Consider the following 230686-nt stretch of genomic DNA (forward strand, 5'->3'; position numbering starts at 1 on the left):
GAATTATTTTGCTGAATCACCTTGACATTGCCTAACGCCAAATGTATTATTTCAATAACTTTCATTATCTTTTAATTATTTCAGGTGATTTATTAATTAAACATGTTGCGCAATTATCTGGTTAATAGGGGTTGAAAAGGGTGAAAGCAGTATAAATAAGAGGGGGATATACATTATATGAAAAAAGTTTTAGCTTTGCTTCTAGTAAGTGCCGTTATGCTGGGAGCATGCGGGAGTAATGCAAAAGGGTCTAGCTCTTCAAAGAAAAGTGACCTTGTATCAGAATATAGTTCTGTATATGTAACAGATCTTGAAACGCTAGATTACACATTCTCATCCCGTAAAACGAATAGTGACCACTATACTAACTTTGTGGAAGGTCTTTTGGAAAATGACCAATATGGGAACCTGAAAGGCGATATGGCTAAGTCATGGGAAGTTAGTGATGACGGGTTGACTTATACGTATCATCTTCGCAAAGGTGTTCCTTGGGTGGATAGTGAAGGAAATGAGTATGGGGCTGATGTGACAGCAAATGACTTTGTTACTGGGTTGAAACACGCGGTAGATGTACAATCAGAAACGTTATATATCGTGGCAGATAGTATCAAAGGCTTATCTGATTATATAGATGGTAAAACGAATGATTTTTCTACTGTTGGGGTAAAAGCAGTAGATGACTATACGTTGCAATACACATTGAATAAACCTGAACCATTCTGGAACTCCAAAACGACTTACGGTATCTTATATCCAATCAATGAAGAGTTCCTAAAATCAAAAGGGAAAGATTTCGGTAAACCAACACCAGACTCCATCCTTTATAATGGACCCTTCATCCTTGCAAACAATACAGCTAAATCAGTTATCGAATATACGAAGAATGAATCTTATTGGGATCCTAAAAATGTCCATTTAGACACAGTAAAATGGACCTACAATGATGGAAGTGATCCCGATGGGTTATTTAAATCTTACGAAAATGGAGAATTATCTCTTGCTCGTGTTTATCCAAATTCACCAGGATATAAAGACGTAACAAAAGCTTATCCAGATGGTGTGACTTGGTCTCAAACAGGTGGATCCACATACAATTTAACATTTAACTTTAACCGAGGTACATTTGATGCAACTTCAAAAACAACAGATAAAGAAAAAGAAGATACACAGAAAGCTATTTTAGACCGCAATTTCCGTTTAGCTATTCTATTCGGATTTGATAAGAAGAGCTATAACGCACAAAGTGTAGGAGAAGAAGGAGCCACTAAAGCATTACGTAATACACTTGTTCCTGCCGATTTTGTAGAAATTGGCGGAAAACCTTACGGTGATACAGTGGCAAGTAAATTAAAAGCACTGGATTCCGATGCTTTTGGCGATGTAAATTTATCTGATGGACAAGATGGGTATTATAACGCAGACAAAGCCAAAGAATATATGGAAAAAGCAAAAACAGAACTAGAAGCAAAAGGTGTGCAATTCCCTATTCATTTAGATATGCCAGTTGAGGAAACTTCTGAGATTAGTGTCAACATGGTCAAATCTTTGAAAAAATCAGTGGAAACTTCTTTAGGATCAGATAACGTAGTGGTTGATGTTCAACTATTGAATGAAGATAAATATTTAGCTGCTACTTATCAAGCGACGACCGGACAAGCTGGCGACTTTGACATTACAAATGCCTCTGGTTGGGGTCCAGACTACACTGATCCATCTTCTTACTTGAATATCTATGATTCACGCAAAGGGGATATGATCCATACACTTGGACTGGAAGCTTCTGCCGTAGTACAAGGAACGGATCCATCAACTGCTGCGAAAAAAGCAATGAACTTGTCTGAATACGACGCATTATTGGATAAAGCCGCTGCTATCACTGATGATTTAGATGCTCGTTACACTGCTTATGCAGATGCAGAAGCTTGGTTGTTAGATAATGCTTTGCAAGTACCAATTTATGCAGATGGTGGGACGCCGCGTGTCACAAATGTAGTACCATTTAGCGGACCATATGGTTGGGCAGGTATTGCTGCAAACAAATTGAAATATGTAGAAGTACAAAGCGATATCGTCACAACAGATCAATACGACAAAGCGAAGAAAGCTTGGGAAACGAAAAAAGAAGAAACTGCGAAAGAAGCAGAAACAACAAGTTCTAAGTAATTTAGCTGAATGAATAGTAAAAAAGGCTTTCAATTTCTATTGTAGCCTTTTTTACTTATATGATGAAAGAGAGGGAAAATTGTGAAAAGATACCTTTTATTTAGGGTCCTGCGCTCTATACTTAGTATTTTTCTTGTAACTACCTTAACCTATGCGGTGATCTATTCACTTGTTCCGAGAAAAACGATATTTCAAAATGATGTGAATTACGGAAAATTAAAGGCAAAACCAGATGAACTGGCAGATTATGAAAATACAGCCTTCAGCAAGATGGGTTATATCGAATACCACACGACGAAAGAACTGAAAAAAGAAGTAGGAAGCAGTTCATCAGAAAAAGCCTCTTCTGAGCAGTTAGAAGAAAAATACCAAGATTGGGCGAAGAAAAATGGTTGGACGCTCAAACAATTTCCAATCAGCAAAGAATATTATGCGACAAAAGATATTCCATTAGTAAAACGCGTAGTGAATTTCTATGCGAATATGATCCAAATCGATCACCCATGGAAAGTAAAAGATGCCAGCAATCCTAACTTAAAACATTCTCTGCGTATCGAAAACGATGAGTTGGTCGGTTGGGCACTTGTCGGTTCAGGAACACAATATAAATACCAAATCTATTTCAATGGACAATTTCCTTATATCCATCAAAATATCGTTCATTTGAATCTAGGCACTTCATATCCGACATTTGCCGGACAAGCGGTAACAAGCATCATCTCAGGAGGACAAGGGAAAACAGAAAGTACAGAGACAACATTTAATGATGATTTTACAGCACGCTCTTCTGCTAATATCTATCTCCGTCAATATCAGAAAACAAAAAACATCTCTTCACGAGACAAAAAATATTTTTCTGATAATTACGTCATCACAGACACGAATCACCAAGACCCATCGATGATCGGTACATCATTTCGTATGGGAGCTGTCGCTGTTATTATTGCTTATGCGATCGGTATACCTGCTGCGATGTTGATGGCTCGTTACAAAGGAAAGATACCAGATAAAGCAGGGATCGCTATCGTAACGGTGCTGATCTCCGTGCCAAGTCTAGCCTTTATCTATTTCTTCCGATTTATTGGAAGCAGCTGGTTTTCTTTGCCAGATTCCTTCCCAGCATTGGGCGCACAAGATATTCGCTCCTATATATTACCGACAGTGATTCTAGGACTATTGTCTGTTTCTGGAATCGTTATTTGGCTGAGACGTTACATGATCGACCAACAGTCTTCCGATTATGTTAAATTTGCGAAAGCAAAAGGTTTGAATGCGAAAGAAATTGCTAGAAAACACATTTTCAAAAATGCAGCTATCCCAATCGTCAATGGGATTCCAGGAAGTATCATCGGAGCGATTGCTGGGGCGACGATCACAGAAACAGTGTTTGCTGCACCAGGTATGGGGAAAATGCTCCCTGATGCGATCATTACCCATAACAATCCATTAGTTATCGCAATCGTTTTTGTCTTTACCACAGTATCCGTATTTTCAATCTTAGCCGGGGATATTGCGATGGCATTAGTCGATCCGCGAATCAAACTATCGTCAGGAGGAAAATAGCTTGGAAAATGTGAAAACAGAACAAATGAACGAATTCATTTTTGTAGAAACGAATTCGTTAGCTTCAGAAAAGATTGATACGCCGAAGTATTCGTATTGGCGTTCGGTCATGCGTAAATTCTTTTCAAACAAAGTTGCGATTTTTATGCTGATACTGATGCTGGCTGTCTTATTGATGAGCTTTATTCAGCCATTATTCAGCGGATACAAATTTATGGATGTAAAAGATATCAATGATTTTACGAAACGCTATAATCCACCAAGTGCAAAATTTTGGTTTGGTACGGATGCTAACGGCATGTCCTTATTCGATGCAGTTTGGGCAGGGGCAAAAACATCAATTTCCATCAGTGTCATTGCTACATTGATCACTACAGTTATTGGTGTAGTAGTAGGGGCGATTTGGGGAACATCGAAAGCAATTGACCGTTTCATGTTGGAAATTTACAACATCATCTCGAATGTGCCAACTTTACTGATCGTTATCGTTCTCTCGTATACATTTGGTTCCGGATTTTGGAATTTGATTTTTGCGATGTGTGTGACGAGCTGGCTGAGCGTAGCTTACTTTATTCGGGTACAAGTCATGATCATCCGCGACCGCGAGTATAATTTAGCCTCAAAAACACTAGGAACACCGACCTTGCGGATGATTTTTCGTAATATCCTACCTTATCTGATTTCTATCATCGTGACAGATGTATCTAGAGCGCTACCTTCGTTTATTTCATATGAAACCTTTCTTTCATTCTTAGGCGTTGGGTTAAGCAGTGATGTTCCTTCCCTCGGACGATTGATCGCAAAATATACGAATAACATGAGCAATTACCCTTATCTTTTCTGGATTCCTGTGACTGTACTGGCGTTAGTTTCTGTTTCTTTATACATCGTAGGACAAACTCTTGCAGATGCGGCAGATCCAAGAACACATATTTAGGAGGCAAACAATGGAGAAACAAACAATTTTATCAGTAGAAAACATCTCGGTCAGCTTCCATGTTCGTCACCGTGAATTAAAAGCGATCAGAAATGTCTCATTAGAGCTAAAAGAAAAAGAAACATTAGCCATCGTTGGTGAATCAGGATCAGGAAAATCAGTTCTGACAAAAACATTCACCGGGATGCTGGAACAAAACGGCAATATCACTTCAGGAACGATCCGCTATAAAGACAAGATATTAAGCGAATTGAAAAAGGATGAAGAATGGGAAGATATTCGGGGAAAAGAAATCGCGACGATCTTCCAAGATCCTATGACTTCACTGAATCCTATCAAAACAATTGGCTCACAAATCTCAGAAGTCATCATCAAACACCAGAAGAAATCAGCGAAAGAAGCGAAACGCTTAGCTGTCGAATTGATGGAAAAAACAGGAATCCCTAATGCGGCAAAAAGATATGATGAATATCCTTTCCAATACTCTGGTGGGATGAGACAACGGATCGTCATTGCTATTGCATTGGCTTGCCGACCTAAAATCTTGATTTGTGATGAACCGACAACCGCTTTGGATGTAACGATCCAAGCACAAATCTTGGAACTAATCAAAGAGCTTCAGGAAGAATATCAATTCACAACGATTTTTATCACCCATGATTTGGGCGTTGTCGCGGCTATAGCAGACAAAGTAGCTGTTATGTATGCTGGACAGATCATCGAAAGCGGAACAGTTGAAGAAATTTTTTATGATCCAAAACATCCCTATACATGGAGCTTGCTTTCTTCTTTACCACAATTAGCACAAAAAGGAGATGTGCTTTACTCTGTACCAGGAACACCACCTTCTTTATATAAAGATATCCAAGGAGATGCTTTTGCGCCTCGCAGCGCCTATGCGATGAAGGTCGATTTTACTAGTGAACCGCCTATGTTCCAAGTATCCGAAACCCATTTTGCGAAGACTTGGCTGCTGGATCCTCGTGCACCGAAAGTACTTAAACCAAAACAAATCGAAAATCTTCATGAAAAAATGATTGCTTTGGCTGCAGAATTGGATAGTGAAGAGCAAGACGGGGGGAAGCAAGTTGTCAGCTGATAAAAAAACTTTGTTAACTGTAAAAGATTTAGAAATCACTTTTGGAGAAGGAAAAAGCAAGTTCGTAGCTGTCCAAGACGCCAACTTTGATATTTATAAAGGAGAAACGTTCTCTCTCGTAGGAGAATCTGGTTCAGGCAAAACGACGATTGGCAGAGCAATCATTGGGTTAAATCCGACAAGCAAAGGGGATATTCTCTTTGAAGGGAAAAAGATCAATGGTCCCTTGTCGAAAAAAGAACAAGCAGAAAAAATCCGTAAGATCCAAATGATATTCCAAGACCCATCCGCATCGTTGAACGAACGGGCAACAGTAGAATATATTATCTCAGAAGGTCTCTATAATTTTAACCTGTTCCACTCGGAAGAAGAACGTTTGGAAAAGGTGGCAAAAATCATCAAAGAAGTCGGACTACTTCCAGAGCATATGTACCGCTATCCTCACGAATTTTCCGGCGGTCAAAGACAACGGATCGGGATCGCTCGTGCATTAGTGATGGAACCTGAATTAGTCGTAGCGGACGAACCAATCTCTGCTTTAGATGTTTCGATCCGTGCGCAAGTGTTGAACTTACTGAAAGATGCACAAAAAAAACGAGAAGTGACATATCTTTTTGTCGCTCATGATCTATCAGTCGTACGTTTTATTTCAGATAGGATCGCTGTGATCAGACAAGGACATATTTTAGAACTAGCTGAAACGGAAGAGTTATTCAACCATCCGCTTCATCCATATACAAAGGCATTGCTTTCAGCTGTGCCTATACCAGATCCTATTTTAGCAAGGAAAAGAAAATTACATGTGTATGATCCTAGCATACATGATTATACAAAAGACGGTCCGGTTTTCGAGGAAGTACGCCCCGGACATTTTGTATACGGGAATCAAAAGGAATTAGAAGCGTATCGAAAATTGTGAGATCTGCAGTTTGACTGGACACCGAAAGTCAGGTGATCAAACATGATAGTTAATCGATATTTTGGTAAAAGCAAGGGGAAGACAGAGAAGTCTTACCCCTTCTTAGTCCACAAAGGGGTGGATGAATTGGAGGATTGTTTATTTTGTAAAATAGTGAATGGAAGATTGCACCGAAGAAAAATAGTTGAGAGTGAAAATATTCTTGTATTTTTAGATAACGCAGGAGATGTCGATGGTCATATGATCGCTCTAGTCAAAAAACATCGGGTCAATTTAATTGATTGCGAGCAAGAACTATTTATTGAATTGATGAACGTCATTCGAGCGGTTTCTCTTCATTGCGTCGAAAATTGCGGTTTTGATGGCGTCAATTTGATCAAAGCAGAAGATGAGACAGTAGAAGAACATGTCTCTCACCTTCATTTCCATATTATTCCTAGAAAAAAACAAGATGGGGTGGATGCTTGGCCCTTATTTACCGGCGCGATGAATGATTTAGAGACTATGCACCAGCTTCTTGATATGAGACAAAGGACAGGAGAAAAATCCAGTGCATAAAAGAGAAGAATGTACGCTCTTAGATACGATTCATTCGGTTTTTAATAAAAAAAGATAAGGTAGCGAGTTGCTTAGAAAACTTGCTACCTTATCTTTTTTTGTTAATACGACTCGAATGTTCGTTCTTTGTTTTGACTTTTCCAAGCCTTTTTCTTCTTGATACTAATTTTATGAAAAATCAAGAAATAATTGTTATACTAGGTAATGCTGACAAACGGGATTGGTATTTCATTTTGATTCAGCTTCTTTTCAAATCACTAGGAAGGAGGGATAGATTGTTCAAGACTTATTTTCGTTTCAATAAAATACAAGATAATCCTTTTCGTATCATGAACCTGATGCTACTTATCTTTATCGTATTATGGTTAGGTTACATAAATCATGACTTTTTGATTTCAAGTTTTTCATCATTAGGGATCTTTACTTTTTTCTATTATCAAAACATACCGATGAAATCTTTGCTGAAACGTATGTTTTTGATCGGTTGTGGACTTTTGTTTGCTTTCGTTCTAGGGATTTTGTCAACTTATGTTTTATGGCTTGAACCATTTGCTGTAGCTTTGGTTGCTTTTTCCAGCAGATTCGTGTTGCGATTATTCCATATCTCTAAACCAGGTGGCTTGTTTTTTGCGATGCTTTCTGCCATGGGAACGAGTATGCAGCTGCCAATCGCTCAATTACCGATCGTCTCGCTTTATTTTTTTATGGGTGTCGTTTTTGCCCTGATTGCGGCAGTGATTACAAAATTACTGGATTCACGACCTGAGCAGACAATTGAAAAAGCGACTCTAAAAGAAAGGTTTCATGAAGAGCCTTTGGTGATCATTGATTCTGTTTTCTACAGTGCCGCCTTGTTTCTGTCCGTTTATGTCAGTCATGGCTTGAATCTGCATAATCCTTATTGGTTGACCTTGTCATGTGCATCGATTTTGCTGGCGGAAAATTTGGATGCGATGAAGCATCGACAAGTCCAATATCTGATTGGATCGATGGGTGGGTTATGTGTGTCAGCAGTCTTGTCATTTGTGCCGTTCACGCAACTGCAGACGATTTTTCTGATTACGTTTCTTTACGGAATCGCACAATTTCTAGTTGCTAGAAATTACGCAGTTGCTAATATTTTTCTTAATCCCATGGCGTTGATGCTATCTACACTTATTCGCGGGGCCTATCTGATGTCTTTGATCGAATATCGTTTTTTAGGAATCATCATAGGAAGTTTCATCGGTTTAGGTGTTGCGTGGGTAATGAATGTCGGGCTGCAACATTATTTAAATGTCGTTCGAAAGAAATTAGAATAGAAGGACAAATAGAAGTATATGTGCTAAAAAAGGTTGTGAAAAAGTCATTTTCACAACCTTTTTCTTAATACTCAAAACTGAGCGGCTTTTTCACAACCTCAATTAATCGAATGATACTTCAAAGCGGACAGAAGTAGGAAATTCCGCAATGATTTCGTTTAATATAGTTGGTTTCACGTTTTTTACCTCTTGTCTGTGTTTCCAAACTGGTCGCACTTTTTCTTCTGATGCAACGATTTTATGTCTATCCGAGTGAGCTACACGTTTCAAAAGATAAACGAAATTGATTTGCTGATAGGTTTTATCTGTGTTTTCTTCAATTGAAAAGGTACTTTCAATAAGGGCAAGCAAACGGACGATTTTTGTTTCATAACCAGTTTCCTCTAGCATCTCGCGAACAACGGCTTGTTGACTTGTCTCAAAACGTTTGACCGCTCCGCCAGGCAATACTTGGATGCCATGTTCATTGTTTTCCCTGCTCAAAAGAATAGCATCTGTTTCCTCATTCCATAAAATTCCAGATGCCCGTATATCAAATTGAAAATTCTCTTCTACCATACGCAAATCATTTGTTTCCATTCCAACGCCCACCAATCTTTTTCGCAAAAAAATTTTTATATTTATTTTATCATCAATTTTTGTTTATGTTGGCGGCTGGGCAAACTTTTTTGAGATAATCATCGCTTTACTTGAAAGTCGTACAGATATTCTTGCTTTCTCCATAGTGAAGGTTCTACACGTCGCTTTTCCGTAAGAGACAAGCTACTTAGGTCGAGTTCCCAGATGATTAGATTATTATTATGATCATGGGTAGCAATCGCTACGTGTTCATCATCAATCACGGAGACAATAAATACCCCACTAAGATCCATGTTTGTCGGGAGTTTTTTAGTAGTTTCTGCAGTCTCAAGATCAATAAAGTAGATCGTGCCGTTACTTGAAAAGTAAACAAGCTGATCTTTATAAATAAAACTTCCTTTTGAAAAACTGAATCCTATATCTTCCAGTATTATTTCTCGGTCTGTTTCTTTAAATGTATACGATGAATCTTTCAGCGAATAGCTAAATAATCCAGCTCGCCGATTATTAGCAAAATCAAAAGCCACTCCGTATAAGTGGTTTTCATGAACATTTAGCCGATAACCTATCAGATATTCACTCCCTTCTATATTGGGGAACGAACCAAGGTTCTCACTGATAAGCGTATCTTCAGAAAGATAGAGTCTATCAACAAATAATTTTCCTATTTCTTCGTCACGTAAAATATAGAGAGACTGCTCATCGTTTCCAGTCGAAAAAATATGCCCGTTGATAATCGTATAGTCATTATTAAAATAAAGATTGTTTTGATAAAGGATGTCATCGGTATCTGGATAGCCATGATTGAACAAAGTAACCAGCTTCCCGTCCAATATGACGCTGTCTATTCCTGTATGTTCTTTTGTTTGGCGCTTTTCCTTTTCGATTTTTCCTGAATGAGGTGTATAAACAAAGTCATGCGTTCGATCAGATAAAAAGACTTTTTGATCATGTTGTACGAAAGTGCCTAGTTCCAGTCCTTCTGTTTTTAAAATCACTTGATCCTTCTTTCCGATACCAACGAATCTGCCAGATGTTACAAACTTGTCCATTGTATTCGAAAAATAGAGATAATAATCATAATCACCTGAAAGATTTTTTCCTGAAGTAGAACATCCTGATAATAAAAGCAATCCAATAAAATAAAATAGATGTCTGATTTTCATTTCTACTCCTCGTTATCTAATTGTCTGATATGTTCTAGTCAAGTTCGAGTCTCGGATATCTAACGGATAGACACCAGTCCCTCCGTTTCTATCGATATCAATTCCTGCATTTAAGAGATAGGCGCTCCACACCAGTTTAGAACAATTTTTTGCACCAGTATGTGCTGTTTGTCGATTCGTAGCGAAATTATAAGAATAGCCATCAATACCTACTCTGGAATTTGCCCAATTAGCTGCCGCATTTCTTTTTGCTTGAGTAGTGGAAACAGATTGCATCACGGCATTTGGCTCTACATTTCTACCGACATAACTAATGTTTCTAACACCAGTTTCTGGAATAGATTCAACAATTCTGTTAAATGCATAATAAATACCTACATGACCATGTGGAATACCTAAAGTAGAAGAAGGAGTATAGAAAATATCGCCTTTATTAAGAGCAGTTCCTAGTTTCTTGTTTCCTGAACTTCCGCCGCGTAATTGCCGCATTTCTTTCTCTGTATCTTCGATAGCGCTTTCTAATTCCGATAGAGATATTTCAATAACTTCTTCTCTACTAATATTCATAGTTCTTGCAGTCTCATCAATACTAACTAATAATTCCGATTGTGATAATCCTGGTTGTAATTCAAGCAATCGATCAATTTTACTTATTTCAGTAGCTTGAACACCATTACTCATAAAAAACATTCCTAATATTATTCCACCTATTACCGATTTTTTCATTCTCTAACACTCCTTTTATTTTTTTATATTTCAACAATTACAGTGTATTCTAACTAGCAATCAAATGTAAGACACAAATCATTGCGCCATATATTCAATTCCTAAATTTTCCGTTATAGTTAATATGGGAGAGAATACTTAAATGAAAGGAGCGAGGGATGGAGATCCATCAGTGGTTGCGTGAGAAGAGAAGGGAAAAAGGGTATACTCAAAAATGGGTGTCACTTCAGTTACATATTACAAGACAAGGTTTGTCCAATTGGGAAAATGGCCGGTCATATCCAAGTTATGAGATGCTCTATAAATTGATTTGTTTGTATGGATGCTCAGCTAAAGAGATTTCAGAACTGTTTACAAGAGAAAGAGAAACAAAGAACTAGGGTACACCATTTCTTTTTTAAGATCCCAATCGTTATAGACTCTTTTCAATTACAAATGTTTCTAATATAGTTGATATTGAGGGAAATGGATGCGGTTTAACAACGAGGAGGATGCTTGGATGGTATTTGCTCGATGGCTGACAAAAAAAAGAAAAGACCGAAGTTATACACAAGATTTCGTTGCACGACAATTAGGTATCACAAGACAAACACTTTCCAAATGGGAAACAGGTCTATCGCGTCCCAGTTACGAGATGTTACAAAAAATTTTTCGTTTTTACGACTGTTCGCAAAAAGAAGTAGCTGAATTGTTTAAGACAATCGGAAACGGTAAGATGTGAATGTGGGAAGAATAATTGGTAGATCATATGTAATAATAAAACTTATTTCCGAAGTAGCACCTTTTGGAACACTATTCATTCGGAAAAAGTGATTGTGACACGACTTTTGCCATAGCCTCGTTTTAGCAGGTTGACTTTCTTTTTGACATTTGATACCATTCAAAATGCAAATCGTAATTATTTCGATTTGCATTCTTTAACATGACTACAATCAAAGAAGAAAGTGGGTCGTCTATATGGAAAAAACAGATATCTCAAGTGCGTATCGCCGTTTGAAAAGCCCAAATATCAAAACACGAAAACGTGCGTTGAAAATCATCAAAGATGTGAAACGAAATAGTGGAAAAAGGTAAGAAGAAGGAAACTTAATAAAAAAATGAGGTTGTGACAGAAGTGGTCAGCTTCAAGAAATAAGAAGGAATTGACGAAATTTACTTCTCACATTTTTGTGTAATTTCGGCTTATTTCCGAAGAAGCTACTTCTGGAACACCGGTTATTCGGAAAAAGGAACTGCGACACGATTTTTGTCACAGTTCTATTTTCAATTATTTTTGTTTATTCCCACTCAATAGCCTATTAGGAAGTAAGAAAATTCAACACTGATTTGTTGGGATTTTTAACGGTATAGCTAGCGTGATTAGATTTGAATTGAATTAAACTGTGACCAAAAGTGTGACCATAAACGTCTCATTTTTTGGATATATTATTCTATTCATGCGAATAACCTTGATTAAATGCGGGTGTTTATACTCCATTTTATTTTAGGTTGACACACTTGAGCTTTAAGAATATACTCTAAACGAATTGAATATTTCTTCGGGGCAGGGTGTAATTCCCGACCGACGGTGACGAGTTTACTCGAAGTCCGTGACCCACATTTTTGTGGTTGAGCCAGTGAAAATCTGGCACCGACAGTTAAAGTCTGGATGGGAGAAGAAAAGTTGACTGAAGGTCGGTTTTATTTATTAAAATCGATTTACCTTTAGGTTTGTTTAGTTATGCCCTGTGATTAAATTCGCAGGGCTTTTTTTGTTGAAAGGGGGAATTTATATGCACCAGTCTTTCATGCTAGCTGCGATTGCAGAAGCAAAAAAAGGAAAGGGAAATACCTTTACCAATCCATTAGTTGGAGCAGCAATTGTAAAAGAAGGAAAGCTAATCTCACTAGGTGCCCATTTACATTATGGCGAGTCCCACGCTGAAGTAAATGCTATTCAAAATTGTAGTTCCCCCGAAGAACTGTTTAATTCAACTTTATATGTTACTTTAGAACCTTGTAACCACCAAGGAAAACAGCCACCTTGTACGCAAGCCATTGTTCAGTCTGGTATCACAACAGTAGTCATAGGTCAGCTTGATCCGAATCCTTTAGTGGCAGGAAAAGGCAGAGAATTTCTACAAAAGCATGGAATCAAAGTAATTGTAGGTGTGGAAGAAGAGAAATGTAGAGCACTGAATCCTTTTTATAACCACTTTTTTGAAATGGATCGTCCCTATATCACACTAAAACAAGCCGTTACACTAGATGGGAAGATTTCTATAAAGAAAGGTTCTCGGCACTCAATAACAAGCCCAAGGGCAATTTCAAGAGTACGGAAAGAGCGAGGAGAATACCAAGGAATCGTGGTGGGGAGCGAAACTGTTCTAGTTGATAACCCTCATTTGTTGCCTGATGCTGAAAATATTTTCCCGCCAGTGCGCATCGTTTTGGATCGTAGAGGGCGGATTCTTAAAAGTCCTGAACTCAATCTTTTTCAAAAGACAACAAGTCCGGTTTGGATATTTACGGAAAATCATGAGCTAAAGGAAATATTCCCCCATGTAACAATTTTTTATACACCTAAGTTTTCTTTTGCCTTCTTTATTGAGACCATGAGAAAGAAAGGTGTTCAGTCGTTGTACGTAGAAGGAGGAGCGAAAATCCATGATGCTTTTTTAGCAGAAAGTCTCTGGGACGAAGTCATCAGTTATATTGCGCCCAAACTTTTTGGGGGAACAAGTCCGATGTCCTTTCATAGTGAACGTTTAGTCTCTAAAGACCAGCAATTAGAATTTTTGGAAGTTGAACAGCTTGGAGAAGACATTCGAGTGAGGGGGAAACGAAAGCAATGTTCACAGGATTAATCGCCGAACAAGGAATAGTCAAAGAAATTAGACGAAACCAGCAAATGATCCAACTCACTTTTCAGGCTTCCAACAGTATACTAAGTGATTACAACATTGGTGATAGTATGGCAGTCAATGGGGTATGTTTAACTGCTATTGAGGTTTCAAGTACATTTTTTAAAGCTGAAATAATGCCTGAAACTTTTAAACGGACCACTTTTTCCACCGTAAAAGTGGGCGATAGAGTCAATTTAGAACGAGCAGTTTTGATGATGCAACGTTTTGAAGGACATTTTGTTGCGGGACATATTGATACTGTTACAAGGTTGATTAAGAAAGTAGAGAATCAAAATGCATTAGTTTTGACGTTTGCTTATCCAACCAAATATGCAGGTGAAATCATTCCACAAGGATCAATTGCAATTAATGGAGTAAGTTTAACAGTGACGGAAACAACAACAGCAAGCTTTTCAGTTAGTCTGATTCCACATTCCAAATCCTTGACAAATCTGGGAAATTTAAGTGTAGGACATTTTGTGAATATAGAAACGGATATGGTTGGAAAATATGTAAAGGCACAGAGAAATAAATTTGAAATGTATAAGGAGAAGGACTTACTATGAGTAATATTACTGAAGCAATAAAGACCCTGAAAAAGGGTGGGCTAATCATTGTAGCTGATGATGAAGATAGAGAATCAGAAGGAGATCTGGTTGGTTTAGCCGAATATGTGACACCTGAGGCGGTCAATTTTATGACAAAGTTTGGTCGAGGATTAATTTGTGCGCCACTATCTAAGAGCATTGCGCAACGCTTATCTTTAGGAGAAATGACAGCTCATAATACGGATGCATTTGGTACAGCTTTTACGATTAGTGTGGATCATAAACATACGAAGACTGGTATTTCCGCATTTGATCGAGCAACTTCCATTCAAGCATTGGCTGATCCTCATTCGAAATCAAATGATTTTCTTAGACCAGGACATATTTTCCCTTTGATTAGTGTAGAGGGCGGAACGCTTGTACGTCGAGGACACACTGAAGCTGCGATTGATTTAGCGAAATTAGCTAATAGCGTAGAGGCTGCTTATATTTGCGAGATCCTAAAAGAGGATGGAACGATGGCAAGGATGAAAGACCTGACCCGTTTATCTGAAAAATGGCAGTTACCCTTAATTACTATTGATGAGTTGGTAAAATTTTTAGAAGAAAGTAGTCATATAACAGTAAACTTACCGACAGATTATGGTGATTTCAAATTGACGATTTATGAAGATGGAGAAAAGCGGGAGCATTTATTGTTAACAAAAGGAGATATTCAAAATAGTCAATCTCCTACATTAGTCCGAGTTCATTCAGAATGTTTAACCGGTGATGTCTTCGGGTCTCATCGTTGCGATTGTGGTGAACAGTTACATGAAGCGATGAGAATGATTGAGAAAGAGGGGACTGGGGCTATTCTTTATCTTCGTCAAGAAGGTCGTGGGATCGGATTGAGGAATAAGCTAAAAGCTTATCAATTACAAGAACAAGGACTTGATACTTATGAAGCAAATATTGAATTGGGGTTTGCTCCGGATGAACGAGATTATCACTTTGCAGCAGATATTTTAAAATCAATTGGTGCAACGTCCATTCGATTACTTACAAACAATCCCGATAAAGTAACAGAGCTACAACAGGATGGAATTACGATTGTCGATAGGGTACCCATTGAAACCGTTCCACAAAAGGAAAACCAAGCCTATTTAAAAACAAAAAGAGATAAGTTCCACCATTACTTATCAGTATAAAAATAAAGGAGCAAGAAAATGACAATTTATGAAGGAAATTATTCTCCAAGGGATCTTCGAATAGGAATTGTAGTCGCGCGATTTAATGAATTTATCAATCAAAAATTATTGCAAGGAGCATTGGATAATTTAAAAAGACACGGCGTTAAAGAAGAACAAATTGATATATATTGGGTACCAGGAGCTTTTGAAATTCCTTTTATTACCAAAAAACTCAGCAAAAAAGATAGTTATGATGGGTTGATTACGTTGGGAACAGTGATCAGAGGCGCAACTACTCATTATGAATTAGTTTCCAATGAGGTAGCAAAAGGAGTCGCACATATTAACCTAGAATCCGATATTCCCGTGATGTTCGGTGTATTAACCACAGAATCCATTGAGCAAGCAATTGAAAGAGCAGGGACGAAAGCAGGGAATAAAGGTAGTGAAGCTGCTCAAGGGTTAATTGAAATGATCTCTCTTTCACAACAAATTTGAAAATTCCTAATTTTTAGAGTATGACGAGTTTACTGCGAAAATATAAACCTTCAGTTTACTGAATACAACAAACGCAGTTATTAATATCAAAAGTGCCTGTCAAGGATTATCCTGACAGGTATTTTTGATAAGTAAAATGGTCACGTATGTAATTATAATTTCTGTAATATTTTGCCATCAAAAAGAAAAGTGAAAAAACAATGAAATTTAATACAAAAATTGATTTGTAAAATGATTTTCTTATGCGAATATACCTAGTGAATCTGGACTTTTTGTAAAAAAATTTTTATGAAATATATAAATAATACTTGTTTAGAGTTATTATAATTATATATTGTGAAACAAATTATTTATTAGGAGTAGTGCTTATGCTTAAAAGTTTTTTACAAAAAGTTACACATAAGACAGAAGAAATAAATTCAAAAGAAGTTTTATCTAAAAAGTATCGTGAAGTAAAAGGGTTATCTTTTGTACAAAGTGATGATGAAACCATAGTGATAGATTTTTTAAATAATATGGATAAAGAGTTTTCCGTAGGTAAAACTGGTTGGAGACAGCAGGGAGATTATTTTGAACAATTTTTAGCAGCTGTTTTTCGATTAGCTAATTATGAAGTCGAAGTAACAAAAAAAGAATATCAAAAAGATAGATATGTATATACAGGAGACAACAATATAGATTTAATTATAAAAAAAGATGATGAATGTATTGCAGTACAAGCAAAACATTACCGTTTAAATACTAAAGCCCCCAAAATTATTACAGTAGACTATATCAAACATTATTCTGGGATTTCAGATAAAGGTTGGACAAATAAACTATTTATCACTACTTCCCTATTTAATCCATATGTATACATGGAAATAGAAAAGAATGAAAAGGCACAAAATATTGAATGGTATGATAGATATGGATTGTTACAGCTATTGAATAACTTGATCCCAAAAACTATGGAAAAATATATTTTTTTAAAAAGTTTACCTGAAAAAGTTGTCAAATGTCCAAAATGTGAATCTGGCTTTATTGTAGATAAATGGAGTGAGAGCAACCATAGTTATTTTAGAGCTTGTACTATGTATCCTGAATGTAAGTATACAGAAAAGTCATTTAGTTAGTAAGGTATTAAAATAAGCATTATGTTGATAGAATATACTAAAAAATTCTTTGTTATTTCTGTATCTATAATTGTTTATTAAGCTTCGAGCATAATCGGGATGGCAATTTTTATTAAAAATTAAATACTCTGTTAATCGGTTGAATAAGGCTGATTTACTCATGAAAAAATATTTGCTACTTCTTCAAAAGAAGAGAATCGATAGAGCGCATATTTTAAAGCTGAGTCATTTGCCATTAAGATACTAGCTCCAACATTAGCGCGATATTCTTTAGGCAAGTCTTCTGATAAATAACCATTTTCTGAAATCATATCAGAAAATGTATGTCCTTCTCTCACATAAGGAATATCTTTATAAAGATGAACAATTTCATGCATTTCAGTGAAATTTCTTCTTTCACACATGTAAGAAACATATATGGGATTTTTCAGATGTCATTAGACCAAGCAGTGGTTTTGGGACTACTTGAAAAAATCCTGCAAAAGTTATTGGCAATGTGAAGAAAAAGAAAACTACAGTTGATTTTTGGACAAAAGAAGAATTTGAAAAAGTCATTTCAACTTTTTATATTGATGATTTGTACCAACATTGTGGTTTTATTTGTATTTGGTTACTGTTTATGACCGGTATGCGTTTGGGAGAAGCCACTGCATTAAGTTGGAAAGATATTGATTTTGAAAATAAAAACTTGCGTGTGAATAAACCACTCTATTATAAGAATGCCAAAACCTATGAGTTTGTAGAACCCAAAACAGCTTCTAGTATTCGTACAATCGAACAAGACGATGATACAATTACCTTTTTAAAAGATTGGAAGGAGCGTCAAGATTCAATAGGAGGCATGTCGTTTGTACTTTCTTATAATGGAATACCTACTCAGAAATATACAATCCGTCATATTATGAGAAGACATGCAACGATTGCTGGTGTTCATATAATCCGCATACATGGGTTAAGACATAGTCATGCTTCTTTGCTTATATCACAGCGAAAGGATGCACTTCGAATTAAGGAGAGACTAGGGCATGCTGATGTACAAACGACTTTAGGAACTTATGGTCATTTGTATCCCAATTCATTGAGAGAGATAGCGAATGATTTGACTGGATCTATCCAAATTAATTTTTCTAAAAGCAATCTGACACCTGAAACTAAGAATCAATTTACGACAGATAAAAAAAGGAACAACGAACACAAGTGTGACCAAAATGTGACCACACCAAAAGAAAACCGCTAGAAATCCTATAACATAGGCTTTCTAGCGTGTTGTTTCTTATTCCCATTCCACTGTTGCTGGTGGTTTAGAAGTGATGTCATACACGATGCGGTTGACATGGGCTACTTCGTTTACGATACGTACAGAGATTTTTTGCAAGACTTCCCATGGGATACGGGCAAAGTCAGCTGTCATTCCGTCGATTGAAGTCACCGCACGGATACCGACTGTGTAGTCGTAAGTACGTCCGTCCCCCATAACACCGACAGAGCGGATTCCTGGAAGAACAGTGAAATATTGCCAGATATCACGGTCAAGTCCAGCAGCTGCGATTTCTTCGCGCAAGATAGCATCAGATTCGCGTACGATTTCTAGCTTGTCTTCAGTGATTTCGCCAAGAACACGAATACCAAGACCAGGGCCAGGGAATGGCTGACGCCAAACGATTGAATCAGGCATGCCTAATTGAGTACCTAATTCACGGACTTCGTCTTTGAATAGTGTGTTTAATGGTTCGATCAATTCAAATTGCATATCTTCTGGCAGTCCACCTACATTATGGTGAGATTTGATCGTTTGTGCTGTTTCTGTACCAGATTCGATAACGTCAGTATACAACGTTCCTTGTGCTAAGAAAGAGACGCCTTCTTCACCAGCAAGTTTTGTTGCTTCGTCATCAAAAACATATACGAATTCATTCCCAATGATTTTACGTTTTTGTTCTGGGTCAGATACACCTTTCAACTTGTCTAAGAAGCGATCTCTTGCATCGACTTTGATGATGTTCAAGCCGAATTTTCCGCCTAGACTTTCCATTACTTGTTCCGCTTCGCCTTTGCGTAGCAGACCATGGTCAACGAAGATAGATGTCAATTGGTTACCAATCGCTTTTTGTAAAAGAACCCCAACGACACTAGAATCAACGCCGCCTGAGAGACCAAGCAAGACTTTTTTGTCACCAACTTGTTCACGGATTTTTTCTACTTGCATATCAATAAAGTTATCCATTGTCCAGTTACCTTCACAGTGGCAAACATCAAAGGCAAAGTGGCGCAACAATTCGATTCCGTATTCGGAATGACGTACTTCTGCATGGAATTGGATACCATAAAAATTACGTGTTGTGTCTTGGATAGAAGCAATCGGACAATCTTTGCTTGTTCCGACTGTTTCAAAGCCTTCAGGAACTTTAGTTACCAAGTCACCATGGCTCATCCATACTGTTTGTTGTTTTGGTGTTTCTTTAAACAAGACAGCTTGATCGCTTGTTACTTCTAACAAGGCTTTCCCATATTCGCGGTTTTTAGCAGGCTCTACGGAACCGCCAAGTTTGTATGTGATCAATTGCATACCATAGCAAATCCCTAATACAGGAATACCTAAATTGAAGATCTCAGGATCGATCCCAAATGCATTCTCATCATATACACTGTTTGGTCCGCCAGAAAGAATGATTCCCTTTGGATTCATCGCTTTTACTTCTTCTGCAGTAATGCGGTGGCTCAATAATTCGGAAAAGACTCCAAGATCACGAATACGTCTTGTGATCAATTGGTTATACTGACTACCGTAGTCTAATACGATAATCTTTTCAACGTTCGTCATATCGGCAACGTTTGTCAAATTTATTACCCCTATCCCTTTAAATTTTATCTCAAAATAGTCAAACTATTTTAAAATGCTAATATTTTCGCATGAAAATCGAATCGATAATATGATTTTCAGTTTTATGGAGAATTATATCGGCTCTTCCTCGTGTAGGCAAGATATATTCCTGTAAATTTTTCAAATTCACATTTTTCCATACATCTTTTGCCATTTTAAAGGCTTCTTCACGATCTCCGATAGCAAAACGATAATAATAATTCTCTGGATTTTGGAAAGCCGTATCCAGTAACGCGCCAAAACGATCCAAATACCATTTTTCGATCAGCACGGGATCGGCATCGACATAGACAGAAAAATCAAAAAAGTCGCTGACGTAGATTTGCTGATTCGCAGGTAATTGAAGCGTATTGATCCCCTCAACGATCAAGATATCAGGTTGCTGGATCAGCTCGTACTTATCTGGAATGATATCATATACATCATGTGAGTAAACAGGTACTTTTATCTCTTCCTGACCAGATTTTACACGATTCAAGAAGTCGATCAGCATCTCCATATCATAACTTTCAGGAAATCCTTTGCGATCCATGATTCCACGCTCTTTTAATATACGATTTGGATAAAGAAATCCATCAGTCGTGATCAGCTGAACATTTCTTCGTTTGAAGGTACGAGACAAAATCGTCTGCAGCAGTCTGGCTGTGGTACTTTTTCCAACGGCTACGCTTCCGGCAATCCCGATGATAAAAGGCGGTACTTCTACATATTTATGAAGAAATAAACCTTTACTCAAGAACAAAGATTCGAATTCTTTCATATATAGATATATCAGATGAGCAAGAGGTACGTAGATATCTCGAACATCCTGCATGGAAATGCGGTCATTCAAACTTTTGATATTATCTAGTTCATCTTGTGTCAAAGGTGCTTGCCCATTACGATAAAATTCTCGCCATTCTTCTCTTGCCACACGGTAGTAGTTCATTGGATCATTCATATTAGCCTCCTGCGTTCTCCCATCAATGGAACTATTTTAACACAAAATAAACACAAACCCCACCACTTAAGAGAGATTGCCAATCTTTTTGTACAATCTTTATAATAGAAAGAAAAGGAGTTTTATTCTTGACTTGCGTACGGATACATAAAAGGATAGACTGTTGACATGAAAGAAACGAGAAGGATGGAAGACATGACAAATCATTACTATTCTGAACGCCCAGATACGGCGCACGATTTTGAACAATGGGCTTTTAAGTTAAAAGGCAGAACCTTTCAATTTGTAACTGATTCTGGTGTATTTTCACGTGAAACAGTGGATTATGGTTCACGTGTCCTGATTGATGCTTTTGATTGGGAAGAGTTACCTGATGAAGGAAAGATCTTAGATGTGGGATGCGGGTATGGACCGATTGGGCTAGCTTTGGCATTTGCGACACAACGGTTTGTTGAAATGGTCGACATTAATGAGCGAGCAGTGAGTCTAGCGCAAGGAAACGCAAAGCGTAACCAAATCGAACAAGTGGACATCCATCAATCAAATATCTATGAAGTACTTCATGAAGAAACCTATGCAGCTATTGTCAGCAATCCGCCAATCCGTGCTGGAAAAAAAGTCGTACATGAAATCTTGACAGGCGCATATCCTCGGTTGAAGCAAGGCGGTACACTGACAATTGTGATCCAGAAGAAACAAGGAGCGCCGAGTGCGCAAAAGAAGATGGAAGAAACATTTGGCAATGCAGAAATCGTCACAAAAGATAAAGGATACTATATCATCAAAAGTGTGAAAGAATAACTAGCTGAAAAATAATAGAGCGACGAAAAAGTGGAACTGGGCGTGCATGTAAGGGTACGTATCAGTTCTTTTTTTGTTGAGAAGTTTTTAAAAACAAAGAACTATTTTTTTCTTCAAAAAGAAATAGTAGGAACAGAGTCGTTGTTTTTTACGATAAAATAAATAAGATACAGAACTTGTATAGAACGCTGCCAAGTTGGTAGATAAAGGAGATTTTTATCAAAAAACATACTTTCTTTTTTTCTCTATTCTTTTCTTGGGGGTTTTGGTACACTGATAGGGAATTTAGATAGAAGGGAGCCACTAGGGTGAAGCTGACCATCAGAGATATTGCAGAAATGGCAGGGGTATCAGTAACAACTGTCTCACAGATTTTGAATAACAAAGGAAGCCGATTTAGTGATAAGACAAGAAAAAAAGTGTTGTCGATCGTGAATGAACATCATTATAAACCCGATTATTTCGCTTCAAATGTGATCAATCGACATTCAAAGACCATCGGAATGATCGTCCCTGATGTCACTGATTTCTTCTTCTCCAAACTGATCGAAGGTGTAGAGAGCTATTTGAATCCTTTGGGCTATGTGATCATGTTATGCAATTCTCGTCATAGCCAAGAAAATGAGATCAAGTATTTACAAGAGCTTTCCCACCGCTCAGTGGATGGGATCTTGCTGGCAACACCAAATATTTTACCTGAGAAATACGCATTAGACAGCGGATTTTATCAAAAAATGCCGATTATTTTAATCGATCGCGGATTGAATCGTCGGGATAACGGACGGCTTATCGTAAAGGAATATGAGGGCGCCTATCAAGCCGTTTCACTATTTATTGAAAGCGGCCATACGAAGATCGGCATGCTGAAGGAAACCACTGGATACTATCAATTAGAAGAACGTTTCAACGGATATCGTCATGCGCTGAAAGATCATGGCCTGCCTTTTAATGGGAAATTTGTTGAACATGGAGAGTTGACTGTCCAAGGTGGCTATACTGCATCAAAAAAATTACTCAAACATAAAGATATCACGGCTATTTTTTGCGGGAATGATGCCATGGCGATCGGCTGCTATCAGGCGATAGATGAATTGGGCAAAAAAATCCCAGAAGATATCTCTGTCATAGGATTCGATGGATTAAAACTGTCAGAATACATGATTCCGCAATTGACGACAGTGCAGCAACCAAGTTTTGATATTGGATTTTATGCTGCGCGTTTCCTAATCGATACGATCGAATTTCCTCAAAGAAAAGTTCCGAACAAAGTGTTCGAAACAAAATTAATTATTCGTGAGAGCGTAAAAGTATTGACAAAGGGCTAACTCGGCGGTATATTGCTTATGTAAGCATTTACAAAGGCGAGTTAGTGCTTTTTTTATTTTTAGTAAACCAGTTTACTAAAGTGGTTTACCTTTCCTAAAAATAATGTATAATACCGAATGAAGACAAGGAGGATCAGGCAATGCGAATGGTGGATCTGATTGAAAAAAAGAGGGATGGAAACGAGCTGTCGAAAGAGGAAATCGAGTACATCGTCACGAACTATACGAATGGAAAGATTCCAGATTATCAAGTCAGTGCATTATTGATGGCAATTTTTTATCAAGACATGACAAATGAAGAAATCACGAACTTAACATTGGCGATTGCTAATTCTGGTGATGTCATCGATTTGAGTTCTCTTGAAGGAATAAAGGTAGATAAGCATTCGACAGGTGGCGTTGGTGACACGACCACATTGATTTTAGCCCCCCTAGTAGCTAGTGTCGGAGTGACAGTGGCTAAAATGTCTGGACGCGGTCTAGGTTACACAGGTGGCACATTAGATAAGCTAGAAGCAATTCCCGGATTTCAGATCGAGCTTTCGGATGAAGCATTCGTGCGCATTGTCAATGAAAGCAAAGTAGCAGTAATCGGTCAATCAGGAAACTTGGCACCGGCGGACAAAAAATTGTACGCTTTGCGTGACGTCACAGCGACCGTCGATTCTCTTCCGCTGATTGCCAGTTCGATCATGAGTAAAAAGATCGCGGCAGGAGCAGATGCAATCGTTTTGGATGTGACCACTGGAGACGGTGCTTTCATGAAGAATATCGAAGATGCAAGGCGTCTGGCAAAAACCATGACAAGCATTGGCAAACTAGCGAACCGAGAAACAGTGGCGGTAATCTCGGATATGTCAGAACCTCTTGGCGAAGCAATCGGAAATAGTCTAGAAGTTGTCGAGGCAATCGAAACATTACAAGGAAATGGTCCAGAAGATCTAGTAGAAATGTGCTACGCCTTAGGAAGCCAAATGGTTGTTCTTGCTGGCAAAGCTACGACAATCGATGAAGCAAGAACGTTGCTTCAAGAAGCTCTGGAATCAGGTAAAGCGTTAGCAAAATTCAAAGAAATGATCCAAAATCAAGGGGGAGACCCAACGATCGTGGAACAACCAGAACGAATTTTGACTGCACGTTACACAATGGAGCTTCCTGCTAAACAAAGCGGAGTCGTGTCAAAAATCGTGGCAAACGAATTAGGAATTGCTGCAATGATGCTAGGTGCTGGGCGTAAAACCAAAGAAGACGATATTGATTACGCCGTTGGATTGAAACTGCATAAAAAAATCGGGGACACTGTGACAAAGGGCGAGTCATTATTGACAATCTATAGTAATGATGAAGAAATCTCTTCGGTTGTTGAATTATTATATAAAAATATTGAAATTGGCGAGTCAGCAATGAAGCCAACATTGATTCATGACATTATCACAGAATAAAAGGAAAAAAGCGGATTTTACCGTTTGAAAGAAAAGGGGAAAAGAAATGGAACTAAACCGAATGATCGACCATACTATTTTGAAAGCAGACGCATCTAAAGAAGCTGTGATGCAAATTATCGAAGAAGCGAAAAAATATCATTTTTACTCTGTCTGCATCAATCCAGCATGGGTTGCGCTAGCAAAAGAACAATTACAAGGCGAACCAGTAGCCGTATGTACAGTGATCGGGTTTCCTTTAGGAGCAAACACATCCGAGACAAAAGCATTTGAAACGACAGATGCCATCAATAACGGTGCAGATGAAGTCGATATGGTCATCAATATCGGTGCGTTGAAATCAAAAGATGATCAAAAAGTTCAAAAAGATATCGAAGCAGTTGTTGAAGCAGCAAAAGATCGTGCACTTGTCAAAGTGATCATCGAAACATCTTTATTAGATAGAGAAGAAATCATCCGAGCATGCGAATTAGCAAAAGCTGCAGGCGCTGATTTTGTCAAAACATCAACTGGTTTCTCAACGGGTGGTGCAAAGGTAGAGGATGTCCGCTTGATGCGTGAAACGGTAGGACCAGAAATGGGCGTCAAAGCTTCTGGCGGTATCCATAACGAAGAAGAAGCAATGGCAATGATCGAAGCGGGTGCTACAAGAATCGGAACAAGCGCAGGAGTAGCAATCGTATCTGGTTCAACTGGCGAAGGCTATTAATTTTCAAAGGAGAAACTCATGGCAGAACTCAAACAAGAATGGATCAACACAGCTATTGAAGCGTTAGATAAAGCATACGTTCCTTATTCCCATTTTCCGGTAGGTGCTTGTCTCGTAACAGAATCAGGCAAGATTTATCAAGGTATCAACATCGAGAATGCATCATTTGGATTAACGAATTGTGCCGAGCGCACAGCTTTCTTCAAAGCCGTATCAGAAGGAGAAAGATCGTTTACCCATTTAGTCGTAGCAGGGCACACCCCTGATCCTATTTCTCCATGTGGTGCATGTCGGCAAGTAATGGCAGAGTTCTGCGCCCCTGATATGCCGGTTACGCTAGTGGGAGACAATGGTGTGACGAAGGCAACGACCGTTCGAGAACTACTGCCTTATGCATTTACTGAAAAAGATCTATAACTCATGTTCATTCAGTCAGCTGACTGTTGAAAAATAAAACAATTATTTTAGGAGGCTTTACAGAAATGAAAAAAGCAAAATTATTTGGTTTAGGTGCTGTCGCACTAGCAGCAGGGTTATTTTTAGGTGCATGCGGCAACAACGGCTCTACTGATTCATCCGGTGGCAAAAGCTCATCAGACACAACAACTGCAGCATTGATCACAGATACAGGTGGTGTAGACGACCGTTCATTCAACCAGTCAGCTTGGGAAGGATTACAAAAATGGGGGAAAGATCAAGGTCTTTCACGAGGCAATGATGGCTTCCAATACTTCCAATCTTCAAACGAATCAGATTATATCCCAAATATCGACCAAGCATTGAATGCTGGATTCAAAACGATTTTTGGTATTGGTTATAAACTAAAACCAGCGATCCAAGAACAAGCAACAAACAATACAGGTACGAACTTTGTTATCATCGATGATGTGATTGACGGATTAGATAACGTTGTATCTGCAACATTCAAAGACAACGAAGCTTCTTATCTTGCAGGGATTGCAGCAGCTTACACGACTGAAACAAACGTAGTCGGCTTTATCGGCGGCGTAAAAGGTGAAGTAATCGATCGTTTTGATGCTGGATTCAAAGCCGGTGTTGATGCAGGTGCGAAAGAACTAGGAAAAGAAATCAAAGTATTGAACCAATATGCTGGTGACTTCTCTGCTCCAGATAAAGGACGTTCAATTGCTCAAGGTATGTATGCACAAAATGCAGATATCATCTTCCATGCTTCAGGTGGTACAGGTAACGGTGTATTCCAAGAAGCAAAATCATTGAACGAATCAGGCGACAAAAAAGTTTGGGTTATCGGTGTTGACCGCGACCAATCAGACGAAGGCGAATACACATTGAACGGCGAAAAGAAAAACTTCACATTGACATCTACACTGAAAGCAGTTGGAACAGTAGTAGAAGATTTGGCACAAAAATCAGCTGACGGTAAATTCCCTGGTGGTGAACACACTGTTTATGGATTGAAAGAAGACGGTGTTGGTTTAACAGAAGGACAACTTTCTGATGAAGCGAAAAAAGCAGTGGATGAAGCAAAAGAAAAAATCATTTCAGGTGACGTAAAAGTTCCAGAAACTCCTGAAGAAAACTAAAACCATTTCTATAGCCTTGTTAGACACATGTTTGACAAGGCTATGGTTTGATTAGAACAAGAATTGTTCATTTATCCAAGCTGCCTTGAGACAGTTTGGATAAGGGAACAACTCCCTGAAGTAATGTTTGTTTCAAAAGAAGAACGCTCACTAAGCGTGAATCTTAGTCAATCGTTGCCCTAGATAGAAATCGTTAGGATGTGAAAAAAAGGTGGTTCAAGAAAATATTGTCATAGAAATGCAGAATATTACCAAAGAATTTGGAACATTCAAGGCAAATGACAACATCAATTTACAAGTAAAGGCAGGAGAGATTCATGCGTTGCTTGGAGAAAACGGTGCTGGCAAATCTACATTGATGAACGTGCTTTCCGGATTATTAGAGCCGACATCAGGGAAAATTTTGATGCGTGGGAAAGAAGTACAGATCACAAGCCCGACAAAAGCCAATCAATTAGGGATTGGGATGGTCCATCAGCACTTTATGCTTGTTGATGCCTTTACTGTAACAGAAAACATCGTGTTGGGAAGCGAACCTAGTCGTGCAGGGATGCTTGACCATAAAAAAGCGCGAAAAGAGATCCAAAAAGTTTCTGAACAATATGGATTATCAGTCAACCCGGATGCTTATGTTCGTGATATTTCAGTTGGGATGGAACAACGGGTAGAAATTTTAAAAACACTTTACCGAGGAGCAGATGTACTGATTTTTGATGAGCCGACAGCTGTATTGACCCCTCAGGAAATTGATGAATTAATCGTGATCATGAAGGAATTAGTCAAAGAAGGCAAGTCAATCATTTTGATTACGCATAAGTTAGATGAAATCAAAGCAGTAGCTGACCGTTGTACAGTTATCCGCCGTGGAAAAGGAATCGGTACAGTCAACGTTAAAGACGTTACCTCACAGCAATTAGCTGATATGATGGTCGGAAGAACGGTTTCATTCAAAACGATGAAAAAAGAAGCGAAGCCTCAAGAAGTCGTTTTGTCTATTGAAAATCTAGTGGTGAAAGAAAATCGTGGATTAGAAGCCGTGAAAAACCTGAACTTAGAGGTTCGTGCTGGCGAAGTACTTGGTATCGCCGGAATCGATGGAAACGGGCAGTCGGAGTTGATCCAAGCTTTGACTGGTTTGCGAAAGGCAGAAAGCGGACATATCAAGCTAAAAGGGGAAGACATCACCAATAAAAAACCTCGAAAGATCACTGAACATGGTGTAGGACATGTGCCAGAAGACCGTCATAAATACGGGTTGGTCCTAGATATGACATTGTCTGAAAACATTGCACTGCAAACGTATCATCAAAAACCTTACAGTAAAAACGGTATGCTGAATTATTCAGTGATAAATGAACATGCCAGAGAATTGATCGAAGAATATGATGTTCGAACAACGAATGAACTTGTTCCTGCAAAAGCTTTATCAGGCGGAAATCAGCAAAAAGCAATCATCGCTCGGGAAGTCGACCGAGATCCTGATCTGTTGATCGTTGCAAATCCAACTCGTGGGCTGGATGTAGGTGCAATCGAATTTATTCATAAACGTCTGATCGAACAAAGGGACAAATACAAAGCAGTGTTATTGATTAGTTTCGAACTAGAAGAAATTTTAAATGTTTCGGATCGTATTGCTGTTATCCATGAAGGAGAAATCGTCGGGATCGTTGATCCGAAAGAAACATCTGAAAATGAATTAGGTCTATTGATGGCGGGCTATACCTTAGAAGAAGCACGAAAAGAGTTAGAAAAGGGGGCTGGCGCACATGAATGATCGCAGCGAGAAATTCCGTAATTTATTAGTGCCTGTACTTTCAGTTGTTTTAGGATTGATCTTAGGCGCGATATTGATGGCTGCTTTCGGTTTTCAGCCCATCCAAGGTTATTCTTCTATGTTAGATGCAGCTCTTGGTTCGCAAAGAGGAATCGGTGAAACATTAAGGCAAGCAACGCCGTTGATTTTTACAGCATTAGGGTTTTCTGTAGCTAACTCAGCTGGGTTCTTCAATATCGGGCTTTCTGGACAAGCGCTTTGCGGATGGATCGTCAGTGTCTGGGTGGCACTTGCTTTTCCAGATCTTCCAAAAGTTGTTTTGCTTCCATTGTGCGTGATCTTAGGTGCCTTAGCAGGTGCGATGGCAGCGGCTGTTCCTGGGTTGCTACGAGCATTTTTTGGAACAAGTGAAGTGATCGTAACGATCATGATGAACTATATCTTATTATACGTAAGCACATTTGCTTTACATGAAGTGATGCCTGAAAGCTACCGATCAAGTTTGGACTCTTCCAATATGATCAGTCAAAATGCATCGTTGCGGTTACCTTGGTTAACACAAGCTTTTGGCGGCTCTCGCGTAAACTCAGGTTTGTTTTTAGCCATCATCGCGCTTATTTTCGTTTGGCTATTGATGAAGAAAACGACTTTAGGATTTGAGATCCGTTCCGTTGGTTTGAATCCTTTTGCTTCTGAGTATGCAGGGATGAGTAGTAAACGTACGATCGTTTTGTCGATGGTCATTTCTGGCGCTTTGGCAGGGCTTGGCGGTGTGGTTGAAGGATTAGGAACGTATCAAAACTTCTTCGTTCAAACGACCTCGCTATCTATTGGATTTGACGGAATGGCTGTCTCCTTACTTGGATCTGGATCAGCAATCGGTATTCTTTTATCAGCGATTTTGTTCAGTATTTTGAAGATCGGCGGACTTGGCATGCAGACAGGAGCTGGTGTTCCGTTTGAGATCGTCAATGTATCGATTGCTCTGATTATCTTCTTTGTTGGGATCAATTTCTTGATTCGTTTCGTCATGGCTAAGTTCTTCCAAGGAAAAAAACAAGAAGAAATCGTTGCGACAATCGAAGCGAAGCCAACGAATCAAAACCATGAAGGAGGCGAACTATAATGTCGACTATCGAATTAATTGCCTTGATTCTTACTTCAACACTGGTTTATTCAACACCGTTAATTCTAACATCACTAGGCGGAACGTTTTCTGAACGCAGCGGGATCGTAAACGTAGGGTTAGAGGGAATCATGGTAATGGGTGCTTTTAGTTCCATCGTTTTCAACTTGACGATGAGCCCCTCACTTGGTTCCATGACGCCATGGATCGCTATTTTAGTGGGTGGCGTCGTAGGTATCCTATTTTCTTTGATCCACGCAGTAGCAACAGTCAGCTTGCGTGCTGACCATATCATCAGCGGTACAGTGATCAATCTGATGGCACCAGCTTTAGGTGTTTTCTTGATCAAAGCATGGTATGGGAAAGGTCAAACAGATAACATCACGCAGAATCTGGGATATTTCTCTTTCCCAGGTTTGGCAGATATTCCGGTCATTGGACCAATTTTCTTCAAAAATACATTCTTGCCTGCTTATTGTGCAATTTTGATTGCTGTCATTGCTTGGGTGATCATCTTCAAGACGAAATTCGGCTTACGCCTCCGTTCAGTTGGTGAAAACCCTCAAGCTGCCGATACATTAGGTATCAATGTATATGCTATGCGTTATTCAGGCGTGCTGATTTCAGGCTTGTTAGGCGGTATGGGAGGTGCTGTTTTTGCTCAGTCGATTTCCGGTAACTTTTCAGCTGGGACGATCGTCGGACAAGGGTTCATTTCCATGGCTGCTATGATCTTTGGTAAATGGAATCCTTTAGGCGCAATGGGTGCCTCACTGTTCTTTGGTTTTGCACAAAGCTTGAGTATCATCGGTGCACAATTACCAGTTATTTCTTCGATTCCACCAGTATTGCTGCAAATTGCTCCATATTTGCTGACAATCATTGTGTTGGTTGTTTTCTTAGGGAAAGCTTCTGGACCAAAAGCAAACGGGAAGAACTATATCAAATCAAAATAATCTTTTAGCGAATAAAAAGGGTGGGTTACGGGAAGTGTTTTTCGTCTCGCCCTTTTTGTTTTAAAGGTAATAAAAATAAAAAGAAAGAAGGAATAATCATGTTTAAACGCGTACATCTGATCGTCATGGATTCAGTAGGAATTGGAGAAGCACCAGATGCCGAGAAGTTCGGTGACGTTGGTTCTGATACATTAGGACACATTGCAAAAGAAGCAGGATTGAACATTCCGCATTTAGAGCAGCTTGGTTTGGGAACGATTCGTCCTCTTGAAGGTGTGGAATCAGTGAAAGATCATCAAGGCTATGCGACGAAATTAGAAGAAGTTTCTGTAGGGAAAGATACGATGACAGGCCATTGGGAAATCATGGGATTGAATATCAAGACGCCGTTTCGTGTGTTTCCGAACGGATTCCCTGATGATCTGATCAAACAAATCGAAGAGTTTTCTGGCCGTAAAGTCGTATGCAACAAACCATATAGCGGAACGGCTGTGATTGACGATTACGGTGAACACCAAATGAAAACAGGTGATTTAATCGTATATACTTCTGCTGATCCTGTCCTTCAGATCGCGGCACATGAAGAAATCATTCCTTTAGAAGAACTATACCGGGTTTGCCAATTCGTTCGTGATATAACAAAAGATGACCCGTACATGATTGGTCGAATCATTGCACGTCCATATGTGGGAGAACCAGGAGACTTCACACGAACAAGCAATCGTCATGATTATGCGTTGGATCCATTCGGACACACCGTCCTCGATTCTTTGAAAGAAGCAGGAAAAGACGTGATTGCTGTAGGAAAGATCAACGATATTTTCAATGGACAAGGAATCACTGAATCTGTCCGCACGAAAAGTAATATGGATGGCGTCGACCAGTTGCTGAACGTTATGAAAAAAGAGTTTACAGGTATCAGCTTTACCAATTTAGTAGATTTTGATGCATTATACGGTCATCGCCGGGATGTAGTCGGTTATGCGCATGCGATTGAAGAATTTGACTTGCGGATCCCAGAACTGCTTGAAGCCATGGAAGAAGACGACTTGCTAATGATTACAGCCGATCACGGAAACGATCCGACATTTACTGGTACCGATCATACGCGAGAATATGTACCGTTATTGGTCTACAGTAAAAAAATGAAAGAACAAGGGGCGTTGCCTCAAGGGTATTATTCTGATATCTCCGCAACGATTGCTGAGAACTTTAGTGTTTCTTCGACTGAAAATGGCGAAAGCTTCTTAAAATTATTAAAATAATCTTTTTAAAATAGGAGAAAGCAAATGACCAAGTTAAGCGAGATGTTACAAGAAACGACCCAGTTTATCCTTGATAAAGGAGTAAAAGAAATTGATTTTGGTTTGATCCTAGGTTCAGGATTAGGTGAATTAGCAGATGAAATCGAAGATGCTGTAATGATTTCTTATGATGAGATCCCGTTCTTTCCTGTTTCGACAGTAGTTGGACATGCAGGACGGCTGGTTTACGGATCTCTAGCAGGCAAAAAAGTGTTAGCCATGCAAGGAAGATTCCACTACTATGAAGGTCATTCCATGCAAACAGTGACCTATCCAGTACGTGTGATGGCCGGACTAGGTGCCCATTCAGTCATTGTGACCAACGCATGTGGCGGTGTCAATGAATCCTTCGTACCAGGAGATTTGATGCTGATTACCGATCACATCAATTTTACTGGTGAAAATCCTTTGATCGGCCCGAATGAAGATGAAATGGGTCCTAGATTCCCAGATATGAGTCAAGCTTATACGCCTGACTATCAAGCAACAGCAAAAGCAGCTGCAGAAAAACTAGGTTTGGATCTTAAAGAAGGCGTATATATGGGCTATTCTGGCCCAACTTATGAAACGCCTGCTGAGATTCGGATGTCTCGGACAATAGGAGCCGATGCAGTAGGGATGTCGACTGTTCCAGAAGTCATCGTAGCAGCTCACAGCGGATTAAAAGTGTTAGGAATCTCTTGTATTACCAACTTAGCAGCAGGCATGCAGGCGAATCTGAGCCATGAAGAAGTTGTAGAAACAACTCAGAGAGTCAAACAATCTTTTAAAGCATTGGTTAAAGAAACATTGACATTATTGTAATAGGAGGAGCAACAAAATGAGTGTGCATATCGAAGCGAAAGAAGGCGAGATCGCCGATAAGATTTTACTTCCGGGAGACCCTTTACGAGCTAAATATATTGCGGAGACTTTTTTGGAAGAGCCAGTTTGCTACAATCAGGTCCGTGGTATGCTAGGCTTTACCGGCAAATATAAAGGCGAACGTATTTCTGTTCAAGGAACAGGGATGGGGATGCCATCAGCCACCATCTATGCCCATGAATTGATCCAGTCATATGGCATAAAGAAATTGATCCGAGTAGGTACATGCGGGGCATTGTCAAAAGATGTCCATGTTCGTGATTTGGTACTAGCGCAAGGCGCAGCAACCAGCTCTTCGATGATCGAAAAAAATTTCCAAGCCTTTCATTTTCCGCCAATCAGTGATTTCAATCTATTACTGAAAGCATATGAGATAGCTAAAGAAAAGGGCTATACGGTTCATGTAGGAAATGTCCTTTCGGAAGATTCTTTCTACAAAGATGATTTGACAGAGACATTCCAATTAGCTGAGCTTGGCGTATTAGGAGTGGAAATGGAAGCAGCGGCTCTTTATTACTTAGGCGCGAAATACCATGTGCAGACATTAAGTTTGATGACCGTTAGCGACCATTTGATTACTGGGGAAGAAACAACAGCTGCAGAACGTCAATCGACGTTCAATGAAATGATCGAAGTAGGATTGGAAACGGCGATTCAAGGGTAAAGTAATAGTTAAATAGCAAGAAAGTGTGACTGCCTAAACTTCTATTAATAGAAATTTGGCAGTCACATTTTTTTGCAGAAACTGTCTCACATAACCTGAAATCAATGACAACCGTTGCTTCAGTTACTTCGAGAGTCCTTCTAAAGTCAACCATTTGAATGTCTAAAATGTGAATCGACATTCCTTTTAAATTGCAGACGAATGGCACAATCTTAATCAAATAAAAAAGAACAGAAAGAAGCGAGTTACGCTCTTTCTGTTCCGAACTAGGCCACCAACAGGATGTGACAAATGAGTCATCTCCTGTTGGTAGCTTCGTCTAGATGAATACCTTAATCATTCAATTGCTCATGTGATGATGCTTGAAGAATGAAAAATTCAACTTAAATCAAGTCTGCATCAATAATAAGTGTTTCGAATAATACAGCGTGCTCAAGTGAGGTGCTTGATCCAGGACGTCCTGGTAGGCGATATACTTCTACTCGCTGTCCTGCTTTTCCAGGAAATATTTGACTTTGACGTATTTGAATATTACCATCAACTATTCTTGGAATGCCATAGAATGCTGTGCCGTCAAATGTTTCAAAATGATATTTTCCATCAATGTAAACGCCCCATCTTTCTTGACTGTAAAAACGTTCAGGTGTCAATGTTAAATAAGCAAATGCTCGAGAGCCTTCTCGCCCTACAGACAACATGTTTGTTTCTGTTACGCCTGTTTCCACTTGGATATTGTCATATTTCGCCCAACCATTCCATGTAGAAGCAAATCGTATAAGGTATGTATTTTCATCGTCTGGAGTCGTAAAAGTAAGTTTGCCACGTTCTCAGTTCTCATTATTATGTTCACTGCTCTCTAATACATCAAAACCGACATCATGATTCATGATCCCTAATTCAACACGTCCGGGTGCTGATTCGCTTGCTGCAACATCATAACTAAATGTATACGTGGTACTTGGTTTTAATGTCACGTATTGATGAACATTTTCACCATTTCTTGCTAAAGCAAAGTTATTTCCATTAACGGTTTGAAGTATGGGATTATTTGGCTCTTGGCCACTAGTGATCCAATGATCAAACCCGTCGTTAAAGTCACCATTATGGATATACAATTGTTGCTCAATGGCCTGTTTACTTGTACTAACGAAGTCAGTTGTTGATAGATTTGTTGCGAATGTCGAAACGGATCCTCCTAAACTTAAAAATACCATACCTGCTGCCATCACTGTTTTTAAATTACTTTTGATCATCTTGTCTCTCCTCACTCTATATTTTTATTTTTTGATTTTGTTTGTAAGATGCAGCCGTGTAGTCTGTCTGTATCTCACAAATTAATCATAACCGAGAAAATAGCGGTCGTGTAAACACTTTTTTCTATATAACATTCATCATTAGAAAAAAATGATAAAACAAATAGTTTTATGAGGTTGACTTTTATCTAAACTTCATTTATTAGCAACATAAGAAAAGATGGAGAGTTGTGGTGATAGCTCATACAAATGAAAACTTCCTCTTAGAAACAGGATAAAAGAATGAAATTTAAATAAGTTTCTACAAAAAATGTTCGCTCCACATCTGAATGATTGTCAGACATTCTTTTTTCTCTCAATGCTACGCCTTCTCTCTTCATTTTTTGTTTATTCAAACAGTACTTACTATTATAATCATATAGTTATTATGTAAATTGATGTCATTCGCATTAGATAGCCAAGACAACCGTCTTCCAATATCTAAAAAAACAGCCCCTTCATCTCTTACAATAATAGGAGGTGAGAGGGCTGTCTTATTTACAATAGAGTATCTATTATAGGTAGTATTTTTTAGCCACTGTTAAGTCATCATTTAATTCATAAACAAGTGGTTGACCTGTTGGGATTTCAAGATCCATGATGTCTTCGTCAGAGATACCTTCGATATGTTTAGCTAGAGCGCGTAATGAGTTACCGTGTGCAGCTACTAAAACAGTTTTGTTGTCTAGTAATGCTGGAGCAATTTCATCTTGCCAGAATGGCAAAGCACGTTCTAATGTCACTTTCAAGTTTTCGCCACCAGGAATATCGCGTTTGTCTAACATTGCGTAACGACGGTCGTTTGCTGCAGAACCTTCGTCAGTTTCTTCCATTAATGGAGGAAGAGTATCGTAAGAACGACGCCAGATGTGTACTTGTTCGTCGCCGTATTTTTCAGCTGTTTCTTTTTTGTTCAAACCTTGTAATTTACCATAGTGACGTTCGTTCAAGCGCCATGATTTGATTTGTGGTACCCAAAGTTGATCTGAATATTCTAAGATCAAGTTACATGTTTTGATTGCACGAGTTAAAACAGAAGTATAGGCAACATCAAATTCGATTCCAGCTTCTTTGATTTTGCGTCCGCCTTCTTTTGCTTCTTCGATTCCTTCTGGTGCTAGGTTTACATCAGCCCAACCAGTAAATTGGTTCAATGCATTCCATTCACTAAGACCGTGACGAGAAAAAACTAATTTTGGCATGTTTAGCTCTCCTTTAAGATAGGTTTATATTTCTGAAAATTTCAGTTCTGTTTTATTGTACAATTTTTTGGAAGAGATTTCCATCGAAAAATTGGATAAGATTCTATGAGAAAACGAGTAGAGAAGATAAAAAAACGAACAGCTGCGAAAGCACTGTTCGTTTTTAGGCATTAGATGCATAATTGCTCGATTTCTTTTTCAGGCAAATTGATATATTTATAACATGTTCCAACTGAAACACCGCATTTTGAAGAAATAAATTGGATTGTTTCTTTTTTTTCATAATAGAGACGTCGGATTTTTTTGATCGTTTTTGCATCGATTTTTGGTCTTCCGCCGATTTTTCCTTTTTTACGAGCTTCATCTAATCCAACTAATGTACGTTCTTTGATCAATGCGCACTCCATGTTTGCCAGGTTTTCCATCAATTGGAAATAGATTTTCCCCATTTCGCGCGTATCGATTCCTTCATCAATGCTAACCAAGTGCAGCCCGCGGTCTTTGAATAATTGCGTAAGTTCTGTTAATTGCCGTGTAGATTTGCCCAATCGATGAAGTTGGCAGACGACTAGTGCATCGCCTTGCTGCATGTCAGCAATCACTGACTCCAAATGAACAGCAGTAGCATCGTTTTGTTCCACTTCATATGTCTCATGGAAAATTTCTTGACAACCAAAGTCAGATAATTGTTCAACCTGAGTTGTTAAATCAACATCATTTATGGTTGTGCGTGCATAACCAATAATTTTCATGGTGATTCCTTTCTAGCAGTGATTTTCTAACTGGATATAACAGTAAAAATGTAGCATAAAGTACGTCAAAAAGATAGTTTTTTCGCAAATTTTCCGCTGTCTTTTTTTATTGGATGATCAAGCAATTTTTCTTTATTTATGGCGGATGGCATCAAGAATCTCAACACCTTTTTCTGAGCCAACAACAACTTTTGAAACCATATTTAGGAAAAGTCCATGTTCGACTACCCCAACAAGTTCATCTAAATAGGTAGCTAAGCTTTCTGGTTGTTCAATAACTTCTAGATGCAGATCAATGATATAATGACCACCATCTGTAGTTAGGACTTCGCCGTTTTCGTCTGTACGCAAAACAGGTTGGAATCCTTTTTCGTCAAAAATATGAAGTAGCTGTTGGGAGCCATAAGGGATGACTTCAACTGGGAGTGGGAACTTCCCAAGTTTATGGACTAATTTAGAAGAATCAACGATCCAAATCGTTTCTTTTGAGTACGTAGCGACTATTTTCTCGAAAAGCAAAGCAGCACCGCCGCCTTTTATCCCTTGAAAATCAGCACTGATTTCATCAGCACCATCTATCGTCAGATCGACTACTGGGACTTCATCGATACTCTTTAGCGGTATTCCTAATTTTTCCGCTTGTTCTTTTGTCGCATTTGAAGTAGTGACTCCTGTGATACGTAATCCTTCTTCACGCATACGGCGACCAATCTCTTCTACCATATAATAGGCGGTTGAACCGGTCCCGAGACCAACGATCATCCCGTCCTTTACGAATTTCGCGGCTTCAATGCCAGCTAATTGTTTTAAATTCATCTTTGCATCCACCTTTTTTTAGTTTGAGCTTCGTGCTTTCCTCACTATTTTAGCGTGATTTACGGCAAAAAGATACCATTCTTTTTTATTGCAATAAAGCTTTTTCAAAAAAAATTGCATCTCTTGTTGACATGTTTTTTCATTCGTGATATTCTAACAAAGGTGCTTTATCTACAGGTTTCTGTGAAGAAACGTGCTGACTGTTTATCAAAGCATATTTGATAAGGATGCAGACATTGCATTTATTTTTTATCGCAAAAAAAGAACCACCTGGATGTGTGGAACTAGACGCAAATCGTGGGAAGGAGGAAACAAGGAATGCCTACAATTAACCAATTAGTACGTAAACCTCGTAAATCAAAGGTGGAAAAATCTAATTCACCTGCTTTGAACAAAGGATATAACAGCTTTAAGAAAACTCAAACTAACGTAAACTCACCTCAAAAACGTGGGGTAGCAACTCGTGTGGGTACAATGACACCTAAAAAACCGAACTCAGCTTTACGTAAATATGCACGTGTTCGTTTGTCAAACTTAATTGAAGTTACTGCTTATATCCCAGGGATTGGTCATAACTTACAAGAACACAGTGTTGTATTATTACGCGGTGGTCGTGTAAAAGACTTACCAGGGGTACGTTACCATATCGTTCGCGGTGCTTTAGATACTGCTGGTGTTAACGACCGTAAACAAAGCCGTTCTAAATACGGAACTAAAAAACCTAAAGCTTAATTTTAATTATTAAACAAATGAAACTTGCTTCTATTATATAGAAGTAATTACTATGAACAATATTTCGGAAGGAGGAGTTACGGATGCCACGTAAAGGTCCTGTTGCAAAACGTGATGTTTTACCAGATCCTATTTATAACTCAAAATTAGTAACTCGCTTGATCAACCGTGTAATGGTTGACGGAAAACGCGGGATTGCAGCTAACATTATCTATAATGCCTTTGATTTGATCAAAGAATCTACAGGTAACGATCCATTAGAAGTGTTTGAACAAGCAATGAAAAACGTTCAACCTGTTCTTGAAGTTAAAGCACGTCGTGTTGGGGGTTCAAACTACCAAGTACCAGTTGAAGTTCGCCCTGAACGCCGCGTTACTCTAGGTCTTCGTTGGGTAGTAAACTACGCTCGCTTGCGCGGTGAACACACAATGGAAGAACGCTTAGCAAAAGAAATCATGGATGCTGCAAACAACACAGGTGCTTCTGTTAAAAAACGTGAAGACACTCATAAAATGGCTGATGCCAACCGTGCGTTTGCTCACTATCGCTGGTAAGATTCTCTCTGTTTGGTCGGCTTTTATAAGTCGACCTCAGATAGTGTCCTTATTTTTAGCAACTAGATAGTAAAGAGAGGAGAAACAAGGAGAATGACCAGAGAATTTTCTTTACAAAACACTCGTAATATCGGTATCATGGCCCACATCGATGCTGGTAAAACGACTGCTACTGAACGTATCTTGTACTATACTGGTAAAATCCATAAAATTGGTGAAACTCATGAAGGAGCTTCACAAATGGACTGGATGGAACAAGAACAAGAACGTGGTATTACGATCACTTCTGCTGCTACTACAGCACAATGGAAGGGTCATCGAATCAACATCATCGACACACCAGGACACGTAGACTTCACAGTTGAAGTTGAACGTTCATTGCGTGTACTTGATGGTGCTGTAACTGTTCTTGATGCACAATCAGGTGTTGAACCTCAAACTGAAACAGTTTGGCGTCAAGCAACAACTTACGGTGTACCTCGTATCGTATTTGCAAACAAAATGGACAAGATCGGTGCTGACTTCTTATATTCAGTATCAACTTTACATGACCGTTTGCAAGCAAACGCTCACCCAATCCAATTACCAATTGGTGCGGAAGACGACTTCACAGGAATTATCGACCTTGTAACAATGAAGGCTGAAATGTATACAAACGATCTTGGAACAGAGATCGAAGAAACAGAAATTCCTGAAGAATACCGCGAATTAGCTGAAGAATGGCGCGAAAAATTGGTTGAAGCTGTAGCTGAAACTGATGAAGAACTTACTTTGAAATACTTAGAAGGTGAAGAAATCACTGAAGCTGAGTTAAAAGAAGGTATCCGCCGCGCAACAGTTAACGTAGAATTCTACCCAGTACTATGTGGTTCAGCATTTAAGAACAAAGGGGTTCAATTACTATTGGACGCTGTTCTTGATTACTTGCCATCACCGTTAGATATCCCAGCTATCAAAGGGATTGACCCTAAAACTGATGAAGAAGTAGAACGTCCTGCAGACGACAGCGCTCCTTTCTCAGCTTTAGCATTTAAAGTTATGACTGACCCATTCGTAGGTCGTTTAACTTTCTTCCGTGTGTACTCTGGTGTTTTAAAATCAGGTTCATACGTACAAAACGCAACAAAAGGCAAACGCGAACGTGTTGGTCGTATCTTACAGATGCATGCCAACTCTCGTTCAGAAATCTCTGAAGTTTACGCTGGAGATATCGCTGCTGCTGTTGGTTTGAAAGACACAACTACTGGGGACACACTATGTGATGAAAAGAATCTAGTTATTCTTGAATCAATGGAATTCCCAGAACCAGTTATCCAAGTCGCTATTGAACCTAAATCAAAAGCTGACCAAGATAAAATGGGTGTGGCTTTACAAAAACTATCTGAAGAAGATCCTACTTTCCGTGCTGAAACAAACGTGGAAACAGGCGAAACAATCATCGCTGGTATGGGTGAACTTCACTTAGATATCATCGTTGACCGTATGCGTCGTGAATTCAAAGTTGAAGCTAACGTAGGTGCGCCTCAAGTATCTTACCGTGAAACTTTCCGTGCTGGCACTCAAGCCGAAGGTAAGTTTGTACGTCAGTCTGGTGGTAAAGGTCAATACGGTCACGTATGGATCGAATTTACACCAAACGAAGAAGGTGCTGGTTTCGAATTTGAAAATGCGATCGTCGGTGGGGTTGTTCCTCGTGAATACATTCCAGCTGTTGAAACTGGTTTGAAAGATGCTATGGAAAATGGTGTCTTAGCTGGCTATCCATTAGTAGATATCAAAGCTAAACTTTACGATGGTTCATACCATGATGTCGATTCAAATGAAACTGCCTTCCGTGTTGCTGCTTCTATGGCATTACGTGCAGCAGCTAAGAAAGCTAATCCAGTAATCCTTGAACCAATCATGGCTGTAGAAGTTGTTATCCCTGAAGATTACTTAGGTGATGTTATGGGCCACGTAACTGCTCGTCGTGGACGTGTTGAAGGTATGGAAGCTCGCGCTGGCGGCCAACAAGTTGTTCGTGCGATGGTTCCACTTGCTGAAATGTTTGGTTATGCTACAACTCTTCGTTCTGCTACTCAAGGTCGTGGTACATTTACAATGACATTTGACCACTACGAAGATGTACCAAAATCAGTACAAGAAGAAATCATTAAGAAAAACGGCGGAAAAGCTGAATAATTTCTTAAAACCGGATAGTCCTGCAAAGAGATTATCCAAAGAGACTATATTTTTAATATAGTTTCGTGTAAAATAATTATCGATGATATGGGCATGTGGTGTACCTTGTGTACATCATATACCTATCAGACAAATAAAAAATATATTGTATTTTTAGGAGGACATTTTAAAATGGCAAAAGAAAAATTTGACCGTTCTAAACCACACGTTAACATTGGTACTATCGGACACGTTGACCATGGTAAAACTACATTAACAGCTGCAATCACAACTGTACTATCTAAGAAAAACGGCGGCCAAGCTATGGCTTACGATCAAATCGATGGTGCTCCAGAAGAACGCGAACGCGGAATCACAATCTCAACAGCTCACGTTGAGTATGAAACAGATACACGCCACTACGCTCACGTTGACTGCCCAGGACACGCGGACTACGTTAAAAACATGATCACTGGTGCTGCTCAAATGGACGGAGCTATCTTGGTAGTTTCTGCTGCTGATGGCCCAATGCCTCAAACTCGTGAACACATCCTATTGTCTCGTCAAGTTGGTGTTCCTTACATCGTTGTATTCTTGAACAAAGTAGACATGGTTGATGACGAAGAATTACTAGAATTAGTTGAAATGGAAGTTCGTGACCTATTAACAGAATACGAATTCCCTGGTGACGATGTTCCTGTAGTTGCTGGATCAGCTTTGAAAGCTTTAGAAGGCGACGCTTCATACGAAGAAAAAATTCTTGAATTGATGGCTGCAGTTGACGAATACATCCCAACTCCAGAACGTGACAACGACAAACCATTCATGATGCCAGTTGAAGACGTGTTCTCAATCACTGGACGTGGTACTGTTGCTACAGGTCGTGTTGAACGTGGACAAGTTCGCGTTGGTGACGAAGTTGAAGTTGTTGGTATTGCTGAAGAAACTTCAAAAACAACAGTTACTGGTGTTGAAATGTTCCGTAAATTGTTAGACTACGCTGAAGCTGGAGACAACATTGGTGCTTTACTACGTGGTGTTGCACGTGAAGACATCCAACGTGGACAAGTTTTAGCTAAACCAGGTACAATCACACCTCATACAAAATTCTCTGCAGAAGTATATGTGTTGACAAAAGAAGAAGGTGGACGTCATACTCCATTCTTCACTAACTACCGTCCACAATTCTACTTCCGTACAACTGACGTAACAGGTGTTGTTGAATTACCAGAAGGAACTGAAATGGTTATGCCTGGCGACAACGTAACAATGGAAGTTGAATTAATCCACCCAATCGCTATCGAAAACGGTACTAAATTCTCAATCCGTGAAGGCGGACGTACAGTTGGTGCCGGTGTCGTTACAGAAATCAAAGCTTAATTGAATTAAGCAAAACTAAGCAACATTTATTCGGACGTAATCGCTCGGAATGAAGATCTCAGGATCTTTGTTCCGAGCTTTTTTATTTATTGCAGGATCAGGAAAGAAAAGACAGGGCATTATAATAGAAGGAACGCGAAATAAAAGAATCAGTGTTTTCTAAATGAAACTTTATGAAAACAAAATGTTTTTTACAAGAAAAAGCCTTGCGTTGTGAGTTTATATATATTATAATGACAAAGGTGCGTTTACTTTAGTGAATTGCACAGACGTAATCAGAATGATTTCGTCGGCTAAGAAACGAGAGGTTGCGACACGCCCGGACGCTTTGCCACGAACGAGCGTGACGGAAATTTTCGTGGAGCTATGTCTACTTTTCAAAATAGGCGAAGGAGGGAACAAGATGGCAAAACAAAAAATTCGTATCCGTTTAAAAGCGTATGAACACCGTATTTTAGATCAATCAGCGGATAAAATCGTGGAAACTGCAAAAAGAACTGGAGCTAGCGTGTCTGGTCCAATTCCATTACCAACTGAACGCAGTCTTTACACAATCATTCGTGCGACTCATAAATACAAAGATTCACGCGAACAATTCGAAATGCGTACACACAAACGTCTTATCGACATTGTGAACCCAACACCAAAAACTGTTGATGCTTTGATGAAGCTAGACTTACCATCTGGTGTAAACATCGAAATCAAATTATAAAACTAAAACAAAAATAATGGAGGTGTACTCATGACCAAAGGAATCTTAGGGAAAAAAGTGGGAATGACACAAATCTTCACTGAATCTGGTGAATTAATTCCAGTTACTGTTGTAGAAGCTACGCCAAACGTAGTACTACAAGTGAAAACAATGGAAACGGATGGCTACGAAGCTATTCAAGTTGGTTACCAAGATATGCGTGAAGTTTTATCAAACAAACCTGCGAAAGGTCATGTTGCAAAAGCAAACACGGCTCCTAAGCGCTTCATTCGTGAATTCAAAAATGTTGAGCTAGGAGAATATGAAGTAGGAAAAGAAATTACAGTAGATGTTTTCCAAGCAGGAGACATTATTGATGTAACAGGTACTACGAAAGGTAAAGGATTCCAAGGGGTTATCAAACGCCACGGACAAAGCCGCGGACCAATGGCTCACGGTTCTCGTTACCATCGTCGTCCTGGGTCAATGGGTCCAGTTGCACCTAACCGTGTATTCAAAAACAAACGTCTTGCTGGCCGTATGGGTGGCAACCGCGTAACTATCCAAAACTTGGAAGTTGTACGTGTAGATGCAGAAAGAAATGTTATCTTGATCAAAGGTAATGTTCCTGGAGCGAAAAAATCTTTAATCACTATCAAATCAGCTGTGAAAGCTAAATAATTGTAGGAAGAAAGGAGGAACTAAGGAATGCCGAATGTAGCATTATTCAAACAAGATGGAAGCCAAAACGGTGAAATCACACTTAACGAAGAAATCTTCGGAATTGAACCTAATGAAAGTGTTGTTTACGATGCAATCGTAATGCAACGTGCGTCATTAAGACAAGGAACACACGCGGTTAAAAACCGTAGCGCTGTTCGTGGCGGTGGACGTAAACCATGGCGTCAAAAAGGAACAGGTCGTGCACGTCAAGGATCTATCCGCTCACCACAATGGCGTGGAGGTGGCGTAGTCTTTGGACCAACACCACGTTCTTACAGCTACAAACTTCCTAAAAAAGTTCGTCGTTTAGCAATGAAATCTGTATTGTCAGAAAAAGTTGCTGAAAACAACTTGGTAGCAATCGAAGGCTTGAACTTCGACGCACCAAAAACAAAAGAATTCAAACAAGTTCTTGCTAACTTATCTATCGACTCTAAAGTATTGGTTGTTCTAGAAAAAGGTAACGACTTTGCTGCTTTATCAGCACGTAACTTACCAAACGTTTCTGTAGTAACTTCTGATAATGTGAGTGTGCTAGACGTTGTATCAAATACAAAAGTGTTAGCAACACAAACTGCTCTTACTCAAATTGAGGAGGTGCTTGCATAATGAACTTACTAGACGTAATCAAACGCCCAGTGATCACTGAAAAATCAATGCTTGCCATGGATGACAAGAAATACACTTTTGAAGTGGACACTCGCGCAAACAAAACTTTAGTAAAACAAGCGGTAGAAGCTGCTTTTGACGTTAAAGTCAAAAACGTGAACATCGTGAACGTACGTGCGAAATTCAAACGTATGGGCAAATATGCAGGATATACAAAAAAACGTCGCAAAGCGATCGTTACATTGACTGAAGATTCAAAAGAAATCCAATTATTCGAAGCTGCTGAATAAGCACTAATAGATAACTCATTAAATTAGGAGGGAAAAACGTGGCGATTAAAAAGTACAAACCTACCTCAAATGGTCGTCGTAACATGACAGGTTCTGATTTTGCTGAAATCACAACATCAACACCTGAAAAATCATTGTTACAACCATTGAAAAACCATGCTGGACGTAACAACAACGGCCGCATCACTGTACGTCATCAAGGTGGCGGACACAAACGCCAATATCGCGTGATCGACTTCAAACGTAACAAAGACAACGTTGTTGCAACTGTTCAAACGATCGAATATGATCCAAACCGTTCAGCTAACATCGCGTTAGTACACTATGAAGATGGAGTGAAAGCTTACATCTTAGCACCTAAAGGACTAGAAGTGGGTATGAAACTTGTTTCAGGTCCAGAAGCAGATATCAAAGTCGGAAATGCTCTTCCATTAGAAAACATTCCAGTTGGTACTGTTATCCACAACATTGAAATGAAACCTGGTAAAGGTGGACAATTGATCCGTTCTGCTGGTACAAGTGCTCAAGTACTTGGTAAAGAAGGCAAATACGTATTGATCCGCTTGAACTCTGGTGAAGTTCGTATGATCTTAGCTGCATGCCGCGCAACAATCGGTTCTGTAGGTAACGAACAACACGAATTAATCAATATCGGTAAAGCTGGACGCTCTCGTTGGATGCGTAAACGCCCAACTGTACGTGGTAGCGTAATGAACCCTAATGATCACCCACACGGTGGTGGTGAAGGTAAAGCTCCTATCGGACGTAAAGCACCAGTTTCTCCTTGGGGTCAACCAGCTCTTGGTTACAAAACTCGTAACAAAAAAGCTAAATCAGACAAACTTATTGTTCGTCGTCGCAAAAATAAATAATTACTTTGACCATGTGTCGCACATTTTGAGAGGAGGTTCACCATGGGTCGTAGTTTAAAGAAAGGACCTTTTGTCGATGAGCATTTAATGAAAAAAGTTGAAGCTCAAGCAGGGGTTGAAAAGAAAAAAGTTATCAAAACTTGGTCACGCCGTTCAACAGTTTTCCCAAGTTTTGTTGGATATACCATCGCAGTTTATGATGGACGTAAACATGTACCAGTTTACATCCAAGAAGACATGGTAGGACACAAATTAGGTGAATTTGCACCTACAAGAACTTATCGTGGACATGCTGCTGACGATAAGAAAACGAAACGCTAATTTGAGGGGAGGATAAATCCAAATGGCAGAACAAATCACATCAGCTAAAGCAACTGCAAAAACAGTTCGCACTTCACCTCGAAAAGCCCGTTTAGTAATTGACCTTATCAGAGGTAAAAGTGTCGCAGATGCAATTTCAATCTTGAAATTCACACCAAACAAATCTGCTGGAATCATTGAAAAAGTATTGATGTCAGCAGTTGCGAATGCAGAAAATAACTTTGACTTAGATGTTGAAAACTTGGTAGTAACCGAAGCTTTTGTTAACGAAGGACCTACAATGAAACGTTTCCGTCCTCGTGCAAAAGGATCAGCTTCTCCAATCAACAAACGTACAAGTCATATCACGGTAGTCGTATCAGAAAAATAAGGAGGGATAATCAGTGGGTCAAAAAGTACATCCAATTGGAATGCGTGTAGGCATCATCCGCGACTGGGATGCTAAATGGTATGCTGAAAAAGAGTATGCTGAGTTCTTACACGAAGATTTAAGAATCCGTAAATTTATTTCAACTAAACTTGCTGATGCTGCTGTATCAACAGTTGAAATCGAACGTGCAACAGGTCGCGTAAACATTTCAATTCACACAGCTAAACCAGGTATGGTTATTGGTAAAGGCGGTTCTGAAGTCGAAAGCCTAAGAAAAGAATTAAACAAATTAACTGGTAAAAGAATCCACATCAACATCGTGGAAATCAAAAAACCAGATCTAGATGCAAAATTAGTAGGTGAAGGAATCGCACGTCAATTAGAAAACCGTGTTGCTTTCCGTCGCGCTCAAAAACAAGCGATCCAACGCTCAATGCGTGCTGGCGCTCAAGGGATCAAAACTCAAGTATCTGGTCGTCTAAACGGAGCAGATATCGCTCGTTCAGAAGGATACTCAGAGGGAACTGTTCCTCTTCATACTTTACGTGCGGACATTGATTACGCATGGGAAGAAGCAGATACAACATACGGAAAACTAGGAGTTAAAGTGTGGATCTATCGTGGAGAAATTCTTCCAACTAAAAAAAACACTGAGAAAGGAGGGAAATAATCATGTTAGTACCTAAACGTGTAAAACACCGTCGTGAATTCCGCGGAAAAATGCGCGGGGAAGCTAAAGGCGGAAAAGAAGTAGCATTCGGTGAATACGGTTTGCAAGCTGTTGATTCACATTGGATCACAAACCGCCAAATCGAAGCTGCTCGTATCGCAATGACTCGTTACATGAAACGTGGTGGGAAAGTATGGATTAAAATTTTCCCTCACAAATCTTATACTGCCAAAGCAATTGGGGTACGTATGGGTTCTGGTAAAGGGGCACCTGAAGGATGGGTTGCACCAGTAAAACGTGGTAAAATCATGTTTGAAATCGCAGGCGTTCCTGAAGAAGTAGCTCGTGAAGCGTTACGTCTAGCTTCTCACAAATTACCAATGAAAACTAAGATCGTAAAACGTGAGGAAATGGGTGGTGAATCGAATGAAGGTTAAAGAAATCAGAGAATTAACCACTGCCGAAATGCTTGATCAAGAAAAACAATTAAAAGAAGAATTGTTTAATCTTAGATTCCAATTAGCAACAGGTCAATTAGAAAACACTGCACGTATTAAAGAAGTACGTAAATCGATTGCACGCATCAAAACTGTGTTGCGTGAACAAGCTAAGTAATTATGGAAGGAGGCCATTAAGCGTATGACTGAAGGAAGAAATCAACGCAAAGTTTATCAAGGTCGCGTGGTTTCAGACAAAATGGATAAAACAATTACCGTTGCTGTCGAAACAAAGAAAAACCACCCTATCTATGGCAAACGCATGAACTATTCTAAGAAATACAAAGTGCATGATGAAAACAACACAGCAAAAGTTGGCGACATCGTGAGAATTATGGAAACTCGTCCATTATCAGCTACAAAACGTTTCCGTTTGTTGGAAGTAGTCGAAGAAGCAGTTATTATCTAATAACACGAGATTTTCCTATATAGATTGAATGCAAAATCTGAAAGGAGGATACACAACGTGATCCAAGCAGAAAGTCGTTTAAAAGTCGCTGATAACTCAGGCGCACGTGAAATTTTGACGATCAAAGTCCTTGGTGGATCTGGTCGTAAAACTGCTAACATCGGTGATGTGATCGTTGCTACGGTTAAACAAGCAACGCCAGGTGGGGTTGTCAAAAAAGGTGACGTCGTTAAAGCCGTTATCGTTCGAACAAAATCAGGAGCTCGTCGTACAGACGGTTCATATATTAAATTTGATGAAAATGCTGCAGTGATTATTCGTGATGATAAAAGCCCTCGTGGAACACGTATCTTTGGGCCAGTTGCACGTGAACTACGTGAAAACAACTTCATGAAGATCGTTTCACTAGCACCAGAAGTTTTATAATCTTGAGACACTTATCAAAGGAGGTGCGAAACAGTTATGTTTGTTAAAAAAGGCGATAAAGTTAAAGTTATCACTGGAAAAGACAAAAACAAAGAAGGCGTTGTACTAGCAGCGTTCCCGAAAAAAGATAAAGTTATTGTCGAAGGTGTAAATGTCGTTAAAAAACACCAAAAACCTTCTCAAGCTGCTCCTCAAGGTGGAATTGTTGAGATGGAAGCGCCAATTCATGTTTCTAACGTGATGGTGGTTGACTCTACTGGTGTAGCTGGCCGAGTTGGCTACAAAGAAGTAGACGGCAAAAAAGTCCGTGTTTCTAAAAAAACCGGTGAAGTTTTAGATAAATAAAAGTTTAAGGAAGGAGGGTCTTACTGAATGAACCGCCTAAAAGAAAAATATCTTAAAGAAGTAACTCCATCATTGATGGAAAAATTTAACTATAGCTCTGTTATGCAAACACCTAAAGTTGAAAAAATCGTCATCAACATGGGTGTTGGTGATGCGGTATCAAACGCTAAAAACTTAGATAAAGCAGTTGAAGAATTAACTTTGATCACTGGTCAAAAACCAATGATTACAAAAGCTAAAAAATCAATCGCTGGATTCCGTTTACGTGAAGGAATGCCAATTGGTGCAAAAGTTACATTGCGCGGAGAAAGAATGTACGAATTCTTAGACAAATTGGTTTCAGTTTCACTACCACGTGTACGTGACTTCCATGGTGTAAGTAAAAAAGCCTTTGACGGTCGTGGAAACTATACTTTAGGTATTAAAGAACAATTGATCTTCCCAGAAGTAGATTATGATTTAGTAGATAAAGTACGTGGTATGGACATCGTTATTGTAACAACAGCAAACTCTGATGAAGAATCTCGTGAGTTGTTGACACAATTAGGCATGCCATTCCAAAAATAATTAAAGGAGGCGAACTACGTGGCTAAAAAATCAATGATTGCTAAAAACAAACGTCCTGCAAAATTTTCAACACAAGCTTATACTCGTTGCGAACGTTGCGGACGTCCACATTCAGTTTATCGTAAGTTCCATCTTTGCCGTATTTGCTTCCGCGAACTTGCCTATAAAGGTCAAATTCCCGGCGTGAAGAAAGCTAGCTGGTAAAAAGTAAATTCGCATAAGAAGGAGGTAAAAGATCAATGGTCATGACAGATCCAATTGCAGATTTTCTAACTCGTATCCGTAACGCAAACATGGTTAAACATGAGTCTTTAGAAGTACCTGCATCAAAAATTAAACGTGACATCGCTGAAATCTTGAAACGTGAAGGTTTCGTTCGTGATGTTGAATACATCGAAGATGACAAACAAGGCGTGATCCGTGTTTTCCTAAAATTTGGTAAAAACGGCGAACGTGTTATCACAAACTTAAAACGTATCTCTAAACCAGGTTTGCGTGCTTATGTCAAAGCTGACGAAGTACCAAAAGTATTGAACGGTTTAGGTATCGCAATCATTTCGACTTCTGAAGGTGTTGTCACTGATAAAGAAGCTCGTGAAAAAAATATCGGCGGCGAAGTTATCGCTTACGTATGGTAATCAAGTAGAATCTACAAGGAGGTGTCTTTAAGTGAGCCGTATCGGAAATAAAGTCGTTGTGATCCCTGAAGGAGTAACAGTTACTCAAGAAGGAAACAACGTTACAGTTAAAGGACCAAAAGGTGAATTGACTCGTACTTTCTCAGCAGATATCAAAATGAATATCGAAGGAAACGAAGTGACTTTCACTCGTCCAAACGACAGTAAAGAAATGAAAACAATTCATGGAACAACTCGTGCGAACTTCAACAACATGGTTGTAGGTGTCAGCGAAGGATTCCAAAAAGCGTTAGAACTAATCGGGGTTGGGTACCGTGCACAATTACAAGGATCAAAACTTGTATTGAACGTTGGTTACTCACATCCAGTAGAAATCACACCACCAGCTGGAGTAACTGTTGAAGTACCAGCTAACACACAAGTAATTGTTAAAGGTGCGAACAAAGAAGAAGTTGGCGAATTAGCTGCAAATATTCGCGGAACTCGTCCTCCAGAACCTTATAAAGGTAAAGGTATTCGTTATGTTGGCGAATATGTACGCCGTAAAGAAGGTAAAACTGGTAAATAATCGTTTAGAAAAATTGCATAGAAGCCAGCAGCAGGAAAAAGGTATTTGGCTGAAGTTTACCTTCAAAAAAATAAATTTCTACTTGTGCCGCAGCTTCTATTTTTCGAAACGTATTTACTGCTTGAAATAGTAGTACAATAAAATAAAGAGGTGACAATTGTGATTACAAAACCAGATAAGAACAAAACACGTCAAAAGAGACATCGTCGTGTACGTAACAATATCTCTGGTACTGCTGAGCGCCCACGCTTGAACGTTTTTCGTTCTAACAAAAACATCTACGCTCAAATTATTGATGACGTAGCGGGTGTAACGCTAGCAAGTGCCTCTACCTTGGATAAAGAAATCTCAGGTGGAACAAAAACAGAAGCAGCACAAGCTGTCGGTAAACTAGTTGCTGAACGTGCAGCTGAAAAAGGCATTAAAGTAGTAGTCTTTGACCGTGGTGGATACCTTTACCATGGCCGTGTGCAAGCTTTAGCTGAAGCAGCTCGCGAAAATGGACTAGAATTTTAGAAGAAGGAGGAATACCATTCATGGTTTATATCGATCCAAAACATTTGGAATTAGAAGACCGCGTTGTTGCAATTAACCGTGTAACAAAAGTTGTTAAAGGTGGACGTCGTCTACGTTTTGCTGCTTTAGTTGTTGTCGGTGACAAAAACGGACACGTAGGATTTGGTACAGGTAAAGCTCAAGAAGTTCCTGAAGCAATCCGTAAAGCAATTGAAGATGCGAAGAAAAACTTAGTTGAAGTACCTATGGTTGGTTCAACAATCCCACACGAAGTAATCGGTGCTTTTAGTGGTGGTAGAATCCTAATGAAACCTGCTGTAGAAGGTTCTGGGGTTGCTGCTGGCGGACCAGTTCGTGCCGTATTAGAATTAGCTGGGGTAGCAGATATCACTTCTAAATCTTTAGGCTCAAATACACCAATCAACGTTGTTCGCGCAACAGTTGAAGGTTTGAAACAATTGAAACGTGCAGAAGAAGTTGCAGAACTTCGCGGCAAATCAGTTGAAGAATTAATCGGATAAGGAGGACAACAATAATGGCTGAATTAAAAGTTACTTTAAAACGCAGTATTATCGGACGTCCTCAAAACCAACGCGATACAGTTAAAGCGTTAGGTCTTACAAAGATTAACAGTTCAGTGGTTAAGCCTTCTAATGAAGCAATTAAAGGCATGATCAATACTGTTTCTCACCTAGTGGACGTTGAAGAAGTTTAATTAAAAAAAATCAGAACTAGAACATTAAGGAGGTGCCAAACCTATGAAACTTCATGAATTAAAACCTGCTGAAGGTTCACGCCAAGTACGTAACCGTGTTGGTCGTGGTACTTCATCTGGTAACGGAAAAACTGCCGGACGCGGACAAAAAGGACAAAAAGCCCGTTCAGGCGGTGGTGTGCGTTTAGGATTTGAAGGGGGACAAACACCATTGTTCCGTCGTTTACCAAAACGAGGATTCACAAACGTGAACCGTAAAGACTATGCAGTCATCAATCTTGATGTATTGAACCGCTTTGAAGACGGAGCTGAAGTAACTCCTGTTGCTTTAGTTGAAGCTGGAATCGTGAAAAACGAAAAAGCTGGAATCAAAGTATTAGCTAACGGGGAACTAAACAAGAAATTAACTGTGAAAGCAGCAAAATTCTCTAAAGCAGCTCAAGAAGCAATTGAAGCGGCTGGTGGATCAATCGAGGTGATCTAATGTTTAGACTATTAAAAGATGCTTTTAAAGTAAAAGACATTAGATCGAAAATCCTATTTACTGTATTTGTGTTGTTTGTATTTCGCCTAGGTGCACATATCACTGTACCAGGCGTAAATGCTGCTTCATTGCAAAACCTTTCTTCTTTGCCATTTTTCAACATGTTGAACTTGGTAAGTGGTAGTGCGATGCAAAACTTCTCCATTTTCTCAATGGGGGTTTCACCATACATTACTGCTTCTATCGTCATTCAGCTTCTTCAAATGGACATCGTGCCTCGATTTGTTGAATGGTCGAAACAAGGGGAAGTGGGTCGTAAAAAATTGAATCAAGCCACTCGATATCTGACATTAGTATTGGCATTTATCCAATCTGTCGGTATCACTGCTGGATTCAACCAATACGCTCAATTAGGTTTCGTGAATAATCCTAACGTAGCAACTTACGTAACGATCGGTTTGATTCTAACAGCCGGTACGATGTTTGTTACTTGGCTAGGAGAACAGATCACAGAAAAAGGTATCGGAAATGGCGTATCAATGATCATTTTTGCAGGTATCATTTCTAGATTGCCTGAAAGTATCAGAGAAATTTATGAAGATTACTTTATAAATATCGATCCTTCAGACATATGGAAATCTGCTATTTTTGTGGCCATTTTATTAGTAGCGGTCTTATTGATCGTGACATTCGTAACATTTTTCCAACAAGCTGAACGCAAGATCCCGATCCAATATACGAAACGTGTCGCTGGCGCGCCTACAAGCAGCTATCTGCCGTTGAAAGTAAATGCAGCTGGAGTTATTCCAGTTATCTTTGCTAGTTCGTTTATTGCTACGCCAAATGCTGTTTTACAAGCATTGAGTGGTAGATTCGGTTCTGAAAACTGGTATAAAGTGATGATGGAGATCTTTAACTATAATACAGCACCTGGTGCTACGATTTATACGATTCTGATCGTTGCCTTCACTTTCTTCTACGCCTTTGTACAAGTAAACCCTGAGAAATTAGCGGAAAACTTGCAAAAGCAAGGAAGTTATATACCAAGCGTACGCCCTGGTAAGGGGACTGAAGAGTATGTCTCAAGATTACTGATGCGTTTAAGTACAGTTGGTGCAGTCTTCCTTGGTTTAGTGGCATTACTTCCAATCATTGCTCAAATGGTTTGGGATCTTCCACAATCAATCGGATTAGGCGGTACAAGCTTACTGATCGTTATCGGTGTAGCTTTAGAAACTGCGAAACAGTTAGAAGGCTTAATGCTGAAACGTAAATATGTTGGATTCATTGAGTAAGAAAGCGTGTTGAGGTTCTTCCTCAACACACGTTCTCACACATTTATTAGGAGGGAAAACAATGAACCTCATTTTAATGGGGCTGCCAGGCGCAGGTAAAGGAACACAAGCTGAAAAAATCATTGACGCTTATGGTATTCCGCACATCTCAACAGGAGATATGTTCCGCGCAGCGATGCAAAACGAAACAGCTCTTGGCCTGGAAGCAAAGTCTTATATGGATAAAGGTGCATTAGTTCCTGATGAAGTAACAAATGGAATCGTGAAAGAGCGACTAGCTGAACCAGATACAGAGAAAGGCTTCTTATTAGACGGCTTTCCACGTACACTAGATCAAGCAAAAGCTCTGGACGCAATGCTAAAAGATTTGAATAAAAAAATTGATGCTGTCATCGATATCCATGTTGGTGAAGAAATCTTGGTCGAACGTCTAGCCGGCCGATTTATCTGCAGCAATTGTGGAGCAACTTACCATAAAATTTTCAACCCTACAAAAGTTGAAGACACATGTGATCGTTGCGGTGGGCATGAATTCTATCAAAGAGAAGATGATAAACCTGAGACGGTTAAAAATCGTCTGGCTATCAACATCAAAAATAGTGAACCAATCTTGGCTTATTATAAAGAACAAGGTTTGCTAAACACTATTGATGGTGCTCGTGAAATCGATGCTGTATTTGCAGATGTACAAAAAATCATTGAAAAATAGCACGATTGCCCGTAGCCGACTTGCATTATGCAGTTACTCTTGTCAAGTTCAATAAATTATGATAGAATATGTCAGTCCGACTTCTAGAGAATCCTCTAGATGATCCATTTTGAGAATTTTGAGGTGGGAACTGCAGTTTCCGCCATTTTATCGTGTGAAAATGCGAAACAAGTACAAGGAGGTACTGTGCGTGGCAAAAGAAGATATGATTGAAGTCGAAGGTACAGTCGTCGAAACTTTGCCGAATGCAATGTTTAAAGTTGAACTAGAAAACGGACACCAAGTTCTTGCTACTGTTTCAGGTAAAATTCGTATGCATTACATCCGTATCTTACCTGGTGACAAAGTAACGGTTGAATTGTCTCCATACGATCTTAACCGTGGCCGTATTACTTATCGCTTTAAATAATTGTACTCCGTAAAACTACAGGAGGTATTATCATGAAAGTAAGACCATCAGTAAAACCAATGTGCGAACATTGTAAAGTAATTCGTCGTAAAGGACGCGTTATGGTGATTTGCCCAGCAAATCCAAAACATAAACAACGTCAAGGATAATTGGAGGTGCTATAAATATGGCTCGTATTGCAGGAGTAGATATTCCTCGTGATAAACGTGTGGTAGTTTCACTTACTTATATCTATGGTATTGGTAACACTACTGCTAAAAAGATCTTAGCTGATGCTGGTGTATCTGAAGATGTTCGCGTTCGTGAATTAACGAATGAACAAACAGATGCTATCCGTGCAGAAGTAGATAAATTAAAAGTTGAAGGGGATCTTCGTCGTGAAGTGAACTTGAACATCAAACGTTTGATGGAAATCGGTTCTTACCGTGGAATCCGTCATCGCCGTGGATTGCCTGTTCGTGGACAAAACACGAAAAACAATGCACGTACTCGTAAAGGCCCAGCTCGCGCTATCGCTGGCAAGAAAAAATAATTCTTAAGTGAAGGAGGTTAAAACTTCATGGCAGCAAAAAAAGTGAATCGTAAACGCCGTGTGAAGAAGAATATAGAAGCAGGTATTGCACATATCCATTCTACATTCAATAACACTATCATCATGATCACTGATACTCACGGAAATGCATTAGCGTGGTCATCAGCTGGTTCATTAGGTTTCAAAGGAAGCAAAAAATCAACTCCTTTTGCCGCTCAAATGGCAGCAGAAACTGCTACAAAAGCAGCAATGGAACACGGATTAAAGACTGTTGAAGTAACAGTTAAAGGACCTGGTTCTGGACGTGAAGCAGCAATTCGTTCATTACAAGCTACAGGTTTAGAAGTGACTGCAATTCGTGACGTGACTCCAGTTCCTCATAATGGTGCCCGCCCTCCAAAACGCCGTCGTGTTTAATGAGTGCCGCTCATTTTGAGTTTTATCAGTAACGTCATTGAACAAGACACTTTTCGTTTTGAAAGGGGTAAAGATAAGAATGATTGAGTTCGAAAAACCAAGAATCGCAAAAATTGATGAAGAAAAAGATTATGGCAAGTTCATCGTTGAACCTCTTGAAAGAGGGTATGGGACTACTTTAGGGAATTCCCTACGTCGTATTTTATTATCTTCTTTGCCAGGTGCTGCCATCACTAATATTCAAATCGATGGTGTACTGCATGAATTCTCTACCATCAAAGGTGTTAGAGAAGACGTCACTCAAATCATCTTGAACATTAAAGGCTTAGCGCTGAAAATGTATGGCCAAGAAGAAAAAACCCTTGAAATCGATATTACCGGACCTGCTACAGTAACTGCTGGCGATATTATCGTTGATAGTGATGTAGAAATTCTTAACAAAGATATGTACATCTGTAGTGTCTCTGAAGGAGCTACGTTCCATGCTCGCTTAACAGTGAAACCTGGACGTGGTTATGTTCAAGCAGATGAAAATAAAAAAGAAGATATGCCAATTGGCGTTCTTCCAGTCGATTCAATCTACACACCTGTTCGTCGTGTGAACTATCAAGTTGAGAACACACGTGTTGGACACCGTGAAGATTTTGATAAATTGACGATGGAGATTTGGACAGATGGTTCAATCGAACCGTTAGAAGCAATGAGTTTATCTGCGAAAATCATGACTGAACATTTGGATATTTTTGTGAACTTAACTGATGAAGCAAAAAATGCTGAAATCATGGTCGAAAAAGAAGAAACACAAAAAGAAAAAATGTTGGAAATGACGATCGAAGAGTTAGACTTGTCTGTTCGCTCTTACAATTGTTTGAAACGTGCAGGAATCAATACTGTACAAGAACTTACAAATAAATCTGAGCCTGAAATGATCAAAGTCCGTAACTTAGGACGTAAATCATTAGAAGAAGTTAAAGCAAAATTGCACGACTTAGGTTTAGGTTTACGTAAAGAAGATTAAAACCTTTTACGAAGGAGGGAAACCAACGTGAGTTATCGTAAACTAGGACGCACATCTAGCCAACGTAAAGCGATGTTGCGTGATTTAACAACTGATTTATTAATCAACGAACGTATTGTGACTACTGAAGCTCGTGCGAAAGAAGTTCGCTCAACTGCAGAAAAAATGATCACTTTAGGTAAACGCGGAGATTTGCATGCACGTCGTCAAGCTGCGGCTTTCGTACGTAATGAAGTTGCCAGCGTGCGTGAAGAAAATGAGGACATCGTCATTGAATCAGCTTTACAAAAACTATTCAACGATATTGCACCTCGTTACGCAGAACGTCAAGGCGGATACACACGCATTTTGAAGACAGAACCAAGACGCGGTGATGGTGCACCAATGGTTGTCTTAGAACTTGTCTAAAATCACACTAATAACATCACTTTATAGATGATTCTTTTAGAGTGTTATGATGTTGGAAGATATTTTTCCGAGTCTAGCTCAGCGCTGCTCCTCAAGCGAATATCGCTTGGGGAGTAAGCACTCATCATAAAGTGTTTTTTTATACCTTCAATTAACTGTCATGACAGCTCTGCTTGAAGGCATAAAAAAACATTTTAAGCGAGAAATAATTGAAAATTTTGTCTTTTTTTGATAGTGTTAGTAGGAACTTTAGGATGAAGAAGGAGTAATCATGGAGCCAATTATTGAATTAGAGAAAATAAATTACAAATACCAGCCAGATGATCTTCGCCCCGCATTGAAAGATGTCTCCTTTACAATTGATAAAGGTGAGTGGATCGCTATTATTGGACACAACGGTTCAGGAAAATCGACACTTGCCAAAACAATCAATGGGCTACTTCTGCCAGAATCAGGGGTCGTGAAAGTCGGAAATCAAGTATTGGATGAAGAAAACATTTGGACGATCCGGCAAATGGTTGGAATGGTTTTTCAAAATCCAGACAATCAGTTCGTTGGTTCGACAGTAGAAGATGACGTTGCGTTTGGTCTTGAAAATCAAGGGATTCCCAGAGAAGAAATGCTGATACGTGTGAAAGATGCACTTGAGAAAGTTAGAATGGCTGAGTTTGCTACACGCGAGCCTGCTCGTTTATCAGGAGGACAAAAACAACGTGTTGCTATTGCCGGCGTGGTTGCCTTACGACCTGATATCATTATTTTAGATGAAGCGACAAGTATGCTAGATCCAGAAGGCCGTGAAGAAGTGATTTCTACGATCAAGAAGATCAAAGAAGAAAGTCAATTGACCGTTATATCTATCACTCATGATATTGATGAGGCAGCTAATGCTAATCGGATACTAGTGATGAGGCAAGGAGAACTTGTCCGCGAAGGTACACCAAAAGAAATCTTTTCTGCAGGTCCTGAACTGATCGATTTAGGTCTAGATCTACCATTTCCTGAAAAACTGAAGCGTGCACTGAAAGAACGTGGGGTAGATGTGCCAAGTGAATATATGACAGAAGAAAGGATGGTGGATTGGTTATGGACATCCGTTTTGAACAAGTAGACTTCACTTATCAGCCGAATACACCATTTGAACAACGAGCCTTATTTGACATCAATATGACGATCAAAGAAAACAGTTATACTGCATTAGTAGGGCATACCGGAAGCGGGAAATCAACTTTACTCCAACATTTGAATGCGCTTGTTAAGCCAACAAGCGGTACCGTCCATATTGGAGAACGCGACATTCAGCCAGATACGGATAATAAAAATCTAAAGCCTATCCGAAAAAAAGTCGGCATCGTCTTTCAGTTTCCAGAAGCACAGCTATTCGAAGAAACAGTGGCAAAAGATATTACCTTCGGCCCTAAAAACTTTGGTGTCAGTGAAGAAGAAGCGCTGATACTAGCAAAAGAAACATTAGAACAAGTTGGACTGGATGAAAGCTATTTGGAACGTTCACCATTTGAACTTTCAGGAGGGCAAATGCGTAGAGTAGCAATCGCTGGTGTGCTTGCCATGAAGCCTGAAGTACTTGTATTGGATGAACCAACGGCAGGACTTGATCCTCAGGGCAGAAAAGAAATGATGGAGATGTTTTGGCGTCTTCATAAGGAACAACAGATTACTATTGTTTTAGTGACGCATTTAATGGATGATGTAGCTAATTTTGCAGACTATGTCTATGTACTGGAGAAGGGGCGAATCGTTAATAGCGGGCAGCCCAAAGAGGTTTTTCAAAACATCGAATGGCTAAAAGAAAAACAGTTAGGTGTACCTACTGCCACAGAATTTGCAGAAGAATTAATGGCTAAAGGGATGGACTTCACTACCTTACCTTTGACAGCTGAAGAATTAGCAGACGCCATCATCCATTCTGCTGGAGGAAATGCCCATGATGAATAAATTGATATTTGGTCGTTATATGCCAGGAGATTCCTTGATCCATCGATTGGATCCCCGAGCCAAATTATTAGCCAGTTTTTATTTTATTGGTATCATTTTTTTAGCAAATAATTGGGAAACATATCTTGTATTGGCAGTTTTCACATTATTTTCTGTCTTTTTATCAAAAGTAGACTTGAAATTTTTTATCCGAGGTATTCGCCCATTGATTTGGCTGATCCTCTTTACTGTAGCTTTGCAAGTCTTGTTTACTAGTGGCGGAGAAACTTATTGGAGTTGGGGTGTTTTCCATATCACTGAATTTGGTGTGATGAACGGTCTCTTTATTTTCTGCCGATTCGTGTTGATTATTTTTATGTCGACGCTACTCACGCTTACTACACCGCCTTTGGAATTATCTGATGCGATTGAGTACTTGCTTCGTCCATTGAAAGCCGTACGGTTCCCAGTCCACGAAATTTCTTTGATGCTGTCGATTGCGCTTCGTTTTGTGCCTACATTGATGGATGAAACAGAAAAGATCATGAACGCTCAGCGCGCGCGTGGTGTTGACTTTGGTGAAGGCAATCTAGTTCAGAAAATGAAAGCAGTCATTCCTTTGCTGATTCCTTTATTTGTCAGCAGTTTCAACCGAGCGGAAGATCTTGCGACCGCTATGGAAGCAAGGGGCTACAAGGGCGGGGAAGGAAGAACGAAATATCGTGTCTTGCATTGGCATAATAGAGACACGATGGTTATCATTGCTTTTATATTATTAACCGTGCTGCTGATCTTTTTAAGAGGATAAACGTTCAGTGGACCGCTGTCTATCCTTTTCTTGCTAATCTATTTGCAAGAAAAGATGCGAACAGTGTATGACAAGAAGCATTAGGGTCTGTGGCAGACTAATGTCACAGGCCTCTTTCTTTTATTTGAAAAAAAGAACAAACAACATTATCTGGAAAAACCACTATTTCTAGACAACTTTTTAGAAACAAAGGAGAGAAAACCATGGTACGTTACAAAGCAATCATTGCATACGACGGAACAAATTTCAATGGGTTCCAGAAACAGCCAAATGGACGTACTGTTCAAGAAGAAGTAGAAAAAACATTACAAAAAATGGCAAATGGGAAAGAAATCACGGTCTTTGGTTCGGGAAGGACAGATGCCGGAGTACATGCAATCGGGCAAGTGATCCATTTTGATTATCCAGAAGAACGCCCGTTAGAACGAATGCGTTTTGCGTTAGATACCCAGTCACCAGAGGATATCGCTGTAAGACAAGTAGAAATCGTTTCAGAAGAATTCCATGCAAGATATTTGGTCAAAGAAAAAACTTATCAATTTCGAGTGGATATAGGCAAGCCACGCAGTCCCTTTCGACGTCATTATGCCAGTTATTATCCTTACCCACTTGATTTGGGAAAAATCCAGCGGGCGCTACCTGATTTATTGGGGACCCACGATTTCACCTCTTTTTGTGCATCAGGAAGCTCGATAGAGGATAAAGTACGTACGATCTATGAGGCTAAGATGGAGGTCAATGAAACAAAAGACGAACTGTTGTTTACTTTTAGAGGAAATGGCTTCTTGTATAAGATGATACGTATCTTAGTAGGAACGCTATTGAAAATTGGTAATGGCCGATTGCCTGAAGATAGTATCCCAGCGATTATTGCGAAAAAAGATCGTAATGCAGCAGGACCTACAGCACACCCTGAAGGACTTTATTTGTATGAAGTGAAATATGAATAAGAGGTTGTAAAAAAGCTGTCTTACATCAAGCAATAAGAACAGCCAAACCAAAATAGCTCCTCGTATTTTTCGTTTGGTTGGGCTTATTGCCGCAGATGCAAGTTTTTGAACACCGTTTAAGGAAGAGGTTGTGAGCCTGCCGTTTAACTCTGAGTCACAAGAAACAATTTCAAAAAACAGCTTCTCACGTTTGATGAATATCGCGACTTGTGAACGAAGCATGGATAAGTGAACCTTCTTTTTGCCACACTACTTTTTTGTAACCAAAAAACGATGGAACGTTGTTTTGATTGCCCTTGATGCGGACAGTCTGAACAGGTTCCATCGTTTCTTTATTTTCTTCGTCTTCTTCTGTGTGTATTTCGCGGTTTTTCTTCTATTGTTGGATCAATCGTGCCATAAAAGGGGCGATTGCGGTCAAGGTACCAGACATAAAGAATAAACAATGCAATACATAGTACAAAAAGGATTGCACCTATCATAAATCCTTCAGGCAAGTAGCTGAAAGTAACCGTGTGTTTACCTGCTGGAACTTTTAGCATCAAGAATGCGTTTTTGAAGTTGCTGACTTTGACTGGCTTCCCATCGATCTCGGCTTTCCATCCTTTGTCGTAAGGAATAGTTGTCACCAACATAGAATCTTCTGCGGTATCTACAGTTCCAGAAGCTTTTCTGCCAGAGGCTTCCATTTCGACACCTTTTTCTTTGATCTGATTCATTGCGGCTTGATAGGCTACAACATCTAGACCAACGACTTTCGGCTCCATGAAACTTACTTCTTTCGTCCCATAAAAACTTGCAGTAAATGTCACCGTTGTCTCTTGGGGGTAATAGCCAAGATCATAGTATTGTCCAGAAATATTGATTTGCGTTTTCCTTGATGTACCATTGACAGTGATCGTTGCACTAGAACTTTCTAATTGTGCAAAATTGGTTGGGAATAAGCTTAAGTAAGCTTGTGTATTTGCAGGTACATGGACTTCCCATGTGAGCTCTTTCGGTTGATTATCTGCCGTCTCTGAATAAGTCACGCCAGTCGTTGTTTTTGTGATCGTCGTATTTAACTGATTCTTCAAAGTAGGCGTATAGAATGTAAAATACTGTTCATTTAGACCAGATAATGTATTGATCAAGTTTGTCTGACTAGTTAAATTATCTGTTACGGGCTGCTCAATATCATTAACGGATAACGGTGCGGTAAATGCCAGTGGCAATGCATTGACATTCTGATACAGTGTATAGTCGCCGCTTTGACCAGCTTGGCGGAAGCCATATTTGCTGAACGTGCTTTCGTTCTTAGAAATGTTGTATTTGATTCCTGTAAAGCCATCCATCAGCAAAGTATTATTATTGTAGCGGATATTCAAATTTGTTCCTCTTGAACGGAACCCTAATGTATCCAGATAAGAGGAAGAATTACGATTTCTTATAGAAGAAAACAAGCTGATGCCGCTGTAACCGTAGTTGATCGAATCATTTGGCGATACCGGATCCAGATTTTCCAAGCGGTAAAACGAGTCAGAATCTTCTTTTGTTTCATTTACAAGAGCTTTCAAGTCAGGATAAGGATCCGTATACAAACTGCGGGAAGCATAATTCCAATCATCAAGGATACCATGGATCATGCTGTTCGTATTGACTAATGCCTCAGCGGACATGATCAATAACAACAATATACTTAGATGGTTGAAGGAAAGTTTTTTATGCTGATAAAATCCCACAGCAAAAGCATAGATCCCTAAGAAAACAACTGTCAATACAAAGGAAGTCATCGTCACATAGGTGTAGCTTCCTTCAGGTTTGATGCCCCATGCCACCGCAAAGAGAGCAGCTACGACCAAAATGATTCCTAACAACAGCCCACGATCGTCTTGTTCTATCCTTTCCCATCCTTTTCCTGCAAGCAGGAGAACTAAGAAAGAGAATAGATAGGCATAACGGAATAAAAACATATTCGGTGCATGCATACCATGCCAAAACAAATTCAATGGAACAAGATAAAAACTTGCGATAAGTATGGCGAAAAGACCACCGTACAAAAACTTATTTTTCAACGGTACTTTCCGACTGGCAAAATAAAACAAGCAAAGGACCAGCGGAAGCAGACCTGCGTAAATGAACGGAATCGAACCGTATTTTGTTGTGTCATAAACACCAATCATGTTTTTCATGATCAGATCCAGATAAGAAGTCGCTTCTGTTTTCAACGTAGTGATTTGACTCAATGCTTCGCCATTTGACCGAAGATCCAGTACTGCTGGCAATACAATGATCATTGAAGCGCCGCCTGCCAGTAAAGAAGTGATCCCATAAGGAACAATCGATTTTTTGTATTCTGACCAGTTTGTCAATAGACGAGCAATAAAATATAAGAAAGAAAAGACACCAATCATGAAGCCCATATAAAAACTGGATAGAAACAAGAGCAAATAGCTGATGAATAAAAGTTTCGGCCGTTTCAGATCCATGACACGATGAATCCCCAAAATCACTAATGGAAGATAAACAAAAGCATCCAGCCACATGATGATCTCCGAATGTGCAGTAATGAATGAGATCAATGCGTAACTGACGCTAAGTGCAACATGCCCCCAGCGAGGAATCTTGAACGTGCGTGCAAGAAACCAAAAAGCTAATCCGGCACAGCCGACTTTAAGCAAAGTCAGAACATAAAGTGCATCTGGCATCATCTGGTTTGGAAAGAAGAAAACCAGTGGCGTGAAGATCCCGCCGAGATAATAAGAAATCAAAGACAGATAATTCAAGCCCAGAGAAGCATTCCATGTATAGAAAATACTTTGCTTTCCAAGAAGGACATTTCGGAAGCTTGCATGAAAATTAGAAAATTGTGAAAAGGCATCACTTGCCAAAATACTTCTGCTGCTCCCGGGATAGATCCCGATACTTAGATAAACAAGTGCTAAAATCAAAAACGGAATCAGGAAACTAGCTGCTGCGTAGCGTCCGTTTTCTCTAAAAAATGACTTTAAGTTTTTTTTCATATTTATTTTCCACCAAATTTCTATGAAGTTGTATTTAGTTTATCATATCCTTGTTTTTCTCTGCTTAAAAAGAGTCTAGTTTTCATAAAAAAATAAAATTTGGGAATAAATAACTTCATAATTTGTTCGTATAACAAAAATAAACACAAAAAAAGGGGAGGAATCAAAAATTCCACCCGCCAAAATTTTTATTAAATAAAAAACCGTTCACTATCTGAACGGTCCAAGTATCATTCAATTAAACGCGTTCAACTTTTCCTGATTTCAAAGCACGAGTTGACACCCAAACTTTTTTAGGTTTTCCGTCGACCATAACGCGAACTTTTTGTAAGTTAGGTTTAACAGTACGTTTTGTTGAGTTCATAGCGTGTGAACGGTTGTTTCCACTTTTTGTCTTGCGACCTGTAAAGTAACAAACTTTTGCCATGGTAATTTCCTCCTTTGCCTTGATTTGGAGCAATAGAATAATTCAGCTCATACCAGACTAACATATCATATAGATTGGAAATTTGCAAGTACATTTTCATGGATACAATTGACATTTATGAAGAATAATTGTAAATTAAACAGGGTTATACCTGAAATTTTGCAAGGTTTTTGAGTACTTTGGGTAACTGCCTTTTATTTCAAGTTGCGCTATGATAAAATATGATAGAAGAAAAATGGGAGTATTTTACCCGTTAAGGAGGCTCATTCATGGCTGTAAAAATTCAAACGTCAGCTGGAACCATTGAAATTACCAATGATGTAATTGCAACAGTTGTTGGTGGCGCCGCGACAGATGTGTTCGGTGTTGTAGGAATGGCCAGCAAAAATCAAATTAAAGATAATATTACTGAGATTTTGCGTAAAGAAAATTACTCAAGAGGAGTAGTTGTCCGCCAAGAAGATAATGGTATTGCTGTAGATGTTTATACGATTATCAGCTATGGTACGAAAATCTCTGAAGTTTCTCGCAACGTCCAAGAAAAAGTGAAATACAATCTAGAGGCATTATTAGGCGTAGCTGCCAATTCAGTTAATGTCTTTGTACAAGGTGTTCGTGTACTGCCAGACTAGGCAGGAGACTGGCTGATAACTCAGCAGTCGATCTGAAGGAGGATTATCTAGGTGAGTGTAACAGAAATAAGTGCAAGCCAGTTCCAGGAAATGGTGCAGGCTGGTGCGAATCGTCTGCAAGTAAATGCAGAATACGTCAATTCATTAAATGTATTCCCTGTGCCAGATGGCGATACGGGAACAAATATGAATCTATCTATGACTAGTGGAGCGAAGGCAGTAGTAGATTCAACCTCAGAAAAAGTAGGAGAATTAGCAGCAATGCTTTCAAAAGGATTGCTGATGGGTGCGCGCGGAAATTCCGGCGTTATTTTGTCTCAATTGTTCCGAGGATTTTCTAAGCAAATTCCAGATGTTGTCTCATTAAATGCTTCTGATCTTGCTGCAGCATTCACTCATGGTGTTGAAACTGCGTATAAAGCAGTAATGAAACCAGTAGAAGGAACGATTTTGACAGTAGCTAGAGAAGCAGCAAAAGCTGGAGAAAAGAAAGCGAAGAGTACAGACGATGTCGTTGAAGTGATGACAGCTGTTGTAAAAGGAGCAAAACGTGCTTTAGCTAAAACCCCAGACTTGCTTCCAGTCCTAAAAGAAGTCGGTGTTGTAGACAGTGGAGGACAAGGATTACTGTTTGTTTATGAGGGCTTTTTAAGCGCATTGAATGGAGAATTCCAAGCGGATGAAACATATGAACCTTCTCCAGCAGAAATGGATGATATGGTCAATGCAGAGCACCATCGCAGTGTCCAAGGACAAATGGCGACAGAAGATATCCATTTTGGTTATTGTACAGAGATCATGGTGAAAATCGGTGAAGGACCTACTGTTGATAGCACGTTCGACTACGAAGAATTCCGTAACTATTTAGATGGTATTGGAGATTCTTTACTTGTGGTCAATGATGACGAGATCATCAAAGTCCACGTGCATACAGAAAACCCAGGAGAAGTCTTGAACTATGGACAAAAATTCGGTTCATTAGTCAAAATCAAAGTCGACAACATGCGCTTGCAGCATGAGACGATTTTGGAACACGATGAAGAAGTGAACGAGTTTGCGAAAAAAGAAACACCACGTATCCCGTATGGTATCGTAGCAATCGCTGCTGGTAAAGGCGTCCAAGAGCTGTTTGAAAGTTTAGGCGCTAATTATGTTATCAGTGGTGGGCAAACAATGAACCCAAGTACGGAAGACATCGTTAAAGCCATCCAAGAAGTGAACGCAGATAAAGTGATTGTCTTACCGAACAACAAAAACATCTTCATGGCAGCTGATCAAGCGGCAGAAGTAGCAGATATCCCAGTAGCAGTTGTTCCTTCAAGAACGATTTCTCAAGGATTGACGGCTATGCTTTCATTCAATGATCAAGCTTCTTTAGAAGAAAACAAAGAAACGATGACAGAAATGTTGTCTAGCGTCGTAAGTGGTCAAGTCACTCACGCAATCAGAGATACCTCAATCGACGGTGTAGAGATCAAAGAAGGCGACTTTTTAGGCATGATCGATGGAAAAATCATGATCTCTAACCCAGATATCACAGCAACAGCGTTAAGTACACTAGAACAAATGATCAATGAGGACACAGAGATCGTAACGATCTTAGCAGGTGATGAAGGAACAGTTGAACAAGCAAATGAATTTGCTGAGAAACTAACAGAAAAACATCCTGATTTGGAAATCGAGATCCACCAAGGAGATCAGCCTGTCTATCCTTATCTATTTTCTGCTGAATAATTCCTGTGACAGAATATCTTTCTAACACAGTATTCATTCATAAAAGGCCTTCGGTTAGTGATCAGGTATGATCACTGACCAAGTCCTTTTTTTGTTAAAGGAGGGAGGAAAAAATATATGCGTTCTTTAGATGATCCAATCACTATGCTGGCAGGAGTCGGAGAAAAAAGAGCGGCTAGTCTTGCCAGCTTGGGCATCCAAACGATTGAAGACTTACTGACTTATTATCCTTTTCGCTACGAAGATATTCAGGAAAGAAATCTAAACGAGATCCAAGATCAAGAAAAGGTTACTTTGAAAGGAATCGTAGTCTCTCCTCCTGTGATGAATCGATTTGGTTATAAAAAAAGCCGATTGCAATTTCGAATGATGCAAGAACATGATGTGTTCAACGTTTCTTTTTTTAATCAACCTTATCTAAAAGAAAAAGTCATTTTATCGGAGGAAATCGCTGTATACGGTAAATGGGATGCAAAGCGTAAAGCCTTGAACGGGATGAAGATTTTAGGTTCTCAAACAATGGATGACTTTTCGCCGATATATCACGTCAACAAATCAATTCGTCAAACGACATTAGTTGATCTAATCAAAAAAGGGTTTCAAGAATACGGCACATTAATCGAAGAAAACCTGCCGAACAACCTTGTGGAGAAATATCGACTACTTGACCGAGCTTCTGCTGTAAGAAGTATGCACTTTCCGAAAAACCACGAAGAAAATCACCAAGCCAAACGACGTGTCGTTTTTGAAGAATTCTTTTTATTTCAAATGCGTCTTCAAGGATTGAAAAAAGCAGAAAAAGCAGAAACGAATGGCTTGGAGATCCTTTATGATGTCCAAAAATTAAAAGAATTTACTCAAAAGTTGCCTTTTGAACTGACAAATGCCCAAAAACGGGTAACGAATGAAATCTGTCGGGATCTTCGCAGTCCTCAACATATGCAGCGACTTTTGCAGGGAGATGTAGGTAGCGGAAAAACAGTGGTTGCCGCAATCGCATTATATGCCACCGTTACAGCGGGTTTCCAAGGTGCGTTGATGGTGCCTACCGAAATCTTGGCACAACAGCACATGGAAAGTTTGCAACAGCTGTTTGATCCCAATGAAGTAACGGTCGCATTGCTTACAGGGTCAACGAAAACAAAAGAACGACGGGAACTCCTTGAAAAACTAGAACGAGGAGAAATCAACGTCGTGATCGGTACACATGCATTGATCCAAGATGGAGTTGAATTTCAGAATTTAGGTCTAGTTATTACGGATGAACAGCACCGTTTTGGTGTGAATCAGCGGAAAGTCCTTCGTGAAAAAGGCTGGCGACCTGATGTCTTGTTTATGACAGCCACTCCGATCCCTAGAACGCTAGCTATCACAGCGTACGGTGAAATGGATGTATCGATCATTGATGAACTTCCAGCTGGACGTATCCCGATTGAAACACGCTGGGTAAGAACACCTCAATTAGACAGTGTACTGGATTGGACAAGGAAAGAACTGGCAAGAGGACATCAAATGTATGTCATCTGTCCACTGATCGAAGAATCAGAAGCATTAGACGTAAAAAACGCAGTGGAAATCTATGAAAAACTTCGTGAACTATTTGCACCAAAATATGAAGTTGGCTTGTTACATGGTAAAATGAAGAATCAGGAAAAAGAAGTGATCATGGAAGCTTTCAAAGATAACCAGATGCAGATATTAGTTTCTACTACGGTAATAGAAGTAGGGGTAAACGTGCCAAACGCAACCGTCATGCTGATTATGGATGCGGATCGATTTGGTTTGGCACAGCTGCATCAGCTTCGTGGACGTGTTGGACGCGGAAGTGATGCTTCCTACTGTATCTTAGTTGCTAATCCCAAAAATGAACTAGGCGTGGAGCGGATGAAAATCATGACAGAGACCACCAATGGTTTTGTACTAAGTGAAAAAGATCTGGAATTACGCGGTCCCGGTGAAGTATTCGGCTTCCGACAATCTGGTTTACCTCAATTTGCGATTGCTGACTTGGTGACAGATGGAAATGTTTTGGAGGTAGCCAGAGAAGAGGCTGCAGCTCTTTGGCAGATAAAGAATTGGCAGATGCTGCCTGAGTATCAGCCTCTAGCACAAAGCCTCCAGATAGAAAATCAGGATAATCGTTATTTCGATTAGCAGACTATGCTATACTTTATAATGATGATGGAAAAAGGAGTGGGAACAATGAAAATTGCCGTAGATGCAATGGGCGGAGATCACGCACCTCAAGCAATTGTAGAAGGCGTGGCTTTAGCGCAGCAAGATTTTCCAGAAGTAGAATTCTTACTTTACGGAAAAGAAGCAGAAATCAAGAAATACTTAATAAATGAAAAAAACATCACGATTATCCATACAGACGAAAAAATCAATAGTGATGATGAGCCAGTAAAAGCGATCCGACGGAAAAAGACTGCTTCAATGGTCCTTGCTGCACAAGCAGTGAAAAACGGCGAAGCGGATGCTATATTTTCAGCAGGGAATACAGGTGCGCTGCTAGCAGCGGGTTTATTCATCGTAGGACGTATCAAAAATATCGAACGCCCTGGCTTGATGTCTACCTTGCCAGTAGTAGGAAAAGAAGGTGCCGGTTTCGATATGCTGGATCTTGGCGCTAACGCAGAAAACAAACCAGAACATTTGTTGCAATACGGTATTTTAGGTTCTTTCTATGCCCGTAAAGTCCGAGGGATCGGACGTCCCCGCGTTGCTCTTTTAAACAACGGAACAGAAGCCACAAAAGGTAGTGAAGTGACGAAAAAAGCCTATGAACTTCTTCAGAATGAAACAAGTTTGAATTTCATTGGAAATGTAGAAGCGCGCGAGTTGCTCAATGGTGTGGCTGACGTAGTAGTCACAGATGGATTTACAGGCAATGCTGTTTTGAAATCCATTGAAGGAACGGCAATGAATATGATGGATCTATTAAAATCCGCTATTCTAAACGAAGGGATCAAAGGGAAAATGGGCGCCATGCTTTTAAAAGACGGCTTGCGTTCTTTAAAATCTGAAATGGATTATTCCAAACATGGCGGAGCTGTTTTGTTTGGCTTGAAAGCACCAGTCATTAAAACCCACGGAGCAACAGGTCCTGATGCTGTCCGCTATACGATCCGCCAAATCCACACGATGCTTGAAACAAATGTAGTAGGACAGTTAGTCGAACAATTTGAAAAAAGCGAAGAATAATATTCAGATAGCTGAGGCAATCCGGTTCGTTAAAAAAAGGTGGACATTCCTGAAAAATGTCAGTAAAATTAGCCATGGTGTAGGTAATTGACAAGTGTATGATTCTTGGAGGTGAAAAAGTTGACTCGCGAAGAAGTATTTAACAAAGTAGCGAAAATTATTTCAAATCATTTTGAGATAGATACCGATAAAGTGACGGATGAATTGAACATCAAAGATGATTTAAAAGCTGATTCAATTAGTATTATGGAGTTCGTTTTAGAACTTGAAGATGAATTCGGTACAGAAATTTCAGATGAAGACGCTGAACAAATTGAAACAGTTGGCGGCGCAGTAGATTATATCAGCAGCCATCTCAAATAATTTCAATAAAAGCAAAGAAGGATAAAAAGTTGCATACAACTTTTTATCCTTCTTTTTTTAATCTTTTTGACACGGAAAAGACATTTTTCTGATAATTCTGGCGATAATTAGAAATTATGTTGCAAAGTAAAGCGGTTTTCTATATAATTATTAATAATTCATTACACAAAGATAAGAATAACCTTTGTTATAAAACGCTTTATTCTGTGTAATGTTCTTTTTTTACTAAGAAAAACTTCCGTTTAGGAAGCAGAGAGGGGTATTCGATTGTCAGATAATCAATTATTAGAAGTTCAGAACCTACATACAGGCTTCCGACTCAAAGATGACTATTACGATGCAGTAGATGATGTTTCATTTACTTTAGACAAAAACGAGATCTTAGCAATCGTTGGGGAATCTGGGTGCGGGAAAAGTACATTAGCTACTACGATTATGGGATTACTTGATCCTAATAACACAAAAATTACAGGTGAAATTTTATATAACGATCTGAATTTAATCGAACTGAACGAAACGCTTTATAATAAAATCCGCGGAAATGATATCGGAATGATTTTCCAAGATCCGTTGTCTGCATTAAATCCTCTCATGAGAATCGAAGACCAGATCAAAGAAGGACTTTCCTATCACACAAAGATGAATGCAGAACAGCGTCAAGCTCGCGCACTGGAATTACTAGAACAAGTAGGGATTCCTAATCCAGCAAGAGTTGGACGTCAATATCCCCATGAATTATCAGGCGGTATGAGACAACGTGTCATCATCGCGATCGCAATCGCCTGCAAACCTCCAATCGTCATTGCAGATGAACCGACGACAGCCCTAGATGTAACCATCCAAGCCCAGATTCTTGATTTACTGAAAGATCTTCAGGAAGAAACAAAAACAGGGATCATCCTGATCACTCATGACTTAGGAGTCGTAGCAGAAATGGCTGATCGAGTGGCAGTGATGTACGGCGGACAGTTTGTTGAAGTAGCGGGTGTAAAAGAACTGTTTGATCATCCGAAACATCCTTATACGCGCTCTTTATTGAACTCTATACCTCAAGAAGGAAATCATGATGCAGAACTCCATGTGATCGAAGGTGTCGTTCCTTCTCTGAAAAACATGCCTCGTAAAGGGTGCCGATTTGCTCCACGTATTCCGTGGATACCAGCAAGTGACCACGAAGAAGATCCTATCCTTCATGAAGTCGCTCCGAACCATTTGGTACGTTGCTCTTGCTACAAGCATTTCCACTTTAGAGACGAAAAAGGAGAGGTGTAGATGACAGAATTAATCACAATCAAAGACCTGAAAGTTCATTACCCTATTCGCAGTGGATTCTTCAATCGAGTAACGGATCATGTATATGCTGTAGATGGTGTGGATTTTATTATCGAAAAAGGAAAGACATATGGTTTGGTGGGAGAGTCCGGTTCCGGAAAATCCACTACAGGAAAAGCAGTCGTTGGTTTAGAAAAGACGACAGCTGGACAAATCATGTATGAAGGAAAAGATGTAACGAAGCGAAGCAACCGAAAAAAAATGGGTTATAACAAAGACGTACAAATGATCTTCCAAGATTCAATGTCTAGTTTGAATCCTAAAAAACGAGTATTGGATATCATTGCAGAACCTATCCGAAATTTTGAACGGTTAAGCGATCAAGAAGAAAAGAAGAAGGTAAAAGGATTGCTAGATATCGTTGGGATGCCGGAAGATGCACTTTACAAATATCCTCATGAATTTTCAGGGGGACAACGCCAACGTCTAGGAGTAGCCCGCGCTGTTGCTACTAATCCAAAATTAATCGTGGCCGATGAACCGGTATCTGCTCTGGATCTATCTGTTCAAGCGCAAGTATTGAATTTCATGAAACGGATCCAGCAAGAATACGGTCTCAGCTATTTATTTATTTCTCATGATTTAGGTGTAGTAAAACATATGTGCGACAACATCGCAATTATGTACAAAGGTCGATTTGTAGAAATCGGTACAAGAGAGGACATTTATAATGACCCGCGCCACATCTATACGAAACGTCTGCTTTCAGCAATTCCGCAAATCGATGTAGAAAATCGGGAAAGCCACAAAGAAAATCGCCGAAAAGTAGAACAAGAGTATATCCAAAACCAAAGAGAATACTATGATGCGACTGGCCGAGTCTACGATTTGCGTACGATCACAACTACACATAAAGTGGCGTTGAAAGATGGAGGTGCGAGCTAATGTGGAAAACGATTCTGCGACGTGTTTTATTGATGATCCCGCAAGTTATTATTTTAAGTGTTCTGATCTTCTTATTAGCCCAAGCGATGCCAGGGGATCCATTTACTGGTTTGATCAACCCAAACCAAGATCCGGCAGTGATCGAACAAATGCGACAATCAGCTGGATTGAATGACCCATGGTATGTCCAGTACTTCCGTTGGATCGGAAATGCTTTGCAAGGCGATTTTGGTCAAAGTTTCTTATACAAACGCTCTGTTGCTGACCTAATCGGTGAACGGATCATCAACACGTTATATCTATCGATCTTGACAGTTGTCCTTACTTATTTGATTGCTGTGCCTCTAGGGATGCTAGCAGGCCGGTATCAAAATTCGATCTTGGATAAGATCGTCGTGATTTATAACTTCTTTAGTTTTGCTGTTCCGTTATTTATCTTCGGCTTGATCATGCTGTTTGTTTTTGGTTATCGTTTAGGCTGGTTCCCAACCAGCGGTTCTCAAACACTAGGTTTGCAAGGGGGATTTATCACTCAGTGGATAGATCGCTTGAAATATATTCTGCTACCATCGATTACCCAAGCATTTCTGGCGACTGCCGTTACGATCCAATATCTGCGAAGCGAAGTAATCGATTCGAAGTCGCTTGATTTTGTCAGAACAGCCCGTTCCAAAGGGGTACCGACGAATAAAGTATTCAGTAGACATATCTTCCGGAATGCAGCGTTGCCGATGGCTTCGCAAATGGGGTATGAAATCACTTCGTTGATTGCTGGTTCTGTAGTTATCGAAAAGATTTTTGGCTATCCAGGAGTCGGGAAACTATTTATTGACTCTATTGGTCAACGAGACTACACCGTGATCACATCCTTAGTATTGATTTTAGGAATCGCGACGCTAGTGGGGACATTACTGTCAGATATCATTATGAGTATCGTTGACCCGCGTATTCGGATTCAATAAAACCAATCAGAAAGGAGAATGGATCGATGAGTGAAAAAAACAATACAGCAGTTCAAGAAAGTATCCCTCCTATGGGGATACGAATGATTGCTCGAGAATTTAAAAAAGATAAGATCGCTATTTTTTCATTAGGTTTGCTAGTGGTTTTATTATTAGTGATTTTTATCGGTGCGATGCTGACCGATCAGGATAAAGTGATGTATGTTAGTATTTTTGACAAATATGCTGCCCCAGGAGCAGTTTCGACACAAGGACAAAAGTTCATTCTGGGAGCAGATGAAGGCGGACGTGATGTATTAGGTCAATTGATCATAGGTGCTAGAAACTCTGTTACGATCGGATTTGCGATCACGATCCTTACTTCGATCATCGGGGTTGGATTAGGGATCATCTCTGGCTACTACGGAGGGATCATTGACAATATCTTGATGCGAATCGTTGATTTTATCATGATTCTACCGATCATGTTGATCATCATCGTCTTCGTATCGATTATTTCCAGATACAATGTCTGGTCCTTTATTTTCATCATGAGTGCATTTTATTGGGTAGCTAAAGCCCGGTTATTCCGAAGCAAGACATTATCTGAAGCAAGAAGAGATTATGTCAGTGCCTCAAAAACAATGGGAACAAGTGATTTTAAAATCATGTTCCGCGAAATCATGCCGAATCTAAGTTCATTGATCATTACGAACTTGACAATGAACTTTGCGGCAAACATCGGTATCGAGACAACTTTGACTTTCTTAGGTTTCGGTTTGCCGGCAAATGTACCTAGTTTAGGTACACTGATCGGTTATGCAAGTAATGGAGAAGTCTTAGTGAATCGGCAATGGATCTGGTTACCCGCATCAATCCTCATTTTAGTTTTGATGTTGAGTATCAATTATGTTGGACAGGCATTCAAGCGTTCTGCAGATGCACGCCAACGGTTAGGCTAGTTATAGAAGCGAAGGGGGAAATAGGAATGAAGAAAACGATTTTTGGATTTGCAACGCTGATGTCTGCTGTCGTTCTTGCAGCATGCGGGGGCGGAGGTACAGATACTTCTGGAAATAACTCTGGAGGCAACAGCAATAACAAAGAGGAATTAACTTTTCCAATCGCAACAAAAAACAATGATGATGCAATCGAAGACGGTGAATTAGAAGCTGCGGTCGCAACGGACAGTCAGTTCAAAGGATTGTTCCAGTGGGAGTTTTATCAAGATTCATATGATGCAGCGTTTATGGCACCCTCTCACGAACCATTGTTTGCAAACGATGATGATTTTAGAATCACAGATGACGGAGCTGCAACACTTGATCTAGACGAAGATACGAAAAAAGCGACAATCAAAGTAAAAGACAATGTTAAATGGTCAGATGGTGAAGATGTAACGGCGGACGATGTGATTTTCCCTTACGAAATCATTGGGAATAAAGATTACACTGGTATTCGTTATGACGACACTTTCCGTAACATCGTAGGTATGGAAGAATATCATGATGGAAGTGCCGATACGATCTCTGGAATCAAAAAGATAGACGACAAAACAGTTGAAATCGAATATAAAGAAGTAAATCCAAGCATGCTTCAATCGGGTGGCGGTATCTGGACATATGCAGCACCGAAACATACGTTAGAAGGTGTAGCAATCAAAGACATGGAATCAAGCGATCAAGTACGTAAAAATCCAGTGACTTTCGGCCCTTATTACATGAGTAATATTGTTGCAGGAGAATCAGTAGAGTACTTACCAAACGAGCACTACTGGAACGGTACGCCTAAATTGAAAAAGATCACGATGAAATCTGTACCGATGGCTAGTGCAACTGAAGCATTGAACTCTAAGCTATATGACATGATTTTCCAAATGCCAACAGATACTTATGATACGTATAAAGAAATTGCTGGCTATACAAACTTAGGACGTGAACAAACTTCTTATACTTATCTAGGATTCAAGTTAGGTAAATGGAATTCAGATACAAAGAGTGTGGAATACAATCCAGATTCAAAAATGGCTGATAAATCATTACGTCAAGCCATGGGCTATGCATTAGATAACAATGCAGTAGGTGAACGTTTCTATGCAGGTTTGAGAAGCAATGCGACTTCATTGATCCCACCAGTATTCCAGTCATATCACGATGATGAAATGAAAGGATTCACACAAGATTTAGACAAAGCGAAAAAACTATTGGATGATGCCGGCTACAAAGATGTGGACGACGATGGTTTAAGAGAAGACAAAGATGGAAACAAATTAACCATCAACTTTGCTTCGATGTCCGGTGGAGAAACAGCGCAACCATTGGCAGATTACTATATCCAACAATGGAAAGAAATCGGTTTGGATGTCCAATACACAACAGGTCGTCTGATTGAATTCAACTCCTTCTACGATAAATTAGAAAACGATGATCCTGAAATCGATGTTTACCAAGCTGCTTGGAATACAGGAACTGATCCAAATCCAAGTGGACTATGGGGACCAAATGCAGCATTCAACTACACTCGTTATGAATCAGAAGAAAATACAAAATTGATCAACGATATCAGTTCAAGCAAAGCATTTGATGAAGACTATTTGAAAGAAGCCTATCAAAAATGGCAACAATATGCGTTTGAAGAAGCATTTGCGATTCCAACGTTGTTCCGTAACGAAGTATTGCCAGTCAACGACCGTGTCAAAGACTGGGATTGGTCCTATGATGTACCAAACCCATGGGCAAATGTTTCTGTTACAGCAGATTCACGTTCATAATCAAAAAAAAATGACCGAAAAAGGACGATGTCCTTTTTCGGTTTTTTTGTTCATCGTTATTTTTATATAGCAAATAAAAATAAATATAGTTTTTTAAAATTTTATTTTAAAAACACGTTGAACATAAATGTGTTATTATATATAATTTAAATAGATTTTAAAGAAGAAAATTGTATAAAATATTTGTTATTTAATTTAAGTTGAATAAAAAATATTGTTATTTTAAATTGATGGGAATCTTTCGCGTAGTTAATAAAAGAGAAGGTTCACACTTATCTCTTTTTAAAATAAAAAAAGGGGGACCGAACGACTGTCGCCTTGTTGCTTGTTCAAGTATGTTTCAATAGTCACTCGTGAGACACTTTAGGCACTCAAAAAAGGGAGCGGATACAAAATGAAGAGAAATGTGAAAAAGATGATAGCAAGTTCATGTACACTTATTGCCTTGAGCAGCTGGATCGCACCAATCAATGCCGTTAGTGCGGCTGATCCAGCCGCTTCTTTCTTCTAAACGATGAAAAAAATCTATCGCTTCTTTTTTCTATTCACAGTCACCAGTTTTTTATATGCTATTTCTTTTGCTGGAACCGAAATGATCAAATCAGCGATTCCAGAAATCCATTCATCGATCATCATCGAAGCAGCGAGTGGTGAAGAAAATCAGCAGGAAATGTACCAGACGATTGCGAAATATGCTAGAGAAAAGCAATTGGATCTCCATAAGATCCTCTTTCGAATCGGCAAAGATGGGGAAACGTATAAAGATATCTATACGTTTGGTAAAGAAGGGTATTCGACCTATAGCTTTTCCCCTATAGCATCCGATTATCCTATCAATTTTTATGATTCTTCGAAACTATCTACTGAAGAAGTACTTGGCGGTTATATGATCACAGAGGAACCGCCTGCCAATATGATCGAAGAATTTTACGATATGGGGATGGAAATAACGATTGAAAGGGCACAATGGCCGCTTTATCTAGCTTCAGGTTTGCTATTAAGTATCGGTCAATTGTTCTGTATGCTTTTCTTGTGCTTATTCTTAGCTCTATTATTCTATAAGTCCTCTATGAGAAAGAAAGTCGGGATTCTCGAAACACTTGGACGAAGCAAAGCAAAACTAGTGTGTAAAGATAGTTTGATAGATGCGGCCATCTTCACGGTTATTTTAGCTGGCTTTGCATGGTTTTATCCCTATCTGCACTTTCTTTATCCCCAGATTCTGTTATGGGGGATCGTTGGAATCATCATCATGCACATATCAAGCAGCTGGGTGATTTATTCATGGGGATCGATCGCCGATAAAATAAAGGGACATAAACCGTATAGATGGCTGTTCTACACGAATCACCTTATCAAGGCCGCCTTGCTTGTATTTATCGTAGTAAGCGGGAATATGATCTTGTCTAGTATGGATGAGAACAAACAACTAGAACAACAATTAGCTTATTGGAATGACATTCCTGATTATTATCACTTGAGATTTAGTAATATCACGACCAAATTACCAGATAATTCTAGAAATTTTACGAGAGAAGAAAGAAAAAAAGAAGCGAAAAGGATCAATCAGGACATGCTTCCTTTATTAGAACGAGCAGAACAATCAGGTGGGATCCTTTTGAGGGATAATGAATTTGGCCATACGAGTGACGTTCTTACCTACATTCAAAATGATGCTTATTGGTTAGTCAACCATAATGCCGTACACGAATTGAAAGTCAAAGATATACACGGAAAACCAATCTATCCATTAGAAGATGCCTTCTTCTATGTGTTGATTCCAGAAAATAAAAAGCAATACACGGATCTGATCGTTAAAATGGCAGAAGATGAAATCACTTTTTACCAGAATTCCTTCGAGTATGAACAAGACGAGTATCAGGGGGAATTAAAGGTGATCTATACCCAATCGAATCAAATTATCTTTAATTATAATTTTGATTTACTTGAGAATATCTTTTCTTTCAATCCGATCATTGTGTCCATTTCTTTGCCTTTGATCCAACCTAATATAGAGATATGGATAAGTGAGGTATCGAACGGCTCCTATTTGTTTCGAAATGGTCGAGAAGTTCAAGTGTTTATTGAAGAGAATGGCATTGAAGATGATTTTTACGGCCTAACATCTGTGAAAGACAGAATCAGCGAAGTAATTGCAAAAGCGCGTTCAGAATTTTACACAGCGCTAGTCGTCTTCTTACTGATTCTTATCAGTTTTATTGCTATTGAACTATATGCGAGCATGATTTATGCAGAAGTAAATAAGAAAAAATCATTTTTAGCGTACATTACTGGTAAACCGCTGTTCCAGCGTCACAAAACTTACTATTTCATGACGGCGGGGATATCTTCAGGTGTTTTAGGGATCTTACTGATATGGCAGAAGGACTTATGGCCGATTGCACTGGCTGTATTCAGCTTTGAGCTGTTTTTGCTGCTCCCAACGACTTATCTATCTGAGAAAAAGCAACGGCTGGAGGTGATCAAAAATGATTGATGTTAGAAAAATCACAAAAAAATACAAAGAGAAAACGATTTTTGAACACCTTTCTTTTTCTGTGCCCGCGGGTTCTATGCTTGCCATCACAGGAGAAAGTGGGATAGGTAAAACGACTTTATTGAATTGTTTAGGCCAGCTGGAAACGATAAATGAAGGGGAAATCTTGATCAATGGCCAAAAAATCAGCCGAAAAAACAGAAAAACATTTTTTCGGGAACAAGCTGGTTTTTTATTTCAAAACTATGCACTGATCGACAACGAAACAGTGAAGCAAAACTTGACCTTGGTCTCAAAAGATGAGCAGAAAATCAAAGAATCCCTCGAAAAATTTCAGGTAGACCATTTGATAGACAAAAAAATATTTCTCTTAAGCGGAGGAGAACAGCAGCGAGTTGCTCTTGCTCGTTTATTTTTGAAAGAACCAAAGATCATCTTTGCAGATGAGCCAACAGCCTCTCTTGATCAAAAGAACAAAGGAATCGTCCTTCAAGCATTACAAGAACTGAATGCAAAAGGAGCTACGGTCCTTGTGGTCACCCATGATCCAACATTGGCAGCAGAATTTGATCATGTGTTGGACATGAATGAATGGAAGAAATCAATCCAATAAACCTTATTTATGTGTTCATTCTGTTGGTTTTGTTTGATAGTTTACAAGTGATTGGACTGTTTTTTTCAATCGTTTTATTGAAAAGTCATCAGCCAAAGATTCACCCACGATGGATAAAATGGTGTGTGTTCATTTTGCTCCTTTTTCAAGTGTTACTAACGGTGATTCTTCTATTGAGCATTCATGTTTCAGAGGTTCAGCTAGGACCCGTTCAAGAAGTCATTGAAAACATACGAGAATAAGGGATTGTACAAAAAAAGGAATGTGACAATAGTCGTGTCACATCCTTTTTTTGTATGAACAGTGTTCAATCAGCTATTCCACGGTATTCGTTCAAGAAACGGCAAAATATGAGAAGCTGTCTTTCTGTTTATTTCTCTAATACTCCGAACTAAACGGCTTTTTCACAACCTCTCGTCAATCACTAGGATTATTAAAGCTTTACTTACCTTTTACCCGAACCATTTCAAATTTAACAAAAAACCAGTATAATAAGGAAGTATCGAAAAAATATCCATAAAAGGAATGTGGAAAATGGACAACCAGCTGACAAAAGAACTAAAAGAAAATTATAACATCGTTTTTCACGATCTAAATTTGCTTGAACAAGCTTTTACCCATTCATCCTATGTGAATGAGCATCGCAATCTGCAATTATCGGATAATGAACGACTTGAATTTTTAGGAGATGCCGTTTTAGAATTGATGGTTTCTCAGTATTTATTCCGTTTATATCCTCATTTGCCAGAAGGAAAATTGACAAAAACACGAGCAGCGATCGTTCGCGAAGACAGCTTATCGAAATTTGCCAAAGAATGTCACTTTGATCAATATGTTCTGTTGGGCAAGGGAGAAGAGAATTCAGGAGGACGTACGCGACCAGCATTGCTTTGCGACCTATTCGAAGCTTTTTTAGGCGCGTTATATCTTGACCAAGGATTCGACACGACCCATGCGTTCATCGAAAAAGTGATTTTTCCTAAAGTCAAAGCAGGTGCTTTTTCACATGAGATGGATCATAAAACAAAATTGCAAGAAGTCTTGCAAAAATCAGGTGATGTATCGATCGAATACCGATTGATCAATGAAGAAGGTCCAGCTCATGAACGAGTATTTTGGATCGAAGTTTACGTAGATGATCAATTGATTGGCACTGGACAAGGAAAATCGAAAAAATTAGCAGAACAAGCTGCGGCGGAAAATGCATTGGCAGCACTGTAAAAGTAAGTGAGGGAAAGCTTTGTATTTGAAACGAATTGAAATAGCCGGTTTTAAATCATTTGCAGACAAGACAGTCATTGATTTTGAAAACAGCGTCACAGCAGTGGTTGGACCAAATGGCAGCGGAAAAAGCAATATTACAGAAGCTATCCGCTGGGTATTAGGAGAACAATCTGCTAAAAGTTTGCGAGGCGGAAAAATGCCGGATATCATCTTTGCCGGTTCCGATACCCGTAAGCAGCTGAATATTGCAGAAGTCACAGTGATTTTAGACAATAGTGATCATTATCTGCCATTGGAGTACAATGAGATCAGTGTAACCCGCCGTTATCGACGGACTGGGGAAAGCGAGTTTTTCATCAATAAACAAAGCTGCAGATTAAAAGATATCCAAGAATTGTTCTTAGATTCTGGATTAGGAAAAGAATCATTCTCGATCATTTCTCAAGGAAAAGTAGAAGCGATTTTCAGTAGTAAACCGGAAGACCGTCGTGGGATCTTTGAAGAAGCAGCTGGTGTGTTGAAATACAAGCAGCGGAAAAAGAAAGCAGAACAAAAGCTTTTTGAAACAGAAGACAACCTCAGCCGCGTCCAAGACATCATCCATGAATTGGAAGAACAGTTAACTCCTTTGGCCGCCCAGAGTGAGGCAGCAAAGGAGTTTTTACGGCTAAAAGAAACACTGACTCAAACCGATGTTTCTTTGATGGTTGCTGAAATCAAGACAGCAAAAAAAGATTGGGACAACAAACAAGCACAGCTTGCGAAATTCAATCTAGAATTAGGCAAACTATCTGAGTCGATCCAAGAACAAGAATCCATTTTGGCGAAGCAGCGTAAAGAAAATGCGCAAGCCGACCGTCTGATCGAAAAAAATCAGCAAGTATTATTAGATCTTTCGGAAAAACTGAAGCAGACAGAAGGACAAAAAGATGTTTTGCAGGAGCGGACAAAGCATACACAAAAAAGCTCGCAAGAATATCAAACTTCATTAGCAGAAGCACAAAAAAAGGTTAAACATTTTGAAAAGCTTCAAGAAAGCTTGATGAAAGAAGCAGCAGAAAAAGAAACAGAGATCCAAAAAGCTGAAGCAAATCTCATAAAAACACAGCAAGAATTAGAAAAATACCAAAAATCAACGAAAGAATTATTGGCAGAACTAAGAGATCAATATGTTGATTTGATGCAAGAACAAGCAGCTGTAGGAAACGAACTGAAGTATCTGGAACGTCAATATGTACAAGAAACAGCAAAAAGCAAGCAGACGTTAGCCAAGCAATCGGAAGTAGAAGCATCAGTAGATCGATTGATCTTACAAAAAGAAGAATTGACACAAAAGCAGGCGCAGCTAAAATCATCTTTAACTGAAACAAAAGAGAAGTTAGAACTGATCCAACGAAACGGGAAAAAGTTCCAAGAAGCATTAGCAAAAGAACAGCCTAAAATGTATCAATTGATGAATCAAGTCCAGCAGCTGCGTGCTCGTCAGAAAAGCCTTCAAGAAATCCAAGAAAACTATTTTGGTTTTTACCAAGGCGTTCGATTGGTCTTGCAGCATAAACAGCAGCTTTCCGGTATTGTCGGAGCAGTGGCTGAACTGATCGACGTCCCTGCAGATTTCACGTTAGCCATTGAAACAGCTTTAGGTGGAGCAGCTCAACATGTCATCGTTGAAAATGAAAAAGATGCTCGGCAAGCCATCACGTATTTGAAACAGCAAAGAGGAGGAAGAGCAACATTCCTTCCGCTGACGACAATCAAACCAAGACAGTTACCAGCTCATATATTGACACAAGCAGCAGCTATAGAAGGGTTTATAGGGATTGCCAGTGAACAAGTTGCTTATCCTGATCAAATCCAAACAGTGGTTCAAAACCTGTTAGGAACGATCCTTTTAGCAAAAGACTTAACTAGTGCTAATGCGATCGCGCAAACGATCCGCTATCAATACCGAGTGGTTTCCTTAGAAGGCGACGTGATGAATGCCGGAGGATCCATGACAGGTGGAGCGAACAAACGAGGAAACCAAGGCAGTTTGTTTGTACAAAACCAAGAATTGAAACAGTTGACTAGTGAATTCGAAGAAGCAGATAAACAACTTCAAGTGCAAGAAAAGAAAGTTCAGGAGCTGCAGCAAGAAACAGCTCGTTTAGCCGAAGAACAAGAAGTTTTGCGTACACGAGGCGAACAATTACGTTTCGAAGAACAAGAAGCGACAAATCAGTTGCAAAACATCATAAACGAACTTGAACGTTTTGAAAAAGAAAAGCAAATCTCAACTTTTGAGACACGTGAGCTACAGCAGTTTATCGAAGATTACGAAAAACAAACGAACGAGTTGAAAGACAAACAAACAGATCTTGAAACGCAACGTCAACAAATCGACGAAGAGATCAAATCTTTAAGTCAAGAAAGTGACCAGATGGAAGCAAGAAGAGCACAAGTGCAAAGTCAAAAAGCACAAGAACAAGCAGATCTTGCTGTCTTGAAAGAGCAGTTTAATCATCTGCAGATCCAGCTCCGCGGTGCCCGAGTCCAAAAAGCAGAGGCAATCGAACGTCAAGAAGCGATAGAAAAACAGTTGGCGACATTGACAGCAGACTTTTCTGATCATGAAGTCACAGAAGAAAGTTTGGAAAAACAAATTAACGAATTATCTGCTCAGCGAGAAACATTGAAAGCCGAGTTGGCAAAAGCCAAGGAGCAGCGAGATAGAAGGCAAAGGGAGATCGATGAGCTTGAAGCAGTCTTGGCAGAGCGTAATCGTGAGCAAAAAGCACGACTGTCGGAACAATCCAAATTAGAAGTCCAAAAAGACCGAGCTGAAATGATTTTAGATAATCATTTGACCTATCTGCAGTCAGAATATCAGCTGACATTTGAGAAAGCTTCCCACGACTATCAAGAAACAACCGATATCGAAGACAGCAGAATAAAGGTTGCCTCCTTAAAAGAACAAATTGAAAAGCTAGGGCCAGTAAACTTAAATTCAATCGAACAATACGAACAAGTCAGTGAAAGACATACCTTCTTAGCGACACAGCGAGATGATCTGTTAGCAGCGAAAAACCAGTTGTTTGAAACGATGGATGAGATGGATGATGAAGTGCGGACAAGATTCAAAGAAGTATTTGAAGCTATCCGTCAAGAATTCAAAATTGTCTTTCCAAATATGTTTGGCGGCGGTAAAGCTGAATTAGTATTGACAGAACCAACGGATCTGCTGAAAACAGGTATTGAGATTGAAGTACAACCTCCTGGCAAGAAACTGCAAAGTTTAAGTTTGCTTTCCGGAGGAGAACGAGCACTTACAGCCATTGCGCTGCTCTTTTCTATTATCCGTGTCTGTCCTGTTCCGTTTTGTATCTTAGATGAGGTAGAAGCAGCGTTAGATGAAGCAAATGTGAAACGTTTTGGTCGTTACTTAAGCGACTTCCAAGATGACACACAATTTATCGTAGTCACACACCGCAAAGGAACGATGGTCGCAGCAGATGTACTGTACGGAGTGACGATGCAGGAATCCGGTGTATCAAAAATCGTTTCTGTACGGATGGAAGATATCAATGAAGAGGCGAAAATCAACGAAACGAAAGTGTAGGAACGAAAATGATCAAATTAGTAGCAATCGATTTGGATGGTACATTATTAAATGAACAAAAGCTGATTTCAGATGAGAATAAACAAGCATTAGCACAAGCAAAACAGCAAGGGGTCAAGATCGTTCTATGTACAGGACGCCCCTTAGCTGCGATGGCGCATTATCTGCAAGAATTAGGGCTGGTAGATGAGGGTGATTACAGCATCACTTTCAACGGCGGTTTGGTACAAAAAAACGATACTGGTGAAATCATGGAAAAGAAAGTGATGGAAGTATCAGATATCCAACGCTTATACAAATTGGCTCAGCAATTGGATCTGCCACTAGATGTTTTGTCTGACAATGTGGTTTTACAGCTGCCTAGTGCCCCAAGAAAGCAATCCTTGTACAATGTGTTGAATAAGCTGCTGCAATTCCAACCAGCGGATATAAGCGATATTACAGATGAATTTGTGCTTAATAAGGCAGTAATCGCTTATGACCAAGAAGAATTAGATCCTAAAATCAAAGAAATACCAGCAGAATTCCATGAAATGTATGAGATCATCAAAACGAGAAGTATGCTTTTGGAATTTATGCCAAAAGGTGTCACAAAAGCTTATGGTATTTCTTTATTGGCAAAAGATCTTGGTTTGAAACAAGAAGAAATCATGGCAATCGGTGATGAAGAAAATGATTTACCGATGATCCAATACGCTGGTCTAGGCGTAGCGATGGAGAATGCTGTGCCTTTCGTCAAAGAAGCAGCAGATTTTGTGACAGCCAGCAATGAAGAAAATGGCGTAGCCAAAGTGATCCAAAAATTTGTATTAGAGTAGGGGGGAGTCAAATGGGATTTTTTGATAAAATCAAGCGTGCTTTTACTGGCGAAGAGAAAACGGAAGAAGTTGAAGTACAGGAGAAGTACGACAAGGGTTTAGAAAAGACGCGTAAAACATTTGGTGAACGGATGAATGAGCTGTTTGCCAATTTTCGAACAGTCGATGAAGACTTTTTTGAAGAATTAGAAGAAACACTTATCGGGGCAGATGTAGGTTTTGAAACAGCGATACGAATCACCGAAGCGTTACGTCAAGAAGTGAAACTCAGAAATGCGAAAAAATCGGCAGAAGTCCAAAATGCGATCATCGAGAAACTTGTGGATCTCTATGAAGCGGAAGGAATCAATGAAGTAAATGAACTAAATATCCAAGAAGACGGACTAACAGTTATTTTGTTTGTCGGCGTCAATGGTGTAGGGAAAACAACAAGTATTGGTAAACTTGCCCATCAGTTCAAAAACGAAGGTAAAAAAGTATTGATGGCAGCAGCAGATACCTTCCGTGCTGGAGCAATCGACCAATTAGTTGTCTGGGGCGAACGCGCTGGTGTTGAAGTTGTTCGTGGCAATGCAGGCGGCGATCCAGCAGCTGTCGTATTCGATGCTTTGGAAAGAGCAAAGACAGAGCAGGCAGATGTTTTACTAGTTGATACTGCAGGCCGACTGCAAAATAAAGTGAACTTGATGAACGAATTAGAAAAAATAAAACGAGTAATCCAGCGGGAATTACCAGAAGCACCCCAAGAAACACTACTTGTATTAGATGCAACAACTGGTCAAAACGCGATGGTTCAAGCAAAACAATTTAAAGAAACAACAGATGTGACCGGTCTTGTTTTGACAAAATTAGATGGTACAGCAAAAGGCGGTATCGTACTTGCTATCCGTAATGAATTGCATTTACCAGTGAAATTGGTCGGGTTGGGTGAAGGAATCGATGACTTGGAGCCGTTTGATCCAAACGATTTTGTCGTTGGTTTATTCAAAGGATTACTAAAAGAAGAATAACCCATGTCTAAAAAGCAGGAGCTGTGACCAAAGTTGCAGCTCCTTGTTTGAATGATTGTTTTTAACATAGCTGTGTTTTTGATGCCTTCATTTTTATACTTATTTGTAAGCGGTTCTCAAACAATTTCGTTCTTTTTCTTATACTTTTTGATTATAATTAGATTCATATGAATTGGAGGTCACTTAATGATGAATTTTAAGCAATTATTATTGCATGACAATGCGCGCCCTTTTATCGACCAAGCTCGATTTGGTATAGAACGAGAAGGACAGCGGGTTGATCTTGCAGGAAATCTAGCAAAAACCGATCATCCAGCAATCTTTGGCGATCGTTCCTATCACCCCTATATCCAAACAGATTTTAGCGAAACACAAACAGAGATGATCACCCCTGTTACCGATTCTATTCCCGAATTATTTCAGTATCTGGCTGCTGTTTATGATGTGACTGCTCGTTCTATACCGAAAGAAGAGATGATCTGGCCATTAAGTATGCCACCTGCCTTACCGGAAAAAGACGAAGAAATCATTATTGCAAAATTAAAAAATTTCGAAGATGTCTTGTATCGACGTTATTTAGCAAAAGAATACGGGAAGCGAAAACAGATGGTAAGCGGCATCCATTTCAATTTTGAATTTGGTGACGAATTGTTAAGAACATTGTTCAGCCATCAGGAAGAATTTCAGGATTTTTCTGAATTCAAAACAGAACTTTATTTGAAAACAGCGAGAAATTTTTTACGCTATCGCTGGATGATCACTTATTTGTTTGGTGCTTCACCGATGAGTGAGAAAAACTATTTTATAAATGAATCGCATCCGCAAGAACCTGTTCGCAGTATTCGAAACAGTGCGCTAGGCTACACGAATCATCCAAATGTGAAAGTTTCCTATGCTTCCATGAAACAGTATTTAGCAGATATTGAGCGAATGATCGAAGAAGGAAAACTTTCGGAGGAGAAAGAATTTTATACACCGCTTCGTTTCCGAGGCGGAAAGAAAGTCGCAGATCTGGCAAAAACAGGGGTTCGTTATATTGAATTGCGGAATATCGATCTGAACCCTTACGCAAGGCTGGGAATCAATCCGGAACAAGTTCGTTTCTTACAATTATTCCTGATGTACATGCTATGGACAGAAGAAAAAGAAGACAGTGACCAATGGGTGGCAGAAGGTACGACTCGAAATAACAAAGTAGCACTAGAACAACCATCACATCAGACTGAATTTCATCAAGAAGGTAAAGAAATCCTTGAAGGGATGAAGCAAATGCTGGTTGAATTGGATTGGTTGGATTCTCTTTATTTAGTGGAGGAAGCATTGACTCAAATGGATCATCCCGAACAAACGTTAGCAGCGAAACTCTATCAAGAAGCACAGCTATCGAGTCAGCAAGAAGTTGCTGTGGCATTGGGGCATCAATATTATAAAGAAAGTCATGAACGTCCCTATCAGTTGGCCGGTTTTCGCGAAATGGAACTTTCTACTCAGATATTTATGTTCGATGCCATCCAAAAAGGTGTCCAAGTCAAAGTATTAGATGAGTCGGATCAATTTTTGCGTCTGCAATACCAAGACCATGTAGAATATGTGAAAAATGCAAACATGACAAGTAAGGACAGCTATATCGTTCCACTTATCATGGAAAACAAAACAGTAACGAAAAAAGTTTTAAAAGAAACTGGGTTCCGAGTACCAGGAGGCGCAGAATTTTCATCCATGGAAGAAGCCGTAAAAGCTTATCCAAGATTTGCCGATCAGGCCTTTGTGATCAAACCTAAGTCCACAAATTACGGGTTAGGTATCACGATTTTCAAGGAAGGGGCTGATCTGGAGGATTATCAAGCAGGATTGGCGATTGCTTTTCGTGAAGACAGCTCGGTTTTAGTAGAAGAATTTATGCCGGGAACGGAATATCGTTTCTTTGTAATTGATGGAGAAGTCCAAGCCATCATGTTGCGAGTCCCTGCTAATGTTATTGGTGACGGTATCCGAACAGTGAAAGAACTTGTTGAAGAAAAAAATAGTGACCCTTTGCGTGGAACGAATCATCGTGCACCGTTGGAATTGATCCAATTAGGCGAATTAGAACAATTGATGTTGAAAGAACAAGGGTTAACGATCGAATCAGTTCCCCAAGCCAATCAAATTGTTTATCTAAGGGAGAACTCAAATATCAGTACGGGCGGTGATTCGATCGATATGACGGATGAATTTTCTGAAGCTTACAAAAAAATCGCCGTTTCTGCGGTAGAAGCACTAGGAGCTAAAATCAGTGGTATTGATTTGATCATACCAGATAAAGAAATCGATCCTACAACCGATAAAAAAGCATACGGGATCATCGAAGCAAATTTCAATCCAGCGATGCATATGCATGTTTATCCTTTTGCAGGAAAAGGCAGAAGATTGACGATGAATGTATTGAAATTGTTATATCCTGAAATATTTTAAACGAAAAAGCTTTTGACAGATTGTCCTATTTGATGTCAATCTGTTCAAAAGCTTTTTTGCATGTAAAAATTTATGTGTTTTTTCGTTTTAAAATAAACGATTCCAGAAGCTTTTTTTCTTTTTTGGTTTTTCTTTTTCAGCTGGCGAAGAGTTTTCTTCTGGGTATTTTTTTTCGATATCGATCACAGGTTCATTTACTGCTTCTTTTGCTGTTAAGAGCAATCCGAATTCCTCAGGATTTGCAGTGACGTGATCGTTGACTACAGTGAAACGGCTATTGTTTTTCGTTGCTAGCTGGATATATTGGTTTTGGACAGAAAGGGGTAGAGCCCCATTCAAGAGTATGGAAGCATCTGGATGTTTTTTGAGTTCTTTTAAAAAGTTTTCTTTGTTTTTCGGTTGGATCATTTCAGCAACAGTCATACTAAGATAGCAACGTTCCCTGAATGTTCCTAAATATTTATGCTGTTCTTCAGGGTTCACTAAAGGTGTACCATAAAGTCCCTTATCCAAATGGCTTTTTACATCATCTTGTGCCATAAAAAATACCCTCCTTCTTCTCTTTGTCTTTCTTACGATTATAGCATATTCCCAATAATACCTAAAACATATGAAAAAGCGGTTGCTTTTGTTCAACGATTCACTTAAAATAAGAATGAAAATCATTCTCAATTAGAAAGGTGGATTGGATGCGCTACGGACGACTAGTAGCATTATTAGTTATTTTAAGTAGTATTTCATTGTTCATCGGAGTATCGAATGTACAATTGTCAGAACTGCTCCAGTTAGATGGGCAAAGCTTACAAATCTTGCTAGCGACTCGTTTGCCACGAACGATTTGTTTGATCCTTGTGGGAGCGACCAGTAGTATTTGTGGGTTGATTATGCAACATTTGACCCAAAATAAATTTGTTTCACCGACGACTGCGGGCACGATGGATAGTGCGCGTTTAGGTATTTTAGTGGCCATGATTTTCCTACCTGGTGCATCCTTGATCGTCCGATCCTTGACTGCATTTTGCTTTGCTTTCGCAGGAACATTGCTTTTTTTATCCCTTACGCGATTGTTCCCCCAGAAAAATCAATTGATGCTTCCGTTGATTGGGGTCATGTTAGGGAATATCATTGGTTCAGTTGCTACTTTTTTTGCTTATCAATTCCAGTTGGTACAAAATATGACTTCGTGGCTTCAAGGGAATTTTGCGACTGTGATACGAGGAAATTATGAGTTATTGTATGCTGTTGTTCCATTGTTGTTCTTGGTTTGGCTATTTGCTTACCGATTTACGATCATTGGTCTGGGCGAATCGTTTGCAGTAAATTTGGGAATAGATTACCAGAAGATGCAGCTTTTAGGTATTGGCTTGGTTTCATTGGCTAGTGCAGTCATGTTGATCATGGTAGGAAGCATTCCTTTTATCGGAGTGATCATTCCGAATCTTGTCTCTAAAATATATGGAGATCAAGTGCACAAAACCATTGGCGTAACTGCTTTAGCAGGTAGTTTGTTCTTAGTATTTTGCGATCTTGTCGCTCGTGTGTTGATTTTTCCTTATGAAATACCAGTCAGTGTGATCGTTGGAATCATCGGTGGGGCTATCTTCCTTTATCTTCTGATAAGGGGGCGACGATATGCTTAAAAAGCCGTCTATTTTTATTGGTATGCTTGTTCTAGTTCTATTTGTTACAGGAGTGTACTTGACGATCCATACATATGGAAACTGGCATTTTGCGTGGGCATTGAGGAGTAAGAAAATTTTTGCATTTATCCTTGTCTCGCTAGCTGTCAGCAGTGCTACGATCAGCTTTCAGACAATTACGCATAACCAGTTTTTGACTCCTTCCGTATTGGGACTTGAGTCGTTATATGTCCTTGTCCAAACGGTCCTTTTCTTCTTTATCGGAGGAGTGACGATGCTTCAGCAGACAGGTACAGGTTTTTTCTTATTGAACGTTGGGCTGATGGTCGGGTTGAGTCTGTTGTTATTTTTCTTTCTTTTGAAAAAAATGAAAGCAAATCTTTTTTTGTTACTGATGTCAGGGATGATTTTAGGCACGCTTTTTGGTAGTGTCAGTACCTTTTTACAAGTCATCATGGATCCGAATGAATATGATTTGCTTCAAGGGAGATTATTTGCAAGTTTTGGCAATATCCAAAGCCAGTATCTTTTGCCTGCTTCTTTGATCATTATCGGCTGCTGGTACCTGTTATTTCGATATCGACATGTGCTAGACGTTTTCCATCTCGGAAATGAACAAGCAGTAAACCTCGGGATAGACACAAATCGTTTTGAATTTTTGATTTTATGTTGTGTCAGTCTTTTGACAGGGACATCAACGGCTCTTGTGGGTCCAGTTACTTTTTTAGGGTTTATTGTCGCAAATGTCAGTTACCGTGTATTTTCTACTTATCGTCATGGTCAGCTATTTATCGGAAGCTTTCTGGTAGCTATGCTGTTTCTGACAGGCGGACAGCTCGCAGTAGAGCAGATTTTCGGCTGGAATACAACAGTGAGTGTCGTTGTTGAATTTGTCGGAGGAATTTATTTTGTCACAAAATTGATTCGCGAAAGGAAGAGTATCTTATGATCGATTTACAAAAGGTCAATAAACTGTACCATGGAAAATCAGTGGTCAAAGATGTACAGTTAACGATTCCTGAAAAGAAGTTGACTGCTTTTATCGGTCCAAATGGTGCTGGAAAGTCAACGGTGTTGTCGATGATCAGTCGTTTGATACCAAAAGATACAGGTGAAATCTATTTAGACCATAACGAAGTAAAGGCTTGGAAATCCAATGAATTAGCCAAAAAATTATCGATCCTACGACAATCGAATGAAATAAATGTCCAAATTACTGTGAAAGAATTAGTAGAATTTGGACGATTTCCTTATACGAAAGGAAAATTGACGACAAAAGATCAAAAAATCGTTCAGGAATCACTGGAACACCTCGGGTTAGAAGAAATAGCAGATCAATCGATTGACACTCTTTCAGGAGGTCAACTCCAACGTGCGTATATTGCAATGGTACTAGCGCAAGACACGGATTATATTTTACTGGATGAACCTTTGAACAATCTAGATATGAATTTTGCTGTTCAAATCATGCAGATCTTAAAAAAGTTAGTACAAGAAATTGGGAAAACAATCGTTATCGTTCTTCATGATATCAACTTTGCTGCAAGTTATGCAGATGAGATCGTTGCAATGAAAGAGGGGCAGTTATTTACGCAAGGAACGACCCAAGAAATGATAAAAAAAGATGTATTGGATGAATTGTACGAAATGGACATACGGATTTGTGAGATTGAAGGCCGCAGATTCTGTCTTTATTTCTAAAACTAACATTAGGAGAGAAGAGATGAAAAAATTAGTAGTAGGTATCTTGATTCTAGTATCATTTGGTTTAGCAGCATGTGGAAATAGTAACAACACCAGTCAGGCAGATACAAAGAAAAGTACGCAAGCTGAAACAGCATTAACGATAAAAGACAGTAATGGCGATCAAATCGAGGTGCCAAAGAATCCTGAAAAAGTCGTCGTATTCGACAATGGTTCTTTAGATACGATGGATGCTCTTGGTGTTGGAGATAAGGTAGTTGGAGCAGCTACGAGCAGCCTTCCTGAGTATCTTTCCTCCTATAAAAAAGTGGAATCAGCAGGTGGGATCAAAGAACCAGACTTAGAAAAAATCAATCAGCTTCAGCCAGATCTGATCATCATTTCTGGCCGGCAAAGAGATTTTCAAAAAGATCTAAGTCAAATCGCTCCGACTATTTTCCTTTCTTTAGATGCGAAAAAGCCATGGGAATCTTTCCAGCAAAATATCACTACTTTAGGGGAAATCTTTGGCAAGCAAGAAGAAGCCAAAACTCAATTAGAGGAATTATCCAATGCAATCGATCAGACGAAAAAGAAAGCAGAAGCGTCTGATAAAAAAGCACTAGTCACACTTGTGAATGAAGGGCAATTGTCAGCCTACGGATCAGGTTCTAGATTTGGTTTCATCCATGATTTATTTGGCTTTGAACAAACGGATGATCAAATCGAAGCATCCACTCACGGTCAAAGTGTTTCTTATGAATATGTGCTAGAAAAAAATCCGGATATCTTATTTGTGGTAGACCGAACAAAAGCTATTGGTGGAGACGACAGCAAAGATGATATTTCTGCCAATGAACTGGTAGCACAAACGAATGCTGGTAAAAATCAGCAGATCATCTCCCTTGAACCAGATGTTTGGTATTTAAGCGGGGGCGGTTTAGAGTCAATGAAACTGATGATCGAAGATGTGGATCAAGCATTTAAGTAGAATCAAAAATAATCGAAGAAATTGAACCGACCGCTAAAAGTTAGATTTTCCAGCTAACTTTTAGCGGTAGGTTTTTATGTGTTTGGGAAATCTTTTTTCTTTAATACACAGGTTAAAGCGCTAATTTCACAACCTTTATTCACGCATGTGTCTCAGCAAGCGGCTGATAGTTGATGATCTGCATTTTTCGATAAAAATCGGCAGGAAGCTTACTCCAACGTTTTAATAATTGATAGAAATAACTTTCTTCTGCTTTGATCTTATACTCGCTTAATATCAATCCAAAACTATTCGTTTGTTTTGCAGCTAATTTTTTATAGATATCCAATGCTTTTGTTTTATCTTCATTGACAAAAAGTGTTTTTACTTCAATATAAGAACCCTCGATGTTTTGTGTTTCTTCGATAAAATAGATACTTTTTATATATTCTTTCATAGTGATTCCTCCAAAGAAGTCTTTTTATTTGATAAGTTTACTTTACCGAAGAGTTGTTAATAATCCGTGAACAAAAAGTTATTCTTTTTCCAATAGTTATTAAGAGATGTTTATTTTTTAGAATATACTTTGTTATTTAAGGAATGGATAAGGTTGGACAAATAACAGGTTGCTTTTTGGAGCCTGCTTCGCTATAGTAGAGAAAAAATAACGAAAGAAGCGGATTTAGATGGGAGAAGAAATTAAAACAGACCTTGTACTGGCAGAAAATCAATGGATAGAAACAGAACGACTTATTTTACGACCCGTCACTTTAGCAGATACAGAGGATGTATATGAATATGCAAGTGATGAGGTAACGACACGGTTCCTCTTTCCCGCAAACCAATCATTAGCAGAAACAAGAGCAACTATTGCTACATCCTTTATAAAGGACCCTTTAGGAAAATATGGTATAGAACTAAAAAAATCAGGTAAACTGATCGGAACGACAGATATCCGTGTGAATGACCATAACGGGACTGCCGAAATCGGGTATGCGCTCAATTCTGCCTATTGGGGAAATGGCTATATGCCTGAAGCTACCGCTGCTTTGCTGAAACTAGGTTTCAAAAAATTAGATCTTGTAAGGATCTTTGCTACCCATGACGTGAGAAATTCCAATTCGGGACGGGTAATGGAGAAGTTACATATGAAAAAAGAAGGATTGATCCCAGATGCTGAGCGAAGAAATGGCGAAGTGGTTTCTTTAGTGATAAGAGGAATCACAAAATCCGAATGGTTGGCTCTCCAACAAACAGGAAACAGCTAAAACCAGACAAATTAGTTGCATCTGATGAATAAAGTGATTATTCTATGACGTGAGGTGATACAGATGAAATTAGAAGTGACAAAAGAAGCACAAGAAGTATTGAAAAATAAATTAGAAGCAGATGATCAACTTTTATTAGATATCGAAAACGGCGACGGTCCATTTGCAGAAAGCCAAGTCAGTTGCCAATTAGACACGGCATTTCGATTGATCATTGTTAAAAAAGATACACAAACAGATCTAAGTCTTTATTCTGTAGTGGCTGATACACCAGTTGGACCAATCAAAATCAAAGACAGTGCAATACTTTACATGGATGATCCATCAACACTTGCTTTAGAACCAACTTACAATAGTTTACAATTAAAAGGACCAAGCGGTTTGAGAAAAGGCAACTTGCAAGTTGTTCGAAAAGACTAGAGGGATAAAATGGGAAAATTGGCGATCATCAGCGACTTACATGTGGACATCAATAAATTCGGCGAATCAGAGCTGATGCAGCTTTGGCAAGTTTTGCAAAAGCACAAGATCACTCGGCTTCATCTAGCCGGAGATACGGCCAATAAAGTAGATCGTTGCCTAGCTGTTGTCGAATTTTTCGTCAATAAAGGATTATCTACGACCTTTCATTTCGGCAATCACGAGTTGGCAGATGTGCCCAATGAACAGATGATGGACCATTTTCCAGACCCACATTTTTTAAATGAACGGTATATTGCTTTAAATGAGCAGACCGTTCTTTTAGGAATGAATGGCTGGTACGACTATCAGTTTTCCGAATTGAAAGATTACGATGCAATCGTACGAATGAAACGTTTGTATTGGTATGATCGGTTCATCCAGCGTGGGAAAACAGATCTCGAGGTCAATGCAGAAATGCTTGCAGCTGCAAAAAATTTGCTAGACCAGTTGGAAGCAAAAAAGCTTGAGGTCATCTTATCCACTCATTTCGTCCCTAAACGAGCATTTATCGTGTATCAATCTGCTCCTTATGAGCGTTGGAACAAATTAAATGCGTTTTTAGGATCAGAATCATTCGGGAAATTACTAGACCATTACTCAAATATCAAGCAAGTAGTTTTTGGTCATACGCATCGGCGGTTCGAAGATCAGTTGATCCATGGAGCAATTTATAGTTGTCGACCATTCGGTTATTATTATGAATGGCAACTGACTCGTGATTTTGTTTTGAAAGAACAGTTGTTAGACAGCTATGATCCTATGAAATTACGTGTACTCTTGCGTGCCCATCATCCAGCTTTCCAGCACTATCAAACACAACATTTGCAAGAGGAATTTGAACAAGCGATGACGATCATTTCATATTGAGACAGCATTAGCGATGTGTAAAAGAAAATCCCTGTTAAATATAAGGATAAGTAAGAGCAGTAGATCCATTTATCGTGGATCTGCTGCTTTTTTGCTGTGGAGAATAGTTAGCGAATGTTTATTTGATCAATTGGTTCATAACATAGGGAGTACTAGATGCAAGCGTTTATTCTTTTTTTATCTGATACTGTCAAAAAATAATATAATATGTATTTTTTATTTACTTATAATAACTATTGATTGCAGTCTTGACAGTCAAGTCATATTTTGATGGATGGGGGTGTGAGACGTACAAATGATTTTAAAGACTATGACAGCTATAGTTCTAATTTTAATTGCATCAAGCGGCAATAGAAAAATAAGAATCAAAACGGACTGATGATCACCTAACAACTAATCGACATATATGAGCAGACACGGGACGATATTCTTCTCTCTCATAAGTTCCGTAAAGCAAACATGTGCTATGGATCGATTGTATATTTATTAAAAAAAGAAAGAGGAATGGCAATGATGAAAAAAGAAACTATATTAGTAGCAACGATGTTATTCAGTATGGCAGTAAGTGCGACTTTTGTCTCTGCAGCTGAAGTATACCCAAAGGAATATAACACAGACGGAACGATCACATTTGAAGCAGGAGATGAGGGAATAACTCCTCCAGTTGATCCGGAAGATCCTGATCCCAACGTCCCTGTCGATCCAGTAGACCCTCCAAGTCCTGGAACAGGAGGAGCATTATCGATTGATTATGGATCAAAATTCAAATTTGGGACTCAAAAAATTTCTACTGCAGATAAAACGTATTATGCATCTGCTGATGAAATGACTGATGGTTCTAAAAAACCGACATATGTCCAAGTGACAGATAAAAGAGGAACACTATCTGGGTGGAAATTAAGTGTAGCACAACCAGAACAATTTAAAACTGCCAGTGGGGACGAACTAGTTGGAGCACAGCTGAAGTTTACGAAAGGACAGGCTGTTTCTTTGGTTGATCCAACATATACACCTGAAACGGTTAATTCTGAATTAACGCTGACACCAGGAGGAAATAATACGTTAGCAATCAATGCTAAATCAGGAACAGGTGTGGGGACTTGGGTCTATCGATTTGGTGCGAATGAAAATGAAAATAAAGATGCGGTACAGCTTTCGGTACCTGGTACATCGGTCAAGTTAGCACAACAATATTCTACTAAATTAGTTTGGACATTAGAAGATACACCCAATAACTAGTTTACTTGCAAGAACAATTGAAAATAAGCATGCAGTCAAACGGTTTTGTGAAGACAATCTAAACAAAGGTTGGTAAAGGCCAAGCTATATTAGTTTGGACAGGAACAGTTCATCTGGGAATTCAACGATCAGGAGGAAAAGATATAGTGAAAAAGAGAAGGATCGCGCTCATTTTAAGCAGTCTATTAGCGACTAATATCTTTCCGATTATAGGGTATTCTTTGGAATCGAATCAGTTGGTGAATGATAATAGAAGAGTCGAAGAAAGCAAAGAGGCTTCGACACTCGATCGTTTAACAGAATCCAGCCAGATCCAAGAAAGCAGTGAGAATTCAAGTACTACTGACAGTAAAGAGACCACTGACAAAGAAGAATCTGAAGAGTTAATCAAACAGCCATTGGAGAATGCCCCGACTTATCGAGTGGGGCTGCCTAATGATCCCAATATTATTTCTATTGATAAGATTTTTCAACAACCTATCGGTACCAGCACGTCCATATTGGAAAACGGGAAGCTATTGCAATTGAATCCAGCAGAGAGGTCTCAAAGAGGAGCTATTTGGTCAAACAATAAAATCGATTTACGCTCAGATTTTACATTTAAATGTTATTTATATTTAGGAAATCAACGAGATAAAGCAGGAGATGGTATGACTTTTACATTGACTGGTGATTCTAGAATGGCTAATGATCCCAGTCAAGTTATCGGTTCCCCAGGTATGGGAATTGGTTCTTATTCGACTCGATCAGGACAGCCTTATGTCGCAAATGCACTCTCGATTGAGTTCGACACATATAAAAATAGTGGCTCTTCTGATCGAATGGATCGTGAAATAACTGCCGATAATAAGGGACATGGACATGTCGCCTTTGTCACTCCTAAACAAAATAACAACAATTATTCCGGAGAGCATACTGGCGTAACAGTAGCACCTACCTTTCTCTCTGATGGTACATGGCGTACATTAATCATTCAATGGGACGCGTCTCAAAGAAGTCTCACCTATGATCTGGAAGGTGTCGGTCGCTCTTCTCACATTGTACCTGATCTCATCAGTCAATTCGGTTCTACAGAAGTAAATTGGGGATTTACTTCTTCAACAGGTACATTTTTTCAAGAAAACGCTATCGCGATGACGCAACTTCCATCTAATGTGTCATCATCAGCTGATGTAAAAGTCAATGATAGTGATTATGGGGCCATCGCTGAAGTTGAAAGAAACGATAAGATAACTATCAGAAATACATTGAAAGTTACTGGGAATTTTCTTGAAGATAAGAAATTGGAGACTAGTATAGACCTACCACAAGAATTAAATATTCCTGAGCGTATCTTGATCAACGGAAATCAAGTTGATGCCAAAGATATCCTGATAACAGGAAACCGAGTCACACTCAATCTAGGAGATTATTTTGTTCTTGGAGATACATTGATTATTGAGTTGGAAACAGACTTGCAAGAAGTCATTCCCGAAAAGGTACTGACTATGCACTTTGAATATCTTGAGAATGCAAAGTTAATTGAGCAGTCAAATGATATAAGTCTGACGATTGCGAAGCTGAAGGAAATAGATGTCCATGTTTATTATAAAGAGAAAGAGAGTCAAAATGAACTCGCAGAAATGAAAACAATCACTGGAAAAATCGGAGAGAGTTATAAAGAAGTTCCTATTGATATTGAGGGATATGTTTTTGACTCTGATTCAGCGAATACAGAAGGTGTCTTTTCCGAAAATACAGCGGATATCTATTTTTATTACAGAAAAGGAAAGCTTTATCTTTCAGCGGCTCCTCAGTATGTAGATTTTGGGCAACATAAAATATCCAATAAACCATTAAGTGTATTTGGGCAATTTTCAGGTGGATTGAAAATCATGGATGAACGGGCTTCTGGAGGTTGGATATTACAATTGAAACAAGAAAAAGTTCTTACAAATGGAACGTTTGAACTCCCGGAAGCTCTTTCGTTTGTTACTTCTGAAGAGACAACGGTTATAGGGTCATCTGCTGTTACGATTTTTGAAAGTGACCAAAAAGGCGAAAGTGATTTGTCTGCTATTTTAGATTCTACATCTCAACATGGAATCAGAATAGATATTCCTGTAGAAAATCAAAGGATTGGAACATTTGAGGGGAAACTATCCTGGATTCTTGCAGATGTTCCAGAAAATTAATAAAAAGAGAAGATGAGAACAAAAGCATGGATCACCAAGGACAACAGGAACCATAAATACTTATTTCCTGCACAGCTTAAAATGGCAGAGACACGCTTTTGTTCCCATCTTTTCTTACATATGATGAAAGGAGCGATTTTCTTGAAACCAAAACAGCAATTATTTGTAACACTCCTAGTTATTATAGGGACACTTTTTAACCATTTACCAGTGACAGCTAGTGCATTCAATTTTTCGGTGACGCCAATAACTTCAGAGAATCAGATCGATAAAAGAAAAACTTATTTCGATCTCCAACTTGTTCCAGATCAGGAAGTAGAATTAAAAGCAGAATTGAGAAATGATACGGAAAAAGAAGTGAAAATCGACATTTCTGTGAATAGCGCAACGACTAATTCAAACGTGATGGTTGAATATGGAAAAAATGAGATTGAAAAAGACGAAAGTCTAATCTTTGATCTGATCGACTATGTGAGTTATCCAGAGACAGTGACACTGGAACCTAAAAGCGTTCAAACCGTGGTTTTCCATGCCAAGATGCCAAAAGATCGATTCGATGGTGTATTGGCTGGTGGAATCACATTCAAAGAAATTGTGACGGAAAAGGATCAAACAGAAAACAAGGATCAAAGCTTATCAATTGAGAATGAATACGCCTATACTGTGGCCTTGTTAATGCGACAGACACTGAATGAAGTTGCTCCTAACCTAGTTCTCCATGAAGTTAAACCTGATCAAATCAATGCAAGAAATGTCATTTTAGCAAACGTCCAAAATGATCAAAAAACCTATATCAATCAAGTAGTTATTGAAACAAAAATTACAAAAAAAGGACATTCTGAAGTTTTATATCAGGAGGAAAAAGAAGGATTGCAGATTGCGCCGAATACAAACTTTTCTTTTCCAACAGCTTTGAATGGTCAGCCACTAACTCCAGGCGAATATCATCTCACAATGACCATTCTAGGAAATGAAAATGAAAACGGAAAATTCTCAAGAAAAAAAGAAAATACCACCATCAACTATACCGACCAATGGATATTTGAAAAAGTGTTTATGATAGACGGGAAAGAAGCCAAGGAATTGAATACGAAAGATGTGACGATTAAAAAGGCCAATAATTGGATCTACATCTTGGAAGCGCTGATTTTCTTGTTGTTCGTTTTAATACTTATCCTCTGGTTTATTTTGAGAAAGAAAGAAGAGAAAGAAAAGTAAGATCAAAATAACAAATAATAGTTTTTCCTTATTGCGTGATATTTACGTTCTTTTTCGATAGTATAAAATGCTTTTGTATTAGCGTAGATGCCTATAAGTAAATGATATAATCATTATAACTGGTATAACAGCAAGAATGGTCAATAAACGGATCCTCCAGGTTGTGTAGCGTACAGTTGGGACGATGCAGAAAATATGAATAAGAAGTGATAGTAGCAGTGAAGGAATGGAAACAGCAATATACGTAGAAAGAGCTGATGGCTAATGAATTATGAGTTTTTTTTAAGCAAGGAAGATTATAGAAGTTATTCATTACTTAAATATTTAGAAGCAAGCTCAAATTTATCAGAATCAATCTCGGATATTCAAGAGAAACTATCGTTATCGACATTTCTCTTGAAAAAAACTATCGATAAGCTAAAACATGATTTACAAATGTTCGATTTAGAGAAAAATTTTCGTCTAACTGTTAGTGAATTGATGATATGTTTGGAAATCAATGGTAAAAGTTCTAGTAAAGCCCTATTATCTCGCTATATAACAGATTCTTTATCCATGAAAATGGTATTGGCTTTCTTTCAGGAAAAATATATCTCAATAGAAAATTTTGCTGAACAGCATCATGTGAGTTATTCTGTGGCGTATAAAGTATTGCAAGGGCTGAAAAGAAATCTAAAAAAGTATCAAATTTTTTTTGAGAAAAGAAAGTTGACAGGAAATCCTAAAAACATCCGCCTTTTTTTATATAATCTTTTTAACTCAACAGAAATAAGTGTTGAAAAGTTGTATGCGCTACCTATAATTATAAAAACAGAAAAAATGGTAAAAAATTTAAATCGGTATTATCCTCTTTCCGCTTATGAAAAAAAGAAATTATTCCACTTTTTAGCAATCAATCTATTGTCTGAACAAGAAGATTCTTTAGATATTGTCAACAATCAGCCGCTATTTTTCTCAGATATAGGATTTTTCTATCTAAAAGGAGTACTGGAGACAGAATCAGTTGTTTTTATCTGTAAGATCCTCTCGTGGCTTTATCTCCATGATAAGTTAGATCAAAAGTATTTGAGGAAAAAAGAAGATGAAACAATCGAATGGTTGAATGAGCGGTTCATTGAAAGTTTTGAAAAACGGTTCAAACGGTTACCGAAAGAAACGAGAAAATCGATCCAAAATGAGTTAACCAAAATACATTTTAAACTTTTGCATTATACCCTTAATAAATCGGATGAATTTCCACTAGATATTTCTTTTTTTAATCAAAACTATCCTACATTTTATTGCTATCTATTAGAGTATATGAATGATCTAATGTCAAAACACAAAGAGTTGCTTCAAGATAAATTTTTTCTTTTTTTCAGTTATTTATTGTTATTGATCAATCACATACCCGTTCAACTAGTTTCTGAGCCAGTAAAGATCATCATCGATTTTTCCTATGGTGCTGCCTATAATCGATTTATCAAGAAAAATTTAAGTTTGTACATTAATCTGAATACGGAAGTGATAGAGGCTGGAAAACCTGATTTTCCGGATGTTATAATCACGAATAGAAACAATTTATATGAAGAAAGTGTGTCTCAAGTAGTGGTTTGGCTTGATCCGCCAAGAGCAGTAGACTGGGGGAACCTTACAAAGATTTTGTTGACTATCCAAGAAGAGAAATACAAAGACAGCAAAATTGACAAGCAAATAGACGATTTTCCTGAAGAAATCATCGACAGGATCGAATAGTGAACTTCTTTTAGAAAGTCCACCTGCTTTTTCTAAAATAAAAAAACTTGGTACGCAATCGCTGTACCAAGTTTTTTTATTTAGCTTTTAATTAAGCCATAAATAATAATTTATATAAGAATACTGCTACGACACCAGCACAGATAGGTGCAACAACGGGTACCCATGCATATCCCCATTGAGAAGAACCTTTATGTTTCAATGGAAGTAGTGCGTGTACAAGACGTGGTGCAAAGTCACGAGCTGGGTTCAGACCAGGACCTGTAGGACCACCAAGTGAAGCAACTAATGTCCATACAAGGAAACCAAGTGCTAAGTGAGCTGTACCAAGGTTATCTTGGAAGAATGGTGCTTTTGTAATACCTAAAGCTCCAAAGAATAAAACGAATGAACCAAAGAATTCATTGACGAAACCATTGAATTTAGAACCAACACTGTTGATTGTTGAGAATGTACCTAACACATGGTTTACATCTTCTGTTTGGTCGTAGTAAGGTTTGTAACAAGCCACTACGATCAATTGTCCGATCGCTGCACCAATCAATTGTGCAATGATATAAGGAACAACTTCAGCCCAAGGGAACAATCCATTAGACGCTAAGGCAATCGTAAATGCTGGGTTGATGTGGTTACCGCTGATTCCGCCAAAGATCATTGCCGGCATCATAACCCCAAATCCATATCCGACAGCAATCAGCATCCAGTCGCTGCCATATCCTTTTGTACCTTTTAAATCTACGTTTGCTACAGCACCGTTACCTAGCACGATTAGTAATGCTGTACCAATCATTTCCGCCGCAAGACGGGTCATTAGTGAGTAATCCATAAATACCTCCAAATGTTATAAAAATGCAAAAAAAAAGAAACATCAACACGAAAAGCATCGGTGCAGTGTTTCGTGTCGGAAGGATTTCTGCAGTCTTAACAAATGTGAATAAAAAAATGATTTCCATTACGTATAAGAAACCAGACCAACAGTAAAACTCCAACTCTTTTTAAAAGTTCTCCACAAATCACCAAGCTTAACTATAAATATACCAAAAAAAAAACGTTTTTTTTCTCAAAAATTGTATCTTAGAAACAGCATGTTTTGAAACTTTCAGAAAAGGTTTGTTAGTAAAATGAAAGCTATACGTAAGGAGTGTTGTTTGATGAAATTTTTTCAAGAGTTTTTCATTATTATTTTCTTTTCTGTATTAGGAGAAGGTATCCGAATTTTTGCTCATTTACCTATTCCTGGGAGTATCTTAGGTATTCTTTTTTTATTTTTAGCATTTGAAATGCATCTTGTTGATCCTGAAAAAATCGGAGCAACTGGTGATTTTTTATTGAATAATCTAGCTATTTTATTTGTTCCAGCTGGTGTAGGTTTATTGGAATATTTTGATGACATTGCTTCGATATGGCCTATTTTACTGGGGGCAGTCGTCGTGTGCTCCATCGTCACGATGGTCACAGCGGGAAAAACGGCAGAAGGGGTAGAAGCTTTGCTAGGCTATGTCCGTAAGAAAAAAGCAAGCAGGGTATCTGTAAACGAAATGGAGGAGAATCAAATTGACTGAGTTTTTTGTGAATCCATTATTTGGCTTAAGTTTGACTTTAGGAGTGTACGTATTATCTGACAAATTTTTGCGGAAATATAAACTGCCTGTTTTGAATCCTCTCGTATTATCGATTGTTGTTATTATCTTATTTCTGCATTTTTCTGGCGTCAGCTATAAAGAGTATAATATCGGCGGCAATTTTTTGACTATGCTGATTACTCCTGCGACAGTGGCACTTGCCATCCCGCTTTATAAAAACTTCCGTTTGCTGAAAGAAAATTTTTATCCTGTAATAGCTGCGATTTTGGCAGGGATAGTCGCAAATTGCTTGGTTAGTGTAGGGATCGGTTATTTCTTCTCTCTTCATAAAGAGATGGTCATCTCATTACTACCGAAATCTGTAACGACGGCTATTTCTGTCGATTTGTCTCATACGATGGGCGGGGTGAATGCCGTGACTCTTGCTATTGTTGTCTCTACAGGTATTTTTGGCTCGCTGATCGCTACTCATATTTTCCGCTTATTCAAGATCGAAAGTCCCGTTGCTCGCGGTGTGGCGTTAGGAAGTACTTCTCATGCTATCGGTACAGCAAAAGCAATAGAGATTGGCGAAGTAGAAGGGATCATTTCAGGGCTTGCGATATGCGTAAATGGGATATTGACCGTTTTGTTGCTACCGTTATTCTTTCAGCCTTTTGCTGGCTTGTTTTGATGCGAAAACCACTATTTTATGCTACAATAACCAAAACGTTCTAGCATAAAAAAGGAGGGAAAGACGTGTATTTGTCTTCCGAGTATCTTAAACAATTTGATAAAGATCTATATTATAAGATTCTCCTCCTAGAAAGTTTTGAGGATCAAGCTTGGCATACTGCTGCACAATTAGCGCAAGTTGTTCAGCTGGATGCCCGCAGTGTGTCGAAATACCTAAACGAGCTGTCTAAAAACTATCAGCAGTTTAGCGGTAAGATGCACCCTTTGTTTACAAAAAATCACCGTTCTGGTTATAACTTTTATGATACGCTCGATTCAATCGAACATGAGCGTTTTTTGATCTATCTCGTGCAAAGTACGCTGAAATTCCAGCTGCTGCACGACATTTTTTTTGAAGAATTCCACACGATTTACCAATTTGCGCAAAAGCATTACATTAGTGAATCCACTGCTCATCGAAAAATCAATGAATGGAAACAGCAACTGCAAACTTATGGCATTCGTCTGCAACGAGGTACATATATCGCGCAAGGCGAAGAAGAAATCATTCGACTTTACTTGCATATGACATTCTGGCAGTTGTTTCGAGGGAAAATCTGGCCGTTTGAAACGATTTCTCAAATGGACGTAAAAAATATGGCAGAACATATCATGGCTTTTTTCAACGTTCGTTTGAATGAAATCAAAAAAAGACGATTGGAATACATGCTAGGTGCCTTTTTTTTAAGAAAATCACAGAAGCATTATGTGGTATTGAATGAGAAAAAAAGAGGGCTGATCGCAGACAATCTGTTGTTCCAGCGATTCTGCCAAGTCATGGAGCCGGTATTTCCTAATTATTTTCAAGTAGAAGACGAATTAGGCGCATTGTTTCTTGTTCTGATGACGCGTGAAGAATATTATAGTGATCCTAAGATACGGAAGAAAATTTTTGATTTTCATCAACAAGCAGAAACACCGCCTTTTGCAGCTCTTTCTGAAGCAAAAGCAGCTCTTTCTCTTTATCAAGAAGAGCAGGAGCTACCAGCGGAAGATCTGACCTTTGAGGCAGAAAACTATTTGTTCAGTAGTCATTTTTTCGCCTATCTTTTTCCTAACGCAAAAGAAACAATTGATGGAAACAGTAGTGACTTCATTAATCATTTAGTCATTGAAAACAAAGAATTAAAACAATGGTTAGTACGCTTTTTTGAAAGCAGACACAAACAGCCTAATCATCTGGCGTTTAAAAATCATGCGTTTTTGATGGGTCGGTATCTGACTGTGTTTAAAACATTAGGAGCCTTTACTCCACAGCTTCCAAAGATCACGATCCTCTTGATGACAGATTTCCCATTATTTGAAGAGCAACTGTTAGAGGAGGGGTTACGGACGTTTTTCCGTAATGATTATCAGCTGATTTTTCTACCAACGGATTATCGGGGAAGAGAAGTGGATCTTCTGATTTCAACAAGTAAAGTTCATCGAAAACCGTGGGCGGATCTTGACTATTTTATTGTGACCGAAGAATTAAAATTGATAGATTACATTCAGCTATCTCAAAAATTTGAAATGATTCAAAAACAAAAACAATCAAAACAATAACAAAAAAAGGAGAATAAAGATGACATTTGAAGAAATTTTACCAGAATTGAAAAAAGGTGCAAAGATTATTCGTAAAGGATGGAGTGGATTTGAGCTTTATGTTGTTCTCGTATCCGATGATGAATTTGATGGCTGTCCGGTGACGCCTTACTTATTGATCAAAACAAGTGATGAAGGTTTTTCTAGCTTTGCTCCTACAGTTTGCGATATTTTAGCAGATGATTGGGCGATCGTAGAATGAAAAACCGTTATCCAGATTTAGCTAAACAGGTCGTATTTATTACAGGAGCTGCTTCTGGTATTGGTGCCGCACAAGCCCAAGCTTTTCTGGAACAAGATGCCTTTGTATTTGGATTAGATCAAAAATTTGGAAAAATGGAAGAACTTTCTTTTCGATTTCCTGAAACTTTTGCCTACGCACTAGGGGATGTCCGACAGAGGAAAGAACTCCAACAAGCGGTATCGAAATGCCAAAATCATTTTGGTGAAGTTACGATTTTATTGAATACTGCGGGGGTATTAGATGCATACAAATCCTTGATGGAAACTGACGAATCGCTGTGGGATCTGATTTATGAAACGAATGTGAAAAGCATGTATCATCTAACAAGCATCATCCTTCCTGATATGATCCGCCGAAAAAGCGGAACAATCATCAACATGGCTTCGATTGCGGGTTTGGTTGCTGGCGGAGGTGGGATCGCTTATACAAGTGCGAAACATGCAATCGTTGGTTTTACCAAACAACTCGCTCTGGATTACGCAGAGCAGGGGATCCGAGTAAAAGGAATTGCTCCAGGAGCCATCCAAACGCCGATGAATGCGGCTGATTTTGAAGGAAAAGGTGAGATGGCAGAGTGGGTGGCAAATGAAACACCAGTCAAGCGATGGGCACAGCCGGAAGAGGTAGCGGAGCTGACATTATTTCTTGCCTCTCCTCAAGCAAGCTATATACAAGGAACGATTATTCCAATCGACGGTGGCTGGTTGCTAAAATAACCTTGTGTTTTTTTCAAGCTTCTGTATGATAAGAAATAAAGAGAGAACCAAATGGTTGATGATAAAAGAAAGTCGATGATTGTTCCCGGCATTTGATGTCAGACAGCTTTTTCACAACCTTCTGATATAAACGGTGTTCAAAAGCTTGCAACTGCGGTAATAAGTCCAGCCAAATGAAAAATAGGAGGAGCTATTTTTATTTGACTATTCTTATTACTTGTTGCAGGGCAGCTTTTTCACAACCTTCTGCGGCACTTCAGTTGGAATTTTCTTCCCATCCTTTGGTCGCAGTCATTACCAAGATAAAATTATCTTGCAAAGGAGAAATAGAACATGGAAAAAAATAATACCCGTTCAGCCAAACGCTGGACAACGACAGATGTGACTCGGATGGCGCTAGTCACTGGTTTATATGTGGCAGTGACGCTGGTTTTGTCTGTTTTTAGTTTTGGAGTGATTCAGATTCGTCTCTCGGAGATGTTCAACTATCTGTCCTTGTATAACAAAAGATACATCGCCGCGGTAACAGCGGGAGTAGCTTTGGCTAATATTGCTTCTCCTCTTGGACTGATAGATGTTGTAGTAGGAAGCGTCAGCACGCTGATTGTATTGCTTATCAACTATAAAATCACTAGTCGCATCAAAAACATGAAAATCAAAATGGCTGTGACAGCATGCGTATTTGCTTTTTCCATGTTTACAGTAGCTGGTCAGCTAACGATTTTATATCAACTACCTTTTTTCTTGAATTGGTGGGTGATTGCTTTAGGAGAATTGGCATCAATGATTGTCGGTGGGATAATTATTTATTGGATCGGTAAAAAAGTAGATTTGACAAAATAAAGATCTGTTTAAATTAAAATAAGGCAGCGTGGAAGAGACCGGATGTTGAGTCTTCTTCCATGCTGCTTTTTTGCTCAATTCGTTCGAAGAAATCGATTTAGCCGTTTTTTCATCAAGACACCGATATAGGCTGCTCCAATTGCTTTGATTGCTTCCGGCAGTAAAAAAGGCAGCAGCCCACTGGCAAATGCAGTTGTAAAAGTAAGATCGCCACTTATCTTCAGCCAGATCGTCCCACAGACTAAGGCGGCAAGAGAGCCCATTAGATTGGCAAAGATTGCGTACAAGTAATGAGCGTCTGTTTTTTCGATCATCCAGCCAGTTAGCCATGTTTGAAAGAGAAATCCAATCAAATATCCGCCAGTTGGACCAAATAAAACAGCTATGCCTCCAGTCATCCCTGAAAATACAGGAAGACCGATCAAACCCAGTAAAAGATAAACTGTAACCGATATCAATCCCAGTTTTCTTCCGAGAAAAGTGGCTGTCAGTCCAATAGCAAATGTTTGCCCTGTCAAAGGAACCAAACCAAAAGGAATGGTCATCTGAGAAAGGACAGAAATAATCGCGGCAAATTCCGCAGCCAGTATCAATTCTTTCAATGTTCGGTTCATAATGCCCTCTTTTCGTTAACTTAATATTTTTATTTGGTTAACGAAATTGTAAAACAAAGTGATTGCTTTGTAAATAGAAAATAAAAAAAAGACCAACTATCCAATAGATAGCGGTCTTTTTCAAGAAAGCTTTTGAAATTATAGGCTTTGGTTGTAGTATTCAACGACAAGAGCTTCGTCGATTTCTGGATATAGTTCGTCACGTTCTGGTAAACGAGTCAATGAACCTTCCAATTTTTCAGCGTCAAAGCTTACGAATGCTGGACGTCCAACAGTTGCTTCTACAGCTTCTTTTACTGTTACGATGTTTTGTGATTTTTCACGAACTGAGATCACTTGACCCACTTCTACGTGGTATGAAGGGATATCAACGCGTTTGCCATCAACTAAAATGTGACCATGGTTAACTAATTGACGTGCTTGACGACGAGTCGTTGCAAGTCCTAAACGGTAAACAACATTGTCTAAACGTTGTTCTAGTAAGATCATGAAGTTAACACCATGTTTACCTTCTTTGATTTTGCTAGCTTTTACGAACAAGTTACGGAATTGACGTTCGTTCATTCCGTACATGTGACGAAGTTTTTGTTTTTCAGTTAATTGCATGCCGTATTCTGATTGTTTGCCACGGCTGTTAGGTCCGTGTTGACCTGGTGCGTAAGGGCGACGTGCTAATTCTTTTCCTGTGCCTGACAATGAGATGCCTAAGCGACGAGAAATTTTCCATGATGGTCCTGTATAACGAGACATTAAAATTTCCTCCAATGAATATAAGTTTTTGGAGTAAAATAATCCGTTGAAAAATTCATAATCATATAGTTTGTTCTTCAATCTTCACCTTTGCAGCCGCGGTTACACAATCGAACCCGAGACGGGGCAACAAACTAGGGATGAGTTATTATTTTTCTGCTGCATTATTTTACACAAACTACAGTATATGATAGATCATCCATGAATGTCAAGATAATTAGTACGTAAAAACGCTTTACAAACCTAGGCTCTCTTTATAAAATGAGAAGGTATGTACAAATGGAAAAAAGTGAAGGAAGTTTAAGGAGAAAATCAATGAATCCGGTATCACCATTATTTGAGAAAATCGATGCTTCAATTGAAAAGAAGGCGAACCTTTTTGAAAACAGCTTTTCACGTTACGCTGTTCGAGCGGTTCTTGCCTGTTTGTTTTTGACTTTAGGAACGGCTGTGGCATTTGCAATCGCGATGAAGGGGGAAGATATCGCGCACGGTCTAGGAAAGATTTTATACGCATTTATGTTCAGCTGGGGTCTGGTCATGATTCTATACATGAACGCCGAATTAGGAACATCGAATATGCTTTATATGACTGTGGGTGTTTTTCGGCAGAGACTTGCTTTAAGTAAGGCAGCCAAGATTCTATTTGCCTGTATTTTTTTCAATATGATTGGCGGTATGTTATGTGGATTTCTTATTTCTATGACTACGCCATTTCAAGATTTAACGTTGGACAACTTTATGTTAGAATCAATAGCAGTAAAACTAGCAAAACCTGCAACAACGATTTTGGTGGAAGGAATGTTTGCGAATATCGTTGTCAATACCGCTGTACTGATCAGCATGCGGATGAAAGAGGATGCTGGGAAAGTGATCACGGTCGTATTCATTATTTTCATTTTTGCTTTTTTAGGATATGAACACGTGATAGCGAATTTTCCTGCCTTTACGCTTGCTTACTTTGCTTCTCATGGACAGATGGACGGAATGACAGCCAGCAATGTGTTACATAATTTGTTTTTTGCTTTGGCAGGGAATTATATTGGTGGCGGTTTAGTGATGGGACTGGGTTATGCTTGGCTGAATCAATCAAAATCATCCTATGTGGACTAAAAAGTCGTTCATTAAGGGAGGAAATACCATGGAAGTGTTAGTTTTTCAAAAAAATGAAGAAAAAGCGTTACAAATGGAAAAGTACATGAAAAATCTTTTTCCTTTTGCTGGGGTACCTAAGCCGGAACGCGCTCTTTTGCAACAGCCGTTATTGGATGAAAGCAAACATTTATCTGTTTCTGAAGTTTTAGCTTTTGTTCATTATTATTATGAACAAATCGAAAGAGAATATCAGTATGTGGCGATCGATTTAGTCCAAAAAAACATCAAACGGCTTACCTTTGAAGAGATAGTTGCATTGTTACCACTAGTCCAGAAAAAAGAATGGTGGGACAGCATCGATTCTTGGAGAAAAGTGTACAGTACATGGTGTAAAGCCCATCCAGAGCAACGTAAAGAAGTCTTTCAGTTGTTCGAAAAAAAGGAAGATTTCTGGTTGCGTCGAATAGCAATCACGTTGCAATTAGGTTATAAACAGCAAACAGACACAGCACTATTGATCCGAGCAATAGACGAAGACCGTCAAACAAAGGAATTCTTTATCCAAAAAGCAATCGGTTGGGCATTGCGTGATTATAGTAAGACCGATGCCGCTTGGGTAAAAAGTCAGCTGACAACAGATTTGAGCAAGTTAGCTGTTCGCGAGGCAAGCAAGTATTTATAAGAAAGCGAGACGACAAGAGATGAGACGCAAATTATTTGCTTTTGATATTGATGGAACGTTGTTAGATTCAAATAAACAAGCTTTAGATAGCACGAGAGAAGCATTGGAAAAATTACGCAAAGCCGGTCATCTGGTCACGATTGCTACAGGGCGGAGCCGGTTCCATGCGCAAGAAGTCATTCGAGATCTGGATTTTACGAACTACATTTTATGTAATGGAGCGGCCGGTTTTTTAGACCATGAACAAGTATATAAGAACTTACTAGATCGCGAACAGTTGGATGCATTCGTCGAGGAAGCGCATCATGAACAGATCGACACAGCTTTTGTCAGCTTAGACAATATCAAACGTTCTTCTTCCAATGATGTAACGGTGATGGAAGAGGCGATGCATTCTTTCGGTGCTGTCTTGCCTGAACTAGATCAGTTTTTTGCAGAGGAACAAGAAATCTATCAAGCGTTAGCATTTTTCGATCAAACCTATGATGGAAAATTCTCCTCATATGATAAGATTCGATTTGTCCGCTGGCATGAGAACAGTGTAGATGTCGTTCCCCAAAACGGTTCTAAAGCGGCGACGATCCTACACTTAGCAGAACAAGTAGGTATCCCGCATGAAGATATTATCAGCTTTGGTGACGGACAAAATGACCGTGAAATGTTGCGTATGTCAGGAATCGGAATAGCTATGGGGAATGCTGTGCCAGAAGTACAAGCAGAAGCCAAGATGGTCACTGATACAAATGATCAAGATGGTATCTGGAAGGCATTGAAAGAGTTAAGAGTGATTTAAAAGAGGTTGTGAAAAAGCTGTTCTGCATCAAGTAATAAGAAGGGATTTATGAAAATTGCTTCTCAAATTTTTGAAAAATTTCGGCTTATTTCTGAAGAAGCAGCAGATGGAACAACGTTTATTCGGGAAATGGGACTGTGACAAGATTTTTGCCACAGTCCCATTTCTTTATTTTATTTTTCAAATCTAAGAAATATCAGGAAAGAGTTCCTTTTGTTTGACCTTTTCTTTCTTATTGAAAACAACTATAATATAGAGTGATGTTAAAAGAGAAGAGGAATTTAGTGTGCGGGTATTGTTTATTGGTGATATAGTAGGTTCAATGGGACGAGAGATGATTACTGAATATCTTCCTAGGTTGAAGAAGAAGTATCGTCCGCAAGTAACGATCGTAAATGGTGAGAATGCCGCTTCTGGACGTGGAATCACAGAAAAAATCTATAAAAAATTTTTGCAAGACGGTGTAGACGTCGTGACGATGGGGAATCATACGTGGGACAACCGCGGGATTTTTGAGTTTGTAAATGAAGCCAAAAAGATGGTTCGGCCGGCAAATTTTCCGGAAGGGACGCCTGGACAAGGGATGGTCTTTGTCAAAGTGAATCAGATCGAATTGGCAGTAATCAACATGCAAGCTCGTTCTTTCATGGTGGACTTGGATGATCCTTTCCGTAAAATGAAGGAACTAGTAGAAGAAGCTAGGAAACGTACGCCAATCATTTTTGTAGATTTTCATGGAGAAACAACAAGTGAAAAACAAGCGATGGGCTGGTTTTTAGATGGGAAAGTTTCAGCAGTGGTCGGTACACATACACATGTCCAGACAAATGATGCGCGAATTTTGCCAAAAGGCACAGCGTATCTGACAGACGTTGGGATGACAGGACCCTATGATGGTATTTTGGGTATGCGCAGAGAACCTGTGATCGAAAAGTTTCTGACCGCATTACCAAAACGTTTTGAAGTTGTCGAACAAGGCCGATCGATTTTAAGCGGCTGTATCTTAGAATTGGATGATACGACAGGTCATGCAAAAGAAATCCAGCTGATTCAAATCAATGAGGATCGACCGTTCATGGAGTAGAAAGAGAGGCAGTTTTTTGCAGCAGGAGCCGGAAATTCAAAAAGAAGTAAGGAAACTGACAAAACTTTTAAGAGAAAATGAAACGATCATTCGCTACAAAGAACTTGAAGAAAAGATCCAGCAAAACCAGTATTTAGCTGAGTTGAGAGAGAAAATCAAACAAGCGCAAAAAGAAGCTGTTCATTTTGCCCACTATGACAAACCAGCAGCAGAACAAGAAGCAATCAAGCGAGCGGATCAATTCATGAAAGAATTTGATCAGCATCCGCTTGTTATAGCTTATAGAAAACAGCTGTTGGAAGCAGATGATCTGCTTCATCATTTAACAACGATGATACAAGAAGAAATCAATGGACAAATAGAGGAGGAAAAACATGCCTCAAAAAACTAAAAACACTCCTATGATGGAACAATATCTAAGCATCAAGGCACAATACCAAGATGCTTTTTTGTTCTATCGTTTAGGAGACTTTTATGAATTATTTTATGAAGATGCGATCAAGGCATCACAGCTTTTGGAATTAACGTTGACGAGCAGAAATCGAAATGCAGAAGAACCTATTCCTATGTGCGGTGTCCCTCACCATGCAGCACAAGGATATATCGATGCCTTGATTGAAAAAGGCTATAAAGTAGCGATTTGCGAGCAGGTAGAAGATCCAAAGACGACTAAAGGGATGGTCAAGCGCGAAGTGATCCAGCTAGTCACTCCTGGTACAGTCATGGACAGCAAAGGATTGTCGGCAAAAGACAACAATTTTTTAACAGCTGTAGTTAGTCAAGGAAATGAATTTGGCTTTGCTTATGCCGATCTAAGTACGGGAGAATTGAAGACGGCTCGGTTGCATGATGAAGAAGCTGTTTTAAATGAAGCCTCTGCATTGCAGACAAAAGAACTCGTATTAGGCAGTGAGATCACTGATACCCTTCGTGAACAGCTAAGCGGGCGTTTAGGGCTAGTCTTTTCTCAACAAAATGAGATGGAAGAAAACGCGGAATTTAGCTTTTTGACAAGCGAACTAGTCGATCCGCTGGAAAAAGAAGCAACCGGCAAACTATTGACTTATTTAGCGGTAACACAAAAGCGGAGTTTAGCGCATATCCAAAAAGCAGTAGAATACCAGCCAGATCATTTTTTGAAAATGGATTATTATTCAAAATTCAACCTAGAATTAAGCCAATCTATTCGGACTGGGAAAAAGCACGGCACTCTTCTATGGTTATTAGATGAAACAAAAACAGCAATGGGCGGCCGCTTATTAAAACAATGGCTAGACCGTCCGCTTATCCAGGCAAAACAAATTAAAGCAAGACAAGAAATGGTCGCTTCTTTGCTAGACAGTTATTTTGAACGTATCGATTTGCAGTCAGCATTAACGAAAGTCTATGATCTGGAACGCCTAGCAGGTCGAGTAGCTTTCGGTAATGTCAATGGGCGAGACTTGATCCAGTTGAAAACTTCTTTAGAACAAGTGCCAATGATCAGAGGGTTGATTGAAGGAATCGATCAAGGTCAATGGCAAAGTCTGCTTTCAGAAATGCAACCGATGGACCATCTCGTCCAATTGATCGACCAAGCTATCCAAGATGATCCGCCGTTACAAATAACGGAAGGAAACATCATCAAAGATGGTTTCAATGAGCAGCTCGATACGTACCGTTCTGCTATGAGAAACGGAAAGAAGTGGCTAGCAGAACTTGAAGCAAAAGAGCGTCAAGAAACAGGAATCAAGAACTTAAAAATCGGATTTAACCGCGTTTTCGGTTATTATATAGAAATCACAAAAGCAAATCTTGGAAATGCAGAGCTGGAGAAGTATGAACGAAAACAAACCTTAGCAAATGCAGAGCGTTTCATCACACCAGAACTAAAAGAATTGGAGACACAAATCCTCGAAGCAGAAGAAAAATCTGTTGATTTAGAATATCAGTTGTTTTTAGCTGTGAGAGAAGAAGTCAAAAAGGCTATCCAGCCGCTACAAGTACTTGCAAAAGCAATCAGCGCAGCAGATGTGCTACAAAGTTTTGCAACGATCAGCGAACGCTATCAGTATGTTCGGCCAGAACTTGTCAGTGACAAGCATCAGCTTCTGATCAAAGACGGGCGACATCCTGTAGTAGAAAAAGTATTAGGACATCAGGAATATATCCCTAACAGCGTAGAAATGGCAGAAGACGAAATGATCTTGCTGATCACAGGACCGAATATGTCTGGTAAAAGTACGTATATGCGCCAGTTGGCATTAACTGTTCTGATGGCGCAAATGGGCTGTTTCGTTCCGGCAAAACAAGCAGTTTTACCTATTTTTGATCGGATTTTTACCCGAATTGGTGCAAGTGACGACTTAATTGCTGGACAAAGTACTTTTATGGTAGAGATGATGGAAGCCAATCAAGCCCTGCGTTATGCTACGCCAAACAGTTTGATTTTGTTTGACGAACTCGGGCGAGGAACAGCAACCTATGACGGAATGGCGTTGGCCCAAGCAATCATCGAATATATCCATCGTCATGTACAAGCAAAAACACTCTTTTCTACCCATTATCATGAACTGACGGTACTTGAAAAAGAACTTCCGCAGCTTAAAAATGTCCATGTTGGAGCTGTTGAAAAAGACGGAGAAGTTGTCTTCTTGCATAAAATGATGGATGGACCTGCGGATAAAAGCTACGGTATACATGTGGCAAAAATCGCAGGATTGCCTGCCAATCTACTTGAGCGAGCAGCAGATATCCTGCATACGCTAGAAAATGGCGATAACGGACACCATACTGTTCCAGCTGAAGTAGAAGAAAAGACTAAAACAGCCAAACAGGAGCAAATAAAACCACCTGCAGAAAAAGTAAACCAAGACCCTATACAAGACAGTGTCAAAGAAGAAAACCAACAACTTTCTTTATTCGGTGAATTATCCGAAAATGAAACAGAAGTCATTGAATCACTGAAGCAAATAAATTTACTAGAAATGACGCCAATGGATGCACTAAACACATTATATGAATTACAAAAACAACTGTAGGAAGAAGGCGGATATCGATGGCCAAAATCCAAGAATTATCTGAACGTTTAGCTAATCAGATCGCTGCGGGAGAAGTAGTGGAACGACCAGCTTCCGTCGTGAAAGAATTAGTGGAAAATGCAATTGACGCCGGTAGTACTCAGATTGATATCTTAGTTGAAGAAGCGGGACTGCGGACGATCCAAGTGATTGATAACGGAGAAGGTATTTTGGCAGACGACGTAGAGAATGCCTTCAAGCGGCATGCGACAAGTAAGATCCATAATCGCGACGATCTTTTTCGCATACGAACGTTGGGCTTTCGAGGGGAAGCTTTGCCAAGTATTGCCTCTGTTTCTGAAATGACTCTGGAAACGGCGAATCAGGAAGAAAACCAAGGTACTTATCTTTCGCTCAAAGGCGGTGAGGTTTTGGAGCATCGGCCAGCACCTCTGCGTCAAGGAACGAAGATTACCGTCAGCAACCTGTTCTTCAATACGCCAGCCCGCTTGAAGTACGTGAAAACACTGCACACAGAATTAGCGAACATCGGGGACATCGTCAATCGTCTGGCATTAAGTCACCCATCAATCGCTTTTCGTTTAGTACATGATGGAAACAAAATGTTGGCAACTGCTGGAAATGGCGATCTGAAACAAACGATTGCGGGAATCTACGGATTATCTACCGCTAAAAAAATGTTGAAAATCGAAGGAAAAGATCTAGATTTTGAGTTATTTGGTTATGTTTCATTGCCAGAGGTGACTCGTGCCAGTCGGAATTACTTATCGACGATCATCAATGGACGTTTTATCAAGAATTTTTCCTTAAATAAAGCAATCGTTGCAGGTTATGGATCAAAATTAATGGTCGGCCGTTTTCCTATTGCTATATTGGAAATCAAGATGGACCCGCTTTTAGTCGATGTAAATGTCCATCCGACGAAGCAGGAAGTCCGGTTGTCGAAGGAAAAAGAACTAACAGAGCTAATTAGTAACGCCATTCAAAAAGCATTGTCCCAAGAAAACCTGATTCCAAGTGCCGCGGATAATCTACGGTTCAAGAAAAAAGTACCAGATCAGCCTAAAACGGAACAAATCGAAATCGATTTGTCCTACGCTTTTGAAGAAGAAAAACCTAAAAAGCCAAGTAGTTTAAATTTTGACCGAGAGACAGGAACCTTTTTTGTAGAAGAACCAAAGAGCACATTTGTTGACAGATCTGTTGATAAGTCTGTGGAAAATGTTGAAAACTTTTCTGGTTTTTCTGAAGAAAACACCAGTTATCCAGAAAAAACAGCGAAAACGGTGGATAAGTTTGGTGAAAATGTTGATAACTTTGTAGAAAAAACAGTGGAAAAATCTGAAAAGAAAGAAATTCCTACTGTGGATAACACGGAAGAAACAAATAAAGAACAAATAGATATATCCTTGGAAGAGGATGAACAGATTTACGAGGAAGAGTTGACACTCCATCCTGAATTTGATTTCACTCAAGGAAACGACAAAACATTAGAACAAGCGATCAAGAAACTAGAAACGGAAAAACCAGTTCAACGTTTTCCTCAATTGGAATATTTTGGACAGATGCACGGAACGTATCTTTTTGCCCAAAGTAGCGACGGATTGTACATCATCGATCAGCATGCTGCTCAAGAGCGTATCAAATATGAATATTTTCGGGAAAAAATTGGGGAAGTATCTGATGATCTGCAAGAATTGCTTGTTCCATTTGTGTTGGACTATCCAAACAGTGATGCTTTGAAACTAAAAGAGCAAAAGCATTTGCTAGAAGACGCAGGGATTTATTTAGAAGAATTTGGTCAAAACAGCTTTATTGTACGGGCTCATCCTACTTGGTATCCCAATGGTGAAGAAGAATCGATTATTCGCGAGATGATCGACATGCTACTGACGACAGGAAGTGTGAGCGTAAAAAAATTCCGTGAAGCAACAGCAATCATGATGAGCTGTAAACGATCGATCAAAGCCAACCATTATTTGAATGAAGCACAAGCACGTGTGCTGCTGAAAGATTTAGCACAATGCGAAAATCCGTTCAATTGTCCCCATGGCCGCCCAGTATTGATTCACTTTACCAACTCGGATATGGAAAGAATGTTCAAACGGATCCAAGACCCGCATTAAGTCAGAGAGAAGAGGGAAACATGAAGATTATACTAGCATCTCAATCACCAAGAAGAAAAGAGTTATTGGCTCACATCGTTTCAGAATTCGAGATCGAACCTGCTGATATTGATGAAACGCCATTTCCAGACGAACTGCCAGTCGATTATGTACGCAGAATGGCTGAAGAAAAAGCACGAACTGTTTGGGAACAAAAAGAAAAGAAAGACAGCTTAGTGATTGCTAGCGACACGACTGTTGTTCTCAACCAGGAGATCATGGGTAAACCAGAAGATATGGCTGAGGCTGAAGTCATGTTGAAAAAATTAAGCGGGGAAACACATACTGTATACACAGCAGTTGTTTTAAAAACAAAGGAGCGAGAAGAACGAATACTAGCAGAAGCACATGTCACTTTTTACCCACTGACAGATGAAGAAATCAATCGTTACTTGGAGACGGGAGACTATGCGGATAAAGCAGGGGCATACGGCATCCAAAATGCTGCAAGTGTATTCGTCAAAGAAATTTCTGGAGATTACTACAGTATCGTAGGGTTTCCGATTGGTGCTGTCAATCAGGCACTGAAAACATTCAATTAAACAAAAAAGCGGACTATCTGATTTTCGATTGAAAATCCATGATAGCCCGTCTTTTTTATTGAAAAGATTACTTATCTACTCTGATTAAGATTTTACTTCAGCGTTACCGACTGCTTCGCCTGGGCGAACAAGTCCTGATTGGTCAAGGGATAGACCAGCAACTTTTTCGTTATTAGTTAAAGCAACAATAATGTCAGTTTTCTTACCAGCTTGTTCTATTTCTGGCAAATCCATTTCAGCAATCAGAGTTTCTGGTGTGACAAGATCTCCTTCTTTCACGAATACAGTGAAAGGAACGCCTTTTAGTTCAACGGTATCTAATCCCATGTGAACAAGTACTTCCAGCCCCTCATCAGAAAGAATACCAATGGCATGTTTTGTTTCAAAGACGCTCGTCACTTTACCATTTACTGGTGCATAGACTTTGCCGTTTGACGGTTCGACAGCATAACCGTCACCCATCATTTTTTGTGAGAAAACTGGGTCATTTACTTCAGTAATTTCCTTGATGTTCCCAGCAGCCACTGCGAATAATGTTTCTTTTGTTGCAACTGCCGTACCAGTTGCTGAAACAGGTTCGAAAGACTGTGGTGTTGCTGTTGCGCCATTCGCTGTTTGAAGCTGTACATCAGCAGCATTTTCAGGAACAGCAGGATCAATCTTATTCAAGATTCCCTGACGTCTAAAGACGATCGTCAAGCCAAATGGAATGATGATAGCGATGATCATTGCGATGATGAAAGGTACCCATGTTTCTGCTTGGATGGCTAATATTCCTGGTAAACCACCTACTCCGATCGCGTTTGCTCGAACATCCATCAAGTTGGCAAACATGCCAGCTAATCCAGAACCGACCATTGCTGCGACGAAAGGATAGACGTATTTCAAATTGATTCCGAACATAGCAGGTTCAGTTACACCTAAGTAACAAGAAATCATTGCTGGAATCGAGATTTGTTCTTCTTTTTTGTTCCCACGATGCAAGAAGACGATGGCTAAGACTGCAGAGCCTTGGGCGATATTTGATAAAGCAATCATCGGCCATAAATTCGTTGATCCGAAATCTGCAATCAGCTGCATATCAATCGCATTGGTCATATGGTGGAGACCAGTAATTACTAAAGGTGCATACAGGAACCCGAATACAGCACTAAACAACCAGCTGATAGAAGACGTCAACCCGGTATTTACGATAGTTGAAATCCAGCTTCCGACTGTCCAGCCGATAGGACCTAAAATAACGTGAGCAGCTAAAACAGTTGGTAACAATGAAAACAATGGAACAAAGATCATTGAGATCGACTGAGGGATATATTTGCGGAAGAAAATCTCTAGATACGCTAACATAAACCCTGCCAGCATAGCTGGAATAACTTGTGCTTGATAACCAATCATTTGGACTTGAGCAAAACCAAAATCCCAAAATGGAATATCTGCTGCGGCTGTGGAAGCTACACTATAAGCATTTAATAATTGCGGAGAAACTAATGTAATTCCTAAAACGATTCCTAATATTTGTGTAGTACCCATCTTTTTCGCAATACTCCAAGTGATACCTACTGGAAGAAAATGGAAAATTGCTTCACCTGGCAGCCATAAAAAGGCATTGACGCCATTCCAAAATTGCGAGTGTTCAACGATCGTTCCACCAAGACTTTCAAACTGGATACCTTCAAGTACATTTCTGAACCCAAGGATCAATCCGCCGACGATAATTGCAGGAATCAGTGGTGTAAAGATTTCTGCCAAGACGGCAATGGCGCGTTGTACGGGATGAAGGTTTTGTTTTGCTGCTGCTTTTCCTTGTTCTTTGGAAACCCCTTCAACGCCGGATACTGCAACGAAGTCGTTATAAAAAGTAGAAACATCATTTCCTATGATGACTTGGAACTGCCCAGCATTCGTGAACATCCCTTTCACGCTAGGAATATCTTCGATTGCTTTTTGATCTGCTTTTCCAGGATCATTTAGGACGAAACGCATACGAGTTGCACAATGACTAACTGCAGCAATATTTTCTTTTCCGCCGATATCATGTAGCAGTTTCTCGGCATCTGCTTGATACTTTGCCATATCAATAAACCCCTTTCTTTTAACTTGTCTATGCAAGTTGCTTCTTCGTTTACTATACTTTTTTTTAGGAAGAATTGCAAGCGTTTTATTCAAAAACATCCAGAAAAATGATATCGTTTTAAAAAGCATAAAATAAGCTTTTCTTAAAAAGAGGAACATTGAAATACAAAAAGAGCTGTAGTATAGTGAAGAAATGATGGAAGAACGAGTGAGGGAAAAAACATGAACAAGTTCAATGAAATTTTTTTAGATTTGGAACAGAAAATTTTAGCGAAAGAATATCCTCCGCATTCGCTTTTGCCTAGTGAGAACCAATTGATCAAAATCTACGGTGTTTCACGAGAAACAATTAGAAAAGCACTGAATCTTTTGACGACGGAAGGATATATTCAAAAAAAACAAGGAAAAGGGTCGATCGTACTAGATCGAAACCGCTTTGATTTTCCTATTTCTGGACTGACAAGCTATAAAGAGCTACAGGAAACCCAACGTATTCCAAGTGAAACGATCGTTCATACGTTAGAAGAAACAGAAGTAACAAAAGCACTGAATGAGATTACTGGCTGGGAGATTGGTGCACCTGTCTGGCATTTGATACGCGAAAGAAAAATCGATGGTGAAGTGGTTATATTAGATACTGATTATCTATTAAAGGAGATCGTTCCTCATTTAACCCCAGTACAAGCACAAGGATCGATCTATGAATATTTTGAAAATGAGCTTTCTTTAACGATTGCTTACGCACAAAAGGAAATCACAGTAGAAGAAGTAACAGATATCATGAAAACAACGATGGATCTTCACGATGACACTTACGCAGTAGTCGTCAGAAGTCTTGTTCATTTGGAAGATACCCGCTGTTTTGAGTATTCTGAGTCGGTACACCGATTAGATAAATTCCGTTTCGTTGAGTTTGCCCGGCGCCGAAAAGTGTAAATGATTCGAAAGAAAGCAAATTGTTGGCATCTGTCTGCTTTGGCGCTATGATAGGATCACAAAGGGGGCATTTTTAATGGATAAACCAACAAGACCAGAAAAAGAAGAACTGAAAGAAAAATTATCACCGATGGCTTATGCAGTCACACAAGAAAATGCAACAGAACGTCCATTTACCGGAAAATACGATGATTTTTACGAAAAAGGAATCTACGTCGATATCGTCAGCGGCGAACCGTTATTTAGCTCTGCGGAAAAATATGACGCTGGTTGTGGCTGGCCATCATTCAGCAAACCAATAGCGAAAAGACAAGTACGCGAAAAAGCCGATTTTTCTCATGGCATGCATCGAATAGAAGTTCGAAGCAAAGAAGCAAACTCTCATCTCGGGCATGTATTTACCGATGGCCCAGTAGATAAAGGCGGTCTGCGTTACTGCATCAATTCTGCCTCACTAAAATTCATTCCCTATGAAAAGATGGATGAACTCGGTTATGGCGAATACAAATCACTGGTAGAATAATGAAAATACAAAAAGAGCGGTACAATACGGGGATTCACTCGATCGTCCGCTCTTTTTTATTCAAGCGATTGCTATTTGAAAGAAACGCTCCCCAGACTCCTTTTTTCACAAGGTGAAATGTGCTACAATAAAGGGAACGTATGTGTGCAAAAGAAAGAGGACTAGAATATGTATGAATATCTGACAGGTGTGGTTACCTTTATCAACCCCTATTACATAGTAGTAGAAACCAATGGTATCGGCTACCAGATCGCATTAGGAAATCCTTACCGCTACAGCAGCAAACTAAATCAAAAAATAAAAATTTATGTCCATCAGGTGATCCGCGAAGATGCGCATCTTTTGTATGGATTTGATTCTTTAGAAGAAAAACAACTGTTTTTGCGATTAGTCAGTGTTTCAGGAATCGGTCCAAAAAGTGCTCTTGCGATCATGGCAAGTGAAGACCACTCCGGTTTGATCCAAGCAGTGGAATCCAGTGATGTCACTTATTTGACAAAATTTCCAGGGGTAGGGAAGAAGACGGCGCAACAAATGATCTTGGATCTAAAAGGAAAATTTGGTGAGCTGAGTATCGATACGCCCTTCAGTCTATTCGATGAAGCAAATACAAAAGACGCTACCGCTCTATCTGAAGCAATGGAGGCTCTCTCAGCTCTTGGTTACAGTGATAGAGAAATCAAACGTGTAGAAAAACAATTAAAAGAAGTCGATAATCAGACAACAGATGAGTATTTACGCCAAGCACTCAAGCTGATGATGAAAAAATAAGGAGGAGACCAAATGACAGATGAATACTTGTTATCACCAGAAACTGGCGAAAATGAACTGAGTTTGGAAAAATCTCTTCGTCCGCAGTTGCTTTCTCAGTATATCGGGCAGAGAAAAGTCAAACAAGAACTTCAGATCTACATCGAAGCTGCCAGAAATCGGGAAGAACCATTAGATCATGTTCTGTTGTATGGGCCTCCTGGATTAGGGAAAACGACGATGGCTATGGTCATTGCTAATGAGATGACTGTGAACATTCGTACGACAAGCGGCCCCGCTATCGAACGTCCGGGTGATTTAGTAGCGATCTTGAATGAACTGGAAGCAGGGGATGTCCTATTTATCGATGAGATCCATCGATTGCCTAGAGTAGTAGAAGAGATGCTTTATTCGGCCATGGAAGATTTTTATGTAGACATCATGGTAGGACAAGGACCAACCGCACATCCGGTCCATTTCCCTCTTCCTCCCTTTACTTTGATTGGGGCGACGACACGAGCAGGTATGCTTTCTGCACCTTTACGCGATCGATTTGGCATCATTTCACATATGGAATATTATGACGAACAGGAACTGCAGGAGATTGTTTTACGTTCTTCGGATATTTTTCAAACAGAGATCATTGAAGAAGGGGCATTGGAAATTGCTCGCCGATCGCGAGGAACGCCTAGAATCGCGAATCGCTTACTCAAACGGGTTCGTGATTTTGCGCAAGTTCAAGGAGACGGGAAAATCGATCGTCCTATAGCAGATCAGGCGCTTACTTTGCTACAAGTCGATCAAGCTGGTTTGGATTATGTTGACCAGAAATTGTTACGGACGATGATCGAATTATATGGCGGCGGACCCGTAGGATTAAGCACGCTTTCCGTAAATATAGGAGAAGAACGAGAAACAGTCGAAGATATGTATGAACCGTACTTGATCCAAAAAGGATTTTTAAAGCGTACACCTAGAGGGCGAATGGCTACGGCTTATGCTTATGAACATTTCGGCTACGACTATCATATGTGATTTTTGCTTTTAGATTGGAGGAAAATGAATGAGTGATACAACACGTACGAAACAATTGATCAAAAACGTATTGATTGATTTGTGCCAAACACAATCTTTTCGAAAAATCAGCGTCCAAAAAATCGCAAATGAAGCAAAAATCAATCGTCAAACATTTTATTATCATTTTACAGATAAATACGATTTGCTTCGTTGGGTCTATTGTGAGGATGCCTTGCATTATTTAGACCCGCAATGTCTTACTCTTGATAATTGGGAAGAGCAAGCATTGAAAATGCTGAAAGCAATTGCTGAAAAGAAAGAGTTTTACGCAAATACTGTGCTTTCTGACCAAGAAATTTTACAAAAAGAATTTTCTCAACTAATCCAAAAATCTTTTATCAAGATTTTTGAGCAAATGGATGAAGAAAGACAGCTTTCTGCAAAAGATAAACTATTTTATGCTCGTTTTTTTTCTTACGGTTGCAGCGGCGTGTTAGTCAATTGGATCACGAATGAATATGAAGAAACACCGATGGAAATCGCTATGCAGCTTTTCCGTTTAGCCAAGGATACGGAATTATACTCTTATCGTCTTTATGCAAAAGAAGAGTTGGAAGAACAGTAATAGAAATAATCTTTCGTTGAAAAAGCCATGATCGTTAAAAGGAGATGGGAAAATGACAAAAATTTTATTTGTTTGTTTGGGAAATATTTGCCGTTCACCAATGGCAGAAGGCTTGTTGAAGAAACGAATAGCATCAGAAGGAAAGGAAGCAGAATTTTTTGTGGATTCTGCTGCTACAAGTACGTATGAAGTTGGAAAGACACCGCACCCTGGAACGAAAAAAATATTGAACCAAGAAAATGTGGATATGACGAATATGGTTGCTCGTCAAATCACACCCCACGATTTTGAAACTTTTGATTGGATCATTGGCATGGATCAAGAAAATGTAGAAGAACTGAAAAGAAGAGCACCACGCTCAGCACAGGAAAAAATCCATTTGTTTTTAAGTAGCATCCCTGGAAAAGAAAAAGAAAATGTTCCCGATCCATACTATACCAATAACTTTGATGAGACATATCAATTGATCACAGAAGGGTTAGATCATTGGTGGAACATTTGGATGGATGAAAATAAAATAACAAACAGTTTCTAAAATTAGCGCTTTCTTTTTTTAGAGACGTTAGAGCATTTCCTTGTTTTTTTGTAAAATGTTAGGTAAAATAAGATTAATTAAGTAACACTTTCTTAGCTAAAGGAGGAGTGCATTCGATGAACGAAGAGACAGTATCACCAATGAAGAAGCTTACGAAGTTAGTTACTCATACCTCGTATCAACTTTTTGATTCTTTTGTAAATGACACTGAAGAACATGCTAAGAATGTACGATTGCAAGGAAAGTTTATTCTTGAGCTGCAAAAAGCTGCGACTGAACATAGTCTAGTTATCTTACAAGTAAGAGCGAATCGTTTGAGTAGCAAGTATGAAACGATCTCAGGTTGGGTGGCGACAAAAACGGTCGAAAAAGACCGAGTAATGATCCGCCTACAAAACGAAGAGCAGCAGATCCGCATGGTTCCCGTAGAACAAATTGAAAAAATAACAATCCTTTCGCCAGCAGGAGAACAGGAACGGTTATCAAAATAATTTATACCAGATAGAAAAGCACGTATGAGCTTGTACCATCAATCATTACTAATCAAAAATAACCGAATGCTTTAAGCGGATACCGATAAAACGAAACGTTTTACGATGAGTATCACAGCATTCGGTTGATTAGTTGAATCGATTGTATGGGACAAGTTTTTTTGATAAAAAAAGGTCCTGCTAGCCGGGGAGCTAGCAGGATAAGGAGTTAAAAATGAAAAAGTGTTGTTAGGGTTGTTTGTTGGTATGCTTATATAATAGTCATTAGTTGTGAATATTTTGTGACGAAAGTTTTCGAAAGTTGTTAAGTTTTTTTGCGAAATTTATTTTTATATCATGTATTTGTCTAAAATTTTATACTATAAAAAGATACGTTGTGCAATCAGCTACCCTTTGGTATTAGTTCAAAAAATGGTAAAATAGCTCCTTATATTTTGCTGTTTTGCTTTTCTAATACTTAAGCCAAGGCGCTGATTTCACAACCTTTTTTTACAAATCCAGCGATTCCCATGAGTTAAGAACTATCTTTTCTCCAAAAAGAAATAATAGGAATAGAAGTCTTGATAGTTGCGATAAAATAAAAATGGATAGATAAAATTCGAGAGAAACATGTATTGACGTGGCAGATGAAAGGGTTAGATTTGTTGGTGTATCAGGAGTGCCGTTAGAAGAACACAAGGAGAGAGAAGATGGAACTATTAGAAAAAGAAAGTATTGATTTTTATTTGGAGCGTGATTGGACCGTGTTACGGTATGCTTTTTTCAAGGAAGAAGAGTATGACGGGCTAACTAGTCATCAGGAGGCAGTTTTAGAATTTTTCAATTACTCAAATAGATTGTGTGTTGCCAGGTCATGGCGGATTAGCGAAAGGCTTCTCGTAGTTTCTAAAAAAATATATGCACAAAAACTTTACGAATTCAGAGAAGAAAAAATCAACTATACGGATATCCGATTTTTTGACAAGATGAAAGAGTATCCTATTTATGTGAATAAAGAAATGATGAGGGCGAAAAGAATCATGCCTGAATCATTCTGGGCTGAGGATGGTATCTATCGGACTTCTTTTCTTGATGCGCCTCAAGGAGCGGCAGGAACGGAAGAAGAATTTAACCAGTTGAATGATCGTCTTTTCCCAGATAAAGATCATCTGCATATTTACCTTTGGAACAATGAATTTACGAATTATTATAATAATGGTCGTTATTGGGATGGTGCTTATGTGTGGTCAGTGTATGACGAAAAAAGAAAGCGATTTACTGTTTTCGATGCTATATTGGTATTGGATTGAAGAAAGAGGAGCCGCCCTTGGCGGCTCCCCCTTTTTTATCAATCCGCTACTTCTTCTTTCTTAGCGAAACTCCAAATTAGGCCGATAATAAAACCGATAACTGCTGGCACGATCCATCCCATCCCCAATTTGAAAAACGGCAAGTAGCTTTCCGCAACATGTAAAAGATTTTGAACGATAGGGGTTTGCTTGATAGATTCTGGGCAGGCATTCAACCCATCAAAAATCGAAGCAATCAATGTAAAATAGGTAGTCATCCGATAAACAGCTGTACGCTGCTTAAACAAAGGACCAACCAACACTAACAGAATCAATGTCATTGCTAATGGATAGATGAACATCAAAACAGGCAACGAAAATTGAATGATATTCGTCAACCCTACATTTGCCGCTAAACAGGGAAGGATACTGGCAAGTGCAACAAAAAAGGCGTAATTTCTTTGCGGGAACAAATCCGTGAATGTTTCTGCAAAAGCTGTAATCAAACCAATACCAGTCTTCAAACAAGCTAATATAACGATGAATGCTAATAAGATACTTCCATAAGTGCCTAAATAATGATCAGCAATCTGAGCCAGCGTGATTCCGCCGTTTTCACTTAGAGCAAAGCTACCTAAGCTCATAGCACCTAAATAAGCGAGCAAAGTATAAATGATTCCCATCAATATAATGCTGATCGCACCAGATTTGATCGTGTCTTTAGCAATTTCAGCAGGTTTTGTTACACCCATGTTTTGAATCGTCGTAACGATGATGATCCCAAATGCTAAAGCAGCAAGCGCATCTAATGTGTTATATCCTTGAGTAAATCCTGTGAAAAAAGCATGGTCTTGGTAATTTGGCTGAATAGGCGCTTGATTGACAGAGCCTAATGGATTCAAAAAAGCAAGGAGGAGCAATGCCCCTAATAAAACCAAAAATGCAGGATTCAGGAATTTTCCAACATAATCTAATATCTTTGTCGGTTTTCTTGAAAACCACCAAGCCAGCACAAAAAATACAATACTGAAAATTGCTAGATATAGCGTCTGTCTGCTAGGATCGATAAATGGTGCTAAACCAATCTCGAAAGATGTGGTCGCAAGGCGAGGTAAAGCAAAAAACGGTCCGATAACTAAGTAAAGCAAGATGGTAAAAACCATCGCATATGTTTGATTTATCCGTTTTGCTAATTCATATACACCTGAGCTTTTCGATACACCAATGGCAATCACCCCTAAGAAGGGAAGACCGATACCGGTAACCAAGAAACCTAGATTCGCCCAAAAGGTAGCAGCGCCTGCTTCTTGACCCAAATGAACGGGAAAGATAAGATTTCCAGCACCAAAAAATAGACCGAAAAGCATGGAGCCTATAAAAAGATAGTCTTTAAATGATAATTTTTTTGTCATACATAACTCCTTTACGGTTTTTTTAAAAGTAACAAAATTTCGAAAAATATGCAACAATTTTCAGAAAATTTCCTATATAAAACGATGGTTATTTAATAACATAAGTGATAAAATAAAAGCGCTGAATCATCTGAGGAGGAATCATCGTGACAAAGTCGAGATTAGAAGCATTTACTGATGGAGTAGTGGCCATCGTTTTGACAGTTCTTGTATTAGACATCAAGATTCCTGATCCATCTGGTTTTCATTCTTTGTGGGTCATCCGAAATACATTATTAGCTTATGCAATCAGTTTTATATTTGTTGCGGTAATCTGGGTGAACCATCATCGTATATTCCAGATGGCAGAACGCATCAATTACCGAGTGGTCTGGTCGAATATCTTTTGGCTCTTCTGGCTGACCTTATGTCCTTCCGTTACTAGTTGGGTCGGGCGTAACCCTGAAGCTTTTTGGCCTGAGATGGCTTATGTCTTAGTATACACGATGTGGAGTTTTTCTTTTGGTATATTGATGAGGCAAATCATGAAAGCAAATAAACCAGATTCCCATGTCGTGAGAGTTTTGTCAAAGGACCATCGAAGTTTTATCTCCATGTTTATTAACTTATGTTTGATTGCCGGTATCTTTTTTGTACCGATGATTGGGTTATTCGGACGTTTTTTCGTATCTGGTATTTGGATTTTTTCCTATAAAAAAGCAGATGCCTATTATCAGCGGTTGTTTCCGGGGAAATAAAAAGGCTGTGACAAAAAATCTTGTCACAGCCCTTTTTCCGAATAAACGGTGTTCAAAAGCCAGTTTCTCGGTATTAAGCCAAATTTATGCAAAAATGTGGAAAGCCATTTTCACAAAATTTTTCTTACTACTCGAAACTAAGCGACTTTTTCACAACCTCTGGTTCACGGTGTTCTAGAAGTAGCTTCTTTGAAATAAGCAGAAATTTCACAAAAATTTAAGAAGCAATTTTCGTCAATTCCTTCTTATTTCTTGAAGCTGACCACTTCTGTCACAACCTCTTTCTTACTTCTTACGTTCATATTTCATATGATAGATCAGTAATAGAAGCAAGAACCACACAGGTGTCAGTAATAAAGCGATTCTCGTATCTTTTCCTAGGAACAAGACGACACACACAAAGGCCATATAAAGAAAGACCAAATAATTACTCAATGGATACAGCGGCATTTTAAATGAATGTGCTTTTTTGCCGATGATACTTTTACGATATTTCATATGCGTGTAGACAAGCATACTCCAAATAAACAAGAAACAAGTAGTGGCAATACTGCTTACGAGTGTGAATACTTCACTAGGCATCACGTAATTCAAGATAACCGAAATGAAAATGACGATCGTAGAAAATGTCAAAGCATTCCCTGGAACATGATGTGTTGTTAACTTTTTGAATTTTTTAGGAGCACTGCCTTCTTGTGCTAAAGAACGAAGCATACGTCCTGTACTGTATATGGCGCTGTTGCAGGCAGAAGCTGCTGCACTTAATACGACTAGATTGATCAAGGATGCAGCAATCGTGATCCCAATTTCCGAAAATACCTCTACAAATGGACTATTATCTGGATTCAAGCTATTCCATGGATAGATGGCCATAATGACAAAAAGAGAACCTAAGTAAAATAAGATGATCCTGATAGGAATATTATTGATAGCTTCCGGCAATACTTTTTCAGGATTTTCTGTTTCCCCAGCGACTAATCCAACTAATTCGATCCCAGCAAAAGCAAAGGTCACCATTTGGAAAGCCAAGATGAATCCTTTGGCACCAGTCGGAAAGAATCCGCCATGAGACCATAGATTCGTGATGCTGGCTGTGCCAATATCTGTCGTATAATGGGTGAGGATCATATAAGCACCTACGAGGATAAAGGCAATGATCGCTACAACCTTGATCAAGGCAAACCAAAACTCTAATTCACCAAACAACGAGACAGCCACCATATTCAAGCAAAGAAGAAGACCTAATGCAATCAGTTCAGGAAGCCACTGAGGAACACCAGGTGCCCAGTAGCGTACATACATCCCGATGGCTGTTAAATCTGCCATTGCAATCGATACCCAGCAGAACCAATACGTCCAACCAGTAATGAAAGCCGCTTTTTTACCAAGATATTCTGCAACAAAATCCAGAAAAGAATGGTTATTAGTGTTTGATAACAGAAGTTCGCCTAACGCACGCATAATGAAAAAACAGATGCATCCAGTGATGAGATAGGCGAGCAATATCGAAGGGCCAGCTAGCTGGATAGACTTTCCGGAACCTAAAAACAGCCCCGTTCCAATCGCTCCGCCAATAGAAATCAGTTGGACATGTCTATTTTTCAGTCCACGCTGCAGTTCTTGCTCTTCATTCATTTTTAAATCATCCTAACTAAAAAAGTTTATATTACTTCCATATTAAGAGAGTTTTCTGAAAAACACAACTAAGATTCCAAAATTTTCAGAAATTTACCTTTTACGAGTAGGCGCAAAAAAAGAACTGCGGTAAACACCGCAGCTCTCTGTCCCAATCAGCGATTGATCCTAAGCATTTAAAATACGTGAAAGGAACTCTTTTGTACGTTCTTCTTTCGGATGGACAAAGATATCTTCTGGTGTACCTTCTTCTGCAATCACACCTTTATCCATAAAAATGACACGGTCAGATACATCTTTTGCAAATTCCATCTCATGCGTCACGATAAGCATCGTCAAGCCAGTATGTGCTAAGTCTTTGATCGTATTAAGCACTTCACCAACCATTTCAGGGTCTAACGCCGAAGTAGGTTCATCGAATAACAATACATCTGGATTCATCGATAATGCCCGAGCAATTGCGACACGCTGCTTCTGCCCGCCAGACAATTGTGCTGGTTTAGCTTCGACATAACGATCCATACCAACTTTTTCCAGATTTTCGATTGCTACTTTTTTGGCAGTTTCTTTATCTCGTTTCAGGACAGTTGTTTGTCCAGACATACAGTTTTCCAAGACGTTCATATTGTTGAAGAGATTGAAGGATTGGAAAACCATACCTAGATTCGTTCGATATTTAGGTAAATTATATTTAGGAGCTAATACATTTTCTCCATTATAAATGATCTCGCCGCCTGTTGGTTTTTCTAGTAAATTGATACAGCGCAAGAAAGTAGATTTACCAGAACCAGAAGAACCGATGATCGTCACAACTTCACCTTTGTTGACTGTCACGCTGATATCTTTCAATACTTCATTTTCACCGAAGCTTTTTCTTAGATGGTTGATTTCAATAATTTTTTCACTCATGATTCTTCCTCCTTATTCCTGCAAATTTGAATTGTCGATTTCTTCAAGCTTTGTGTAAGCAGAAGGGCCATCGATTTTCTTTTCTACCGCACGCAGGATTCTGGTGATCGTAAAGGTCATGACTAAGTAGATGATCCCGACGATCGTAAATGTTTGGAAGAATTGGAAATTCGCACCGGAAGCAGAGTTCCCTTGGAAGAACAAATCAGCTACGCCGATTACACTTAAAACGGCTGTATCTTTGATATTGATAACAAATTCATTCCCCGTGGCCGGCAAGATATTCCGTAAAACTTGTGGAATAACAACTTTTCTCATCGTTTGGCCATGGGTCATACCAATGGCTTGCGCAGCTTCGAACTGTCCTTCATCTACTGCAAAAATCCCCCCGCGGACGATCTCTGTCATGTAAGCTCCAGTATTGAGAGAGACGATAAACAAAGCGGCAATCGTTCGATTCAACGAAATACCAAAAGCGAGTGCCAGACCGTAGAAGATGACCATTGCTTGTACCATCATCGGTGTTCCGCGGAATATTTCGACATAGATAGATAGAAGTGCATTTCCGATTTTTTGGAAGAAGCGAGTCAGTGCATTTCCTGATTCAGGTACCGAACGGAAGACACCAATCAGTAATCCAAGTGTGGTACCGACAACTGTCCCGATTAATGCGATGAACAAGGTAAGTCCAGCACCTCGTAAGAACATATTGCCATATTGTTTCCAAATCGTAGTGAAGTCAGAAATGATGCCGGTTTTTTCTTCACTATCAGTTGCAGCAGGCTGGTCTTTGACTGCTTGGTCCATGATTTTTGTTCGTTCATCGTTAGAGATGCCAGAAAGAATCTGGTTTACTTTTTGGATATCCGGGTCGCCTTTACGCATACCAACAGAAATCTGAACATCTTCCGGGTTTGTCTGGAAGCCATCTGCACCGCTGAATTCGAGCATTTCCAAGTCTTTGTTCACACTAGTTGCTGTTACACCTTCCGGACGTTCGCTGACATAACCATCGATCATTCCAGAAGCTAACGCTGTTCTCATGGCTGAGAAATTATCCATTGCTTGTTGTTTCTGCACATCCGGTATCTGATCGATCACAGTATAATGGAAGGTATTTAGCTGAGCAGTGATCTTTGCTCCAGAAAGATCTGCTAAACTTTTTGCCTTTGCGTATTTGCCATCTTTCTGGACTACTACTACTAATTGTGATTCATAATATGGATCGGTAAAATCAATTTCTTTTCGTCGTTCAGCAGTAGGGCTCATTCCGGCGATGATCGCATCGATCTTGCCTGATTGAAGGGCAGGAGCCAGACCATCCCATTTTGTTTGGACGATGACTAATTTTTTCCCTAAACCATCTGCTACTTTTTTAGCGATTTGAACATCATAACCGCCGGCGTAACTATTTTGGCCTTGGATTGGCAAGGCGTTATTCTCATCTGTTTGTTGAGACCAGTTGAAGGGTGCATACCCAGCCTCCATACCTACGCGAAACTCATCGCTCGGTGTTTTTTCATCTGCATTTGCCAGAGATCCCACACTGAATAGTGAGAAGACAAAAGCAAATAGTACGGCAACTGAAACCATATTTTTTTTCATTTTTTTCTCCCTTTCTGATTATATGATACACGAGCGGTCTAGATGAAATGCGGTAAAGCTTTATCTGAAAAAATAAAAAGCGACCGATTTATAGATATAAAAAGGCCGCTAAAATTCCATAAGGTGATAAACCTCTCACAAAACATAGCGCAACTTAGCATCACTGCTAAGACAGTCCGCAAGCTCTTAACTTGCGTCCCAACATACACTTCAAGCAAAAAAGTGTACATTTCGGCGATCCTCCCTATTCCTGCTTCTCCATGTTTGCTTCACTCCACAGGGTTAATGATTCTCGCGACCTCTACCTCATTGATTGAGGCATCTCGTATTCAGTTATTTATACAAAAAAAGTTTACGATACTCGAGAGGCTTTGTCAATCTATAACTGCTGTTTTTTGAAAAAATACTGATAAATATAGAAATCTTTACTTTTACCGAAAAAACAATCACAATGTGAATCATCTATCCATTACAAACAATAGTATAATTATACACAAAAATGTATGTAACACAATAAAAAAAGAACTGAAACAGAAAATTTTCTGCATCCAGTTCCACCTCGATTATTTAAGCAGCCGCTTTCTTTGGCTCGCGTCCTAGGATCGCTTGCAAAAGAACAACGACACCGTAAATGGCTAATATTAGATAAATCAAACTTGAGTATTGAGTGATTCCCCAGCCCCATGTTCGATAAACGGCTAATGTAATGGCTAAAACAATGGCGGCAATCACGTTGAATAAAGCAAAAGCCCAAAGATTTCCATTTTCTTTGCGTACAAGGTAAAAAACAGAGAAATAAACACTTAACGCTAACCAGGCGATGCAAGCCAGAATAACGCCCCAGTAAATAAAGAATGGTAACATATCGATTCACCTCACTTTTATACAGCAGTATTGTAACACGTTTTCATTCTTTTGTCAGTGAAGATTGTGATAAATTGTTCAAATGTACCTCACACTTTTTTATTCCTATTTTTCACACTTTTCAACAATAAATTTGTTTGAGTATGGGCTATAATGGAAAGTGAGGTGACAAAACATGAAACAAGGAACAGTAGACGAAGCAGCAAAAGAGATATTGACTCATCAGAAAATCACGTTTTTGACCGGTGCTGGGGTATCCACACCTTCTGGAGTGCCAGATTATCGATCACTGACAGGAATCTACCACGGAATGGAACAGCCGGAATACTTGCTGAGTCATCAAGCAATGGTGAATGAACCGGATAAATTCTATCAATTTGTCAAAAAGATTTATCATCCTGAAGCAAAACCAAATATTATTCATTTAGAAATGGCACAGCTAGCGAAAGAAAAAAATGTCTGGGTCGTTTCGCAAAATATTGACGGGTTGCACGCAAAAGCTAAAAGCCCGCAACTCGTCAATTTTCATGGAAGTTTGTATCAATGTCATTGTCGAAAATGTAAGCAAACAGTAGACTGGAAAGAATATCTTCACAGCGACAAACATCAAGCATGCGGCGGACAAATACGCCCGAACATCGTGTTATATGGTGAAGGATTCCAAGATGAAGTCATTGAGCAGGCGGCTTACGCCGTCAGCCAAGCAGAGCTGGTCGTCATTGTTGGAACGAGTTTTCAAGTTCATCCATTTTGTGATCTGGTACAATTTCGCCAACCGTCAGCCAAAATTTTAGTAATCAATCAAACGCCTGTTTATTTAGCGGAACCTTATACGTTTATTCAGGAAGACGGAGCGGTTGTTTTCAAAAAAATACAAGAATTAGGAGTAGACTATGACTGAATTCAAAACAGAAAAAGAAAAAATGATTGCAGGCGAGCTTTATTTTGCCAATGATCCTGAGCTGGTTGCCGACCGTATGTTTGCAAGAAGTCAAAGCCAAATCATCAACCAAGCCGAATCAGCGGAACTGCGATCCCAATTGTTGAAAGAGACATTTGGTCGTACAGGGAAAAAAATCTATATGGAGCCAGTTATCAATTTTGATTACGGATATAATATATTTGTCGGTGAGAATTTTTATGCAAATTTCAACTGTACATTTTTAGATGTCAGCACAATCGAAATCGGTGATAACTGCATGTTCGCTCCCAATGTCCAGCTGTATACGGCAACACATCCATTACATCCAGTGAAACGCAACAGTGGTTTGGAGTACGCAAAACCCATAAAAATCGGTGATAATGTTTGGTTAGGCGGAGGCGTTATCGTCACGCCGGGTGTCACGCTAGGAAACAATGTAGTGGTCGGCGCAGGTTCGGTCGTGACCAAATCTTTCCCCGACAATGTAGTGATTGCAGGAAATCCTGCTCGTATCATCAAGACAGTAGAGGAAGAACCGTTAGAAGAGTCTCTTGAAACATTACGTCAAAAGATCGATACGATCGATCGAGAATTAGTTGCTTTATTAGAAAAAAGAATGGATACAGTAACTAAAATAGGACAAGTAAAAAAAGAAGGAAACAAAGCAGTTTATGATGAAAAAAGAGAGCAGCAAGTATTGGATAAAGTGGCTAAACTGCTGAAAAATAAGGGATACAAGGAAACAATAACAGACACATATGTTGATTTGATGAAACACTCGCGCGAATACCAAAACAAAATGAAGGAGGAATAAGTGTGATCGAAGGAGAGGCACGGCGAAAACAAATCATGCAAACCTTGGCAAATACAGAAAAACCAGTGAGTGCTAGCAAGTTTGCGAAAACTTTTGGAGTCAGCCGTCAGATTATTGTCGGTGATATTGCTTTACTACGAGCGGCAGGTAAAAGTATCGTGGCAACAGCAAGAGGTTATATCCTTGAAACAGAAGAAACCAATACTGGACATATCAGTAAAATCGCGGTCCAGCATGGAAAAGATCAAACAGAAGAAGAGTTGAGACTCATCGTTGAAAATGGCGGTGAAATCATTGATGTGATCGTAGAACATCCGCTTTACGGTGAACTAACAGGCACGTTGCACATTAAAACGCCACAAGACATCGATTCATTTATGAGACGTTATCAAAAAAGCAATGCTTCTTTATTATCCGAACTCACAGGAGGAATCCATCTGCATACGATCCGCTACCCAGAAAAGCATATGCTGAAAACAATCAAGCAAAAACTAGCTGAAGCAGGTATCTTATACGAAGGATAACAAGCTCCATAAAAAAATAACACCGAAGAACTGGCGGAATTTAAACGCCAGTTTTTTTATTTTCAAGAAAAAGCAGTTCTTTTTGTTTAAGTAAACTGTTCTATACTTTTTAACAAGTCAGAAAAAAGGAGATGTTCAAGATGGACACTGATAAACAGAAAGAACAAAAAATCAGCTTATATATTGACAAAGGATTGGAATTTGATCAGTACAAAGAAAAACATTACACTAATTATTTAACTGCTATAACAGATACTGTGTTTAAGCATGCACCACAGATTTCTGATAAGAACATTCAACAGCAATTCTTTGAAAACTTTACGGCATATCTTTCCCCTGAAACAAAAGAATGGGCTTTATGGGAGGATTTCCAAAAGGTTAGCAGAAAGTTTGAAGAACTTAAATTAGAGAATATCTGTAAAAATCTGAATATAACTTTTGATAGTGAATCAATTGATTCTGAAAAGAAAAAATTTGATGATTATTTGTACAACTTGAGAGGACAAATAGCCGTGGAAGTAGCGAAAGCAAGTCCGGTGGTTGAGTTGAACCTTTACTATGATCCAGAATTTTTACATGCAATGGATGCAGCTGATGGTGGTGTGGATGCTACTGAATTAATAATGATAGTAGAAGATTGGCAAGAAAGTGTGTACGAGATGGAATGTAACATTGCTAATGGAGTGGAAGGAAGCTACTCTAGTCAAGTACTCCGATATGTATATCACAACAATGAAGGATTAGAGGGGAAGATTTATTTATATAACGAGCAAAAAGAGTTCGTTGAAAAGATGCCTTGGGAAAGAGACGAAGATCTTGCTACAGTGTGGCAAGAGGAATGTCAAACAACGTGTCTTACACTAGCTCCAACTCAAGTAGCTAAGAAGGAACCCACCCAACAACTAAAAGACCTATCCAATGAGCAAAAGCATTCAGTGATCACTCGGCAACAAGAGGCTTCTGATACAAAGGCAGAACGTGAGACTCCGCTGGAAAACATCAATTTTGCTACATCAGAACAGACAAAGCCTTTCTCGAAAGAAAGAGATGAAAGCATAGACAAGAAAGATGATAAAAAGATGTATATGGATAGGAACCCTGAATTATGGAAAATATCTGTCAACGACTTTGGCATGGACCTAAGACCAGTGGGACAGTCGACTCAGTCAAAAGGGTTACATCCAAACAAGTCAGCGCAACTAACTGATTTAGCTTCTCGCCATCACCAAAAGCCGCTGTCAGATTTCATAACAGCAGCTAATGTACAACATAAAGCGGATGATCAATTAAACAATCGGCAACCAAATAGTCCAACAAAACAAAACGTGCGTATGAATACACGAACAGAAAAACCGTTGGTAAAAGTAGATTCTTGGGAAAACAGAGAGGGATTGAAGCAAGAGACCGATAAAAATCAAGGGAAGAAGCGAGTGGGACAGTTAATAAAGTCATGGGAAAATCGGCAAGACAGTAACTCAGGACAGGTTCTAGACAATCGAACCCAAACAACGGGCATAGCAACACTAAATTCAAGAAAACAGAGGTTAAACCAACTCCAAGAAGGCGCAACGAAACATAAAAGCTATCTTTTAGGAGATAAAAAACATATAATCCCCAATAAAAATTTATCTCTATCCAAGACACAGCCGTATGCTGAATTTTGATTTTAGTAATTTTGATTTCAGTCAGTGACAAAACATAAAAAGGGAAGTGACGATTTTCTGTCACTTCCCTTTTTTATAAAGCTTTCTTGTGCCATAGAATCGAAGGAACAATCCTAGTCTCTATTCGATTACCAATACGCCTTCTTTTAATGCAAATGGATTTTGATCGTTGATGTGGTCATAGAACATCACACCGTTGATATGGTCGATTTCATGTTGAACGACGATCGATTCATAATTCTTCAAACGAATCTTGTGTTTTTCACCATTCATATCATAATAAGACACAGTGATTTTGGCATGGCGAACGACATATCCTGGTACCTCTCGGTCAACAGATAAACAGCCTTCGCCTTCCCCTAAACAAGCATCTTGAACAGAATGGCTCAAAATTTTAGGATTATACATAACAGTACTTAGAGAAGGTTCATCTACCTCTGGGTCTGCACTTGGTACGTGAACAGCAATGATTCTTTTAGAAATATCTAATTGAGGTGCAGCTAAGCCAACACCGCCTCGTAAGTGCAATTCTTCAGCTTTGATTGGATCTTGGCTGTTTTTTAAGAACTCAAGCATCTCTTTTCCTAAAGAGATATCTTCTTCGCTTAATGGAAGAGAAACTTCTTCTGCTACTTCGCGTAAGGTCGGATTTCCTTCACGAATGATATCATCCATTGTAATCATGGAATATGTACCCCTTTCTTAAAAGACTATATTCAAGTCTATTTTCGCATTATAGTTTACCACAAAAATGGAAAAGTAGTAGTAAGATTGTTTGAAAACTACTTTTTCTTAATGATTAACCACTTGATTTCCAGCCCGGTTTCAGGTAAAGTATAGCTGTGTGCTCTAGGCGCACGGCCTGCCACTTGGTTAAGCGAATCACCAACGTTTTACTCAGTCGCAGGGGAATAATCGAAAGAGGTGAAAGAAATGGCAATTTCAAAAGAACGCAAGAATGAAATCATCAACGAATATGCTCGCCATGAAGGGGATACTGGTTCTCCAGAAGTACAAATCGCTGTATTAACTGAAGAAATCAACCACTTGAATGAACATGCACGCGTGCACAAAAAAGACCATCATTCATACCGCGGCCTAATGAAAAAAGTTGGTCACCGTCGTAACTTGTTAGCTTACTTACGTAAAACTGACGTTCAACGTTACCGCGAATTGATCAAACGTTTAGGCTTGCGTCGTTAATTTTAGTCAAAAAGAGTGGGATTCACATGAATCTCACTTTTTTTACTCGTATATCAATTAAGCAAAATTCCGTGATCAAGCTAGATGGACTCCTACTAACCAAATGAAAGCTGCTCAAAAAACGGCTTTCAGCAGTTTTCATTTGTTTAGTAGCGTCTTGCTTTCACGAGAAGGAAAAGGAGAAGTTATGTCAGAAAAACAAGTATTCAAAACGACATGGGGCGGCCGTCCCTTACAAATCGAAGTCGGTCAGCTAGCAAAACAAGCAAACGGAGCCGTTTTAGTCCGTTATGGAGATACAGTGGTCTTAAGTGCAGCTGTGGCCTCTAAAGAAGCAAAAGATACAGACTTTTTCCCATTAACGATCAATTATGAAGAAAAAATGTATGCAGCAGGGAAAATCCCTGGAGGTTTCATCAAACGAGAAGGTCGTCCAAGTACGGAAGCAACATTGACTGCTCGTTTGATCGACCGTCCGATTCGCCCGATGTTTGCGGAAGGCTTCCGTAACGAAGTCCAAGTAACGAACATCGTGATGAGTGTAGAAACTGACTGTTCACCAGCTATGGCAGCGATGTTAGGTTCTTCTTTAGCACTATCGATCTCAGATATCCCATTTGATGGTCCGATTGCAGGTGTAGAAGTTGGTCGTGTAAATGGTGAGTATGTCTTGAATCCAACGGTAGAGCAAGCAGAACAAACAGATATCGAATTGACTGTTGCTGGTACGAAACAAGCGATCAACATGGTTGAAAGTGGCGCGAAAGAAGTTTCAGAAGAAGACATGCTTGGTGCATTGCTGTTTGGTTTTGACGCTATCAAAGAATTAGTTGCTTTCCAAGAAGAAATCGTTCAAGCAGTAGGAAAAGAAAAAATGGAAGTCACTTTACTGCAAGTTGATGAAGTATTGAAAAAAGAAATCTTTGATGCTTCTTACGCTACAATGAAAGCAGCAGTAATGACCGAAGAAAAACTTGCTCGCGAAGAGAACATTGAGCAAGTGAAACTCGATATTCGTGAAGCTTACGCTGAGAAATTTGCAGGTCACGAAGATGAAGATCACTTATTGAAAGAAGTCAAACAAATCACGGAAGATTTGGAAAAAGATGTCGTACGTGAATTGATTACCATCGATAAAATCCGTCCTGACGGGCGTAAATTGGATGAAATCCGTCCATTGTCATCAGAAGTCAGCTTATTGCCACGTGTACATGGATCAGGATTGTTCACACGAGGACAAACACAAGCTTTATCTGCTTGTACACTCGCACCTTTAGGAGAGCACCAAATCATTGACGGTTTAGGGGTTGAAGTCAGCAAACGATTCATCCACCACTACAATTTCCCTCAATTTTCTGTTGGTTCTACAGGACGAGCAGGATCTCCAGGACGTCGGGAAATCGGACATGGCGCATTAGGAGAACGTGCATTGGCACAAGTAATCCCTTCAGAAGAAGAATTTCCTTATACGATCCGCTTGGTAGCAGAAGTATTGGAATCAAATGGTTCTTCTTCCCAAGCAAGTATCTGTGCTGGCACGTTAGCATTGATGGATGCAGGGGTACCAATCAAAGCACCTGTTGCCGGTATTGCGATGGGACTTGTTTCTGATGGTGAGAACTATACGATCTTAACAGATATCCAAGGGTTGGAAGATCATCTTGGCGATATGGACTTTAAGGTTGCCGGTACAAAAGATGGGATCACTGCTTTGCAGATGGATATCAAGATCCAAGGAATCACAGAACAAATCCTAACTGAAGCATTGACGCAAGCAAAACAAGCACGTATGGAAATCTTAGAAGAATTGACTTCAACGATTGCTGCTCCACGTGAAGAATTAAGCCAATATGCACCAAAAATCGAAATGATCCAGATCGAACCTGCTAAAATCAAAGATGTTATCGGTAAAGGCGGAGACACGATCAATGGAATCATCGATGAAACGGGTGTAAAAATCGATATCGATCAAGATGGAAAAGTAAGTATTGCTTCTGCTGATGCAGAAATGATCAAAAAAGCCATCAAGATCATCGAAGATCTGACAAAAGAAGTCAAAGTCGGTGAAGTTTATCTAGGGAAAGTTGTCCGTATCGAAAAATTCGGTGCATTCGTCAACTTGATCAAAGGAAAAGATGGACTTGTCCATATTTCTCAATTGGCAAACGATCGTGTCAATAAAGTCGAAGATGTTGTTAAGCTAGGTGATGAGATCCTTGTGAAAGTAACTGAAATCGATAAACAAGGACGCGTAAATCTGTCAAGAAAAGCAATGTTGAATGAAGATGGTTCAACGAAAAACGAAGCAAAATAATTTTAATTCTTATGAATATTGTGTCTTGTGATCAAGAAATTGGCAGGAGAACAACAATTATTCGAAAAAAGGGGACTGTGACAAAAAACTGTCACAGTCCTTTTTTTGCGAATAAACGGTGTTCAAAAGCTTGCATCTGCGGTAATAAGTCCAGCCAAGTTAAAAACATTAGGAGACTTGGCTGTTCTTATTACTTGATGCAGAACAGCTTTTTTACAACCTCTCCAATAAACGGTGTTCAATCAGCTGTCCCTCGATATTAGCTCAAAAAACGGCAAAATATGGGGAACTATTTTTCCGTTTGTTTCTCTAATACTCAGGTCAAACCGCTGATTTCACAACCTCTGATTCACGGTGTTCCAGAAGTAGCTTCTTCGGAAATAAGCCGAAATTTCACAAAAATTTGAGAAGCAATTTTCGTAAACTCCTTCTTATTTCTTGAAGCTGACCACTTCTGTCACAACCTCTTTTTTTACTGAAGTTTCTTGGTGCATATTTTTGGAGTCCTTCTAAATAAAGCGTAAAATAAAAGTGAGATAAAGGGACGAAGGAGGGGAAGGCTATGCTGAACTTTTTATGGTCGTTGTTTATCGGCGGTGTGTTAGGTTTGATAGCTGGTGCCATTTTGGGAAAGGAAGTCCCAGGTGGTGTATCTGGAAATATCATTATCGGCTTTTTAGGCAGCTGGCTTGGCGAATTTTTACTAGGGCCGCTTGGACCGGAACTTGGCGGTTTTTATTTGATCCCAGCATTATTGGGTGCAATTTTTTGCCTTGCTCTTTATTCATTTGTGGCAAGACGCATCAGGGAACGACCAAAGAAAGAATAATTTTATTCAAATAAGTTGACACTTCAGTGTGTTACTTGGATAATTAGAAGCAATTTAGGAAAGCGGGTGTCATGGATAAGAAGATCGTCTATCATTCAAGCTTACCTAAAGGACATCCATATAACAAGAAATGAGGGAAAAACGTGGCAACAACGCACAATACCAAAAAGATATCAATGGCTGGCCTGCTTGTAGCGATGGGAGTCGTCTACGGAGACATCGGGACAAGTCCGCTTTACGTGATGAAATCGATTGTTGAAGATAATGGCGGATTGACAGGAATCAATCCTGATTTTGTTATCGGATCAGTCTCATTGATTTTTTGGACATTGACTCTACTAACAACGATCAAATATGTCGTGATTGCATTGAATGCAGATAACCATGGGGAAGGTGGAATTTTCTCACTCTACACACTTGTCCGAAAAGGTGGGAAATATTTGATCATTCCTGCAATGATCGGAGGAGCTGCCTTATTAGCAGATGGGGTATTGACCCCTGCTGTGACGGTAACGACTGCGATTGAAGGATTGCGGGGAATTCCGCAGTTTTTTGACCGGTTCGGTAATAACCAGAACGTGATCGTCATTATCACTTTAGTTATTATTTTTGTCTTATTCATGGTCCAACGCTTTGGGACAGATATTGTCGGAAAAGCATTCGGACCAATCATGTTCGCTTGGTTTACTTTTTTAGGAGTAATGGGGTTGCTGAATTTTAGCCAGGATTGGACAGTTATCCGTGCATTGAACCCTTATTACGCAATCCAGCTGCTTTTTAGTGCAGATAACAAACTAGGCTTGTTCATTCTTGGAAATATTTTCTTGGCTACGACAGGTGCAGAGGCGCTTTATTCCGATCTTGGACATGTCGGCAAACGAAATATTCGTTTGAGCTGGCCTTACGTCAAAATTTGTTTGGTTATCAATTATTTTGGGCAGGCTGCATGGTTATTGAATGTTTATCAAAACCCTGAAGCACAGCAAATCAAGAACCTGAATCCATTCTTCCAAATGATGCCTCAAAGTTGGATCGTGATTGGCGTTGCTTTTGCAACAGTTGCTGCGGTGATTGCTTCGCAAGCATTGATTACAGGCTCGTTTACGCTGGTTTCGGAAGCCATCAAGTTGAAACTACTGCCTCGATTAAAGATCATGTATCCTGGGAACAGTATCGGGCAAATGTATATCCCAGCAGTCAATCTGATTCTATGGATCGCCTGTTCTCTAGTGGTTGTCACATTCCGAACTTCCCATCATATGGAAGCTGCTTATGGTCTGTCAATCACGGTGACCATGTTGATGACGACGGCACTGCTTTACTTTTATCTTATCCAAAACGGCCATTCTCGTTGGTTTGCATATTTAGTTACCTTTTTCTTTGGTGCAATAGAAGTCGTTTTCTTTATCTCAAGTGTCGTCAAATTCTTCCGTGGCGGTTTTGTAGCCGTTCTGATTGGTTTGATCATCTTAGTTGTGATGTTCATTTGGGAACAAGGAAACATCATCCGCGAATCGTCAACTGAGGATGTGTCTTTGAGAGATTATATCCCTCAGCTTAAAGAATTACGTGATGATACTTCTTTACCAATCTATCAGACGAATGTAGTCTTCTTAGTGCCTGATATGGCTGAAGACAAAGTGGGACGACAGTTCATCTATTCGATTTTAGATAAGCGACCTAAAAGAGCACGAGTTTATTGGTTTGTTCATGTGGAAGTGACGGATGAGCCATATACGAAAGAATATCAAGTAGATATGATGGGCACCGACTTTATTGTCCAAGTGAATCTGTTCTTAGGTTTCAGGGTCCAACAGGAAATCAATGTATATGTTCGCCAAGTCATCCATGATTTGATGAAACAAGGCCGTTTGCCAAAACAGCCACAAAGATACTCTCTGACACCAGGACGGGAAGTTGGCGATTTCCAATTTGTCCTGATTGATGAAGTAGTCTCCAATGTGACAACTCTAGGAAAATGGCAGCGTCAAATCATGCAGGCAAAACTGGCAATCAAAAAAATCGCTACCTCGCCAGAAACATGGTTTGGGCTAGAGTACAGTGAAGTAAAACATGAAACTGTTCCGCTTATCATTGGAAATACTCGGAAAACATGGTTGAAAGAACGATTGTGAAAGTAGCGCTTTGATCTGAATTCAGCTTTTGAATACCGTTTTTATCAGAAATCACGAAAAAGCTGTTTAGCAACAAGTAATGCAATGCTTTTGAGTAAGAAGGAGATGTGGCATTTTTCAGCCACATCTCCTTTTTTATTCCTAATATAAATACGCATTATTTTCAATCTTTTTGTAGAAAAAGGGTACAATAGAAAAAGAGAAAGGCGGGAGAATATGGTTATCAATTTCATTATTTTATTTTTGATGATCGCAATTACTTCATTTTTTGTAGCAAGTGAATTTGCTTTAGTGAAAATCAGACGATCAAAATTGGAACAACTAGAAAAGGAAAACGTGAAGAACGCCAAGCTAGCTCTTCATGTTACACACCATTTAGATAATTATTTATCAGCTAGTCAATTAGGAATTACGCTAACCGGTCTGATCATCGGGTGGGTCGGTGAAGGCTCTGTCGCGGCTCTACTGGAACCAGTGATCGGTAAACTACCTTTCAGTTCGGCTATCAGCAGTACAATCTCTGTGGCGCTAGGATTTATTTTAGTGACGTATATCGATGTGGTTATTGGCGAACTGCTTCCTAAGAGCTATAGTATCGTCAATACGGAGAAGGTCGTCTTGTTCGTAGTCAAACCGCTTCATTATTTTTATAAAGTAATGTTTCCTTTTATTTGGGTATTGAATCATTCGGCAGCGGGTCTAGGAAAGCTTTTAGGTGTGCGCCTCGTATCTGAAGGAGAAGAAACCTTGTCTCAAGAAGAGCTGACATTAGTCGCATTGAATTCTTATGAAAAAGGAGAGTTGACCAAAGAAGAATATCATTATTTGGAAAACGTGTTTGAATTTGATGATACCTTGGCAAAAGATATACAAGTAGATCGTACGTCTATGCAAGTATTCGAAGCTTCAGAAACAGTAAAAGAAGCGATAAAAGCTTCGATCGAGCAAGGACATACTCGCTATCCAGTGATTTTAGAATCCAAAGACAATGTTCTAGGTTATGTTACCTTACCAGATTTGATCAAGCAATCTTATAAAGATGACCAACTGACAGTAGAACATTTGATTGAAGAGCCAATCGTAACAACTGAAACGATCCCTATAAAAAAATTATTGACGATCATGCGAAAAAAAGGAAAACATATTGCTATCTTAAAAGATGAATATGGAGGGACAAGCGGCTTAGTGACGATTGAAGATATTTTAGAAGAAATCGTCGGGGAAATCCGGGATGAGACAGATTTGGACGAAGCGTTGATAGCGGAACAGTCAGATGGCTCTTATATCGTCTCCGGCAAACTAACATTAGATGATTTCCAACGTTATTTTCATGTAGAGATTCCAGAGTTTGAAGAAACGAATTTTACTACACTTGCGGGATTTGCTTCTAGCCGATACAAAGAAATAAACGCAGGAACGATCATTGAGATTGCCTCATTTCGCTTCACGGTATTAGAATACCAGCATGCACATATCGATTATTTCAAAGTAGAGACCATGGAAAGAGAAGCAGAATAAATGAAAAAGGGCTGTGACAAAAAATGTCACAGCCTTTTGTTATCTAAAAAACCTGTTTTCGGTAAACGAAGAAGATATTTTCAATAAAAGTTTTCATTTTTAGCCGCACCGATTTCTTTTAATCAAGGTTACCTTGCTTCGGCATGTTCTAACGTGAAATGCTCCTCTTCACCCATGTGTTTCAATTGTTTCATCGAACGCATGTAAGAGTAAAGCAACACAGCAACAGAGCCGATCCAAGCTAGAGGAGAAGCTGCTGCGGCTCCTGGATACCCCCACATTCCTGTAAGAACGATAGCTGCAAAAGAACGCATAAGCAATTCCATCATACCGGCGATCGTAGGAATCTTGCTTTGTCCAAGACCTTGAAGCGTGTAGCGTAAAATGAACAGGACTGCTAAGATCCAGTAAAGAGACCCATTGATGTTGAAGTAGGTTTGTGCTAATTCAAATACATGTGTTTCTGATGGGCTAACAAACAGTTGAACAAAGAAATGTCCAAAGAAAATGACGATAGCACCTGCTAAAAGACTAAATCCGACACTCATCAATAAAGTTTGTCGTACACCTTGCAAGATTCGGCCATATTCCTTTGCACCATAGTTTTGTGCAGTGAAAGTCGCCATTGCGATACCAAATGACATCATCGGTTGATTGGCAAATTGATCAATACGACCAGCAGCGGCTTGAGCAGCCACAACATCTGTCCCTAAGCTATTTAGTGCTGCTTGTAATACGATAGCACCGACAGCGATGATTGAAGACTGGAACGCCATTGGCAAAGCTGCATTTAGATGTACACGAAACTCTTCTTTGTCAAAATTGAAATCTTTTTTGCGTAACTGTAATAAAGGCATCTTTTTCTTGATATACACAAGACACAGTACGCTAGAAGAAACTTGTGCGATTACGGTAGCAATAGCTGCACCTTCCACACCCATACCAAAATAGATAATAAAAATCAAATCAAGTACGACATTGATGATGACCGCAATGATCAGAAAGAATAATGGTGTGCGGCTGTCACCAAGTGCGCGAATGACATTAGAAAGCAAATTGAAACTGACGGATGCAAAGATCCCTAACAAAATAATTGAAATAAATGTTTGTGCTTGATCAATTATTTCAGGAGGAGTTTGCATCAACTGAAGCATCGGACGAATAAACAGGAGACTCAGGACAGTTAAAATCACAGTGACGACAAGACTAATAACAACACTAGCAGCAAAACTTTTCTTCAGACCCCGATAATCTTTTGCACCGTAACGTTGTGCAGTAATAATGGCTAAACCAGCTGTTAACCCTTGGGCAAAACCAATGATCAAAAATGTCAGGCTTCCAGTTGCACCAACCGCTGCCAGCGCATTTTTACCTAGTGTCTGACCCACGATGATCATATCGATCATATTATAAAACTGCTGAAAAACGTTTCCGATCAGTAAAGGAACAGTGAACAGCAAAATCAGTTTAGCGGGGCTTCCTTTTGTTAAATCGCGCATCTTTTAAACTCCTTATATCTTTAAAATTTAGTTAGTAGTATATAGCGTTTATCCTGAGAATACCAATTAGAAATCAATGATAATTGATGAAATTCCATAAAAAGAAGCCAAGAATTGAGTCAAAGAATCAACAACTTGGCCTGGTCTGTAAAATAAGGGACATCCACGTTTATCTATCACCTTAATATTGTCTGATCTCACTTGGTAAAAGGATCGTTTCTCTCGTACCGTCATCATAGGCGTATACTTGAGCAGGAAATTGGTTCGAATAGGCAAACGGCAAATCAATATCCATTTCCACATTGCTTCCTGCTTGAGAAAAATGCATCGTCACTTTTCCACGATTTTCGATCAAATCAAAGGTTAATATATTTTCTAATGGAATGACTCCCTTAAGATCTAGGTCAATAATAAACCATATACTGTCAATCAATTCATCTGGCAAACTTGATACTACACCAACTGAAGCGTAACGGTTGCGGCTGCTATCAAAACTTTCAAACATCTGGTTAACCTCCTTCGAATCAACGAATGTTTTTATTTTTATAATCAATCATAGGATAAACTAGAAATACTTACTTTAACGAGGGTTCATTCTAATAAAGAATCAGGAAAAATGCAACAATAATTGAATACTTTTTTTCAAAGTATAAATTTTTATAAAGGTACGATAAAAATATGCGAGGGAAAGCTTGGTAAATCAGCATTTTTCGTTTGCAAAGCTATTTACAAAAGCGGAAGCCCCATATGAAAATAAACGATTAGAAATAAAAAAGGCGTGTTAAAAGCTGCTGACCCGCCGCTTCTAACACCACCTGATTGTTTCAGTATTATTCTTCTTTTGAACCGATTACTTCTGGTTCGCCGCCTTCACCTGTGCTTTCTTCTTCTTCACTTTGAGCGACTACAGCAGCAATTTGTTCTTCACTGTCGGTCACGAACTTGTAATCGTCGTTTTTTGGAAGATCGGCTACTGTAATAGAATCGCCTAATTCCAAGTTTGTCACGTCGACTTCAATTCGTTCAGGCAATTTGTCTGGTGTAGCAGATACGACTACTGTATACAAGTTTTGAGCTAACACTCCACCCGATTTAACACCAACTGATTCGCCAACAAGAACGACTTCTGTTTCGACTTCTGTTTCTTCCGACATGTTGACAGATAGAAATTCTGCATGTTCGAAATGATTAGTAAAAGTGTTCGTTTGGATCTTATGAACCAATGTATTGACTTTTTGTCCGTCAATGTCCATCGTGATAACTGTGTTTGCTCCATGTTCACGCAGCAATTTGCTTAGTGTCAAACCATCGAATGAGATAGGGGTACTTTCTATTTTATACCCATAAACAACAGCTGGAACTTTCCCTTCATGACGAAGTTTATTTCTTAATGAACGGGGACGTACTTCTCTTTTACTTACTTCTAATGATACTGACATAACCAAAATTCCTCCTTAAAATGTGACTGTCTGCTTTGGTAACGGACAGATTTTATTTAAGTGAATTCTAAAGGCTAATCTCTTGCACATCATCGAAGGCAGGGCGCTTAAAAAAACGCAAAAGGAGAGATGTGCGTATCTCCCCTTAGAAAGTCAGGATTCAACTTTTCTCCACCAGGTCATTACGCTGTGTATGAGAAATCCAATTCACTTTACTCTTTAACCGTAACGCGAACTGCTAGTTAAGTCAAGGAATAACGCTGATGATTTATTTGCAAGCAAACATATTCAAGGTATAATTCTTATTAGTAATAAGAAAGGAAACGGTATGCGCTTAGATAAATTAATAGAAGAAAAATTAGAAACGACACGTAAGGAAATGAAGCGGCTGTTTGCTTTGAAGCAAGTGATGATCGATGGCACAGTCGAATTTCGACAAAATCGAAATGTAGACAGTTTGCTGCATCGGATTGAAGTAGCAGGTGAACATTTAGAAACAAATGAGTCCTACTATCTTCTCAACAAGCCTAAAAAAGCTGTGACTGCTGTGTCAGATCCAGAAAAGACGACGGTAATCGATCTGATTGCAAGTGCCGATCGTTTTCAGCCGCTCTATCCAGTGGGAAGACTGGATAGAGATACAACAGGACTATTGCTGATTACTTCGAATGGCCAATTGGGATATGAAATGCTCCTTCCTGAAAAAAAGGTCTCAAAGACTTATCAAGCAGTGGTGAACGAAAGGGTGACATCAGCAGACGTAGCAGCATTTGAAAAAGGAATCGTATTCGCTGATGGGTACCAATGCCAGCCGGCTAATCTAAAAATACTCAAAGCAGACAAGCACCAAAGTACCGTTTTATTGACGATCCAAGAGGGGAAATTCCATCAAGTCAAAAAGATGTTTTTAGCCCAAGGAAAGAAAGTGATCGCATTGAAGCGGTTAAGCATGGGACCATTGGAATTAGATGAACAGTTGGCAGTAGGCGAGTACCGATCGTTGACGCTAGCAGAGATGAAAAAGTTAAGTATTTATTTTAAATAGGAGATTAAAAAGATGAGATATAACACTTTATTGTTTGATGTTGATGATACATTGCTAGACTTTCAACAAACTGAGGCAAATGCTTTAAGTGCTTTGTTCGCAGAGCAAGGGATCACATTGACACCAGAAATCAAAACGAGCTATAAGGCTTTGAATCATCATTTATGGCAGGAATTTGAAAAGGGCAGACTATCACGAGAAGAAGTAACAGGCAGTCGTTTTGGATTACTCTTCCAGCAATTTGGGAAAACAGTAGATAGTCGCCAAATGGAGAAACGCTATCGTCACTACTTGAACCAAGGACATGATCTTGTTCCGGGAAGTCTAGAACTTCTGAAAAAGCTCCATCCTCACGCCGAACTTTATATTGTAACGAACGGTGTGTCGCATACTCAATATCAGCGTTTAACAGATGCAGGAATGCTTGATTATTTTAAAGATATATTTGTCTCAGAAGCTGTCGGAGCGCAAAAGCCGATGAAAGAATTTTTTGATCATGTATTTTCCCACATTCCTGATCTTGATAAAAAGCAGACGGTGATCATTGGTGATTCACTGACTTCTGATATCAAAGGAGGGAACATGGCAGGGATCGATACGATTTGGTTCAATAAAAACAAATTGCCGGAAATCGAAGAGATTCAACCCACTTATCGAATCGATTCTTTAGAAGAACTTTACTCATTATTGGAAATTGAAAAGGATTAATTTTCAGAAAAATATAGCATTTTCGTGTTTTTTCGCTATAATAGATTAGAATGAAAAAACGGATACGAAAGAGGTTTTAGTCAATGACAAAAAGCAAGCCAATTATCATTGGTGTGACGGGTGGGTCAGGAAGCGGAAAGACAAGTGTCAGCCGTGCGATTTTCAACAACTTCCCGGACCATTCCATCATGATGCTTGAACAAGATTCTTATTATAAGGATCAGAGCCATTTGAGTTTTGAAGAACGATTGAACACAAATTACGATCACCCTTTTGCCTTTGATAATGATCTGCTGATTCAGCATGTAGGCGACTTACTGAACTATAAAGCCATTGAAAAACCCGTGTATGACTATGTAGCGCATACAAGAAGTCAGGCAACGATCATTCAGGAACCAAAAGAAGTGATCATTCTAGAAGGAATCCTGATCTTAGAAGATGAACGTCTGCGTGACTTGATGGATATCAAGGTATACGTAGATACAGACGATGATATTCGTATTATTCGTCGTATCAAACGGGATATGGAAGAACGGGGACGCACATTGGACTCCGTGATCGAGCAATATTTGACAGTTGTTAAACCGATGTATCATCAATTTATCGAACCAACGAAGCGCTATGCGGATATCATTGTTCCAGAAGGCGGAGAAAACCACGTTGCTATTGATTTGATTACAACAAAAGTGGCTAGTTTCTTAAACCATAAATAGTGCGCAGTGAAACAGTTGAACGGACTGCGACCGTTTGAAAAGCAAGATCCTGCTTTTTGAACAGTCACCAGTCAACTGTTTTTTTATTTATAACAAGAGGTTGTGAAATCAGCGTCTTGACTTGAGTATTAGAGAGAAAAAACGGAAAAATAGCTACTTATATTTTACCGTTTTTTGAGCTAATACCGAAGGTCAGCTGATTGAGCACCGTGAATCAGAGGTCGTGAAAAAGCTGCCCTGCATCCAGTAATAAGAACAAATCAAACAAAAACAGCTTTTCATGTTTTTCGTTTGGTTGGGTTTATTATCGCAGATGCAAGCTTTTGAACACCGTTTAACAAGAGGTTGTGTCAGAAGTAGTCAGCTTCAATAAATAAGAAGGAATTTTCCGAAGAAGCTACTTTTGCATCACCCCCTAAGGAGGCAGTTTTAGCAAATGAAAAAAGATATGAGGAAGAAAGATGTCTAAAAAAGCATCAGTTTTACAAAAATGTCTTCAGATCATGCCAATCATCGGTCTGTTGTTTTTCTTTGTGTTGATTCTCTATGCTTATCATCATGGGATTTTTCGTTCAAGCACGTCTTTGCAAGCGTTTATCCAGGAATTCGGCAAGTATGCAGTGATAGTATTTGTTCTGTTGCAAGTGATCCAAGTGATCATTCCTATTCTGCCGGGAGGGATCTCTTCGGTAGCTGGCATGCTGATGTTTGGCAATGGATTTGGGCTTTTATATAGTTGTATTGGTCTAGTGATTGGGGAAGCAATCGGATTTTTGCTTGTCCGTTACTATGGCGTAGCCTTTGTCCAGCTTATTTTATCGCCAAAAAAGTATCAAAAATTTGATGAATTGCTGACAAGAAAAACGAAAGATATCAAAAAAGTATTAGTCGTTACCTTGCTGCTTCCCTTTGCGCCAGACGACTTGATCTGTCTAGTAGCTGGTTTGACGAAATTATCTTTTAGAGAGTTTATGCAGATCGTGATTTTCTTGAAGCCGTGGTCGGTAGGTGTGTACAGTATGATCATGCTCTTTTTATTCCATCAAGCGCAAGGTCATTTATAATGTAAAAAAGGACGTGGGTGTATGGAAAAAATAAAAGTAACAGAAAATGAACTGGATGAGCTGATGGCAGTCATTCAAGAAGTATGGCCGGAAGCTTTTGTACCAATTATTGGTCAAAAACAAGTCGATTATATGCTGAAAACTTATCAGTCAAAAAAGCAGATCCAAAAAGAACTGGCAGAAGGCGTTTCTTATTTTTTATTAAAAAGTGAAGGGAAGACTGTCGGTTACACTGCTTATGAAGAGATAAAAGGTAAAATCTATTTAAGTAAATTATATTTGCTGAATAAAGCCCGTGGTCAAGGATTGACTTCTTCGGTTTTTCACTGGTATGAAGAACTTGCTGCGCAAACAAAGGAAAAAGAGATTTTTTTACGAGTGAACCAGGGAAATCACCAAGCAATCGAGGTTTATAAGCATGAAGGGTTTGAGATTACAGAAGAACTTGTTTCAGATATCGGTCAAGGATTTCAAATGGTCGATTATAAAATGAAAAAAGCTCTCGCATAATCTTAGGAACTGTGTTAAAGTAACTTCATGCGACGGGTCGAGAAGGACTCTGGTTTACAGAGCTCCTAATTGATTTTGGAGGCACAGGATAATTGATTTCTATCTTTATCACCTGCCGGATGCAGGGGTGTCGGGCAAGACTTTTGTGGAGAAGGGCTTGTCTGCTTGAGTAATCAAGTACCGCAAAAATGCGGAAAGAAGCTTATGCTTCTTTCCGCATTTTTTTTTACAAGAATATATTCTGTAAAATTGGTTTATTTCCCCTTTAATGCTAAAATCGAAGAGCAGATTAGTTATAAGACTGTTTAAGGGAGCCATTGTCATGTTCGAAAAACTCAAACGATTTGGGCGCAATTTTACGCAAACAACGCCCTTTATCTTAAGCAATACGGTTATTTTGATTCCTTATCTTTTATTTTTGGGAATAACAGATTCGCATAATTGGCTGACGATTTTGCCATTTACGCTGTTTTATGCCTTTCGGATGACTGGGCTGTTTTTAGTCAATAGTCTACGATTTGGTCTAGATAGTTACACGTTGCTGATGATTGCTTTGCTGATGGGTGGTACTGGTTCATTACTTGGAATACTAGGCGTATTTTATTTTCCTTTGTTTTATTTTTCAAGTGTTCTTCTAGGGCTGAGTGCAGCATGGCTTGTACCTGCTAATATCACGGTCAATTTCCATGAGAAGACGCAAGGATTTATCAATATGGATGGGAAAAAGTACTTATTTGCAGCTATCTGGCTATTCCTCCTGTATCAAGCAATCGGACTGCCTGCACCGACTCAGATTGCAGCAAGCTTTACGATTTATACACTTTTTTATGTCATGGCCTACCATACGGTCAGTCATTATCCGCGTTACGAACTGGATTTCAAAGATATTAAAAGAAACCTAGTGGCTACGCGGGAGCTTGTTTTATTTTTGGTGTTCTTTGGCTTATTGTTTCTTTTGAGAAATGCCCGATTGTTATTCGATGAAAGGCTTTTTGATCTTGCTGTTTATGGTTTCTTGGTGTTGTTCATTGTGTTCGTGTTCGTCTTAGGCCACCAGAAGAAGGAATGGAAGTTGCCAAGTTGGCTGAATCTGTTTACTTTTCTAAATGGAATGCTAGGGAATTTTCTTTTTTTGTTTAGCAGTTTTTATGTTGGCATACTGTACGGATTAGAGAAACTTCCGTTTTATATGTATTTGCCTTATGTTGCCGGTTTGATTGCAGCAAAAATAGTCGGACCATTGATTTTGAAACGTTTATCATGGTCTCCATTGGCTACGCAATTGCTTGGACTGAGTTCTTCTTTGCTGGTCCTCTTGATTCCAAATGGTTTTGCGATAGGTGTCTTTCTGCTTAGTTTCTGGCATGTAGTAACAGGCAGTTGGCTAAATAAGGAATACTATCAAACCGATGTAGCTATTCCAATGGATCGTCGGATTATTGCCAAATACACTACTCAAAATAAAGGAAGTGTGATCCACCAGTTTTTATTAATGACGCTTTTGTTTATTTTAGCAAAAGAAATGGGAGAGCCAATCCATCTACTACTGATCATGCTGAACCATGGAGCAGTGCCGATAGCAAGTGCGCAACTGCTTATTTTAGCCAAATGGATCAATGTCGGTCTCTTAATGAGCGGATTGGTGACTGTATATCATTTATGGAAGAAGGCGAAAAAGAATGAGGCTATTCATTGATGGGGATGGTTCTCCAGTAAAAGAAGATGTCATAAAGTTAGGAGAATCCTATGGTCTCGACGTGATTATCGTAACCAGTGTAGACCATTATACGACCAAAGAATACGCTAATCATGTCCAAATCGTCTACGTAGACCGTGGAGCTGATAGTGCAGATTATAAAATCGTCGGTATGGTTAAGAAGAATGATTTTTTGATCACGCAAGATTATGGTTTAGCTTCACTTGTATTGCCGAAGGGTGTGCGAGTGTTCCATCACTCTGGAAAAGAATTTGACGAAGCGAATATCGGTACGCTTCTCGAACAACGTTACCATAGTGGGAAATTAAGAAAAGCTGGCATAAGGACAAAGGGTCCAAAACCCTTTACGGAGAAAGATCATACGGCTTTTCGTCAAGCGTTGAAAAAGGCAATTGACCAAGGTTTACCAAGTACAGAAGATAGTAGGTAACGAAGGTAGTTTACTTGTGCGCGAATACATCAAAAAAGGAACAGGGAAACAGGATAAATGGATTCCTTGTTCCTTTTTTTGTTGTTCTTCGGTACTCGCTCAAAAAACGGTAAAATAGGAGGAGCTATTTTTATTTGGTCATTCTTATTGCTTGAGGCAGAACAGCTTTCTCCCAACTTTTTTCTACTTTTTCCTCTTCTTGTACATTTGGATCAATGCATCGATTGCTAAAAAAATAATGACAAATGCGGCAATAGCATACGTAAATATCCCTAATAAGGAAACGACCTCTGCGTTTTCTACAGGTGCAGCTTGGACAAGGAGGGAAGATCCTACGATCAATGCAGCTAAAATCATACCGAAAACAAGCCGATTGATCATACTTTCGATCCTGTTCAATAATTTGTCTTGCTTTTTTAATTCCAAATTGACTTTTCCTTGTCCCGAAGTCCACATTTCTAATAGATGATGGAGCTGTTGTGGAATCTTAGGCGCAGCCTTCATTCCTTCTAATAGATCTAATCCACTTTGTTTCAATGTATCTTCTACATCCAAATGGGTGAGAAAGTAATGTTGGGCAAAAGGCGAAGCAACTTCCATGAGGGAAACTTCAGGGTCAAGGACACGGATCACCCCTTCTAATGTCCCGAATGCTTTCAGCAAAAGCGTGATATCACGGTCGAACTGCAGATTATTTTGATGACAGATCATCACGACTTGTGCGAATACTTCTTGCAAGTTGATTTCATCAATAGGGGAATCATAATATTGTTCAAGAAAACTTGTCAGTTCTTGGTGAAACCGACTTTCATCAAATAAGCCTTCTTGCTGACAAAGTCGAAGGACCGCTTTTTCGATTCGATAAGCATCTTTCGTATACAGCGCTAAAACGGCTTGTGTGAGCTTTTGCCTAAGTCCTGCAGAAAGATGCCCCATCATGCCAAAATCAATGTAGTTGACCGTATATGGCGCAACAGGGTCTTCTGTAGAAGTAGAGGCTCGAAAAGCAAAGGGGCCGAACTCTTTTTCATGAACTGTTTCAGCTGTTCGGCGAGCTTGTGTCTGTTCTTCTTTTGTTAGCACATGGAACAGCAAATTTCCCGGATGAGGATCAGCATGGAAAAAACCATCATCAAACACCTGTTTCATAAAGTTCTCAACTAAAAGCTTTGCAACTTCTTGTTTCAGCTGCTTGTTTTGAATACCGGTGATAAAAGTTTCTGTTCCGTTTTCGGCATTCATCAAATGATTCAAGTTTTTACCAGACATTTCTTCCATTACGATCACTTTTTTCGAACAAAAAGCGTCATAAATTTTGGGGCTGCGGATCTCTTTCCAGCCATTGTTCTTTTGATAGAATTGTTCGCCATTTTGACTTTCTTTTAAGAAGTCCATTTCATTGATCAAGGAACGTTTTACTTCTTGGAGTACCCCTTTTAGATCAACTACGCTAGTTTCAGGAATGTATTTGATCAAAGGGATTGCACGCTCAAATAGTTGAAGATCAAGGCGGATCTCTTCGGCAATGTTAGGGTGTTGGATCTTAACAACTACCGCGTCACCGCTTTTCAGCTTGGCACGGTGCGCCTGTCCCATAGAAGCGGAGGCAAAAGGCGATTTGGAAAAATCATCGAATATATCTGATACTGAAAGAGAAAGTTCCGTTTCAATCGTCCTTTTGACCGTTGAAAATGTGTCGCTAGGTACACTGTCTTGTAATGTTTTGAATGTCTGAGTGAAGGCAGAGGAAAGCAAGTCTTCCCGAACAGAAAGCATCTGTCCTATCTTGATGAAGGTGGGTCCTAATTCTTCAAAGGCTTTTTTTACCTGTTCGGGATTTTTTTGCTGTACAAAGTTTGGCACTACATTGTAGTTGATGAACACTCGAATGATTTCTGCCAAGCGGCTGCGTGGATTTGTTTGCGCCATCATCATCCCTCCTTTCCTTTATCATAACTTTTTATAAAAAACGGGACAAATAATCTAGCTGGCAAAAAATAAATGACGTTTGTTCTTTTAGAAACCAACTCGTTTTTTTATAAATAAGTTATTCGTTTATTTTTGTTTTGTGCTAAAATATGAGAGTAAATCACTGAACGATTTAGAATACAGGAGGACAATCTTTTGAAGATTACTTTACTATATGGCGGACGCAGCGCAGAGCATGAAGTGTCCATTCTTTCCGCATTTTCAGTTTTAAATGCCATTTATTATAATTATTACCAAGTTCAACTCGTATTTATTACAAAAGAAGGACAATGGGTCAAAGGTCCATTACTAACAGAAAAACCTGCCAGCAAAGATGTCTTGCATCTTTCATGGGACCCAAGTGGACAGACAGAGGAAGGCTTTACAGGAAAAGTGATCAATCCGGGCGAAATCAAAGAAGAAGGAGCCATCGTTTTTCCAGTTTTACATGGGCCAAACGGAGAAGATGGAACGATCCAAGGCTTCTTAGAGACATTGAATATGCCTTATGTCGGCGCAGGCGTATTGACCAGTGCATGTGCCATGGATAAAATCATGACCAAATATATTTTACAAGCTGCTGGTGTGCCACAAGTTCCTTATGTACCAGTACTTAAGAATCAATGGAAAGAAAATCCTAAAAAAGTATTTGATCAATGTGAAGGTTCTTTGCTTTATCCGATGTTTGTCAAACCGGCGAATATGGGTTCTAGTGTCGGTATTACAAAAGCAGAAAACCGCGAAGAATTGCAAAATGCTTTAGCAACAGCCTATCAGTATGATTCTCGAGCAATCGTTGAACAAGGAATTGAAGCGCGCGAAATCGAAGTTGCTGTATTAGGAAATGAAGATGTTCGGACGACTTTGCCTGGTGAAGTCGTAAAAGACGTAGCATTCTATGATTATGAAGCCAAATATATCAATAATAAAATCGAAATGCAGATTCCAGCCGAAGTGCCGGAAGAAGTTTATCAAAAAGCGCAAGAGTACGCGAAGTTAGCTTACACGATGTTAGGCGGAAGCGGACTGAGCCGGTGTGATTTCTTTTTGACAAATAAAAATGAATTATTCCTGAATGAATTAAACTCTATGCCAGGATTTACGGAGTTCAGTATGTACCCACTCTTATGGGAAAATATGGGCTTGAAATACGGTGATTTGATTGAAGAACTGATTCAATTAGGAATGAATCGATACCATCAGCGTCAATCTTTTTTTGAAAAAAATGAATAAAGAGAAATAAAGAAGAAGCTGGAGTGATTGCGTAACCGCGTTCATTCTAGCTTCTAAATACGAATAGAGAAATTTACTTGGAAGTGAGAGTCATGCGAACCCGCCGTTTAGGCCAAACGCTTTTTTCACAACCTTTTTTAGGAGAGATCTCAATGAATCTAACAATACAAGAAATTGCACAAGCCGTGGGCAGCGAATGCTCTGCACTGACAAAGATTACCAATGTCGAATTTGACAGCCGGAAGATAACCGAAGGAAGTTTATTCGTTCCTCTTGCCGGTACGAGAGATGGACATGAATTTATCCAGCAAGCGATCACAAACGGCGCATCTGCTTCATTTTGGAGCTTGCCTGTTGAACAAGCACCAAAAGATTTTCCAGTTATCCCTGTAGCAGATCCTTTGAAAGCCATGCAGCAATTGGCAACCTATTACTTGGAAAAAGTAGGCGCAGAAGTCGTTGCAATTACAGGAAGCAATGGTAAAACAACCACGAAAGATCTAACCGCGTCTGTCTTGTCTGAAAAATACAAAACATATAAGACGCAAGGAAATTACAACAATAATATTGGTCTTCCTTACACGATTTTGCATATGCCGCAAGATACAGAAAAGATCGTCTTGGAAATGGGCATGGATCACGCCAATGAAATCACGGAACTTTCACTTATGGCTCAACCAAAAGCTGCAGCAATCACAATGATCGGTGAAGCACACATAGAAAATCTTGGGTCGCGAGAAGGAATCGCTAAAGCTAAAATGGAAATCACTGACGGACTTGTACCAGACGGATTACTCGTTGTGCCCGCAGATGAACCGTTGCTGACACCTTTAACGGCAACATTAGTACAAACAGTCACAACATTTGGTATTGGAAAAGGCGATGTTCATGCAGAAGTGACAGCAGAAGGAAAAGCGCAAACCGATTTTGTAGTAGAAGGAGAAACATTTACGATCCCGCTGCCTGGAAGTTATAATGTAACGAATGCTTTGATTGCGTATACGATCGGGCGCTTCTTTGGACTGTCCATACCTGAGATACGCCAAGGGCTCGCTCATGTTTCTATCACACAAAACAGAACTGAATGGCTAACGGCAGGAAATGGTGCAGCTATTTTGAGCGATGTCTACAATGCAAATCCAACAGCCATGGGACTAGTATTAGATACTTTTAAAAATCTGCCAACAAAAGGGCGCAGAATCGCTGTGTTAGCAGATATGCTGGAATTAGGGAAAGATTCATTAAACATGCATGCGCAAATGAGTGAACATATCGATCCTGAGAAATTTGCCATGATTTTCTTGTACGGGGAACAAATGCATGCATTAAAAGAAGACTTGAATCAAAAATATCCGCAACTACCTGTGTTCTATTTTGAAAAAGAAAAGAATAAATTGATTGAAGCTGTCAAACAAAATCTTGAATCAACAGACAGTATTATGCTGAAAGGCAGCAACAGCATGGGCTTATTCGAAGTAGTAGAACAGCTTCAGCAAATGAAATAAAAATCTGTAAACTTGCAGAAAATGAAAAGCTATGTTAGAATAACCTATTGCCGAAAGATGAAGAGAAATTGGACTGGTTTTGCCATGGAAGCAACTTGTCGAAACCAGATGTCATAATCATGATAAAGCTGAACGCGACCCGTTTGGCTTTTCTAATGCCTAAACTTCGCAAAGTGATTTTTCGGTGGTGCCACAGGGGCTAAGAATGGGTAAAAACGTGCGTGGCCACTGTCAAAAAGAAACAATACACTTTGACCGAACAAATCGACGGGGTAGCAAAAAAGCTACATCCTCAGTTAACAACCATATAGGAGGATTCATTTGAAATTTAAAGAACTAGAATTATCACCAGAATTGTTGAAATCAGTCGAACGCGCTGGTTTTGAAGAAGCAACACCTATCCAAGCAGAAACGATTCCGCTAGCATTAGCTGGAAAAGACGTTATTGGACAAGCACAGACAGGTACAGGGAAAACAGCTGCATTTGGATTACCAATGTTAGAAAAAATCGATCCAGATCGTCACGAATTACAAGGTCTGGTTATCGCACCAACACGTGAATTAGCTATCCAAACACAAGAAGAACTATATCGTTTAGGGCGCGACAAAAAAGTGCGTGTGCAAGCTGTCTACGGTGGAGCAGATATTGGCCGTCAGATCCGTGGCTTGAAAGATCGTCCACATATCGTTGTGGGTACACCAGGACGTATGCTTGACCACATCAACCGCCATACATTGAAGCTTGGAACTGTTCAAACATTAGTCTTGGATGAAGCAGATGAAATGTTGAATATGGGCTTCTTGGAAGATATCGAAAAAATCATTTCTCAAGTTCCTGAGCAAAGACAAACATTACTTTTCTCAGCAACAATGCCGCCAGCCATCAAGAATATCGGCGTTAAATTCATGAAAAGTCCACATCATGTGAAGATCAAAGCGAAAGAAATGACAGCTGACTTGATCGATCAATACTATGTCCGCGCAAAAGAATACGAAAAATTTGATATCATGACTCGCTTGTTTGATGTTCAAACACCGGAACTAACAATCGTCTTCGGACGTACAAAACGCCGCGTAGATGAATTGGCACGCGGATTAGAAGCACGTGGTTATCGTGCAGAAGGAATCCATGGCGATTTGTCTCAACAAAAACGGATGAGCGTATTGCGTTCATTCAAGAACGGTCATTTAGATATCCTTGTAGCGACAGACGTTGCCGCACGTGGATTAGATATCTCAGGTGTCACTCATGTGTACAACTATGATATCCCTCAAGATCCAGAAAGCTACGTTCACCGTATCGGACGTACAGGTCGTGCCGGAAAAGGCGGTATGTCTGTGACTTTCGTTACACCAAATGAAATGGACTACTTGCATGTGATCGAAAACTTGACGAAAAAACGGATGACGACTTTACGTCCGCCAACTGAAAAAGAAGCATTCAAAGGTCAATTAGGTGCTGCAGTTGAACAAATCGAAACAAAACTTGCAGAAAACGGTCTAGATAAATACCTGCAAACAGCAGATAAATTATTAGAAGAATATTCTGCACAAGATTTGGTTGCATTACTGCTGAAAACGACAGCAAAAGATCCAGCTGATGCAGTACCAGTGAAGATCACACCAGAACGTCCATTGCCAATGCAGAAAAAAGGATACAACAAAAATGGCAAACGTGGCGGCGGAAACAACCGTAATCGTCGTGACGGCGGGAATTATCGTGGAAACAAATCAAAAGGCGGTTATAGCAAAAATAATAACAGCCAAAAAGATGGCGGTAAACGTCACAATGATAAAAAACGCGGATTTGTGATCCGTTCAAATAACGATTAAACCTAAAATGAAAGTTTCTCTGTTTTAAGAGAAACTTTCATTTTTGTTATTTGTGGACTTATTTGTGGCAAAATGGTTATAATTTGGTAGAATGAGAGTGTTCTAAATTTATTGAAAAGAGAAAAGCATATGATAAAAGGAATTGGGATCGATGCAGTCGAATTGTCTAGGATCACTCGGCTGATCGAAGAAAAACCAAAATTCATTGCACGAATCTTGACCTCTGAAGAAACGAAACTGTTCCAGTCCTTGCCTTTTCATCGCCAAGTAGAATTTTTAGGCGGGCGTTACGCCTGTAAAGAAGCTTTCTCTAAAGCTTGGGGAACGGGGATCGGGAAAGTTACCTTTCAAGATATCGAGATTTTAAAAAATGAAAACGGTCAGCCCGTTGTTACGCGTTCCCCTCATGAAGGCAATGTATGGGTCAGTATTACTCACACAAATGAAACAGCTTTTGCACAAATTATTTTGGAAGACTAGAAAGAAGGAAAAATGATGGTTGTCGCTTGGCACCGCCCAACGAAAGCAGTGATACATAAAAAAGCTATAACTGAAAATGTAGCAAATGAAGTGGCAAGACTTCCGCAAGGGAAAGAATTGTTTGCAGTAGTAAAAGCAAACGGATACGGTCATGGAGCTGTAGAGACAGCTGAAGCAGCAGTTGCTGGTGGAGCTTCGGGCTTTTGTGTTTCAAATTTAGATGAAGGAGTCGAGTTGAGAGAAGCTGGATTTACTCAGCCCATCCTTATCTTGAACATGGTTCCTTACGACGCACTGGCTTTAGCTGTTGCTCATGATTTGTCAGTAACTGCAGGTACCCGGGAATGGTTGCAGGCAGCAGCTGCTATTTTAGAGGAAAGTAAGCTAGAGATGCCTCTTTCGATCCATTTAAAAGCAGATACTGGGATGGGGCGTATCGGTTTTTGTACATCTGAAGAAGTAAAAGAGGCAGCTGCATTCATCAGAGAAAGTCGTGTATTAGAATGGGAAGGATTATTTACCCATTTTTCTACAGCAGATCAATCAGACGATACGTATTGGAATCTGCAAAAGGAACGCTTTATGGAAGTGCTAAAAAAACTTCCTGAACTTCCTCGATATGTACATGTCAGTAACAGTGCAACGGCTTTATGGCATGATGAAACAATCGGCAATATGATTCGTTATGGAGTAGCAATGTACGGACTGAACCCATCTGGACATGCACTACCGGAAGTTTATCCGTTACAGCCAGCGCTTGAACTGGTTTCTGAATTGATCCAAGTCAAAAAACTCCCAGCAGGTGAAGGAATCGGCTACGGGGAAACATATATCACTCCTGAAGCAGAATGGATCGGAACGATACCGATCGGTTATGCAGATGGCTGGCTACGAAAGATGCAAGGTTTTTCTTTATTGGTAGAAGGAAACTATTGTGAAACGATTGGACGTGTATGTATGGATCAACTGATGATCCGATTGCCTCAAGAATTTCCGGTCGGGACAAAAGTGACGCTTATCGGCAAAAATGCAGACAAAGAAATCACTATGCAAGATGTAGCAGATCAATTAGGTACGATCCACTATGAAGTGGCATGCGGATTAGGACAGCGGATACCAAGAGAATATCAAGAATAAGGAGGATCCTATGGTAAAAAGAGGAGATATTTATTTTGCTGATCTTTCTCCAGTCGTGGGATCGGAGCAAGGCGGAACACGTCCAGTTTTGGTTATTCAAAATAATCTAGGTAACCATTTCAGCCCGACGATCATTGTTGCGGCTATAACGGCAAAAATGGCTAAGCCTAAGCTTCCGACTCACATTGGGATCAAAGCTACTGGAACAGGAATAGAAAGAGACTCCGTTATCCTGTTGGAGCAGATCAGAACGATCGATAAATCAAGATTGAAAGAAAAAGTCTGCCATTTGGATCGTCCAATTATGGCAGAAGTTGACCGAGCATTAAAAATTAGTGTGGGCATTGAGGCACTCACTCCTGTTACTAAATAAGTATAGCGAAGTAACCATGCAGCCTTTACATATAAAAAAAGGACCAACTGTGCGTAAAAAAAGATACGTCCGCTTCTAGTACCAGCATTTCTGCTAGAAGAAGCGAACGTATCTTTTTTGATGATCCAAGGAGTGGTCCATGCGCCCTCCTCCTTTACAGCCAGACTTGGACTACCAGCTGGCTTTTTTTACTCCTGGAATCAAACCTTTATGTGCTAACTCACGGAATTTTATACGGGACATCCCGAATTTACGCATGTATCCGCGAGGTCGTCCATCGATTAGATCGCGATTTTTCAACCGTTCTGGACGAGCATCTAAAGGAAGTTTACGCAAGCCTTCATAATCTTTTTGCGCTTTTAATTCCTGACGTAAAGCAGCATAGCGTTCAATCGTTTCTTGCTGTTTTTTTGCTTTGGCAATCTTTGATTTTTTAGCCATCAACAAATTCCTCCAATTTTTTTATTAGCGTAAATCGTAATCTTTACGCTTTTAGATGAATAATTTAACACGATACGCGAAAAAAAACAACTATTTTGTTTTGGATCATGTTCCAAATCGAAAAGACATTTTTTTTGTCAAAATAAAGGCATGAACGTAAACTTAAAGAAAAAGGGAGATGGTAACCATGCGAAGATTTGCAATTAACGGTTACGGAGAAGCGCAAGATGTTTTTGAAGAAATCGATGCTCATCCCAGAGAAGTCGATTCCGGACATATTCGTGTAGAAATAAAAGCATTCAGCGTGAATCCGTATGATGTTGCCTTGCGTTCAGGAGAGATGAAAGAGATACGAACATTGAAATTCCCTTATGTACTAGGTAATGATGGCGCTGGTATCGTGACAGAGATTGGTTCAGATGTCACAACTGTTCATGTAGGTGATCGAGTAGCTGTCCATGCAGTCGGCGGGACTTACGGAGAAGAAGTCGTACTGCCATCAGCAAAAGCAGCAAAAATTCCAGATGAAATGAGTTGGGAAGAAGCAGCCGGAATGGTCACACCCGGGATTACGGCGTACAATCTAATCAATCATTTGACGGAAATCCAGCCGACAGATACAGTGATGGTTCTAGGTGCATCAGGTGCGGTCGGGTCTAGTCTGATCCAGCTTCTCCACGAAAAGGGTATCCGAATCTTAACCAGTGCCTCTAGTAAAAACGAAGAAAAAGTAAGGAAACTAGGAGCTTCAGCATTTGCTGCTTATGATAAAACAGATCCAGGTATGCAATTTGCTGATCAAGCAGACCTTGTGATTGATGCCACGAAAGGAAGCATCAAAGGAGAAACCGGCATTCATATCCTAAAACCAGGTGGGAGATATGTTGCATTAAATGACCTCCCAGACCTAGATTTGCGGCAAAAAAAGGAAGGCTTTTATGAATCATTTGTTCCAAGAAAGGAATATCAAGATGCAGAAGCCTTTGCTGGCATAATCAAAGCCTATCAAAAAGGTGCCTTTCATATTTTTATTTCAATGAATCTGTCTGCTTCCCTTGCACATGTCATCCAAGCACATCAGCAAGTTGAAGGGCATCCTCCTGCTGGGAAAATCATTTTGTCATTCGAAAAGTAAGAAATATAGGAATAAAAAATGAAAAAAGCTGAAACATTTTTGTAGGGGCAAAGACCAAAAAAGTGTTTTAGCTTTTTTGCGTATACGTATAATAGATAAAAACTTTGGCATAAAATTATCTTTCCCTTTTATTTCATGATAAAGTAAAGGCTGTAATCCTTAATTATTTCTCAATATGTAAGAGATTACAATGAGACAATTGCCGTGATATGTCCAAAAATTCGACTTTTTTGAAAAAAGCCGATTGAAAAAAGTATGAAATACATGGTAAAGTAATTCAGCTGAAAAAAGAAGAAGGGGGAGAACTATGCAGTCAATCAAAAATACACTTCGTTTATATTTGCTTGACTGGAAACGGATTTTCAAAAACCCGATTGCTACACTTTTGATCATTGCGATCATGATCATCCCTTCGCTATATGCGTGGTTTAACATTAAAGCACTATGGGATCCATATGGAAATACTGGAGAGCTGCCAATTGCTGTTTACAGTGCAGACAAGCCAGCAGAGTTTCAAGGTAAAGAAGTGGCCATTGGGAAGCAAGTCATCGAATCGCTTCATAAAAATAAACAATTAGGATGGCAATTCGTTGATTCAAAAGAACAATTAGAAGACGGAGTCCGTTCCGGAAAGTATTACGCAGGTATTTACCTGCCAAAGGATTTCTCAGAAGATTTGCTGAGTTTTACTAGTGGTGACATCAAGAAACCCAAAATCGAATATACGGTAAATGAAAAAATCAATGCGATTGCACCGAAAATCACCGATAAAGGAGCAAGTTCGATCCAATCGCAAATCACAAATGAATTTATCAAAACAGCCAGTTCGACTTTATTGAAAGTATTCAATGAAATAGGTTACGACATCGATACGAACCTAGTAAGTATCAATAAAGTCAAAGATATGATTTTATCAACAGATGAAAATCTGGACACGATCGACGGCTACACAAAGCAAGTCCTCGAATTACAAAGTCAACTACCTGACATTAAAGAAAAACTGAATAAAGCAAATGAATTCGTGGATTACATCCCTAAAGTAGATGAGATGGGCGAAAAAGTTGTTGCATTGAATGACAAAATGCCTGAGTTGAAAGACCAAGCAAAAATCATCCTTGATTTGCAAGAAAAAATCCCAGAGATCCAAAATGCCGGTAAACAACTAGCAGAGATCGACGGTGATTTTGCTTCGATCCAAGAGACAATGAATCAAGGAATTGACGAAGCAAAACAAGGCTTGACGATCATCCAACAAGTACAAGATATCTTGCCAGATGTGAAAAATTTAGAAAACCAGGCAAGTGATCTAGCAAACCAAACAAAATCAGGTGCCTCTCAGCTGAAAGATGCGATACCAAGCATCACAAACAGTGTAGATGTTACATTGAAGTCAATTGGACAAGTGGCAACAACGACGGGTTCGCTAGCTGAGACGATCAATGCAGCTGTCCAAGATAACCAACTAAGTGAAAAAGAAAAAGAAGATATCGGGAATGTGTTAAACAGTTTTATCAACAGTATTCCTCAACAACAAAATGCAATCGATAAACTGGTCGAGTTCCTGACTAAATTGCAAACAAGTGCTGGAAATACGAAATTGCAGCCAGTTATTGATCAGCTAAATCAATTGAAACCCTTGCTAGGCGATTTGCAAAGTCGTCTCACTGATTTGAACACAGCTGTTCAAGAAGGGAACACGGATAGAGTTACTGATTTATTAAAACAAGTACAAACTGCTGCTGAAAATGTTAATGGTATCGTTACTGGTATCAAGACGGATCAAGTCAGCTCCACCGTCACTTCTCTACTAGACCAAGTCATCGATACGATTGGGACTGCACAAGGCGCACTGAGCAAAGCGGACCAGATCGACTTTGATTCGCTTCTCAGCTCAACAAAAGCAACTGTAACAAATGCAGTGGCAATCTTAGAAAAATATCAAAAAGAAATGCCTGCAATTGGACAAGAAATCCACGATGCCAATACAATGTTGAATGGCAATATGGAGACCATCGTCAATGGCATCAATGAAGGGGCAGACCTATACAATAATGAATTACCGATCCTTCAGCAAAAATTAGGGTTGGCCGCTGATTTTATCCAAAATGATTGGCCCGCACTAAAAAATGAAATCACCGGTACATTGACAACAGTAAATGAAAAAATGCCAGAAGTCGAAACAGCTGTGAATGCTGCTGCGGACTTGATCAACAATGACTGGCCAAATATCAAAGCTGGTATCCAAAAAGCAGCAGATGCGATCCGAAAAGGCGAACAGGAAGTTGATCTAGGCGAAGTCATCAAATTATTGAAACTAGATGCAACAAAAGAAAGTGACTTCTTTACACAACCTGTTGAGCTGCAAACCAATGCGCTTTATCCAATCGCAAATAACGGTTCAGCTAGCACCCCATTTTATACTGCACTATGTCTGTGGGTCGGCGCTGTTCTTCTTTCAAGTGTTGCTACGACAGAATACTATTTAGGAAAGAAAGACCGAAACAATTTTACGAAACGAGAACAATTCGTTGCTCGTATGCTGACATTCTTGACAATGGCAATCGCGCAAAGCTTGATTGTTACATTAGGGAATATTTTCTTACTAGGAGTAGATGTCCAAAATCCAGTCTACAGCGTGTCATTTGCTGTCTTGATCGCCCTAGCGTTCATGATGATCGTTTACGTCTTGGCTGCATTATTCGATAATGTCGGTAAAGGGATCGCTATCATTATTTTAGTACTGTCGATCTCTGGTGGAGGCGGGAACTATCCGATCCAAGTCTCAGGAAAATTCTTCCAAATGATCAATCCGTTCTTGCCATTTACGCATGCGGTAAACTTGTTGCGGGAATCTGCAGGAGGCATTTACTGGCCAAATGCTACGAATGCAATCTGGATCATGGTCGGTTTGTTTGTTGTCTTTGGAGTCGTAGGAACGGCAGTCTATCCGTTCATCGAAGAAAAAATGACGAAATTCAAAGAAGCGGCGCATGAGAGCCATATTTTTCATTAAAAAAAGAGGTTGTGAAATCAGCGTTTTGAGCTAATATCGAGGGTCAGCTGATGGAACACCATGTACCAAGAGGTTGTGAAAAAGCTGTTCTGCATGAAGTAATAAGAATGGCCAAACAAAAAAACAGCTTCACATTTCTCTTTCAAAAGTTAAGATATAAAAAAGGATAGAACCTGATTTTCTAAGTCAAGTTCTATCCTTTTATTATAGAATTCAAAGAAAAAGCCCATAAAAAAATGTTAGATTTTTGCTGTATTAAAGCGTTTGAAAAAGCGCTTGATATTTTTCTGTTTTTTTCCAATTATTTTCTTAAAGTTTATTGACTTTTAAGGTCAGTGAGCGTACTATAACATCTTGTTTACTATAAATTTTCGACTATAATACTTGAAGTAAAATTGCGTGTAAAGGAGTTTAAAAATTGGATTACTTAAAAAGGTTGTTAGTAGGTAAGCCTTTAAAATCTGCTGAAAATGATGAGCACAAATTAACCCGTTTTGCTGCTTTGGCATTATTGTCGTCTGATGCGTTATCATCTATTGCATATGGTACGGAACAAATCGTTGTTGTTTTAGTCGCTTTGTCTGCTGCAGCTATCTGGTATTCGCTGCCCATTGCCGCTTTTGTTATTATTTTATTGATTTCCTTAACGCTATCATATCGTCAAATCATCCATGCTTATCCTCATGGCGGTGGAGCATATGTCGTCAGCAGTGAGAATCTAGGGAAGAATGCGGGCTTGATTTCCGGTGGTTCTTTATTGATCGACTACATGTTGACGGTAGCAGTATCTGTCTCAGCAGGTGCTGAAGCAATCACATCAGCGGTGCCAGCATTATACGGGCATCAAGTTGCTATTTCTGTGACAATCGTTTTACTACTGATGATGCTGAACCTTCGTGGTCTGAGAGAATCTGCATCGTTCCTGTTATTTCCGGTGTACACATTTATCCTTGTGATCTCGTTGCTAATCGTTGTTGGGTTATATAATATCGTGACAGGTGCTGTGCCATTGCAAGCTACTGCACTTCCAGGGGCGGCTGTTCCGGGGGTTTCTATCGCCTTGATTTTACGAGCATTTTCTTCTGGTTCCTCCTCTTTGACTGGGGTTGAGGCTATCAGTAATGCCGTACCATTCTTCAAAAAGCCAAGAGCCAAAAATGCCGCTGCCACATTGACGATGATGGCATTGATCTTAGGTTTCTTCTTCGTTGGAATCACATTTATCAACTATTGGTATGGAATCGTTCCAGAAAAAGAAGTCACTGTTTTGTCTCAAATCGGTAAAGCTGTCTTTGGACATGGTATTTTGTATTACGTCCTTCAATTTGCTACAGCACTGATTTTAGCCGTTGCTGCCAATACTGGTTTTTCTGCTTTTCCAGTTCTTGCATACAATTTGGCAAAAGATAAATTCATGCCTCACATGTATCAAGATCGTGGGGATCGACTAGGCTATTCCAATGGGATTATCACTCTAGCGCTAGGTTCGATCGTGTTGCTGTTTATTTTCCATGGCTCAACAGAACGCTTGATTCCGTTATACTCTATCGGCGTGTTCATTCCATTTGCTTTATCTCAAACAGGGATGGTCGTCAAATGGAAAAAAGAAGGAAAAAGATGGTTAAGCAAATCGATTGCCAATATTACAGGTGCGTTCATCTCATATGCAATCATTGCGATTTTGTTCGTCTATCGGTTAGGGGACATTTGGCCTTTCTTCATCATCATGCCAATCGTTATGTTCATTTTTTATAAGATTCATGACCATTATAAAAAAGTGGCAGAACAGCTTCGTTTAGAAAATGATGCAAAACTACATGACTATGACGGAAATACCGTTCTTGTATTAGTTGGGAATGTGACACGGGTGAATATCGGTGCATTGAATTACGCACGTTCGATCGGTGACTATGTCGTTGCGATGCATGTTTCGCTAGACGAAGATGTTGAAAAGGAAAAAGAAATCGAAGCAGAATTTAAAAAGCACTTCCCAGATGTCCGTTTCTCAATCGTCCACTCTTCTTATCGCTCGATTGAAAATCCGATTATCCGTTATGTAGATATCGTAAGTAAAAATGCAGCGAAACAAAACTATACAACTACTGTGCTGATTCCTCAATTTGTACCAAACAGACGTTGGCAGAATATTCTCCATAACCAAACAAGTTTGCGGTTAAGATTGCGATTGTCTTGGCGTGAAAATATCGTTGTCAGCACCTATAGCTACCATTTGAAGAAATAAACTAAGTTTTAAAATCAAAAACAGACCCTCTAGCTCTTAATTGAAGCTAGATGGTCTGTTTTGTCTTATTCTCAGCTAAAGGTGCCCTCTATAAGCCATTAAAGATGGGAACAGCGTATGAAATGTTATTATTCTTCCTATTTAGCTGTAAAACATTTTGATTTTGATGTCTTGATCATAATTTCCGAATCCTTTGCCAAATAATGTACAGCCTCCTATATTTTCAGCCTCTTCCTTTACCTCGACTCTTAAGTGCCATATGTCTTCATAAGTAGGAATATCCTTGATCGTGATATCTGACAATGGTTCGCCTTCCATATAAGTTCCATGTTCCATGATTCGAATCGTCTTCAACAACCCGTATTGATTTAAGTTGTCTGGATACCAATCTGGCGTATACTTGCCTCGAATATCTGCAAAATCTCCGGGGCTTGTCCAGGTGCCCAATGTGATACCGTTTAAGCTAAAGGTAATGTCAGACGGCCAATTATTATTAGAAAAAGGAAATTCAGAAGAAATCTCCATGGAAATCTCCATCATCTCTAGTTTCTCATCTGGAGAAAGGAAATTGGGTGACTGGTATTCAACAAAGCCTTTCGTGAACCAGAGAATCCGACCATCCATTCGATTCGGGTCCATAAAAAATTTAGGTTCATCTACTGGACCGATAAAACCAGAGAGTGTCGCTAATCCACAAGTTGGTTCAACAAAATAATTTGTATAATGACCGATCGGAATCGAAGTTTCTCTAGTATCAAAGGCATTAAATATTTTCTCAGGAAAGTTAATATCAATATGATCCACTCTCAAACTGGAAATCTTTTTTTGCCCCACACGTTCCGTTTTGATGATTTTGGCTTCCTCTAATTTTTTGATGTGCACCGTAATAATCGCACTGCTTAAACCTAATTCTTGTGCCAACTCTTTGACATTCATCTTGTTTTTAGCCAGCAATTGAATAATTTTGATTCGCACGTTACTGGCAAGTGCCTCATAGACAGGTAATGCTTCTTGATTGATTTCTAATTGCATCGTGTCGCCTCCGTTTAAACTGTTTGATTTACTTGAATGTTAATACATTTGCTAATTTGTGTAAATAGCATTGTTTATTTCGTTTGTTGATTAATATATTCATTAATTAAAGTAGCAATTATTCTAGTAAAATTAATTAAAATGTTGTTGACAGCGGTTACAAATAAAGTTATGATTTATTTGTAAATAGAAAACGTTTGCAAATTTTGGTAATAAGTAATGAAATTATATACGAATTGATAGTAAATAGTGATGAGGAGGATAGGAGTGTTCGGCTAGGTCATAATTCAATTTCAATGAAAGAGGGAAGAACATGAAGAAGAAACTTATTATTATTGGTGCATTGGTTGCAGTAGTCGCAATTGCTTTTGCCGGTTTTAAACGTTACCAGTCTTCAGAAAAAGAAAAATACACAATAAATTTTTGGTCTCCTCTTACGGGGGATGATGGTGCTTATATGGACAAGATTGTAGATGAATTTAATGAACAGTCTGGATCAGATTACAAAATTAATCACGTCATCACATCTGATATGTATACAAAATTAAGTACAGTCGTTAGCTCTAAAAATGGTATTCCTGATTTAACATTAATGCATTCCTACAAAGTAGAGGAATTTGTTAATTCGAATATTCTCGATACGGTTGAACCTTTGGTTTCGCATCAACCAGAGCTACAAAAAGGCAATTATTTAGATACTGCTTGGAATGCAGGAACAATTGGAGGCACTCAGTATACAATTCCGTTAGATATCCATGCGAGTGCAATGTACTATAATCAGGACCTTTTAGAGAAATATGATGTTGCCTCTTGGTTAGACGATAATATTGTTACTTTTGATGAAATGATGTCATTAGCAGGGAAAATGGACGAAGGCGATTATGTTGTTAACAATGCCTTACTTTCCTGGGTTATTTTGGCTCAGATCCGTAATTTAGGAGGAGCTATTTCTGATGAGGCTGGCAATCCGACCGTTAATACTCCGGAAATGAAAGAAGCATTGGAAAGAATTAAAGCACTAACCGATGCTGGGTTAATGACTCCTTATGGCGAAGACGGTTATCTGATGTTCCAAGGTGGAAATGTTCTATTGTCCACAGATGGTACTTGGACTTCAACCGCGCATGATGCTGTTGAAGGGCTGAATTGGGGTGTCACAAATATTTATTCAACATCTGATGATATTGTAACAAATCGGGCTGCTTCCCATATGTTTGGTATGTTGAAGAGTGAGTCTAGAACAGATGAGAAAGAAGAGGTCATCGCGCAATTCTTAGAATTCGTTCGTACGAATTCGATTGAATGGGCAAAAGCGGGACAAATTATCGCTAGTAAAGACATTTTAGAAAGTGATGATTATCAACAATATCCTCAATCCTTCTTTACTTCAACTTCAGAGGAAGAAGATACACTTTATATCTTTGACTATGTTTATTTCTCCTATGTATTAGAGGCATTAGACGTCTATTGCACAGATATTGCATACGGTGAATTAGACTTGGATGAAGGTTTAGCAACGATGCAACAATATGTAGAAGATAAGATTGCGGAAGTAGCTAAATAATTGAAAGGGGATAATTTTATCCTCTTTCTGATTTTTGGAAGGGAATGAAAGGAATGAAAAAAAAGAGCATTAACTGGGCTTCAATTGCATTCATTGGACCGCATATGGTTCTCTTTATTATTTTTGTATGCATTCCAACAGTCTATGGGATTTATGCTTCATTTACTCAATGGAATTTGGTTTCTGATCCTGTTTGGGTCGGCCTAAACAACTATAAGACATTGTTATTTGATAGTTCGTCCACTTTCTATACTCAATTTTGGAATGGTTTGAAAAATACCTTTATTTTTGTCTTGATCATGGTACCACTACAGATCATTATTCCTTTGATGATTGCAGCGGCACTGCAACATAAAAAAGTGAAGCTGAAAGGACTTTTTCAAGCGGTTCTATATATTCCTGGTCTTATCTCTGTATCAGCTGGTTCTTTGATATGGTCACTGATTTTCCACTCTCGATTAGGTGCCGTAAATAATATTTTTGGATTTGATTTCTCTTGGGCATCGCGACAACCTTATGCGTGGATCTTGATTTTCGCTGTCAGCATTTGGGGAGCGATTGGTGGTAACATGATCATCTATCGCTCAGCTTTAGCGGGTGTCAATGAAGACCTTTATGAAGCCGCAGAGATCGACGGAGCTGGATCGTTCCAAAAATTCTTGAACGTGACCTTGCCGTCTATTCGGTTTCCACTTTTATATACAATCGTGATGACAACTGCTGGGGCATTTAACGTCTTTGCACAGCCTTTGATGATGACTGGTGGAGGACCCAATCAAAGCACGACTGTATTGATGATGTATATCCGTTCACTGGCTTTTAGTCAAGGGGAATCAATTGCAGGGATGGCTTCGGCTATGGCAGTCATATTAGGATTGATCATTATGTGTGTGTCCGTATTTCAATATTTTCTTTTAGATAGAAGCAATACTTAAGGGGGTAAAAAATGAATACACAAAAGAAACATATACCTAGTATGATCATCGCATATTTGTTTCTGATCGTTTTATGTATCATCTGGGTTATTCCATTGATTTTTAGCTTCGCCACTTCTTTTCGTTCTCAGACCGAAATCGTCTCCACTGGGTTTCGCTTGTTACCCGTAAATTGGATATTAGATAACTATATAGCGATTTTAACCAATACCTCTACTGCGCCTATCATGCAGTGGTTATGGAATTCACTGTTTATCGCAGTCACTCACACTGTCTTAGTTGTGATCGTTGTTTCAGTGACAGCTTATGGTTATGGCAGAACGCGCTTTAAATATCGTGATCGAATCTTTTATCTTTTGATGGGGATCTCGATGTTTCCCGGTGTTGTGAATTTGATTCCTTCCTATAAAATCATCGAAACATTTGGTTGGGTCAATTCATCTCTTGCCATGATTGTTCCAGGACTGGCTGGAATGGGGAATATTTTTCTTGTCAGACAATTTATGAAGGGAATTCCTCTTGAGTTTGATGAATCGGCGCGAATGGACGGTGCAGATGAGTTTACAATTTTTTCAGAGATTATCGTTCCGTTGATCAAACCTGTTCTGATCGTTGCCGGACTCTTTTCTTTCACTGGCTCTTGGAATGATTTCTTATGGCCAGTAATCGTGTACACAGACGTTAGTAAGATGCCAATTACGGCTGGGCTGCTTTTATTACAAGACATTTATGGGAATTATCGGATGATTGGCCAGTTAATGGGATCAGCATTGATTGCCATTATTCCCACAGTACTGCTGTTTTTATTTGCCCAAAAATATTTCATTGAATCTATGAACTTAAATGCAGGAATAAAAGGATAGTGAAGATCATGAATCGAAAACTGGAAAGAAACTTACTACGTGCCAGTGCGGTCTGGGATGTCTGTATTGGTCTCGTAACGATGTTTGGGTATTATCCTTGGTTTGAAGAACAAGGGATCGCAGCGTTTCAAAATCAAAATCAGTATGAATATTTACAATCAAGTCTTATAGGTATGATCTCAAAAGTAGTGTTGATCGTTGCATTAGCAACGATTTTGATGGGCGTTATCAGTTGGATCAACGCGAAGAATATGCGAGACAAACAAATAAACAAAGGAACGATACGTTGGATGATCGCCTGTGTCATCATCCATTTGATCATCTATGATGTGATTGGTGTCGTCTTCTATTTACTAGCTACGACGATGTATATGTCTAAAAATAAAGCAATAAAAATACTAAAAACGGAAAATGGAATTTTTTAAGAAGGTGTAGAATTTATGGCAGAAAATTATTTGGAACCGATTGTATTAGAACGAGCAGACCCATGGATATACAAGCATACCGATGGATATTATTACTTCACTGGATCAAAACCAGGGTATCAGGAAATCGAATTAAGACGTGCGAAAACCTTGAAAGGACTGGCTGACGGTGAAGTAAAAGTCATCTGGACGGCTCATGCCGAAGGCTCAATGAGTGAGCTGATCTGGGCACCAGAGATTCATTTTATTCAGGGGAAATGGTACATCTATTTTGCTGCTGCAGATCATGGAGAAGTCAGAAATGATCAGCATCATCATCGGATGTTTGCAATCGAAAATGCGAAAGAAAGTCCCTTTGAAGGAGAGTGGGTGGAAAAAGGACAAATTAAGACGCAATTTGAGAGTTTCAGTTTAGATGCTACGGTATTTGAACATAGGAACCGATTGTATTATGTCTGGGCACAAGTAGATCCAAATATTCCAGGCAATTCCAATCTTTATTTATCAGAGATGGAAAATCCTTGGACATTGAAAGGAAAGCAGACTCTTCTGAGTATCCCTTATTATGAATGGGAAAAAATCGGCTTCAAAGTAAACGAAGCACCCGCCGCTTTGATTAGAAATGGAAAAGTGTTTATCACTTATTCAGCAAGTGCGACGGATGAAAACTATGCGATGGGGCTTTTATGGGCAGATGAAGAGAGCGATTTGTTGAATGGCTACTCGTGGAACAAATTAAAAGAACCAGTGTTTTCAAGTTCTGAGCGTAATTCTCTTTATGGTCCTGGTCATAATTCATTTACAATTGATGAGGAAGGAAAGCAAGATATTTTAGTTTATCACGCTCGACCAGAAAAAAATGATTATAGTGATCCATTGGAAAATCCAAACAGACATGCGTATGTTCAGCCATTTACGTGGCATAAAAATGGACTGCCTAATTTTGGCGAACCTGGTGTAATCAAAGCTTAAGAAAAAGAGAGGAAAAAAATGACTACAAAAATAAATATGATCAGTAGGATGATACCTGTTTTTTTGACCAGTTTTTTTCTTATGGGATGTCAAACAGGGGAAGCTGCCGAGCAGCTTATACAAAAGGAGTGGGAAACAACATCTAAGGAACGGGTATCGATCCATGACCCTTCAATTACAACTATCCATGAGGAAAATCAAGAATTATTCTATGTATTTGGTTCACATCTTGCTCAAGCAAAAACATCAGACTTACAAACGTGGGAAGTTCCTTTTTCTCACGAATATGAATCAATGGAAGACAATATTATTTATGGAAATACCAAAGAAAATCTAGCTGAAACATTTAAATGGGCAGGATATGATGATGCTGATTCAAAAGGCGGCTATAGTCTTTGGGCGCCAGATGTGATCTGGAATGCTGATTATGAATGGTCAAATGGAGACAAAGGAGCCTACATGCTTTACTACTCAGCTAGTTCTACTTGGCGGCGTTCAGCGATTGGATTAGCTGTAGCAAAAACAATTGAAGGACCATACAGCTATTCTGACACAGTTATTTATTCTGGATTTACAGAAAAAGATTCAACGGATGGTAGTGACCGTAATACAAACTATCAAAATACTCATTTGGCAAAACTGATCAAAGATGGAAAAATAAGTGGTTTTAGTGAAAACTGGTCTATCGAAGCCGGTCTTACCTATAACACCGATTATGCGCCAAATGCCATTGATCCCGCTTTGTTTTATGATGAAGAAGGGAAACTATGGATGACCTATGGTTCTTGGTCCGGCGGTATCTTTTTATTGGAAGTTGATCCAGCCACTGGAAAACCAATGTATCCTGGTGAAGATAGCACTACAGAAGATGGGCGCATCATTGATCGCTATTTTGGGATTAAACTCTCAGGTGGCTATCATCAATCAGGAGAAGGTCCCTACATTGTTTATGATGAGAAAACCGATTATTATTACCTATTCGTCACTTACGGTGGTTTAGCAGCAAAAGGTGGTTACAATATGCGACTATTTCGCGCTGAAAAACCAGAAGGACCTTACCTTGATGCCCAAGGAAATAGCCCAATCTTGGATAAAGGTGAACAAAATGTGAATTATGGTATCAAATTGATTGGGAACTATCAATTCTCGTTTCAACAAATGGGGTATCGAGCAGCGGGACACAATTCGGCGATCATCGATGAGAATGGTCAGTGGTCCTTGGTGTATCATACGCGCTTTAACAATGGAACCGAAGCCCATGAAGTGCGGGTCAACAGAATGTATATGAATGAGGAGGGCTGGCCAGTTCCAGCACCCTATGAGTATCGAGGCAATGAACAAGTAGCAGATGCTTTGACAGAAGATGAAATTATCGGGCGCTATGAAATCATTAACCATGGCACCGACAATGGAACGACCATGCTAAAAACGCAGATGATCGAGTTTCAAAAAGATGGAAACGTTACTGGAGACTTGACCGGAACTTGGACGTACGATGCGGGATACTTGGTGTTGACTTTTGAAGAAACTACCTTCAAAGGAATCTTATTAACTCAGGAAATAACAGAATTCGAGCAGCAAAAGTTAACGTTTTCAACGATTGGCGATAATAATGAGTCCATTTGGGGAATCAAAGAATAGGAGTAGGAAAATGACAATCAAAATTCTACACACAAAATCAGGAACAACGATCAGCAAATATATCTACGGTCATTTTGCAGAGCATCTAGGCCGTTGTATCTATGAAGGATTATACGTTGGAGAAGATTCGCCGATCCCAAATAAAAATGGGATGCGGATCGATGTGGTTGAAGCACTGAAAAACATTCAAATCCCTGTGCTGCGTTGGCCAGGCGGCTGCTTCGCCGATGAATATCATTGGAAAGACGGGATTGGTCCTAAAGAAAACCGCAAAACGATGGTCAACACTCACTGGGGCGGCGTGACTGAAAACAATCATTTCGGGACCCATGAATTTTTTGAATTGATCAAGCAGCTGCAATGTGACGCGTATGTCAACGGCAATGTCGGCAGCGGAACGGTGCAAGAAATGTCAGAATGGGTGGAATACATCACGATGGATGGCATTTCTCCGATGGCTGATCTTCGCAGAGAAAATGGCCATGAAGAAGCGTGGGAAATGAAATTTTTTGGCGTAGGAAACGAAAACTGGGGTTGTGGCGGCAATATGCGGCCAGAGTACTATGCGGATCTGTATCGCCGCTATCAAACCTATGTCCGCCAATACGGTGACAAAAAAATCTACAAAGTCGCTGGCGGAGCGAATGTCGCAGACTATCATTGGACAGAAACGCTGATGAAAAACGCCCATTGGTTGATGGACGGCCTAAGCTTGCACTACTACGTTCATCCGCAAGGCTGGGAAGAAAAAGGTAGCGCCTTGGAATTTGATGAGGCAGAGTGGCAAGTGACCTGTGAAAAAGCAGCCTACATGGATGAATTATTGACCCGCCACAGCGCTATCATGGACCAGTATGACCCAGAAAAGCGTGTCGGAATCATTGTTGATGAATGGGGCACTTGGTTCTCAGCAGAACCTGGTACGAATCCAGGCTTCTTATACCAACAAAATACGATCCGTGATGCCATGGTCGCAGCGATCACCTTGAATATTTTCCATAAACATGCCAAGCGAGTGCATATGGCAAATATCGCACAAACCGTCAACGTCCTGCAAGCGATGATTTTGACAGATGGCGAACAAATGGTGAAAACCCCAAGCTATCATGTATTTGATTTGTACAAAGTCCATCAAGATGCTGAAACCATTGATAGCCATGGGACCAGCAGCGATACCATTACGTATACGATTTCGAAAAAAGAGGATACGATCCATCTATCGGTTTGTAATTTTGCTACCCAAGGCACGGAAGAATTATCCTTCTCCCTTGAAACAGCGATCAATAAAGTGAAAGAAGCTCGTTATATCGTGGGAGACAAAATGAACGCACACAATGATTTTGATCATCCTGAAGATGTGGTGATCCAAGACTTCACCGCTTACGATGTTGAAGAGAACAAAGTCAGCTTGCGTGTGCCAGCAATGAGTGTTCTAACGATCTCATTGACAGTCTGATCCCATGACTTGTAAAGGATGCGAAGTGAAAGATGTTGCTGTAGCAGCACAGGAAGACATTGAATCCTTGATTGCAGAACAACTTTCTTTAGAAAGAGACTTGGCTTTGCCGGAGATCGTCAGTAGGAGAATAGCTGTTTGTGAGACCTGTCCACTGCGATTGAATCATACCTGTACCAAATGTGGCTGTTTTTATCGGTTTCGCGCAAACTTAGCTAAGAAAAACTGTCCTGCAGGAATGTGGGAACAAACAGGACAGCTCGTCAAGTAGCTGTCCTGTTTTTATAAAATAGTATAAATCAATTAGGAGATGAGGGAAAGACATGACAGCGATCAATGGGGTTCATGATCCTACGATTATTGAACATGAAGGCACCTTTTATTTATATTCAACGGACACACAACAGCCCAAAACGGCTGGTGTACCAATTCGTAGCTCAAAAGATTTGATCCATTGGCAACTTGAGAAACAGGCATTGTCAGAAATGCCTGAACCAGCAGTAAAATGGAGCAAAGCTCAAGGACTATGGGCACCGGAAGTTATTCGCTACAAGGACGAATTCCGTATGTATTATTCTGCTTCGACATTCGGCAGTACCACTTCTTTTATCGGCTTAGCTACAGCTTCAGATCCTTTGGGTCCTTGGGAAGATCAAGGAGAGGTTGTTAAAACCAATGCAACTCTTGCACAGCATAACGCGATCGATGCCAATATTGCTTTTGACCGCTCGGGTGAGCAGTGGTTTGTCTATGGTTCTTTCTTTGGCGGAATCTATATTGCTCCATTGAACAAAGAAACTGGAAAACTTCAAGAAAAGAGCTATGGCCAACGGATTGCTTTTCGTCCGAAAACAGTTGATACTGCTATTGAAGGACCATTTATTTATTATCACCCTGAAACCGATTATTATTATTTGTTTGTTTCTTTCGATTCCCTTAATGATTCGTACAATATCCGTGTCGCCCGAGCAAAAGAAATTACGGGGCCATATCTGGACTGGCATGGTACGGCCATGACGGATCAAGAAAAGACGCCAACCGAAGTAGGGACCAAACTGTTGGGCAGTTATCAGTTCTCAGAAGAACCAGTTGTATACGCTCCTGGTCATAATTCGATCTTTACGCAATCCAATAAGGAAAGTTTTGTTGTGCATCATGCACGGAGAAAACCATTTAGTGACCAATTCCATTTACAAATACGTAAACTATATTGGCTGGAATCAGGCTGGCCAGTGATCTCTGCTTCAATCTATCAAAGAAGTGTTTCACGAATGCCAGAACAGGAAAATCTTTTAGGAAAGTGGGAAATCATCCAATTTGATTACGAATCTCAAATTATATCTTCTCAACAGCATGAAATAACAGAATTAAAAAAAGAAGGACGAAGTTACTTGTGGGAAGGAAATGAATTTGTCCCATATTATGAGTACATCGACCAAAAAGAAAGGTTGTTTTTCTCTGGAATCAATGATCAGGGCGTTGCGTTTCTTGGTCGAAAAGTGTGCGAAGAATAAAAAACAAGCAGCACAATGAGCAGATTGCATTGTGCTGCTTATAAACGTATACTGCTGCCCTTTTTACTAAATACTGCCTTTTAATAATCTGGCGCCATGAGTAGGAATCTCAGCCTCGTCAAGTGACCATTTTTTGTTACCATAACTCAGTGCTATTTTTAATTGGTGATTCACAAACCCAACGGTCTAATCAAGTTTCAAATCGATAGTGAACATGAATGGCAGGAGACGAAAGAGGCAATCATTTTTGAGGCAGTAGAAGACTTGACGGCCAAAATCAGTTTTGCATAACCGTTACAAATCTTTCGTGCGTATCCTCAGATTTTATTCAAGATATCAATCAAGTCACACTGCAACGAGGAACCTTCGTGTATTGGTGTTGTTGCATAGACTCACAGGCTTTGGATTCGACCTTTGCTAAAGATGATACGTTGTTACCAATTACTTTACGTTTGGCTACCGCTAGTCGTAAAGGAGTAAGAAGTGAGCGTGGACAAAGATCCTCCCTAAAAAGGGGTCTTTTTCTCTATGTAAAAAAGAGGAAAAGTTTGCTGAATTTAAGTGCTTTATTGTATTTTTTTGACGTACTTAATCAAGTACGCTATAATTATATCAGAAAAAGGAGGAGAGACAATGGCTAATACAACGATGAATCCTAGCACTGCTCGTAAAAATTTTTATCAGTTATTGAAAGAGGTAAATGAAAATCATACTGAAATCGAGATTATTAGTGATCGTAGTGGAAACAATGCTGTATTGATTGGGCTGGAAGACTGGAGAGCGATTCAAGAAACCCTTTTTCTTGAGCAAACAGGTACTTTAGATAAAGTACGAGACCGCGAAAAAGACGACAGTGGCTTTACGAATATCGATGATATTGATTGGGAAGCTCTTTGATGAGTAACTATACAGTCGCAATCAAAAACTCTGCGAAAGTGGATTTAAGAAAAATCAAGCAATCGAATTTAAAGAAACAATTTGAAGAAGTGATTCAGACATTGAAGGAAGATCCATATATGCCCACGCAGTCTTTTGAAAAGCTGAGACCTACACATGAAGGCAGATACTCACGCAGGCTGAATAGACAGCATCGAGTGGTTTACAAAGTTGATGAGGAAAATAAAGTTGTGGAAATTTATTCTGCCTGGACACATTATGAGTGAAGTGAGAAGAGCCAACCTTTTTAGATAGTTAACAAAGAGTCACCTCAAAAAGGAGACTCTTTTTTTGTTCTAAAACCAACCTTCTTGGATTTATTGCATGATTTCTTTAATTTGTTCCTATATCTCCACCTTTGAAGGGTCATTGTTTGAGTTTAGGAATGTTGACGGGTTTATGTAAAACAAGGAGGAAGAAGTGTGACAAGGAAAATCAGTAAAATTGGCGCATCGTTGTTAGTGTTGGCAGTGGCAACGACCATCGATTATCGCCAAAGTGAGGCGAAGACAATTGGAAAAGTCGTTTATCGAGAAACAGCCAAAAGTATGTTGAAAAAAGCAATGGATAATCAACCGGAGTCGTCTTATTGGTTCCCAGAGGATTCGTTGGCATGGTCTTTTGGAAAAGATACAGATAAGAAATACAATACCAGTGTCGTTCCTTTAGCAGAGCGGATATCCAAAGCGACATTACCGAACATGAATGTCACTCAAACGGAAGAAGTCAAAGTCGTGGCGATTTCGGCCATGAATAGCAGTATCAACGGCAATGCACCACGAGGGATCGATACCTTTGACGCCAATGTCTTTTCTTATTGGCAATACATCGATCAATTGGTTTATTGGGGCGGCTCTTCTGGCGAAGGGATCATCGTACCGCCAAGTCTAGTTGCGACGGATGCAGCCCATAAGAATCGTGTACCGGTTTTAGGAACCGCAAACCGCCCATGGCGAGAAGCTGGAATGGCTAGATATGTTTTTAGCCAAGGATGAGGATGGCAAGTTCCCGATTGTAGAAAAGATGATCGAAGTTACCAATACATATGGATTTGATGACTGGTTCATCAATCAAGAAACCGATACGACAGTCACCAGTTTTGATGATGCAACTGAAGGCATCGAACAATCGAAGACTGATGGAAAAGGCTTAAATGAAAGCCACGCCAAAGCGATGTAAGAATTGATGCCCAATTCAAAGAACAAGCAGACGAGTATTTAGAGATCATGTGGTATGAATTCCATGACGAGTGATGGAAAAATGGATTGGCAAAATGCCTTAGCGGATAAGAAAAAAACTTAGTCGGTGGATGCAGAGATGAACCCGTTGGCAGTATGAAGTTGGAGTATACGGAATGGACAAATAGCTAAGAAAAGCAATTCTTTGCCCATAAAGAGGGAAGAACCAGAGTGGAATATTGCCTTAAAAAATGACAGAACTAAAAAAGCTTTTGCGACCAACAAATGGTCGCAAAAGCTTTTGTTTTTTTACAATAACATCAGCGCGATGTACGGCTGGCTGGATCTAGCCGTCTTTCCAAAATACCTAAAAGCCAGTCCGTGATGATCGCCATTAATGCAGTTGGCAATGCACCGGCTAAAATAATCGATGTGCCATCTGTTGCATTGGTTCCTCGGATAATGATATCTCCAAGACCACCAGCACCGACGAATGCACCGATAGCGGTTATCCCGATGGCAACAACTAGCGCGTTTCTTATGCCTGCCATGATAACAGAAACAGAGAGTGGTAACTCTACCATGAACAGCCGTTGTCTAGCAGTCATCCCCATGCCTTTGCCGACATCAAGGATGTTTTTGTCTACTTGGATCATCCCGGTATACGTATTCTTGATGATGGGTAACAGGGAATATAAAAATACAGTAACAATCACGACATTGACTCCCAGACCTAATCCAATGATTAAAATGGAGATCATGGCTAGAGAAGGGATCGTCTGAACGATATTCGCCAAACGAATCACCCAGTTTGCTAATTTACGTTTCCTAGAAATCATGATCCCGACCGGAATCCCGACAACTGCTGCAAAGAGGACACCATAGATAGAAATCAGGAAGTGACGGATAAATTGTGCAAAGATATAGGAGCCATTTTCCTGGAAATAATAGAAAAATTGTTGAAAGACATTCATTTTATCCAATTGCTTCACTTCCCTTCAAAATAGTGGTTTTCTTGTAAGAAACGTTGTGCTACAACTGATGGTTCCACTAGATTATTATCTGCTTCGTAGTTCAATTCCTGCATTTTTTCCGTACTGATGGTATGACCTAACTTATTTAAGGCTTCTTTTAAATGAGGTGTATCAGCTAATACCTTGTTGTCTACAACTGGAGCAGCATCATATGGTGGGAAGAATTGACGATCATCTTCCAACATGACTAGATCATAACTGGCAATCCGTCCATCCGTAGAGTAGCCAAGAACAATATCCATTTTTCCTGCTTCGACTGCATCGTAAACAAGTCCAATCTGCATAGGTAATATCGAGTTGAAAGAGAAGCCATAAGTTTCCTGGAAGCCGTCGTAACCGTCTCCTTTACGATTGATCCAAGAAGTATCTACACCAGCTACTAATTCATCCGCTACATTTTTCAGATCGCTGACTTTAGATAGATGGTATTTTTGTGCGGTGTCTTTTCGAACAAGAAAGACATACGTATTTTCAAAACCATAGGACGGGAACCACGTTTGATCGTATCTTTTCTCAAATTCATCTTTCACGGTAGCAAATGCTTTTTTCGGATCTTTTTCAGGAGGAAGATTCAATGTAGTGGTTAAATCTGTTCCTGTGTAACGAGCTGCTGAAATCGAAGCATCTCCGTTCATCATCGCTTGGTGGTTGATAGTTGTAGTAGCCAGATTGTTGATGATCGCTGTGTTTTTATCTGTATAATGTTCAACCATCCCGGCAACTAGACTTGCTAAGATCTGAGCTTCAGAAGTGATTCCACCTGTGATCGAGATGGTGTCTTCATCTGTATTGCTGGCAAGTCCAGGGAAGGAACAACTCGCAAGTATAAGAAGAGAGAGAAGAACCATGGTCATTTTTAATATACGTTTCATTCTTCATTCTCCTCTCTAAGTGCGATCGGTGTCAGCCGGTGTTCCAAGAGACCTAGAAGCCAATCAGCCAACAGTGCTAAAATCGTTACAGGGATCGTACCCGCTAAAATGAGATCTGGTTGGTAATTATTCAGTCCACTAAAAATCAAATCACCTAGACCACCAGCCCCGATATAAGAGGCAAGGGTAGCCCATGCAATCACGTAAACGGCAGCTAAACGAATGCCGGCCATGATCGTTGGCATAGCAATAGGCAGTTCGACGGAAAAAATGGATTGGAACTCAGTCATTCCCATCCCTTTTGCCACATCCCGATAATTCCAATCGACATTTTTCATCCCGATATACGTATTTCGTAGAATTGGCAATAATGAATAAATAAAGAGAGCGATGATCGCAGGTAATTTACCTACACCAAATAACGGGATCATCAATGCCAATAAAGCAAGAGAAGGGATTGTCTGCAAGGCACTGGTTAAACCAATCACAATCGTGGCAGCTTTCGGAAAACGTGTCAGTAAGACACCAAGCGGTACAGCAATGATGATACCAATGATCAAAGCAAGTCCTGAAATATAAAGATGTTCAAAACCTTTTGAGAGAATTTCTGAACCGTGCTGATGAAAAAACTGCTGCATAGGTCAGACCTCCTTAGATTCTTCAGGAGTAGCTGACTCTGCAACATCAGTAGTTGCGGGGTCTTCTCCCCAAATCACATCGTAGACGATATCCACTAATGATGCGCGAGTCAAGATACCTACGACTTTGTTCTGTTCATCAACGACCGGCACGTATTTCAGCCCGCGTTTTAAAATGCGTTGCAAGGTATCACGAAGATAGGCGGATTCTTTTACGTAAAAAACATGTTTATTCAAAATGTCGCCTACACTGGATACTTTTCCTCGTTTTTTATTCAACGTTTCTACATCGATAAATCCTTTTAATACATTCGAATTATCGGTAACTAACAACGTATCTACACGTTTTTCCCTCATCAGTTTGATTGCTTCTTGTAATGATTTTTCCGGTGTAATCGTGATTGCTGTATTTAGCATAACTTCTCCGACTCTTGTCGCATTTGGTTTTGCTTGTAGTAAGCGATCTTCTCCAATCAATTCTTCTACGAAATCGTTTGCAGGATGACGTAAAATATTTTCTGGTGTATCGAATTGGATCACACGACCTTCACTCATAATGGCGATACGGCTTGCTAGTTTAATCGCTTCATCCATGTCATGGGTTACAAATACGATCGTTTTTCCCAAGCGCTCCTGTAAATCTTTGACAAGGTCTTGCAAAGAATCACGAGTGATTGGATCAAGCGCACCGAATGGCTCGTCCATCAAGATGATATCTTGATTCGCTGCAAGGGCACGAACGACTCCAATACGCTGCTGCTGACCACCAGATAATTCATGTGGGTAGCGATCTAACATCTCACGGGGTAATTCCACAAGATCAATCATTTTTTCAGCTGTTTTATTCCGTTCTTCTTGACTGACTTTCAACAATTTTTGGACAAGAGTGATATTTTCACGGATCGTCATGTGAGGCATCAATCCAATACTTTGGATAACATAGCCTATCTGACGTCGCAATTCCACTGGATCAATTTCTTGGATGGATTTTCCATCAATCAAAATTTTCCCTTGTGTTGGATCAGTCATTCGGTTGATCATCCGCATCGTCGTCGTTTTTCCGCTTCCGCTCGTACCGATAAAACAAATGAACTCACCCTTTTCAAATGAAAGATTGACGTCCTCTACAGCAACTTTCCCACCTTTATAAATCTTTGACACATTTTGAAATTCAATCATGGTGCCACCTCTTTTTTTCTTTTTCAATGAAGGTTCTCCTACTACTAGTATGCCTAAAAGAACGCTAGATTACAAATGAGGTGTATTTTTTTGGGCGCTGAGTGTTTTTGATGAAAATAAAAGGGACAGAGTCAAGAAAAATCAGTCGCCGTTTTTTGCCAATTCAGCACGAAAAATGGTAGAATGATTGAGCACATGATAGAAAGTGAGTGACGATATGTTAACAACAGAAGATTTTGATTTTGACTTGCCGGAAGAGTTGATCGCACAAACACCATTAAAAGACCGCGATCATTCTCGTTTACTTGTTTTGGATCGGAAAACTGGAGAAATGAAAGACAAGCATTTCCATGAAATCATTGAAGAATTACACCCTGGTGATGCGCTAGTCATGAATAATACACGAGTTCTGCCCGCTCGTTTATATGGAGAAAAACCAGATACTGGTGCTCATTTAGAAGTCCTTCTTCTAACGAATACAGAAGGAGATACGTGGGAGACATTGATCAAACCTGCGAAACGTGCCAAAGTTGGGACAAGAATCTCTTTTGGTGATGGCAGATTGCAAGCAGTAGTGAAAGAAGAATTGGAACACGGCGGACGGATCATTGACTTTGAGTATGAAGGAATTTTTCTAGAGATTCTTGAATCGTTGGGAGAAATGCCATTGCCTCCATATATCAAAGAACGTCTGGAAGACCCAGATCGCTATCAAACTGTCTATGCGAAAGAAAATGGTTCTGCTGCAGCGCCAACAGCGGGATTGCATTTTACGAAAGAACTGCTTGATGAGATTGAAGCAAAGGGTGTTGAATTAGTCTATCTGACACTACATGTAGGGTTAGGTACATTCCGACCTGTCAGCGTAGATAAAATTGAAGAACACCATATGCATAGTGAATTCTACCGTTTGACGGAAGAAGCAGCTGAGCGATTGAACCAAGTACGTAAAAATGGCGGGAAAATCGTAGCTGTCGGAACAACTTCAATTCGAACATTAGAAACGATTGGGACGAAATTTAATGGAGAAATCAAAGCAGACAGCGGATGGACTGATATTTTCATTACGCCTGGCTATGAATTCAAAGTGGTAGAAGCTTTCTCAACTAATTTCCATTTGCCAAAATCGACTTTAGTCATGTTAGTCAGTGCCTTTGCAGGAAGAGAATTGACTTTATCTGCTTACCAGCATGCGATTGACGAGCGCTATCGTTTCTTTAGTTTCGGAGATGCGATGTTCGTGAAATAAGACTGGTTAGAACGATCGTACTATGAGTATTAAAATGTCAAGAATATCTCCGTAAAAACAAAGAAAAAAGCTGCCAATTTTTTAACTGGCAGCTTTTTTCGATGCTTCTATTCGCAGATAATTATGCAGTTGCGTTTCTGCTTTGAAGCACGTGTTATTACTAGAAACTTCATTAACGAGTAATAACATTGAAGAAGTTAAGAACTATCTTTATGATACACCAACTTTTCAGCGACAATCGATCAATTTTTGTATGAAAAATGTAGTAAAATGCAAGTTAAAAGTTAGGAAAAATGCGTACAAATAAGAAAAAGCCGAGCTCTCGATAAGCTCGGCTTTCTTGTATCTCGGAAGGATTCAAATAAACAGAAATGATTGTAACTTTCCATCATACATGCAAAGCACGGTGTTGAATTTCTTCATGTTAAACAAAAATTTTGTTTTCGTTACATCTTCAACATTTGAAACATCTCTTGTTCCTATTCAATTTTCAGACGTTTACGTTATTCAATTGTTACGTATCGCATTACTTCTTGTTTCGGATACTTCGTGATCCAAACATCCATACGCATTCACTATTTATAGTTTTGTACTCTACACGCATGTCTGGGTGAAACCTGTACTTCTAACAACTTTGTTTGCTTAGACTATTCTATCGAGAAATTCTTCTGTTTATTTGATGGTATCCTCCTTCCTTACATCTATATAATAGCATCTTCTGGTAGCGTTTGCAAATATAAGTGCTTTGGATTTTATGCTTTCTTAACAAATAATCAATAGGCCCTTTGTTTGAAGTAATTAAAAAAAGGATGTTATAGTAAAATTAGTACCTTTTTTTGTACGAAGATTTTAAAGGAGGAATAGGATGGAAGAATACAAGCAGACAATAGAAGAAGTAAAGAAGGTAACGGAAGCAGATCCAGATACTGGGTTGTCTTCACAAGAAGTGGATGAACGACGAAAAAAGCAGGGATTGAATAAATTCGATGAGGCACCAAAAGAATCAATGATCAAAAAATTCTTTCGAAGCTTGTCGGATTTTACAACGATCATCCTTCTTATAGCAGCGGTGATTTCCTTTTATACTGCATTTGCTACAGAGCATGGAGATTTATTTGAAGGACTGCTGATCATCGCTATCGTTGTGATCAACTCGGTATTGTCAATCGTCCAAGAAGGAAACGCAGAAAAAGCACTGGAATCCTTGCAAGATATGAATAAACAAACGGCAACTGTCATACGTGACGGCAAAGTGACCACTGTCGAGTCAGAGAAACTGGTGGTTGGTGATATTCTTGTTTTAGAGTCCGGTGATGCTATTTCTGCCGATGCCCGTTTGATCGAAGCATCACAATTACGTGTAGAAGAATCGGCGTTGACTGGGGAAAGTGAAGCAGTTGAAAAAGACGCAGCATTCGTCGCAAAAGAAGATGAGTCATTAGGTGACCAACTCAATATGGTATTTAAAGGATGTACGGTTGCTGCAGGTCGTGGGAAAGCCATCGTCACTGCTATTGGTATGGCTACTGAAATGGGTAAGATCGCGGATCTTTTGAACGAAAATACCATGCAAAAAACACCTTTACAGGTCCGATTGAATCAGCTAGGCAAACGAATCAGTATGATCGCTTTAGCGGCTGCGGCTTTAGTATTTGTGATTGGCGAACTGCAAGGAGAACCACTCCTTGAGATGTTCATGACTTCGATTTCCTTGGCTGTTGCAGCTGTACCGGAAACCTTGACTGTTATTGTTACGTTGACACTTGCATACGGTGTGCAGAAGATGGCGAGGAAACATGCGATTATCCGACAGCTACCAGCAGTGGAGACGCTGGGAACCGCCAATGTTATCTGCTCAGACAAAACAGGAACGCTGACACAAAATGAAATGCGCGTCCGCCGAGTCTGGAGCAAAGAAGATGAAGTAACGAATATCGAAGACTCAATGACGAACAGCGCGATGGAAATATTGAAAATGGCTGCACTATGTACAGATGTGACGGTCGAACAAGAAGACGATGATCTTGTTATCAAAGGTAATCCAACAGAGGTAGCCATCGTTAGGGCTGTTGAAGAGAATTATCATACAAAAGCAGAATTAGAAGAAAAATATCCACGAGTAAACGAGCTTCCTTTTGATTCTGAACGAAAAATGATGACAACAGTTCACCAAATGGGCGAAAAATACATCTCAATCACCAAAGGAGCATTCGATGTTCTTGCTCCGCGCTTTAGTTCAGGCGATGTAGAACAAGCAGCAATCGTTAATGATCGTTTCGGTAAACGGGCACTGAGAGTGATTGCTGTTGGTTATGCTACTTATGACGAAGAACCGCAAGATATTTCTTCTGAAGCGTTGGAAAAAGACTTACGTTTGATTGGTCTGATCGGAATGATCGATCCGCCGCGTCCAGAAAGTAAAGGAGCAATCAAGCGAGCGAAAAAGGCCGGCATCAAAACAGTCATGATCACTGGAGATCATGTGGTAACTGCCAGTGCCATAGCGAAAGAATTAGGTATCTTGAATGATCCGTCAGAAGCACTCTCAGGATCAGAACTGCATCAATTATCAGACGAGGAATTAGATGCGCGTGTCAAATCTCTCTCTGTCTATGCTCGGGTAACGCCAGAAGATAAGATCCGAATCGTCAAATCTTGGCAACGTACGGGTGCAGTCGTAGCGATGACTGGTGATGGCGTGAATGATGCACCAGCGTTGAAAGCAAGTAATGTCGGATGTGCCATGGGGATCACAGGTACAGATGTGGCGCAAAGTGCCGCAGATATGATTCTGACGGATGACAACTTTGCGACGATCGTCGATGCTGTCAGTCAAGGACGCTCGGTTTATCAGAATATTCGTAAAGCAATCAACTTTTTGCTAAGTTGCAACATTTCTGAGATCTTTATTGTTTTGATTGCGATGCTGTTAGGTTGGGGCGCACCATTCACAGCTGTACAGTTACTGTTTGTCAATGTAGTTGCCGATGGACTTCCAGGATTTGCTTTAGGAAGAGAACCAGCAGAACACGGCATCATGGATCAGCCACCTATTCCGAAAAACGAAGGGATCTTTGCTCGAGGCTTATTGCAAAAAATCGCCATAAACGCAGGGGTCTTCACCATCGTAACTTTGTTTGGTTATTATTTAGGTAGTTATGTCGATACTATCAGCCCATGGGTAGACGCAAGTCAACATGTCGGTCAAACAGTTGCATTCTTGATCTTAGCTTACTCATCAATTTTGCATGTGTTCAATGTACGCAGCAGTCAATCGATCTTTAAAGTCAATTTAGCAACGAATAAAGCGTTGTTTGAAATGGCGTTACTGGCATTAGCTATTACAACGGCTGTTGCTTTGCTGCCGTTTACGCAAGAACTATTCGGCCTAGTACACATCAGTTTGAATCACTGGTTCTTGGTAGGGATTTTGTCTATCGTACCAATCGCGGTCAATGAACTGATCAAGTTCCATCGATTACCGGAAGCAGAAGAAGAGGAATGATCAACTGTTTCTAAGTTGATTTTCTTTTTACTGGAACTATACAAAAAGGAGGTGTGACATGAATGTTGTCACACCTCCTTTTTTGCTAATAGGCTGAATATTTCTTTTACTGCCTCTCGATAAACGGTGTTCTCCTGCCAACCCCTCGGTCACAAGTCACACTCTCTTTTAAATATCTTTCGGCAATTGTTCATAAAATGCTGCTTTTGTTGCGGAAATGTATGGGCTGAGCCATAGATAACCGATACCAGCAGTTGCTAATGCTAAGATATGCCAGCCGATAAATGAAAGATCTAACCAGAAAAGTTTTCCTTTGTAACCATCCATCAATTTTCGACTTGCGGTGATCGTATCCAGTACTTTAGGCGTTTGACCTGTTTCTTGGACGATATCATAATAGATAAAATAGCTTTGAGAATAAGAATAGCTTTTAATGATTCCAGGAATAACTAATAACAAACCCCATAATGTTGTAAAGATTGAAATCAGTACAGCTAAGCCGATCACTCCGCCGATAAACAAACCTTTGAATCCACGAAATGCATCTTTGAATGGTTCAATCTGATCTTTTTGACCACGTAAAACATCAAGATAAGTCCAAGAAATACCACTCATGAACAAAGCGCTGATAATGCTAGAAATAATTCCACCACCGCCTCCTGAACTACCGCTTCCTGATGCCATCGCATCTGAGACGTTCGCTGAGCCATCATATGTGGCAATAGCAAACAAGATAATAGGAATCATAATAAGAAGAATAGCAACAATACCAATCAATGTAGGGATTAGATTTAATAAAACAGCTTGACCCCACCGACCTTTTAAACTCTCTTTTGCTTGGCGTTTTAATTCTGCAGAAGATTGCATGATTTTACCCTCCTTTCTTTCATAAAACCAATATACCATGTATCAAAAAATATTTCTGTCATAATGTTTTTTCTTTTTTGTTATTCATGAAAAAAATAAAAAAAAGAATATTAAATAAAGTAGAAGGAAGCCGAGGAAACTTGCAAAAAGCACTTGAAACGATTATGATGGTGGGAGTTGTCAAGATATTTTATATAGAAAGTAGGGAAATGAATGACGCAACCTGCCATTCGCTATCGTTTAATCAAGAAAGAAAAACATACTGGCGCGCGTTTAGGGGAATTGATCACGCCGCACGGAACTTTTCCCACACCAATGTTCATGCCAGTAGGAACATTAGCTACAGTAAAAACAATGTCCCCAGAAGAGTTGAAAGAAATGGGTGCTGGCGTTATTTTAAGTAATACATATCATTTATGGCTACGCCCTGGTGAAGACTTAGTAGAAGAAGCTGGCGGACTGCATAAATTTATGAACTGGGATCAACCGATTTTAACAGATTCAGGCGGCTTTCAAGTTTTTTCATTAAGTGATATGCGGAATATCGAAGAAGAAGGCGTGCATTTCAAAAACCACTTGAACGGTTCGCGTATGTTTTTATCACCAGAAAAAGCAATCAACATCCAAAATAAATTGGGCTCTGATATCATGATGAGTTTTGACGAATGTCCACCATTCGATGAAAGTTACGACTACGTGAAAAAATCAGTAGAACGTACGTCTCGATGGGCAGAACGAGGATTGAAAGCTCATGCTAACCCAGACCGTCAAGGATTATTTGGAATCATTCAAGGAGCAGGATTTGAAGATCTTCGTCGTCAAAGCGCGAAAGATCTAGTCGGCATGGATTTCCCTGGTTACTCAATCGGCGGGTTATCTGTCGGGGAACCTAAATCAGAAATGAACCGTGTATTAGAATTCACTACACCGTTGATCCCCGAAAACAAACCACGTTACTTGATGGGGGTCGGTGCTGCTGATTCATTGATCGATGGTGTTATCCGTGGAGTAGACATGTTTGACTGTGTCTTGCCTACTCGAATCGCTCGAAATGGCACATGTATGACTTCTCAAGGCCGTCTAGTAGTGAAAAATGCGAAATATGCCCATGATTTCCGTCCAATTGATGAGAAATGTGATTGTTACACATGTAAAAACTATACACGTGCATATATCCGCCATTTGATCAAATGTGATGAAACATTTGGCATTCGTTTGACTTCTTACCATAATTTATACTTCTTGTTGAATTTAATGAAACAAGTACGTCAAGCAATCATGGATGATAATTTGCTTGAATTTAGAGAAGCCTTTTTTGAAGAATACGGGTTCAATAAAGAAAACGCAAAAAGTTTCTAAAGGAAAATCTTTTAAAAATTAAGTAAAAAACTAGTGTTAGCAGCATTTTTCTGCTAAAGTGTTTTTTGTAGATACAGAATTAGTGAGGTGAAAAAAATGGGATCATTACCAATGCTTGTGATGTTTATCGCGCTATTAGCAATGTGGTTTTTTATGTCACGTTCGCAAAAGAAACAACAGCAAGAACGTCAAAACTTGTTAGATAGCATGAAACCAGGTGATTCAGTCGTAACAATCGGCGGATTACACGGAGTTGTTTCAGAAATCGACAATGATAAACGGACAGTCGTTATAGACTGCGAAGGGATCTTCCTTGAGTACGATCGTGCAGCAATCAAAACGGTCAAACCAGGAACTGTCGTAACAAATGATGCAACGACTACTGTTGAAACAACAGAAGAACCAGCTGAGACAGTTGAAGTAAAAACTGAAACAACAGAAACGCTGGAAGAGACAGAAGAGAAGAAAGAAAAATAAGTATCAAAGCTTATTTAAAGACGAGGTAGGGCAGAAAGGTGTCCTACCTCATTTTTTATTCAAAAAAGAAAGAGATAAGAGCATAGGATACATTGCTCAACGTTGAATAATTGGGTGTGTCATATAAATGATAATAAATAACTTTATATATTTTTCCATGTAAACACTTATAAATAAAGGGATTTTATATTTAAAAATAACTGTGAAAAAAATCACAAAAAAGTGTTTACATAGAAAAACAAATATTGTATGATATACATGTGAATGATTTAACAAATAACCATGACCCATTAGGAGGATAATGATGGCTAAAGTAATGGAAAAAGAAAAAACGAAGACAATTGACGTACAAGCAATGATTGATGGTTTGGCAGAAAAAGCAAATGTAGCATTGAAAGAAATGGAAAGCTTTGATCAAGAAAAAGTGGACCATATCGTGCATGAAATGGCAATGGCAGCTTTAGATCAACATATGCCATTAGCAAAAATGGCTGTGGAAGAAACAGGTCGCGGTGTTTACGAAGATAAAGCAATCAAAAATATGTATGCGTCCGAATATATTTGGCATAATATCAAACATGATAAAACAGTTGGTGTAATCAATGAAGATGTCCAAAAGGGATTGATTGAAATTGCTGAACCAGTCGGTGTGGTTTGCGGAGTAACTCCAACAACGAATCCGACTTCCACAACGATTTTCAAATCAATGATCGCGTTGAAAACAAGAAATCCAATCGTTTTTGCTTTCCATCCAAGTGCCCAAAAATCTTCTGCAGAAGCAGCACGAGTGGTACGTGATGCTGCTATCGCTGCCGGAGCTCCTGAAAATTGTATCCAATGGATTGAACATCCATCGATCGAAGCGACTTCTATGCTAATGAACCATCCAGGTATCGCGATCGTCTTAGCGACAGGTGGAGCTGGAATGGTCAAGTCTGCTTACTCTACAGGAAAACCAGCTTTAGGTGTAGGTCCAGGTAACGTACCAGCTTATATTGAAAAAACAGCAAAAATCAAACGTGCAGTGAACGATTTGATCGTTTCGAAAACATTTGATAATGGGATGATCTGTGCTTCTGAACAAGCTGTGATCGTGGACAAAGAAATCTACGCAGCAGTAAAAGCAGAATTCCAAGCACACCAAGTTTATATCGTAAAACCAGATGAATTGCAAAAATTGGAAGATGCAGTGATGAACGAAGGGAAATATGCGGTCAATCCATCAATCGTTGGACATTCTGCGATGGAAATCGCTAATTTGGCAGGAATCAGTGTACCAAAAGGAACGAAAATGCTGATTGCTGAATTGGAAGGCGTAGGACCAGATTATCCGCTTTCAAGAGAAAAACTTTCTCCAGTTCTTGCCATGATCAAAGCTAACAACACGGACCATGCGTTCGATTTGTGTGAAGGTATGTTGAATCTTGGAGGATTAGGACATACAGCAGTTATCCATTCAGAAAACGAAGAGTTGCATGTCAAATTCGGTCTTCGAATGAAAGCTTGTCGTATTTTAGTGAATACACCATCTGCAGAAGGCGGCATCGGTGATATCTATAACGAAATGATTCCGTCATTGACTTTGGGATGCGGTTCTTATGGTAAGAACTCTGTTTCTCGTAACGTCTCTGCTGTAAACTTAATCAATGTCAAAACTGTAGCGAAACGGAGAAATAACATGCAATGGTTCAAATTACCGCCAAAAATCTTCTTTGAAAAGAATTCTCTATTGTACTTAGAGAAAATGGAAAATGTTGAACGTGTCATGATCGTTTGTGACCCAGGTATGGTCCAATTCGGTTACTGCGATACAGTTCGTGAAGTATTGGCACGACGCAAAAATGATGTGAAGATCGAAGTCTTCTCAGAGGTTGAACCGAACCCATCGACAAATACCGTATACGCAGGAACGAAATTGATGGCAGACTTCAAGCCAGATACAGTGATCGCTCTTGGAGGCGGTTCTGCAATGGACGCGGCTAAGGGAATGTGGATGTTCTATGAACACCCAGACACATCTTTCTTCGGTGCAAAACAAAAATTCTTGGATATCCGTAAACGGACATACAAGATCGATAAACCAGAAAAGACACAATTCGTATGTATCCCGACAACATCAGGAACTGGTTCTGAAGTAACACCATTTGCGGTCATCACTGACAGTGAAACACATGTGAAATATCCGTTGGCAGATTATGCATTGACACCGGATGTCGCAATCGTCGATCCTCAATTCGTTATGTCAGTTCCAGCATCTGTCACAGCAGATACAGGAATGGATGTGTTGACGCATGCAATTGAATCTTATGTTTCAGTCATGGCTTCAGATTATACACGCGGATTGAGTCTGCAAGCGATCAAATTAGTCTTTGACTATTTAGAAAAATCAGTGAAAACACCTGATATGGAATCACGTGAAAAAATGCACAACGCTTCTACAATGGCTGGTATGGCGTTTGCTAACGCATTCCTAGGTATTTGTCACTCAGTCGCACATAAAATCGGCGGGGAATACGGGATCCCTCATGGGCGGACAAATGCGATTCTTTTACCGCATATTATCCGCTACAATGCAAAAGATCCACAAAAACATGCGATGTTCCCTAAATATGACTATTTCCGTGCAGATACAGATTACGCAGATATTGCAAAATTCTTAGGTCTGAAAGGCGAAACAACAGAGGAATTAGTCGAAGCTTTAGCAACTGCTGTTTATGAATTAGGAAAATCTGTCGGCATCAACATGAGTCTAAAAGCTCAAGGAGTCACACAAGAAACACTAGATACTACCGTAGACCGTATGGCTGAATTAGCTTACGAAGACCAATGTACGACAGCTAATCCGAAAGAACCATTGATCTCTGAATTGAAACAAATCATCATTGATGCTTACAATGGATAAGCAAAAGAAAGCATAGAAAAGAGATAAAAAAATAGATGAAAAAGAACTTGGAAAACGTTGTTTCTCCAAGTTCTTTTTTTGTTTTCTAAGTATTTGAAAGTTACTTTTGTTATTTAACGTTTAGGTCAATTTTAGACAGTTTTTGTTCAAAAAGCGATATTTATAGTGAACGGTATTACTGCTATATTAAGGATATAAAAATGAAAGCGTTTAAAAAGGTGGCATAAAGATGATTATTAAAGAAGAGATTTTTGTACCTAAAGAATTAGTGAAAGAAAAAATTGACCTGCTCGTTGAAAACCTGACAACGATCAAAGACGATAACGGTGAATTTTTATTGGACTTTGATGGATTGAAAGTAGATGACAAAAGCTGGACAGTATGGAATTGGCCACAAGGTGTCGGATTATACGGTATTTATAAAAATTACCAGATGACAAAAAATCCTCGCGCTTATCAAGTAGTCAATGAATGGTTTGAAGATCGGATGGAAGAAGGCGCTCCGCCAAAAAACGTCAATACGATGGCCCCGTTGTTGACGATGGCTTACTTGTATGAAGACACGAAAGATTCACGCTATTTGCCTTATTTAGAACAATGGGCAGAATGGGTCATGAATGACATGCCTCGGACAAATGAAGAGGGGTTGCAACATGCCACATATGGACCGGAAAATAAGAATCAGCTGTGGGATGATACATTGATGATGACAGTGCTTCCTTTGGCAAAAATCGGGAAACTGTTGAATCGCCCAGAATATTTAGAAGAAGCACGTTACCAGTTTATGATCCACATCAAATACTTGATGGATAAACGGACAGGGTTGTGGTATCACGGCTGGACGTTTGAAGGAAATCATAACTACGCCGAAGCATTTTGGGCTCGTGGAAACTGCTGGTTGACGATTGCTATTCCAGAAATCATCGAGATCTTAGAACTATCGAAAGAAGATGCATTGCGCAAATTGTTGATTGAAACACTTGAAGCACAAGTGCGCGCATTAAAAACTTATCAATCTGAAAGCGGTTTATGGCATACGTTGTTAGATGATCCTTCTTCTTATGTGGAATCTTCTGCAACTGCAGGATTTGCTTACGGTATTTTGAAAGCGGTCCATAAACGTTATTTGCCGCAAGAATATAAAGAAGTCGCTTATCGTGCTATCCAAGGATTGCTTGAACAAATCGATGAAAAAGGAGAAGTCCAAAACGTTTCAATCGGGACAGGAATGGGGGATAGTTTAGATTTTTATCGGAATATCGGAATCACAGCAATGCCTTATGGACAGTCGTTAACGGTGCTTTGTTTGACAGAATTGCTCGTCTCTTATTGTTAAAAGAAAGGAAACCCATATGAAAAAAACATCACTGCTGTTTGCAGCAAGTTCGCTTAGCCTAGGTCTGCTAGGTCTAAGCGGCTGCGGAAATAATTCTAGTGTGGCAACTGTCGCAGATGCAGACGTAAATGAGACAGTTACCTTGCGCTTTGCTTATGCAAGCAACAGCCAGCCGGTAATTGATGCAATGAATGAATTTGGGCGTTTAGTAAAAGAAAAAACAGACGGTTCCGTACAGATCCAGTATTTTCCAGATGGACAACTGGGTGGAGAACGGGAACTAATCGAGTTGACACAGTCAGGAGCAGTAGATTTCACAAAAGTAAGTGCCTCAGCATTGGAAAGTTTTTCTAAAGATTATTCGATTTTTTCAGTCCCTTATCTATTCAATGATGAAGAACATTTCTTTAAGGTGATGGATAACGAAGAAATAATGGAACCAATCTACCAATCAACCAAAGATTTAGGGTTTACCGGATTGACCTATTATGATTCTGGTCAACGCAGTTTTTATATGGTAGACGGTCCAATCCATACACCGGAAGATTTGAAGGGAAAGAAAATCCGTGTGATGCAAAGCGAAACAGCTATTAAAATGGTCGAGCTTTTAGGCGGTTCGCCAGTCCCCATGGGAAGTGATGAGGTATACACTTCTCTTCAATCCAATTTGATCAACGGATCAGAAAACAATGAGTTTGTCTTGTATACAGCTGGACATGGCGGGGTAGCTAAATACTATTCTTATGATGAGCATACACGTGTGCCCGATATCATCATCATGAATGATGCTATCAAAGAACAGCTAACTGCTGAACAGGAAAAAGCGATTGAAGAAGCAGCAAAAGAATCGACGGTTTTTGAAATCGAAGCTTTTGCCAGAGCAATTGAAGAAGAAAAAGCTTTAGCACAAGAAGAACATGGAGTTCAATTCAATGATGTAGATAATACACCGTTTCGAGAGGCAGTCGCACCGCTTCATGATACATTCAAAAATGATCCTGCCTACAAAGACCTTTATCAAAAGATCCAAGAGCAAGGAGCGTAGCTGTGATGAAAGTGATTTTAAATAAGGTGTTAGAGATCCTAGGAGCTGTTTTGCTTGTTGGGATGGTCGCTGTCGTTTTATGGCAAGTATTTTCCAGAACGGTTTTAGGAAATCCGAATACGGTGACAGAAGAGCTTGTCCGATTCGGTCTTGTCTGGTTTGCCATGTTGTCTTCCGCGTATGTTGTGGGACAAAAAGCACATCTAGCCGTAACGGTTTTAAGTGAAAAATTATCTGGTAAAAAAAGTAAAATTTTAGAAGTCGTTGTTCAAAGTTTGTTTCTGGTATTTGCTGCGATGATCATGGTGTATGGCGGATGGAATGCTGTCACGTTGACAATGGGGCAGATCTCGCCTTCTTTAAGCATTCCGATGGGGTACGTCTATTTGTCAGTACCTGTCTCAGGGATACTCATCATTATCTATAGTCTGATCAATCTAATCGATACATTAAGCAACAAGCCAGCAATTCAAGAAAAAATATAAAAATGGAGGAATAAAATGGCAATAGAAGCCGGATTAGTGTTATTTTTTGTATTTGTCGTGTTGCTTGTATTAGGGATGCCGATTGCTATAAGTATTGCGTTCTCATCAATGATGACTTTATTGTTAGTTATACCGTTTGATGTTTCTGCTTTTAGTTCAGCTCAAAAAATGGTGGGAAGCATCAACAGTTTTTCGCTCATCGCTATTCCGTTTTTCGTTCTTTCAGGTATTATCATGAATAATGGAGGGATAGCCAAGAAACTAGTGGATTTTGCGATGTTGTTCGTCGGACGCGTACCGGGGGCTTTGGCTCATACGAATGTGTTAGGGAATGCTTTATTTGGTTCCATCTCTAGTTCAGCCATTGCCGCTTCTACCGCGATTGGCGGAGACTTGATCCCTCAGCAAGTGGAAGAAGGATATGACCGGAAGTTTGCAACAGCGGTCAATATCGCGTCAGCTCCGACAGGTATGGTCATTCCTCCAAGTACTGCTTTTATCATGTATTCACTTGTTGCTGGTGGTGCTTCGATTTCTGCTTTGTTTATGGGAGGGTATCTCGTAGGTATTTTTTGGTCATTAGGAATCATGCTAGTAGCATTCATCGTTGCTAAAAAGAATAAATACCCTGTTGTCGAAAAAGGGCAAATGGCTCATGCTGGAAAAATAATAAAAGAGGCGATTCCTAGTCTTCTATTGATTGTCATCATTATCGGTGGTATCTTGACGGGGATATTTACAGCAGTAGAAGCTTCAGCGATAGCTGTCATTTACTCCCTGTTGATTGCTATGTTCTACTATAAGACGGTAAAACTAAAAGATATACCTAATATGTTGTTTCAATCAGTAGCAATGTCAGGGACGATCATGTTCTTATTAGCTACTTCTTCCATGATGTCTTTCGCCATGGCATTTACCGGTATTCCTCAGGCGATCAGTTCGTTGATTATGGGCGTAACGGATAATAAGCTAGTGATTCTGTTATTAGTCAATCTTGTGTTATTACTTGTGGGGATGTTTATGGATGTAGCGCCTGCTATTTTGATTTTTACACCAATATTTTTACCAATCGTCACAAGTGCAGGGGTTGATCCTGTACATTACGGGTTGTTTTCAATCATGAATCTGTGTGTAGGATCCATCACGCCGCCTGTAGGTACAGGGCTATATGTCGGTGCAAGTGTAGGAGGCGTAAAAGCAGAGGCAATGCTGAAACCACTTCTTCCGTTTTATGGGATCATCCTAGTTGTCTTGTTTTTGATTACCTATTTCCCGCAAATCGTCATGTGGCTACCCAATATGCTGAGTTAGGAGAATAATTATGTTGAACATTACAATTAGAGGACATGATCTTTCCCAAGTCCAAACGATAGAAGATCTTGCAGAAAAAACAAAAGAACAAGGCATTCATACACTGCAGCTCGCCTTAGGTCTTTCGTTTCCTGAAATATCTTCTGGCGCAAACGAAATCAATTCTGGGATGGGAAATTATGTCAAACGTGTCTTAGAAAAGCAAGAAGTGTCCGTAGGAATTTTAAGTTGCTATATCAATATGATTCATCCAGATTTAACGATACGAGAAGAGTTGCTGACAAAGTTCGAGCAGTATCTTCGCTATGCTTCTTCCTTTGGTGCGTCAATGGTTGCTTCGGAAACGGGATGTGTTTTGCCGGAAATCCAATATACGGAAGAAAATTTCACAGATGAAGCATTTGCTGAAGCAGTGTCTGTTATCCGTCGCTTGGTAAAAGCTGGAGAAAAATACCAAATGATGGTGGGGATAGAACCAGGTTTGAATCATCCGGTGTATTCTTTAGAAAGAGTAGAGCAGCTGATCCAAGCAGTGGATTCGGACTATCTAGGAATCATTTTAGATCCGACAAATTTGATTACAAGTACTGATTATCAAGGACAAGTCCAATTGGTAGAAGAAGCTTTTGAGCGTTTTGGTAAAAAGATATGTGCGGTTCATTTGAAAGATTTTCGTGTCGAACAGGAAAAAATCGTGCCGGTAAATTTGGGAGACGGTGTGATCGAGTACACAAAAATCAAAGAAATCATCAAGAAGAACCGTCCGTATCTGTATGTGGTTCTTGAAGAAACAAAAGATGATGGGATTCGTTATGGAAGAAGTCTTCTTGAATAATGTAAAGAAGACATTGATTAACTAATATTTAGAATGGAGGGGGCGGGGCTAGAAGATGTCACGTCTCTTCTTTTTTATAAGAGTATATAAAAGCAGCTCTTTTTGATTGCAAAAAACGTGATATAATATAATTGTGCACAACTGAACAAAGGAGGTGCAGCACATGCTTCAAAAGAAAATAAGCGGTGAGCAAGTCAATACGATGGTTTCTGATCAGTATGAAATCTATCATGTCAAAGATGTCGTTAGCCAAAATAAAACAATCTACCATCACCATGATTTCTATGAAATCCATGCTACATTAAAGGGCGAAGCGACTTTTTATTTGAACGGACGGCAATTTACGATCAAAGCAGGAAGTGTGCTGCTCATCCATTCCAACGATTTGCATCGTATCGTCCGCCAGTCTTCAGATGTATTCGAGCGTGTCTATATCTTTGTTACCCCTTCTTTTCTGGGAAGTCGTTCCACGCCATGGTCTAATCTATCGGCTTGTTTTCAACCAATGGGAGAGAAAAGGAGTCGTGTATTGCAAGTCGAACAGGAAGTATTGAAGCAAAAATTATCATTTATCGACCACCCTCCTGATAAAAAAATTTACGGTGAAGACATAAAATATGAACAAGCTCTGGTAGAATACTTGATTTTTCTCAATCAAGTAGTACAAAAAGAAGAGAGTGCGCAAGAACAGAATGCTGTAGTTCCAAATGAGCGTGTGGAACAAATGTTACAATATATCTCAAAAAATTTATCTCATCCGCTTTCTTTAGAGGAAATGGAGAAGCAATTTTTTGTCAGCAAATACCATATCACCCGAGAATTCAAAAAGTACACTGGATTTACGTTTCATCAGTATGTAATGAAGAAAAAGCTGATCTATGCCAAGCACTTGTTGCGAGAGTACCGTAGTTCTAGTGCTGTATATAGTAAAAGTGGTTTTTCATCTTATCCGCATTTTCTGAAAGCATTCAAGAGAGAGTTTGGTATAACGCCTAAAGAATTTTTGAAACGCGATACACAAAACCAGCTTATTCATTATGAACATTTTGAAGATGAACAATGAGAATAACCACCTCAAAATAACCGAAGTAGCTGCTGTTGTTTATATAGAAGCAGAAACTGCGGTTATTTTATTATTCTACTATATCTTTTAAAAAAAGTGCGTACATATTATATGAATCAGCTAAATTTACGAAAATCTCTCGGTGATAATCCAGTTTTTGCTTTGAACAAGCGACTAAAGTAAGCAAAATTCTCGATTCCGATTTCTTCGGAAATCATTCGAATAGTAAATTCTGTATACCGAAGAAGGTCTTTAGCGTAAGAGAGTTTTTTGCTGATTAAATAATCGATTGGCGGAGAACCGATGAATTTGGAAAAATCTTTGCTCAGCTGATATTTATTCAGTAAAAATTGCTGTTCTAATTGATCAAGTGTGATCGTTTCTTTGAAGTGTTCGTCCAAGTATTGCTTAAGCTTATAAACGTAAGGGGGAATATCTTCTTCTTCGAAATCCAGCTGATACTTCTGCAAAATCAGTTCATTCAACAGCTCGTGGATAGCTACAGAGGACTGGAAATCGGTACGGGCATTCGCACCTTGCTGCATGTGGATCAATTCTGTGATCAGATGATGGATCTTGTTTTCTGATGGATCACCTGTCGAATGGAAGGTGTTATGGCCGTCTTTTGTGAATTCTTGATAAAATGATTGGACGCTCTGACCATTCAAATGGATCCAATCCATTTCCCATGGTTCTTCGCTAATCGTTTGATAACGCTGATATTCTTGGCAGTCAATAAAAAAGAGGTCTCCAGCTTTTAGCTGGTGCTGATTATCTTTATATGTAAGCAAACCCTCGCCAGACAAAGTAAATTTTATCAAATAAGAAGGTAAATGTGCTCGTTCAGTATAGTAAGGGACCGGCGCTTTAAAGTAACCGATTTCTTGGATATAAAAAAATAAATTCCTACTTCTTTGCGTAGGTGTCAAGATCACTCTTTTTGAGTCTTCCGACCATGAGTGATTGGCTTTTTCCCAGTAATCCATGTAAACACTCCCAACTTGTCAAGATAATGCAATTATATACCAAAATAGTGTGAAGCAAAATATAAGTTTATGTAATATGATAGCATTGTTAATAAATGATAACGCTTTATTAAGGAAGTGTTAATCAACAATAAAGTAAAAGAGGTGGAGAAATGAATCCGACATTTGTTGCCATCGATATCGGTGCGTCAAGCGGACGACTAATGAAAAGTACGAGAAATGATGAAGGTTCTTTAGTCTTGGAAGAAGTACACCGATTCAAGAACGGCTTTCGAAAAAAAGACGGTCATGACCGCTGGAAGATCGATTATCTTATCGAAGAGATTTTGATTGGATTTGAAAAATTAAAGAAAACAGGGATCGATCGCTGTTTTGCAGGGATCGATACATGGGCAGTCGATTACTGTTTGATTGACAAACAAGGGGAACGGCTGAATGATCCGATCGCTTATCGGGACGATCGTACCGATGAAGCAGTAAAACAGTTTTCTGAAAGCTATTCTCTAGATAAGTTGTATGAGCAAACAGGGATTCAGATCCAGCCTTTCAATACCTTATTCCAATTGTTTGTCGAAGAAAAAGACCATTTGGCAAAAGCACATAAATTGTTATTGATTCCTGATTATTTAGGCTACGTCTTTACTGGCAATATGGTGACGGAGAAAACCAATGCGTCTACTATGCAGCTGCTGAATGCAGGGACAAAAGAGTGGGAAACAGAACTTCTTGAAAAAGTTGGTGTTTCGAAGGGATTATTTCCTCCATTGACAGAGCCGGGAACGATACTGGGAGATTTGCAAAAAGAAAAATTCTCAAAATATGATTTGCCAGATGTGACCTTTATCACAGTAGCAAGTCATGATACGGCGTCAGCTGTATTAGGCACACCAGGGCAAGGAGAACAGTGGGGCTATATCAGCAGTGGGACATGGTCGCTTTTAGGGATGGAAACAAAGATCGCCAATGTTTCTCGCGCCGCTTTTTCTGAGAATTACACGAATGAATGGGGCGCTCATAATACGGTGCGTTTCTTGAAAAATATCATGGGGATGTGGTTGATCCAGGAAGTTGCTCGAATGCAGGAGTACGAATACAGTTACGCGGAATTGGCAGAACTTGCTGCAAAAGAAAAGCCACTGCAACAAGTGATGGAAATCAATGACCCTCGATTTTTGAATCCTAAAAATATGATAGAAGAGATTCAGCAATACTGTTTTGAAACAGAGCAGCCAGTCCCTGTTTCACCGGGAGCTCTCGCTCGTTGTGTGTATGATAATCTTGCTCTTTGTTACGCACAAGAGCTGATCAAAGTAGAACACTTGACTGGAACGAAATTGGAAAAACTGCACATCGTAGGGGGCGGATCGAATAATCGCTTACTGAATCAATTGACAGCAGATTATGCCGGAATCATTGTAGAAGCAGGTCCTAGTGAAGCCACAGCAATCGGGAATGTAGCGATGCAAATGCTCAGTACAGGTCAGTTTTCGAATATAGAACAAGCAAGAAATGTAATCAAACAGTCGTTTCCATGTGAAACTTTTTACCCAGATGAAAATAAGCAAAACACGATGGAATGGTACGTGAATAAAATCAAAGGAGTAATCGTATGAACACGATTGAAAGAAATTACGAACAAGCAAAAGAAAAATATGCAACTATCGGTGTAGATACAGATGCTGTACTAGAAAAGATGCAAGACATCAAAATTTCTATGCATTGCTGGCAAGGAGACGATGTCAAAGGTTTCTTGACACCGGATGGCGAATTGACTGGTGGAATCATGGCAACAGGAAATTTCCCAGGAGCTGCACGGACACCCGAAGAGCTTAGACAAGATTTGGAGAAGGCATATTCGTTGATACCGGGCAAACATAAGTTGAATCTTCATGCTATCTATTTGGACACAGAAGAAGCGGTCGATCTCAATGAGATTGAGCCGAAGCATTTTGAGAAATGGGTAGAGTGGGCAAAAAAAGAAGAGATCGGTCTTGATTTCAACCCCACTTTCTTTTCGCATCCAATGATGAAAGACGGCTTTACATTAGCTCACCCAGATAAAGAAGTTCGTGAATACTGGATCGAACACGGGAAAAGAAGCCGCAAAATCGCAGAATACTTTGGAAAAGAAACTGGACAAACATGTATCAATAACTTTTGGGTTCCTGATGGGATGAAAGACAATCCAATCGACCGTTTTACCCCACGCAAACGTTTGATGGAATCGCTCGATGAAATTTTTACAGAAGAGCTAGATGAAGGGTATGTACAAGATGCAGTAGAAAGCAAACTATTTGGTTTAGGCGCTGAAGCTTATACAGTCGGTTCCCATGAATTTTATATGGGTTACGGGTTGACTCGTGACAAACTTGTTTGTCTAGATGCTGGACATTTTCATCCAACAGAAGTGATTTCCAATAAATTGTCTTCCTTAGCTTTATTCAGCAAAGGAATCATGTTGCACGTTTCTCGTCCAGTTCGTTGGGATTCAGATCATGTCGTTTTGATGGATGATGAATTGCAGGAAATTGCTAAAGAATTAGTCCGTAACGAATTACTGGAAAAAACGAATATCGGTCTGGATTTCTTTGATGCAACGATCAATCGTATCGCTGCTTGGGTCATTGGTACGAGAAATACACAAAAAGCATTGATGAAAGCTATGCTGGAACCAGTTAAGCGATTGAAAGAAATGGAGCTGGCTTTTGACTTTACTTCAAGAATGGCTTACACGGAAGAATTGAAAGATTTCCCGTATGCCGATGTATGGAATTATTTCTGTTACAAAAATCAAGTTCCAGTTGGTTTGGATTGGCTAGAAGAAGTCCAAGAATATCAAAAAGACGTGTTGGGATTAAGAAAATAGGAGTGTGGCTATATTGAAAAAAATAGATATTTTACAAGCGCCTTATGTGAAAGAAATGATTGAAACGACATCGAATCTTTATCGCTTGGGATGGGATGAACGAAATGGCGGGAATATTTCTTATTTACTCAAAGAGGAAGAGATCACACCGTTCTTGGATCCTGAAAAAGTGACCCGCCGCATCTCGATGATTTTTGATGCCAGCCGTTTAGCAGGATGCTATTTTATTGTAACTGGTTCAGGAAGATATTTTAAAAATGTAGCGAGCGAACCTGCCGAAAACCTTGGAATCGTTCGAGTTGCCGAGGATGGCAAAACATTAGAGCTTTTGTGGGGGTTAGAAAATGACTGCCTTCCTACAAGCGAGTTGCCAAGTCATTTTATGAGTCATATCGCCCGTTTAGAAGTAGACCCAGATAATCGGATCGTTATGCATTGCCATGCTAGCCATTTATTAGCGATGAGCTTTACGCATGAATTAGACGAGCGTTCCTTTAGTCGTACGCTGTGGCAAATGTGCACGGAATGCTTAGTTGTTTTTCCAGAAGGGATTTCCATCATTCCGTGGATGGTTCCAGGAACAAATGAGATTGGGGAAGCAACAGCTGAAAAAATGAAAGAAACTCGATTGGTTTTATGGCCGCAACATGGAATCTACGGGTCAGGAAAAGACATGGATGAAGTCTTTGGTTTGATCGAGACAGCAGAAAAGGCAGCAGAAGTCTATACGTACGTCAAAGCGCAAGGACCAATCTTGCAAACAATCACAGATGAGAATTTGTGGCGCTTAGCAGATGCGTTTGGTGTTACTCCGAAAGCAGGTTATTTGGAGGAAGTTCATACGAAAGCAGGTGTCTGACATGGTGAAAAAAGCCTTTTGCATGAAAGTTTACCCAGAAAAACAAGAAGAATACAAAAAAAGACATGATGAACTTTGGCCAGAGATGCGCACAGCGCTTCGTGGACATGGGGTCATCGACTATTCGATCTATCTTGATCCGAGTACCAGTTTATTATTTGGTTACCTAGTGGTCGAGGATGAAGAGTTATGGGGGAAAATGGCAAATACACCGATTAATCAAAAATGGTGGAAATACATGGAAGATATCATGGAAACAAATCCAGATGCCTCCCCAGTCAGCCGTGAATTGACGCCAGTCTTCGAACTGTAGCAACAAGCAACTGGGCAACCGGTTGCTTGAGGTTCTTTCGTTTTTATTGTGAAAAATAATACAAATCAGGAGGAATAGAAAATGAGTAATCGAATGATTTTAAATGAAACATCGTATTTTGGAAAAGGAGCGATTGAGTCAATCGTTCCCGAATTTCAGCAGCGAGGATTCAGCAAAGCAGCTGTCATTACTGATAAAGGATTGATCGAACATGGCATAGCGACAAAAGTAACAGAGCTTTTGGATAATGCAGGAATCGATTATGTTTTATACGACGGGATCGTACCTAACCCAACGATCCAAAACGTAAAAGACGGAGTAGCTTTTGTTAAAGAGGCAGAAGCAGACTGTTTGATCGCAATCGGTGGGGGGTCGCCAATCGATACGGCAAAAGCCATTGGGATTATTTTGACGAATCCAGAGTTTTCAGATGTCATCAGCTTAGAAGGTGTGGCTGATACAAAAAATCCATGTTTACCTATCTTAGCTGTACCAACGACTTCTGGGACAGCAGCTGAGGTAACGATCAACTACGTCATCACAGATGAAGCAAATCACCGGAAATTCGTCTGTGTCGATCCACATGATATCCCAATCGTTGCGTTCATCGACAGTGACATGATGATGGGAATGCCGAAAAAATTGGCTGCGTCAACAGGGATGGATGCTATGACACATGCTATCGAAGGGTTGATCACAAAAGGCGCTTGGGAAATGACTGATATGCTGCATTTGAAAGCAATTGAAATCATTGGTCATTCTTTGGAAGCTTCTGTAGAGGGTGATCAAAATGGGCGAGAAAAAATGGCATTAGGACAATATATTGCAGGAATGGGCTTCTCAAATGTAGGTTTAGGACTGGTGCATGGGATGGCTCATCCGTTAAGTGCATGGTACAACATCCCACATGGTGTAGCGTGTGCAGCGCTCTTGCCAACGATCATGAAATATAACAAAGAATATACTGGAGAAAAATACCGTGAAATCGCTCTTGTACTAGGAATCAAAGGAGCAGCTGAAATGTCTTTAGAAGATGTAAGAGATGCAGCTTGCGGTGAGATCGATCGATTGAGCAAAGCGGTTGGAATCCCAGCGACCATTTCTGAGTTAGGTGTAAAAGAAGCGGATATCCCAGCAATTGCAGAAGATGCTTTGCGAGATGTATGTACACCAGGAAATCCAAGAGAAACGACAGTAGAAGAAATTATTGCCTTATATCAAAGCTTGATGTAAAAATGAAGCGGATCTTTAACTTTGAGTTGCCTATAAAGAGAAATAGCAGTTTGTATTCGGTTATCTCTTTTAAATTGATGATATTTCCGCTATAATTTTTCTTATAAAGAAATAGGAGAATATTATATGGAAAATAAAAAACCTTATGGAACTGTATTGATCAAAGCTTCTAAAATACTAGACTATTTAGCGGAAAATCCAGACATCTCTTTGCAGACGATCGCAAAGGGTGTGGGAATGACTTCTTCTACAGTCTTGAAAATACTAGATACTTTACTGATGATTGGCTACGTAAATAAAAATTCAGAGAAAAATTATCGTTTAGGTGCAAAGCTTATTCGCTACGCGAATAAAAACATTGAGCAAATCGATTTGGTAGAACTGACTTTACCATTTTTAGAACAGTTGCAGCAAAAGATCGATGAGACTATCCACTTAGGGGTATTGGACAACAATGAAATCTTGTATGTGAACAAACTAGATCCAAAACATCAAACGATCCGTATGTCTTCAAAAATCGGAATCACCCGACCATTATACAATTCTGCGATGGGTAAAGCCGTATTAGCAGAATTCAGTGAAGAGCAGTACACTGATTATCTTGAAAAACATCCGTTGATCCCTTACACGGAGTACACGATTACCAATGCCTTGCGTTTGAAAAAGGAAATCCAAACGGTAAAAGAAACCCACGTTGCATTTGACGATGAAGAAATCGAACGTGATATTTTTTGTATAGGAGCCTCAATCGTGAAAAATGAACAAATCATTGGTGCATTTAGTGTAAGTATGCCGAAATATCGTTTAACAGATGAGACAAAAGAACAAATAATCAGTGCCCTCAAGCAAACAAAAAGTGAAATCGAGCAAAGAATTCAAAAATAATGAAAAAAGCGTTTGCATTTTTTCTTTTCTGCCGTATAATATGGGTATAGATTTCCAAGTTATAAAATAAAATTTCTAAATAGGAAATAGGTGGAGAAGATGAAAAAAATTGATATTTTATCTCGATTGAAAAACGCCGGAGTGATTGCGGTGGTACGCGGAAAAAGTAAAGAAGAAGCTTTGAATGCTTGCCACGCAATCATCAAAGGTGGTCTAACTGGTATTGAGTTGACTTTTACAGTCCCTCAAGCGGATCAAGTAATCAAAGAACTTTTGTCATTTTACAAAGATCAACCAGAAATAGTGATTGGCGCAGGTACAGTATTAGACGCTGTCACAGCTCGCTTGGCTATCTTAGCTGGCGCAGAGTATATTGTTAGCCCTTCCTTTGATCAAGAAACGGCAGAGATGTGCAATCTGTATCAAATTCCTTACTTACCAGGATGTATGACGATTACCGAGATCAAAACAGCGCTGAAAAGCGGGGTAGATATCGTCAAACTATTTCCTGGAAGCGCTTATGGACCAAGTATCATTTCTGCCTTCAAGGCACCGATGCCTCAAGTCAATATCATGCCAACTGGTGGTGTGAGTCTGGACAATATGAAAGAGTGGTTCGATGCTGGTGTCGTAACAGTCGGAGTAGGTGGGAACCTTTTAGCACCTGCAGCTACAGGAGATTTTGACAAAGTAACGGAAGTCGCGCAACAGTATGCAGCAAAAATGAAAGAAATCAAGAGGTAACTGCTTATGGGAAAAGTAGTGACACTCGGAGAAATCATGTTGCGATTATCCACAGAACAGGGAACCCGCATCGATTCAAGTGAACGATTCGCAGCCCATTATGGCGGAGGGGAAGCAAACGTAGCAATTTCTTTAGCTAATTACGGACATGACGCGGTTTTTGCTACCAAAGTACCTGATAACGCATTGGGAAAAGCAGTCAAAAAGCACTTGCAATGTTATGGAGTAGATACGAAACAGGTATTATCTGGTGGACCAAGACTAGGTACTTATTATATGGAAACTGGTAGTGGCGAACGCGCCGCCTCAGTGATCTATGATCGTGCCGGATCAAGCTTTGCTGAAATGGATCATTTGGAATGGTCGTTAGAGGAGTTATTCCAAGGAATAGATATATTTCATGTTTCAGGAATCACCCCAGCTTTGTCTAAAAAATGGCAAAAAATGACGAAACAAGTGATAGAAGCTGCAAAAAAAGCCGGCTGCCTGATCAGCTTCGATATCAACTATCGCGGGAAATTATGGACACAGCAAGAAGCCAGCGAAGTAATCCATCAGCTTTTACCTTTAGTAGATATCTGTTCAGCTGGAAAAATGGATGCTCTTTATTTGTTAGGTATCGAGAAAGCGCCAGAAGCAGAAGAACAACCTCTCATTTATTATTATCAAAAAATGCAGGAAAAGTTCCCGAATATCCAAGTGTTTTATTCGACCAAACGTACCGTTCATTCAGCAAGTGAAAATGAATTGAAGGGGACATTGTGGATGAACCATGAATATGTGGAATCCCAAGTCCATAGAATCACCCCAATCGTGGATCGAGTAGGTGGCGGAGATGCTTTTGCAGGTGGCGTGCTCCATGGGATTTTATCCAATATGCCCCCGCAAGAAATCATTGATTTTGCTACGGCAGCTTCTGCCTTGAAGCATACGATCCACGGGGACTGCAACCAATTCAGTCAAGAAGAAGTCGCACAATTTTTAGCATGCGGCTCTGGAAAAATCATTCGATAGAAGGAGTAGAAGAAAATGCAAGAAATGGAAACACGTTATACACACAGTCCAGAAGATATCCGTCATTATTCAACGGAACAATTGAGAAAAGAGTTTTTAGTAGAAAAGGTATTTGAACCAGGAAAAATCAGTTTGACTTATACGCACAACGATCGAATGATCTTTGGTGGCGTGACACCTACTGAAAAAGAATTAGAAATCACATTAGACAAAGAACTAGGTGTAGATTACTTCTTAGAACGTCGTGAACTAGGTGTGATCAATATCGGTGGACCAGGATTCATCGAGATCGATGGGCAAAAAGAAGAAATGAAAAAACAAGACGGCTATTATATCGGAAAAGAAACACGACATGTCGTATTTTCTTCTCAAGATGCTGAAAACCCAGCTAAATTCTATATTAGTTCTGTTCCAGCTCATCATAAATATCCAAATGTAAAAATCAGTATCGACCAAGTAAAACCAATGGAAACTGGTGAAGGTCTGACATTGAATGAACGTAAAATCTATCAATACATCCATCCAAATGTATGCGAAAGCTGTCAATTACAAATGGGTTATACGATTTTAGAACCAGGAAGTGCTTGGAATACGATGCCTTGTCATACACATGAACGTCGTATGGAAGCGTATGTCTACTTTGATTATGCCAATGAAGATACACGTGTGTTCCACATGATGGGCAAACCAGATGAAACAAAACATTTAGTCGTAGACAATGAACAAGCCATTATTTCACCAAGCTGGTCGATCCATTCAGGTGTAGGTACAAGCAATTACTCATTCATCTGGGCAATGTGCGGAGAAAACATCACCTATACAGACATGGATATGGTGCAAATGGATCAATTAAAATAAGCATAAGGGAGAGAAAATGATGGAATTTAATATGGATATGTTTCGTTTAGATGGAAAAGTAGCATTAGTCACCGGTGCTGTCTATGGTATTGGATTTGAGATTGCACGCTCTTTAGCTACAGCAGGAGCAAAAATCGTATTTAATAACTTGAATCAAGAATCAGTTGATGAAGGTATAGCGCATTATAAAGAAGCAGGCATCGATGCAAAAGGTTATGTCTGCGATGTAACCGATGAAGAAGCGGTTCAAGCAATGGTTCAGCAAATCAAAGAAGATGTAGGTTCAGTTGATATTCTAGTCAATAATGCAGGGATCATCAAACGGACACCGATGATCGAAATGGATGCGGCTGACTTCCGTCAAGTGATCGACGTGGATTTAAATGCTCCATTTATCGTTTCAAAAGCAGTTATTCCAGATATGATCGAAAAAGGCGGCGGTAAAATCATCAATATCTGTTCCATGATGAGTGAATTAGGACGCGAAACAGTCAGTGCTTATGCTGCGGCAAAAGGCGGATTAAAAATGCTGACGAAAAACATCGCTTCTGAATATGGTCAATACAATATCCAATGTAATGGAATTGGACCAGGTTATATTGCTACACCACAAACTGCTCCATTACGCGAAACACAAGAAAACGGAGAACGTCATCCATTCGACCAATTTATCGTTGGACGTACGCCAGCAGCACGTTGGGGCGAGCCAATCGATTTGGCTGGGCCATCTGTCTTCTTGGCTTCTAGCGCATCGGATTTCGTTAACGGCCATGTCTTGTATGTAGACGGCGGCATACTTGCCTATATCGGAAAACAACCTTAAACGAGGTTTAGTACACTGTTTAGTGGAGAGGTTATGAAATCAGCAGCTTGAACGAATACCGAAGGACAGCTGATCAAACATCATTTATTTGAAAAAAAGGAGTATGACGTAAATCAGTCATACTCCTTTTTCTGTGCGTCTTCCATACTTCACTAAGTCGATTCCTCTTGCTTCGCACCAATCCTTCACTGGACCGGAAAAGATGAGAGATTGTTGGTGGAGGGTCGCGATATTCGTTGCGCCGACCATGGTATAAAGCAGACGAAGTTCCTCTTGCCATTGTTTCATTAGCATAATGGTTTCTTCTACGCCATGATTCATCAGGTGAGTCAATACAGTTCCTGAAGTGCCCACTGCTTTTGCGCCTAGACAAAGGGCCTTAAATATGTCATAGGCATTGCGGATACCTCCGGAGGCTAGGATTTCCATAGAAGTGTCTGCTTCATTTGCTTCAAGCAATGAGGCGACTGTCGATTGCCCCCAATCAGCTAGATAATTCAGTTCTCGCTTGGAGCGACGGGCATTTTCAATCTGGGTGAAACTTGTCCCGCTTCGACCGCTGATATCAACTGTATGAACCCCTAAAGAAGCTAAATCTTTAATCGTTTCTCTTGTCATGCCAAACCCGACTTCTTTTACGATGAGGGGGACATCAATGGCTGTTTGAATCTCTTGGATAAGTGCTTTCCAGTTAGTAAAATCACGGTCTCCCTCAGGCATGACCAATTCTTGAGGTGCATTCAAATGAATCTGTAAGGCATCTGCGTGAAACAATCGGATAGCTTCTTGGGCTCTTTCGACAGAAGTTCCTGCACCGATGTTGGCAATGATTTTCCCGTGAGGATATTCTTGTCGCACAATTGTATAAGTATCGGCTAAAGAAGGGTCCTTCAAGGCAGCGCTGACTGAACCAGTGGCAATCATCAAATCTGCTTCTCTTGCGACGATTGCAAGATCTTGGTTGATTTTTTTTGTTTTTTCGCTTCCGCCTGTCATCGCATTGATATAAAACGGGCTGCTTAGTGTAAACCCAGCTGCCTGTGTACTTAGATCGACATCAGCAACTGCTGTTTGCGGCAAAGGATTATGAATGACCCGTACGAAATCAAATTCATTTTTTTGCTTATCATGAAAGGCTTTAGCTAGTGAAACATGTTCATCTTTTCGATTCATCGTTTTTCCTTTCTTTGATCGCTATAGACATGTAACGGTAGGGGGGTGATCTCTGCTTTTTCCCATGCACTCATTAAAGGAAGGATGCCAGATTTCTGATCAACGATCACGATGCCGCAATCCCCACCACCTGCACCGGAAGACTTTGCAGCCCCATCATACTGTTCAGCTAAATTACATAATTTGTTCAAAGCAGGCGTTTCGATAACAACTCCGGTGATAGCCGATAAATCATGCAGTAATTGTCGGTTTTTTCGAATCATCTGTTGGATCAACGTAACATTATCTTCTTTAAACCCTTTGATCATTTCGTTGACGCATTCTGTACTATTTTTTAAGAAAAGCTGATAAGCCACCATTTTATCTTCTCTCGAACGGTGAACTTGATCGACCAAATCAGAAGTAGAGGCAGGGCTACCCGTCCAACCAATCAATAAACGTAGATCTTCAGGAGCAATCAATGGTTCAATTGATAGACCAGGCCAATCCATGGCAAGTAACTCACTGATGGAATGCTGAGTTTCTTGTTCTTGGAGCCAAGGATGGTCGAAGGTCGAGAAGGCGATCCAGCCACCATAACAGCTAGCAGCGATGTCGCCGCAAGAACCATTATCTTGAACTGCTAAATTAGCGAGTGCTGCGATCTTGAAAATCTCTAGCTGAGATAAATTCAATGCGTAAAAAACATTCAAGGCTTTGACCGTTGCAACAGTAACGGCGCCGCTAGAACCTAATCCGTATTTCCGACCATTTGAACTGTCTAGCTCGCTTGTTACTTTCAGATCATAAAAGGATAAAAGAATGTTTTTTTCTTGTGCATACTTTTCAGTCAATCGAATAGCAGCAAGGATATAATGAAAAGGATTTTCCCGAATATCTAAAACTAATTCCCCGTTACGTCTTGTCCAACGTACAGGCATCCCGCTATATTGTGCAGATTGGATACTTCCGACTTTTCGTGCGGACTCTACAGTGACTGTCACGAATTGATCGACTGCAGCGATAACTGCCGGATGACCTGTTTCAACAACTGCATATTCTCCGGCAATATAGAGTTTGCCTGGTGCAGATACTTCAATCATAAAAATCTCCCTTTATTCAATAATCGCAATTCCTGGACCAGCGTGGGCAGTAATTACTTGTTCTTTGCTAAATAATTTGGTAAATGTTTCTTGTACCTCAGATAAATGGCTGTTTTCCACTAAAACTTTGACATTAGGGCCAGCATCCATCGTAAAGTAGCATGGAATGCCTTGCTTTCTCAATTGCCGCACCGCATCCATCGCTTTTAAGCTGTCAGGAGACCAGTAAGTGAAAGGTGGTTGGGCAGCTAAAGTCGTTCCGTGCATTTTTAGTCCGTTTCTTTCCATCGTTTCTCCGAGAAGTTGGAAATCTTTTGTTTTGATTGCTTGTTTCAATTGATATAGATCCCCTTCAACGGAATCTAACCAGCCTTGATAAAAACTGGATGTTTCGACTGTCCGACGCATCCCATTTCTGCTAGACACTTCTTTTTTCTGGTCGTTGATCAAAATGAAAACCATTGCTAGATCGTCTTCAAAAGAATCAGAAGGGACTGGCTTGGCATAAGAGCTTAAGTCATCATGACCTTTTTCCCATTCGACGAAACCACCAAAAATACTTCGGCAAGCTGAACCAGACCCGCGTCGAGCAAATCTTGAAAGAGAAAGATCGTCTAATCCAAGCTTAAGGGCAGTATTACAAGCGCCTGCTAAAGCAGCTAGCCCGCTAGCAGAGGATGCTAATCCGGCTGCGGTAGGAACGAAATTCTGACTGATTACTGAAGCTTTTAGTGAGATGCCGGCTTCTTTACGAAAAAGGTCAAGAAACTGACTAACTTTTTTTGTTGCTTTTTCGTCTTGCAAGGTGTCATCTAGATAAAATTCATCTGCTATATAGCTATCAGAAAAGATGACTTCTGTTTCGGTATAAAATGCATCCAATGTCAACGAAAGACTGTTGTTCATCGGAAGGATGAGTGCTTCATTTTTCTTACCCCAATATTTGATTAGGGCAATGTTGGTATATGCGCGTGCTTTGCCTTTAAACATAGGTATGTACTCCTAATCCTTGTATCCAAGTTTCAGCCGCACCCGCATCTTCAAGTGCTTGACTGATTTCTTGGGCTTTTGTTTTTGTTTGTGCTAATGCAATCATGCAGCCACCGCGTCCGCCGCCAGTTAATTTAGCACCTAATGCACCGGTATCTTTAGCTGTTTGGATCAGTAAATCAAGGAAATCGTTGCTGATCGTCAGTTTTTCCAGAAGTGATTGTGATTCATCCATTGTTTGAGCTAACATTTCTGGTGAATTTTCAATGATTGCTTGCTTCGCTTGCTTTGTCAAGTATCCTAATTTTTGGATCATTTGTCCAGTTTCATGTGGTTGTCTTTCAAACAGGTGAGCGACATCTTTGACGGCTTCTCTTGTTTGTCCTTTGATTCCTGTATCAGCGACAATCAAAAAAGCATCGATATTCAAAGAAAAATAATCAAAAGGATGCCCTTTTGTAAAATAAATTGGCTGCAAGCTGCTAGTAGCGGCTGCATCGATCCCACTAGGATTGCCATGTGCGATTTTTTCCGAAAGTTGTACATTCTCTAATAGTATTTCACGAGACAAAGGGAGTGCTAAGTAATCATAAAAAGCACGAGTAACTGCTGTGGCGACCGCAGCACTTGATCCCATTCCACGTTCAGCAGGAATCGTGCTTTCGATGGTTAGTTGCAAGTTTTTATGGATATCATGCTCTTTTTTTAAATGGATGAATAATTTTTTGATATTTTTTAATGTATGAGGAGCTTCGGCTAAATTTCCTGAATAGTAGGAAGAAACCAATTGATCGTCCATTGCATCCAGCTCTTCAAGGAATGCGGTGACTTTTGTTGCATAAAAAGGAAAGGCAATCGCCGGTTCTCCATAAACAACCGCGTGCTCGCCCATCAAGATAATCTTTCCGCTTGATTCTCCTTGGCCATAGTTTGCCATAATCTAACTCCTTCTCACGTAAAAGTGATTTTTAAGCAAAAAATAAAGCGCCCAAAACGAGTTGCGCTGCTTCACGAAATTTTTTGTCCGCTAAGGGTCTCAAAAAACATTCCTTCTTTATTTTACTAAAATCATCCCAGAAGTAAAACTAAGAATACGTTTTCTAAAGGAAAAACCCTTTTTTCTTAAGAATTTTTTGACCTTTTTTCTTTTTTGACTAGAAAAAAATACAATTGACACTACTAGATATTGGGGGTATATTTAAAAAGGTTGGAGTTAAACACAATATTTAGTGATGAAGTGAGCTGGAGGTAAATGAGCGTGATCGTTTTAGCAGGTACAATTGGTGCCGGAAAATCAAGTTTGACAGAAATGATGGCTGAACACTTTGATAGTCAGGCATTTTATGAATCAATTGATGATAATGAAGTCTTGCCCTTATTTTATGCAAACCCTGAACAGTATGCTTTTTTGCTGCAAATTTATTTTTTGAATAAACGTTTTGCAAGCATCAAACAAGCAATGAAAGATGACAATAATGTATTGGACCGTTCGATTTATGAAGATTCGCTGCTTTTCCATCTAAATGCAGATCTAGGAAGAGCGACGGAAACGGAAGTTCGTGTGTATGATGAACTGCTGGAAAACATGATGGAAGAACTGCCCTATGCTGCCCATAAAAAACACCCGGATTTATTAGTTCATATTCGTGTATCTTTTGATACGATGCTAGAACGGATCGAGAAACGTGGTCGTTCGTATGAACAATTGTCCTTTGACCCAAGTCTGTACGATTATTACAAAGAATTGAACAGACGGTATGATCAATGGTATGAAGAATACAAAGAAAGTCCAAAAATCCAAATCGATGGAGATCGCTATAATTTTGTGGAAGATCCTCAAGCAAAAGAAGAAGTCTTGAAAATGATCGAAGAAAAATTAGCAGAAATCCGCCAAACTGAATTAGCCATTTGATTTAAAGCTACTCAAAAAAAGGATGCTCCTTTATTTGAGTAGCTTTTTTCTTTATACTAGAAACAAATATCAGGAGGATGGAGTATGCGGGAAAAACACTATTTTAATCAAGAACGTAATTTTTGGATCAATATACAGCAAGATGATGTGCTAGCTGTTAAAAATTTAAAAGAAGAATATGGCATCAGCGATGAGATGCTGACTTATTCTCTAGATAAAAATGAGCGGGCACGCGTAGAGTATGACTCTTTTGATGAAGCGTTACTACTTGTATCAAATGTCCCGCACCAACAAAAAGTCGATAATCATTACGAAACTAGTCCTATCGCTTTTATTTTAAAAGAAGATGGTTTGTTTACATTTACCACGCCGAATACCGAGTATGTGATTCGACTGATTCGATCGCTTTTGGAGCGAATGCCAGACATGAGTGTATACAGTTTATTGTTTCGTACATTATTTTTAATTTCTGATTCCTTTTTTCCTTTAATCGAGGAAGTAAATAGCGAACGTCAACGGCTCAACCTAAAGTTAAGGGAAAAAACAACAAACAAGAATCTACTGCAACTTTCAGATTTAGAGATCGGTTTGGTTTACTTAGTTACAGGAACAAAACAAAATGTAGTACTTTTGGAACAAATCAAGGCATTAGCCATTTATCGCAAGTTGTCAGAAAAGGAAAAGGAAGAGTTGGACGATGCACTGATCGAAGCACGACAAGCAGTTGAAATGACGAACTTAGCTTCGCAGATTTTAGATCAGCTTTCTGGCACTTATAATAATTTACTGAATAACAATTTAAATGACACGATGAAGTTTTTGACTGTCTGGTCGCTGATTTTGACTGTACCGACTATTGTGACAGGATTTTTCGGGATGAATCTTAAGCTACCATTTACCCATTCCGTTTTCGGATGGGGAATCGCCTTGATCATCAGTCTGGTTTTATCTGTTTGGATGCTCATTGCACTATGGCGGCGGATTCGTTGATCTAGTCTTTGATCTGCAAACCAAGGGCTTGAGCAATCACAAGTGCTTGCTCCTGATTGACGATCAGTCCTGCCAAATAATCTTGAGATAAAGCAATGGCAGTGAAGAAATTAGTCGTAAAGTCTAATCCCTTCAGAGAAGTTCGGAACCAATTCGAACCAGTTAACTGATTGTCAGACAAAAAAAGATTTTTCCAAGTGACCTCATAAAATTCGCTGTCTTCTAACTGGCAATGATCGAAGGATACGGCTTTCAAGTTTGTGCTGCTAAAGGAAGCCATCGAAGCAATGCAGTCAGTGAAAGTGCAGTCTCTAAGATAACTTTCGGCAAAATTCGTACCTGTTAATTTACATTGATGAAACACGACTTGGTGGAAACTGCCACCAATCCACTCCAGATTGGACAAATCACACTTTTCAAAAATGACATTACTGCATTCAAAATGACGTAAAGCTGTTTTTTGCATGGTCAGTTTTTGGACATGACTCTCTCTTAATACCATATTTTTGGCATCAAGATAGCTTTGATCACCTCCATTGATCAGAAGACCAGAGAGGATTTCTTCATCTTCTAAATAAAAATCTCCTTTTGTCAGAGGAGGAAGAGAAGGTAGGATAGGTTCGATTTTTTTCATGTGAATTCACCTCGTTTTTCTTTAGTATAGCAAAGAAGTGGGAGTCACTGCTGGAAAGTCTGCTAGACCAATCATTTTCAGAAAAGGAAGAAAAACTGTACGAAAAACATTGACAGAAGGATTGGTTTTTGCTATACTATGATGGTTGAGAAATAAAAGCAGAAGCACCCGCTTCTCGCCTTAGTTGATAATGTCACTGGGCTAGATAGTTTTCACTGGTTCTATTAGGTGAAGTACGCGCGGGTTCTGTAAGAGAACTCGTTTTTTTATTGCCGTTTATTCGGTAAGCTTTTCTTTCTCTCATAATATTTGGAGGTGAATGACCATAGCAAAGGATATGATGGTTAACGACGGCATTCGTGCACGAGAGTTACGATTGATCGGTTCAGATGGTGAGCAATTAGGAGTTAAGACAAAAGCAGAAGCATTGAATATTGCAGAACAAGCAAACTTGGATCTTGTGTTAGTTGCCCCTGGTGCGAAACCACCAGTTGCGCGAATCATGGACTACGGTAAATACCGTTTCGAACAACAAAAGAAAGACCGCGAAGCGCGTAAAAAACAAAAAGTGATCAATGTAAAAGAAGTTCGCTTAAGTCCTACGATCGACTTGAATGACTTCAATACAAAACTTCGTAATACACGTAAGTTCTTGGAAAAGGGCGATAAAGTGAAAGCTTCTATCCGTTTCAAAGGCCGTGCCATTACCCATAAAGAAATTGGTCAAAAAGTCTTGAATCGCTTAGCTGAAGAAACTGCTGATATTGCAACAGTGGAACAAAAAGCGAAAATGGACGGACGCAGCATGTTCTTGACGCTGGCACCGAAAAACGACAGTAAGTAATTTGAATGACTAACTGGCTGTTGGACAGCCGATAGTCGGATAACGAAAGATTTTGAGGAGGAAATATAGTCATGCCAAAACAAAAAACACACCGCGGATCAGCAAAACGTTTCAAACGTACTGGTAAAGGCGGATTGAAACGCTTCCGCGCGTTTACAAGTCACCGTTTCCACGGCAAAACAAAAAAACAACGCCGTCAATTGCGTAAAGCAAGCATGGTTTCTAGTGGCGACTTCAAGCGTATTCGCCAACAACTAGCAAAAATGAAATAAGAAGTACAAATAACAGAATCTGAAGATTTATTTTTATTAGGAGGAATTATACATGGCACGTGTTAAAGGTGGAACAGTAACTCGTAAACGTCGTAAAAGAGTGCTAAAATTAGCAAAAGGTTACTACGGTTCAAAACACACTTTATTTAAAACAGCAAAAGAACAAGTAATGAATTCATACAACTACGCATATCGCGATCGTCGTCAAAAGAAACGCGACTTCCGTAAATTGTGGATTGCTCGTATCAACGCAGCAGCTCGTATGAATGGCTTGAGCTACTCAAAATTAATGCACGGTTTGAAAGTTGCTGAAATCGACATCAACCGTAAAATGTTAGCTGACTTGGCTGTAAACGATGCAGCAGCATTTACTGCATTGGCTGACCAAGCTAAAGACGCTTTGGCTAAATAAGCTAAACAATTATAAAGAGGAAAGAAGATAACGAAAAGTTATGTTCTTTCCTCTTTTTTATTTACAATTCTTCACCATATAAAACGGGATAACAGCGTATAAGGCTAAAATAGCATAATTAAGGTTTTTTAATTGAAATCCGAACATTTATGGTCATCCTCTAATGAAAGCGCTAACTGCATAAGTTAGAATGAACTTGACTGATATATTAGTTTGTTTATCAGAAAAATAAAATGGACGGAGGAATAACATGAGTGATATTATTATTGGTATTTTGTTAGTTATCTCATTCTTTTTCATGGTCTGGTACTGTGTAAAGGGCTACAACTTGATGGTCGGTTTTGCCATCATGGCGACTGTATGGATGGGATTAGCGCTAGTCGGAAACACGTTTTCGCCGAACCCGGCGATGGAAGGACAAGGAGTAATTGATGTATTGACGCATATCTATACGACTGGACCTGCTGAGTACGCCAAATCGATCTTGGTAAATGTCTTCTTTGGTGCCTTTTTCGGGCGTGTTCTAGTAGATAGCGGGATAGCAGCCACACTGATTCGTAAAGTAGTCGAACTTGGAGGGGACGAACCAAGAATCACGATGAGTTTGCTGTGTGTTGTAACCGCTGTTATATTCATGTCGATGACAGGAATTGGACCAGTGATTTCTATCGCAGTCATTGTTTTACCGATCTTGATGTCTTTAGGAATCTCAGTACCAGTTGCGCTGTTCTCATTTATGGGATCGATCATGGCGGGGATCTTTGCTAATATCGTCAACTTCAAACAGTATCAAACGATTTACGCTGGTTTCAACCCAGCAGCTGAAAGCTACACTTATAACGACTATTTCCAAATCGGTATGATTGGGATGGTTGTAAGTTTAGTTGTTGTACTAACAGTGGCTAATATATCAATGAATAAAAAGAAACGCTATGCAATGGCAGCAAATGTACCGGCTGAAGGCGGCGACGCACCAATGATCTCATGGTTAGCCGTATTATTACCAGTTTTAGGGGTCGTTTTGTTAGATCTTCCAATCATCTTAGGTTTTATTCTAGCAGGTATTTGGGCATTGCTGTTTACTGGAAAATTGCGCGGAGGTTATAAAGAAATCTGTCGTCAATTTGCGAAATTATTTACAGATGGCGCAGTCGATGTCGCACCAATGGTCGGTTTCTTGATGACCTTAGCGATGTTCAATAACTCAGCTGCGTACGCTTCTCCTTATTTTTCAGCTATTTTCGGAGATTTGATACCGCAATCACCATTAGTCTTAGCAATCGTATTTGCTATATTGACACCATTAGGATTTTTCCGCGGTCCAATGAATCTAGTCGGTTCAGGATCAGCTATTTTAGCTGTTGTATTAGCTGTGAACCCAACAATGTCGCCAGCCTTTTTGTTCCCATTGTTTGCAATCACAACGATTGCCCCTCAGCATTTAGATATTACACAATCTTGGGTCGCTTGGGGATTAGGGTATACAAAAGTAACGTCTCGAGAATACATGAAGAAATCCATCCCAACTGGATGGATCATCGGTGCGATCTTATGTTTGATTACATTCTTCTTGTACGGGAACGCCTAGTAAACAAAACGTCGATAGAAATGATTAGATGAATGGAGGAAAAGAAAATGAAACGTTTTGTGCGAATGGGAATTGATGTCGGTGGTACGCATACGAAAGCAGTGGCAATCGATAATGCGACACATGAAATCATCGGAAAGTCTTCAGTGAAAACGACCCACGACGATGTTCGTGGGGTGGCTGCAGGAGTCGTTCAATCTTTTCAAAATTGTTTGCGGGAAAACAATATTAGTCCAGAAGACGTTGTTTTTGTTGCACATTCTACTACGCAAGCGACGAATGCGCTGATTGAAGGGGACGTAGCAAAAGTCGGTGTAATCGGTATGGCAAAAGGTGGATTAGAAGGTTTTTTAGCAAAACGACAAACTAGATTGAACGATATCGATTTAGGGAATAAGAAAAAAATAGAAATTGTCAATGCATTCTTACCTGTCAAACACTTAAATGTAGACCGTGTTTCAGAAACGATTTCTTCTCTAGAAAGGGAAAGAGCGGAAGTCTTGGTTTCTTCTATGGCATTTGGAGTAGATAACGGGGAACCAGAACGGGTCGTTTATGAAGCAGCATCGGTAAAATCGATCCCTACAACGATGGCTTCTGACATCACAAAATTATATGGATTGACAAGAAGAACTCGGACAGCAGCGATCAATGCGTCTATTTTACCAAAAATGCTAGATACGGCAACATCGACAGAAGACTCTGTACGAGAAGCAGGGGTCAATGTCTCTTTGATGATCATGCGCGGAGACGGCGGAGTAATGGAAATCAATGAAATGAAAAAACGACCTGTTTTAACCATGCTTTCCGGTCCAGCAGCATCAGTCATGGGCTCTTTGATGTACTTGAGAGCGTCTAATGGGGTTTATTTTGAAGTAGGCGGAACAACAACCAATATCGGGGTCATTAAAAATGGACGTCCAGCAATCGATTATTCAATTGTAGGTGGCCACCCAACATATATCTCTTCATTAGATGTTCGGGTTCTAGGTGTGGCAGGCGGTTCGATGGTACGGGCTAATCAGTCAGGAATCATCGATGTCGGTCCACGTTCTGCACATATTGCCGGTCTAGATTATGCAGTATTTACGGAGACAGAAAAAATCAAAGGTCCTAAGGTTGAATTTTTCTCTCCTAAAGAAGGAGACCCTGCTGATTACGTCAAGGTAGTGATGGAAGACGGAGAAGAAGTGACTATTACAAATACATGTGCAGCCAATGTCCTTGGATTAGTGCAAGAAGAACATTTTTCTTATGGAAATGTCCCATCTGCACGAAAAGCCATACAGGCATTAGCAGACTATTGTCATACGACGGTTGAAGACATCGCAGAGCAGATCATGGAAAAATCCTATGCTAAGATTGAACCAGTGATTTTAGAATTGGCAGACAAGTATCATTTGGAGAAAGATCAGATTTCTCTTGTAGGTGTAGGGGGCGGCGCTGCCTCTTTGATTACTTACTTCAGCAATAAAATGGGTGTGAAATATTCCATCCCTGAAAATGCTGAAGTGATCTCTTCTATTGGTGTAGCACTTGCAATGGTCCGAGATGTTGTAGAACGTATCATTCCTTCACCAAGTAAAGAAGATATCCGATCATTGAAAAATGAAGCGATGAATAAGGCGATTGAATCAGGTGCTACACCAGAATCGATCGAAGTCCACGTAGAAATCGATCCACAGACTTCAAAAGTAACGGCTATCGCTACTGGTTCTACGGAAGTGAAAGCAACCGATCTAACCAAGGAGATCACAACAGAAGAAGCACTAGAGCTTGCTGCAGAGGATATGCGATTAAATAAAAATGAAGTTTGCTTATTAGAAAAAACACATTTCTTTTATGTATGCGGCGAACAGAATCGTTCAAAAAATGCTGGAAGTCTTCGGATCATCGACCAAAAAGGATTTATCAAGGTCCAACGTGGACATGCTTCTTGTCTGAAAACAACTGCAGCCAATTATATGGTAGCAGTCGAACAACTTTGGGAAGATATGGCAGTTTATCAAACGGAGTTGATCGCCCGACCAGAATTTTATCTCTGTTTAGGAGCAAGAGTCTCTGATTTTACAGCGACGGATCTGGAACAACTACAGCTTTTGATGGATCTGGAAGTATCTACTATGGAACCAGAGGAAGAAGTGATCGTCGTTGCCGGAAACATCAAACAAACATAAGTTAGAAGAGTTACTAAACAAATTACAACAGATCCCCGAAGAAATTTGGGGATTCTATCAGTTTCAGCGAGATTTGTTTTGGAAAAAGATCCCTTTGTCCAAGCAGAAAATCCTCATACAACAATCAATCGATTGTGGTATCGAAACGGCATGTAGCATCAAAAAAAAGTACCCTTTTGCCGATGTAGGAGAAATTTGTGAACAAATGGCTGTTCCAATCGTTCCCTGTGAATCAGAGCAAATAAACGAACGAATCACTTTTGCAACTTATGCAGAAGATGAAGGGATCCGATTGATGACGGAGCCGTTAGAAAAATTAAAATGTTCAGGACTTACTTCGATCTCTAAAGAAACAGCGCAAGCTTTGATTATTGGACATGAACTATTTCACCACATTGAAGCTTCTGTTAAGGGAATTTATACGCAAAACGAAAAAATTGTGCTATGGCGGCTGCCTTTTTATACACACCAATCAACCATTCGTGCATTGAGCGAGATAGCAGCGATGAGTTTTTCAAAAGAGATGAATCAAAGCCGTTTTTCGCCTTATGTATTAGAGGCAGTCTTGCTTTGGCCATATAATGAAACGCGTAGCCAAGGGATTTTAGAAGAAATAAAAGAAATAGAAAAAAGATGTGCGGAGTATGATTTTGCTCACAAATAAAGAGGTTGTGACAGAAGTGGTCAGCTTCAAGAAATAAGAAGGAATTTACGAAAATGGCTTCTCAAATTTTTATGACATTTCGGCTTATTTCAAAGAAGCTACTTCTGGAACACTGTGTATAAGAGGTTGTGAAAAAGCTGCCTGCATCAAGTAATAAGAACAGCCAAACAAAAATAGTTCCTCATATTTTTCGTTTGGTTGGACTTATTACCGCAGATGCAAGCTTTTGAACACCGTTTAAGGAAGAGGTTGTAAAATCAGCGTTTTGACCTGAGTATTAGAGAAACAAACGGAAAAATAGCTCCTCATATTTTGCCGTTTTTTGAGCTAATATCGAGGAGTTGGCAGGAGAACACTGAAAGGGACTGTGACACGATTTTTGTCACAGTCCCTTTATTTGATGGGTCTTTCCTGAATATCTTCAAAATAATCGGGGTAATTATGAATCACGTATTCTTGCTCTTCGATAATCATATGTAAATGCATCGTACAAAGAAACCCGACTTCATCAAAGTTATGATCAATCATTGATTGAAGCATTGTCTGATGTTCATCCAATACTCGACCCCAATCTAATTCTGAAATCGTCAAACGCAACCATCTGAAACGGTTCAAGTGCGTACTATAACTTTCCAGCCAGTCCCAAATCTCTCGTTTTCCTGCAATTTCATAACAAGTTCGGTGGAAATCAGTATCCAAATCAAAAAAAGCTTTTTTATTTTGAGCGATCACTGCCTGATCGGTTTGTTCTAATATTTTTTCTAGTTTAGCTTGATCTTGCGCTGTCATTTTCGCACTACATTCTTGCAGGATCGGTTTTTCCAGCTTTTCCCGCGTATAACGGGCTAATGAAGCAGATCGGATATCGATTTTTGAAACATAGGTGCCGGACTGTGGAATGGTTTTTACAAGCTCCTGATTACGAAGCTGGATCAGTACTTCCCGAATCGGTGTGCGCCCGATAGCTAGTTGTTCTTCTAACACTTTATCGGAGATTTTACTTCCAGGTGCTAACTCGGAATAAATGATCTGTTTACGGATAGATTCATAAGCTTGCTGCTGCAAATTATTGATAACCATTAAAACTTCCTTTCTGTGTAAGTATAATCTATTATAACATAAATCGCTTACAAAACGTGTGGATGCAAAGACGTATTCTTGAAAAAAAGCCCTGATAGGCATGCCTATTAGAGCCTCGAAAAGAAAATACTGAATCAATCTGGTCGTACCTCTTGGATCGGTTTGACACGACCGCCGATTCTTTTAGCAAAAGCTTCGGATTCTTTTTTGTCTTTGAAAATGAGCAGATTGTCTAAGTTTTTTTCCCGAGTGCGGCAGCCAGTTTTATCGATGTAACCGTGCATTACTTTAACGACATACATGGGGATCACCTGCTTTTTTCTTTTCATTATACGAACTACTCGACACAATACAAGAAAAATGCTTAGACGGTTTTTTATTAAGAAATAGCATTATCCAGAGAAGCGTACGCTTGGAATAACTGATCTAGCTCCGGATTGACTTTGCTCAGCTTCACTAAACGTTGCGAATCAGAAAGTAAGAAACAGTGTTTACTGCTACCAATAGTTTTTAATTTTTTGTCTTCAGTTCCCACAATTTCGTAGCTAAAATCTAAACGTGTCCCCGTATATTTTTGGATAGTTGGATGGATGCTCACTTCTTCTCCGTAATGGATCATTTCTTTATAGCTGCAATTTACTTCCAGAACGGGGATAATGATCCCAGATTCTTCGATTTTTTTATAGGGAAACCCTAGATGTACCAATAAGGCTACCCGAGCCTCTTCAAACCAGCGGATATAATTGCTGTGATGAATAATCCCCATTTGATCTGTTTCATAATAAAAAGGTTCTCGTACATAACCTGTAAATTTCTCCATGATTCATGCCTCGTTTTCCATTGATTTTTTACAAAAATAATTCATCCACTTCGGAAGTGCTTCGCTGATCTGTGTCGGCAAAACGACATATTGTTCTTTTGCTAGCTGGTCTCCGATGAAACTATGAAGATAAACAGCTGCCGCAATCGTTTGGTCATTTTGAGGGAATTGGGCGAAGAATCCTGTGATCATTCCTGCTAAAGTGTCCCCCATGCCGCCTGTTGCCATAGCAGCTGAACCTAAAGGATTGGTGTAGAAGTGTTGGTGACCATAAATTTTTGTCTCATGACTTTTCAAAACGACCGCAGCACCGATTTCCTGTTGCTTCTTTTGGTTTTCTTCATCTCGCTGTTCTTTTATCGGTAGAGCACTCAACCGTTGCCACTCCATTTGATGAGGTGTAAGTACTGTTTGTTCGGGATAGGGTAGCGAAAGATGGTTAGCAGCCAGTAAACTTAAAGCAGAGCCATCAATCACCAGCCATTGTTCTTTTGATTGGTTTTCTAGTACTTGTTTTAAACGTTCCAAACTCTTGGAAGAAGTACCCAATCCGGGACCAATCAAGAGTACATTTGCTTGCTTTATCACGGAAAGAAACTGGTCAGTATCCGTCCAATCTACGATCATTGCTTCTGGCAGATGACTGTGAAGGGCACTCCGATTTTTTTCATCAGTTACTACTGTCGTGAGACCTGCTCCACTGTGTACGGCAGCTAAAGCACTCATGATGATTGCTCCGCCGTATTGTTCATTGCCGCCAATCAAAACGACACGTCCAAATGTTCCTTTATGTGAAATTTTTGGACGAGGTGTGATGACTCTTTTCACTAGTTGTTCGTCTATCAGCATCAAAAAACCTCCTTTTACTCATTATAGCGTATATTTTTTTTAGAGAAAAACAGATAAGAAAAGGAATTGTCAGATTTTTTGAACTATTTTTTTCTGTAATTTGTGGTATCATGAACACGAAGACTTAAATAAGTGGAGGATTAACTTTATGACAATTGATTGGCAAAAAGAAGTAGAAGCACGTAAAGAAGACTTGCTTGAAGACTTGAAAAATCTTTTACGTGTCAACAGCGAGCGAGACGACTCAAAAGTAACACCAGATGCACCATTTGGACCTGGACCTCGCGACGCATTGAAACATATGTTAGCTTATGGTGAACGTGATGGATTTAAAGTAAAAAATGTCGATAACTATGCAGGGCATATTGATCTTGGCGAAGGAGACGAAACACTAGGGATATTTGGACACATGGATGTCGTTCCTGCAGGAGATGGCTGGGACACAGATCCTTATGAACCAGTAATCAAGGATGGAAAGATCTTTGCACGCGGATCAAGTGATGACAAAGGTCCAAGTATGGCAGCTTACTATGCGATGAAAATCATTAAAGAACTTGACTTGAAACTATCGAAAAAAGTGCGTTTCGTAGTCGGTAGTGATGAAGAAAGCGGCTGGGGCGATATGGCTTATTATTTCGAACATGAAGAAGAACCAGATTTTGGTTTCTCGCCAGATGCTGAATTTCCAATCATCAATGGTGAAAAAGGAAATGTTTCTTTAGCTTTACGATTCAAAGGCGACAATGCAGGAGATTATGTATTGAAATCTTTTGTTTCCGGACTTCGCGAAAACATGGTGCCAGGAACAGCAACTGCAGCACTTCAAGTACCAAGTGCAGATACAGCTATCGCGATGGAAGAAGCATTTTACCAATTCATCGAAGCCAATCCAGTAAGCGGAACGATTGAAGCAGACAATACGTATGTAAAAATCGAATTAGTTGGTAAAGGTGCACATGGTGCAAGCCCACAATCTGGCATCAATGCAGGTTCTTTCTTGGCATTGTTCTTAGATAACTATGAATTCTTAGGATCTGCTAAACAATTTATCCATGTAGCAGCTGCTTATGTCCATGAAGATTTCTATGGAGAAAAACTAGGAGTCGCTTATGAAGATGAAAAAATGGGCAAATTGACAATGAATGCTGGACTGTTTGCTTTTGAAGAGAATGGTACAGAGGAAGCGAACTTCATCAATATGAATTTCCGTTTTCCAAAAGGTGTAACAGTAGACGGATTGCAAAGTGACATCGAACAAACAGTGGGCCAAGAAGGCGCAACAGTTACTCGAGGTGCTCGCGTAATGGAACCACATTACGTACCAATGGATGATCCATTGGTGGCTACATTATTGCAAGTCTATGAAGACCACACTGGAGAAAAAGGCTACGAACAAATCATCGGTGGCGGAACTTACGGACGTTTGTTGAAACGTGGCGTTGCTTATGGAGCGATGTTCCCAGGATATACTGATACAATGCATCAAGCAAACGAATTTATGAGTCTTGATGACTTGTTCAGAGCAACAGCAATCTATGCAGATGCCATCTATCGTTTGGCGAAATAAAAATACTAAAAAACTCCGGCTATCTCTGATAGCTGGAGTTTTTATGTTTAAAAATGAATCAGTACATCGGTCTTCCTAAAAGTAATTCAGTTCGTCTTTTGATTTCTCAGGAGGGATCAAAAAGGCGAAAGCACTAAGTATAGCAAAACTTGTGATGATTTGCGTACGATACGTAAACCAATAATGAATCTGTGAGTGATTAGCTAAAATGTTGTACCAAATATACGGCGTTACAGCAGCTAAGACAAACAAAACTAGAAGTTGGAACGGATGCCAGCTATTTCGTTTACGATAAGCAAAATAGAGAAAAACAAGGCAAGTAATCAATAGCAATAATATTGCTACTTTTGGATACATCAATTTAATATTGCTTTTCAGCATCTCTAATCGATGCAACGGGTATTTGTCGTTTCCTTCCGTTCGAAAGAGGATTTGGTTGATTGCATCTTTTACAATGTTTTTGTTCAATATGATCGATGACAGGATCCATTTAGTCACCCATGTCAAACCATAGCCTAATCCCCAAAAGATACCGGTAAAAACAAAACTGCCTACTTGTTTGCTCAATGAACTGCGTTTATCCATTAAATACTTATTTGTTACATAATAAATAATGATCACGGGTATCCCCCAAGAGATGACCGGTGTTGTCAACAAGTCAAAAAAGTTAGCTAAAGAACCAATGACAAAGAAATACAAGAATAATTGTTGATTGGTCTTGAACAATTGTGGTTTTGTTAAA

General features: G+C 39.5%; 229 protein-coding genes, 2 pseudogenes, 2 riboswitches and 1 other annotated feature (1 of these 234 cut by a window edge). Of the genes and pseudogenes, 184 read left to right on the plus strand and 47 right to left on the minus strand.

Annotated elements, in window-relative coordinates:
• The first annotated feature begins 177 nt into the window (after positions 1 to 177).
• The 7 genes from RWU19_RS09190 to RWU19_RS09220 all read left to right on the plus strand — a co-directional run bounded on the left by RWU19_RS09190 (position 178) and on the right by RWU19_RS09220 (position 8540).
• On the plus strand, positions 178 to 2163 hold the full coding sequence (locus tag RWU19_RS09190) for a peptide ABC transporter substrate-binding protein (protein WP_123838205.1): 1986 nt from the start codon (positions 178 to 180) through the stop codon (positions 2161 to 2163).
• An 81-nt stretch (positions 2164 to 2244) separates the two neighbouring features.
• Positions 2245 to 3726 (plus strand): ABC transporter permease, encoded by a 1482-nt coding sequence (locus RWU19_RS09195; protein WP_123838206.1) that lies wholly within the window; start codon positions 2245 to 2247, stop codon positions 3724 to 3726.
• A 25-nt stretch (positions 3727 to 3751) separates the two neighbouring features.
• Positions 3752 to 4663 carry an oligopeptide ABC transporter permease OppC gene (oppC, locus tag RWU19_RS09200; protein WP_047928056.1) on the plus strand — a complete coding sequence of 304 codons (912 nt, stop codon included), beginning with the start codon at positions 3752 to 3754 and terminating at the stop codon, positions 4661 to 4663.
• Between the two features lie 10 nt (positions 4664 to 4673).
• Positions 4674 to 5762 (plus strand): ABC transporter ATP-binding protein, encoded by a 1089-nt coding sequence (locus RWU19_RS09205; protein WP_123838207.1) that lies wholly within the window; start codon positions 4674 to 4676, stop codon positions 5760 to 5762.
• The gene (locus RWU19_RS09210; protein WP_002292658.1) at positions 5752 to 6681 is read left to right on the plus strand and encodes an ATP-binding cassette domain-containing protein; all 930 of its coding nucleotides are present in this window, start codon (positions 5752 to 5754) and stop codon (positions 6679 to 6681) included. Before RWU19_RS09205 ends, RWU19_RS09210 begins: the two co-directional genes overlap by 11 nt.
• A 126-nt stretch (positions 6682 to 6807) precedes the next feature.
• Entirely contained in the window at positions 6808 to 7239 is a 432-nt protein-coding gene (locus tag RWU19_RS09215; protein WP_002336611.1) for an HIT domain-containing protein, read from the plus strand.
• Positions 7240 to 7514: 275 nt separating this feature from the next.
• Complete coding sequence (locus tag RWU19_RS09220; protein WP_002313933.1) at positions 7515 to 8540, plus strand: FUSC family protein; 1026 nt, start codon at positions 7515 to 7517, stop codon at positions 8538 to 8540.
• Positions 8541 to 8642: 102 nt separating this feature from the next.
• Here the strand turns inward: RWU19_RS09220 and RWU19_RS09225 are convergent, their stop codons facing one another.
• The 3 genes from RWU19_RS09225 to RWU19_RS09235 all read right to left on the minus strand — a co-directional run bounded on the left by RWU19_RS09225 (position 8643) and on the right by RWU19_RS09235 (position 11011).
• Positions 8643 to 9119, minus strand: a complete 477-nt coding sequence (locus RWU19_RS09225; protein WP_123838208.1) for an NUDIX domain-containing protein — start codon at positions 9117 to 9119, stop codon at positions 8643 to 8645.
• A 98-nt stretch (positions 9120 to 9217) separates the two neighbouring features.
• Positions 9218 to 10285 carry a hypothetical protein gene (locus tag RWU19_RS09230; RefSeq protein ID WP_123838209.1) on the minus strand — a complete coding sequence of 356 codons (1068 nt, stop codon included), beginning with the start codon at positions 10283 to 10285 and terminating at the stop codon, positions 9218 to 9220.
• Between the two features lie 12 nt (positions 10286 to 10297).
• Positions 10298 to 11011 carry a hypothetical protein gene (locus RWU19_RS09235; RefSeq protein ID WP_086311315.1) on the minus strand — a complete coding sequence of 238 codons (714 nt, stop codon included), beginning with the start codon at positions 11009 to 11011 and terminating at the stop codon, positions 10298 to 10300.
• 158 nt (positions 11012 to 11169) lie between these two features.
• Between RWU19_RS09235 and RWU19_RS09240 the strand changes: the two genes are divergently transcribed.
• The 8 genes from RWU19_RS09240 to RWU19_RS09275 all read left to right on the plus strand — a co-directional run bounded on the left by RWU19_RS09240 (position 11170) and on the right by RWU19_RS09275 (position 17229).
• The gene (locus tag RWU19_RS09240) at positions 11170 to 11391 is read left to right on the plus strand and encodes a helix-turn-helix domain-containing protein (RefSeq protein WP_002309857.1); all 222 of its coding nucleotides are present in this window, start codon (positions 11170 to 11172) and stop codon (positions 11389 to 11391) included.
• An 89-nt stretch (positions 11392 to 11480) separates the two neighbouring features.
• Entirely contained in the window at positions 11481 to 11732 is a 252-nt protein-coding gene (locus tag RWU19_RS09245) for a helix-turn-helix domain-containing protein (RefSeq protein WP_002309856.1), read from the plus strand.
• A gap of 236 nt (positions 11733 to 11968) precedes the next feature.
• The gene (locus tag RWU19_RS09250) at positions 11969 to 12085 is read left to right on the plus strand and encodes a putative metal homeostasis protein (RefSeq protein ID WP_002288644.1); all 117 of its coding nucleotides are present in this window, start codon (positions 11969 to 11971) and stop codon (positions 12083 to 12085) included.
• 456 nt (positions 12086 to 12541) lie between these two features.
• A riboswitch (FMN riboswitch) is annotated at positions 12542 to 12675 on the plus strand.
• A gap of 108 nt (positions 12676 to 12783) precedes the next feature.
• Positions 12784 to 13857 carry a bifunctional diaminohydroxyphosphoribosylaminopyrimidine deaminase/5-amino-6-(5-phosphoribosylamino)uracil reductase RibD gene (ribD, locus tag RWU19_RS09255; protein WP_123838210.1) on the plus strand — a complete coding sequence of 358 codons (1074 nt, stop codon included), beginning with the start codon at positions 12784 to 12786 and terminating at the stop codon, positions 13855 to 13857.
• Complete coding sequence (locus RWU19_RS09260) at positions 13842 to 14462, plus strand: riboflavin synthase (protein WP_123838211.1); 621 nt, start codon at positions 13842 to 13844, stop codon at positions 14460 to 14462. Before ribD ends, RWU19_RS09260 begins: the two co-directional genes overlap by 16 nt.
• On the plus strand, positions 14459 to 15634 hold the full coding sequence (locus RWU19_RS09265) for a bifunctional 3,4-dihydroxy-2-butanone-4-phosphate synthase/GTP cyclohydrolase II (protein ID WP_002315493.1): 1176 nt from the start codon (positions 14459 to 14461) through the stop codon (positions 15632 to 15634). The genes RWU19_RS09260 and RWU19_RS09265 overlap by 4 nt, the downstream gene beginning before the upstream one ends.
• A gap of 18 nt (positions 15635 to 15652) precedes the next feature.
• Positions 15653 to 16114, plus strand: a complete 462-nt coding sequence (gene ribE, locus RWU19_RS09270; protein ID WP_002315494.1) for a 6,7-dimethyl-8-ribityllumazine synthase — start codon at positions 15653 to 15655, stop codon at positions 16112 to 16114.
• Positions 16115 to 16482: 368 nt separating this feature from the next.
• On the plus strand, positions 16483 to 17229 hold the full coding sequence (locus tag RWU19_RS09275) for a restriction endonuclease (RefSeq protein ID WP_070770279.1): 747 nt from the start codon (positions 16483 to 16485) through the stop codon (positions 17227 to 17229).
• A gap of 158 nt (positions 17230 to 17387) precedes the next feature.
• Here RWU19_RS09275 and RWU19_RS09280 read toward each other — a convergent pair whose 3' ends face one another.
• Positions 17388 to 17606 carry a hypothetical protein gene (locus RWU19_RS09280; protein WP_308732824.1) on the minus strand — a complete coding sequence of 73 codons (219 nt, stop codon included), beginning with the start codon at positions 17604 to 17606 and terminating at the stop codon, positions 17388 to 17390.
• Positions 17607 to 17725: 119 nt separating this feature from the next.
• Between RWU19_RS09280 and RWU19_RS09285 the strand changes: the two genes are divergently transcribed.
• A complete protein-coding gene (locus RWU19_RS09285; RefSeq protein ID WP_260241342.1) occupies positions 17726 to 18466 on the plus strand; it encodes a site-specific integrase in 741 nt (246 codons plus the stop codon).
• Between the two features lie 36 nt (positions 18467 to 18502).
• Here the strand turns inward: RWU19_RS09285 and guaA are convergent, their stop codons facing one another.
• Both guaA and coaA read right to left on the minus strand, forming a co-directional pair.
• Positions 18503 to 20068, minus strand: a complete 1566-nt coding sequence (gene guaA, locus RWU19_RS09290) for a glutamine-hydrolyzing GMP synthase (protein ID WP_024635746.1) — start codon at positions 20066 to 20068, stop codon at positions 18503 to 18505.
• A gap of 58 nt (positions 20069 to 20126) precedes the next feature.
• Positions 20127 to 21050: a type I pantothenate kinase gene (coaA, locus tag RWU19_RS09295; RefSeq protein WP_002288627.1), complete on the minus strand. Its 924-nt coding sequence runs from the start codon at positions 21048 to 21050 to the stop codon at positions 20127 to 20129.
• A 195-nt stretch (positions 21051 to 21245) separates the two neighbouring features.
• On the opposite strand from coaA, the gene RWU19_RS09300 reads away from it, so the two are divergent.
• The 12 genes from RWU19_RS09300 to deoD all read left to right on the plus strand — a co-directional run bounded on the left by RWU19_RS09300 (position 21246) and on the right by deoD (position 33580).
• On the plus strand, positions 21246 to 21851 hold the full coding sequence (locus RWU19_RS09300) for a class I SAM-dependent methyltransferase (RefSeq protein ID WP_123837620.1): 606 nt from the start codon (positions 21246 to 21248) through the stop codon (positions 21849 to 21851).
• Positions 21852 to 22159: 308 nt separating this feature from the next.
• Positions 22160 to 23176 carry a LacI family DNA-binding transcriptional regulator gene (locus RWU19_RS09305; protein WP_002291103.1) on the plus strand — a complete coding sequence of 339 codons (1017 nt, stop codon included), beginning with the start codon at positions 22160 to 22162 and terminating at the stop codon, positions 23174 to 23176.
• 140 nt (positions 23177 to 23316) lie between these two features.
• Complete coding sequence (locus tag RWU19_RS09310; RefSeq protein ID WP_123837510.1) at positions 23317 to 24618, plus strand: pyrimidine-nucleoside phosphorylase; 1302 nt, start codon at positions 23317 to 23319, stop codon at positions 24616 to 24618.
• Between the two features lie 46 nt (positions 24619 to 24664).
• Complete coding sequence (gene deoC, locus RWU19_RS09315; RefSeq protein ID WP_002291107.1) at positions 24665 to 25327, plus strand: deoxyribose-phosphate aldolase; 663 nt, start codon at positions 24665 to 24667, stop codon at positions 25325 to 25327.
• Positions 25328 to 25345: 18 nt separating this feature from the next.
• On the plus strand, positions 25346 to 25744 hold the full coding sequence (locus RWU19_RS09320; protein WP_002291109.1) for a cytidine deaminase: 399 nt from the start codon (positions 25346 to 25348) through the stop codon (positions 25742 to 25744).
• Between the two features lie 65 nt (positions 25745 to 25809).
• On the plus strand, positions 25810 to 26892 hold the full coding sequence (locus RWU19_RS09325) for a BMP family protein (RefSeq protein ID WP_002291111.1): 1083 nt from the start codon (positions 25810 to 25812) through the stop codon (positions 26890 to 26892).
• 211 nt (positions 26893 to 27103) lie between these two features.
• A complete protein-coding gene (locus tag RWU19_RS09330; protein ID WP_002291113.1) occupies positions 27104 to 28666 on the plus strand; it encodes an ABC transporter ATP-binding protein in 1563 nt (520 codons plus the stop codon).
• Positions 28659 to 29792 carry an ABC transporter permease gene (locus RWU19_RS09335; protein WP_002291115.1) on the plus strand — a complete coding sequence of 378 codons (1134 nt, stop codon included), beginning with the start codon at positions 28659 to 28661 and terminating at the stop codon, positions 29790 to 29792. Before RWU19_RS09330 ends, RWU19_RS09335 begins: the two co-directional genes overlap by 8 nt.
• Entirely contained in the window at positions 29792 to 30748 is a 957-nt protein-coding gene (locus RWU19_RS09340) for an ABC transporter permease (RefSeq protein WP_002309847.1), read from the plus strand. Before RWU19_RS09335 ends, RWU19_RS09340 begins: the two co-directional genes overlap by 1 nt.
• Before the next feature lie 98 nt (positions 30749 to 30846).
• Positions 30847 to 32013, plus strand: coding sequence for a phosphopentomutase (gene deoB / locus RWU19_RS09345; RefSeq protein WP_002291118.1), 1167 nt, complete (start codon positions 30847 to 30849; stop codon positions 32011 to 32013).
• A gap of 24 nt (positions 32014 to 32037) precedes the next feature.
• Positions 32038 to 32856 carry a purine-nucleoside phosphorylase gene (locus RWU19_RS09350; RefSeq protein WP_002319339.1) on the plus strand — a complete coding sequence of 273 codons (819 nt, stop codon included), beginning with the start codon at positions 32038 to 32040 and terminating at the stop codon, positions 32854 to 32856.
• Positions 32857 to 32872: 16 nt separating this feature from the next.
• Entirely contained in the window at positions 32873 to 33580 is a 708-nt protein-coding gene (gene deoD, locus RWU19_RS09355) for a purine-nucleoside phosphorylase (RefSeq protein WP_123837511.1), read from the plus strand.
• Positions 33581 to 33963: 383 nt separating this feature from the next.
• On the opposite strand, the gene RWU19_RS09360 is transcribed toward deoD, so the two are convergent.
• From RWU19_RS09360 to rpiA, 5 genes are all read right to left on the minus strand, one after another.
• Complete coding sequence (locus RWU19_RS09360; RefSeq protein ID WP_260241340.1) at positions 33964 to 34305, minus strand: hypothetical protein; 342 nt, start codon at positions 34303 to 34305, stop codon at positions 33964 to 33966.
• A gap of 102 nt (positions 34306 to 34407) precedes the next feature.
• Positions 34408 to 34833: a carbohydrate binding domain-containing protein gene (locus tag RWU19_RS09365; RefSeq protein WP_260241338.1), complete on the minus strand. Its 426-nt coding sequence runs from the start codon at positions 34831 to 34833 to the stop codon at positions 34408 to 34410.
• Between the two features lie 554 nt (positions 34834 to 35387).
• Entirely contained in the window at positions 35388 to 36074 is a 687-nt protein-coding gene (gene gpmA, locus RWU19_RS09370; RefSeq protein ID WP_002294321.1) for a 2,3-diphosphoglycerate-dependent phosphoglycerate mutase, read from the minus strand.
• A 170-nt stretch (positions 36075 to 36244) separates the two neighbouring features.
• The gene (locus RWU19_RS09375) at positions 36245 to 36826 is read right to left on the minus strand and encodes a recombinase family protein (RefSeq protein ID WP_002315503.1); all 582 of its coding nucleotides are present in this window, start codon (positions 36824 to 36826) and stop codon (positions 36245 to 36247) included.
• A 132-nt stretch (positions 36827 to 36958) separates the two neighbouring features.
• Entirely contained in the window at positions 36959 to 37642 is a 684-nt protein-coding gene (gene rpiA / locus RWU19_RS09380) for a ribose-5-phosphate isomerase RpiA (RefSeq protein WP_002309842.1), read from the minus strand.
• A 318-nt stretch (positions 37643 to 37960) separates the two neighbouring features.
• On the opposite strand from rpiA, the gene rpsL reads away from it, so the two are divergent.
• The 37 genes from rpsL to truA all read left to right on the plus strand — a co-directional run bounded on the left by rpsL (position 37961) and on the right by truA (position 60660).
• Complete coding sequence (gene rpsL, locus RWU19_RS09385; RefSeq protein ID WP_002294318.1) at positions 37961 to 38374, plus strand: 30S ribosomal protein S12; 414 nt, start codon at positions 37961 to 37963, stop codon at positions 38372 to 38374.
• A gap of 83 nt (positions 38375 to 38457) precedes the next feature.
• Positions 38458 to 38928: a 30S ribosomal protein S7 gene (gene rpsG, locus RWU19_RS09390; RefSeq protein ID WP_002290440.1), complete on the plus strand. Its 471-nt coding sequence runs from the start codon at positions 38458 to 38460 to the stop codon at positions 38926 to 38928.
• A 93-nt stretch (positions 38929 to 39021) separates the two neighbouring features.
• Positions 39022 to 41109, plus strand: a complete 2088-nt coding sequence (gene fusA, locus RWU19_RS09395; protein ID WP_002309841.1) for an elongation factor G — start codon at positions 39022 to 39024, stop codon at positions 41107 to 41109.
• A gap of 171 nt (positions 41110 to 41280) precedes the next feature.
• On the plus strand, positions 41281 to 42468 hold the full coding sequence (gene tuf / locus RWU19_RS09400) for an elongation factor Tu (protein WP_002290442.1): 1188 nt from the start codon (positions 41281 to 41283) through the stop codon (positions 42466 to 42468).
• Between the two features lie 403 nt (positions 42469 to 42871).
• Positions 42872 to 43180, plus strand: coding sequence for a 30S ribosomal protein S10 (rpsJ, locus tag RWU19_RS09405; protein ID WP_002290443.1), 309 nt, complete (start codon positions 42872 to 42874; stop codon positions 43178 to 43180).
• Positions 43181 to 43210: 30 nt separating this feature from the next.
• Entirely contained in the window at positions 43211 to 43840 is a 630-nt protein-coding gene (gene rplC / locus RWU19_RS09410; protein WP_002290445.1) for a 50S ribosomal protein L3, read from the plus strand.
• A 27-nt stretch (positions 43841 to 43867) separates the two neighbouring features.
• The gene (gene rplD / locus RWU19_RS09415) at positions 43868 to 44491 is read left to right on the plus strand and encodes a 50S ribosomal protein L4 (protein ID WP_002290446.1); all 624 of its coding nucleotides are present in this window, start codon (positions 43868 to 43870) and stop codon (positions 44489 to 44491) included.
• On the plus strand, positions 44491 to 44781 hold the full coding sequence (gene rplW / locus RWU19_RS09420) for a 50S ribosomal protein L23 (protein ID WP_002290449.1): 291 nt from the start codon (positions 44491 to 44493) through the stop codon (positions 44779 to 44781). Before rplD ends, rplW begins: the two co-directional genes overlap by 1 nt.
• A 38-nt stretch (positions 44782 to 44819) precedes the next feature.
• Complete coding sequence (gene rplB / locus RWU19_RS09425) at positions 44820 to 45653, plus strand: 50S ribosomal protein L2 (RefSeq protein WP_002290451.1); 834 nt, start codon at positions 44820 to 44822, stop codon at positions 45651 to 45653.
• 42 nt (positions 45654 to 45695) lie between these two features.
• Complete coding sequence (gene rpsS / locus RWU19_RS09430; RefSeq protein WP_002288655.1) at positions 45696 to 45974, plus strand: 30S ribosomal protein S19; 279 nt, start codon at positions 45696 to 45698, stop codon at positions 45972 to 45974.
• A 22-nt stretch (positions 45975 to 45996) separates the two neighbouring features.
• Complete coding sequence (gene rplV, locus RWU19_RS09435; RefSeq protein WP_002290452.1) at positions 45997 to 46344, plus strand: 50S ribosomal protein L22; 348 nt, start codon at positions 45997 to 45999, stop codon at positions 46342 to 46344.
• A 13-nt stretch (positions 46345 to 46357) separates the two neighbouring features.
• Positions 46358 to 47014, plus strand: coding sequence for a 30S ribosomal protein S3 (gene rpsC, locus RWU19_RS09440; protein WP_002288659.1), 657 nt, complete (start codon positions 46358 to 46360; stop codon positions 47012 to 47014).
• A gap of 2 nt (positions 47015 to 47016) precedes the next feature.
• A complete protein-coding gene (gene rplP / locus RWU19_RS09445) occupies positions 47017 to 47451 on the plus strand; it encodes a 50S ribosomal protein L16 (protein ID WP_002288661.1) in 435 nt (144 codons plus the stop codon).
• Positions 47441 to 47629: a 50S ribosomal protein L29 gene (gene rpmC, locus RWU19_RS09450; protein ID WP_002288664.1), complete on the plus strand. Its 189-nt coding sequence runs from the start codon at positions 47441 to 47443 to the stop codon at positions 47627 to 47629. Before rplP ends, rpmC begins: the two co-directional genes overlap by 11 nt.
• Before the next feature lie 24 nt (positions 47630 to 47653).
• On the plus strand, positions 47654 to 47920 hold the full coding sequence (rpsQ, locus tag RWU19_RS09455) for a 30S ribosomal protein S17 (protein ID WP_002288668.1): 267 nt from the start codon (positions 47654 to 47656) through the stop codon (positions 47918 to 47920).
• Between the two features lie 57 nt (positions 47921 to 47977).
• Positions 47978 to 48346: a 50S ribosomal protein L14 gene (rplN, locus tag RWU19_RS09460; RefSeq protein ID WP_002288669.1), complete on the plus strand. Its 369-nt coding sequence runs from the start codon at positions 47978 to 47980 to the stop codon at positions 48344 to 48346.
• A 36-nt stretch (positions 48347 to 48382) separates the two neighbouring features.
• Positions 48383 to 48691, plus strand: a complete 309-nt coding sequence (gene rplX / locus RWU19_RS09465) for a 50S ribosomal protein L24 (protein WP_002288670.1) — start codon at positions 48383 to 48385, stop codon at positions 48689 to 48691.
• Between the two features lie 27 nt (positions 48692 to 48718).
• Positions 48719 to 49258 (plus strand): 50S ribosomal protein L5, encoded by a 540-nt coding sequence (gene rplE / locus RWU19_RS09470; protein WP_002288671.1) that lies wholly within the window; start codon positions 48719 to 48721, stop codon positions 49256 to 49258.
• A gap of 18 nt (positions 49259 to 49276) precedes the next feature.
• The gene (locus RWU19_RS09475) at positions 49277 to 49462 is read left to right on the plus strand and encodes a type Z 30S ribosomal protein S14 (protein WP_002288673.1); all 186 of its coding nucleotides are present in this window, start codon (positions 49277 to 49279) and stop codon (positions 49460 to 49462) included.
• Between the two features lie 35 nt (positions 49463 to 49497).
• Positions 49498 to 49896: a 30S ribosomal protein S8 gene (gene rpsH / locus RWU19_RS09480; RefSeq protein ID WP_002288675.1), complete on the plus strand. Its 399-nt coding sequence runs from the start codon at positions 49498 to 49500 to the stop codon at positions 49894 to 49896.
• 31 nt (positions 49897 to 49927) lie between these two features.
• On the plus strand, positions 49928 to 50464 hold the full coding sequence (rplF, locus tag RWU19_RS09485; protein WP_002309839.1) for a 50S ribosomal protein L6: 537 nt from the start codon (positions 49928 to 49930) through the stop codon (positions 50462 to 50464).
• Positions 50465 to 50623: 159 nt separating this feature from the next.
• The gene (gene rplR / locus RWU19_RS09490; protein WP_002288679.1) at positions 50624 to 50980 is read left to right on the plus strand and encodes a 50S ribosomal protein L18; all 357 of its coding nucleotides are present in this window, start codon (positions 50624 to 50626) and stop codon (positions 50978 to 50980) included.
• A gap of 20 nt (positions 50981 to 51000) precedes the next feature.
• Positions 51001 to 51501, plus strand: coding sequence for a 30S ribosomal protein S5 (rpsE, locus tag RWU19_RS09495; RefSeq protein ID WP_002288681.1), 501 nt, complete (start codon positions 51001 to 51003; stop codon positions 51499 to 51501).
• 14 nt (positions 51502 to 51515) lie between these two features.
• Positions 51516 to 51695 carry a 50S ribosomal protein L30 gene (gene rpmD, locus RWU19_RS09500; protein WP_002290455.1) on the plus strand — a complete coding sequence of 60 codons (180 nt, stop codon included), beginning with the start codon at positions 51516 to 51518 and terminating at the stop codon, positions 51693 to 51695.
• 43 nt (positions 51696 to 51738) lie between these two features.
• Positions 51739 to 52179, plus strand: a complete 441-nt coding sequence (gene rplO / locus RWU19_RS09505) for a 50S ribosomal protein L15 (protein ID WP_002288687.1) — start codon at positions 51739 to 51741, stop codon at positions 52177 to 52179.
• Complete coding sequence (gene secY, locus RWU19_RS09510) at positions 52179 to 53474, plus strand: preprotein translocase subunit SecY (RefSeq protein ID WP_002288688.1); 1296 nt, start codon at positions 52179 to 52181, stop codon at positions 53472 to 53474. Before rplO ends, secY begins: the two co-directional genes overlap by 1 nt.
• A 61-nt stretch (positions 53475 to 53535) precedes the next feature.
• A complete protein-coding gene (locus RWU19_RS09515; RefSeq protein ID WP_002288690.1) occupies positions 53536 to 54183 on the plus strand; it encodes an adenylate kinase in 648 nt (215 codons plus the stop codon).
• Positions 54184 to 54373: 190 nt separating this feature from the next.
• Positions 54374 to 54592 (plus strand): translation initiation factor IF-1, encoded by a 219-nt coding sequence (gene infA, locus RWU19_RS09520; protein ID WP_002288695.1) that lies wholly within the window; start codon positions 54374 to 54376, stop codon positions 54590 to 54592.
• Positions 54593 to 54624: 32 nt separating this feature from the next.
• Positions 54625 to 54741 carry a 50S ribosomal protein L36 gene (gene rpmJ, locus RWU19_RS09525; protein ID WP_002288710.1) on the plus strand — a complete coding sequence of 39 codons (117 nt, stop codon included), beginning with the start codon at positions 54625 to 54627 and terminating at the stop codon, positions 54739 to 54741.
• A 17-nt stretch (positions 54742 to 54758) separates the two neighbouring features.
• Complete coding sequence (gene rpsM, locus RWU19_RS09530) at positions 54759 to 55124, plus strand: 30S ribosomal protein S13 (RefSeq protein ID WP_002288713.1); 366 nt, start codon at positions 54759 to 54761, stop codon at positions 55122 to 55124.
• Between the two features lie 27 nt (positions 55125 to 55151).
• Positions 55152 to 55541, plus strand: coding sequence for a 30S ribosomal protein S11 (gene rpsK / locus RWU19_RS09535; protein WP_002288714.1), 390 nt, complete (start codon positions 55152 to 55154; stop codon positions 55539 to 55541).
• A 79-nt stretch (positions 55542 to 55620) separates the two neighbouring features.
• The gene (locus RWU19_RS09540) at positions 55621 to 56559 is read left to right on the plus strand and encodes a DNA-directed RNA polymerase subunit alpha (RefSeq protein ID WP_002288715.1); all 939 of its coding nucleotides are present in this window, start codon (positions 55621 to 55623) and stop codon (positions 56557 to 56559) included.
• Positions 56560 to 56586: 27 nt separating this feature from the next.
• Complete coding sequence (gene rplQ, locus RWU19_RS09545) at positions 56587 to 56967, plus strand: 50S ribosomal protein L17 (protein WP_002288716.1); 381 nt, start codon at positions 56587 to 56589, stop codon at positions 56965 to 56967.
• Positions 56968 to 57238: 271 nt separating this feature from the next.
• Positions 57239 to 58078: an energy-coupling factor ABC transporter ATP-binding protein gene (locus RWU19_RS09550; RefSeq protein ID WP_002290456.1), complete on the plus strand. Its 840-nt coding sequence runs from the start codon at positions 57239 to 57241 to the stop codon at positions 58076 to 58078.
• A complete protein-coding gene (locus RWU19_RS09555) occupies positions 58054 to 58923 on the plus strand; it encodes an energy-coupling factor ABC transporter ATP-binding protein (RefSeq protein ID WP_316002459.1) in 870 nt (289 codons plus the stop codon). Before RWU19_RS09550 ends, RWU19_RS09555 begins: the two co-directional genes overlap by 25 nt.
• A complete protein-coding gene (locus RWU19_RS09560; protein WP_002315505.1) occupies positions 58913 to 59710 on the plus strand; it encodes an energy-coupling factor transporter transmembrane component T family protein in 798 nt (265 codons plus the stop codon). The genes RWU19_RS09555 and RWU19_RS09560 overlap by 11 nt, the downstream gene beginning before the upstream one ends.
• Positions 59711 to 59913: 203 nt before the next feature.
• Positions 59914 to 60660, plus strand: a complete 747-nt coding sequence (gene truA / locus RWU19_RS09565; RefSeq protein ID WP_002329759.1) for a tRNA pseudouridine(38-40) synthase TruA — start codon at positions 59914 to 59916, stop codon at positions 60658 to 60660.
• A 332-nt stretch (positions 60661 to 60992) separates the two neighbouring features.
• Here truA and RWU19_RS09570 read toward each other — a convergent pair whose 3' ends face one another.
• Together RWU19_RS09570 and rpmB are read right to left on the minus strand one after the other, a co-directional pair.
• A complete protein-coding gene (locus RWU19_RS09570) occupies positions 60993 to 63662 on the minus strand; it encodes a YfhO family protein (RefSeq protein WP_002329758.1) in 2670 nt (889 codons plus the stop codon).
• Positions 63663 to 63900: 238 nt separating this feature from the next.
• Positions 63901 to 64089 (minus strand): 50S ribosomal protein L28, encoded by a 189-nt coding sequence (gene rpmB / locus RWU19_RS09575; RefSeq protein ID WP_002290463.1) that lies wholly within the window; start codon positions 64087 to 64089, stop codon positions 63901 to 63903.
• A 269-nt stretch (positions 64090 to 64358) separates the two neighbouring features.
• Here rpmB and RWU19_RS09580 point away from each other — a divergent pair, with 269 nt between their 5' ends.
• From RWU19_RS09580 to gshAB, 17 genes are all read left to right on the plus strand, one after another.
• Positions 64359 to 64721: an Asp23/Gls24 family envelope stress response protein gene (locus RWU19_RS09580; protein ID WP_002290464.1), complete on the plus strand. Its 363-nt coding sequence runs from the start codon at positions 64359 to 64361 to the stop codon at positions 64719 to 64721.
• A 51-nt stretch (positions 64722 to 64772) separates the two neighbouring features.
• Entirely contained in the window at positions 64773 to 66455 is a 1683-nt protein-coding gene (locus RWU19_RS09585) for a DAK2 domain-containing protein (RefSeq protein ID WP_002290465.1), read from the plus strand.
• A 117-nt stretch (positions 66456 to 66572) separates the two neighbouring features.
• On the plus strand, positions 66573 to 68609 hold the full coding sequence (gene recG / locus RWU19_RS09590) for an ATP-dependent DNA helicase RecG (RefSeq protein ID WP_002336161.1): 2037 nt from the start codon (positions 66573 to 66575) through the stop codon (positions 68607 to 68609).
• A 48-nt stretch (positions 68610 to 68657) separates the two neighbouring features.
• Complete coding sequence (gene plsX / locus RWU19_RS09595) at positions 68658 to 69659, plus strand: phosphate acyltransferase PlsX (RefSeq protein ID WP_002315510.1); 1002 nt, start codon at positions 68658 to 68660, stop codon at positions 69657 to 69659.
• 120 nt (positions 69660 to 69779) lie between these two features.
• On the plus strand, positions 69780 to 70022 hold the full coding sequence (gene acpP / locus RWU19_RS09600; protein WP_002294295.1) for an acyl carrier protein: 243 nt from the start codon (positions 69780 to 69782) through the stop codon (positions 70020 to 70022).
• 267 nt (positions 70023 to 70289) lie between these two features.
• Complete coding sequence (locus RWU19_RS09605) at positions 70290 to 71294, plus strand: ABC transporter ATP-binding protein (RefSeq protein WP_002309832.1); 1005 nt, start codon at positions 70290 to 70292, stop codon at positions 71292 to 71294.
• Positions 71295 to 72239: an ABC transporter ATP-binding protein gene (locus tag RWU19_RS09610; protein ID WP_002309831.1), complete on the plus strand. Its 945-nt coding sequence runs from the start codon at positions 71295 to 71297 to the stop codon at positions 72237 to 72239.
• Positions 72239 to 73201, plus strand: a complete 963-nt coding sequence (opp4B, locus tag RWU19_RS09615) for an oligopeptide ABC transporter permease (RefSeq protein WP_002290474.1) — start codon at positions 72239 to 72241, stop codon at positions 73199 to 73201. Before RWU19_RS09610 ends, opp4B begins: the two co-directional genes overlap by 1 nt.
• Before the next feature lie 26 nt (positions 73202 to 73227).
• Positions 73228 to 74142 carry an ABC transporter permease gene (locus tag RWU19_RS09620; protein ID WP_002290475.1) on the plus strand — a complete coding sequence of 305 codons (915 nt, stop codon included), beginning with the start codon at positions 73228 to 73230 and terminating at the stop codon, positions 74140 to 74142.
• Positions 74143 to 74168: 26 nt separating this feature from the next.
• Complete coding sequence (locus RWU19_RS09625) at positions 74169 to 75950, plus strand: oligopeptide ABC transporter substrate-binding protein (protein ID WP_002315512.1); 1782 nt, start codon at positions 74169 to 74171, stop codon at positions 75948 to 75950.
• Positions 75951 to 76464: 514 nt separating this feature from the next.
• Positions 76465 to 78447: a DUF1430 domain-containing protein gene (locus RWU19_RS09630; RefSeq protein ID WP_123837515.1), complete on the plus strand. Its 1983-nt coding sequence runs from the start codon at positions 76465 to 76467 to the stop codon at positions 78445 to 78447.
• Complete coding sequence (locus RWU19_RS09635; protein WP_086323409.1) at positions 78440 to 79060, plus strand: ABC transporter ATP-binding protein; 621 nt, start codon at positions 78440 to 78442, stop codon at positions 79058 to 79060. Before RWU19_RS09630 ends, RWU19_RS09635 begins: the two co-directional genes overlap by 8 nt.
• A 534-nt stretch (positions 79061 to 79594) precedes the next feature.
• On the plus strand, positions 79595 to 80281 hold the full coding sequence (rnc, locus tag RWU19_RS09640; RefSeq protein WP_002287896.1) for a ribonuclease III: 687 nt from the start codon (positions 79595 to 79597) through the stop codon (positions 80279 to 80281).
• Between the two features lie 19 nt (positions 80282 to 80300).
• On the plus strand, positions 80301 to 83882 hold the full coding sequence (smc, locus tag RWU19_RS09645) for a chromosome segregation protein SMC (RefSeq protein ID WP_123837517.1): 3582 nt from the start codon (positions 80301 to 80303) through the stop codon (positions 83880 to 83882).
• An 8-nt stretch (positions 83883 to 83890) separates the two neighbouring features.
• On the plus strand, positions 83891 to 84700 hold the full coding sequence (locus RWU19_RS09650) for a Cof-type HAD-IIB family hydrolase (protein WP_002287898.1): 810 nt from the start codon (positions 83891 to 83893) through the stop codon (positions 84698 to 84700).
• An 11-nt stretch (positions 84701 to 84711) separates the two neighbouring features.
• Positions 84712 to 85710 carry a signal recognition particle-docking protein FtsY gene (gene ftsY, locus RWU19_RS09655; protein ID WP_002287900.1) on the plus strand — a complete coding sequence of 333 codons (999 nt, stop codon included), beginning with the start codon at positions 84712 to 84714 and terminating at the stop codon, positions 85708 to 85710.
• A 186-nt stretch (positions 85711 to 85896) separates the two neighbouring features.
• Positions 85897 to 88164: a bifunctional glutamate--cysteine ligase GshA/glutathione synthetase GshB gene (gene gshAB, locus RWU19_RS09660; RefSeq protein ID WP_123837518.1), complete on the plus strand. Its 2268-nt coding sequence runs from the start codon at positions 85897 to 85899 to the stop codon at positions 88162 to 88164.
• Between the two features lie 87 nt (positions 88165 to 88251).
• Here the strand turns inward: gshAB and RWU19_RS09665 are convergent, their stop codons facing one another.
• Positions 88252 to 88704: a YueI family protein gene (locus tag RWU19_RS09665; protein WP_002290483.1), complete on the minus strand. Its 453-nt coding sequence runs from the start codon at positions 88702 to 88704 to the stop codon at positions 88252 to 88254.
• Positions 88705 to 88853: 149 nt separating this feature from the next.
• Here RWU19_RS09665 and RWU19_RS09670 point away from each other — a divergent pair, with 149 nt between their 5' ends.
• From RWU19_RS09670 to RWU19_RS09685, 4 genes are read left to right on the plus strand one after another with little or no spacing between them, the layout of a single operon-like run.
• Positions 88854 to 89804, plus strand: a complete 951-nt coding sequence (locus tag RWU19_RS09670) for an ABC transporter permease (RefSeq protein WP_123837519.1) — start codon at positions 88854 to 88856, stop codon at positions 89802 to 89804.
• Positions 89797 to 90753 carry an iron chelate uptake ABC transporter family permease subunit gene (locus RWU19_RS09675; protein ID WP_024635731.1) on the plus strand — a complete coding sequence of 319 codons (957 nt, stop codon included), beginning with the start codon at positions 89797 to 89799 and terminating at the stop codon, positions 90751 to 90753. Before RWU19_RS09670 ends, RWU19_RS09675 begins: the two co-directional genes overlap by 8 nt.
• Positions 90750 to 91505 carry an ABC transporter ATP-binding protein gene (locus RWU19_RS09680; protein WP_002372520.1) on the plus strand — a complete coding sequence of 252 codons (756 nt, stop codon included), beginning with the start codon at positions 90750 to 90752 and terminating at the stop codon, positions 91503 to 91505. The genes RWU19_RS09675 and RWU19_RS09680 overlap by 4 nt, the downstream gene beginning before the upstream one ends.
• A gap of 22 nt (positions 91506 to 91527) precedes the next feature.
• Positions 91528 to 92478: a siderophore ABC transporter substrate-binding protein gene (locus RWU19_RS09685; protein ID WP_316002460.1), complete on the plus strand. Its 951-nt coding sequence runs from the start codon at positions 91528 to 91530 to the stop codon at positions 92476 to 92478.
• Positions 92479 to 92617: 139 nt separating this feature from the next.
• Here the strand turns inward: RWU19_RS09685 and RWU19_RS09690 are convergent, their stop codons facing one another.
• Positions 92618 to 92914 (minus strand): hypothetical protein, encoded by a 297-nt coding sequence (locus RWU19_RS09690; protein ID WP_002290488.1) that lies wholly within the window; start codon positions 92912 to 92914, stop codon positions 92618 to 92620.
• Positions 92915 to 93143: 229 nt separating this feature from the next.
• Here RWU19_RS09690 and RWU19_RS09695 point away from each other — a divergent pair, with 229 nt between their 5' ends.
• From RWU19_RS09695 to RWU19_RS09725, 7 genes are all read left to right on the plus strand, one after another.
• On the plus strand, positions 93144 to 93725 hold the full coding sequence (locus tag RWU19_RS09695) for a GNAT family N-acetyltransferase (protein WP_123837521.1): 582 nt from the start codon (positions 93144 to 93146) through the stop codon (positions 93723 to 93725).
• A 63-nt stretch (positions 93726 to 93788) separates the two neighbouring features.
• The gene (locus RWU19_RS09700) at positions 93789 to 94145 is read left to right on the plus strand and encodes an iron-sulfur cluster biosynthesis family protein (protein ID WP_002287910.1); all 357 of its coding nucleotides are present in this window, start codon (positions 93789 to 93791) and stop codon (positions 94143 to 94145) included.
• 9 nt (positions 94146 to 94154) lie between these two features.
• Positions 94155 to 95054: a metallophosphoesterase gene (locus tag RWU19_RS09705; protein ID WP_002315525.1), complete on the plus strand. Its 900-nt coding sequence runs from the start codon at positions 94155 to 94157 to the stop codon at positions 95052 to 95054.
• Between the two features lie 513 nt (positions 95055 to 95567).
• Positions 95568 to 96293, plus strand: coding sequence for a WxL domain-containing protein (locus RWU19_RS09710; RefSeq protein WP_025477444.1), 726 nt, complete (start codon positions 95568 to 95570; stop codon positions 96291 to 96293).
• Positions 96294 to 96439: 146 nt separating this feature from the next.
• The gene (locus tag RWU19_RS09715; protein WP_123837522.1) at positions 96440 to 98467 is read left to right on the plus strand and encodes a lectin-like domain-containing protein; all 2028 of its coding nucleotides are present in this window, start codon (positions 96440 to 96442) and stop codon (positions 98465 to 98467) included.
• Positions 98468 to 98587: 120 nt separating this feature from the next.
• Complete coding sequence (locus RWU19_RS09720; RefSeq protein WP_086286525.1) at positions 98588 to 99685, plus strand: DUF916 and DUF3324 domain-containing protein; 1098 nt, start codon at positions 98588 to 98590, stop codon at positions 99683 to 99685.
• A gap of 480 nt (positions 99686 to 100165) precedes the next feature.
• On the plus strand, positions 100166 to 101419 hold the full coding sequence (locus RWU19_RS09725) for a helix-turn-helix domain-containing protein (protein WP_256924706.1): 1254 nt from the start codon (positions 100166 to 100168) through the stop codon (positions 101417 to 101419).
• A 91-nt stretch (positions 101420 to 101510) separates the two neighbouring features.
• On the opposite strand, the gene RWU19_RS09730 is transcribed toward RWU19_RS09725, so the two are convergent.
• The gene (locus RWU19_RS09730; RefSeq protein ID WP_002290500.1) at positions 101511 to 102245 is read right to left on the minus strand and encodes an MIP/aquaporin family protein; all 735 of its coding nucleotides are present in this window, start codon (positions 102243 to 102245) and stop codon (positions 101511 to 101513) included.
• A gap of 325 nt (positions 102246 to 102570) precedes the next feature.
• On the opposite strand from RWU19_RS09730, the gene RWU19_RS09735 reads away from it, so the two are divergent.
• The 6 genes and pseudogenes from RWU19_RS09735 to RWU19_RS09760 all read left to right on the plus strand — a co-directional run bounded on the left by RWU19_RS09735 (position 102571) and on the right by RWU19_RS09760 (position 107103).
• Positions 102571 to 102981, plus strand: a complete 411-nt coding sequence (locus tag RWU19_RS09735; RefSeq protein ID WP_002341096.1) for a CidA/LrgA family protein — start codon at positions 102571 to 102573, stop codon at positions 102979 to 102981.
• A complete protein-coding gene (locus RWU19_RS09740; protein WP_002315539.1) occupies positions 102974 to 103675 on the plus strand; it encodes an LrgB family protein in 702 nt (233 codons plus the stop codon). The genes RWU19_RS09735 and RWU19_RS09740 overlap by 8 nt, the downstream gene beginning before the upstream one ends.
• Positions 103675 to 105261: pseudogene (locus RWU19_RS09745) on the plus strand (helix-turn-helix domain-containing protein). The gene RWU19_RS09740 and the pseudogene RWU19_RS09745 overlap by 1 nt, the downstream one beginning before the upstream one ends.
• A gap of 19 nt (positions 105262 to 105280) precedes the next feature.
• Entirely contained in the window at positions 105281 to 105502 is a 222-nt protein-coding gene (locus RWU19_RS09750; RefSeq protein WP_002290506.1) for a DUF2829 domain-containing protein, read from the plus strand.
• Positions 105499 to 106260, plus strand: coding sequence for a 3-oxoacyl-ACP reductase (locus tag RWU19_RS09755; RefSeq protein ID WP_002290507.1), 762 nt, complete (start codon positions 105499 to 105501; stop codon positions 106258 to 106260). The genes RWU19_RS09750 and RWU19_RS09755 overlap by 4 nt, the downstream gene beginning before the upstream one ends.
• Before the next feature lie 333 nt (positions 106261 to 106593).
• Complete coding sequence (locus tag RWU19_RS09760) at positions 106594 to 107103, plus strand: QueT transporter family protein (protein WP_002290510.1); 510 nt, start codon at positions 106594 to 106596, stop codon at positions 107101 to 107103.
• Positions 107104 to 107177: 74 nt separating this feature from the next.
• On the opposite strand, the gene RWU19_RS09765 is transcribed toward RWU19_RS09760, so the two are convergent.
• Both RWU19_RS09765 and rpsD read right to left on the minus strand, forming a co-directional pair.
• The gene (locus RWU19_RS09765; RefSeq protein WP_002315542.1) at positions 107178 to 107717 is read right to left on the minus strand and encodes a biotin transporter BioY; all 540 of its coding nucleotides are present in this window, start codon (positions 107715 to 107717) and stop codon (positions 107178 to 107180) included.
• Positions 107718 to 107855: 138 nt separating this feature from the next.
• Positions 107856 to 108467, minus strand: coding sequence for a 30S ribosomal protein S4 (gene rpsD, locus RWU19_RS09770; RefSeq protein WP_002294265.1), 612 nt, complete (start codon positions 108465 to 108467; stop codon positions 107856 to 107858).
• A gap of 261 nt (positions 108468 to 108728) precedes the next feature.
• Between rpsD and RWU19_RS09775 the strand changes: the two genes are divergently transcribed.
• The 8 genes from RWU19_RS09775 (at position 108729) to RWU19_RS09810 (ending at position 117848) form a co-directional block, all read left to right on the plus strand.
• Positions 108729 to 109580 (plus strand): formate/nitrite transporter family protein, encoded by an 852-nt coding sequence (locus RWU19_RS09775; RefSeq protein ID WP_002316577.1) that lies wholly within the window; start codon positions 108729 to 108731, stop codon positions 109578 to 109580.
• A 28-nt stretch (positions 109581 to 109608) separates the two neighbouring features.
• Positions 109609 to 110244, plus strand: coding sequence for a DNA alkylation repair protein (locus tag RWU19_RS09780; RefSeq protein ID WP_123837526.1), 636 nt, complete (start codon positions 109609 to 109611; stop codon positions 110242 to 110244).
• A 19-nt stretch (positions 110245 to 110263) separates the two neighbouring features.
• A complete protein-coding gene (locus RWU19_RS09785; RefSeq protein ID WP_123837527.1) occupies positions 110264 to 111037 on the plus strand; it encodes an HAD family hydrolase in 774 nt (257 codons plus the stop codon).
• Between the two features lie 286 nt (positions 111038 to 111323).
• Positions 111324 to 112121, plus strand: a complete 798-nt coding sequence (locus tag RWU19_RS09790; RefSeq protein WP_123837528.1) for a TIGR00282 family metallophosphoesterase — start codon at positions 111324 to 111326, stop codon at positions 112119 to 112121.
• The gene (locus RWU19_RS09795) at positions 112096 to 112512 is read left to right on the plus strand and encodes a YlbF family regulator (RefSeq protein ID WP_050558407.1); all 417 of its coding nucleotides are present in this window, start codon (positions 112096 to 112098) and stop codon (positions 112510 to 112512) included. The genes RWU19_RS09790 and RWU19_RS09795 overlap by 26 nt, the downstream gene beginning before the upstream one ends.
• Entirely contained in the window at positions 112496 to 115141 is a 2646-nt protein-coding gene (mutS, locus tag RWU19_RS09800) for a DNA mismatch repair protein MutS (protein ID WP_123837529.1), read from the plus strand. Before RWU19_RS09795 ends, mutS begins: the two co-directional genes overlap by 17 nt.
• A gap of 17 nt (positions 115142 to 115158) precedes the next feature.
• Entirely contained in the window at positions 115159 to 117267 is a 2109-nt protein-coding gene (gene mutL, locus RWU19_RS09805; protein ID WP_123837530.1) for a DNA mismatch repair endonuclease MutL, read from the plus strand.
• Between the two features lie 20 nt (positions 117268 to 117287).
• Positions 117288 to 117848 carry a Maf family protein gene (locus RWU19_RS09810; protein ID WP_002290524.1) on the plus strand — a complete coding sequence of 187 codons (561 nt, stop codon included), beginning with the start codon at positions 117288 to 117290 and terminating at the stop codon, positions 117846 to 117848.
• An 84-nt stretch (positions 117849 to 117932) separates the two neighbouring features.
• Here RWU19_RS09810 and treP read toward each other — a convergent pair whose 3' ends face one another.
• Positions 117933 to 119921 (minus strand): PTS system trehalose-specific EIIBC component, encoded by a 1989-nt coding sequence (gene treP / locus RWU19_RS09815; protein WP_002290525.1) that lies wholly within the window; start codon positions 119919 to 119921, stop codon positions 117933 to 117935.
• Between the two features lie 222 nt (positions 119922 to 120143).
• Between treP and treR the strand changes: the two genes are divergently transcribed.
• From treR to RWU19_RS09855, 8 genes are all read left to right on the plus strand, one after another.
• On the plus strand, positions 120144 to 120857 hold the full coding sequence (gene treR, locus RWU19_RS09820) for a trehalose operon repressor (RefSeq protein ID WP_002290526.1): 714 nt from the start codon (positions 120144 to 120146) through the stop codon (positions 120855 to 120857).
• Positions 120858 to 120933: 76 nt separating this feature from the next.
• The gene (gene msrB / locus RWU19_RS09825; RefSeq protein WP_002309788.1) at positions 120934 to 121380 is read left to right on the plus strand and encodes a peptide-methionine (R)-S-oxide reductase MsrB; all 447 of its coding nucleotides are present in this window, start codon (positions 120934 to 120936) and stop codon (positions 121378 to 121380) included.
• Between the two features lie 168 nt (positions 121381 to 121548).
• The gene (gene ruvA, locus RWU19_RS09830; protein WP_002290528.1) at positions 121549 to 122151 is read left to right on the plus strand and encodes a Holliday junction branch migration protein RuvA; all 603 of its coding nucleotides are present in this window, start codon (positions 121549 to 121551) and stop codon (positions 122149 to 122151) included.
• Between the two features lie 12 nt (positions 122152 to 122163).
• Positions 122164 to 123165, plus strand: coding sequence for a Holliday junction branch migration DNA helicase RuvB (ruvB, locus tag RWU19_RS09835; RefSeq protein ID WP_002290529.1), 1002 nt, complete (start codon positions 122164 to 122166; stop codon positions 123163 to 123165).
• Positions 123166 to 123193: 28 nt separating this feature from the next.
• Entirely contained in the window at positions 123194 to 123772 is a 579-nt protein-coding gene (locus tag RWU19_RS09840) for a TetR/AcrR family transcriptional regulator (RefSeq protein WP_002290530.1), read from the plus strand.
• A gap of 52 nt (positions 123773 to 123824) precedes the next feature.
• The gene (locus RWU19_RS09845; protein WP_002290531.1) at positions 123825 to 124307 is read left to right on the plus strand and encodes a low molecular weight protein-tyrosine-phosphatase; all 483 of its coding nucleotides are present in this window, start codon (positions 123825 to 123827) and stop codon (positions 124305 to 124307) included.
• Positions 124308 to 124423: 116 nt separating this feature from the next.
• Entirely contained in the window at positions 124424 to 124798 is a 375-nt protein-coding gene (locus RWU19_RS09850) for a hypothetical protein (RefSeq protein WP_002289815.1), read from the plus strand.
• Between the two features lie 689 nt (positions 124799 to 125487).
• Positions 125488 to 126087: a hypothetical protein gene (locus RWU19_RS09855; RefSeq protein ID WP_123837531.1), complete on the plus strand. Its 600-nt coding sequence runs from the start codon at positions 125488 to 125490 to the stop codon at positions 126085 to 126087.
• A 38-nt stretch (positions 126088 to 126125) separates the two neighbouring features.
• On the opposite strand, the gene brnQ is transcribed toward RWU19_RS09855, so the two are convergent.
• Positions 126126 to 127478 carry a branched-chain amino acid transport system II carrier protein gene (brnQ, locus tag RWU19_RS09860; RefSeq protein WP_086286335.1) on the minus strand — a complete coding sequence of 451 codons (1353 nt, stop codon included), beginning with the start codon at positions 127476 to 127478 and terminating at the stop codon, positions 126126 to 126128.
• Positions 127479 to 127624: 146 nt separating this feature from the next.
• Between brnQ and RWU19_RS09865 the strand changes: the two genes are divergently transcribed.
• Positions 127625 to 128215, plus strand: a complete 591-nt coding sequence (locus RWU19_RS09865; RefSeq protein WP_002315551.1) for a TMEM175 family protein — start codon at positions 127625 to 127627, stop codon at positions 128213 to 128215.
• Between the two features lie 285 nt (positions 128216 to 128500).
• Here RWU19_RS09865 and RWU19_RS09870 read toward each other — a convergent pair whose 3' ends face one another.
• The 4 genes from RWU19_RS09870 to RWU19_RS09885 all read right to left on the minus strand — a co-directional run bounded on the left by RWU19_RS09870 (position 128501) and on the right by RWU19_RS09885 (position 133228).
• Positions 128501 to 129850, minus strand: coding sequence for an amino acid permease (locus RWU19_RS09870; RefSeq protein WP_002293445.1), 1350 nt, complete (start codon positions 129848 to 129850; stop codon positions 128501 to 128503).
• Positions 129851 to 130018: 168 nt separating this feature from the next.
• The gene (locus tag RWU19_RS09875; RefSeq protein WP_002293446.1) at positions 130019 to 130759 is read right to left on the minus strand and encodes an amino acid ABC transporter ATP-binding protein; all 741 of its coding nucleotides are present in this window, start codon (positions 130757 to 130759) and stop codon (positions 130019 to 130021) included.
• A 12-nt stretch (positions 130760 to 130771) separates the two neighbouring features.
• Positions 130772 to 132364 carry an ABC transporter permease subunit gene (locus tag RWU19_RS09880; RefSeq protein ID WP_002329735.1) on the minus strand — a complete coding sequence of 531 codons (1593 nt, stop codon included), beginning with the start codon at positions 132362 to 132364 and terminating at the stop codon, positions 130772 to 130774.
• A gap of 137 nt (positions 132365 to 132501) precedes the next feature.
• Positions 132502 to 132676: riboswitch (Lysine riboswitch) on the minus strand.
• Positions 132677 to 132931: 255 nt separating this feature from the next.
• Positions 132932 to 133228 carry a hypothetical protein gene (locus tag RWU19_RS09885; RefSeq protein WP_002293448.1) on the minus strand — a complete coding sequence of 99 codons (297 nt, stop codon included), beginning with the start codon at positions 133226 to 133228 and terminating at the stop codon, positions 132932 to 132934.
• A 175-nt stretch (positions 133229 to 133403) separates the two neighbouring features.
• On the opposite strand from RWU19_RS09885, the gene RWU19_RS09890 reads away from it, so the two are divergent.
• The 4 genes from RWU19_RS09890 to RWU19_RS09905 all read left to right on the plus strand — a co-directional run bounded on the left by RWU19_RS09890 (position 133404) and on the right by RWU19_RS09905 (position 137152).
• Complete coding sequence (locus tag RWU19_RS09890; protein ID WP_086286333.1) at positions 133404 to 134129, plus strand: NAD-dependent protein deacylase; 726 nt, start codon at positions 133404 to 133406, stop codon at positions 134127 to 134129.
• Entirely contained in the window at positions 134122 to 134964 is an 843-nt protein-coding gene (locus tag RWU19_RS09895) for a chorismate mutase (protein WP_002329732.1), read from the plus strand. The genes RWU19_RS09890 and RWU19_RS09895 overlap by 8 nt, the downstream gene beginning before the upstream one ends.
• A 2-nt stretch (positions 134965 to 134966) precedes the next feature.
• A complete protein-coding gene (locus RWU19_RS09900) occupies positions 134967 to 135488 on the plus strand; it encodes a transcription repressor NadR (protein WP_002341084.1) in 522 nt (173 codons plus the stop codon).
• 140 nt (positions 135489 to 135628) lie between these two features.
• Complete coding sequence (locus RWU19_RS09905) at positions 135629 to 137152, plus strand: hypothetical protein (protein ID WP_123837532.1); 1524 nt, start codon at positions 135629 to 135631, stop codon at positions 137150 to 137152.
• A 120-nt stretch (positions 137153 to 137272) separates the two neighbouring features.
• On the opposite strand, the gene def is transcribed toward RWU19_RS09905, so the two are convergent.
• Positions 137273 to 137836 (minus strand): peptide deformylase, encoded by a 564-nt coding sequence (gene def / locus RWU19_RS09910; protein WP_002293455.1) that lies wholly within the window; start codon positions 137834 to 137836, stop codon positions 137273 to 137275.
• A gap of 249 nt (positions 137837 to 138085) precedes the next feature.
• Here def and rpsO point away from each other — a divergent pair, with 249 nt between their 5' ends.
• The 5 genes from rpsO (at position 138086) to RWU19_RS09935 (ending at position 145151) form a co-directional block, all read left to right on the plus strand.
• On the plus strand, positions 138086 to 138355 hold the full coding sequence (gene rpsO / locus RWU19_RS09915) for a 30S ribosomal protein S15 (RefSeq protein ID WP_002289282.1): 270 nt from the start codon (positions 138086 to 138088) through the stop codon (positions 138353 to 138355).
• A 187-nt stretch (positions 138356 to 138542) separates the two neighbouring features.
• A complete protein-coding gene (gene pnp / locus RWU19_RS09920) occupies positions 138543 to 140669 on the plus strand; it encodes a polyribonucleotide nucleotidyltransferase (protein WP_002309766.1) in 2127 nt (708 codons plus the stop codon).
• Between the two features lie 562 nt (positions 140670 to 141231).
• A complete protein-coding gene (locus RWU19_RS09925; RefSeq protein WP_002293441.1) occupies positions 141232 to 141498 on the plus strand; it encodes a GlsB/YeaQ/YmgE family stress response membrane protein in 267 nt (88 codons plus the stop codon).
• Between the two features lie 143 nt (positions 141499 to 141641).
• Positions 141642 to 143633 (plus strand): KUP/HAK/KT family potassium transporter, encoded by a 1992-nt coding sequence (locus RWU19_RS09930; protein ID WP_002315557.1) that lies wholly within the window; start codon positions 141642 to 141644, stop codon positions 143631 to 143633.
• A gap of 216 nt (positions 143634 to 143849) precedes the next feature.
• A complete protein-coding gene (locus RWU19_RS09935) occupies positions 143850 to 145151 on the plus strand; it encodes a hemolysin family protein (protein WP_002315558.1) in 1302 nt (433 codons plus the stop codon).
• Between the two features lie 128 nt (positions 145152 to 145279).
• On the opposite strand, the gene RWU19_RS09940 is transcribed toward RWU19_RS09935, so the two are convergent.
• From RWU19_RS09940 to RWU19_RS09950, 3 genes are all read right to left on the minus strand, one after another.
• Positions 145280 to 146650, minus strand: a complete 1371-nt coding sequence (locus tag RWU19_RS09940; RefSeq protein WP_002293436.1) for an MATE family efflux transporter — start codon at positions 146648 to 146650, stop codon at positions 145280 to 145282.
• Between the two features lie 181 nt (positions 146651 to 146831).
• Complete coding sequence (locus RWU19_RS09945) at positions 146832 to 147155, minus strand: DUF960 domain-containing protein (RefSeq protein ID WP_002289744.1); 324 nt, start codon at positions 147153 to 147155, stop codon at positions 146832 to 146834.
• Positions 147156 to 147480: 325 nt separating this feature from the next.
• Positions 147481 to 148089, minus strand: a complete 609-nt coding sequence (locus RWU19_RS09950; RefSeq protein ID WP_002293435.1) for a 50S ribosomal protein L25/general stress protein Ctc — start codon at positions 148087 to 148089, stop codon at positions 147481 to 147483.
• Between the two features lie 328 nt (positions 148090 to 148417).
• Here RWU19_RS09950 and RWU19_RS09955 point away from each other — a divergent pair, with 328 nt between their 5' ends.
• The 7 genes from RWU19_RS09955 (at position 148418) to RWU19_RS09985 (ending at position 154276) form a co-directional block, all read left to right on the plus strand.
• Complete coding sequence (locus tag RWU19_RS09955) at positions 148418 to 149134, plus strand: 16S rRNA pseudouridine(516) synthase (protein WP_002374203.1); 717 nt, start codon at positions 148418 to 148420, stop codon at positions 149132 to 149134.
• A 12-nt stretch (positions 149135 to 149146) separates the two neighbouring features.
• On the plus strand, positions 149147 to 149842 hold the full coding sequence (locus RWU19_RS09960; protein WP_002315562.1) for a YjjG family noncanonical pyrimidine nucleotidase: 696 nt from the start codon (positions 149147 to 149149) through the stop codon (positions 149840 to 149842).
• Between the two features lie 83 nt (positions 149843 to 149925).
• Positions 149926 to 150555 carry a uridine kinase gene (udk, locus tag RWU19_RS09965; RefSeq protein ID WP_002289751.1) on the plus strand — a complete coding sequence of 210 codons (630 nt, stop codon included), beginning with the start codon at positions 149926 to 149928 and terminating at the stop codon, positions 150553 to 150555.
• Positions 150556 to 151016: 461 nt separating this feature from the next.
• Positions 151017 to 151619, plus strand: coding sequence for a TVP38/TMEM64 family protein (locus RWU19_RS09970; RefSeq protein ID WP_002293431.1), 603 nt, complete (start codon positions 151017 to 151019; stop codon positions 151617 to 151619).
• 21 nt (positions 151620 to 151640) lie between these two features.
• Positions 151641 to 152129, plus strand: coding sequence for a GNAT family N-acetyltransferase (locus RWU19_RS09975; protein ID WP_123837533.1), 489 nt, complete (start codon positions 151641 to 151643; stop codon positions 152127 to 152129).
• Between the two features lie 322 nt (positions 152130 to 152451).
• Entirely contained in the window at positions 152452 to 153825 is a 1374-nt protein-coding gene (locus tag RWU19_RS09980) for a hypothetical protein (protein WP_123837534.1), read from the plus strand.
• Positions 153809 to 154276 carry a YaiI/YqxD family protein gene (locus RWU19_RS09985; protein ID WP_104764245.1) on the plus strand — a complete coding sequence of 156 codons (468 nt, stop codon included), beginning with the start codon at positions 153809 to 153811 and terminating at the stop codon, positions 154274 to 154276. Before RWU19_RS09980 ends, RWU19_RS09985 begins: the two co-directional genes overlap by 17 nt.
• A gap of 183 nt (positions 154277 to 154459) precedes the next feature.
• Here the strand turns inward: RWU19_RS09985 and RWU19_RS09990 are convergent, their stop codons facing one another.
• Positions 154460 to 156205 (minus strand): ABC1 kinase family protein, encoded by a 1746-nt coding sequence (locus RWU19_RS09990; protein WP_104764246.1) that lies wholly within the window; start codon positions 156203 to 156205, stop codon positions 154460 to 154462.
• Between the two features lie 195 nt (positions 156206 to 156400).
• Here RWU19_RS09990 and RWU19_RS09995 point away from each other — a divergent pair, with 195 nt between their 5' ends.
• The 6 genes from RWU19_RS09995 to RWU19_RS10020 all read left to right on the plus strand — a co-directional run bounded on the left by RWU19_RS09995 (position 156401) and on the right by RWU19_RS10020 (position 162805).
• Complete coding sequence (locus tag RWU19_RS09995) at positions 156401 to 157477, plus strand: D-alanine--D-alanine ligase (RefSeq protein WP_002293424.1); 1077 nt, start codon at positions 156401 to 156403, stop codon at positions 157475 to 157477.
• 152 nt (positions 157478 to 157629) lie between these two features.
• On the plus strand, positions 157630 to 158982 hold the full coding sequence (murF, locus tag RWU19_RS10000; protein WP_123837535.1) for a UDP-N-acetylmuramoyl-tripeptide--D-alanyl-D-alanine ligase: 1353 nt from the start codon (positions 157630 to 157632) through the stop codon (positions 158980 to 158982).
• A 321-nt stretch (positions 158983 to 159303) separates the two neighbouring features.
• Complete coding sequence (gene cshA / locus RWU19_RS10005) at positions 159304 to 160815, plus strand: degradosome RNA helicase CshA (RefSeq protein ID WP_002293419.1); 1512 nt, start codon at positions 159304 to 159306, stop codon at positions 160813 to 160815.
• Positions 160816 to 160944: 129 nt separating this feature from the next.
• Entirely contained in the window at positions 160945 to 161295 is a 351-nt protein-coding gene (gene acpS, locus RWU19_RS10010; protein ID WP_002293418.1) for a holo-ACP synthase, read from the plus strand.
• A gap of 15 nt (positions 161296 to 161310) precedes the next feature.
• A complete protein-coding gene (gene alr / locus RWU19_RS10015; protein ID WP_123837536.1) occupies positions 161311 to 162432 on the plus strand; it encodes an alanine racemase in 1122 nt (373 codons plus the stop codon).
• Between the two features lie 10 nt (positions 162433 to 162442).
• Entirely contained in the window at positions 162443 to 162805 is a 363-nt protein-coding gene (locus tag RWU19_RS10020; protein WP_002289874.1) for a type II toxin-antitoxin system PemK/MazF family toxin, read from the plus strand.
• Between the two features lie 171 nt (positions 162806 to 162976).
• Here the strand turns inward: RWU19_RS10020 and rpsN are convergent, their stop codons facing one another.
• Positions 162977 to 163246, minus strand: a complete 270-nt coding sequence (rpsN, locus tag RWU19_RS10025; protein WP_002293413.1) for a 30S ribosomal protein S14 — start codon at positions 163244 to 163246, stop codon at positions 162977 to 162979.
• Positions 163247 to 163433: 187 nt separating this feature from the next.
• Between rpsN and RWU19_RS10030 the strand changes: the two genes are divergently transcribed.
• The 3 genes from RWU19_RS10030 (at position 163434) to RWU19_RS10040 (ending at position 169636) form a co-directional block, all read left to right on the plus strand.
• Positions 163434 to 164381: an NADP-dependent oxidoreductase gene (locus RWU19_RS10030; protein WP_123837537.1), complete on the plus strand. Its 948-nt coding sequence runs from the start codon at positions 163434 to 163436 to the stop codon at positions 164379 to 164381.
• Between the two features lie 307 nt (positions 164382 to 164688).
• Complete coding sequence (locus tag RWU19_RS10035; RefSeq protein ID WP_024635693.1) at positions 164689 to 167394, plus strand: YhgE/Pip domain-containing protein; 2706 nt, start codon at positions 164689 to 164691, stop codon at positions 167392 to 167394.
• A 418-nt stretch (positions 167395 to 167812) separates the two neighbouring features.
• Positions 167813 to 169636 carry an APC family permease gene (locus RWU19_RS10040; RefSeq protein ID WP_002294202.1) on the plus strand — a complete coding sequence of 608 codons (1824 nt, stop codon included), beginning with the start codon at positions 167813 to 167815 and terminating at the stop codon, positions 169634 to 169636.
• Between the two features lie 141 nt (positions 169637 to 169777).
• On the opposite strand, the gene RWU19_RS10045 is transcribed toward RWU19_RS10040, so the two are convergent.
• A complete protein-coding gene (locus RWU19_RS10045) occupies positions 169778 to 170668 on the minus strand; it encodes an ArsR/SmtB family transcription factor (RefSeq protein WP_123837538.1) in 891 nt (296 codons plus the stop codon).
• A gap of 313 nt (positions 170669 to 170981) precedes the next feature.
• Between RWU19_RS10045 and RWU19_RS10050 the strand changes: the two genes are divergently transcribed.
• From RWU19_RS10050 to RWU19_RS10110, 13 genes and pseudogenes are all read left to right on the plus strand, one after another.
• Positions 170982 to 172232, plus strand: coding sequence for an extracellular solute-binding protein (locus RWU19_RS10050; protein WP_123837539.1), 1251 nt, complete (start codon positions 170982 to 170984; stop codon positions 172230 to 172232).
• Positions 172233 to 172276: 44 nt separating this feature from the next.
• Positions 172277 to 173167, plus strand: a complete 891-nt coding sequence (locus tag RWU19_RS10055; RefSeq protein ID WP_002315573.1) for a carbohydrate ABC transporter permease — start codon at positions 172277 to 172279, stop codon at positions 173165 to 173167.
• An 11-nt stretch (positions 173168 to 173178) separates the two neighbouring features.
• Entirely contained in the window at positions 173179 to 174030 is an 852-nt protein-coding gene (locus RWU19_RS10060) for a carbohydrate ABC transporter permease (protein ID WP_002315574.1), read from the plus strand.
• Positions 174031 to 174038: 8 nt separating this feature from the next.
• A complete protein-coding gene (locus tag RWU19_RS10065) occupies positions 174039 to 174455 on the plus strand; it encodes a hypothetical protein (protein WP_185022566.1) in 417 nt (138 codons plus the stop codon).
• Positions 174456 to 174470: 15 nt separating this feature from the next.
• Positions 174471 to 175427, plus strand: a complete 957-nt coding sequence (locus RWU19_RS10070; RefSeq protein ID WP_123837541.1) for a family 43 glycosylhydrolase — start codon at positions 174471 to 174473, stop codon at positions 175425 to 175427.
• Positions 175428 to 175445: 18 nt separating this feature from the next.
• Entirely contained in the window at positions 175446 to 177068 is a 1623-nt protein-coding gene (locus RWU19_RS10075; protein ID WP_123837542.1) for a glycoside hydrolase family 43 protein, read from the plus strand.
• A 10-nt stretch (positions 177069 to 177078) separates the two neighbouring features.
• Entirely contained in the window at positions 177079 to 178524 is a 1446-nt protein-coding gene (locus tag RWU19_RS10080; RefSeq protein ID WP_070703901.1) for an alpha-N-arabinofuranosidase, read from the plus strand.
• A 4-nt stretch (positions 178525 to 178528) separates the two neighbouring features.
• Positions 178529 to 178795, plus strand: coding sequence for a DUF6171 family protein (locus tag RWU19_RS10085; protein WP_002315578.1), 267 nt, complete (start codon positions 178529 to 178531; stop codon positions 178793 to 178795).
• A 52-nt stretch (positions 178796 to 178847) separates the two neighbouring features.
• On the plus strand, positions 178848 to 180038 hold the full coding sequence (locus tag RWU19_RS10090; RefSeq protein WP_002315579.1) for an arabinan endo-1,5-alpha-L-arabinosidase: 1191 nt from the start codon (positions 178848 to 178850) through the stop codon (positions 180036 to 180038).
• A gap of 162 nt (positions 180039 to 180200) precedes the next feature.
• Positions 180201 to 180329 carry a hypothetical protein gene (locus tag RWU19_RS10095; protein WP_260241352.1) on the plus strand — a complete coding sequence of 43 codons (129 nt, stop codon included), beginning with the start codon at positions 180201 to 180203 and terminating at the stop codon, positions 180327 to 180329.
• Between the two features lie 342 nt (positions 180330 to 180671).
• Positions 180672 to 180935 carry a type II toxin-antitoxin system Phd/YefM family antitoxin gene (locus RWU19_RS10100; protein ID WP_002294199.1) on the plus strand — a complete coding sequence of 88 codons (264 nt, stop codon included), beginning with the start codon at positions 180672 to 180674 and terminating at the stop codon, positions 180933 to 180935.
• On the plus strand, positions 180935 to 181201 hold the full coding sequence (locus RWU19_RS10105; protein ID WP_002294198.1) for a Txe/YoeB family addiction module toxin: 267 nt from the start codon (positions 180935 to 180937) through the stop codon (positions 181199 to 181201). The genes RWU19_RS10100 and RWU19_RS10105 overlap by 1 nt, the downstream gene beginning before the upstream one ends.
• A 522-nt stretch (positions 181202 to 181723) precedes the next feature.
• Positions 181724 to 182024 (plus strand): annotated as a pseudogene (locus RWU19_RS10110) (endo-beta-N-acetylglucosaminidase); the annotation flags it as partial.
• Between the two features lie 448 nt (positions 182025 to 182472).
• Here the strand turns inward: RWU19_RS10110 and RWU19_RS10115 are convergent.
• Genes RWU19_RS10115 through RWU19_RS10130 form a run of 4 tightly spaced genes read right to left on the minus strand, consistent with a single transcriptional unit; the run spans position 182473 to position 185875 of the window.
• Positions 182473 to 183144 carry an ABC transporter permease gene (locus RWU19_RS10115; RefSeq protein ID WP_123837545.1) on the minus strand — a complete coding sequence of 224 codons (672 nt, stop codon included), beginning with the start codon at positions 183142 to 183144 and terminating at the stop codon, positions 182473 to 182475.
• On the minus strand, positions 183141 to 184058 hold the full coding sequence (locus RWU19_RS10120; protein ID WP_002293406.1) for an osmoprotectant ABC transporter substrate-binding protein: 918 nt from the start codon (positions 184056 to 184058) through the stop codon (positions 183141 to 183143). The genes RWU19_RS10115 and RWU19_RS10120 overlap by 4 nt, the downstream gene beginning before the upstream one ends.
• Positions 184055 to 184696 (minus strand): ABC transporter permease, encoded by a 642-nt coding sequence (locus RWU19_RS10125; RefSeq protein WP_002293405.1) that lies wholly within the window; start codon positions 184694 to 184696, stop codon positions 184055 to 184057. Before RWU19_RS10125 ends, RWU19_RS10120 begins: the two co-directional genes overlap by 4 nt.
• A 3-nt stretch (positions 184697 to 184699) precedes the next feature.
• Complete coding sequence (locus RWU19_RS10130; RefSeq protein ID WP_002294192.1) at positions 184700 to 185875, minus strand: betaine/proline/choline family ABC transporter ATP-binding protein; 1176 nt, start codon at positions 185873 to 185875, stop codon at positions 184700 to 184702.
• 217 nt (positions 185876 to 186092) lie between these two features.
• On the opposite strand from RWU19_RS10130, the gene queA reads away from it, so the two are divergent.
• Together queA and RWU19_RS10140 are read left to right on the plus strand one after the other, a co-directional pair.
• Entirely contained in the window at positions 186093 to 187124 is a 1032-nt protein-coding gene (queA, locus tag RWU19_RS10135) for a tRNA preQ1(34) S-adenosylmethionine ribosyltransferase-isomerase QueA (protein ID WP_002293403.1), read from the plus strand.
• A gap of 865 nt (positions 187125 to 187989) precedes the next feature.
• A complete protein-coding gene (locus RWU19_RS10140) occupies positions 187990 to 190629 on the plus strand; it encodes a cation-translocating P-type ATPase (RefSeq protein WP_123837546.1) in 2640 nt (879 codons plus the stop codon).
• Between the two features lie 168 nt (positions 190630 to 190797).
• Here the strand turns inward: RWU19_RS10140 and RWU19_RS10145 are convergent, their stop codons facing one another.
• Positions 190798 to 191496, minus strand: a complete 699-nt coding sequence (locus tag RWU19_RS10145; protein WP_002293400.1) for a DUF975 family protein — start codon at positions 191494 to 191496, stop codon at positions 190798 to 190800.
• Between the two features lie 213 nt (positions 191497 to 191709).
• Between RWU19_RS10145 and tgt the strand changes: the two genes are divergently transcribed.
• From tgt to RWU19_RS10190, 9 genes are all read left to right on the plus strand, one after another.
• Positions 191710 to 192855 carry a tRNA guanosine(34) transglycosylase Tgt gene (tgt, locus tag RWU19_RS10150; RefSeq protein ID WP_002294183.1) on the plus strand — a complete coding sequence of 382 codons (1146 nt, stop codon included), beginning with the start codon at positions 191710 to 191712 and terminating at the stop codon, positions 192853 to 192855.
• Positions 192856 to 192951: 96 nt separating this feature from the next.
• Positions 192952 to 193332, plus strand: coding sequence for a preprotein translocase subunit YajC (gene yajC, locus RWU19_RS10155; protein ID WP_002293398.1), 381 nt, complete (start codon positions 192952 to 192954; stop codon positions 193330 to 193332).
• Positions 193333 to 193636: 304 nt separating this feature from the next.
• Complete coding sequence (gene adhE / locus RWU19_RS10160; protein WP_002341075.1) at positions 193637 to 196234, plus strand: bifunctional acetaldehyde-CoA/alcohol dehydrogenase; 2598 nt, start codon at positions 193637 to 193639, stop codon at positions 196232 to 196234.
• Positions 196235 to 196463: 229 nt separating this feature from the next.
• Positions 196464 to 197570 (plus strand): glycoside hydrolase family 105 protein, encoded by a 1107-nt coding sequence (locus RWU19_RS10165; protein ID WP_002309738.1) that lies wholly within the window; start codon positions 196464 to 196466, stop codon positions 197568 to 197570.
• A gap of 16 nt (positions 197571 to 197586) precedes the next feature.
• Positions 197587 to 198615, plus strand: coding sequence for a TRAP transporter substrate-binding protein (locus RWU19_RS10170; RefSeq protein ID WP_002293394.1), 1029 nt, complete (start codon positions 197587 to 197589; stop codon positions 198613 to 198615).
• A gap of 5 nt (positions 198616 to 198620) precedes the next feature.
• Positions 198621 to 199100: a TRAP transporter small permease gene (locus tag RWU19_RS10175; RefSeq protein ID WP_002329716.1), complete on the plus strand. Its 480-nt coding sequence runs from the start codon at positions 198621 to 198623 to the stop codon at positions 199098 to 199100.
• 15 nt (positions 199101 to 199115) lie between these two features.
• A complete protein-coding gene (locus RWU19_RS10180; RefSeq protein ID WP_316002721.1) occupies positions 199116 to 200411 on the plus strand; it encodes a TRAP transporter large permease in 1296 nt (431 codons plus the stop codon).
• Positions 200412 to 200421: 10 nt separating this feature from the next.
• Positions 200422 to 201246 carry a sugar phosphate isomerase/epimerase family protein gene (locus RWU19_RS10185; protein ID WP_010722329.1) on the plus strand — a complete coding sequence of 275 codons (825 nt, stop codon included), beginning with the start codon at positions 200422 to 200424 and terminating at the stop codon, positions 201244 to 201246.
• A 163-nt stretch (positions 201247 to 201409) separates the two neighbouring features.
• Positions 201410 to 202309, plus strand: coding sequence for an AraC family transcriptional regulator (locus RWU19_RS10190; RefSeq protein WP_002293388.1), 900 nt, complete (start codon positions 201410 to 201412; stop codon positions 202307 to 202309).
• Between the two features lie 116 nt (positions 202310 to 202425).
• Here the strand turns inward: RWU19_RS10190 and RWU19_RS10195 are convergent, their stop codons facing one another.
• Positions 202426 to 203295: a helix-turn-helix domain-containing protein gene (locus tag RWU19_RS10195; RefSeq protein WP_002293387.1), complete on the minus strand. Its 870-nt coding sequence runs from the start codon at positions 203293 to 203295 to the stop codon at positions 202426 to 202428.
• Between the two features lie 152 nt (positions 203296 to 203447).
• Between RWU19_RS10195 and rhaB the strand changes: the two genes are divergently transcribed.
• From rhaB to RWU19_RS10245, 10 genes are all read left to right on the plus strand, one after another.
• Positions 203448 to 204908 carry a rhamnulokinase gene (rhaB, locus tag RWU19_RS10200; protein ID WP_002336141.1) on the plus strand — a complete coding sequence of 487 codons (1461 nt, stop codon included), beginning with the start codon at positions 203448 to 203450 and terminating at the stop codon, positions 204906 to 204908.
• A complete protein-coding gene (gene rhaA, locus RWU19_RS10205) occupies positions 204905 to 206161 on the plus strand; it encodes an L-rhamnose isomerase (protein WP_086286312.1) in 1257 nt (418 codons plus the stop codon). Before rhaB ends, rhaA begins: the two co-directional genes overlap by 4 nt.
• 13 nt (positions 206162 to 206174) lie before the next feature.
• Positions 206175 to 207020, plus strand: coding sequence for a rhamnulose-1-phosphate aldolase (gene rhaD / locus RWU19_RS10210; RefSeq protein ID WP_002293380.1), 846 nt, complete (start codon positions 206175 to 206177; stop codon positions 207018 to 207020).
• A 1-nt stretch (position 207021) separates the two neighbouring features.
• Positions 207022 to 207333, plus strand: coding sequence for an L-rhamnose mutarotase (gene rhaM / locus RWU19_RS10215; RefSeq protein ID WP_123837547.1), 312 nt, complete (start codon positions 207022 to 207024; stop codon positions 207331 to 207333).
• An 81-nt stretch (positions 207334 to 207414) separates the two neighbouring features.
• Positions 207415 to 208566 (plus strand): lactaldehyde reductase, encoded by a 1152-nt coding sequence (fucO, locus tag RWU19_RS10220; protein WP_002329709.1) that lies wholly within the window; start codon positions 207415 to 207417, stop codon positions 208564 to 208566.
• Between the two features lie 126 nt (positions 208567 to 208692).
• Entirely contained in the window at positions 208693 to 209451 is a 759-nt protein-coding gene (locus RWU19_RS10225) for an IclR family transcriptional regulator (RefSeq protein ID WP_002293373.1), read from the plus strand.
• A 99-nt stretch (positions 209452 to 209550) separates the two neighbouring features.
• Positions 209551 to 210195 (plus strand): bifunctional 4-hydroxy-2-oxoglutarate aldolase/2-dehydro-3-deoxy-phosphogluconate aldolase, encoded by a 645-nt coding sequence (locus tag RWU19_RS10230; RefSeq protein WP_002288242.1) that lies wholly within the window; start codon positions 209551 to 209553, stop codon positions 210193 to 210195.
• Between the two features lie 6 nt (positions 210196 to 210201).
• Entirely contained in the window at positions 210202 to 211209 is a 1008-nt protein-coding gene (locus RWU19_RS10235) for a sugar kinase (RefSeq protein ID WP_086311248.1), read from the plus strand.
• 15 nt (positions 211210 to 211224) lie between these two features.
• A complete protein-coding gene (gene kduI / locus RWU19_RS10240) occupies positions 211225 to 212067 on the plus strand; it encodes a 5-dehydro-4-deoxy-D-glucuronate isomerase (RefSeq protein WP_002288239.1) in 843 nt (280 codons plus the stop codon).
• A gap of 19 nt (positions 212068 to 212086) precedes the next feature.
• Complete coding sequence (locus RWU19_RS10245; protein WP_002320630.1) at positions 212087 to 212890, plus strand: gluconate 5-dehydrogenase; 804 nt, start codon at positions 212087 to 212089, stop codon at positions 212888 to 212890.
• A gap of 117 nt (positions 212891 to 213007) precedes the next feature.
• Here RWU19_RS10245 and fni read toward each other — a convergent pair whose 3' ends face one another.
• Genes fni through mvk form a run of 4 tightly spaced genes read right to left on the minus strand, consistent with a single transcriptional unit; the run spans position 213008 to position 217072 of the window.
• Positions 213008 to 214063 (minus strand): type 2 isopentenyl-diphosphate Delta-isomerase, encoded by a 1056-nt coding sequence (fni, locus tag RWU19_RS10250; protein ID WP_123837548.1) that lies wholly within the window; start codon positions 214061 to 214063, stop codon positions 213008 to 213010.
• The gene (locus RWU19_RS10255) at positions 214060 to 215145 is read right to left on the minus strand and encodes a phosphomevalonate kinase (RefSeq protein ID WP_123837549.1); all 1086 of its coding nucleotides are present in this window, start codon (positions 215143 to 215145) and stop codon (positions 214060 to 214062) included. Before RWU19_RS10255 ends, fni begins: the two co-directional genes overlap by 4 nt.
• A 12-nt stretch (positions 215146 to 215157) precedes the next feature.
• Complete coding sequence (gene mvaD / locus RWU19_RS10260) at positions 215158 to 216135, minus strand: diphosphomevalonate decarboxylase (RefSeq protein WP_002293367.1); 978 nt, start codon at positions 216133 to 216135, stop codon at positions 215158 to 215160.
• Positions 216128 to 217072, minus strand: a complete 945-nt coding sequence (gene mvk / locus RWU19_RS10265) for a mevalonate kinase (RefSeq protein ID WP_002374286.1) — start codon at positions 217070 to 217072, stop codon at positions 216128 to 216130. Before mvk ends, mvaD begins: the two co-directional genes overlap by 8 nt.
• 315 nt (positions 217073 to 217387) lie before the next feature.
• Here mvk and RWU19_RS10270 point away from each other — a divergent pair, with 315 nt between their 5' ends.
• Positions 217388 to 218047: a deoxynucleoside kinase gene (locus RWU19_RS10270; RefSeq protein WP_002293362.1), complete on the plus strand. Its 660-nt coding sequence runs from the start codon at positions 217388 to 217390 to the stop codon at positions 218045 to 218047.
• 84 nt (positions 218048 to 218131) lie between these two features.
• A complete protein-coding gene (locus tag RWU19_RS10275) occupies positions 218132 to 219037 on the plus strand; it encodes a magnesium transporter CorA family protein (protein WP_002313988.1) in 906 nt (301 codons plus the stop codon).
• Position 219038: 1 nt separating this feature from the next.
• Here the strand turns inward: RWU19_RS10275 and RWU19_RS10280 are convergent, their stop codons facing one another.
• On the minus strand, positions 219039 to 219671 hold the full coding sequence (locus RWU19_RS10280; protein ID WP_123837551.1) for a pentapeptide repeat-containing protein: 633 nt from the start codon (positions 219669 to 219671) through the stop codon (positions 219039 to 219041).
• A 150-nt stretch (positions 219672 to 219821) separates the two neighbouring features.
• Positions 219822 to 219947: a sequence feature (ribosomal protein L20 leader region), on the plus strand.
• A gap of 43 nt (positions 219948 to 219990) precedes the next feature.
• Between RWU19_RS10280 and infC the strand changes: the two genes are divergently transcribed.
• The 6 genes from infC (at position 219991) to RWU19_RS10310 (ending at position 225628) form a co-directional block, all read left to right on the plus strand.
• On the plus strand, positions 219991 to 220515 hold the full coding sequence (gene infC, locus RWU19_RS10285; protein WP_316002722.1) for a translation initiation factor IF-3: 525 nt from the start codon (positions 219991 to 219993) through the stop codon (positions 220513 to 220515).
• A gap of 71 nt (positions 220516 to 220586) precedes the next feature.
• Entirely contained in the window at positions 220587 to 220787 is a 201-nt protein-coding gene (rpmI, locus tag RWU19_RS10290; RefSeq protein ID WP_002289309.1) for a 50S ribosomal protein L35, read from the plus strand.
• A 52-nt stretch (positions 220788 to 220839) separates the two neighbouring features.
• Positions 220840 to 221199, plus strand: coding sequence for a 50S ribosomal protein L20 (gene rplT / locus RWU19_RS10295; protein WP_002293355.1), 360 nt, complete (start codon positions 220840 to 220842; stop codon positions 221197 to 221199).
• Positions 221200 to 221449: 250 nt separating this feature from the next.
• On the plus strand, positions 221450 to 222787 hold the full coding sequence (locus RWU19_RS10300) for a citrate transporter (RefSeq protein WP_123837552.1): 1338 nt from the start codon (positions 221450 to 221452) through the stop codon (positions 222785 to 222787).
• Positions 222788 to 222834: 47 nt separating this feature from the next.
• Positions 222835 to 224964: a hydantoinase/oxoprolinase family protein gene (locus RWU19_RS10305; RefSeq protein WP_123837553.1), complete on the plus strand. Its 2130-nt coding sequence runs from the start codon at positions 222835 to 222837 to the stop codon at positions 224962 to 224964.
• The gene (locus RWU19_RS10310; RefSeq protein ID WP_316002723.1) at positions 224939 to 225628 is read left to right on the plus strand and encodes a hypothetical protein; all 690 of its coding nucleotides are present in this window, start codon (positions 224939 to 224941) and stop codon (positions 225626 to 225628) included. Before RWU19_RS10305 ends, RWU19_RS10310 begins: the two co-directional genes overlap by 26 nt.
• 393 nt (positions 225629 to 226021) lie before the next feature.
• Here RWU19_RS10310 and RWU19_RS10315 read toward each other — a convergent pair whose 3' ends face one another.
• The 4 genes from RWU19_RS10315 to RWU19_RS10330 all read right to left on the minus strand — a co-directional run bounded on the left by RWU19_RS10315 (position 226022) and on the right by RWU19_RS10330 (position 228377).
• Positions 226022 to 226708, minus strand: a complete 687-nt coding sequence (locus tag RWU19_RS10315) for a GntR family transcriptional regulator (protein ID WP_316002724.1) — start codon at positions 226706 to 226708, stop codon at positions 226022 to 226024.
• Between the two features lie 134 nt (positions 226709 to 226842).
• Positions 226843 to 227037, minus strand: coding sequence for a hypothetical protein (locus RWU19_RS10320; RefSeq protein ID WP_002315615.1), 195 nt, complete (start codon positions 227035 to 227037; stop codon positions 226843 to 226845).
• A 50-nt stretch (positions 227038 to 227087) separates the two neighbouring features.
• The gene (locus RWU19_RS10325) at positions 227088 to 227528 is read right to left on the minus strand and encodes an acyl-CoA thioesterase (protein ID WP_002329691.1); all 441 of its coding nucleotides are present in this window, start codon (positions 227526 to 227528) and stop codon (positions 227088 to 227090) included.
• Between the two features lie 3 nt (positions 227529 to 227531).
• Positions 227532 to 228377 (minus strand): NAD(P)H-hydrate dehydratase, encoded by an 846-nt coding sequence (locus RWU19_RS10330; protein ID WP_316002725.1) that lies wholly within the window; start codon positions 228375 to 228377, stop codon positions 227532 to 227534.
• 148 nt (positions 228378 to 228525) lie between these two features.
• On the opposite strand from RWU19_RS10330, the gene pepV reads away from it, so the two are divergent.
• Complete coding sequence (gene pepV / locus RWU19_RS10335; protein WP_002329689.1) at positions 228526 to 229944, plus strand: dipeptidase PepV; 1419 nt, start codon at positions 228526 to 228528, stop codon at positions 229942 to 229944.
• A gap of 75 nt (positions 229945 to 230019) precedes the next feature.
• On the opposite strand, the gene RWU19_RS10340 is transcribed toward pepV, so the two are convergent.
• Positions 230020 to 230686: the 3' portion of a hypothetical protein gene (locus tag RWU19_RS10340; RefSeq protein ID WP_070770560.1), read on the minus strand. It continues 536 nt past the right edge of the window; the window shows 667 of its 1203 coding nt (coding positions 537-1203); the start codon falls outside the window, past its right edge; the stop codon is at positions 230020 to 230022.

The organism is Enterococcus sp. 2STP (assembly GCF_032465635.1).
In the GTDB taxonomy this organism is placed as follows: domain Bacteria; phylum Bacillota; class Bacilli; order Lactobacillales; family Enterococcaceae; genus Enterococcus_B; species Enterococcus_B lactis.

Excerpts from the sequence above, each read along its gene's own strand:
- RWU19_RS09190 (WP_123838205.1), top strand. The coding sequence starts at position 178 with ATGAAAAAAGTTTTAGCTTTGCTTCTAGTAAGTGCCGTTATGCTGGGA.
- oppC (WP_047928056.1), top strand. The coding sequence starts at position 3,752 with ATGAACGAATTCATTTTTGTAGAAACGAATTCGTTAGCTTCAGAAAAG.
- RWU19_RS09205 (WP_123838207.1), top strand. The coding sequence starts at position 4,674 with ATGGAGAAACAAACAATTTTATCAGTAGAAAACATCTCGGTCAGCTTC.
- RWU19_RS09225 (WP_123838208.1), bottom strand. The coding sequence starts at position 9,119 with ATGGAAACAAATGATTTGCGTATGGTAGAAGAGAATTTTCAATTTGAT.
- RWU19_RS09230 (WP_123838209.1), bottom strand. The coding sequence starts at position 10,285 with ATGAAAATCAGACATCTATTTTATTTTATTGGATTGCTTTTATTATCA.
- RWU19_RS09235 (WP_086311315.1), bottom strand. The coding sequence starts at position 11,011 with ATGAAAAAATCGGTAATAGGTGGAATAATATTAGGAATGTTTTTTATG.
- RWU19_RS09240 (WP_002309857.1), top strand. The coding sequence starts at position 11,170 with ATGGAGATCCATCAGTGGTTGCGTGAGAAGAGAAGGGAAAAAGGGTAT.
- RWU19_RS09245 (WP_002309856.1), top strand. The coding sequence starts at position 11,481 with ATGCGGTTTAACAACGAGGAGGATGCTTGGATGGTATTTGCTCGATGG.
- RWU19_RS09250 (WP_002288644.1), top strand. The coding sequence starts at position 11,969 with ATGGAAAAAACAGATATCTCAAGTGCGTATCGCCGTTTGAAAAGCCCA.
- ribD (WP_123838210.1), top strand. The coding sequence starts at position 12,784 with ATGCACCAGTCTTTCATGCTAGCTGCGATTGCAGAAGCAAAAAAAGGA.
- RWU19_RS09260 (WP_123838211.1), top strand. The coding sequence starts at position 13,842 with ATGTTCACAGGATTAATCGCCGAACAAGGAATAGTCAAAGAAATTAGA.
- RWU19_RS09265 (WP_002315493.1), top strand. The coding sequence starts at position 14,459 with ATGAGTAATATTACTGAAGCAATAAAGACCCTGAAAAAGGGTGGGCTA.
- ribE (WP_002315494.1), top strand. The coding sequence starts at position 15,653 with ATGACAATTTATGAAGGAAATTATTCTCCAAGGGATCTTCGAATAGGA.
- RWU19_RS09275 (WP_070770279.1), top strand. The coding sequence starts at position 16,483 with ATGCTTAAAAGTTTTTTACAAAAAGTTACACATAAGACAGAAGAAATA.
- RWU19_RS09280 (WP_308732824.1), bottom strand. The coding sequence starts at position 17,606 with ATGCATGAAATTGTTCATCTTTATAAAGATATTCCTTATGTGAGAGAA.
- coaA (WP_002288627.1), bottom strand. The coding sequence starts at position 21,050 with ATGAATGATCCAATGAACTACTACCGTGTGGCAAGAGAAGAATGGCGA.
- RWU19_RS09300 (WP_123837620.1), top strand. The coding sequence starts at position 21,246 with ATGACAAATCATTACTATTCTGAACGCCCAGATACGGCGCACGATTTT.
- RWU19_RS09310 (WP_123837510.1), top strand. The coding sequence starts at position 23,317 with ATGCGAATGGTGGATCTGATTGAAAAAAAGAGGGATGGAAACGAGCTG.
- deoC (WP_002291107.1), top strand. The coding sequence starts at position 24,665 with ATGGAACTAAACCGAATGATCGACCATACTATTTTGAAAGCAGACGCA.
- RWU19_RS09320 (WP_002291109.1), top strand. The coding sequence starts at position 25,346 with ATGGCAGAACTCAAACAAGAATGGATCAACACAGCTATTGAAGCGTTA.
- RWU19_RS09325 (WP_002291111.1), top strand. The coding sequence starts at position 25,810 with ATGAAAAAAGCAAAATTATTTGGTTTAGGTGCTGTCGCACTAGCAGCA.
- RWU19_RS09335 (WP_002291115.1), top strand. The coding sequence starts at position 28,659 with ATGAATGATCGCAGCGAGAAATTCCGTAATTTATTAGTGCCTGTACTT.
- RWU19_RS09340 (WP_002309847.1), top strand. The coding sequence starts at position 29,792 with ATGTCGACTATCGAATTAATTGCCTTGATTCTTACTTCAACACTGGTT.
- deoB (WP_002291118.1), top strand. The coding sequence starts at position 30,847 with ATGTTTAAACGCGTACATCTGATCGTCATGGATTCAGTAGGAATTGGA.
- RWU19_RS09350 (WP_002319339.1), top strand. The coding sequence starts at position 32,038 with ATGACCAAGTTAAGCGAGATGTTACAAGAAACGACCCAGTTTATCCTT.
- deoD (WP_123837511.1), top strand. The coding sequence starts at position 32,873 with ATGAGTGTGCATATCGAAGCGAAAGAAGGCGAGATCGCCGATAAGATT.
- RWU19_RS09365 (WP_260241338.1), bottom strand. The coding sequence starts at position 34,833 with ATGATCAAAAGTAATTTAAAAACAGTGATGGCAGCAGGTATGGTATTT.
- gpmA (WP_002294321.1), bottom strand. The coding sequence starts at position 36,074 with ATGCCAAAATTAGTTTTTTCTCGTCACGGTCTTAGTGAATGGAATGCA.
- RWU19_RS09375 (WP_002315503.1), bottom strand. The coding sequence starts at position 36,826 with ATGAAAATTATTGGTTATGCACGCACAACCATAAATGATGTTGATTTA.
- rpiA (WP_002309842.1), bottom strand. The coding sequence starts at position 37,642 with ATGAATTTAAAACAATTAGCTGGCATTGAAGCCGCGAAATTCGTAAAG.
- rpsL (WP_002294318.1), top strand. The coding sequence starts at position 37,961 with ATGCCTACAATTAACCAATTAGTACGTAAACCTCGTAAATCAAAGGTG.
- rpsG (WP_002290440.1), top strand. The coding sequence starts at position 38,458 with ATGCCACGTAAAGGTCCTGTTGCAAAACGTGATGTTTTACCAGATCCT.
- fusA (WP_002309841.1), top strand. The coding sequence starts at position 39,022 with ATGACCAGAGAATTTTCTTTACAAAACACTCGTAATATCGGTATCATG.
- tuf (WP_002290442.1), top strand. The coding sequence starts at position 41,281 with ATGGCAAAAGAAAAATTTGACCGTTCTAAACCACACGTTAACATTGGT.
- rpsJ (WP_002290443.1), top strand. The coding sequence starts at position 42,872 with ATGGCAAAACAAAAAATTCGTATCCGTTTAAAAGCGTATGAACACCGT.
- rplC (WP_002290445.1), top strand. The coding sequence starts at position 43,211 with ATGACCAAAGGAATCTTAGGGAAAAAAGTGGGAATGACACAAATCTTC.
- rplD (WP_002290446.1), top strand. The coding sequence starts at position 43,868 with ATGCCGAATGTAGCATTATTCAAACAAGATGGAAGCCAAAACGGTGAA.
- rplW (WP_002290449.1), top strand. The coding sequence starts at position 44,491 with ATGAACTTACTAGACGTAATCAAACGCCCAGTGATCACTGAAAAATCA.
- rpsS (WP_002288655.1), top strand. The coding sequence starts at position 45,696 with ATGGGTCGTAGTTTAAAGAAAGGACCTTTTGTCGATGAGCATTTAATG.
- rplV (WP_002290452.1), top strand. The coding sequence starts at position 45,997 with ATGGCAGAACAAATCACATCAGCTAAAGCAACTGCAAAAACAGTTCGC.
- rplP (WP_002288661.1), top strand. The coding sequence starts at position 47,017 with ATGTTAGTACCTAAACGTGTAAAACACCGTCGTGAATTCCGCGGAAAA.
- rpmC (WP_002288664.1), top strand. The coding sequence starts at position 47,441 with ATGAAGGTTAAAGAAATCAGAGAATTAACCACTGCCGAAATGCTTGAT.
- rpsQ (WP_002288668.1), top strand. The coding sequence starts at position 47,654 with ATGACTGAAGGAAGAAATCAACGCAAAGTTTATCAAGGTCGCGTGGTT.
- rplX (WP_002288670.1), top strand. The coding sequence starts at position 48,383 with ATGTTTGTTAAAAAAGGCGATAAAGTTAAAGTTATCACTGGAAAAGAC.
- rplE (WP_002288671.1), top strand. The coding sequence starts at position 48,719 with ATGAACCGCCTAAAAGAAAAATATCTTAAAGAAGTAACTCCATCATTG.
- rpsH (WP_002288675.1), top strand. The coding sequence starts at position 49,498 with ATGGTCATGACAGATCCAATTGCAGATTTTCTAACTCGTATCCGTAAC.
- rpsE (WP_002288681.1), top strand. The coding sequence starts at position 51,001 with ATGGTTTATATCGATCCAAAACATTTGGAATTAGAAGACCGCGTTGTT.
- rpmD (WP_002290455.1), top strand. The coding sequence starts at position 51,516 with ATGGCTGAATTAAAAGTTACTTTAAAACGCAGTATTATCGGACGTCCT.
- rplO (WP_002288687.1), top strand. The coding sequence starts at position 51,739 with ATGAAACTTCATGAATTAAAACCTGCTGAAGGTTCACGCCAAGTACGT.
- secY (WP_002288688.1), top strand. The coding sequence starts at position 52,179 with ATGTTTAGACTATTAAAAGATGCTTTTAAAGTAAAAGACATTAGATCG.
- RWU19_RS09515 (WP_002288690.1), top strand. The coding sequence starts at position 53,536 with ATGAACCTCATTTTAATGGGGCTGCCAGGCGCAGGTAAAGGAACACAA.
- rpmJ (WP_002288710.1), top strand. The coding sequence starts at position 54,625 with ATGAAAGTAAGACCATCAGTAAAACCAATGTGCGAACATTGTAAAGTA.
- rpsM (WP_002288713.1), top strand. The coding sequence starts at position 54,759 with ATGGCTCGTATTGCAGGAGTAGATATTCCTCGTGATAAACGTGTGGTA.
- rpsK (WP_002288714.1), top strand. The coding sequence starts at position 55,152 with ATGGCAGCAAAAAAAGTGAATCGTAAACGCCGTGTGAAGAAGAATATA.
- RWU19_RS09540 (WP_002288715.1), top strand. The coding sequence starts at position 55,621 with ATGATTGAGTTCGAAAAACCAAGAATCGCAAAAATTGATGAAGAAAAA.
- RWU19_RS09550 (WP_002290456.1), top strand. The coding sequence starts at position 57,239 with ATGGAGCCAATTATTGAATTAGAGAAAATAAATTACAAATACCAGCCA.
- RWU19_RS09555 (WP_316002459.1), top strand. The coding sequence starts at position 58,054 with ATGGACATCCGTTTTGAACAAGTAGACTTCACTTATCAGCCGAATACA.
- RWU19_RS09560 (WP_002315505.1), top strand. The coding sequence starts at position 58,913 with ATGATGAATAAATTGATATTTGGTCGTTATATGCCAGGAGATTCCTTG.
- truA (WP_002329759.1), top strand. The coding sequence starts at position 59,914 with ATGGTACGTTACAAAGCAATCATTGCATACGACGGAACAAATTTCAAT.
- RWU19_RS09570 (WP_002329758.1), bottom strand. The coding sequence starts at position 63,662 with ATGAAAAAAAACTTAAAGTCATTTTTTAGAGAAAACGGACGCTACGCA.
- rpmB (WP_002290463.1), bottom strand. The coding sequence starts at position 64,089 with ATGGCAAAAGTTTGTTACTTTACAGGTCGCAAGACAAAAAGTGGAAAC.
- RWU19_RS09580 (WP_002290464.1), top strand. The coding sequence starts at position 64,359 with ATGGCTGTAAAAATTCAAACGTCAGCTGGAACCATTGAAATTACCAAT.
- recG (WP_002336161.1), top strand. The coding sequence starts at position 66,573 with ATGCGTTCTTTAGATGATCCAATCACTATGCTGGCAGGAGTCGGAGAA.
- plsX (WP_002315510.1), top strand. The coding sequence starts at position 68,658 with ATGAAAATTGCCGTAGATGCAATGGGCGGAGATCACGCACCTCAAGCA.
- RWU19_RS09610 (WP_002309831.1), top strand. The coding sequence starts at position 71,295 with ATGACAGAATTAATCACAATCAAAGACCTGAAAGTTCATTACCCTATT.
- opp4B (WP_002290474.1), top strand. The coding sequence starts at position 72,239 with ATGTGGAAAACGATTCTGCGACGTGTTTTATTGATGATCCCGCAAGTT.
- RWU19_RS09620 (WP_002290475.1), top strand. The coding sequence starts at position 73,228 with ATGAGTGAAAAAAACAATACAGCAGTTCAAGAAAGTATCCCTCCTATG.
- RWU19_RS09625 (WP_002315512.1), top strand. The coding sequence starts at position 74,169 with ATGAAGAAAACGATTTTTGGATTTGCAACGCTGATGTCTGCTGTCGTT.
- RWU19_RS09630 (WP_123837515.1), top strand. The coding sequence starts at position 76,465 with ATGAAAAAAATCTATCGCTTCTTTTTTCTATTCACAGTCACCAGTTTT.
- RWU19_RS09635 (WP_086323409.1), top strand. The coding sequence starts at position 78,440 with ATGATTGATGTTAGAAAAATCACAAAAAAATACAAAGAGAAAACGATT.
- rnc (WP_002287896.1), top strand. The coding sequence starts at position 79,595 with ATGGACAACCAGCTGACAAAAGAACTAAAAGAAAATTATAACATCGTT.
- RWU19_RS09650 (WP_002287898.1), top strand. The coding sequence starts at position 83,891 with ATGATCAAATTAGTAGCAATCGATTTGGATGGTACATTATTAAATGAA.
- ftsY (WP_002287900.1), top strand. The coding sequence starts at position 84,712 with ATGGGATTTTTTGATAAAATCAAGCGTGCTTTTACTGGCGAAGAGAAA.
- gshAB (WP_123837518.1), top strand. The coding sequence starts at position 85,897 with ATGATGAATTTTAAGCAATTATTATTGCATGACAATGCGCGCCCTTTT.
- RWU19_RS09665 (WP_002290483.1), bottom strand. The coding sequence starts at position 88,704 with ATGGCACAAGATGATGTAAAAAGCCATTTGGATAAGGGACTTTATGGT.
- RWU19_RS09670 (WP_123837519.1), top strand. The coding sequence starts at position 88,854 with ATGCGCTACGGACGACTAGTAGCATTATTAGTTATTTTAAGTAGTATT.
- RWU19_RS09675 (WP_024635731.1), top strand. The coding sequence starts at position 89,797 with ATGCTTAAAAAGCCGTCTATTTTTATTGGTATGCTTGTTCTAGTTCTA.
- RWU19_RS09680 (WP_002372520.1), top strand. The coding sequence starts at position 90,750 with ATGATCGATTTACAAAAGGTCAATAAACTGTACCATGGAAAATCAGTG.
- RWU19_RS09685 (WP_316002460.1), top strand. The coding sequence starts at position 91,528 with ATGAAAAAATTAGTAGTAGGTATCTTGATTCTAGTATCATTTGGTTTA.
- RWU19_RS09690 (WP_002290488.1), bottom strand. The coding sequence starts at position 92,914 with ATGAAAGAATATATAAAAAGTATCTATTTTATCGAAGAAACACAAAAC.
- RWU19_RS09695 (WP_123837521.1), top strand. The coding sequence starts at position 93,144 with ATGGGAGAAGAAATTAAAACAGACCTTGTACTGGCAGAAAATCAATGG.
- RWU19_RS09700 (WP_002287910.1), top strand. The coding sequence starts at position 93,789 with ATGAAATTAGAAGTGACAAAAGAAGCACAAGAAGTATTGAAAAATAAA.
- RWU19_RS09705 (WP_002315525.1), top strand. The coding sequence starts at position 94,155 with ATGGGAAAATTGGCGATCATCAGCGACTTACATGTGGACATCAATAAA.
- RWU19_RS09710 (WP_025477444.1), top strand. The coding sequence starts at position 95,568 with ATGAAAAAAGAAACTATATTAGTAGCAACGATGTTATTCAGTATGGCA.
- RWU19_RS09720 (WP_086286525.1), top strand. The coding sequence starts at position 98,588 with ATGATGAAAGGAGCGATTTTCTTGAAACCAAAACAGCAATTATTTGTA.
- RWU19_RS09725 (WP_256924706.1), top strand. The coding sequence starts at position 100,166 with ATGATATGTTTGGAAATCAATGGTAAAAGTTCTAGTAAAGCCCTATTA.
- RWU19_RS09730 (WP_002290500.1), bottom strand. The coding sequence starts at position 102,245 with ATGGATTACTCACTAATGACCCGTCTTGCGGCGGAAATGATTGGTACA.
- RWU19_RS09735 (WP_002341096.1), top strand. The coding sequence starts at position 102,571 with ATGAAATTTTTTCAAGAGTTTTTCATTATTATTTTCTTTTCTGTATTA.
- RWU19_RS09750 (WP_002290506.1), top strand. The coding sequence starts at position 105,281 with ATGACATTTGAAGAAATTTTACCAGAATTGAAAAAAGGTGCAAAGATT.
- RWU19_RS09755 (WP_002290507.1), top strand. The coding sequence starts at position 105,499 with ATGAAAAACCGTTATCCAGATTTAGCTAAACAGGTCGTATTTATTACA.
- RWU19_RS09760 (WP_002290510.1), top strand. The coding sequence starts at position 106,594 with ATGGAAAAAAATAATACCCGTTCAGCCAAACGCTGGACAACGACAGAT.
- RWU19_RS09765 (WP_002315542.1), bottom strand. The coding sequence starts at position 107,717 with ATGAACCGAACATTGAAAGAATTGATACTGGCTGCGGAATTTGCCGCG.
- rpsD (WP_002294265.1), bottom strand. The coding sequence starts at position 108,467 with ATGTCTCGTTATACAGGACCATCATGGAAAATTTCTCGTCGCTTAGGC.
- RWU19_RS09775 (WP_002316577.1), top strand. The coding sequence starts at position 108,729 with ATGAGAAGGTATGTACAAATGGAAAAAAGTGAAGGAAGTTTAAGGAGA.
- RWU19_RS09780 (WP_123837526.1), top strand. The coding sequence starts at position 109,609 with ATGGAAGTGTTAGTTTTTCAAAAAAATGAAGAAAAAGCGTTACAAATG.
- RWU19_RS09785 (WP_123837527.1), top strand. The coding sequence starts at position 110,264 with ATGAGACGCAAATTATTTGCTTTTGATATTGATGGAACGTTGTTAGAT.
- RWU19_RS09795 (WP_050558407.1), top strand. The coding sequence starts at position 112,096 with ATGAGGATCGACCGTTCATGGAGTAGAAAGAGAGGCAGTTTTTTGCAG.
- mutS (WP_123837529.1), top strand. The coding sequence starts at position 112,496 with ATGCCTCAAAAAACTAAAAACACTCCTATGATGGAACAATATCTAAGC.
- mutL (WP_123837530.1), top strand. The coding sequence starts at position 115,159 with ATGGCCAAAATCCAAGAATTATCTGAACGTTTAGCTAATCAGATCGCT.
- RWU19_RS09810 (WP_002290524.1), top strand. The coding sequence starts at position 117,288 with ATGAAGATTATACTAGCATCTCAATCACCAAGAAGAAAAGAGTTATTG.
- treP (WP_002290525.1), bottom strand. The coding sequence starts at position 119,921 with ATGGCAAAGTATCAAGCAGATGCCGAGAAACTGCTACATGATATCGGC.
- treR (WP_002290526.1), top strand. The coding sequence starts at position 120,144 with ATGAACAAGTTCAATGAAATTTTTTTAGATTTGGAACAGAAAATTTTA.
- msrB (WP_002309788.1), top strand. The coding sequence starts at position 120,934 with ATGGATAAACCAACAAGACCAGAAAAAGAAGAACTGAAAGAAAAATTA.
- ruvA (WP_002290528.1), top strand. The coding sequence starts at position 121,549 with ATGTATGAATATCTGACAGGTGTGGTTACCTTTATCAACCCCTATTAC.
- ruvB (WP_002290529.1), top strand. The coding sequence starts at position 122,164 with ATGACAGATGAATACTTGTTATCACCAGAAACTGGCGAAAATGAACTG.
- RWU19_RS09840 (WP_002290530.1), top strand. The coding sequence starts at position 123,194 with ATGAGTGATACAACACGTACGAAACAATTGATCAAAAACGTATTGATT.
- RWU19_RS09845 (WP_002290531.1), top strand. The coding sequence starts at position 123,825 with ATGACAAAAATTTTATTTGTTTGTTTGGGAAATATTTGCCGTTCACCA.
- RWU19_RS09850 (WP_002289815.1), top strand. The coding sequence starts at position 124,424 with ATGAACGAAGAGACAGTATCACCAATGAAGAAGCTTACGAAGTTAGTT.
- RWU19_RS09855 (WP_123837531.1), top strand. The coding sequence starts at position 125,488 with ATGGAACTATTAGAAAAAGAAAGTATTGATTTTTATTTGGAGCGTGAT.
- brnQ (WP_086286335.1), bottom strand. The coding sequence starts at position 127,478 with ATGACAAAAAAATTATCATTTAAAGACTATCTTTTTATAGGCTCCATG.
- RWU19_RS09870 (WP_002293445.1), bottom strand. The coding sequence starts at position 129,850 with ATGAATGAAGAGCAAGAACTGCAGCGTGGACTGAAAAATAGACATGTC.
- RWU19_RS09875 (WP_002293446.1), bottom strand. The coding sequence starts at position 130,759 with ATGAGTGAAAAAATTATTGAAATCAACCATCTAAGAAAAAGCTTCGGT.
- RWU19_RS09880 (WP_002329735.1), bottom strand. The coding sequence starts at position 132,364 with ATGAAAAAAAATATGGTTTCAGTTGCCGTACTATTTGCTTTTGTCTTC.
- RWU19_RS09885 (WP_002293448.1), bottom strand. The coding sequence starts at position 133,228 with ATGTTACCATTCTTTATTTACTGGGGCGTTATTCTGGCTTGCATCGCC.
- RWU19_RS09890 (WP_086286333.1), top strand. The coding sequence starts at position 133,404 with ATGAAACAAGGAACAGTAGACGAAGCAGCAAAAGAGATATTGACTCAT.
- RWU19_RS09895 (WP_002329732.1), top strand. The coding sequence starts at position 134,122 with ATGACTGAATTCAAAACAGAAAAAGAAAAAATGATTGCAGGCGAGCTT.
- RWU19_RS09905 (WP_123837532.1), top strand. The coding sequence starts at position 135,629 with ATGGACACTGATAAACAGAAAGAACAAAAAATCAGCTTATATATTGAC.
- def (WP_002293455.1), bottom strand. The coding sequence starts at position 137,836 with ATGATTACAATGGATGATATCATTCGTGAAGGAAATCCGACCTTACGC.
- rpsO (WP_002289282.1), top strand. The coding sequence starts at position 138,086 with ATGGCAATTTCAAAAGAACGCAAGAATGAAATCATCAACGAATATGCT.
- pnp (WP_002309766.1), top strand. The coding sequence starts at position 138,543 with ATGTCAGAAAAACAAGTATTCAAAACGACATGGGGCGGCCGTCCCTTA.
- RWU19_RS09925 (WP_002293441.1), top strand. The coding sequence starts at position 141,232 with ATGCTGAACTTTTTATGGTCGTTGTTTATCGGCGGTGTGTTAGGTTTG.
- RWU19_RS09935 (WP_002315558.1), top strand. The coding sequence starts at position 143,850 with ATGGTTATCAATTTCATTATTTTATTTTTGATGATCGCAATTACTTCA.
- RWU19_RS09940 (WP_002293436.1), bottom strand. The coding sequence starts at position 146,650 with ATGCGCGATTTAACAAAAGGAAGCCCCGCTAAACTGATTTTGCTGTTC.
- RWU19_RS09945 (WP_002289744.1), bottom strand. The coding sequence starts at position 147,155 with ATGTTTGAAAGTTTTGATAGCAGCCGCAACCGTTACGCTTCAGTTGGT.
- RWU19_RS09950 (WP_002293435.1), bottom strand. The coding sequence starts at position 148,089 with ATGTCAGTATCATTAGAAGTAAGTAAAAGAGAAGTACGTCCCCGTTCA.
- RWU19_RS09955 (WP_002374203.1), top strand. The coding sequence starts at position 148,418 with ATGCGCTTAGATAAATTAATAGAAGAAAAATTAGAAACGACACGTAAG.
- RWU19_RS09960 (WP_002315562.1), top strand. The coding sequence starts at position 149,147 with ATGAGATATAACACTTTATTGTTTGATGTTGATGATACATTGCTAGAC.
- udk (WP_002289751.1), top strand. The coding sequence starts at position 149,926 with ATGACAAAAAGCAAGCCAATTATCATTGGTGTGACGGGTGGGTCAGGA.
- RWU19_RS09970 (WP_002293431.1), top strand. The coding sequence starts at position 151,017 with ATGTCTAAAAAAGCATCAGTTTTACAAAAATGTCTTCAGATCATGCCA.
- RWU19_RS09975 (WP_123837533.1), top strand. The coding sequence starts at position 151,641 with ATGGAAAAAATAAAAGTAACAGAAAATGAACTGGATGAGCTGATGGCA.
- RWU19_RS09980 (WP_123837534.1), top strand. The coding sequence starts at position 152,452 with ATGTTCGAAAAACTCAAACGATTTGGGCGCAATTTTACGCAAACAACG.
- RWU19_RS09985 (WP_104764245.1), top strand. The coding sequence starts at position 153,809 with ATGAGGCTATTCATTGATGGGGATGGTTCTCCAGTAAAAGAAGATGTC.
- RWU19_RS09990 (WP_104764246.1), bottom strand. The coding sequence starts at position 156,205 with ATGGCGCAAACAAATCCACGCAGCCGCTTGGCAGAAATCATTCGAGTG.
- murF (WP_123837535.1), top strand. The coding sequence starts at position 157,630 with ATGAATCTAACAATACAAGAAATTGCACAAGCCGTGGGCAGCGAATGC.
- acpS (WP_002293418.1), top strand. The coding sequence starts at position 160,945 with ATGATAAAAGGAATTGGGATCGATGCAGTCGAATTGTCTAGGATCACT.
- alr (WP_123837536.1), top strand. The coding sequence starts at position 161,311 with ATGGTTGTCGCTTGGCACCGCCCAACGAAAGCAGTGATACATAAAAAA.
- RWU19_RS10020 (WP_002289874.1), top strand. The coding sequence starts at position 162,443 with ATGGTAAAAAGAGGAGATATTTATTTTGCTGATCTTTCTCCAGTCGTG.
- rpsN (WP_002293413.1), bottom strand. The coding sequence starts at position 163,246 with ATGGCTAAAAAATCAAAGATTGCCAAAGCAAAAAAACAGCAAGAAACG.
- RWU19_RS10030 (WP_123837537.1), top strand. The coding sequence starts at position 163,434 with ATGCGAAGATTTGCAATTAACGGTTACGGAGAAGCGCAAGATGTTTTT.
- RWU19_RS10035 (WP_024635693.1), top strand. The coding sequence starts at position 164,689 with ATGCAGTCAATCAAAAATACACTTCGTTTATATTTGCTTGACTGGAAA.
- RWU19_RS10045 (WP_123837538.1), bottom strand. The coding sequence starts at position 170,668 with ATGCAATTAGAAATCAATCAAGAAGCATTACCTGTCTATGAGGCACTT.
- RWU19_RS10050 (WP_123837539.1), top strand. The coding sequence starts at position 170,982 with ATGAAGAAGAAACTTATTATTATTGGTGCATTGGTTGCAGTAGTCGCA.
- RWU19_RS10055 (WP_002315573.1), top strand. The coding sequence starts at position 172,277 with ATGAAAGGAATGAAAAAAAAGAGCATTAACTGGGCTTCAATTGCATTC.
- RWU19_RS10060 (WP_002315574.1), top strand. The coding sequence starts at position 173,179 with ATGAATACACAAAAGAAACATATACCTAGTATGATCATCGCATATTTG.
- RWU19_RS10065 (WP_185022566.1), top strand. The coding sequence starts at position 174,039 with ATGAATCGAAAACTGGAAAGAAACTTACTACGTGCCAGTGCGGTCTGG.
- RWU19_RS10070 (WP_123837541.1), top strand. The coding sequence starts at position 174,471 with ATGGCAGAAAATTATTTGGAACCGATTGTATTAGAACGAGCAGACCCA.
- RWU19_RS10075 (WP_123837542.1), top strand. The coding sequence starts at position 175,446 with ATGACTACAAAAATAAATATGATCAGTAGGATGATACCTGTTTTTTTG.
- RWU19_RS10080 (WP_070703901.1), top strand. The coding sequence starts at position 177,079 with ATGACAATCAAAATTCTACACACAAAATCAGGAACAACGATCAGCAAA.
- RWU19_RS10085 (WP_002315578.1), top strand. The coding sequence starts at position 178,529 with ATGACTTGTAAAGGATGCGAAGTGAAAGATGTTGCTGTAGCAGCACAG.
- RWU19_RS10090 (WP_002315579.1), top strand. The coding sequence starts at position 178,848 with ATGACAGCGATCAATGGGGTTCATGATCCTACGATTATTGAACATGAA.
- RWU19_RS10100 (WP_002294199.1), top strand. The coding sequence starts at position 180,672 with ATGGCTAATACAACGATGAATCCTAGCACTGCTCGTAAAAATTTTTAT.
- RWU19_RS10105 (WP_002294198.1), top strand. The coding sequence starts at position 180,935 with ATGAGTAACTATACAGTCGCAATCAAAAACTCTGCGAAAGTGGATTTA.
- RWU19_RS10120 (WP_002293406.1), bottom strand. The coding sequence starts at position 184,058 with ATGAAACGTATATTAAAAATGACCATGGTTCTTCTCTCTCTTCTTATA.
- RWU19_RS10125 (WP_002293405.1), bottom strand. The coding sequence starts at position 184,696 with ATGCAGCAGTTTTTTCATCAGCACGGTTCAGAAATTCTCTCAAAAGGT.
- RWU19_RS10130 (WP_002294192.1), bottom strand. The coding sequence starts at position 185,875 with ATGATTGAATTTCAAAATGTGTCAAAGATTTATAAAGGTGGGAAAGTT.
- queA (WP_002293403.1), top strand. The coding sequence starts at position 186,093 with ATGTTAACAACAGAAGATTTTGATTTTGACTTGCCGGAAGAGTTGATC.
- RWU19_RS10140 (WP_123837546.1), top strand. The coding sequence starts at position 187,990 with ATGGAAGAATACAAGCAGACAATAGAAGAAGTAAAGAAGGTAACGGAA.
- RWU19_RS10145 (WP_002293400.1), bottom strand. The coding sequence starts at position 191,496 with ATGCAATCTTCTGCAGAATTAAAACGCCAAGCAAAAGAGAGTTTAAAA.
- tgt (WP_002294183.1), top strand. The coding sequence starts at position 191,710 with ATGACGCAACCTGCCATTCGCTATCGTTTAATCAAGAAAGAAAAACAT.
- yajC (WP_002293398.1), top strand. The coding sequence starts at position 192,952 with ATGGGATCATTACCAATGCTTGTGATGTTTATCGCGCTATTAGCAATG.
- adhE (WP_002341075.1), top strand. The coding sequence starts at position 193,637 with ATGGCTAAAGTAATGGAAAAAGAAAAAACGAAGACAATTGACGTACAA.
- RWU19_RS10165 (WP_002309738.1), top strand. The coding sequence starts at position 196,464 with ATGATTATTAAAGAAGAGATTTTTGTACCTAAAGAATTAGTGAAAGAA.
- RWU19_RS10170 (WP_002293394.1), top strand. The coding sequence starts at position 197,587 with ATGAAAAAAACATCACTGCTGTTTGCAGCAAGTTCGCTTAGCCTAGGT.
- RWU19_RS10175 (WP_002329716.1), top strand. The coding sequence starts at position 198,621 with ATGAAAGTGATTTTAAATAAGGTGTTAGAGATCCTAGGAGCTGTTTTG.
- RWU19_RS10180 (WP_316002721.1), top strand. The coding sequence starts at position 199,116 with ATGGCAATAGAAGCCGGATTAGTGTTATTTTTTGTATTTGTCGTGTTG.
- RWU19_RS10185 (WP_010722329.1), top strand. The coding sequence starts at position 200,422 with ATGTTGAACATTACAATTAGAGGACATGATCTTTCCCAAGTCCAAACG.
- RWU19_RS10190 (WP_002293388.1), top strand. The coding sequence starts at position 201,410 with ATGCTTCAAAAGAAAATAAGCGGTGAGCAAGTCAATACGATGGTTTCT.
- RWU19_RS10195 (WP_002293387.1), bottom strand. The coding sequence starts at position 203,295 with ATGGATTACTGGGAAAAAGCCAATCACTCATGGTCGGAAGACTCAAAA.
- rhaB (WP_002336141.1), top strand. The coding sequence starts at position 203,448 with ATGAATCCGACATTTGTTGCCATCGATATCGGTGCGTCAAGCGGACGA.
- rhaA (WP_086286312.1), top strand. The coding sequence starts at position 204,905 with ATGAACACGATTGAAAGAAATTACGAACAAGCAAAAGAAAAATATGCA.
- rhaM (WP_123837547.1), top strand. The coding sequence starts at position 207,022 with ATGGTGAAAAAAGCCTTTTGCATGAAAGTTTACCCAGAAAAACAAGAA.
- fucO (WP_002329709.1), top strand. The coding sequence starts at position 207,415 with ATGAGTAATCGAATGATTTTAAATGAAACATCGTATTTTGGAAAAGGA.
- RWU19_RS10225 (WP_002293373.1), top strand. The coding sequence starts at position 208,693 with ATGGAAAATAAAAAACCTTATGGAACTGTATTGATCAAAGCTTCTAAA.
- RWU19_RS10230 (WP_002288242.1), top strand. The coding sequence starts at position 209,551 with ATGAAAAAAATTGATATTTTATCTCGATTGAAAAACGCCGGAGTGATT.
- RWU19_RS10235 (WP_086311248.1), top strand. The coding sequence starts at position 210,202 with ATGGGAAAAGTAGTGACACTCGGAGAAATCATGTTGCGATTATCCACA.
- kduI (WP_002288239.1), top strand. The coding sequence starts at position 211,225 with ATGCAAGAAATGGAAACACGTTATACACACAGTCCAGAAGATATCCGT.
- RWU19_RS10245 (WP_002320630.1), top strand. The coding sequence starts at position 212,087 with ATGGAATTTAATATGGATATGTTTCGTTTAGATGGAAAAGTAGCATTA.
- fni (WP_123837548.1), bottom strand. The coding sequence starts at position 214,063 with ATGAATCGAAAAGATGAACATGTTTCACTAGCTAAAGCCTTTCATGAT.
- RWU19_RS10255 (WP_123837549.1), bottom strand. The coding sequence starts at position 215,145 with ATGATTGAAGTATCTGCACCAGGCAAACTCTATATTGCCGGAGAATAT.
- mvaD (WP_002293367.1), bottom strand. The coding sequence starts at position 216,135 with ATGTTTAAAGGCAAAGCACGCGCATATACCAACATTGCCCTAATCAAA.
- mvk (WP_002374286.1), bottom strand. The coding sequence starts at position 217,072 with ATGGCAAACTATGGCCAAGGAGAATCAAGCGGAAAGATTATCTTGATG.
- RWU19_RS10270 (WP_002293362.1), top strand. The coding sequence starts at position 217,388 with ATGAGCGTGATCGTTTTAGCAGGTACAATTGGTGCCGGAAAATCAAGT.
- RWU19_RS10275 (WP_002313988.1), top strand. The coding sequence starts at position 218,132 with ATGCGGGAAAAACACTATTTTAATCAAGAACGTAATTTTTGGATCAAT.
- RWU19_RS10280 (WP_123837551.1), bottom strand. The coding sequence starts at position 219,671 with ATGAAAAAAATCGAACCTATCCTACCTTCTCTTCCTCCTCTGACAAAA.
- infC (WP_316002722.1), top strand. The coding sequence starts at position 219,991 with ATGACCATAGCAAAGGATATGATGGTTAACGACGGCATTCGTGCACGA.
- rpmI (WP_002289309.1), top strand. The coding sequence starts at position 220,587 with ATGCCAAAACAAAAAACACACCGCGGATCAGCAAAACGTTTCAAACGT.
- rplT (WP_002293355.1), top strand. The coding sequence starts at position 220,840 with ATGGCACGTGTTAAAGGTGGAACAGTAACTCGTAAACGTCGTAAAAGA.
- RWU19_RS10300 (WP_123837552.1), top strand. The coding sequence starts at position 221,450 with ATGAGTGATATTATTATTGGTATTTTGTTAGTTATCTCATTCTTTTTC.
- RWU19_RS10305 (WP_123837553.1), top strand. The coding sequence starts at position 222,835 with ATGAAACGTTTTGTGCGAATGGGAATTGATGTCGGTGGTACGCATACG.
- RWU19_RS10315 (WP_316002724.1), bottom strand. The coding sequence starts at position 226,708 with ATGGTTATCAATAATTTGCAGCAGCAAGCTTATGAATCTATCCGTAAA.
- RWU19_RS10320 (WP_002315615.1), bottom strand. The coding sequence starts at position 227,037 with ATGAAAAGAAAAAAGCAGGTGATCCCCATGTATGTCGTTAAAGTAATG.
- RWU19_RS10325 (WP_002329691.1), bottom strand. The coding sequence starts at position 227,528 with ATGGAGAAATTTACAGGTTATGTACGAGAACCTTTTTATTATGAAACA.
- RWU19_RS10330 (WP_316002725.1), bottom strand. The coding sequence starts at position 228,377 with ATGCTGATAGACGAACAACTAGTGAAAAGAGTCATCACACCTCGTCCA.
- pepV (WP_002329689.1), top strand. The coding sequence starts at position 228,526 with ATGACAATTGATTGGCAAAAAGAAGTAGAAGCACGTAAAGAAGACTTG.